The sequence below is a fragment of the Streptomyces sp. NBC_00094 genome (assembly GCF_026343125.1).
Taxonomy (GTDB): Bacteria; Actinomycetota; Actinomycetes; order Streptomycetales; family Streptomycetaceae; genus Streptomyces.
The window spans coordinates 2,403,796-2,634,481 of sequence record NZ_JAPEMB010000001.1; the positions used below are offsets into that span (position 1 = coordinate 2,403,796).

The following is a 230,686-nucleotide window of genomic DNA, read 5'->3' on the forward strand; positions in this document are numbered from 1 at the left end:
AGGGCCACGACGACGTACCGCTCGCGCGGGTAGCGGGCGTGCAGGGCCCGGATCGTGTTGAGGACCGTGTTGCCGGTGGAGAACTCGTCGTCGACGAGGACCAGCGGCCCGCCGCCGGCGAGGAGCTTGGGGTCCTCGGGCAGCAGGAGGTGCGAGGTCGCGTGGGAGTGGGACTCCTCGAAGCCGCCCGCGCGGGCGACGCCGGCCACCGGGCGCCGCGTGGAGTGGAGGTACGGGGCGAGGCCGAGGCCGTCGGCGACGGCGTGGCCCAGGGCGGTGGCGGTCTCCGCGTAGCCGAGGACGACGGAGCGCGCCGCCTCCTCGTCGCCGAGGAGTTCGCGGACGCGCCGGCCGAGGTCGAGGCCGGAGCCGTACACGACGGAGGGCCGCTGCGGCACGTGCTTGCCGAGCACGCTGGAGACGAGCAGGTGCGCCCGTTTGGGGTTACGACGCAGTGCGAGGCCCAACAGGGCCGGTAGCTCCTCGCCGCCGATCAGTTCGACGCCCAGTCGCTCCGCGACCCACGTTCCGGTCCACACCACGTCGTCGACGTCCCTTCGTCAGCCGGCAAGTCCGGCGGTGAGCAGATCCACGAAGCCGACGTCCTCGTTGGCGACGCCGAAGACCTCGGCGCGCAGGAGGATGCGTTCGGCCCACGCGCGATGCGGCTTCACTTCGTTCATCTTGTTCGTATACGCGGAGCGCAGCACTCCGCCGCCGCCCTGTTCGGGCCGCAGGATGTCCTGGGCGTCGCTCCACTCCTCGTGGCTGACGACGGAGAGCGCGTGCACCGGCACCACGTGGGTGGGGTGGATGCAGGTCTTGCCGAGTAGTCCGTTGGCGCGGTCGAGCTCGATCTCGCGCAGCAGCCCGTCGAGGTCGTGCTCGATGAGGGCGGTGCGCAGGTCCTCGGCGCGGCCCTCCAGGAAGGGGCTGCGGCGCAGCTGCGGCTTGAACATGCGTTCGCCCGGTCGGAAGTACTCCCAGACGGGCCCGGTGACGGTGAAGCCGGTGCCGTCGGAGCGGCCGAGGACGTTGACGACGTCGGCGATGACGTTGGCGACGATCTTGACGTCGTAGGCGGTCATGTCGGGCGAGCGGCGCAGGCCGTAGGCGGAGCAGAAGTCGGTGACACCGAGGCGCAGGGCGAGGACGCGGTCGCGGTACTTGTCGGTGATGGAGGCGATTCCGGCGAGGGTCTCGGCCCGGGTCTCCAGGTGGAGGAGCTCGGGGGACTCGAGGACGGGCATGGCGAAGAGTCGCCTGCCGCTCGTCCGCTCGGCCTGGGCGAGCGCTTCGAGGAAGGCGCGGCCGCGGGTCTCGGTGAATTTGGGCAGTACGAATCCGGACAGCAGGCGGACCGTGTCACCCAGCCGGGCGACGAGGTCGGTGATCTGGCGCGGATCGCGGACGCGAATGAAGAGCAGGGGCACGTCGGTGCCGCCGGTGGCGAGGTCGGCGAACTGCCGGACGAGGTTCGCCTCGCCCGCCTCGACGTCGCCGTCGCTGATGGAATCCTCCAGGCAGAGCACCATGGAGACCACTCCGCGCGCGGCCTGTTTGCGCACGTCGTCGGCGAGCCGCGGCCGGGTGGCCGGGCTGTAGAGCGTGGCCCCGAGGGCCACCGCGAGCGTGCGCGCGGGCGAGTCGGCCGTGAAGGTGGCCGGCTCCCGGTGGAACAGCCCGGTCCGCGTTGCGGACGGGATGTGCCCGAAATGACGCATGTAAGTCCCCCGTCTGCCTCTCTGGGCCCTGACGACATGTGGCCGGTAATAGTACGTAGGTGCGGGTGTCCGTAGTTCCCCCCCTGCATGAAATTCAGGTAACTCGTCAGCATCCGTCATCTCGTCCCGGTATCGGTGACGCCCCCGCGTTGTCCGCGGGTCGACCGGGAGGGCAGGATTGCGGTCATGACGCACGCGATGCTGAAGGGCTCCAACGTCCCTCTCGACACCGCGGCCGTACGGGCCGTGCTCCACTGGACCCCGGGCCCCGGGGTCCCCGACGTGGATGCCTCGGCCCTGCTGCTCGGCGCCGACGGGCGCGTGCGGTCCGACGAGGACTTCGTCTTCTACAACCAGCCGCGCCACCCCTCGGGCGCCGTGCGGCGGCTGCCGAAGAAGCGGGTGGCCGAGGGCCTCACGGACACCGTGGAGGCCGATCTGGGCAGCCTGGAGGCCTCGGTCGACCGGGTGGTCGTCGCGGCCTCCTCCGACGGCGGCACCTTCCGCTCCGTCTCCGACCTGCGGATCCTGGTGTACGACGCGACCGCCGGGCCGGACCGCGAGCCGCTGGCCCTGTTCGACGTGACGGCGGAGACCGGCGAGGAGACGGCGGTTATCTGCGGCGAGCTGTACCGCCGCGGGGACGGGTGGAAGTTCCGCGCGGTGGGGCAGGGCTATCCGACGGGCCTCATCGGCCTCGCCACGGACTTCGGCATCTCGGTCGACGAGGACGCCCAGGAAGCCGCCCAGGAGGCCCTGCGGGACGCCCAGGGCGCCCCGGGAGCCGCACAGGAGGCCCAGGGCGCCACGACCGGCGCCACGGCCCCTGTCTTCCCCTCCGCCGGCACCCCGGACCTCGACGCGACCGTGGTCCACGCGACCGTACCGCCGCAGCCCACGGTGCCGCCCGTGCCGGACCGGGCCCCCGCCTACGGGTACCCGCAGGGACCGGGGGGACAGCCGGCGAACGCCCCGGCCCCCGCGTACGGCTACCCGCAGCCCGTGCACCAGCCGGATCCGCACGCGGCACCGGAGTTCCGGATGCCGCCCATGGGCCCCCAGTTCGTCAGGTCCTGAGACCCGGGGCGGCACGGCTACGCCTTGGTCTTGTAGCCGCGCCCCCACTGGAGTCCCCAGCCGTACAGCCGGTCCAGCTCGGCCTGGAAGCCGTAGACGAACCGCACCTCGCGGCGGACCGTCAACTCACCCTTGACGTTCGTGACGGAGAAGACCGCGCAGGAGCGGGCCTGCGGGGCACGTTCGTCGAGTTCGATCTCGATACGGGGGCCGTTGCTCGGATAGAGCGTGATCTTGGCGTGCGTACGGTCGAAGGCCGGCGTCTGGTCGTAGATGTACGCGAAGAACAGCAGCCGCTTGATCTCGTCCTTGTGGTCCAGATTGACGAAGATCGTCTCTCCGGACGGGGCGCCGAACCGGTCGTCACCGCTCAGCTTCACGTACGGCGCCGCGTTCAGGTCCCCGAAGAAGCCGCCGAGCGGCTGCACCACGCCCTTGCTGCCGTCGGCGAGCTCGTACAGGCACCCCAGGTCCAGGTCGACGTTGACGACGCCCTGGGTGTGCGCCTGGACGACCTCGGGCTTGAAGAGCTGCGAGGGGTTGCGCAGCAGCCGGCCGCTCTGACGGGAGCGCCCTTCGAGGTCGGAGGTCCGCATCCGCCAGGAGAGGTTCACCCGGAGGTTGCCGGTGTCGGCGCCCTGTTTGGTGAGCGAGACCGACGGCCGCCTCTTCGTCAGGTCGATCGTGTTCGACGCGGCGCCGCCCATGTCGAACTGCGCCGCCCTCCCCGGAAACAGGTTGTCCCAGAAAGCCATGCCGCCCCCACCCCCACTGCTCGCCTACTCCACACCGCGCACATGCCTGCGGGGCGGCCGGGTGCACCGACCGCCCCGCAGTGAAGCGTTCCTCGTCTACGGGGGCGTCACACCCCGGTGGACACCTCGGTCTTGTCTCCCGAGCCGCCCTCGGCCGCCGCGAGCCGCTTGTTGCGGCGGACGGAGGACCAGAAGGACCAGCCGATGAGGGCGACACCGATGCCGCCGGTGACGACCTCGGGGATCTGGTAGCGGATGGTGACCATGAGCAGCGCGGCCAGGGCGCCGATCGCGTAGTGGGCGCCGTGCTCCAGGTAGACGTAGTCGTCGAGGGTGCCCTGACGGACCAGGTAGACCGTCAGCGAACGGACGTACATGGCACCGACGCCGAGGCCGAGCGCCATCAGGACGATGTCGTTGGTGATGGCGAAGGCGCCGATGACACCGTCGAAGGAGAAGGAGGCGTCGAGGACCTCCAGGTAGAGGAACATGAAGAAGGCGGCCTTGCCGGCCAGCTGGACCACGGAGACCTTCTTGCCGCTGCGCTTGGCCTCTTCCTCGGCCTCGTGCTCGCGCTCCTCCTCCTCCTCGAGCTTGTTCTCGAAGAAGCTGGAGAGACCGCCGACGATGAGGTACGTGATGAGACCGAAGACGCCCGAGAGCAGGACGGTCGACGACGCGTCGATGTGCGTGTCGCCGTGCTGGTGGGCCTGGGTCGCGAAGGTCATGGCGCTGATCGCCAGGACGATGAGGGCGATGCAGACCGACAGCATGTCGACCTTGCCGAGCTTGGCCAGCGGGCGCTCGATCCAGCCGAGCCACTTGATGTCACGGTCCTCGAAAATGAAGTCGAGGAAGATCATCAGCAGGAACATGCCGCCGAAGGACGCAATCGACGGGTGCGCGTCGGTCACGAGCTGCTCGTAGCGCTCGGGTTCGTTGAAGGCGAGATCGACAGCCTCGATGGGGCCGATCTTGGCACTGATCGCGACGATCACGACGGGGAAGACCAGTCGCATACCGAAGACGGCGATGAGCACACCGATGGTGAGGAAGATCTTCTGCCAGAAGGCATTCATCTTCTTCAGGATTCCGGCGTTGACCACCGCGTTGTCGAAGGACAGCGAGATCTCGAGGACGCAGAGGATCGCAACGATCCCGAATGCCTCCCACCCCCCGTAGAGCACTGCTGCGACCAGACCGAGCGCAGTGATCGCGAACGACCAGCCGAAGGTTTTCAGAACCACTGTCTACCCCATCGTGAAATTACATGGCTTTACGAAACGTTGACCCCGAAGTCTAGAGCGATGCCCCGGAGCCCGGACGCGTACCCCTGGCCCACCGCTCTGAACTTCCATTCGCCGTTGTAGCGGTAGAGCTCGCCGAAGATCATCGCGGTCTCGCTGGAGGCGTCCTCGGAGAGGTCGTAGCGAGCGAGCTCCTGGCCGTCCGCCTGGTTCACGACGCGGATGAACGCGTTGCTCACCTGGCCGAAGGTCTGGCCGCGGTTGTCCGCCTCGTGGATCGAGACCGGGAAGACGATCTTGTCGCAGTGGGCCGGGACCTGGGTGAGGTCCACGATGAGGGACTCGTCGTCCCCGTCACCCTCGCCGGTGAGGTTGTCGCCGGTGTGTTCGACGGAGCCCTCGGGGCTGCGGAGCTGGTTGTAGAAGACGAAGTACTCGTCCCCCAGCACGCGGCCGGACTGGCACAGCAGGGCGCTGGCGTCGAGATCGAAAGGGGCCCCGGTGGTGGACCGCGCGTCCCAGCCGAGACCCACGAGGACCTTGACGAGGTTGGGAGCGGCCTTGGAGAGGGAGACATTGCCTCCCTTGGCGAGTGTGACGCCCATGTTCTTGCTTCCTCCCCGGTGGTGATGAGGCACGTCCGGCGCCGCACGTGAGGTGCGGCGCCGGACGGTTCGAACGGGTTCGGCTCAGACGTTGACGCCGAAGTCCTGCGCGATACCGCGCAGACCCGAGGCATACCCCTGGCCGACCGCGCGGAACTTCCACTCCGCGCCGTGGCGGTAGAGCTCGCCGAAGACCATGGCGGTCTCGGTCGAGGCGTCCTCCGAGAGGTCGTAGCGGGCGATCTCGGCGCCGCCGGCCTGGTTCACGACGCGGATGAACGCGTTGCGCACCTGGCCGAAGGACTGCTGGCGGTTCTCGGCGTCGTAGATCGAGACCGGGAAGACGATCTTGGCCACGTCGGCCGGCACGGTGGCCAGGCTGACCTTGACCTGCTCGTCGTCGCCCTCGCCCTCGCCGGTGGTGTTGTCACCGGTGTGCTCGACCGAGCCGTCGGCGCTCTTCAGGTTGTTGAAGAAGACGAAGTCCTGGTCGTTGCGGACCTTGCCCTCTTCGCTCACCAGGATGGCGCTGGCGTCGAGGTCGAAGTCCGTACCGGTGGTGGTGCGGACGTCCCAGCCCAGACCGACGGTCACGGCGGTGAGGCCAGGGGCCTCCTTGGTCAGCGAGACGTTGCCGCCCTTGCTGAGGCTGACTCCCACGAGTCCCTCCATACGTTTTCAGGGGCAGCGCCCCAGTCGTGCGTTGGCATCGGATCAACGAGTGGATCCTAGTGACGGGTTCCCGGTCGAAACAGTCGATTCGGCACGCGAATCGACGGTGTCGGCCGGGAGGCGGCTCAGACGGCGTCGAGCGCCTTGACGTACTCGCCGAGGTCACGGGCGTCGGGCAGGGCGTTCACGACGGTCCAGCGGACCACGCCCTCCTTGTCGATGATGAAGGTGCCGCGCACCGCGCAGCCCTTCTCCTCGTCGAAGACGCCGTAGGCCCGGGAGGCCTCGCCGTGCTTCCAGAAGTCGGAGAGCAGCGGGAAGTCCAGGTCCTCCTGGTCGGCGAAGACGCGCAGGGTGTGGATCGAGTCGTTGGAGACGGCGAGGAGCTGGGTGTCGTCGTTGACGAACTTCGGGAGGTTGTCGCGCAGCTCGCGCAGCTCGCCGGTGCAGACGCCGGTGAAGGCGAAGGGGTAGAAGAGCAGCACCACGGTCTTCTCGCCGCGGAAGTCCGAGAGCTTCACGGTGCGGCCGTGGTTGTCCTTCAGCGCGAAGCCCGGGGCCTCGGTGCCGACCTCGATCGCCATCGCCTGCGCATCCCTTCGCCGGAGCCCGGCCCAGATCTTGGGCCGAATCGGTGAGGCCCAGCCTACGGCCTGCACACGAAAGCCCCCGCCGGCGTACCGGCGGGGGCTTCTCGCAGCGTGGTGATCAGCGCTTGGGGGCCACCAGGCGGGCGCCCGCCCAGTCCTTGGCGACGCTGATGCTCTTGGTCTGGGAGAGACCAGCTGTCTGCGCGGCATCGTTGATATCGCTCGGCTCGATGTAGCCGTCACGGCCGGTCTTCGGCGTCAGCAGCCAGATCACGCCGCCGTCCTCCAGAAGACCGATGGCGTCCACCAGGGCGTCGGTGAGGTCGCCGTCCTCGTCACGGAACCAGAGGACCACGGCGTCGGCGACGTCGTCGTACTCCTCGTCCACGAGTTCGGCTCCGATGATGGACTCGATGCCTTCACGGAGATCCTGGTCGACGTCGTCGTCGTAACCGATCTCCTGGACCACCTGGCCAGGCTCGAACCCCAGCCTCGCTGCCGGGTTGGTCCGCTCCTCCGCGTGGTCCGCGGTCGCGCTCACGGCTTGCCTCCTGCTCATTCGGAAAATGCTGTGGGCCACGCGTATGCGCGCGGCGCTGGCCGTAGTCCACACGTGCCGGGCCTCATCGCGCAAGTACTGGGCCGCGGAGACCGCCGAAACGGTGACGTTTGGGGCCGTCTCGCCCCAACTTCCGGCACGGTTCGATCCCTCTCCGTGATCAGTCACACATGGTTCGCCCTGATTTACGGACTTCTGCGGTTTCAGTCTGCCGAATGCCCGGCCGGAACGCATGCGCGAATTGGGCGTAAGGTTGCGATTTGACCGCACGCCGACATGCGGAGGACACCCCCTGGGGGTTACCCCTCGGTAAATGTGACGTCTGGCGTCGACGGGGTACACGATGGACATCCCGACCACTTCGTGGCCTCGTGGGCACCACCGAACAGCGAAGGAAGAGCGTGGCTCCCGGATCCGATCGCAACCCGATCATCATTGGCGGCCTTCCCAGCCAGGTCCCGGATTTCGACCCGGAAGAGACCCAGGAATGGCTCGACTCCCTCGACGCGGCCGTTGACGAGCGAGGCCGCGAGCGGGCCCGCTACCTCATGCTCCGCCTCATCGAGCGGGCGCGCGAGAAGCGCGTGGCCGTGCCCGAGATGCGCAGCACGGACTACGTCAACACCATCGCCACCAAGGACGAGCCCTTCTTCCCCGGCAACGAGGAGATCGAGCGCAAGGTCCTCAACGCCACCCGGTGGAACGCGGCCGTGATGGTCTCGCGCGCCCAGCGCCCGGGCATCGGCGTCGGCGGTCACATCGCCACCTTCGCGTCCTCGGCCTCGCTCTACGACGTCGGCTTCAACCACTTCTTCCGCGGCAAGGACGAGGGTGACGGCGGCGACCAGATCTTCTTCCAGGGCCACGCCTCCCCCGGCATCTACGCCCGCGCCTACCTCCTGGACCGGCTGAACGACACCCAGCTCGACGGCTTCCGCCAGGAGAAGTCGAAGTACCCGAACGGCCTGTCGTCGTACCCGCACCCCCGGCTGATGCCGGACTTCTGGGAGTTCCCGACCGTGTCGATGGGCCTCGGCCCGCTCGGTGCGATCTACCAGGCCCGGATGAACCGGTACATGGAGGCGCGCGGCATCGCCGACACCTCCAAGTCGCACGTCTGGGCGTTCCTCGGCGACGGCGAGATGGACGAGGTCGAGTCGGTCGGCCAGCTGTCCATCGCCGCCCGCGAGGGCCTGGACAACCTCACCTTCGTCGTCAACTGCAACCTCCAGCGACTCGACGGCCCGGTGCGCGGCAACGGCAAGATCATCCAGGAACTGGAGTCGATCTTCCGGGGCAACGGCTGGAACGTCATCAAGCTGATCTGGGACCGCTCCTGGGACCCGCTGCTCGCGCAGGACCGCGACGGCATCCTGGTCAACAAGTTCAACACCACCCCGGACGGCCAGTTCCAGACGTACGCGACGGAGACCGGCGCCTACATCCGCGACCACTTCTTCGGCGACGACCACCGGCTGCGGGCGATGGTCGAGTCCATGTCGGACAAGCAGGTCCTGCACCTGGGACGCGGCGGCCACGACCACAAGAAGATCTACGCGGCCTACGCGGCGGCGAAGGCCCACGCGGGCCAGCCGACCGTGATCCTCGCCCAGACCGTCAAGGGCTGGACGCTGGGCCCGAACTTCGAGGGCCGCAACGCGACCCACCAGATGAAGAAGCTGACGGTCGACGACCTCAAGCGCTTCCGCGACCGGCTGCACATCCCGGTGACGGACCGGCAGTTGGAGGACGGCCTGCCGCCGTACTACCACCCGGGCCGGAACTCCGAGGAGATCCAGTACATGCACGACCGCCGCAGCGCGCTCGGCGGGTACGTGCCGACCCGTGTCGTGCGGGCGAAGCCGCTGGTCCTCCCCGACGACAAGACCTACGCGGCGGCCAAGAAGGGCTCCGGCCAGCAGTCGATCGCCACCACGATGGCCTTCGTCCGCATCCTGAAGGACCTCATGCGGGACAAGGAGATCGGCAAGCGCTTCGTGCTGATCGCCCCCGACGAGTACCGCACCTTCGGCATGGACGCCTTCTTCCCGAGCGCCAAGATCTACAACCCGCTGGGGCAGCAGTACGAGGCGGTGGACCGCGAGCTCCTCCTCGCCTACAAGGAGTCGCCGACCGGCCAGATGCTGCACGACGGCATCTCCGAGGCCGGCTGCACGGCCTCGCTGATCGCCGCCGGTTCCGCGTACGCCACGCACGGCGAGCCGCTGATCCCGGTGTACGTCTTCTACTCGATGTTCGGTTTCCAGCGGACCGGTGACCAGTTCTGGCAGATGGCCGACCAGCTGGCGCGCGGCTTCGTGCTCGGTGCCACCGCCGGCCGCACGACGCTGACCGGCGAGGGCCTCCAGCACGCGGACGGCCACTCGCACCTGCTCGCCTCGACCAACCCGGCCTGTATCGCCTACGACCCGGCCTACGGTTTCGAGATCGCGCACATCGTCAAGGACGGCCTGCGCCGGATGTACGGCCCGGCCGCCGAGGACGTCTTCTACTACCTGACCGTCTACAACGAGCCGATCCAGCACCCGGCCGAGCCGGAGGACGTGGACGTCGAGGGCATCATCGCCGGCATCCACCGCTTCAAGCCGGCCGCGGCCGGTGCGATCCCGGCGCAGATCATGGCCTCCGGTGTCGCCGTGCCGTGGGCGATCGAGGCACAGCGGATCCTCGCCGAGGAGTGGAACGTGCGGGCCGACGTCTGGTCCGCGACCTCGTGGACCGAGCTGCGCCGCGAGGCCGTGGCCGTCGAGGAGCACAACCTGCTCCACCCGGACGAGGAGCAGCGCGTCCCGTACGTGACGCGCAAGCTCCAGGCCGCCGAGGGTCCGTTCGTGGCGGTCTCGGACTGGATGCGCTCGGTCCCGGACCAGATCTCCCGCTGGGTGCCGGGCCGGTACACCTCGCTGGGCGCGGACGGCTTCGGCTTCGCGGACACGCGGGGCGCGGCCCGTCGCTACTTCCACATCGACGCCCAGTCGATCGTGCTCTCCGTGCTGACCGAGCTCGCCCGCGAGGGCAAGGTCGACCGGTCGGCCCTGAAGCAGGCCGTCGACCGCTACCAGCTGCTCGACGTGGCGGCCGCCGACCCGGGCGCCGCGGGCGGCGACGCCTGACCGGCGGGATACCCCCGGCATCGAGCGGTAGCACGTAGCACCTGGTGAGGGGCGGTGGGACCGATGGTCTCGCCGCCCTTCGGCGTTCTCTACGATGCCCCGCATGAAGGATCGCTGGGAAAGGCGCACCCAGACGCCACTGCTGGTGCTGGCCGTGGCGTTCGGCATCGCCTATGCCGTGCCGATCGTGGCGCCCGACGCCGCCCCCTGGGTGCACCGGCTGTGCACCCATGTCGAGTGGGTGGTGTGGGCGGCCTTCGCCCTCGACTACGTGGTCCGGCTCGCCCTCGCCCCGGCCCGCTGGGCCTTCGTCCGCTCGCACCCCCTGGATCTGCTCGCGGTCCTGCTGCCGATGGTGCAGCCGCTGCGGCTGCTGCGGGTCGTCTCCACGCTCCTCCTCGTGGGCCGGCGGGCCAGGATGGCGCCGCAGATAACGCTCACCACCTATGTGGCGGGCGCGGTGGTCGGGCTGATGATGTTCGGCTCGCTCGCCGTGCTGCATGTCGAGCGGGACGCCCCGAACGGCAACATCAAGACGCTCGGGGACGCCGTCTGGTGGTCCTTCACCACGATGACCACCGTCGGCTACGGCGACCACGCCCCGACCACGGGCCTCGGCCGGGTCCTCGCGGTCGGTCTGATGCTCTCGGGCATCGCCCTGCTCGGTGTCGTCACCGCCAACATCGCGGCCTGGTTCATCGCCCGCTTCGACCGGGACGACGCGGCGGAGCGCCGGCAGACCGAGCTCCTGGAGACGCTCACCCGGGAGGTCCGGGAGCTGCGCACGGAGGTGGCACGGCTCACCGCGCCGGCCGGATCACCCGACGCCCCCGTCCCGGCCGGATCATCCGATGCCCTCGTCCCGGCCGGATCACCCGACGCCCCCGCCGTAGCCGGATCACCTGATGTCCCCGCCGCCGGATCACCCGACGCCCCCGCCGCGGCCGATATCCCCGCCCCCGCCGGGACGACGAATCCCGTCGTCCCTACCGCTCCCAGATCTTGAACGCTCTGACCTCGTAGGGCGTCCGCGGCACCCAGGTCCCGCTCCCCGGGTAGGTCTCGAACTCCCCCGTCTCCCCGCACTCCTCCGACTGGTACGTGGTGACCGGCCGTCCCGTGCGGTTCGCCAGGGACTGGGCCGAGGTGCCGGGCGGCAGGGCGACACAGCTCTCGATGTCGGTCGTGGCCAGTTCGTGGCTCCGGGCCCCGCCCTTGAAGTCGGGCTTGGGCCAGAGGCAGAGCCGGCCCGGGCCGCAGGCGCCCAGCTTCTGTTCGGCGACCGCCGCGGCCGTCACCGGGGCCGGCAGGGCCGCGAGGAGGAGGGCCCCCAGTGCCGTGGCCGCCAGCAGCCGCTTCGTATACGTGAACGTCTCTGTCATCTCTCCAAGCCCCCTGTTTCGTCACTCTCCGTAATCAATACTCTGGACGACGTCACCCCCCGTTGAGAAGAGGGCCAAAGCCTCTTCACCCGAACGGGCGACGGCCCCCACCGGACCAGGTCCGGTGGGGGCCGTCGTGAGTGGCGCGGGGCGTCAGATGTGACCGCCGCCCATGCCTCCCGCCTCCGCGTTCTCACCGCGCTTGGTGAGCGTGGCGACGAGGGCGGCGGCGACCGCGACGCCGCCGGCGACGGTGAAGGCCAGGCCCATGCCGTCCAGGAAGGTGTCGTGGATGACCCCGGAGATCTTGTCGAAGAGGTCGGGGGTCATCCCCGGCGCCTGGGCCAGCTCCGGCGGGGCCATACCGAACTCGGCGGCCTGCTCCAGGGCCGGGTTGACCGGGGCCGGGATGCCGGCCTCCTGCCAGTTGCCCGCGAAGGAGTCCGCCACCTTGGAGGACATGACGGCGCCGAGCACCGCCGTACCGAGCGCGCCACCGACCTGCATGGCGGCCTGCTGCAGACCGCCGGCCACGCCGGAGAGCTCCAGCGGGGCGTTGCCGACGATGACCTCGGTGGCGCCGACCATGACCGGGGCGAGGCCCAGGCCGAGCAGGGCGAACCAGAGGGACATGGCGAAGGTGCCGGTGTCGGCGGTGAGCGTGATCATGCCGAACATCGCGACGGCCGTGCAGACCATGCCGCCGACGAGCGGCACGCGCGGGCCGAACTTGGTGATCAGGGCGCCCGCCAGCGGCGAGGAGACGATCATCATCGCGGTCAGCGGCAGCAGGTGCAGACCGCTGTCGACCGGGCTGAGACCCTTCACGCCCTGGAGGTAGAAGGTCACGAAGAACAGGCCGCCCATGAAGGCGAAGGCCATCAGGACCATCAGGACGACACCGGCCGAGAGCGGCACGGAGCGGAACATGGCGAGCGGGACGAGCGGCTCCTTGACCTTGGTCTCCCAGAAGGCGAAGACCGCGAAGAGCAGCAGCGCACCGATCAGACAGCCCCAGGTCTTGCCGCTGGACCAGCCCCAGGACTCGCCGGCCTTGATGAGGCTCCAGACGAGGGAGGCCATGGCGCCGGAGAGCAGCACGATGCCGACGACGTCGAAGGAGCGCGGCGCGTTCTCGGCGCGGTGGTCCTTGAGGATGACCAGGCCGAGGACGAGCGCGAGGACGCCGACCGGCACGTTGATGAAGAAGACGGACTGCCAGCTGACGTGCTCGACGAGCAGGCCGCCGACGATCGGGCCGCCCGCGGTGGAGGCGCCGATGACCATGCCCCAGATGCCGATGGCCATGTTCAGCTTCTCGGCGGGGAAGGTGGCGCGCAGCAGGCCGAGCGCGGCCGGCATCAGCAGGGCGCCGAAGAGGCCCTGGAGGACGCGGAAGCCGATCACGGCCCCGATCGAGTCGGACAGGCCGATCGCCCCGGAGGCGACGGCGAAGCCCGCGATGCCGATGAGGAAGGTCTGCCGGTGGCCGAAACGGTCACCGAGCTTGCCGGCGGTGATCAGCGCGACGGCGAGCGCGAGCAGGTAGCCGTTGGTGATCCATTGGACCTGGGCGAGCGTGGCGCCGAGGTCGGTCTTGATGGCGGGGTTGGCGATCGCGACGATCGTGCCGTCGAGCGCGACCATCATCACGCCCACGGCGACGGCGAACAGGGTCAGCCAGGGGTGGCCGCGCAGTCCCTTCGCCGGGACCGGAACGGGTTCCCGGACGCCCCCCTGACCCTGCGGGGCCTTTTCCACGGTGGTCTGACTAGTCATGCCGACAGGCTAATGACAGTCGCTGACAATTGACAAAGCGATTCACACGCCGGTAACTGTCACGTAGCTCACAGGTACGCTGAGCTGGACGAAACGCCCGAAAAGAGGATCCGAAGTGACCGTGCCCGCCCCCGGCCTGCGTGAGCGGAAGAAGCAGCGCACGCGCGACACGCTGATCCGGGTGGCCCTCGAGCTCTTCACGACCCAGGGGTACGAGCGGACCACCGTCGACGAGATCGTGGACGCCGTCGAGGTCTCCCAGCGCACCTTCTTCCGCTACTTCGCCTCCAAGGAAGAAGTCGCCTTCGCCGTCCAGCACATGGTGGAGGAGCTCTTCGTGACCGCCCTCGGGCAGCGTCCGCCCGGCGAAGGCCCCTTCGACGCGCTGCGCCACGCCGTCCTCAGTGCCTGGGACCACGCGGGCGAGGCGGTCACCGAGGTCGTCCCGATCGAGCTGTACCTGCGGACCTTCCGGATGATCGAGTCGACGCCCGCGCTGCTCGCCGCCCATCTACGCCGCTCCGCCGAGACGGAGGAGACGATCGCCCGGACGATCGCCGAGCGGGAGGGCCTCGACGTGGACGCGGACCCGCGCCCCCGGATCGCGGTGGCCGCGTTCAGCGGGGTGATGCGGGTGACCGGCCAGATGTGGGGCCGGGGCACGGACCAGAGCCTGGAGGCCATCCGCGCCCTCACCGAGCAGTACCTCGACCACCTCGGCCCGGCGCTCGCCCCGCACTGGCGGGCCCTCGACGACAGCGGCCCGTCCCCCCTACCGACCCCCTGAACCGCACCGCGCCGCGAGCCCCGTCGGCGCGAACCCGGCACGTGCCGACAGCGTTTGCCGCCACGGAATATCCGGTGCGGAAGGGGCCTGACAGGGTCGGACGCGCGTAGATCACGGAATTTCCCGACCTTTCACAGGGGCGACGCACGGGGCACGCGCCGCTTACGATGAGGCGTATGGGTGATGTGCTGGCCGGAAATCATGCCACCTGGGAGTTCGAGAGCGACGCCCTCGTCATCCGCTTCGATCGGGGGAACCGCACGCCGAAGCTTCTCAGCGCACTGCGTGAACGACGTGTACCGCACCAGGCGTTGGCGTCCGTGACGCTCACGCCCGGCGAGCGGGGCACCGTCGTGCTGCACGCCGTGCCGAGGCCCGGCGCCGATCCGCTGATGGAAGCGGCCGCCGGGCAGCTCAAGGAACGGTGCGACCCGTACCGCCTGGTGCTGCCGGCCGAGCGGGAGACGCTCGCCGAGTACTACCGGGACGAGCTGCGCGCGGTCCTCCCCTGGGACGCGGCGGACCCCGCCGACCCGGCGGGCCTCGGGGACGTACGGCCCGCCGACGACTTCCTGGTGGCCGCGCCCGCGGGGCCGCGGTCCTTCAAGGCGTACGACGGGAAGGCCAGCTTCGACGGGACCTCGGAGGTCACGTTCCGCTGGTCCTGGACGGGCGCGTCCTCCGAGAAGTGGCGGGCCGGCGACCAGACCTTCTCGGTACGCGATCTCAGCGGGGTCGAGTGGCGCTCGCCGGAGGGCTTCGACGGGTACCTGCGCATGGTGCGCCGGGACGGCGAGCCCCGGCCCGCCCAGCCCGACCGGGACCCGGCGTCGGTCGTCTTCGGCCTCGGCTACGGCCCGGTGTACGACTCCCTCCCCTTCGCGGCGGCGGTCCTCGCGGCGATCCGCGGCAAGGCCCGCGCGCCGCTCCCCGTCGCCGCCCCGGCAGGCGTCCGGAACGCGGCGCACGGCGACCCCGGAGCGGTCGCGGAAAGGATTCGCCACCTGGGCGAGCTGCACCAGGCGGGGCTGGTGACGGACGAGGAGTTCTCGGCGAAGAAGGCGGAACTCCTGGCGGAGCTCTGAGGGTGGGGCCTGCGGGGCGGGCCTGAAGGTCGGGCCTGAGGACCGAGCCTGAGGGGCCAGGCCTTCAAAGGCGATGTCATACCCCGGTACCGGGTCAGGGTCCCCACCCCGGTATGACGTCACGTCCCGCGCCCGCTGCCTACCCTGGGCGGGTCATGGCTACCGAACAGCGGCACGAGCCGCCCATCCGCCGGCTCGCCCGGATCAGCGCCCGGTCACGCGAGGCGTTCCGTGGCTTCGGGGGAGCGCTCACCACCCCGGCCACCCCCGGCGCGCCCCTGCTCGCCGAGGCCTCCTCGCGGTGGGTGCGGCTGCTGCCGTACGTCGTCGCCGTCGCCTTCGTCTCCGCGCTCCTGCCCAGCACGGTCAACGTCCTCACCCACGACTACGGCGTCAACGCCGCCCTCGCCGGGGCCCTCGCCACCGCCCAGACCGCGCCGCTGCTGCTGGCCGTCTCCCGGCCCCTCCAGGCCTGGTGGGTGATCTTCACCGCCGACGTGCTCGGCGCGCTCCCCCTCCTCGCCTCGGACGGTGCCCACGCGGACCTGTGGCCCTGGACCCCGCCGGTCGTCGTCGGCTACTGCGCGCTGATGGTCGCGCTCGGGCTGCGCGAGTCCCGCCGGGCGCTCTTCGGCGTCTGGCTGGCGACGGGCGTGTCCGGGTTCGTCCTGGAGATCTTCCGGCCCGACGGCGACACCAGCGTCCACACGCTGCTGCTCGTGCTGAGCGGCGTCCTGCTGCTGCTCACCTCGGCCGTACGTTCCCGGGGCGACGCGCAGCGGCGGCTCGTCGAGCAGGAGACCATCAGCGAGGCCGAACGCTCCCGCCGCACCCTCCTGGAGGAGCGGGCGAGGATCGCGCGCGAGCTGCACGACGTCGTCGCCCACCACATGTCCGTGATCACCGTGCAGGCCGACTCGGCCCCGTACCGGATCCCGGACCTCCCGGACGCGGCCCGGGAGGAGTTCACCTCCATCGCGGCGAGCGCGCGCGAGTCGCTGGCCGAGATGCGACGGCTGCTCTCCGTGCTGCGCAGCGACGGCAGCGAGGGCGAGCGGGCCCCGCAGCCGGGTCTCGACCGGGTCCAGCAGCTCGTCGAGGCGACGGTACGGGCCGGGGTGCCGGCCGAGTTGTCGCTCGCCGCCGACCTCGGGGACGTACCGCAGGCGGTGGACCTGTCCGCGTACCGCATCGTGCAGGAGGCCCTCGCCAACATCGTCCGGCACGCGCCGGGGGCGTCGACCCGCGTGTCGGTCCGGGCATCGGACGACGGCTGGCTGACCGTACTGGTCGTCAACGGGCCGGGAGCGGAGGCGGGTTCAGGGGTGGAGCGGGGCGCGGCCGGCACCGGGCACGGCCTCGTCGGGATGCGGGAGCGCGTACGGTTGACGGGCGGCTCGCTGGACACCGGGCCGCTGCCGGACGGCGGCTTCCGGGTGGCCGCACGGCTCCCGCTGACGGCGGACCCGGCGCCCGAACCGGACCCGGAACCGGCGCCCTGACCGGCTCCGGCGACGGCCCCGACCCCCAAGGACCCCGAGTGACCATCCGCGTGATCATCGTCGACGACCAGGCCATGGTGCGGGCCGGATTCGCCGCGCTGCTCTCCGCCCAGACCGACATCGACGTGGTGGGCGAGGCGCCGGACGGCCGGCAGGGCGTGGACGTGGCCCGGTCGACGCACCCGGACGTCGTGCTGATGGACGTCCGGATGCCGGAGCTGGACGGGCTCGCCGCGGCCCGCGAGATCCTCCACCCACCGACCGGCGTCACGCACGTGCCGAAGGTGCTGATGCTGACCACCTTCGACGTCGACGACTACGTGTACGAGGCGCTGCGCGCCGGTGCGTCCGGCTTCCTCCTGAAGGACGCGCCGCCGGCCGATCTCATCGCGGCGGTACGGGTGGTGGCGGCGGGCGAGGCACTGCTCGCCCCCTCCGTGACCCGCCGGCTCATCGCCGACTTCGCCGCCTCCCGGCCCGCCCCGCGCCGCGACACCACGGCGCTGCGCCTCAACGGCCTCACCCCGCGCGAGACGGAGGTCCTGGAGCTGATCGCCCGGGGCCTGTCCAACCAGGAGATCGCGGACCACCTGGTCCTCGCGGAGCAGACGGTGAAGACCCACATCGGGCGGGTCCTCGCCAAGCTGGACCTGCGCGACCGGGCGCAGGCCGTCGTCTTCGCGTACGAGTCGGGCCTGGTGACCCCCGGCACGACCTGAGCCGGCCCGCGGGTGCGGGGGAAAACCCCACCCCCGCCGGGGGGTTGTCTGCTCGTCCACCCCCTACCCGGGTATCAGACCGGGGTTGGCTCCCCGGTGTGACGTCTCGTCACCCGTCGTCTTCCTACCTTCCTCTCGCCGACGAACGAGCGAGAACCGGAGAGGGAGGGCGACCCACATGCGCCGCTTGACGAGGACCCTGACCACCGTGGCCCTGGTGGCCGCCGTGATCGCCGGGACGGCCGGCTGGGCGTCCGGGGACGCCCAGGAGGCCGTCACCGGCGCGCCGGCCGGGACGGAGGCGTGGCGGGCCGCGGGGCTGCCGGACCCCGAGCGGACGAGCCCGGCCGAGGTCGCGCGCTTCTTCGCGGGGCTCGGTCCCGTACGACAGGGGGAGCTGGCCCGCACGCACCCCACCGTCGTCGGGAACCTCGACGGCGTCCCCCCGGCCCTGCGGTACGAGGCCAACGGCCGTGCCGCGCAGGACCGGTTCGCCGGGGCGCGGGTCCTGGCCCTCGACCCGCGCGGCCGGGGGCAGGTCGCCCTCGTGTACGGGGACCTGGCGCGGGCCGAGCACGTGGCCGTGGTCGTGCCCGGCTCCGACACCGACCTCGACCACGTCCAGTCGCTCGCCGACATGGCGCGGTCCCTGCACCGGGCGACCGGCGGCCGTACCGCGGTCGTCGCCTGGGCCGGGTACACGACCCCCGTCGGCGTCGGTCTGGACGCGGCCACCGGCCGGCTCGCCGAGGCCGGGGCGGACCGCCTGACCCGGTTCGTGGACGGTCTGGCGGCCGTCAGGCCCGCCGGGGCGGCCGAGCCGTCCGTGTTCTGCCACAGCTACGGCTCCGTCGTCTGCGGCCTCGCCGCCCACGGCCTGAAGGCGAAGGACCTCGTGGTCTTCGGCTCCCCCGGGATGCGCGCCGGGAACGTCGCCGAACTCGGCACCTCCGCCCGCGTCTGGGCGGCGAAGGACCCCACCGACTGGATCGACCGGATCCCGAACGTCGAGCTCGCGGGGCTCGGGCACGGCGCCGACCCCACCGACCCGGAGTTCGGGGCGCGTCGGGTCCCGGCCGAGGACGCCACCGGCCACGGCGGCTACTTCGCGGCCGGCACCAGCTCCCTCCGTACCTTCGCGACGATCGCCGAGGGAGACGTCCGATGAGCACACTGACGACGACGGTCCGGAAGATCGAAGCCAGGACTCCCGCGCATCGCGACCGGGCGATCGACGGGCTCCGCGCCCTCGCCCTGCTCGCCGTGCCGACCGGGCACTGGCTGCTCGGCGGCTTCACCCTCTCCTCGGACGGCGCGATCCACAACGCGAGCCCGCTGGGCACCTTCGCCGGGCTCGCCCCGGTCAGCTGGGTCCTCCAGATGCTGGGGATCTTCTTCCTCGTCGGCGGCTACGCCTCCGTCCTCTCCTACCGGCGCCGCAAGGGCTCGACCGGTGAGTGGCTGAAGGGCCGGCTGGCCCGGCTCGGCCGCCCCGTGCTCGGGGTCACCGCCGTGTGGGCGGCCCTGCTCCCGCTGCTCCACTTCGGCCTCGGGGTACCCGTGGACAGCCTGCGGACCGCGTCCACACTGGTCGTCCAGCCGCTCTGGTTCGTCGGGGTCTACACGGTGGTCACCGCGCTCACCCCGTACTGCGTCCGGGTCGCCCGCCGCCTCGGGGTGTGGGCCGCGGCGCCGCTGCTCGGCTCGGTCGCCGTCGTCGACTTCCTGCGGTACGGGCCGTACGCCGACGCCGTACCGTCCTGGCTGAGCCTCCTCAACATCCTGCCCGGCTGGCTCTTCGCCTACCAGCTCGGCGTCTCCTGGGGCGAGGGCCGGGTCACCCGGCGCCACGCCTGGACCCTGCTCGTCGGCGGGGCCGCGCTCTTCGCCGCCCTCCTGCTCGCCTTCGGCTACCCGGCGTCGATGGTCGGCGTCCCGGGCGAGGCCCGCACCAACTCGCACCCGCCGTCGCTGCTCGTCCTCGCCCTCGCCGCCGCGCAGAGCGGCGCGGCGATCCTGCTCCGCGACCGGCTCGGCAAGCTCCTGAGGCGGCCCGCGCTGTGGGCCCCGGTCGTGGTGGTCAACCTGTCCGCGATGACGATCCTGTGCTGGCACCAGACGGCGATGCTCGCGGCGGCGATCCCCGGCTCGTACCTCGGGGAGATCCCCGGTCTGGTCGGCGCGCCGGACTCGGTCGGCTGGATCCTGGCCCGGCTGGCGTGGATGCCGGTCTTCGCCGGACTGCTCGTCCTCGTGGGGCGGTTCGCGCGGGGCTTCGAGTCCCCGTGGGCGAAGACCGGGCCGGGCCGCCGCGTACTGGCGGGGCTCCTGGCGGCCGGCTTCGGGGTCTTCGCCCTGGGGCTCGCGTGAGCGCGGTGTCAGACCTCGCGGGCCAGGGAGGTGGCGCTCATGTCCGGGTACCGGTCGCCCGCCACCAGGCCCGCGATCGGCTCCAGTTCGGCCAGTTCCGCCGCGGTGAGGGTGATCCGGGTGGCGGCGGCGTTCTCCTCCAGGCGGGAGCGCTTGCGGGTGCCGGGGATCGGGACGACCGTCAGACCGTGCACGGCGGACCGCTGCTGCACCCAGGCGAGCGCGATCTGCGCGGGGGTCGCGCCGTGCGCGGCGGCGATCTTCCGGACCGGGTCGAGCAGGGCCGCGTTCCGCTCCGCGTTCTCGCCGGTGAACCGGGGCTGGTGCTTGCGGAAGTCGCCGCCCGACAGGTCCTTGCCGGCGTCCGCGAACGCCCCGGTCAGGAAGCCCCGGCCGAGCGGCGAGTACGGGACGAACGTCACGCCGAGCTCGGCGGCGGCGCCGACGGCGCTGCGCTCCACGTCGCGGGAGAAGAGCGACCACTCCGACTGGAGGGCAGCGATCGGGTGCACCGCGTGGGCCTCGCGCAGCTCGGGCCCGGTCACCTCGCTCAGCCCCAGGAAGCGGACCTTGCCCTCCCGGACGAGCTCGGCCATCGCGCCGACGGACTCGGCGAACGGGATCTCCGGGTCGCGGCGGTGCATGTAGTAGAGGTCGATGGTCTCGACGCCGAGGCGGCGCAGGCTCGCCTCCGCGGCCCGCTTGACGTAGGCGGGATCGTTGCGGACGGCGCGGTACGCCGGGTCGTCGGCACGCCGCTCGATGGCGAACTTGGTGGCGAGGGTGACGTCCTCGCGGTGGGCGGCGAGGAAGGGCGCGAGGAACTCCTCGTTGGCGCCGCTCCCGTAGATGTCGGCGGTGTCGATGAGGGTGACGCCGGCCTCCAGGGCCGCGTCGAGGGTGTCGCGGGCGGCGGCCTCGTCGGTGTCGCCGTAGAACTCGCTGATGCCCATGGCCCCGAAGCCCTGGACGCCGATCTCCGGCCCTCGGCCGTCGACGGCCCGGCCGCCGAGCCGTACGGTGTCGATCCTGGTCATGTCGGTGTACCTCCGCAGACGGTCCCGTAATGGCTGATCTTGATGTCGAGCACGGCGAGCGTGTCCTGGAGCTCGGTGATCCGGGTGAGGACGTCCCGCCGGGTGGTCTCCAGGAGTGCCCGGCGTTCCTCCCGGGTGTGATCGCCCTCGCGTACGAGCTCGGCGTACCGGACCATGTCGGCGACCGGCATCCCGGTGAGCCGCAGCTTGCCGACGAAGGCCAGCCAGCCGAGGTCACGCTCGGAGAAACGGCGCTGGCCGGTGTGCGAGCGGTCGACGTGCGGCATCAGGCCGATCCGCTCGTACCAGCGCAGGGTGTGCGCCGAGAGGCCGGTCAGGGCGGCGACCTCGCTGATGGTGTAGTGCGCCCGGGTTCCGCTCGTGCCTGTGGCCGTGCTCGCGATCACGCTCATGCCCCCACGCTAAAACGTTGGAGTGCACTCGAAGCAAGTAGGCTCGGCCCCATGCAGAGCAGCAGCGTGCCGAGCCTGGCGTCGATCGAGAACTGGCCCGTCCCCACCGCGGCCGCCGCCGTCGTCCGTGCGGACGGCACCCTGGCCGGGGCGCACGGCCCCACCGGGCAGCGCTTCCCCCTCGCCTCCGTCACCAAGCCGCTCGCGGCGTACGCCGTCCTCGTCGCGTACGAGGAGGGGGCGATCGACCTCGACGAGCCGGCCGGGCCCGAGGGCGCGACCGTCCGCCACCTGCTGGCCCACACCTCGGGGCTGGCCTTCGACGAGAACCGGGTCATGGCGGCGCCCGGCACCCGCCGGATCTACTCCAACACCGGCTTCGAGGCGCTCGGCGACCACGTCGCCAAGGCGACCGACATCCCCTTCGCCGAGTACCTCCACCAGGCGGTCCTGGAGCCGCTCGGCATGGTGTCGACGACCCTGGAGGGCTCGCCCGCCAAGGACGGCGTGTCGACCGTCGACGACCTGGTGCGGTTCGCCGCCGAGGTGCAGGCGCCGCGGCTGCTCGACGCCCGCACCGTCCTGGACGCCATGACCGTCACGCACCCCGGTCTGACCGGCATCCTGCCCGGATACGGGCACCAGCGGCCGAACGACTGGGGGCTCGGCTTCGAGATCCGCGACGGCAAGTCGCCGCACTGGACGGGCGCCACGTCCTCGCCGCGGACCTTCGGGCACTTCGGGCAGTCCGGAACCTTCCTGTGGGTCGACCCGGACGCGCGCGCCGCGTGCGTGGCCCTCACCGACCGGCCCTTCGGGCCGTGGGCGGTCGAGGCCTGGCCGCCGTTCACGGACGCGGTCCTCGCGGAGCTGCGCGCCTCCTGACGACGGGCTTCAGGGCTCGCAGCGGGCGGTCGGCAGCGCGCCGTCCGGGCCGGTGACGGCGACCTCCGCCCGGCCCGAGCGGTCCTCCGCGTAGGAGGTCGTGCAGACCAGCTGCCGGACGGCCGCGTCCGACAGGCCGGCGACGGGGAACGGGGCCCGCAGCCGCAGCAGTCGGCGTCCCTCCGTACCGCCGGTCTTCTCCTCCTGGACGTGCGGGGAGCCGGCGCCGTGCGGCAGGGCGGTGGTCAGGCCCGTGGCGGCCTCGGCCTCGTTCGGTCCGGCGAGGAGCGCGGTGAGCACCTTGACGCCGGCGACGCGCGTGTCGTGCGGGACGTCCTCGTCGACCTCGTAGCCGGGGCCGAACTCGTCGTACGGAACCCGGGAGCCCGAGCCGACGGACCGGGACGTGTCGTCCGGGGCCCCGAGACCGACCTCACGGGCCACCGGCACGGAGCGGCCGTCCGGACCGACGAAGTACAGCACCATCCGGGACTCGGGGTTGGGCGCGACCAGGACGGTCGCGGCGCCGCCCGCCTCGACGACGTCGGTCCCCTGGATGCCGCAGGCGGCCAGCGGCAGAAGGGCGGCCAGGGCCGCGGCGGCCGCCCGCCGGCGGGTCACAGGGGCATCCTCACGGTGAAGACGGCGCCTCCGTCGGGCCGGTTGGCCGCCTCCACCGTGCCTCCGTGCAGCCGTACGTTCTCCAGGGTGATCGCCAGGCCGAGACCGCTGCCCGTCGACCGCGTCCGGGCCGGGTCCGCCTTGTAGAAGCGGTCGAAGACGTGCGGCAGGACGTCCGGGTGGATGCCCGGGCCCCGGTCGGCGATCTCCGTCACCAGCAGGTCCCCCTCCTCGTACAGCCGGACCGTCACCGGCGCGGCGCCGTGCCGCAGCGCGTTGCCGACGAGGTTGGCGACGACGACGTCGAAGCGGCGCGGGTCGAGCCGCGCCCTGATCCCCTCGGTGAGGTACGGGACGACCTGCGCCGGGTCGGTCCAGTGCCGGTGCTGGAGGGTCTTGCGGACGCAGTCGGCGGCGTCGACCTCGTCCGTGTGGAGCTCGGCGGCGCGCGCGTCGAAGCGGGAGATCTCCATCAGGTCCTCCACGAGCACCGCCAGTTTGACGGTCTCGGCGCTGATCAGCCGGACGGCGCGGGCGGTGTCGCTGTCGAGGCTTCCGGCGTCCTCGTCGAGGACCTCGGTGACGGCGAGCATCCCGGCGAGCGGGGTGCGCAGCTCGTGCGAGACGTCGGAGGCGAAGCGGCGGGCGCGGGCCTCGGCGTGGCGGAGTTCGGCGACGGACCGTTCGAGCGCGGCGGCGGACTCGTTGAAGGTGCGGGCCAGGTCGGAGAGTTCGTCGCTGCCCTTGGCCTGGATCCGGGTGTCGAGGCGGCCGCGTCCCATGCTGTGGGCCGCGAGGCGCAGCTCCCGTACGGGACGGAGGACGCCGCGGGCGGCGATGAGCGCGGGGATCAGGGCGACGGCGAGGGCGGGGAGGGCTCCGTCCCGGGCGGCGGCGACCATCGCCTCGACGTTCGCCTCCTCCTCGTTCAGGTCCATGACGGCGTAGAGGACGAGGCCGGTGGGCTGGGCGGGGTCCTCGGCCGAGAAGGCGTGGAAGAGGGCGGGGACGGCGATCGTCAGGTACGGGGTGCCGTTCTTGACGACGCGCTGGAAGCTGCTGTGCGGGGTGTCCTGGGAGGTGGCGCGGGCCCGTAGCTCGGGGGTGATGACGGTGGAGGTGGGACGGTCGGTGGAGGAGACGCGGACGGAGCCGTACTCGGCGTAGACGCGCCAGGGGCGGGGCTTGCCCTGCCGGGCGATCTGGAGAAGCTGCATCCGCAGGGTCTCGGGGTCGACGGGCAGGGCCGAGGTGAGCCCCTCGACCTGCTCGCGGAAGGCCGAGACGGCGGTGTCCTGGGCCTGTTCGAGGATGGCGCTGCGGGCGGCGCGGTAGGTGAGGGCGGCGGTGGTGCCGCAGCCGACGGCTGCGACGAGGAGGAACGCGAGCACGAGCCGCGTACGCAGCCCGAAGGGCCGCAGCCGCGGCCCACGGGCCCGGCGCCGGCGGCCGGGGGACGGCTCGGCCGCGTGGGCGGTGCTCTTCTCACGGGCGGTGGCGGTTCCCGTACGGGCGGAGGCGGTCTCCGTGCGGCTGGTGGCAGTACCTGTACGGCCCGAGGCAGTCGCCGCACGGCCGATGGCACCCGTACGTCCGGTGACGCCCTCGCGGCCGGAGGCCGTCTCACGGGCGGAGGCGAGTGCAGGCCCGGTGGTCGCCTCGCGGGTGGTGGCGGGTGCAGGCCCGGCGGCCGTCTCACTGCCGGGGGCGGGTGCAGGCCCGGTGGTCGCCTCGCGGCGGCGGGCCGCCGCACGCCGGCCCGTCTGGCCTCGCCCGCGCCTGGGGGCCGGCACACGGACGGGGATCAGCCCGCGTCTGGCGGCCGGTTCACGCCCTTCGTACGGCGGTTCGCGGTCGGCGGACGGGTCCCCGCCCACCCACGTCCTCACAGCGGTCCGAAGCGGTAGCCGAAGCCGCGGAGGGTCTGGATGTAGCGGGGTTCGCCGGGGGTGTCCTCGATCTTGTGGCGCAGCCGGCGGACGCAGGCGTCGACCAGGCGGGCGTCGCCGTGGTAGCTGTGCTCCCAGACGTGTTCGAGGAGTTGCTGCCGGCTGAAGACCTGCTCGGGCGCGGCCGTGAGGTGCAGCAGCAGCTTCAGCTCGGAGGGCGCGAGGGCGATCCGCTCCCCCGCCTTGGCGACGGTGATCCCGGCCCGGTCGATGGCGAGCTCGCCGTGGAACTCGACGGCGGGCCGGCCCGTGCCCGGCTCCTCGATGCGCCGCAGCACGGCCCGTATCCGCGCCTCGATGACCTCGGTACGGGCGGGCTTGACGATGTAGTCGTCGGCGCCGGCCTCCAGGCCGATGACGACGTCGAAGTCGTCGCCGCGGGCGGTGAGCATGATGATCGGCAGCTGGCTGGTCTCCCGGACCTGGCGGCAGACCTGGACGCCGTTCATGCCGGGGAGCATCAGGTCGAGCAGGAGCAGGTCAGGCCGGAACTCCCCGAGGGCGGCGAGCCCGGCCTCCCCGGTGGGCGCGGTGCGCACCTCGTGCCCGCGGCGCCGGAGTCCGAGCTCGACGCCTTCGCGGACGGAGGGGTCGTCTTCGATGAGGAGCACGCGGGGCATCTGTGGAGTATCCCAAGGTGGGTCGGGCCTCCCGGAGAGGGGGGCCGGTGGAGTGGGGGTCAGGCTCTGCGGGCTCGGAGGCGGGTGGCGCCGGCCGCGAGGAGGGCCCGCACCTCGACGAGGCGGAGGGGGCGGGCGAGGAAGGCGAAGACGGCGAAGACGCCGAGGCCTCCGGCGAGTCCGGCGGCGACGGCGCCGGCCGGGCCGGTCAGGTCGGCGATGAACAGGCCGTACCCGGCGGCCGGTACGGCGGCGAGGAGGAGCCGCCCGAGGCCGGAGCCCGTACCGTCGTCGCCGCCACCGCTCCCGTCGGAGGCGCCCCGCAGCCGCCGCCCGAGGACGTACGCCGTGAGGCCCCAGCCGACCCACAGGGCGAGCGAGTAGCCGGCGGCCATGCCCGCGACGGCCCAGTGGGCCGGAAGCCACTGGTACGCGGCCACCGAGAGCCCGGCGTTGAGGCCGGCGATCACCAGGTTGAGCAGGAACGGGGTGCGGGTGTCGCGCAGGGCGTAGAAGGCGCGGGTGCACACGTACTGGCCGGAGAGGGCGACGAGGCCGGGCGCGAAGGCCATCAGGATCCAGGACATCGCGCGGATGTCGTCGCCGTCGGTCGCCCCGTACCCGAAGACCACCGTCATCAGCGGGACGGCGAGCGCGAGGAGCGCGCAGGCCGCGGGGACGACCGCCGCCGCGCTGGTCCGCTGTGCGTAGGCGACGTCCCGGCGGACGCCCGCGAGGTCGCCGTCGGCGGCGGCGCCGCTCATCCGGGGCAGCAGCGCGGTGACGAGGGAGACGGTGACGATGCCGTGCGGGACGGTCCACAGCAGGTAGGCGTTGTTGTACGCGGCGAGGCCCGAGCCGCCTTCGGTGGTGGTGCCCGCGGAGGTGGCGAGCCAGGTGGTCACCCAGTACGCGCCCTGGTTGGTGAGGACGAGCAGCACCAGCCAGCCGGCCGCGCGCAGCGGCGCGGCGAGGCCGCTGCCGCGCCAGTCGAAGCGGGGGCGCCAGCGGAAGCCGGCGGCGCGCAGCGAGGGCAGGAGGGCGAGTGCCTGGAGGGCGATGCCGGCGGTGGTGCCCCAGCCGAGGAGCGCGGTCTCGCCGGAGGTGAGCTCGCCGCCGTCGCTGATGACGAGGAAGAGGGCGAAGACGGCGACGACGACCACGTTGTTGAGGACCGGGGTCCACATCATGGCGCCGAACCGTCCCCGGGCGTTGAGGACTTGGCCGAGGAGGGTGAAGAGGCCGAGGAAGAGGATCTGGGGCAGGCAGGCCTGGGCGAAGGCGACCGTCATCTCCCGCTGCGGGCCGGAGTAGTCGGTGTACGTGTCGACGATCAGCGGCGCGGCGAGCACGGCGGCGGCGGTGAGGACGGTGAGGGCGAGCGCGCAGAGGGTGAGGAGGCGGTCGGTGTAGGCGACGCCGCCGTCCTCGTGTTCCTTGGCGGCCTTGACCAGTTCGGGGACGAAGACGGCGTTGAGGGCGCCGCCGAGCAGCAGCATGTAGACGATGGTGGGGACGGAGTTGCCGACCGCGTAGCCGTCGGCGACGGTGGCCGCGCCGAGCGCGGCGGCGACGACGGAGGCGCGGACGAAGCCGGTGGCGCGGGAGACGAGCGAGCCGGCGGCCATGAGCGCGCCGGAGCGGAGCGCGGACGGCGCGGCCTTCCTCGGTACGGCGTGCTCGGCGAGGGTGGCCGTCATCGGCGGGCCAGATACGCCGAGAAGGCGCGGTACAGCGTCTGGTTGGTCGTGCCCTGCATCGGAATCTCCCACTCCCCCAACGTCTCGACGATCTGTCCGCCCGTGCCGAGCTTCCAGCGCAGGAGCCCGTGGGCGCGGTCGCCCGGATCGAGGGTGGAGGGTACCCCGCGGAGGTCGTAGACGGCGGCGCCGAGGGCGTGGGCGTCGAGCATCATGCGCCACTGGAGGGCGTTGGAGGGGCGGACCTCGCGGCGGTGGTCGGCGGAGGCGCCGGTCTGGTACCAGACGCGGGATCCGACGGTGACCATGGTGTGGGCGGCGAGTATCTCGCCCTCGTGGCGGGCCAGGTAGAGCCGCATGCGGCCGGGCTGTTCGGCGTTGAGGACGGCGTACTGGCGCTCGTAGTACGCGAGGGAGCGGCCGAGCCGGAAGCCGTCGCGCTCCTCGGTGACGCGGAGCAGCCGGTAGAACTCGGGCAGGTCGACGGCGGAGCCGATGGTGACCTCGACACCGGACTTGCCGGCCTTGCGGACGTTGCGCCGCCACTCCTGGTTGAGGCCGGCCCACAGGTCGTCGGTGGAGCGGCCGGCGAGCGGGACCTGGAAGACGTGGCGGGGCTGGGCGTCGGCGCCGTCCTCGGAGTCGCCGCCGCACTTGCGCCAGCCGCGGGCCCTGAGGCGCTCGGTGACGGCGGTGCCGAGCGGGTCGACCTCGTCGGCGAGGACGTCGGCGAGGCGGCGGCCGGGCCCGGTGGCGGCCTTGGCGGTGGCGGCGGTCCAGCGGCGGTACGCGGGGCCGGGTCCGATGCGGACGGCGAAGACGCCGGAGGCGCGCAGATGGCCGAGGAGCGGGGAGAGCCAGCCGTCCAGGTCGGGGTCGGACCAGTCGGCGACGGGCCCCTCGGGGAGGTAGGCGAAGTACTTGCGGGTGCCGGGGAAGGGACGGAGCAGGACGAGGGCGACTCCGGCCAGCGGGCCGTATTCGGGCCCCCAGCCGATGAGTTGGTGGCTCCAGCCGTCCTTCACCTGGGCCCAGGAGGGGAGTTGGAGGAAGCTGGGGCCGTCCGCCCCGGTGGACCGGGAGGCGAGGAACGCCCGGTACGCCTCGGGGGTCACGGGACCGAGCCGGACCGGGCCCACGGGGGCGCGGCGGTCGGTGGGTGCGGCCGTCATGAGCAGCGCAGACACAGCGGGAGCCTCCTGGTTCCGCCCCTCGGTGGTGGGGCGCACAGCAGGCTCACAGCCGAATTCGACGGGTGCGCGCGGTGATTATGACCGGACGATGACGGTTCCGCCGCAGCCCTGGTCACACGGGCTTCCGGCGGCCCGTGAGCGGCTTGAGCGGCCTACAGTCCGGAACATCCCCCCTTCTTCCTTCCCTTCTCCTCTCGCGGAGGTCTTCCGTGCTGCCGATACGCACATCCCGTTCCGCCCGTCCCTTCCTCGCGGCCGTCGCCCTGGGCGTCTCGCTCACCGCGTGTTCCGCCCAGGCGGCGAGCGGCCCCGGCTCTTCGACGACGCAGGCCCCGGCATCGGCGGCGGCCCCGGCGAAGGTGACGGTCGTGGACCCGGCGGCCGGCCGGCCGGTCTCGGTGACGGCCTCGGGCGGCACGCTCGCGACGGTGAAGGTCACCGACGCGGAGGGCGGGGTGCTCACCGGCCGTACGGGGGCGGGCGGGACGAGCTGGACGTCGGACCGGAAGGCGGTGCCGGGCGCCTCGTACACGGTGGAGGTGGTCTCCCGTACCGCCGACGGCAGGGAGGCGACGGCCCGGTCCTCCTTCGAGACGGCGGAGCCGGGCGAGGTCAACAAGCTGACGCTGGCGCCCGGGAAGAACACGACGGTGGGCATCGGGCACCCCCTGTCGATCGTCTTCGACCTGCCGGTGACACGGAAGGCGGACGTGGAGCGGCAGTTGAAGGTCACCACCTCGAACGCCACCGAGGGTTCCTGGGGCTGGGTCAAGGACTACTCGGGCCGGGACCGGGCGGACTGGCGGCCCAGGGAGTACTGGAAGCCGGGCACGAGGGTCACCCTCGAAGCGGACCTGAACGGCACCGACTCGGGCGGCGGCTGGTTCGTACGGGACTACCGCACCGGCTTCACCGTCGGCGCCGCGCAGGTCGTCAAGGTCGACCTGGACCGGCGGAAGCTGACCGTGGAGCGGGACGGGCGCGCGGTCCGCACGATCCCGGTCTCGGGCGGCACGCCGGGCGGCGACAAGCGGTCCTGGCGGGGCACGGCCGTCCTGATGGCGAAGGAGGGCACCATCAACATGAACTCGGAGACGGTGGGCCTCGGCGACGCCTACGACAAGATGGTCGACTACTCGATGCGGCTGACCTGGTCGGGCATGTACGCGCACGCGGCCCCGTGGAACGCGGCGTACTTCGGCAAGGCCAACAAGAGCTCCGGCTGCATCGGCATGAGCGACGAGAACGCCGCGTCCTTCTACGCCTCGGTGAACGTCGGCGACCCCTTCGAGATCACCGGCCGCGACACCAAGGGCACGGTCGCGGAGGGCAACGGCTACGGGGCGTGGAACCTGAGCTGGGAGCAGTGGAGGGCGAAGAGCGCGCTCGGCTGAAGGGTCAGCCCAGGCCCTTGCGCCAGTCCCGCATCGCCCAGATCAGGACCTCCGCATCGGTCGTGGCGACGAGCGTGCCCCTCTCGGCGTCGGTGATCCGGGCCGCGTCGCCGGCGCCGAGCTCCTCGCCGTCGAGACCGCCGAGACCGTCGGGGCCGCCGAGCCCGTCGAACCCGTCGAGCCGCACCGTGCCGCGTACGACATGGACGTACGCGAAGTCGGCGTCCGGCACGGCGATGCGCTCGTCCGCCGCCGGGCGGTGGACGTGCAGCCGCGCGTCCGCCCCCGCCAGGTCGTACGACCAGGAGCCGTCGCCCCCGCGGACCACCTCGTACGAGGGCTCCCCGCCCGGCTCGACCGGCGCGAGCCACATCTGCACGAAGACCAGCGGGACGTCGGCGTCGTTGCGCTCGACGTGCCGGACGCCGCCGGCGGAGCTCAGCCGCTGGAGGTCCCCGGGGCGGACGACGGTGGTGTGACCGGCCGTGTCGTGGTGGGTGAGCTCGCCCTCGACGACCCACGTGACGATCTCGGTGTGGCTGTGCGGGTGCTCGTCGAAGCCGGCGCCCGGCGCGAGCCGCTCCTCGTTGACGGCGAGGAGCGCGCCGAAGCGGAGGTTGTCGGGGTCGTAGTACGACCCGAAGGAGAGCGCGTGCCGGGTCTCGATCCCGGCCGCCGGGTCGCCCCCGGGGTACCGCTGGTCTGCCCGCTGGATGCGTGTCACGGTGCTCACGGTAGTGCGGGCCACGGGGTGTCCCGTCGATCGGGCCACGGGGCGAATCCGCCCCGACCCCGCATGTCGGCGCCCCGATAAGGCAGTCTTGTCCCCGTGCCAGAACCCACGAACAACGCTCATCCGCACGCCGCGACCCTGAAGCGCCTCGAACAGTCCTCCGGGAGACTCGCCGCCGGCGCCATCGCCCGCATGGACGAGACGCTGCCGTGGTACCGGGCGATGCCGCCCGAGAACCGGTCGTGGATCGGCCTGGTCGCCCAGGCCGGCATCGCCGCGTTCACGGAGTGGTTCCGGCACCCCGAGACGCCGCAGGCGATCTCGACGGACGTCTTCGGGACCGCGCCCCGCGAGCTGACCCGGGCGATCACCCTGCGCCAGACCGTGGAGATGGTCCGCACCACGATCGAGGTCATGGAGTCGGCGATCGAGGAGGTCGCCGCCCCCGGCGACGAGTCCTTGCTCCGCGAGGCGCTGCTCGTCTACGCCCGGGAGATCGCCTTCGCCACCGCCCAGGTGTACGCGCAGGCCGCCGAGGCCCGGGGCGCGTGGGACGCGCGCCTGGAGTCGCTCGTGGTGAACGCGGTGCTCTCCGGCGAGGCCGACGAGGGTGCCGTCTCCCGCGCCGCCGCCCTCGGCTGGAACTCGCCCGAGCACGTCTGCGTGATCCTCGGCACCGCCCCCGACGGGGACAGCGAGCTGACCGTGGAGGCGATCCGCCGGGCCGCCCGGCACGCGAAGCTCCAGGTCCTCACCGGCGTCCTCGGCAACCGTCTCGTCGTCATCGCCGGCGGCAACGACAACCCCCTCGCGGTGGCGAAGTCGCTGATCGGTCCTTATGCGCCGGGCCCGGTCGTGGCCGGTCCCGTCGTCCCCGACCTGCTGGCCGCGACCCGCTCCGCGCAGGCCGCCGCGGCCGGCCTCAAGGCCTGCTCGGCCTGGCAGGACGCACCCCGCCCGGTCCTCGCCGACGATCTCCTCCCGGAGCGCGCCATCGCCTCCGACCCTTCGGCGCGCGAGCAGCTGGTGGAGGAGATCTACAGACCGCTGGAGGAGGCCGGCTCGGCGCTCCTGGAGACGCTGAGTGTCTACCTGGAGCAGGCGAGCAGCCTCGAAGGCGCCGCTCGGATGCTCTTCGTGCACCCCAACACCGTGCGCTACCGGCTTCGACGTGTGACCGACGTCACCGGATGGTCACCCTCCGACGTCCGCTCCGCGTTCACGCTCCGGATCGCCCTCATTCTGGGACGCTTGGCCGACGGAGATCCGCAGTCCTAGACTTTTGTCGAAGACCAACAATTCCCCCGACGGTTCTTCGTCCTTGTCCTCACGGGCGCTGGGAGCCGTCCGCAAGAGAGAGTGTGAGGGTGCTCGTACTCGTCGCTCCCGGCCAAGGCGCCCAGACGCCCGGCTTCCTGACCCCCTGGCTCGAACTCCCCGGCGCCGCCGACCGCATCGCGGCCTGGTCCGACGCCATCGGGCTCGACCTCGCCCACTACGGCACGAAGGCGGACGCGGACGAGATCCGTGACACCGCCGTGGCGCAGCCGCTGCTCGTCGCGGCCGGCCTGCTCTCGGCCGCCGCCCTCGGTGACGTCGCGCCCGGCGCCGTCGCCGGTCACAGCGTCGGCGAGTTCACCGCCGCCGCGTTCGCGGGCGTCCTCGACGACACCGCCGCGCTGCGGCTCGTCCGCACCCGTGGTCTCGCGATGGCCGAGGCCGCCGCGATCACCGCGACCGGCATGTCGGCGCTGCTCGGCGGCGACCCCGAGGTGACCGTCCCGCACCTGGAGAAGCTCGGCCTGACCGCGGCCAACGTGAACGGCGCGGGCCAGATCGTGGCCGCCGGCACCCTGGAGCAGCTGGCCGCGCTGGACGCGGACAAGCCGGAGGGCGTCCGCCGGGTCGTCGCGCTCAAGGTCGCCGGTGCCTTCCACACGCACCACATGGCGCCCGCGGTGGCGAAGCTGGAGGAGGCGGCCGCCGAGCTGTCCCCTGCGGACCCGACCGTGACGTACGTCTCCAACAAGGACGGCCAGGCCGTCGCCACCGGCGCCGAGGTCCTCGCGCGTCTCGTCGGCCAGGTCGCGAACCCGGTCCGCTGGGACCTGTGCATGGAGACCTTCCAGGGGCTCGGGGCGACCGCGCTGATCGAGGTGTGCCCGGGCGGCACCCTCACCGGCATCGCCAAGCGCGCCATGCCCGGCGTGTCCACGGTTGCCCTCAAGACTCCCGACGACCTCGACGCGGCCCGTACGCTCATCGCCCAGCACGCGGCCGTCTGAGAAGGAGTGTCGAGAAGCATGTCGAAGATCAAGCCCAGTAAGGGCGCCCCGTACGCGCGGATCCTGGGTGTCGGCGGCTACCGTCCGACCCGGGTCGTGCCGAACGAGGTGATCCTCGAGAAGATCGACTCGTCCGACGAGTGGATCCGATCGCGCTCCGGCATCTCCACCCGTCACTGGGCCTCCCCGGAGGAGACCGTCACCGCCATGTCGGTGGAGGCCTCGGGCAAGGCCATCGCCGACGCCGGGATCACCCCGGAGCAGATCGGCGCCGTGATCGTCTCCACGGTCTCGCACTTCAAGCAGACCCCGGCCGTCGCCACCGAGATCGCCGACAAGGTCGGCGCCGGCAAGCCGGCCGCGTTCGACATCTCCGCCGGCTGCGCGGGCTTCGGCTACGGCCTGACCCTCGCCAAGGGCATGATCGTCGAGGGTTCGGCCGAGTACGTCCTCGTCATCGGCGTGGAGCGGCTCAGCGACCTGACGGACCTGGAGGACCGCGCGACGGCCTTCCTGTTCGGCGACGGCGCCGGTGCCGTGATCGTCGGCCCCTCGGACGAGCCGCACATCGGCCCCACCGTCTGGGGTTCCGAGGGCGACAAGTCCGAGACGATCAAGCAGACCGTGCCGTGGAACGAGTTCCACGGCGGCGACGTCTCGCAGCTGCCTCTGAACGAGGCCGGCGAGATCAAGTTCCCCGCCATCACGCAGGAGGGTCAGGCGGTCTTCCGCTGGGCCGTCTTCGAGATGGCGAAGGTAGCCCAGCAGGCGCTGGACGCCGCCGGTATCACGGCGGACGACCTGGACGTCTTCATCCCGCACCAGGCGAACATGCGGATCATCGACTCGATGGTGAAGACTCTGAAGCTGCCGGCGCACGTCACGGTCGCCCGTGACGTGGAAACCACCGGCAACACCTCGGCCGCCTCGATTCCGCTCGCGATGGAGCGGCTCCTGGCGACCGGGAAGGCGAAGAGCGGCGACACCGCGCTCGTCATCGGCTTCGGGGCGGGTCTCGTCTACGCCGCGACGGTCGTTACCCTCCCCTAGGCACCCGGATCCTCCGGAAGCCCCTTTACCGAAGTAACCGCAAGAAGGAGCGCCACCATGGCTCACACCCAGGAGCAGATCGTCGAGGGTCTCGCCGAGATCGTCAACGAGATCGCCGGTATCCCGACCGAGGACGTCCAGCTGGACAAGTCCTTCACCGATGACCTGGACGTCGACTCCCTGTCCATGGTCGAGGTCGTCGTCGCCGCCGAAGAGCGCTTCGACGTCAAGATCCCGGACGAGGACGTCAAGAACCTCAAGACGGTCGGCGACGCTGCCGACTACATCCTGAAGCACCAGGCCTGATTCGGCCCCTGCTGACTCGGTCCGCCACCCGGCGGTGGCGCCGTATTCCGACCATCACACACATGGAGAACGAATTCCTGTGAGCTCGACCAATCGCACCGTGGTCGTCACCGGTATCGGCGCAACCACACCGCTGGGTGGCGACTCCGCATCGACCTGGGAAGGTCTGATCGCGGGACGCTCCGGCGTCAAGCCCCTGGAGGGCGAGCGCTTCGCCGAACTGCCCGTCCAGATCGCCGCGACGATCGCCGTCGAACCCGGCGAGGTTCTTCCCCGCCCGCTGGCCCGCAAGCTGGACCGCTCGGCGCAGTTCGCGCTGATCGCGGCCCGCGAGGCGTGGGCCGACGCGGGCTACACCGCCCCTGCGGGTGAGGACGAGCGGATCGCGCCCGAGCGGCTCGGTTCCGTCATCGCCTCCGGCATCGGCGGTGTCACCACGCTGCTCGACCAGTACGACGTGCTGAAGGAGAAGGGCGTCCGCCGCGTCTCCCCGCACACCGTGCCCATGCTCATGCCGAACAGCCCCTCCGCGAACGTGGGTCTGGAGGTGAACGCCCGGGCGGGCGTCCACACCCCGGTCTCCGCCTGCGCGTCGGGTGCCGAGGCGATCGGCTACGCCGTCGAGATGATCCGTACCGGCCGGGCCGACGTGGTCGTGGCCGGCGGTACCGAGGCCGCGATCCACCCGCTGCCGATCGCCGCCTTCGCCAACATGATGGCGATGTCCAAGAGCAACGACGAGCCGACGAAGGCCTCGCGTCCGTACGACACGGGCCGTGACGGCTTCGTGCTCGGCGAGGGCGCGGGCGTCGTGGTCCTGGAGTCCGAGGAGCACGCGAAGGCGCGCGGCGCGCGCATCTACTGCGAGGTCATCGGCCAGGGCCTGTCGGCCGACAGCCACCACATCGCGCAGCCCGAGCCGACCGGCCGGGGCATCGCCGCCGCGATGCAGAACCTGCTCGACTCGACGGACCTCAAGCCGTCCGAGGTCGTCCACCTCAACGCGCACGCCACGTCGACGCCGCAGGGCGACGTCGCCGAGATCAAGGCGCTGCGGAAGGTCCTGGGCGACGATCTCGACCACGTCGCGATCTCCGCGACCAAGTCGATGACCGGCCACCTCCTGGGCGGTGCGGGCGGCATCGAGACCGTCGCGACGGTCCTGGCGCTCCACAACCGTCTGGCCCCGCCGACGATCAACATCGACGACCTGGACCCCGAGGTCGACGCGGACATCGTCCGCGGCGAGCCCCGCGAGCTCCCCCAGGGCACGATCGCCGCGATCAACAACTCGTTCGGTTTCGGCGGCCACAACGTGGTCCTGGCGTTCCGCACGGTCTGATCCACGCCTGACGACTGAGGCCCGTCCCCCTTCCTGGAAGGGGGACGGGCCTCAGTCTTATTTACGGACAAGACGTACGAACTGGTGCGCGTGTCGCCCCTCTGACGAGGTGGAGGCCCGTGTGATGCTGACGCCCGTGCCGCCACCCGGCCCACTCCTGGTGGCGGCCCCGTACGGTCGGCGACAGGTGCCGACCGGGAACTCCGCCCCCGAGAGGCGTCACATATGATCCGTCGTCACCAACTGGGTGGGCGAACAGGCCGCATCCTGCTGCCCGTGCTGGGCGCCGTCGCGGTGGCCGCGCTGACACTGGGAACACCGTCGGGGGCGAGCGCCGGCCAGGCGGTCCGACGCGGGGCCGGGACCGAGCGGCCGATCGGCCCGGACCCGATGGTCACCCTGCTCACGCACGGCAACCTGACGATGGCCTCCAACTCGGTGCTGACCTGCGACTCGAGCGACGGCACCGTCTGCTCCGACACCGAGGGCTCCAACAACGGCCGGACCATGTTCGTGAAGTCCGACCCCAACGCCCCGGGGCCCAACGCGTCCTCCGCGCAGCTGGTGATCCCGGCGGGCGCCACCGTCCTGTCCGCGCGGCTCTACTGGCAGTTCAACCCGACCGGTACGAGCACCAACGGCACCTCCGGCGACCTCGCCAAGGGCGACAAGGTGTCCTGGAAGGTCCCCGGGTCCGGCGACTACCAGCAGGTCACCGCGGACACCTACGACTACTTCGACCAGAAGGTCGGCGGTACGCCGCCCGAGCCGCTGATGGCCGCCGGCGCCGTCAAGGACGTCACGGCCGAGGTCAAGGCGGCGGGAGCGGGGACGTACACCGTCGCCGACATCCAGGCCTGCAGCGGACGCTCCTCCGCCCAGAACGACGGCGGCAACAACGTCGGCTGCTGGGGCGGCTGGTCACTGGTCGTCGCCTACGAGGACCCCGCGGAGCCCCTGCGCTACCTCCAGGTCTGGGACGGCTACCAGCTGCTGCGCGACCCCGACAACCTCGCCACCCTCACCCTGGCCGGGATCCGGACGCCGGCCGGCGGCCCGGCGGCGGCCACGATGGGCGTCACCGTCGGGGACGGCGACGCACCGATCGCCGGTGACCAGGCCCTGGTCGGCTCCGAGGAGGGCGACCTCACCGAGCTGCTCATGCCCGGCCCGACCGGTATCGGCACCGACAACGCCTTCACCAGTCGGATCGACGAGGTCGCCGCCGACGGCACCGGCGCCAACATCACCACCCGCGCCCCGGCCCCGGTCAACAACTACGGCTACGACGCCCGCGTCCTCGACGTGACCGGCAAGATCCCCGCCGACAGCAGCCAGGTCCTGCTGCGGATCAACGGCGCGGGCGACGCCCTGGAACCCCAGGCCGTCTGGCTGGCCCTCGAGGCCCGCGAGCCCGACCTGCAGCTCACCAAGGCCAACGAACCGGCCGGCAACACCAGCGACAGCCCTCCCGGCCTGGTCGACCCCGGCGACACCATCACCTACACCTTCACGCTCGCCAACAAGCGGCCCGACGGCGGCACCAGCGACCTGGACACGGCCACCGGCGTCACCCTCACCGACGAGCTGCCCGCCGGCACCTCGTACGTCGACGGCTCGAACCCCGACTGCGCCGCAACGGGGTCCACCGTCACCTGCACCTCCGCCGACCTCGCACCCGGTGCGTCCCGTACCGTCTCGTTCAAGGCGAAGGTCGCGGCCGACACCGCCCCGGGCACGAAGCTGGACGACACCGCGACGGTCGCCTTCGAGGGCAAGCAGACGGGCCGCGAGCAGAAGCGCACCAGCAACACCGTGCGCAACACGGTGTCCTCCAAGCCCGGCTACGTCATCAAGAAGACCGCCGACCGCACCAGCGCCGCCCCCGGCGACAAGGTCACGTACCGGATCGATGTCACCAACAGCGGTAACACCGGGCTGAGTCGGCTGACCGTCACCGACGACCTCAGCGACCTGCTGGACGACGCGACCTACGACGACGACGCCACCGCCACCAGCGGCACCACGGACTACACCGCCCCGAGACTCAGCTGGACCGGTGACCTGGGGGTCGGCGAGAGCGCCCGGCTGACCTACACCGTCACGGTCGAGGAGCCGGCCGCCGGCGACCAGCAGATGACCAACACCGTGGTGGGCGACCTGCCCGGCGGCAACTGCACGGCCGGCGGCAGCGACCCGGACTGCACCACCACGACCGAGGTCGTCGTGCCCCCGACGCCGACGCCCACGCCCACCCCCACGGAGCCCACCCCCACGCCCACGGAGCCCACGCCGACACCCACGCCCACAGAGCCCACGCCCACGCCCGAGCCGAGCACGTCCACCGGCGGCCCGGCTCCGACGGAGAGCGGCGCCCCGGGCCCGGGCCCTGACGTGCTCCCCGACACCGGGTCACTCGCAGGACCGGCCGCCATCGCCGCCACGATCGCCGTCGTCCTCGGTGGCGTCCTGGCCTTCGCGGCCCGACGCCGGAACCGGAGCAACCACTCCTGACCCCCGCGCATGACGCCGACGGCCTCGCCCAGCAGGGCGGGGCCGTCGGCGTGTACGGGGAGCGGAGGCTCAGACGACCTGGTGGAGCCAGCGCACCGGGGCGCCCTCGCCCGCGTACCGGAAGGGCTCCAGTTCGTCGTCCCAGGGCTTCCCGAGGAGCTTCGCGACCTCGGCCTCCAGGTTCGTCTCGCCCTGGAGGGAGCGCGCCAGAGCGGCCCGCAGCCGGTCCTCGGGGATCAGGATGTCGCCGTGCATTCCGGTGACGGCGTGGAAGATGCCCAGGTCGGGGGTGGCGCTGTAGCGCTCGCCCTCGGCGGTGGGGCAGGGTTCCGCGGTCACCTCGAAGCGGAGCATCTGCCAGCCGCGCAGCGCGGAGGCGAGTCTGGAGGCGGTGCCCGTCTGGCCCTTCCAGGAGAACTCGGCTCTCCAGGTGCCGGGGGACGCCGGCTGGCGGATCCAGTCGAGCTGGACTCTCACACCGAGGACACCCGCGACCGCCCATTCGACGTGCGGGCACAGCGCGCGCGGTGCGGAGTGTACGTACAGGACTCCACGTGTCGTCACCGGGACCTCCAGTGTGGGACGAGGTTCGCCTTTCCCAGCGGCCTCAGTAAACAGCATCAGGAGCAAAACATCGCAAACCCTCAAAAAGGGGACAGCATGTGACGTGATGTAATTTACCGGAGCCGGTCGGCAAAGGTGCCTCTGGTTCGACGGGGGAAAAGCTACCGTGCCGCACCGTCATCGGTGTGACGTACGGTCGGTCCGGGGGCCGGTGAACACGAACCTTTCACCCGCCAGGACGCCGAAGGAGGGGCCGAGGATGCGCGGCCGACGCAGATTCCGTACCGCTGTCGTCTCCGCCACGGCGGTACTGCTGTGCGCGGGGGTGCTCTCCGGCTGTACGGCGGGAGGCCCGGACGCGACGGCGGAGCCGAGTGGAAAGGCGGCGGCGAGACCGACGCCGGATCCGCATGCGACCCAGACCCCGACCCTACCCCTGACTCCGACTCCGATCCCGACCCCGACCCTGCCCCTGACTCCGAATCCGACTCCGCCCCCGAATCCGCTGTGGGACGTCTCCCCCGGTTCCGTCGCCGCCGTCGGTGATTCCGTCACCCGCGCCTTCGACGCCTGTGCGGTCCTGGCGGACTGCCCCGAAGTGTCCTGGGCGACGGGGACGGACACCGCCGTCAACAGCCTGGCGCTGCGGCTGCTCGGCCCCGAGAAGGTGGCCACCCGGAGCTGGAACCTGGCGCGGACGGGTGCGCGGATGGCCGAGCTGCCGGAGCAGATGGCCGGGGCCGCGGCCGAGAAGCCGGAGTTGGTGACGGTGATGATGGGCGCCAACGACGCCTGCCGGGCCACGCCCGAGCTCATGACCCCGGTCGCCGACTTCCGTTTCTCCTTCGAGACGGCCCTCGCCCGGCTGCGGGCCGACGCGCCGAAGGCGCAGGTGTACGTGTCGAGCGTGCCGGACCTGAAGCACCTGTGGTCGACGGGGCGGCTCAGCCCCGCGGGCCTGAAGGTGTGGAAGCTGGGGATCTGCGGCTCGATGCTGGCGGACGCGGAGGACCTGGGCCCGGCGGCGGAGCGGCGGCGGGCCACGGTGCGGGAGCGGGTGGTGGCGTACAACAAGGTCCTGGAGGAGGTCTGCGCCGAGGACGAGCGGTGCCGGTACGACGACGGCGCGGTCTTCGGTTTCCGCTTCGCCGGCGGACAGCTGAGCCCCTGGGACTGGTTCCATCCGAGCAGGGACGGGCAGGCGCGGCTCGCGGAGCTGGCGTACCGGAGGATCACGAAGGAGTGAGGAGCCCCGGGACGGTTGTCAGGTTCCGTCCCGGGGCTCCGGTCTCAGGGGTTCAGGAGGTCGGGGATCAGACCTCCAGGGCGGCGCTCAGGCGCGTGTCGGTGAGGGAGTGCGCGGCCACGACCTCGTAGGCGCCGGAGACGAACGTCCAGTCGTTCTTCTCCTCGTCCCAGATCTCGAAGGCGCGGCGGGGCAGCGCGATCTCGGTCTCGACGGTCTCGCCGGGCGCGGCCTCGACGCTCGCGAAGGCGGCCAGCCAGCGCGCCGGACGCTCGACGGTCGCGCTCCCCGCGCCCTCCGGCCCGGTCGCCGCGGGTGCCAGGTAGACCTGGACGACCTCGCGGCCGGTGCGGTCACCGGTGTTGGTGAGCCGGACGGTGACGGTCTCGGGTCCGGCGGTCAGGGAGTCGTACGACCAGCTGGTGTAGCCGAGGCCGTGGCCGAAGGGGTACGCGGGGACGGCGCCGGCCTTGTCCCAGGCGCGGTAGCCGATGAAGACGCCCTCGGAGTAGTCGAGTACGCCGTCGGTGGGGGTGACCTCGGTGACGGGGACGTCGGCGAGGACGGCGGGCCAGGTGGTGGGGAGGCGGCCGCCGGGCTCCTCGGCGCCGGTGAGGACGTCGGCGAGGGCGTCGCCGCCCTCCTGGCCGGGGAACCAGCTGAGCAGGATCGCGGCCACGTCCTCGCGCCACGGCATCTCGACCGGGGAGCCGGCGTTGACGATGACGACGGTGTTCGGGTTGACGGCGGCGACGGCCCGGACGAGCTCGTCCTGACGGCCCGGGAGCGCGAGGTCCTTGCGGTCGAAGCCCTCGGACTCGACGCGCTCGGTGGTGGCGACGACCACGACGGCGGTGTCGGCGGTGCGGGCGGCCTCGACGGCCTCGGTGATCAGTTCGTCGGGGTCACGGCGCGGACCGAGGTGGACGAAGGAGAACATGACGGCCGGCAGCGGGCCCGAGAACTCCTTGTTCAGGGTCTGGCGCAGGGAGACCTCGACGGTCTCGCCGGCGGTGAGGGAGACCTTGGCGCGCTCGACCGGGGAGCCGAAGAAGGCCTCGAAGGGGTCGCTCTCGGCGCCCATGGCCTGGACGCCGTCGAAGACGGTGACGCCGCCGACGGCGAGGGTGAAGGCGCCGAGGCCGCGGGTGCCGAAGGCGTGTTCGCCGGACTCGCGCGGGGTGAAGGTGCCGACGACCTCGACGGAGGCGAGCTCCGCGTAGTCGACGCCGTCGGGCAGGTCGCCGATCCACTGGACCTGGCCGTTGGGCAGGGTGCCCTCGCCGAGGATCCGGTCCTCGGCGTCGCGGCAGCGGGCGACGAGGGTGAAGCCCTGGTCGGCGGGGGCGAGTTCCTCGCTGGGGTCGGCGCCGATGGTGAAGGTGAGCGCGCCTTCGGGCAGCGCGGCGGTGAGGCCGGCGAGCGGGGAGACGATGTGCTCGGGGAAGACCTGGGCGGAGCCGCCGCCGAGGACGCGGGCGTCGCGGGCGGCGGCGCCGGAGAGGGCGACGGTGCCGGTGCGGAGCGGCAGGGCCGCGTTCTCGTTGCGGACGAGGACGAAGCCGCGGCGGGCGATCTCGCGGGCGAGGGCGTCGCCGTCGATGGCGGCCGGGTGCTCGGTGACGACCGCGGGGGCGCCTTCGAGGGCGCCGACGCGGGCGGCGAGCCGCAGGACGTTGCGTACGGCCGCGTCGACGGTGGCCTCCTCGACCTCGCCGGCGCGGACGGCGGTGGCGAGGGCGTCGCCGTAGACGGTGTAGGGGCCGGGCATGGCGACGTCGAGGCCGCCCTCGATGTCGCCGGTGGTGGAGCGGGCGGCCATCCAGTCGGAGACGTTGTAGCCGTCGAAGCCCCACTCGCCGCGCAGGACCTCGTTGACGAGGTAGCGGTGCTCGGTCATCGTCACGCCGTTGACCTGGTTGTAGGCGGTCATGATGCCCCAGGGGTGGGCGTTCTTGACGATGGCCTCGAAGGGGGCGAGGTAGAGCTCGCGGAGGGGGCGGGCGGCGACCTTGTTGTCGACGGTGAAGCGGTCGGTCTCGGCGTCGTTGGCGACGAAGTGCTTGACCGTGGTGCCGACGCCACCGTCCTGGACGCCCTGGACGTAGCCGGTGCCGATCTCGCCGGTGAGGTACGGGTCCTCGCTGTACGCCTCGAAGTGGCGGCCGCCGAGGGGCGTGCGGTGCAGGTTGACCGTGGGTGCGAGGAGGACGTGGACGCCCTTGCGGCGGGCCTCCTGGGCGAGGAGCCGGCCGGCGCGGCGGGCCAGCGCGGGGTCCCAGGCGGCGGCGAGCGCCGTCGGGGACGGCAGGGCGACGGACGGGTCGTCGGCGGTCCAGCGGACGCCGCGGACGCCGATGGGGCCGTCGGACATGACCAGGGAGCTCAGCCCGATCTCCGGCAGCGCGGGCAGCGACCACATGTCCTGACCGGCGAGGAGCCGGGCCTTGGTGTCCAGGTCGAGCTTGGCGAGCGCCGCCTCGACGGCCGCCTCTCGCGCGCTGTCACCGTTGATGTCCGTGCCGACGCCCGTGGTCGTCTCCACCATGGCCGTACCTCCTCATTGACGTACCGATGACCCCATCGTGCACCCACCTACCTGTAGATCGGTAGGTGACGTAACCATTCCGTTATTATCGGGCAGGGGGTACGGTCTCGGGAAGACGACAGGAGAGGGGGCCGTGGCGATGGTGCGGGCCAGGAGCGAGGAGCGGCGCGCGGAGATCCTGCGCGCCGCCCTCGAAGTGATCGCCGAGCGCGGCTACCGGGGCGCCACCCTCGGCTCCGTCGCCGAACGCGTCGGGCTGACCCAGCAGGGGCTGCTGCACTACTTCCCGACGAAGGAGGCACTGCTCATCGCGGTCCTGGAGGAGCGCGACCGCTGGGACACGAGCGGCGGCCGGGACCGCGAGAACTGGCGGCTCGACCTGCTGGAGTCCCTCGTCGAGTACAACGCGATGCGGCCGGGGATCGTGCAGACCTTCTCCGCGCTGCTCGGCGAGAGCGTGACGGACGAGCACCCGGCGCGGGAGTTCTTCACCGAGCGGTACGCACAGGTGCGGACGAGCATGGCGGACGTCCTGCGGCTGGAGTTCGGCGACCGGCTGCCGAGCGGCCTCACCCCCGAACAGGCGGCACCGCTCCTGACGGCGGTCGTGGACGGGCTCCAGTACCAGTGGCTCCTCGACCCGGCGGCGGTGGACATGCCGGGCGCCTTCCACGACTTCCTGCGGCTGTTGCGCGGGGGCGACCCTCAGACCTGAGGCGGAGGTCCGGGTGCGGGGCCGACGGGATTCGAACCCGCGGGGTCCGGCCACCAGGTCCGGCGACCGGCCGCTCTCCCCGGGCGTGGGAACCTCCACGACCCAGCTCCGCAATCGACCGCTCTGCCACGGCCCCGCACCCTGCGGGACCGCGCGATCCCGCAAGCACCGGAGTGTAGGGCCTGAACACCCGTAGTCCGCTAGGGAATTACGGCCGCAAGGTCCTGGTCCCGCAGGGTCGCGTCCTCGGTCAGGGCCGCGTGGACGGCCTCCAGGACGGGCAGTTGCGTCACCGCCGTGGCCAGGGCGACGTCCTTCGCCGCGAGGGCGACCGGGAAGTACACACCGGTGGCGGTGGCCCGGCCGACAGCTCCGGCCAGCGGGCCCTGGGCAAGGGTGCGCAGGGCGAGTTCGCGGGGCAGTCCGAGGGAGCCGGCGAGCGTGAGGGCCTCGCCGATCAGGGCGACGCCGCCGATCACGGCGTTGATGAGGACCAGTTTGAGCGCGGCGCCCGTGCCGGGGCCGCCGCACGCGGTGGTCTCGCCGAGCAGATCGAGGACGGCGGCGACGGGTGCGGTGTCGCCGCCCGCGAGGATGATCAACTCCCCGGCCGCCGCCCGGTCCACGCTGCCCATGACGGGCGCGTCGATCAGGGTGACCCCCTCGGGGAGCCGGGCGGTGAGCGTGCGGACGGTGTCCGGGCCGACGGTCGAGGTGTCGACCCAGCGGGTGCCGGGGCGCAGCGCCGGGATCAGCTCGTCGGCGACGGCGAGGGCGGCGGCCGGGTCGGCCAGCATGGTGACGACGACGTCGGCGTCACGGACGGCGTCGGCGGGTGTCGCGGCGCGGACGGCGCCGTCGGCGACCAGGGCGTCGGCCTTGGCGGCCGTACGGTTCCAGACGGTCAAGGGGTGTCCCGCGTCGAGGAGTCGGCGGGCCATGGGGAGGCCCATCGAGCCGAGGCCGAGGAAGGCGATCTTCTGCTGCGTGTTCTCCATGCGTTCGACGCTAGGGGCGCCGCAGATATGCGACAAGCGAATGTCTCGCATGGTCTCCATGCAGAATGAGCATGTGAATGGTCATGTGCTGTACGAGGTCTTCCTCGCCGTCGCCCGCGAGGGGTCCTTCACCTCCGCCGCCCGCGTCCTCGGCTACACCCAGTCCGCGGTCTCCCGCCAGGTCCAGTCCCTGGAGGACGAGACGGGCGCGGCGCTGTTCGAGCGGCTGCCGCGCGGGGTGCGGCTGACCGAGGCGGGCCGGGTGTTGCTGCCGCACGCCGAGGCGGTGCGGGACCGACTGCTCGCGGCCCGGGCCGAACTGGACGCGCTGCGCACCCTGGACGGCGGGCTGCTCCGGCTCGGTTCGTTCTCCAGCGCCAACGCGGCACTGGTCCCCCGCGCGCAGGCCGCGTTCCGCGCCCGGCATCCGGGCGTGACCGTCACCCGTACCGAGGGCCCGTCGGTGAAGCATCTGGCGCTGCTCGCCGCCGGCGAGCAGGACCTCGCGGTGGTCAGCCCGGCCCTCGCCGCCCCCTCGCCGGAGGGCGTGACGCTCCATCACCTCCTGGACGAGCCGATGCTGGTGGCCCTGGAGCGCGGCCATCCGCACGCGGGGCGGCGGGCGGTGCGGCTCGCCGAGCTCGCCGACGAGGAGTGGATCGTCGGTGCCGAGCGCCTGGAGGACACCCTCTTCCGGCCGGCCGTCGCCGCCGGGTTCCGGCCGCGCACCGGGCTGATGGCCCACGACTGGATCGCCAAGCTCGGGGCGGTCGCCGCGGGCCTGGGCATCACCCTCGTACCGGCGCTCGCGGCGGCGGCCGTACGCCGGGACGTCACGCTCGTCACGATCCACCCGGACGACGTCCCGTACCGCCGGATCTGCGCCGCGACCCCGCCGACCCCGACCGTGGCGGCGACGGCCTTCCTGGAGAAGTTGCGGGAGACCGCGGAGGCCCTGCAGGACACCCCCTAGGGGTGCGGGATGATGGCGGTCATGATCGTCGCAGCCACGCAGTTCGCCCCTGTCGCCGGGGACATCGATGCCAACGTCCGTACGGCCGCCGGGCTCGTCCGGGCCGCCGGGGCCGAGGGGGCCCGGGTCGTCGTCTTCGCCGAGCTCTGTCTGAGCGGGTACGAGCCGTCCCTGATCCGGGACACCCCGTCGCTGGTCCTCCACGAGGACGATCCGCGTCTCGCACCGGTACGGGAGGCCTGCCGGGAGGTCTCGGCGGCGGCCGTGGTCAACGGGCCGGTACGGACGGCGGACGGGCGGACCGGAATCACCTCGCTCGTGATCGGGCCCGACGGCACGCTCCTCGCCCGCTACGACAAGCGGCACCTGTACGGGATCGAGGCGGAGGTCTTCGCGCCGGGCGCCACCGACGGGCGGTTCGCGCTCGACGGGGTCCGGTTCGCGCTGGCCACCTGCTACGACAACCGCTTCCCGGAGCTGGCGGAGCGGGCCGTGGCCGACGACTGCGCGGTGTACCTGGCGAGTTCGGTGCTCTCCGCCGACAACGACTCGTTCGAGGCGGTGTATCCGGTACGGGCCCGGGACTTCGGCCTGTACGTGGTTCTCGGCAACGTCCTCGGGGCCAACGAGGACGGGGTGGGCGTCGGCAGGGCGGGCGTCTGGGGCCCGGACGGGGAGCGGCTCGCGGACGCGGGGACGGCCGGGCCGGGGTTCGTCCTCGTCGAGGTCGGCTGACGGCGCCCCCGGGAACACGTCGGAGCCGGGCGGTCGTGGGACATACGACCGCCCGGCTCCGGGAAGACCGTCACGGGCCCCCCGGCCCGCGACGGTGCCCCGCCCCCGTTACGGGGCGCTCAGGCCCAGCGTGTACGCGCCGGAGCCGCTGTACGCGTGGACCACGTACCGGTAGTAGCCCGCGGTGCCGTAGTAGCTGGTGTCCTCGTCGGCGGTCGCCGTGCCGCCGACCGCCACGTCCGCCCAGGCAGACCCGTTCCACTTCTGCAGGTAGAGGTCGAAGTCGGTGCCGGCCGGGCCGCGCAGGCAGCCCACGTGGGTGCCCGAGGTCGCCGAGTAGTAGTACGAGCCGTCGGGCTGGGCCGCGGCCTGACCGGACGCCAGGGTGCCCTGGTAGCTGTACTCGGTGTTGCCGCAGCCGGTGGGCGGGGTCGTGGTGCCGACCGACAGCTGGTACGTGACGGTGTGGGTGGCGGAGCCCGTACCGGTCACCGTGATCGGATACGTGCCGTTGGCCGTGCCGGCCGCGACCTGCACGGTCATCGTGGAGGAGGAACCGGAGGTCACCGAGGTGGGGCTGAAGGAGACGGTGACACCGCTCGGGGCGCCGCTCGCGGAGAGCTGGACGGTCTGCGCGCTGCCGCCGGTGGTGCTGGTGTTCACCGTCGAGGTGACGGAGGCACCCGGCTGGACCGAGCCCGTGGACGGGTTCAGGGCGAGCGAGAAGTCCGGGTTGGTGGTGCCGCCGCAGTCGGTCTCACCGGACTGGGCCGGGACGCCGATCGCGTTCCACGCCGCCTTCACCGCGTTGCACTCGACGCTGCCGTAGGTGTTCTTGGCGCTGGTCAGCGTCGCCTTGCGGGCGGCGAGGTGGTTCCAGGAGGAGGTCTTCATGAGCAGCGCGCCCATGAAGACCTTGCCGGCCTTCTGGATGCCGATACCGGTCACGGAGGAGGGGCCGCCGGAACATATCGGGCTGTTGGGCTTGCCGCCGCCCGGGTTGGAGCCCTCGGCGAGCAGGTAGAACCAGTGGTTCTGCGGGCCGGCCGCCGCGTGCACCTCGGTGCCCGAGGTCAACTGGGTGTAGCAGTTGGGGTTGTTGTTGATGAGCGACGGGTTGTACATGTTGCGGATCGGCTGGTTGTTGCCGGTGAAGTTGAGCTTCTCGCCGACGGTGTAGTCGGGGGTGTCGTTCGGGTTGTTGGCGAAGTGCTCGGTGAGCGCGCCGAAGATGTCGCCCGTCGACTCGTTGAGGCCGCCGTTCTCGTTGGACGAGCCGGCGCTGCCCGGGGTCCGGTCGAAGATCTCGTGGCCGTACTCGTGCGCCACGACGTCGATGCCGGTGAGCTGGTTGGTGCCGTTCTGGTTGCGGCCGTACGTGGTCTTCGTGCCGTCGTAGTACGCGTTGACCTCGGAAAGGCCGGCGCGGGCCGGGACCATGCCGCCCTGGCCGTTGATGCCGTTGTAGCCGAACCACTGCTTGAGCATGTCGGACTCGCGCTGGGCCGCGTACATGATGTCGACGCAGGCGGTCACGAGGTCGTTGGCGCCGTTGTTGCCCCACGGCGAGGAGCCCGTGTAGGCGCTGCCGTTCTGCCCGCCGCACTTGAAGCCGCCGCGGCTGGTGTCGGTCATGGAGCTCGCGGCCGTGTCGATGGTGACGTTGCCGTTGTGGTAGCCGCGGCCGTCGGCGTGCAGGATCTTGTCGGTGGCCTGGGCGACGGAGCCGGTGCGCGCGTCGACGTAGGTGTCGAGGGCGCTCGGCGCGTTCTGCGCGGTGCGGCCCGTGACCCGGGTGTGCCAGGTCAGGACGGCCTTGCCGCCCTTGAGGAGCACGGTCAGCTCGGGGGCGCTCGCGCTCTCCACGGAGGCGAGCTGCTCGCGGGCCGTGGCGAGGGCGGCCTCGGCGGTCACCTTGGCCTTGGTGGAGACCTTGATGGCGGGCGCCTTGGCGCCGGTGACCTCGCGGACCTTGCCCGCGCTGTCGGAGACGACGACCGCGTCCCCGCCGACGACGGGGAGGCCGCGGTAGGTGCGCTCGTAGGCCGCGTAGTACAGGCCGTTCGCCCAGGGGGTGACGGACGTACGGACGAGTTCCTCGTCGGCGCCGTGCCGCAGCTCGTCGAGGCCGCTGTCCGCGGCCCGGTCGGCGGCGGCGAGCGCGAGGGACTTGCCGTGCCCGGGCGGTACGGGCTGCGCCTGCGGTGCCGCGGCGGACGGGGTGGCGGCGGCGGTGCCGGCGAGGGCGGTCGCGAGGCTCGCCGAGAGCGCCAGGGCGGCCACGGTCGCCGTGACTCTGGTGGCCGTGAGTCGGGTGGGGTGCAACGTCTGCTCCGATCGGGGTGGGGATCAGCGTGGGGGAGACGGATCGTCGCGCCGAGTATGGGCGTGGACATGGCCAGTTCGGGACATCTCATCCGGCATAAGACGCGGGTTATGGTGCGCCCGTGCCGTGCTGCGTACGCTGCTGAAATGCAGCTGGAGTTGAGGCATCTTGAGGCCGTCTGCCGGATAGCGGAAGCGGGCAGTCTGGGGCGTGCGGCCGGGCGGCTCGGGGTCTCGCAGCCGGCTCTCTCGGCACAGCTGCGCCGGATCGAACGGGTCGCCGGCGGCGAGCTGTTCCTCCGCGGCCGGACCGGCGTGGAGCCCACCCCGCTGGGCGAGTTCGTGCTCTCCAAGGCCCGGCTCGTACTCGGTGAGATGGACGCGCTGTCCGCCGGGGCGCGGGCCGTCGCCCCGCACACCCCGCTGCGCCTCGGCTGCATCCTGCTCGTCCTCGTCGACGGACTCCTCGGGCAGTTGGAGGAGGTCATGGCGGGGCAGGACATCGCGGTGACCGTGGAGCACTCGGCGACGACGCTGACCCGGCAGCTCGGCGCGGGGCGGTACGACGCGGTGCTGTACGGGGAGGTCAACGACCACGAGGTGCCGCTGCCGGAGGGGACGACGGCCCGGACCCTGGTGCCCAAGGAGCCGTTCTGCGTCCGCCTTTCGGCGGCGCACCCGCTGGCCGGGAAGGACCGGATCGCGCTGGCCGAGCTGGCGGGCGAGTCCTGGATGACGCTGGTGGAGGACGACGACGGCGGGCCGGAGGCGCTCGTCGCCGCCTGCGCGAAGGCCGGGTTCACGCCCTCGCTGCGGCACCGGGTGGCCGACCGGAAGATGCACTACGACCTGATCGCGGCCGGCCGGGCGATCTCGATGAGCCAGCCGACGGCCCCGCCCGCGGCGGGCACGGTGCTGCGCCCCCTGGAGGGCGACCCGGTGATGGGCCGGATCCGGCTGGCCTGGAACCGGGCGGCGGTCCCGGCCCCGCACGCGGAGCTGCTGTACCGGGCGGCCGTCCGGGCGTATCTGGCGAACGTGGACAACAACGCCTTCTACCGGGCCTGGTGGGACGCGCGGCCCGAGCTGCACCCGGCCCTCGAAGGCTGAGGCGCCTGCCGAGGACCGGGTGCTCAGGGCGCCCGGCCCGTCCTCGCCGGATCAGCCGTAGGACCGGATCAGTCGTAGGAGAGGTCTCCGGCCGTGTAGCGGCAGGTGGTGCCGTCCGGTCCGGTGCCGATCTCCTTCGGCTCCTTACCGGTGTCGTTGCCGGTGAAGCGGGTGCACGGCTTGATCTTCCGCTGGGTGTCGCCGTGGATCCGGATGTTCCGCAGGCTCGCGGTGTCGCCGTAGTTGGCGTTGACGCCGACGATCGACTTGCCGGGCGCGGTGATGTCCACGTCGTTGATCAGGATCGTGCGCGGGTACTGCTTCTTGCAGTTGCCGCAGGAGCGGACCAGTTTGCCGAAGTCGGAGACCTGGAACTTGTTCACGACCAGCTTGCCCGCGCCGTTGAACTGGAAGACCTTGTCGGACGCGCCCTTCGCGCCACCGCCGTGGACCGCGTACACCGCCGCCTTCGAGGTGCCCTTGAAGGTGGCGGCGTCCTCGCCGACGTTCTCCCACCAGACGTTCTGGAGGGTGCAGCTGCCGAGGCAGTGGACCCCGTCGGCGGCGGGGGTGCCGATGATCACGTTCTTGAGAGTCGCGCCGTCCTTGAGGACGAAGAGGGGCTGCTGGCTCTCGCTCTGCCCGTCGGAGCCGAGCTCACCGGTGCCGGAGAAGCGCTTGAGCTTGCCGTCGTAGGTGCCGGAGACCTCGATGGTCGTGGCGACCGGCGTGCTGCCCTTCGCCTGCGGCCAGGCGGCCGCCGTCGCCGCGCCCGCGGGGGCGAGCAGGGTGGTGGTGACGATCGCCGCGCCGGTGATGCCGAGGGCGCTCAGGCCGCCGACGACCGCGCGGCGGCGGGCTGTCTTCCGCTTGTGTGACGTCACGGTGCTCTTTCCTCAGTGGGGGATGTGGTGCACCCCCTGGTCGCCACCGGAGGACGAAAGGTTGCCGCGTTCTTGATCGTTTTCCTCGGAGTCGCCGTCCGGGCCCTCGCCGGCCGTCTCGCCGCGCAGGTCCCGGGCCATCAGGGTGGCTCCGGCGACGGCTCCCGGCATCAGGAAGACGGCGACGAACGGCACCAGGAAGGCGAGGGTCAGCGGTACGCCGAAGCCGAGGGTGGTCATGCGGCGGCCGCGCAGCAGCGCGAGCCGTTCCTTGAGCTCGACGCCCCGGCGCTGGAGGGCGACGGACGCGAGCTCCTGGGTGAGGAAGAAGCCGGAGACGCAGAAGCCGAGGACGGGGACGACGGTCTGGCCGATCACCGGGATGAAACCGCAGGCGAAGAGCAGGATGCCGTAGAACGCGACCCGCAGCAGGACGCGCAGGCTGTCACGGGCCGAGATCCACAGCTCGCGCCAGAGCGGCAGCCCGGACTCGGGCACGTCGCCGCCCTCGCTGCGGTCGACCTCCTCCGAGAGGGACTCGTAGAAGGGCTGGCCGACGAGGAGGGTCACGGCGGTGAAGGTGATGACCGCGAGGAACAGCCCGAAGGCGAAGACGAGGCCCGTGACCGTGCCCCGGAGGATCCCGAGCCAGGGCGAGCTCCAGTCGTCGGCGAACGGCGTCACCCAGCCCGCCAGGTCGTCGGCGCCGTACGCGAGGCCGACGAGCGCTCCCGTGTAGAGAACGAGGGTCACGAGCCCGGGCAACAGCCCGAAACCGAACCACCGCCCGTGCCGGCCGACCCACTTCTGGCCCTGTACCAGGTATCTGAAACCCACCCCGAGATCACGCATGGGGGTCACCCTACTGACGAACGCGGTGAGGGCCGCACCCCGGTCGGTCGGGGTGCGGCCCTCACTCAGTGTGCAGGTCCGGAGCTCAGACGGCGAGCTCGACCGTGATGTTCCCGCGGGTCGCCTTGGAGTACGGGCAGACCTGGTGGGCCTTCTCGATCAGGCTCTTGGCGGTCTCGGCGTCCACGTTCGGAATGGTCGCCGAGATCTTGACGATGATGCCGAAGCCGTCGTCGTTCTTGCCGATACCCACCTCGGCGGTGACCGTCGAGCCGGACACGTCGGCGTTCTCGTTGCGGGCGACGACGCCCAGCGCGCCCTGGAAGCAGGCGCTGTAGCCGGCCGCGAAGAGCTGCTCGGGGTTGGTGCCCGCGCCGGAGCCGCCCATCGCCTTGGGCGGGTTGACGACGACGTCGAGCTGACCGTCGTCGGTGGCGACCCGACCGTCACGGCCGTTCTCGGCGGTGGCGATGGCGGTGTAGACAACGTCGGAGTGCTGGATGGACATGCTGGTGATTCCTTCGTCAGTTCGCCGCGACTCGCGCCCACGATCGCGACGGCTGAGGGAAGACTAGCGGGTCACCGAAACGATCATCTTTCCGGTGTTGTCCCCACGGAGCAGTCCGAGGAAGGCCTCCACGCCGTTCTCGATGCCGTCGACGAAGGTCTCGCGGTGCTTCAGCTCACCGGAGCCGAGCCAGCCGCCGACCTCCTGGACGAACTGGTTCTGCATGCCGTAGTGGTCGCCGACGAGGACGCCCTGGAGACGGAGCCGCTTGCCGATGATCATCGCCATGTTGCGCGGTCCCGCGACCGGCTCCGTGTCGTTGTACTGGGCGATCATGCCGCAGATGGTGGCGCGGCCGTGCACGTTGAGCGAGGAGATCGCGGCTTCGAGGTGGTCCCCTCCGACGTTGTCGAAGTAGACGTCGATGCCGTCCGGGGCGGCCTCCCGGAGCTGGTCCCTGACCGGGCCGTTCTTGTAGTTGAAGGCCGCGTCGAAGCCGAGCTCCTCGACGAGGAACTTCACCTTCTCGTCGGAGCCGGCGGAGCCGATGACCCGGGAGGCGCCCTTGAGGCGCGCCATCTGACCGACCTGGCTGCCGACGGCCCCGGCCGCGCCGGAGACGAAGACCGCGTCGCCCTCCTTGAAGGAGGCGACCTCGAAGAGGCCCGCGTAGGCCGTGAGGCCCGTCATGCCGAGCACGCCGAGGTAGGCGGAGAGGGGGGCGAGCGCCGGGTCGACCTTGGTCGCGTGCTGCGCCGGGACGTCGGCGTACTCGCGCCAGCCGAGGCCGTGCAGGACGTGGTCGCCGACGGCGAAGCCCTCCGCGTTGGACGCGACGACCTCGCCGACCGCGCCGCCGTCCATGGGGCGGTCGAGCGCGAACGGCGGGATGTACGACTTCACGTCGTTCATCCTGCCGCGCATGTACGGGTCGACGGAGAAGTGCAGGTTGCGCACGAGGATGCGGCCCTCGGCGGGCTCGGCGACCGGGGTCTCGCGCAGGGCGAAGTCCGCCGAGGTCGGCCAGCCGTGCGGACGGGCGACGAGGTGCCACTCACGGCTGGACGCGGGAAGTACGGACATGAGCACGGCCTCCAAGAAAAGCTTCACACCACAAAAGGTTCACTTACTGAAACAACCATGCGCCTTGATATTTCATGTTGTCAAGTATCCGGGTAGGATGAGGCCCATGGCCACCTCACGCACGGACCCCCTGACCCTCGAAGTCGTCGAGCTGATCGGCACGGTCGTGGCGCGCTACTACGAGGAGTACGAGCAGGCGGCCGCTCAGCACTCGCTCACCGGCGCGCAGGCCAGGGTCCTCGGGCTGCTCTCGCTCGACCCGCTGCCGATGCGCAGGATCGCCCAGAAGCTGAAGTGCGAGCCCTCCAACATCACGGGGATAGTCGACCGCCTGGAGGCCCGTGGCCTGGTGGAACGCCGCCCCGACCCGGACGACCGCCGGGTCAAGCTGGCCGTCCCCACGGACACGGGCCGGGACACCGCCCGGCGGCTCCGCGAGTCGCTGGACTTCGCCCGCGAACCCCTCGGCGAGCTGACCGAGGTCGAGCGGACCCTCCTGCGGGACCTCCTGAAGCGGATGCTCGGGGAGGACGCGGGGGTCTAGGGGTGTCCCGACCCTGATCCGGCCTGATCGACGACACGACACCGCCGGACAAGGCCCTAGACGCACCACCAGAGGAAGGGGGTGCAGGTCGGGCTGGGGGTCGGCGTGGGGGTCGGGCTCGGTGTTCCCGTCGCCGTCGCGGACGGGGAGCCGCTCGGGGTGGACCCCGTGGCCGTGGACGTCGGTGTCGCCGTGGCGGTGGCGGTCGGCGTGCCGGGCCGGGTGACGTCGGGCGTGGCGGACGGGGACGTCGAGCTCGTGGGCGTCGGCGTCGTCGCCTGCGCGGGGGCGCCGCCGGACCCCTCCCCCGTACCGGAACCGGAGCCCGAGCCCGAGCCGGTGCCCGGGGCCGCACCGGAGCCGGAGCCCGTACCGGCGCCCGCGCCCGTACCCGTACCCGTACTCGTACCCACCTGGTGATCGCGTGGGGGTGCGCTCGTGCTCGGCGCGTCCGTGACCGGGGGCGGGCCCGAGCCGTCCGGCGGCTCGGTGCTGTCGACGGGGGCGGGCGGCAGCGGGGTCTCGACGACCTCCTGCTCCTGGACGGCCGTGGCCGCACCGCTCGCCTCCGGCTCCTCCAGGGCCAGCTTCACCACGCTCAGCGTCCCGGCGGCGAGCACCAGGCCCACCGTCCCCAGCAACGCCGTACGTCCCCGGTGCCCCCGCGCCCGTCTGCTCCCGCGCGCGCCGGGCCGGCCCCGCGCGGCGACACGGGCGGCGCGGCGGCCTCCCGCGGCCGGGCGCGGCGGCTCGACGACGTCCAGCTCGTAGACGTGCTCCGGCTCGGGAGGCGGAACGGGTATGTGGGGGGTCTCGTACCGCAGTTCCTCGACGGGGGTCCCGCACCCGGCACAGGCGAGGGCCCCGTTGAGATGCCGCCGGCACGCGTGGCAGTAGTCCATGGGGCCCGCAGACTATGCGGCGCCGTGCGGCGGCAGGTAGGCGCCGAGGTGAGGATCCTGTGAGGAAGCCGCAGGTCGGCGGCGGTGCGTCGCGATTCTCCCGCTTAGGTGAGGATCGTCTCGGGGCTGGACCGGGGGCCGGCCGGGACCCTCGCGGCCCGCCTCCGCCCCACCCCCGGCACCCCTCCGGCGCGCACCCCGCCCCACCCCCGTCACGCCTCTACCACGCCACCACCGCATCCCCGCCGCGCCCCGCCGCCGCCCGGACGGTGGCCCACCAAGTGGCCCCAGGCGGCGCAGCCCAGCGCGCGCCGGGCTCCGGGCGGTCGCACGATGCGAACAGGACCGCGCAACGCGAAACACCTCGCCCGTGCCAGCACCGCATTCCGGAGGATCCGCCGTGACCGTCAGCCTTGAGCAGCTGCGCCGTTGCCATGTCGCCGTCGACCTGGGTGCCGCACGCACCCGGGTCTTCGTCAAGGGCACCGGACTCGTCGTCGACGAGCCGAGCGTCGCCGCCGTCAACACCCGCACCGGAGCGCTGATCGCCGTCGGCGCGCTGGCCGAGAAGATGACGGGCCGCACCCCCGACTACATCCGGGTCGTCCGCCCCGTCTCCGGCGGCACGGTCGTCGACATCGAGATGGCGCAGCGGATGCTCCGTCACCTCCTGGGCGAGAAGCTGCGCCGGCAGCTCCGCCGCAAGCCGCGGCTGCGCGCGGCGGCCTGCACCCCGCACGACAGCGATCCGCTCGCGCAGCGCGCCGCCGTGGAGACCCTCGTCGGGCTCGGGGCACGCCGGGTCGAGCTGGTCGACACCCTGATCGCCGCGGCCGTGGGCTGCGGGCTCCCGGTCGAGCAGCCGACCGCCACCATGATCATGGTGTGCGGTGCGGCGACCACCCAGGTCGCGGTGCTCTCGCTCGGCGCGATCGTCACGGCCGAGCGGATCCCGATCGGCGGCGACGCCATCGACCACGCCGTCATCCAGCACCTGCGCCACCACCACGAGCTGATGCTGCCGAGCCAGTCGGTGCGCCCGCTCCAGCTCGCCCTCAGCGGCAACGGCCTGACACCGCACGGCCCCGCCTCCACCGAGATCCACGGCCGGGACGTCGCCACGGGCCTGGCCCGCTCGGTGACCGTCGACACCGCCGCCGTACGGGAGGCGATCCACACGCCGCTGACGGCGGTCCTCGACGGCATCAGCAAGGTGCTGCGCGACTGCCCGCCGGACCTGGTGGCCGACCTCGCGGACCGCGGGATCATGATGGTCGGCGGCAGCGCCCTGCTGCCGGGTCTCGACCAGATGCTGCGCGAGGCGACCGGCATGCCGGTGCACATCGCCGAACGGCCCGACGTGTGCGCGGTCCTGGGCCTCGGCGCGATGCTGGAGGGCAAGGTCCAGCCGATGGTCCTCGACCCGCTGTCGATGCGGAACCCGCTCGCCGACATCGGCTGACCCCGACGACGGCCGACCGCGGCATCGGCTCACCCCGACGACGACCCAACGCCCGGAAACAACCGATTCGTATGACAATGAGACCATGACGATCATGGACGAGGACACGGACGAGGACAGCCACCGACTGCCCATGCTGCTCGAAGCGGTCCTCAGTGTCGGCACGGACCTCGAACTCCGCACCACCCTCCAGCGCATCGTGGACTCCGCCACCGAGTTGACCGGCGCCCACTACGGGGCGCTCGGCGTCGTCGACCCCGAGCGCCACCGGCTCACCGAGTTCTTCACCGCCGGCGTGACGGACGAGGAGCGGCGGCGGATCGGCCGCCTCCCCGACGGTCACACCGGCCTGCTCGGCGTCCTCGTCCAGGACCCGCGGCCGCTGCGGATCGCCGATCTGACGGCGGATCCGCGCTCGGCCGGAATCCCCGGGAACCACCCGGAGATGCGCTCCTTCCTCGGCGTCCCGATCCGGGTCCACACGGAGGTCTTCGGCAACCTGTACCTCACCGAGAAGCCCGCGGGCGGCTTCACCGACGAGGACCTCGCCCTGCTCCGGGTCCTCGCCTCGCAGGCCGGGATCGCCATCGGCAACGCCCGTCTGTACGAGACGACCCGGCAGCGGGAGCGCTGGATCGAGGGCGCGGCGGCCGTGACCACCGCGCTCCTCACCGGCGAGTCCGCCGAGGACGCCCTGATGACCGTCGCCGAGCAGGCCCGGATCCTCGCCGACGCCTCGGCCGGCGTGGTCCTCCAGCCCACCCCGGAGGGCGGGATGGAGATCGTCGCCGCCTCCACCAACGACGACCCCGGCGATCTGGTCGGCACGACGATCGCGGCCGGCTCCCCCGTCCTCGTCCAACTCCTCGGCGGTGAGCCCGTCTTCGTGGAGGACTCTGCGACGGATCCCCGGATGACGACCCATGTCCGGTCCCGTTTCGGCCCGTCGATGATGCTGCCGCTGCAGAGCGGCGGGAAGCTCATCGGCACGCTCGCCCTCCCCCGGCGGCGCGGCGGCCCGCCGTACTCGGCGGTGGACCGGCTGCTCGCCTCGCAGTTCGCCTCGCAGGCGGCGCTCGCGCTGGTCCTCGCGGACGCCCGGCACGACCGGGAGCGGCTGGCGGTGTACGAGGACCGGGACCGGATCGCCCGGGACCTGCACGATCTCGTCGTCCAGCGGCTGTTCGCGACGGAGATGATGCTGGAGTCGACCCGGCGACGGGCGGCCGCCGCCGCCTCCGATGACCCCGACGCCGACGCCGACGCCGACGCGGATGCCGGCTCCGCATCCGCATCCGCATCCGCATCCGCATCCGCATCCGAGGAGAGCGCGCTCCTCGGCCGGGCCGTGGACGAGCTGGACTCGACGATCCAGGAGGTCCGGACGACCATCTTCGCGCTCCAGCAGCCCCCGGCGGACGCGCCGACCTCCTTCCGCGGGCGGGTGCTGCGCGAGACCGGCGGGGCGGCGGCCCTGCTCGGCTTCCCGCCGTCCGTGCACTTCTCCGGCGCGGTCGACACGCTCGTGGAGGACGAGGCGGCGGGGAAGCTCCTCGCCGCCCTGCGCGGGGCGCTCGCGGCGGCCCACCGACGGCCCGGGATCACCGCGATCACGGTCGAGGTGACGGCCGGGAGCGACGGCGTACGGCTCCGGGTCGAGGACGACGGGGCCCCGCCGACCACGGTCGTCTGGCCCTAGGGCCTGTCTGACAATTCGCGTCGGATCAGGCCGGGTCGTTCGGTGCGTGCGGTCGGCGTGCGGTCGGGACGTCCTCGTAGCGGGCTACGTGGGCGTTTCGGCCGTGCGTCGAGCGTGCGTGCCGGGCGGGCCGGACCCGGCGGGAATTGTCAGACAGGCCCTGGGCGGTGTCTTGTCGATCAGGCCCCGCTCCCTGATCCGGCCTGATCGGCAAGACACCCCCAGGAGACACCCGGGGCCGTGCCCGTACGGAGCAGTCCGGCGCGCCGCGGCACCCGGCCCGATCTTGACTGGTGGCGTGGACACCGAGACCAAGCCCCCGACCACGGCGGCCTACCGCAACCTGGTGATGGCCACCACCGGCTTCACCCTCACCTTCTGGGCGTGGGACCTGATCGCGCCGATCGCCGGCTGGTACGGCGACCGGCTCGGACTCAGCTCCTTCCAGCAGTCGCTGCTCGTGGCGGTGCCCGTTCTGGTCGGCTCGCTCGGCCGCATCCCTGCGGGCGCCCTGACCGACAGGTACGGCGCGAAGCTGATGTTCCCGGTCGTCTCGGCGCTGACGATCATCCCGGTCCTGCTGCTGATCGTGGCCAAGGACAGCTACGCCCTGATGCTGGTCGTCGGCTTCCTCCTCGGCCTGGGCGGCACGACCTTCGCCATCGGCATCCCGCTGGTCAACTCCTGGTTCCCGCCCGCCAAGCGCGGTCTGGCGCTCGGCGTGTTCGGCATGGGCATGGGCGGGGTGGCGCTCTCCGGCTACTTCACGCCCAGGATCGCGAAGCACGGCGAGAACCTCCCCTTCATCGTGGTGGCGATCGCGCTCGCCGTGTACGCGGTGCTCGCCGCCTTCCTCATCACCGACCGCCCCGACCGCCCCGTGCCCACCGCCTCCCTCGCGACCCGCCTCGGCGCGGCGGGGCGGCTGCGGGTGACCTGGGAGCTGTCGGCGCTGTACGCGATCGGCTTCGGCGGCATCGTCGCCTTCGGCGTCTACCTGCCGACGTACCTGAAGACCTGGTACGAGCTCGACCCGACGGACGCGGGCACCAAGGCCGCCGGCTTCGCCCTCGTCACCGTCGTCTTCCGGCCGATCGGCGGCTGGCTCTCGGACCGGGTCCATCCTGCGGTCGTGACGGCCGCCGCGCTCGGCGTGGTCGCCCTCTTCGCGATCGTCCAGGCCTTCGAGCCGAAGCTGAACCCGGGCGGCACGATCGCCCTGCTCGTCATGGCCGCAGGCCTCGGCACGGCGAGCGGCTCCGTCTTCGCCCTGGTCTCCCAGGTCACCCCGCAGGCCAAGGTGGGCAGCGTGACCGGCATCGTCGGCGCGATGGGCGGGCTCGGCGGCTTCGTGCCGCCGCTGGTGATGGGCGCGATCTACAGTGCCAAGGGCTCGTACTCGATCGGCTTCATGCTCCTCTCCGACCTGGCGCTCGCGGGCTGTGTGTACGCGTACGGGCGGATGCGCGGGATCCGGCCTGACGGGGACGAGCCGAGGCCCGAGCCGACGAAGATCACAGCGCGGACGCCCTGACGGACGGGCAGAATTCCTCCCGGCAACCCTCGACCTCGACATCGACCCGAGGAGTACGACCGGTGAGTGCGCTCTTCCCCGCCCTGGACGCCCGTTCCCTGGCGGTCCCGTCCGACCGGCCCGCGCTGCGCTGCGGCACGGACACCCTGACGTACGCCGAACTGGCCCGGGCCGCCGGTTCCCTGGCGGTACGGATCGGAGGCGCGGACCGGGTCGCCGTCTGGGCCACGCCGAGCGCGCACACGGCGGTCGCGGTGGTGGCCGCCCTGCTCGCGGGCGTGCCCGCCGTACCGCTCAATCCGCGCACGGGCGAGCGGGAGCTGGCGCACATCCTGGGCGACAGTGCGCCGGGCCTGGTGCTCGCGGGTCCGGGCGACGTCCTGCCCGCCGGGCTCGCGGGGCTCCCCCGGATCGACGTGGAGCTCACCCCCGCCGACGGGTCCGCCGCGGCGGAAGCGGTGACGGAACCGGTGGCGGAACCGGACGACGACGAGTCCCCCGCCCTGATCGTCTACACCTCCGGCACCACCGGCCCGCCGAAGGGCGTCGTGCTCTCCCGGCGGGCGATCTCCGCATCCCTCGACGCGCTGGCCGACGCCTGGGCGTGGACGGGCGACGACGTCCTCGTGCACGCGCTGCCGCTGTTCCACGTCCACGGGCTGATCCTCGGGATCCTGGGCCCGCTGCGGCGGGGCGGCGAGGTCCGCCACCTGGGTGCGTTCTCCGTGGAGGGCGTGGCCCGGGAGCTGGGCGCCGGGGGCGGCACGATGCTGTTCGGCGTACCGACCATGTACCACCGGATCGCGGACGCGCTCGCCGGGGACCCCCGCCTCGGGGACGCCCTGGCGGGTGCGCGGCTCCTCGTCTCCGGGTCGGCGGCGCTGCCCGTCCACGACCACGAGCGGATCACGGCGGCGACGGGCCGGACGGTCGTCGAGCGGTACGGGATGACCGAGACGCTCATGAACACCAGCGTCGTGCCGGGCTCCGGCCCGCGCCCCGGGACCGTCGGTACCCCGCTCGCGGGCGTCGGCCTGCGGCTGGTGGACGAGGACGGCTCCGTGCTCGGCGGGTACGACGGGGAGACGGTCGGCGAGGTGCAGGTGCGCGGTCCGAACCTCTTCTCCGGCTATCTGAACCGGCCGGACGCGACGGCGGAGGCCTTCGACGACGGCTGGTTCCGCACCGGCGACATGGCGGTCCGGGAGGCGGACGGCTCGGTGCGTCTGGTGGGCCGCAAGGCGACCGACCTGATCAAGAGCGGCGGCTACAAGATCGGGGCGGGCGAGATCGAGAACGCGCTCCTCGACCACCCCGGCGTCCTGGAGGCGGCCGTCACGGGCGAACCGGACCCGGACCTGGGCGAGCGGATCGTGGCCTGGGTGGTGCCGACGGACGCGGCGAAGCCCCCGGCGGAGGCGGAGCTCACGGAGCACGTGGCGGGGCTGCTCGCCCCGCACAAGCGGCCCCGGGTGGTGCGCTACCTCGACGCGCTCCCCCGCAACGACATGGGCAAGATCCTGAAGAAGGCGCTCCCGGTGCCGTTGAGCACGGGTGACGGGCGCGCGTGACGGACATGCGTGCCGCGCGTACGTGACGGGCGCGCGTGACGGACACGCGTGCCGACGTACGTGACGGACATGCGTGAGGCCGGGCCCCCGGCTCACCAGGGCCCGGCCTCACGCGTCCACGGGGGTGGCTACTTCACGCCGAGCGCGCGGATCAGCTCCTGCGTGACCGTGCCGCCCTGGTCGTCGCTCGCGCCGGCCCGCAGCGAGACGGAGGCCGCCCCGGACGGGATGCGGAGCTCACCGCTCCAGGAGGCGCCGCGCCACGAGGGCTTGAGGGTGACCTTCGTCCAGGTCCTGCCCTCGTCGTAGGAGACCTCCAGGGTGCCGCCGGTGATCGTGCCGGTGCCGGCCGCGCCCTCCACGTACTCCGCGAAGGTACGGACGGGCAGCCTGCCGCCGGCCCGGACGTCTCCGTCGATGTCGGTGTCCAGGTCGAAGCCGAGGTTGAGCATCGGCAGGTAGGTGATCCGGTCGGCCGGGGTCTCGGCCGAGCGGAAGGTCCACTCGGAGTGACCCTTGGTGGCGAGCCGCCAGCGGGCCGGGTCGAGCGCGGTGTCGGTGACGACCTTGTACGTCGCCTCCTCCGCCGGGGCGTCCCAGGCGTAGGCGCCGGAGCTCATCTTCCGGTCGACGCGGGCGCCGTTGACGTACACCTCCGTGAACTGGGTCATCGAGTCGTCGCCCCACACGTTGCCGAAGCCGGTGTGGTCGGTGCCCGAGTCGCCCCAGCCGGGGGTGTTGAAGCGCAGGTCGTTGCCGGACCGCTGCTGGCCCCAGCCGAGGCCGGTGCCGAGCCACGGGTGCCAGACGGGGCCGAACCAGTCGAGGTCGACGCGGCTGCCGCCCCGGTAGGACGGGGTGCCGCCGCGCTCCTCCAGGGAGTCGCCGAGGTCGACGGACTCGTGCCAGCGCTGGCCGGTACCGGTGGAGACGTACTCGGTGCGCTCTGCCGGGAAGCCGATCCACTCCTTGAAGCCGAAGCCGATCGGGAAGGTGTCGGTGATCGAGTAGCGGAACTCCCCGCCCAGCTCCGCGCGCTTGGTCGGCGCGTGGAAGGTGGAGCTGATCGTGGCCAGGTCGTCCTCGTCGGGCCGGAAGACCAGGTCCTTGCCGATGGCGCCGGGGTGGCCCTCGGAGAGGTCGTACGTGTACGGGGTGAAGCGCGTGCCGGTCACGTCGACGCGCTGCCCACGGGCGGCGCCGGCGGCGAGCCGCTTCGCGTCGGCGGTGTTGACGGTGGCGACGGCGAGCGGCCGGTCCTCGTAGTCGGCGGTGCCGAACCACTTCATCAGCCGGCCGGGCTGGTCGTCGGTGACGAACAGGGCCTTGGCGCCCGCGTCCTGGGCGGTCTGGGCGAGCTGCGCCGGGTCGGCGCCGGCGGTGAGCCGGACGAGGACGGCCTTGCCGGTGACGTCCTTGTCGGTGTACTCGGCGGGGGTTCCGGTGCCCGCGTCGACGAGGCCGAGGCGGTGGCGGCCTTCGAGGAGGGCCGCGCCGTTCTGCGCGGTGGCGCCGGAGAGGCGGACGCCGTCGACGCTCGCCTCCACCATGGGCTTGCCGAGGCGCCAGACGGTCCGGTACTCGAAGGTGCCGGTGGCGACGGGGGCGGTGGGCGCGGCGAAGAGCGAGTCGTAGGTCAGCGGGACCTGGACGATGTCCGTGTAGGAGGTGCCGTTCGCCTTCCGGTCGTACTCCATGAGGAGCTGCCGGGACTCGGTGCGCTTCTCGACCTCGGCGCGGATCTCGCGCAGCTGCCGTCCGTCGAGGGTGATCTCGCGGTCGCGGTCGAGGACCACCTCCGGGGAGGCGAGGAAGCCGAGGCCGAGGGAGTCCTCGCCGTGTGCGCCGCGCACGTCGAGGAAGGAGTCGACGGTGTACGTGCCGGGCTTGAGGCGCAGCTGGAGGGTGCCGGATTCACCGACGCTCGCCGGGAAGGCCTGCGCGTCCTCGGCCAGCTTCATGAGGCCGAGGTAGGCGGCGGTGGGGGCGCCGTCGCGGTCCTTGACGTGGACGGTGAGGGTGTAGCGCTCCTCCTCCTTGACCAGGCCGAGCGCGGTGTGCGCGACGGGCGCACCGCCGACGGTGGCGGTGATCCGGCCGGAGGTCTGGCCGACGGGGGCCTGGGTTCCGTCGCCGGTGACGGTGGTGGACGCGGTGCCGTGGGCGGGGACGGTGAGGGTGGTGTCGGCGAGGGTGGCGACACCGGCCGGCATGCCCTCGACGGCGAGGCTCAACTCGACCGGGCTGTCGGAGGAGTTGGAGTAGGTGACGGTCCGCGTGACCGGCTTGCTCTCCTCGTACGGCCAGGAGACGAAGCCGAGGTCGGCGGAGCCGGTGGCGGTGACGTTCGCGGAGATCGCGGCGGCCACGTCGACGCGGCCGGCGCCGAGGGCGTACGCGGAGGCGTCGAGCGTCTTCGACGAGGACATCAGGGCGTTCTTGAGCTGGGCGCCGGTCCAGTCGGGGTGCTTCTCGGCGAGCAGCGCGGCGACGCCGGCGACGTGCGGGGTCGCCATCGACGTACCGCTCATCGAGGTGTAGAGGCCGCTGCCGGTGACCAGCTGGGAGCGGGCGGCGAGGATGGAGACGCCCGGGGCCGACAGGTCGGGCTTGAGTGCCTGGTCGCCGTGGCGGGGGCCCTGGCTCGTGAAGTACGCGGCGCGGTCGGCGGAGTCGACGGCGCCGATCGTCAGCGCGGAGTCGGCGGCGCCGGGCGAGCCGATGGAGCCGGGGGCGCCGGAGTTCCCGGCGGCGATGACGAAGAGGGCGCCCGTCTCGGCGGTGAGCGTGTCGACGGCCTGGGCCATCGGGTCGGTGCCGTCGCTGGGCTCGCGGGAGCCGAGGCTCATCGAGACGATCTTCGCGTCGATGTCCTTGGCGGCCCACTCCATGCCGGCGATGATCTGCGACTCGCTGCCGGAGCCCGCGTCGCTGAGGACCTTGCCGACGGCGAGGGTGGCGCCGGGGGCGACGCCCTTCTCCTTGCCGTCGGAGCCCGCGCCGCTGCCGCCGACGGTGGAGGCGACGTGCGTGCCGTGGCCGTTGCGGTCGGCGACCTCCTGGCCCTCGATGAAGGACTTGCTCTCGGCGACCCGGCCACCGAGGTCGGGGTGGGCGAGGTCGGCGCCGGTGTCGAGGACGGCGACCTTGACGCCCTTGCCGGTGAGCCCGGCCTCCCAGGCCTTCGGGGTGCCGATCTGGGCGTTGGAGTCGGCCATGGCGGCCTCGACGCGGCCGTCGAGCCAGACCTTGGCGGGGGCGGCGGCACGGGCGTTCGGAGTCTGCCGCGCGGTGAAGCCGTGCCAGAAGGCGGCGGGGTCGGTGGCGGTGACGGCCGCGCCGCCGACGCTGGGGAGGGTGCGGACGGTCTCGGTGCCGCGCGGAGCGGGCGCGGCGGCGGTCCGGGCCCCCTTGGCTCCGTACGTGACGATCAGCGGCAGTTCGCCGGTGACGCCCTGCTCGACGAGGCCGGTGACGTCGAAGAGGCGCGGGTCGAGCGCGCCGGAGGCCAGGTAGGGGCGGGCCTCGTCGGGGATCACCGTGACGCGGCCGTCGACGACCTGGCTGCGTATCGCGCCGGTGGCGCCCTCGGCCCGGTCGACGGTGACGGTCTGCTGCCCGCCACCGAGGTCGGTGAGGGTGACGCGGTCTCCGGTGACGAGGGCGACGGTGGCGCTGGTGCCCGTGCCCTTGGCCCCGGTGAAGGTCGCGGGTACGGGGGTGGTGGTGCCCGGGGCGGCGGCGGTCTGCCCGGCCGAGAGCATCACGAGGGAGATGCCGGCGGCGAGCAGCCCGGCCCTCCCTCTGCCGAAGGGGGTGATCCTCGACGTCATCGACGAAACTCCTCGCGGACCCGGGGTAGGGGGTTTTCCGGGTTCGCGAGGAGTCTTGGCCCCTGGGGCGGGAGTTGACTCCGGTTGCTCCTGGCGGTTATGTGCCGTGGCGGTCAACCGCCAGGTCAGGAGGGTGGGTTCGGGGCGAAACCCGTCCGGAGGCTCACGGATTGGGGTCGAGTGCGTCGTACCGGCGGAAACGGCCGCCGTAGAGGGCGAGGAGACCGACGGCGAGGACGCAGGCGATGCCGCCGCCCGTGATCGCGACGGCCGGGGAGGTCAGGTCGGCGACGGAGCCCGCGAGGAAGTCGCCGAGCCGGGGCCCGCCGGCGACGACCACGATGAAGACGCCCTGGAGCCGGCCGCGCATCTCGTCCGGTGCGGCGACCTGCATCATCGTGTTCCGGAAGATCATCGAGACGGTGTCGGAGTAGCCGGCGAGGGCGAGCAGGCACAGCCCGAGCCAGAGGTTCCGGGTCAGCCCGAAGGCGGCGATGGCCGTGCCCCAGCAGGCGACGGCGATCAGGATCGCCTGTCCGTGGTGGCGGATCCGGCCCTGCCAGCCGGAGAGGACCCCGCCGAGGAGCGCCCCGAACGCGGGTGCGGCGACGAGGAGTCCGGTGGTCTTCGCGTCCCCGCCGTACCAGAGGACGGCGACGGCCGGGAACAGGGCGCGGGGGTGGGCGAGGATCATCGCGCAGAAGTCGGAGAAGAACGTCATGCGCAGGTTGGGACGGGTCGCGAGGAAGCGCAGTCCGTCGAGGACCGAGGCACGCTTGCTCCCCGTCCGCTCCGGAAGCATCGACGGCAGCCTCCACATCGCGTAGAGGCTCGCGGAGAAGGCGACGGCGTCGACGAGGTACGCGGTCTGGTACCCGGCGACGCCGACGATCAGGCCGCCGAGGCTCGGCCCGACGAGCATGCCGAAGGTCATGACCATCGAGTTGAGCGCGTTGGCGGCGCGCAGCTGCTCGGGCGGCAGGAGCCGGGGGATCATCGAGGTGCGGGCAGGCGAGTTGAGCGCGGCGCACACGGCCTGGAGGGCGACGATCCCGTAGAGGAACCAGACGCGGTGGAAGCCGGCGAACGCGGCGCCCGCGAGGGCGATCGAGAGGACGGCGGAGCCGAGGGCGCTGGCGAGGCCGAGCTTGCGGCGGTCGACGGTGTCGGCGACGGCGCCGCCGTACAGGCCGAAGACGACGAGCGGGACGAGGGAGAACAGGCCGACGAGCCCGACGGAGAAGGGCGAGCGGGTGATCTCGTACACCTGGAGGGAGACCGCGAGGGAGGTCATGCCCTGGCCGACCCAGGAGACGGTGCTCCCGAACCAGAGGCGGCGGTAGTGCGCGGAGGTCCGCAGCGGGGTGAGGTCGGCGAAGAGCCTGCGGCGGGTCGTCTCGCCCTGGGTGGTGGTCACGTGATGTCGTACCGCAGCTCGGGGCGGGCCCAGTGGATCCGTCCGGTGGGCGGGAGGGTCCCGGTGGGGACGGCGCCGGTGCGCAGGTAGAACTCCTCGGCGGGCGGATGCGCGACGACCCGCACGGAGGCGAGTCCGGCAGCCTCGGCCTGCCCGGTCATGTGCTCCATGAGCAGCCGTCCGATGCCGAGGCCCTGGGCGGCGTCGGCGACGAAGGCGAGGTCGAGCTCGGCCTCGTCGAGGAGGAGCGCGTAGAACCCGAGCACGCGGTCGTTCTCGTCGACGGCGACGAAGACCTGGTGGTGCTCGATGTACGCCCCGCCGACCTGGTACCCCTCGACCATGGCGGCGTAGTCGCCCCGGTAGGCGGCGGATCTCCGGACGAGCCGGGTGAGCCGCTTGGAGTCCTCGGCGTCGGCGCGCCGGATGGTGATGTCGGACATGGAGCGAGTATAGGGGCGATCTTGACGATGACTCCTTACAGTTTGATGAACATGGCGGCGCGGAGCCGGGCGGCTCGCGCGGGTGGCGGTCGGGGTCGAGGTGGGGGCCGGACGGGAGTTCGGGCGGGATCCGAAGATCACAGAGGCCGCTACGATAGGTCATCATGCAATCGCGATGCGTGACGGGCGGCATGCTCCCCGACTTCCTCGACGACGAGGTCGTGGCGGCCTGGACCGCCTCCGGCGCCCCGCTCGTCGACCTCCTGCGCCAGGCCCACACGCCGGGCCGGCTCACCGGATTCCGCCGGGGCGGCCGGGCGGCGGTCCTGGTCACGGACCCCCGGCACGTGCACCAGGTCCTCGGAGTCGGCGGCGAGCGGTACGTCAAGCGGTCCCACCGGGCCAGGCCCCTCCTCGGCGACGGCATGCTGACCGCGACGGGCGAGGCCTGGCGCTCCCAACGCCGCCTCCTCCAGGCGATGTTCACCGGTCGCGGCATCCAGCGCTGGGAGCACCACATCGCCGGGGCGGCCGCCCGTGTCGTCGAGCTCTGGGCCGGGCGGGCCCGTCGGGGCGAGCCGACGGACATCGCCGAGGACGTCCAGTTCTTCACCGTCGACACGATCTGGCGCTCGCTGACCGACCGCCCCCTGGACCGGGAGACCTACGTCGATCTGGCGGCCGTGCAGGACATCGTCGCCGCGCTCCCCGCCGACGTGGGCGGCGCCGCCGCGCTGCCGCCCGAGGTGGGAGCCGCGCTCGCCGCGCTGGACGAGCGGACGCACCGGGCCATCGCCGAGGCGCGGAGCCGGCACACGGCCGCCGGCGAGGGCGCGGGCGCGCACGCGGGCGACGACGGCGAGGGCGCGGGTGACGGCGGCAACGGCAACGGCAACGGCAACGGCAACGGCAACGGCAACGGCGACGGCGACGGCGACGGCGACGGCGACGGCGAACGGGGGCCGAGCGTCCTCGACCGGCTCCTCGACGCGGCCGGGACGGACCCGGCGTACACGGACCGGCTGATCCGCGACGAGCTGGTCACCCTGCTCGTCGCCGGGTACGAGAGCAGCGCCCGCACGCTGACCTGGGCCTTCGTCCTGCTGGACCGACACCCCGAGGTCATGGAGCGGGCGGCCGGCGACGCGCGGGCCGTCGAGGCGGTGCTCTCCGAGACGCTGCGGCTCTACCCCACGGGCTGGCTGCTCCCGCGCCACGCGCCGGCCGACGAGATGCTCGACGGCCTGCTGATCCCCGCCGGTACGGACCTCCTCGTCTGCCCCTACCTCACCCACCGGGACCCGGCGGTGTGGCCCGACCCCGAGACCTTCTCCCCGGACCGCTTCCCGGCCCGGACGCCGCTGCCGCCGGGCGCGTACCTCCCCTTCGGCATCGGTCCGCGCGCCTGTCTGGGCACGCGCTTCGCGATGCGGGAGATGGAGGTGCTGCTCGGCGAGCTCCTCGCCCGGTTCACCGTCGAGACGACCGAGCCGGCGGGCGAGCCCGTGTTCGGCATCAACCTGCGCCCGGCCGGCCCGCTGTACGCGCGCGTCCGCGAGCGGGCGTGAGCGCGCGCCCCTCCGAGCGGATCGACTACGTCGACCCCGGGGACCGGGTGGTCGCCCAGGGCGGGCGCGCGGCCGGCGCCCCGTCCGGCCTGCTGCGCCGGTACGCGGCGACCGTCTGCACCGACCACGCCGGCCGGGTCCTGCTGTACCGCAGGACCGCCTCGGCGCCCGCCTATCCCGACCACTACGACGTCCTGGTGGGCGGGGCGGTGCGGGCCGGCGAGGACTACCGCGCGGCGGCGCTTCGGGAGCTCCGGGAGGAGCTGGGCTGGGCGAGCGCGCACGGTCTCGCCGAGGCGTACCGGATCCGCGTCGACGATCCACACGGCGACTGCTTCCTGACCGTCCACCGCTGGGTGGTGGACCGGGCACCCAGGCCCGATCCGGCGGAGATCTCCTGGTGCGGCTTCGTCACGCCGCTGTCGGTCCTGACCGGCGGATACACCCCGATGGTCCCGGTCGGCACGGAGGCCGTCCGGCGCCTGTTCCCTCTCTGACCCGCACATCTCTCGTACGACCCCGACGAAGGACCCCACCATGTCGACGTCCTGCGCGCTGCCCTTACGCGGCGCCTCCCTCGCCGTCCCGGGCGCGCCGCCCGTCTCGGCGCCGCCCACGGGCCCCCCGCGCCCCGGCCGTCCCGGCCTCGACCGGGCCCGCGCCCGGCTGGCCACCCGGCTGGTGGCGGCGGCCGGTCCGGACGGTCTGCTCCGCGCCCCGTGCGACAGCCGGATCCTGGAGTCCGCCCTGGCCCTGCGGCTGCTCACGGTGACGGGCGTGGACCCGGACGCCCAGGAGCGGCTGACCCGCTTCCTGAAGATCGCGGTGGACGAGGGCTCCCCCGACCCCGTGCAGGAGGCCGCGGCACGGGCGGCGCTCGGCGAGTACGTGGACGGGCGGGCCGCGCTGAACCGACTGCTCGGCGGCTTCGACCACTTCACCGCCGGGCGCAAGCGGCTGATGTTCCGGACGGTGCTCGCGGAGCTCGGCGCCCATCCGTTCCCCGAGCTCTCCTCCCCCGATGGCCCCGATGACCCCGGGGACGTCGGGGACGTCGGGAACATCGGGGACGTCGGGGCGCTCTTCGAGGCGCGCGGTCAACAGCGGTGGCTGATCACGGAGATGGCCGCCCTGAAGACTCTGCACGCCTTCGGTACGGGCGTCCCGCGCCTCGTCACCGAGGACGACTGGCGGGCGCTCGCGCCCTGCTCGCTGCCCGGCCCGCCCCCGTACGGCAATCATCTCGCCCGGATTCTGGCCCTGTTGGCGCTGCGCCTGCGGCCCCGGTACGCGGCGGCCGTCCGCGCGCGGGCGCGGGAGCTGCGTCACTGGCTGCGCGGGGACGGCGGGCTGCCCTTCATCACCGGGATGGACGTCTTCGCGACGGCGACGGGCGGGCTCGCGCTCGCCGGGGCGGGCGCCCCCGCGCACACGCTGCGGGCCCTCGCCGCCGCGCTGGCCGAGCGGCAGAACCCGGACGGGGGCTGGGGGTTCGACCGGGGCGTCGGGCAGAGCGACGTCGACGACACCGCGTACTGCGTGGAGTTCCTGCGGGCCTCGGCCCCGGAGCGGTACGGGACCGCGGTGGCGGCGGGCGCGCGGTACCTCCTCGACCGGCAGGGCGGCGACGGCGGCTTCCCGACGTTCGAGCGGGGCACCGCCTCCGAGGTGGCGATAACGGCGGCCGCCGTGAACGCGCTGGCCCCCGAGCCCGGCCACCGGCCGGCGGTGGAGGCCGCGGTCCGGTTCGTCCTGGCGCGCCAGGAGGGCGCCGGGGCGTTCGAGCGGAGCTGGAGCCTGAACGAGAGCAACGCCCTGTTCCGCACCGTCCTCGCGTACGACTCCTTCCGCGCCGCGGCCCCGCCCGGGCACGCCCTGGAGGCGGGGGTCGCGCGGGCGCGGGCGCGGGCCGTCGCCCGGCTCGTCGAGACGCAGAACGCCGACGGCGGCTGGGGGCACGTGCCGTCCGACCCGAGCGACCCGATCAGCACCGCGTACGCGCTGATCGCCGTCTCCCGGGACCAGGACGGGCCGTCCGTGCCGTGCGCGCCGAGCGCCCGGGGGGCGACGGAGCGCGCGGTGCGCCACCTCCTGGAGCGGCAGCGGCCGGACGGCGGCTTCGTCTCCCGCCCGGACCAGGCGGGGCCGCGGCCCCTCGCGTACCACGTACCGCTCCTGACGGACGTCTGCGTCCTGCTCGGCCTCAACCACGCGCGCGCGGGCGACCCGCGCGCCTCCCCTTCCCTCCAAGGAACGTCACGCCCTCGACGAAGGGGGCGACCGGGCCGCTAGGAGCGTCCGGCAGGAGCCAGGCGCAGGAGTCAGGAGCAGGCGTTCAGGTCGTCCGGGTCGACGGCGTCGAGGCGGGCGGCCAGCGCGTCGAGCCGTTCCCGCAGGTCGCGGATGTCCTCCAGCGGGAGTCCGGTCGCGGCGGCGATGCGGCGCGGGACGCCGAGCGCCTGCTCACGGAGCGCGGTCCCGTCGCCGGTCGGCCGTACGGTGACGGACCGCTCGTCCTCGGGGCTGCGGCGGCGCTCGACGTATCCGGCCGCTTCGAGCCGCTTGAGCAGCGGCGACAGGGTCCCGGAGTCGAGCCGCAGCCGCTCGCCGATCCCCTTCACCGGCAGCTCGCCGTGCTCCCAGAGGACGAGCATCACGAGGTACTGGGGGTAGGTGAGCCCGAGCTCCTTGAGGGCCTCGCGGTAGACGCCGTTGAAGGCGCGGGTCGCCGCGTGCAGCGAGAAGCAGATCTGGTGGTCGAGCCGGAGGAATTCCGCGTCCGGGACGGTGTCGAGCGTCTCCATGGCTCCAGGGTACGCGAGGACCTTCACGCACTATTCAGTTGTGCACAACTGAATAGTGCGCTATCAATAGAGACAGAAGGGCACCACATCCCGAGGACAGGAACGGAAGAACCATGAACGCGCTCTACACCGCCGTCGCCACCGCCAACGGCCGCGAAGGCCGGGCCGTCAGCTCCGACGGCCACATCGACCTCCCGCTCGCCCACCCCCAGGCCCTCGGCGGCAACGGGCAGGGCACCAACCCCGAGCAGCTCTTCGCCGCCGGGTACGCGGCCTGCTTCGCCAGCGCGATGGGGGTCGTGGCGCGCCAGGAGAAGATCGACGTCTCCGACGCCTCGATCACGGCCGAGGTCACCATCGGCAAGGACGAGACCGACGGCGGCTTCGGCCTCGCGGTCGTGATGCGCGCCGAGTTCCCGGACCACCTCCAAGGCGAGCCGGGCCGCGAGCTCCTGGAGAAGACCCACGCGTTCTGCCCGTACTCCAAGGCCACCCGCGGCAACATCCGGGTCGAGCTCGTCGTCGAGTAGTCGAGTAGTCGAGATGGTCGAGTAGTCGACGACGAGCTCGTCACGCGCGTTCGGAGCCGCGGGGCGTCCTGTCGGTCAGGCCGGATCAGGGCGTCGCGAGCCCGGGCCGACCGACAAGGCACCTCCCAGCACCTGCACCACGTTCCAGCAGCTCGACCGGCATCGGAAGAAGGCGAGCTGCAGCAGTCGGCGACTGGTCACGCGGGCACCTTGGCCGTCCGCTCGCGGACCCACTGGACGACCCGCTCGATCGGCGTCCCCGGGGTGAAGAGTGCCGCCACTCCCTGCTCAAGGAGCAGTTCGACGTCCGCGTCCGGGATGATGCCGCCGCCGAACACGGTGATGTCGGCGGCGTCGCGCTCGCGCAGCAGCTCGATGACGCGCGGGAAGAGGGTGAGGTGCGCGCCCGACAGGATGGACATGCCGATGGCGTCGACGTCCTCCTGGATGGCGGCGTGCACGACCTGCTCGGGCGTCTGGTGGAGACCGGTGTAGATGACCTCCATGCCGGCGTCGCGCAGCGCCCGCGCGATCACCTTGGCTCCGCGGTCGTGGCCGTCGAGCCCGGGTTTGGCCACCAGGATGCGGGGCGGGGTGTCCACTGTGCTGCTCCTTCGTTCCGTCGGGGGCGTTCCATGGGGGAGTTCCACGGGGGTGCGTCAGTAGGCGTCGGCGGGGACGTAGGTGCCCCACACCTCACGCAGCGCGTTGCAGACCTCGCCGATGGTGGCGCGGGCCTCCAGCGCCTCCTTCATCGGGTAGAGGAGGTTGTCCTCGCCCTCGGCCGCCTTCTTGACCAGGGCGAGGGCGTCGTCGACCCGGGACTGCTCGCGCCAGGCCCGCAGCTTGCAGAGCCGCTCCGCCTGCTGGGCCTCGATGGCCGGGTCGACGCGCAGGGGCTCGTACGACTCCTCCGCGTCCAGCTTGAAGCGGTTGACGCCGACCACGACGCGCTCGCCGGAGTCGGTCTCCTGAGCGATCCGGTACGCGCTGCGCTCGATCTCGGCCTTCTGGAAGCCGTGCTCGATCGCGGCGACCGCGCCGCCCAGTTCGTCGATCTTCCCCATGAGCTCGACCGTGAGCGCCTCGACCTCGTCGGTCATCTTCTCGACGACGTACGAGCCGGCGAACGGGTCCACGGTGGCCGTCACGTCCGTCTCGTAGGCGAGGACCTGCTGGGTACGGAGCGCCAGGCGGGCGGACTTGTCGGTCGGCAGCGCGAGGGCCTCGTCGAACGAGTTCGTGTGCAGCGACTGCGTACCGCCGAGGACGGCCGCGAGGCCCTGGACCGCGACGCGGACGAGGTTGACCTCGGGCTGCTGGGCGGTGAGCTGCACGCCCGCCGTCTGCGTGTGGAACCGCAGCATCATCGACTTCGGGTTCTTCGCGCCGAACTCGTCCCGCATCACCCGCGCCCAGATCCGGCGGGCCGCGCGGAACTTGGCGACCTCCTCCAGGATCGTCGTGCGGGCGACGAAGAAGAACGACAGGCGAGGCGCGAAGTCGTCCACGTCCATGCCGGCCGCGACGGCCGTACGGACGTACTCGATCCCGTTGGCCAGCGTGAACGCGATCTCCTGCGCGGGCGAGGCCCCCGCCTCCGCCATGTGGTAGCCCGAGATGGAGATGGTGTTCCACTTCGGGATCTCTGCCTGGCAGTACTTGAAGATGTCCGCGATCAGACGGAGCGAGGGCTTCGGCGGGAAGATGTACGTGCCGCGGGCGATGTACTCCTTCAGCACGTCGTTCTGGATCGTGCCCGTCAGCTGGTCGGCCGAGATCCCCCGCTCCTCCGCGACCAGTTGGTAGAGCAGGAGCAGGAGCGCCGCGGGGGCGTTGATGGTCATCGAGGTGGAGACCTCGTCCAGCGGGATGCCGCCGAACAGGACCCGCATGTCGTCGATCGAGTCGATCGCGACACCCACCTTGCCGACCTCGCCGGAGGCGATCTCCGCGTCCGAGTCGTGGCCCATCTGCGTCGGCAGGTCGAAGGCGACCGACAGACCCATCGTGCCGTTCGCGATCAGCTGCTTGTAGCGGGCGTTCGACTCCGTCGCCGTACCGAAACCCGCGTACTGCCGCATCGTCCACGGCCGTCCCGTGTACATCGAGGGGTACACACCGCGGGTGAACGGGAACCTGCCCGGCTCACCCAGCTTCTCCGCCGGGTCCCAGCCGTCGTTGAGGGTCTCCGGTCCGTATACCGGCTCGATGGGCAGTCCCGACTCCGACTCGCGGGCCATGGCCTTCCTCGCCTTCGTCGCATAGATCACTGACACCTGTCCGCGCCACTGATGACGCTAGGGAGCCCCTGCCCGGCCGGACACCCCCTACCGGCCCCCTGAACCTGGTCCGGGAGATGGATGTGTCGTTCACCCGTCCGCAACCATGGGTGCCCACGGGAGTCCGGGCGGACTCGGGTGGTGACTGGGGAGGACCAGGTGGCAGGAGGAACGACAGGGGCGGAGTCCGACTCGGGCGTCGTCATCGTCGGCGCGGGCGTGGCCGGGGTGCAGACCGCGGTGGCGCTGCGCGAGAAGGGGTACACCGGGCGGGTCCGGCTGGTCGGCGCCGAGCGCCACAGGCCGTACGACCGGCCGCCGCTGTCCAAGTCGGTGCTCCAGGGCAAGGAGGGCGACGCGACCTTCGCGGTCGACTACGCGGGGCTCGGCATCGAGCTGCTGCTCGGCGTCGAGGCCAAGGGCCTGCGGCCCGGGGCGCGCGAGCTGGACACCTCCGAGGGCCCGCTCGGCTACGAGGCGCTGGTCCTCGCGACCGGCGCGGAGCCGGTACGGCTGCCGGGCGTCGAGGAGCGGCCCGGGGTGCACCTGCTGCGTACCGTCGACGACGCGGAGCGGCTGCGGCCGGTGCTGGAGGCACGGCAGGACGTCGTGGTCGTCGGGGCCGGCTGGATCGGCGCCGAGTTCGCCACGGCGGCCCGCGAGGCCGGTTGCCGGGTGACCGTGGTGGAGGCGGCGCGCCGGCCGCTGGCGGGGGCGCTGCCCGCCGCCGTGGCCGCGCCGATGGCCCGCTGGTTCGACGAGGCCGGGGCGGAGCTCCGTACCGATGTTCGCGTGACGGGTGTGGAGCCGGGCAGCGTGACGCTCTCCGACGGCTCCCGGCTGGCGGCCGACGCGGTCGTCGTCGGCATCGGCGCCCGGCCCGCCACCGGCTGGCTGACCGGGTCCGGCATCACGCTCGGCGAGCGCGGCGAGGTCCTCGCCGACGACCGGCTGCGCGCCTCCGCGGAGGGTGTGTACGCGGTCGGGGACTGCGCCTCGTTCCCTTCGGCGCTCTTCGGCGAGCGACTGCTCGTCCAGCACTGGGACAACGCGTTCCACGGCCCCCGTACGGTCGCGGCCGGCATCGTCGCCGCCGGGGCGCGGGACGGCTCCGAGCCGCAGGACGCGGCGGACGTCGCGTACGACCCGGTTCCCTACTTCTGGTCCGAGCAGTTCGGGCGCTTCGTGCAGTACGCGGGGCACCACTCCTCGGCCGACACCACGCTGTGGCGCGGCGACCCGGACGGGGAGGCGTGGAGCGTGTGCTGGCTGCGGGAGCGGCGGCTGGTGGCGGTGCTCTCGGTGGGACGGCCGCGAGACCTGGCGCAGGGGCGCCGACTGATCGCCTCAGGGACGCGGTTGATGCCCTCGGCGGTCGCGGACGCGGACGTTCCGTTGAAATCGGCCAAGGAAATTGGCGCAGATCACTAACCACATACCATTCGACCGGTTTTATAATGACGGTAACGGGGGCTGATGCTAAGGAGGCACCGATGGTCAAGCAGGAGCGCGCGGAGCGCACGCTGCGCCGGATCATCTCCGGCGCGGCCGAGCAATTCGAGCGCAACGGCTATTTCGGGACGAGCCTGGACGACATCACCCGCGCCGCGGGAGTGTCCAAGGGGGCGTTCTACTTCCACTTCTCCTCGAAGGAGCAAGTGGCCGCCGCCGTCGTGGAGATCGCCCAGGAGCGGTTCGAGGACGTGATGACGGAGCAACCCTGCGGGCCCTCGGACTCCCCGGTCCAGCACCTGATCGACATCACGCACCGGCTCAACCAGCTGCTGCACCTGGAGCCGGTCATGCGCGCCGCGGTACGACTGCAGCGGGAGTGGCCGCAGGACAGGGCGCCGAAGTTCGACCACTACAAGCTCTGGCACGAGACCGCCGCGCACCACTTCGAGCTGGCGGCGAGCCGGCGTGAGCTGCGGGAGGGCGCACCGAAGAACTCGGCGTGCGCGCTGGCGTCGGCGACGCTGTTCTCACTGGAGGCGTACAGCCGGACGAGTGAGTCGACCGACGAGACCGAGCAGCAGCTGGCCGACCTGTGGGAGGTCCTGCTGCCGGCGATCACGCCGATGGACGTCGTCGACGCGTACCGCACCTCCCCTCCCGAGGAGTGCGTGGAGCCGGAGCTCAGTCACCAGCTCTGAACGCGTCCGGCCGCACCACCCCTGGGGAGGGGAAGTGCGGCAACGGGGGACGATCGGGATCCGGGTACGACTACTGTCCGGCCGCGCCTGCCACGAGCGCGGACCGGCCGGTGCCCTCGGGCAGGAAGCGGCCGAGGCGGCGCACCGGCACCAGACCCGGCAGCATCACCTGCCACATCTGCGTGGTCCGCTCATTGAGGTCCTTTCGGCCGGTCAGCACCTGGGACGAAAGCTGCAGACCGGTCCAGCAGCCGACGATCAGATTCGCGGCGGACTCCACGTCGACATCGGCCCGGATGTCGCCCCGCCCCTGGGCCTGGGCGAAGCAGTTGCGGATGAGGTCGATCCACTTGACGTAGGGGTCCGCGTTCGCGCCCGTCGACGAGCTCTGGTCGACCACGAGGCGGATCGCCGCCCGCACCCGGATGCTCGCCTGGAGCTGTTCGGCCATGCCGTGCAGCAGGTCGATGACCGTCTGGACGCCCGGGAGGTCGAGCGCGGGAACGTCGTCCCAGACGGAGAACTGCTCCTCGATGACCGCCTGGGCCAGCTCCTCCTTCGAGGCGAAGTGGAAGTAGAGAGCACCCTTGGTGACACCGGCCTCACCGACGATGTCGCTCAGACTCGTCCCCGCGAACCCCGCCTTCTCAAACGCTCGTGCGGCCCCTTCGAGGATGGCACTCCGTGTGACTTCCGCTCGTTCCTGCCTGGCCATGCGAACAACCTCCGAATCCTGTGCGTCCGCTCGTGCGCCGCCGCATGGTCCCCCTGCGGTGCACCGCTTACGCCCACGGAACTAGTTTGCCCTCCCCTCTCGCAAAAAACCAACTAACTGGTATTGTTCTGATCGCTGCTCCACCGCGCCTCTAGTTGTCAGTCCGGCACATCTGTCGGCGTATCTGTCATGCACAACTCAACTTTCAGGGGGGCCCTGATGCGCGTTGCGACACTCATCAAGAGCATGGACAACTCGACAGAAAACGTCACACCCGACGAATCCGACCTCTTCCTGCAGACCGTCCCGCGCACCTATGTGCACCGGGCCGGCGTGGCCGAGGTCTTCGTCACCGGAATCCAGCAGATCGGACCCGACCACTTCCGGCTCGGAGCCCAGTGGCCCCGCAGCCACAGCTACTACGGTCCCGTGGCCCGTCGCTGGCACGACCCGATGCTGCTGGCGGAAACGATCCGGCAGGCTCAGCTCCTCATCGCCCACCAGGCCTACGACGTGCCCATGGGCCACCAGTTCCTCTCCCACGACGCCACCCACGCGATCGCACCGGAGGGCGCCCGGCTCCGCGACCGCCCGGCACACGTGCTGCTCGACGTGCGCTGCACCGACATCAAGCGGCGCGGCAAGACCGTCAGCGGCTACGTCACCCGGATCGACTGCCTGCGCGACGGTGAACTCATCGGCTCGGGCTCGATGACCGTGACCTGCCTGCCGCCCAACCTCTACCGCAGGATCCGCGGCAGCGCCTGCGAGAACACCCCTCAGCGCAACCTCCCCGAGCCCGTCGCCCCCGAGGCGGTCGGCCGGCACTGGGGCTTCGACGTGGTGCTCGGCGTGACCGGGGTCAACAGGACGTGGACGCTGCGCGCCGACCCCGACCACCCGGTGCTCTTCGACCACCCGGTCGACCACGTGCCCGGCATGGTCCTGATGGAGGCCGCACGACAGGCCTCGCTCGCCGTCCTGGAGCGGCCCGACGCGCTCGCCGTCGCCATGGACTGCGTCTTCGACCAGTACGTCGAGTTCGACAAGACCTGTGTGGTCACCGCGACCCAGGCCACTCCGGGACCGGGGGGCTCCCACACCGTGGCCGTCGAGTTCGCCCAGGGCGGCGCCATCGCCGCCACCATCAACGTCACCGCGATAGCGAGTTGAGGCCGGCGTGATCCTTGTTCTCGGAGGTACCGGATTCATCGGTGGTGCGGTGGTCAGGGAGCTGTTGAGGCCCTTACCCGGAACCACCCCGGGATCCACCACTCGCTCCACCCCCGGATCCGTTCCCGGATCCCCCCTCGGATCCCTCTCCGGATCCCCCCTCGGACCCGTTCCCGGATCCGACGTGCGTGTGCTGACCCGGCGCCCGCTGCCCGGCTGGATGACCGATGCCGGAGTGCGCGCCATACCGGGCGACCTGTCTGATCCGGCAAGCCTGTACGGCTGCTGCGAAGGCGTCGACACCGTTCTCCACATGGCCAGTTACGTCGGCCGCGACCCCGCTCTGTGTACGGCGGTCAACGACATCGGCACCCGGGCGCTGGCGCAGGCCGCGCAACAGGCGGGCACCGAACGCATCCTGTACGTGTCGACCGCCTCGGTCTACGGCAGCGGTCCCCATCGCGGCGCCACCGAAGGCCAGTTGACGCCCAACCCCGCCTCCGCTGCGAGCGCCTCACGGCTCCGCGCCGAGCAGACCGTCCTGGAGCGCGGCGGGATCGTGCTCCGCCCCCACCTGGTGTACGGACCGGGTGACCAGTGGTTCGTGCCCCTGCTGTGCCGACTGCTGCGCAAGGTGCCCGTATGGGCCGAGGGCGGCAGCGCCCGTACCTCCTTGGTCGGAGTCCGTGATCTGGCGCGTGCGATCGCCGTCTTCGCATCGTCGGACTGGTCCGCCGACCAGGGCAGTGTCTACCACGTCAACCACCCGCGCCCGGTCACCCTGCGCTCCGTGGTGGCCCGGCTCTGCCAGGGGCTCGGCATCCCGCAGCCCGACATGGACCTGCCGCGCTCGGCGCACCTGGAACTGTCCACGCGCGCCCTGCCGCAGCTCTCCGCCCACCAGCACGCCCTGCTCACCGTGGACCACTACTACGAGAGCAGCCGTATCTGGAACCGGCTCTCGCTGGATCCCGGGCCGGGCTTCGGCGCCGGCCTCGCCGCCGGACTGCCGTGGTACCGCAAGCACCTGGCGGAGCTCCGCATCGCCTGACCTGTCGTCACGCACCTCTCCGCCACTCGGGTGGGGCGGCCCCTCTCATCGGGCCGCCCCACCCTTTCACGCGTCCTGCTCGGCCCCCACCTGCAGCGCTTCCGCCCCGCCCACGGTCAGTTCGACCGGGAGGTCCTTGCGGCAGCGCACGCCCAGCTTGCGGTAGACGCGGGTGAGGTGCTGCTCCACCGTGCTCGGCGTGATGAACAGCTTCGTGGCGATCTCCCTGTTCGTGTACCCGCCGACCGCGAGCGCGGCGACCCGCCGCTCGGAGCCGGTGAGCAGCGCGCCATCGGAGTTCCCCGTGCCGGGGCCGGCCGGCTCGTCGCTCTCGTCGCCGAAGGACAGGAGCACCTCGCCGAGCGGCGCGGCTCCGCACATGCCCACCAGGTGGCGGGCGCGGCGCGCGTGGGTCCTGGCCCGGCGGCTGTCCCCGAGCTCGTAGTACGCGTTGCTGAGGTCGGCCAGCACCCTGGTCTGCTCGTAGCGGTCACCGACCTGCTCGAACAGGTCGAGCGCCTCGGTGAGCATCTGCGGGCGTCGGCCCACCGGGCCGCCGGCCGCGAGCACCCGGAGCGCCAGGGCCCTGGGGCGGGCGCCGTTGGTGCCCGGGCGGCCCAGCTGGTCGTAGGCCAGCCGTCCCGCCTGCTCGCGGTTGCCGAGCTCCAGCCAGGCCTCGGCGGCGCTGGTCCGCCAGGGCACGATGCCGGGCACGTCGATGCCCCACTCGCGCATCCGCTCGCCGCAGGCCAGGAAGTCGGCCAGGGCGGCGTGGTGGTGCCCGGTGGCCAGGTGGAACTGGCCTCGGGCGTGCAGGTAGTACAGCCCGTACCGGGTCTGGAACATCGCCTGCGGGACGGCCCGGGTGAGGTACGCCTCCGTCTCGTCGTAGTGGCCCATCCGCGTGGTCGCGAGGACCAGGCTCCCCAGCGGGACGCCGATGGCGACTCCCCAGGCGTTCGGGGTGATGTGGTCGGTGGCCAGCTGGGCGTGGTCGACGGCGCCGGTCAGGTCGCCGAGCCCGACGGCCGCCTGGGCGCGGGCCGAGGAGAGCAGCGCCATCCAGGTCGGGGAGTACGGGGTGTGGCCCTCGCCGAGCAGCCGGTCGCACCAGGCGGCGGCGTCGGGGCGGTCCGCGGCGAGCAGCACGCCGAGCGCGAGCAGCGCGGGCTCCTCGGGCCAGGTGATGTCGTAGCTGGGTCCCCGGTCCCGCAGGACCTGCTCGGCCCGCTCCACGACCTGGTGGGCGCGGCCGTTGACGAGCGCGTCCGCCAGGAGGGCGGTGGGCCGGCGCCACGGATCGGTGCGCCGTGCGGCGACGTCCGCGGTGCGGGCCGCCTCCTGGGGCCGACGGCCGCGCTTGGCCAGGGTCGGGTGGGTCCAGGCGATCCACTGCTCGGTGTCGTGCAGGAGGGCCGCGGCCTCGCCGTGCGGCTCCAGTTCGGTGCCGCGCAGCCGCTCCAGGAGCTCGCCGGCGTCGGCCGTCCTCCCCTGCCACAGGAGCTGCCGGATCAGGTCGATGGTGTTGACCGGGTCCAGGTGACCCGAGCGGGCGGCGTCCGCGAGGGCGGCCAGGTGGTGCTCGGCCGTCGCCGGGTCCGAGAGCCTGCGCACCTGGACCAGCCTGGCCTCGATCGCCGCGTGCTGCGCGCCGGGTTCGGCGCGGGCCACGAGCGCCGCTTCGAGCGCCGCGGTCGCATGGTGGGTGCGGCCGGCGATGAGCTCCTGCTCGGCCGCTTCGAGGAGGACGTCGACGCTCCACTCGCCTGCCGGGGCACCCGCCTCGACGAGGAGACGCGCGGTCTCCGGCGCCGGGGAGCCCTGCTCGTACAGCAGCTCGGCGGCCTTGACGGTGAGGGCCGTGCGTCCACCGGCGGGCAGTTCGTCGAGGACGGCCCGGCGGGCCACCTCGTGCCGGAAGGACAGTCCGGAGACCAGTCCACAGGCGGTGAGCGTCCGCAGAGCGGCTTCGGTCCTGGCCGCGTCGGCGCCGGTCAGGCGAGCGATCCGCTCGGGGGTGGCGGCCTTGTCCAGGACGGCGAGCGCCCGGGCGGCGGCGGCCACCGGGGGGTCCACCCGGCTGAGCTGGCGCAGCACGGCGCGGCCGTAGCCGCCGGGGCGGACGCCGCCGGTGGCGCGGTGGTCCTCGAGAAGGGCGTGCAGGAGCAGCAGGTTGCCGTCGGCGACGGCCTGGAACTCCGGCGCGAGCCGCTCGGCCGTCGGCCGGTCGATGTGCGCGGCGAGGAAGGACACCACGCCCGCCTCGGTCAGCGGGGTGAGCGACATCCGCTGCGCGTGCGGCTGGTCGAGCAGTTCCGTGCGGAACATCGGGCTGCTGTCCGGAAGTTCCGGGTCGTCGGTCAGCACGAGCATGATGCGTGCCGAACCGATCCTGCGGGCCAGGTAGAGGAGGCAGTCCAAGGAGTGCCGGTCGGCGTGACGGATGTCGTCGATGCCGAGGAAGACAGGGTTGTCCTCGGCGAGCCGCAGGACCGCCTGGGCCACCTCGTGGAGGGTGTGCGCCAGCTCCACGCCGATGGTCGGGGGCCGGCCGGCCTCCGACGGGTCCACGGCGGCCTCGGTGACCGCACGGTGCAGCAACCCGTGTATCTCGCGCGACTGTTCGTCGGCGATCGGGGCGCTGCGCAGCAACTGGCCCAGCACACCGAACGGCAGGGCGCGCTCCGCGCGGGCACAGGCAGCGCGCAGGACGAGACCACCGCCGTACGCGGCGTGCTCGGCGACCCGGTGCAGCAGCTCGGTCTTGCCGCTGCCGGAGGCACCGTCCAGCAGGACGACCCTCCCTCTCTTCGCGGCACATTCCGTCATCAATTGTTTCAGATGCATTGCCTGTTCAGCGCGTTCGACCAGTTCCACTGGCCACCCTCCAGTTCTGGAAGTTCTGCAGGTTCCAACGGTTGGCATTCGATTCTCACGTTCATGACTCACGTCTTCCGGGAAGCTAGCAACCCCTCAAGGGCGGGGGGTTTTTCCGCGCCCACTGCACGGGAACCGTACGCCCATCGGCGCCCCGAGCCGTCCCGGAAGGGATCACTCCGGTACTGCGGAGGTCCGTCTCGGCACACCCCGCCCCGATGGACGGGGTCTTCCCAACCCCTTGTGCGCAGCGTTCACCTGCAGCTTCGTCAGGCCGTCCCAACCAGTGGACGGCGGCACCCTCTTTCGGTTGACAAACAGGTCGAACGGTTTGTTTACTGTAGGGGTGATGCTGCGGAAACGCACCCCCGTCCCGTCTTCGGCTGGAGTGAACCGGCGTGCGATTCAATTTGCTCGGACCTCTTGAAGCGTTCTCGAACAGCGAGCCCGTGAATATGGGTGGATTCAATCAGCGGGCCACCGCCGGTTTTCTCCTGCTGCACGCGAACGAAATCATCCCCACCAGCAAGCTCATGCACGCGCTCTGGGGATACGAGGCGCCCACCACCTCGCGGAAGATGATTCAGAACGCGGTCTCGGGTCTGCGCAAGATCCTCGAGCAGCAGCTGGACCCCGCCGCACCGGTCACCCTGACGACCTGCGCCCCCGGCTACCGGCTGACGGTCGACGAAGAGCAGCTGGACCTCTTCCGGTTCCACCGTCTCGTCGGGCAGGGCCGTTCCCGACTGGCCGCCGGACAGCGGGAGTCGGGCCTCGCCGACCTGCGGGCGGCGCTCGCCCTCTGGCGCGGCCCCGCGCTCGCCGACCTCTCCGAGGCCGGCGTCGCCTGGCCCGAGCTCGCGGCGCTGCAGGGCGTGCGGCTCTCCGTCTTCGAGGACTGCGTCCAGGAGTCGCTCGACCAGGGGCGGCATCACGAGATCCTCGGCGAGCTGCAGCAGGCGGCGGCCGCCGAGCCGGCCGGTGAGCGGCTCTGCGGGCTGCTGATGCTGGCGCTGTACCGGTGCGGCCGGCAGCACGACGCGCTCGCGGCGTACCAGCGCACCCGTACCGTCCTGCTCGACTTCTTCGGCCTCGACCCCGGCCGGGAGCTGCGCGAGCTCGAGCACGCCATCCTCAACCACGACGTGACCCTCACGCACGACGCGGGCCCGCGCTGGTCGCGGACGGTTCCGCGGCAGCCGACGACCTCGGCCCAGGCGAAGGTGGAGGCCCAGGCCGAGGCGGAGCCGGTGGGCGCGGGGGCCGGTTCCGGAGGCGGGACCGGGGTGCACCGGTGCAGCAGGCTCCGGACGACGGGCAACCTGGGGCGCCGGCCGCTGCGTTCGCTGCGCTACCGGGGTGTGTAGGGCGCGCGGGCCCCGGGGGGAGCCGCGCATGCATGCGCATACGGAGGTACGGGAAAGAGCCCGTGAGCGTGATGCTCACGGGCCCTTTCCCGTACCTCCGTCGGAAACCGCTCCGGAACACCGCCAGGGACGCCGTCAGGGGCGCTGTCAGGGACGGCGTCAGGCAGCCGCACGGGCGGCCGCACGGGCGCTCTACGCGCGGGCGAGCAGGACCGCGCCGTCCAGTGACGACATGCCGCCCAGGGCGGCGGGGGCGATCCGGACGTCGGGGCCCGCCGGGCGGGCCAGCTCCGCGGCACGGCGGGTCACCGCGTCGACGTAGCCGGGCAGTCCTGCGGCGAATCCGCCGCCCACGGTCACGAGTTGAGGGTGGGTCAGTTCACACAGGCCGACGATCGCGGTCGCCACCGCGTCGGCGCCGTCGGTGACCACCTCCACCGCCCAGGCGGTGGAGTCGAGCCAGGCGGTGCGCAGTTCGTCGAAGTCCACGGGCCGGTCCAGGCGGGCCGAGGCGCGGCGCAGGACCGCGCGGCCCGAGGCCACGGACTGGACGCAGCCGTGTCGGCCGCAGTCGCACCGCTCCCCCGCCCGGTCGACGATCAGATGGCCGACCTCGCAGGAGCCGCGTGCGGTCCCGGGGCTGATGCGGCCGTCCAGGACGATGCCCCCGCCGATGCCGGTGCCGACCCCGATGTGGACGAGGTCGCGGCAGTCCGCCGCGTCCGCCTCGGCGAGCGCCGCGAGGTCGCCGTCGTCGGCGGTCCGCACGGTGGCGCCGGGCAGCAGCTCCGCCAGCGCCTCCCCCAGGTCGAGTCCCTGCCAGAACGGGCGGTTCGGCCAGCCGCGCACCCGGCCCGCCCGGTCGAGGGTCGCGGGCATCGCCACGCCCACCGAGGTCACCGGGTCGTCCGGGTCGACGCCCACGGCGGCGACGGCTTCGGCGAGGACCGCGAGGTCGGTGCCGAGGGCGGCGGGCTCGGGCCAGCGGAGCACGGTCTGCCGTGTCCCTTCCCCGTCCGGGGCGTCCTGACGTTCGAGGCGGAGTGCGACCTTGGTGCCCCCCACGTCAATTCCCAGCTGACTCACGACGTTTTCTCCCAGGGGTGCCTAGGGGGTTCTTGGCCCGACTTGACGCTCTTACATTCTTAATGAAGTTTCGCCGACAGGAGGTGAATCGCATGCAGCCGACAGAGACCGTCTTCCTCGCCGACACAGCGGATTCCGGGCGTATCGAATTCCCGGGAAGGATTCCGCCGGAGCGGAATCCGGCGGAAATGAATCCGGTGGAGCGAAATCCCGGCGTCCTCCCCGAGCCCGTCGACGCGGTGCTGAGGATATTCCTCGGAGGGATTCAGGCCGCGGCCCGCTCCCGGTAGGCGCTGCGCGCGGCCTCCAGGGTGGAGCGGTTGCGCTCCACCCAGGCCGTCAGCGGCGTGAGCGAATCCAGCAGCTCGGCGCCGAGGGGGCTGAGCGCGTACTCGACCTTGGGCGGGACCGTCGGGAAGACGGTCCGCACCACCAGACCGTCCCGTTCCAGGTTGCGCAGCGTCAGGGTGAGCATCCGCCGGCTGATCCCGTCCAGCGACCGCTCCAGTTCGGTGAAGCGGCGCGGCCGGCGCAGGCCGGAGAGGATCCGGATCGTCCACTTGCCGCTCACGCGGTCGAGGAACTCCTCCAGCGGGGCCGCTTCGTCCCGCGCCAGCCGCGTGGCCGCCATGTCTAAGAGAGCCATGGGGACTGCCTCCTAAGGTGTCACTGCATGTGGGGGGTGAGGGTGGTGCGGATCAGGTCGGTCACGGCCTGCTGGTGGTCGGCCAGGTAGAAGTGACCTCCGCTGAAGACCTTCAGCTGGAACGCGCCGTCGGTGTGCCGGGCCCAGGCCCGCACTTCGTCGGCGCTCACGCGCGGGTCGGCCGCGCCGACCAGCGCGGTGACGGGGCAGGTCAGCGGGGTGGTGTCGGTGCACCGGTAGGCGGAGACCGCCCTGAAGTCGCTGCGCAGCACCGGCAGGGTGAGGCGGACCAGCTCCTCGTCGAGGAGGAGTGCGGCGTCGCTGCCGCCGAGCACCTTCATCTCCCTCAGCATCGCCTCGTCGTCGAGCTCGTGGTACCGCTCGTCACGGGTGGCCGAGGGGGCCCTGCGGGCCGAGACGATCAGTGCGGCGAGCGGCGTGCCGGCCGCCTCGTAGCGGCGCGCCACCTCGAACGCGACGGTCGCGCCCATGCTGTGCCCGAACAGGGCGACGGGCCCGTCCCACGGCATCAGGGCCTCCATGATGCGGTCGGCCAGCTCCCCTATGTCCTCCACCGGCGCCTCGTGCCGGCGTTCCTGCCGGCCGGGGTACTGCACGGCGAGCATCTCGACGTCGGGGCCGAGCGCCTTGGACAGCGGGTGGAAGTAGCTGGCGGATCCGCCGGCGTGGGGCAGGGCGACCAGCGTGATGCGGCGCTCCGGCTTGGGGTGGTAGCGCCGGATCCACTGCTGGGAGCAAGTGGCCGTGGCCTTCATGAAGACTCCTGTGCGGTGACGGACCGACGGGCGTGGGGGCCCGGGTGGGGTGGGGGAAGAGCTGGGCTACGGGCTACCGCCTGGCCGGGGACGGGGACGGCACCTGGCCGGCGATGGCCAGGAGCGCGCGGGCGCCGAGCCGGTAGCCGAGGGCGCCGAGGCCGACCACGACTCCGGAGGCGAGCGGGGCGATGACGGACTCGTGGCGCCACTGCTCGCGGGCCCACACGTTGGAGAGGTGGACCTCCACCCACGGCCTGGGGTAGCTGGCCAGGGCGTCGCGGAGGCTCCAGCCGGCGACCATCAGGGCCCCCGGGTTCACGATCGCCCCGACGGTGTCGTAGTTCGCGTGGATGGCGGTGACCAGGTCACCCTCCGAGTCGTGCTGGATGGAGCGGACCTTCCAACCGGGGCCCGCCACTTCCTCGCTCACGGCCCGCTCGATGTCGGCCAGGCTGTCCGTGCCGTACACCTCCGGTTCACGCTGCCCGAGGATTCCGAGATTAGGGCCATTCAGCAGGAGTATCGCGCTCATGATTCACCTCGCACAACGGTTCAGAGTGGGTATCGCCTCCTGAAAGTTGTAGCAGCAGCACACCGGCACCATGTCCACGAAGGGGCCCGTACCCGCACATTGAGGGGGGTGTTAGTGGACCCGGTAGGGGATGGGGTCCACTGCCATCCGCGCGGTAGCGTGATATCCCCCGGAAGAGAAAAGAGCCGTCGGCCAAGCGGCCCGGGCACATTACCGCGCGCCTCCGGCACAATTCCAGGCTCTCCGGCTTGAGATCATCCCCGAAAAGGATTGGTTCACCATGAATGATCGTGAGCAGCAGCTGCTCGCCGACCTTCCGAAGTGGCCTCGTTACGGTGACGAGGAGCGCTCCAATCTGGTGCGCGCCCTGGACCAGGGCCAGTGGTGGCGCATGGGTGGCAGCGAGGTCGACTCGTTCGAGCGGGAGTTCGCCGAGCGGCACGGCGCGCCCTACGCCCTGGCGGTCACGAACGGCACGCACGCCCTCGAACTCGCCCTGCAGGTGCTGGGGGTCGACCAGGGCAGCGAGGTCATCGTTCCCGCCTTCACCTTCATCTCGTCCTCGCAGGCCGCGCAGCGGCTCGGCGCGGTCGCCGTCCCGGTGGACGTCGACCCCGTGACGTACTGCCTGGACCCGGCGGCCACCGCCGCGGCGATCAACGAGCGGACCAAGGCGATCATGCCGGTCCACATGGCCGGCCACTTCGCCGACATGGACGCCCTGGCCAAGCTGTCCGCCGACACCGGCGTCCCGCTGATCCAGGACGCCGCGCACGCGCACGGCGCCGAGTGGAACGGCCTCAAGGCCGGTGAACTCGGCTCGATCGCCGCGTTCTCCTTCCAGAACGGCAAGCTGATGACGGCCGGCGAGGGCGGCGCGGTCACCTTCCCGGACGAGGCCTCGTACCAGGAGGCGTTCCTCCGGCACAGCTGCGGCCGGCCGGCCACGGACAAGCGGTACTTCCACCAGACGTCCGGCTCCAACTTCCGGATGAACGAGTTCTCGGCCGCGGTGCTCCGCGCCCAGCTCGGCAGGCTGGACGAGCAGATCGCCACCCGCGAGCTGCGCGCCCCGCTCCTCGCCTCGCTGCTCGCCGAGATCCCGGGTGTCGTGCCGCAGGGCCGCGACGAGCGGGTCAACGTCCACCCGCACTACATGCAGATGTTCCGCATCCCCGGCATCACCGAGGAGAAGCGCAACGCCCTGGTGGAGGCGCTCGTCGCGCGAGGCGTCCCGGCGTTCATCGCGTTCCGCGCGATCTACCGCTCGGACGGCTTCTGGGAGTACGCGGCGCCGAACGAGACGGTGGAGGAGGTGGCCGAGCGCTGCCCCGTCACCGAGGCCATCAACGCCGACGCGATCTGGATTCACCACCGCACGCTGCTCGGTACCGAAGAGCAGATGCACGCCGTCGCCGGTGCCGTCGCCGACGTGGTCGCACGGTCGTGACCGCCCCGGTGAGCGCGCGTGGACCGGCGCGTGATCCGGTCCGTACGAGCGTGGTCGGCCTGGGATGGGCGGCCAAGTCCATCTGGCTGCCCCGGCTGCGCCAGCACCCGTCGTTCTCGGTGGCCTCCGTGGTGGATCCCAACACGGCGGCGCACGCGGAGATCGCGCAGGACCGCGGTGGCACCCGGCTCCTCACCGACGTGGCGGAGCTGGACAGGTCCACCACCGATCTGGCGATCGTCGCGGTGCCCAACCACCTGCACTCCACGGTCGCCTGCCGGCTGCTGCGGATGGGCATCCCCGTCTTCCTGGAGAAGCCCGTCTGCCTCAACTCGGCGGAGGCGGAACAACTCGCCGCCGCCGAGCAGGCCGGCGGCGCGGTGCTCCTGGCGGGCAGTGCGGCCCGCTACCGCTCCGACGTGCGCACGCTGCGCCAGGTGATCTCCGAGGACCTCGGCGAACTCCGGCACATCGAGCTGTCGTGGGTGCGGGCCCGGGGCGTGCCGGACGCGGGCGGCTGGTTCACCCAGCGCCAGTTCGCGGGCGGCGGGGCGCTGGTCGACCTGGGCTGGCACCTGCTGGACACGGTCGGCCCGATCCTCGGCCCGGTCGGCTTCGACCAGGCCGTGGGTACGGTCTCCGACGACTTCGTCAACGACCGTACGTCGGCGGCCGCCTGGCGCAAGGACGCGCCGAAGCGGGACGCCTCCGACGGCGACGTCGAGGACACCGCGCGCGGCTTCCTGATCACCGAGGACGGCGTGTCCGTGGCGATCAGGGCGAGCTGGGCCTCGCACGAGCCGTACGACGTCACCCGGATCCGGGTCGACGGCAGTGCCGGCAGTGCCACATTGACCTGCACGTTCGGGTTCAGCCCGAACCGTCGCAAGGGCTCTTCGCTGGTCCTCGTACGGGACGGCGTCGAGATCGATGTGCCGCTTCCGGAGGAGGAGATCGGGGCCGAGTACCTGCAGCAGCTCGACGAGCTGCCCGCACTGCTCGCGGACCCTGCGTCACAGGGGCGGACCGTGGACGAGGTCCGCCGCACCATCGCGGTGATCGAGCGCATCTACCGCTCGGCCCGCCGGGCCCGGATCGGCGCCCGCTCCACAAGAGCGGCTCGGACGGTACCCCACTCGACGCTGCTCAACACGGAGGATCACCATGCCTGACGCCCTTGGCGGCCCCCTCATACCCACGGGTTATACCGGCTTTCCCGGGTTCGCCGACACGGATCCCACCACCGAACGCACCTTCCGCGCCGTCGTGTTCGACCTCGACGGGGTGCTCGTCGACAGCTACGAGGTGATGCGCGAGGCCTTCAGCATCGCGTATCGGGAGGTCGTGGGGGCCGGTGACGCTCCGTTCGCGGAGTACAACCGCCACCTCGGCCGCTACTTCCCCGACATCATGCGGATCATGGGCCTGCCCCTGGAGATGGAGGGCCCGTTCGTCCGGGAGAGCTACCGGCTCCAGGGACAGGTCCCGGTCTTCCCCGGGGTCCGCGAGCTCCTCCAGGAGCTGCGGGCGCGCCGCATCCCGCTCGCCGTCGCCACCGGCAAGGCGGGCGACCGGGCCCGGGCGCTCCTGGGCGAACTGGACCTGCTGCCGCTGTTCGACATCGTCATCGGCTCGGACCAGGTGGCCCACCCCAAGCCGGCCCCCGACATGGTGCTGCGCGCCCTGTCGGTGCTCGGCGCTCCGCCGGAGCAGACGGTGATGGTCGGTGACGCGGTCACCGACCTGCAGAGCGCCCGCGGCGCCGGCGTGGCCCCCGTGGCCGCGCTGTGGGCCGGCGTCGACGAGGACGTACTGCTCGCCGCGGGCCCCGAGGCGGTACTGCGCCGTCCCGCGGATCTGCTGGCGCTGTGCCCGGCGGCGGTCCCCGTCGCCTAGGCGCTGACCTCCGTACCCGACGGGTACGACGAAAACGGCCCGGACTCTGTACAGTCCGGGCCGTTTCGCGTGGGTGGGGTCGTACGTGAGGAGGTCAGCCGCCCACGGGCATGGCCGCCAGGGTGGTGCGTACCGCCGACTCCGGTACGTCCCGGACGAGTTCGGCGCCGTCGGGTCCGTCCAGGACGAAGGCCAGGCCTGCGCCCGCCTTCTTGTCGCGGCGCATGTACCGGACCAGTTCGTCGTGGCCGACGCCCTCGGGGAGCGTCACGGGAAGTCCGTACGAGGCGACGACCGTGCGGTGCTCCTCGGCGCGGGCCGCGTCGATCCGGCCGAGTTCGGCGGCGAGCAGCCCGGCGTAGACCGTGCCGATCGCGACGGACTCGCCGTGCCGGAGCCGGAAGTCGGTGGCCAGCTCCAGGGCGTGCCCCAGGGTGTGACCGTAGTTGAGGATGTGCCGCAGCCCCTGGTCGCGTTCGTCCCGGGTCACGACGGACGCCTTCAGGGAGACGCTGGCGGCGATCTGGTCGACGAGGTCGAGGGCGTGCAGGTTCTCGGCGCCGATGAAGTGGCAACGGGCCAGTTCGCCGTAGCCGTTGACGCGTTCGGCGTCCGGCAGGGTGTCGAGGAACTCGGTGTCGCAGAGCACCTCGACCGGCTGCCAGTAGGCGCCCACCAGGTTCTTGCCCTCGGGCAGGTTGACGCCGGTCTTGCCGCCGATGCTCGCGTCGACCTGGGCGAGCAGCGACGTGGGCAGGTGGATCACCGGGGTGCCCCGGTGGTAGAGCGAGGCGGCGAGTCCCACCATGTCGGTGGTGGTGCCGCCGCCGCAGGAGATGATCACGTCGTCCCGGGTGAGACCGAACCGGGCGAACCGGCTGGTCAGTTCGGCGACGGTGGCGAGGTGCTTGTTGGTCTCGCCGTCCTGCGCTTCCAGCCACAGGGTCTCGACGCCGAGCTCCGGCAGCCAGTGCGCGGGGCGGGCCGAGACCACGGCCGCGCGCCGGGCGCCGAGGCGGGCGACGGTCTCGGGGAGCAGAGAGCGCACCCCGGGACCGATGTGCACGGTGTACGAGCGGTCGCCCAGGCCCACCTCGACCTGGTGGCGGGCCGCGAGCTGCTGGGTCATCGCTGGGTCCTCTCGGTGCTCAGGGCCCGTCTCATGCGGTCTGCAGCGCCGCGGCCGGTACCGCGATCGGCTGGAGGTCCGCACCCGAGGAGGTCAGCGCGGCACGCACCGTGCGGGCGGCGAGGGCCTCGGTGACGGCGGGGATGCGCAGCCGGCGGTGGGTGAGGTGGGCGTGGTCGAAGAGCAGGTAGTTGACGGGCGCGCCCTGCTCGGTCCAGGCGCCCACGGAGCGGCGCAGGGTGCGCAGGTACGCGTCCCAGCGCTGCTCGACGGCGGGGCCCATGGCGGGCGGTCCGTCGTCGAGTGCGGAGCCGGCGGCCTGCGTCCGGTCGTACAGCGCGGTGCGCCGGTCGGGCGTGAGGCTCTCCGTCCAGTGCTGCCAGCACTGGAAGAGGAAGCCGCGGCGGCTGCCCTCGGGGATCAGCGCGACGACGTGGCGGAGGTGCCAGACGGCGAGTGCGAGCTGGGCGTCCGGGGCGAGCGCGGGCTCGGCCGCGACGGCCAGGGCGAGTTCGCTAGACGCCAGGGCGACGTCGTCGCTGAATTCGAGGTCGCGGGGATCGAGATGGCCCGATTCGAGACCTGTGCGGTGCGTCGTTTCCGGGGCTGTTCCGTTCACCGGGAATTCCTTCCGTATCGATTCTCCACCTGGCGCAGAACGGATGATGTGCCGCCCGCCCACAGGCCGATTCCAGGGGTTTTTCCTTGCGGGGTCCAGTGCACGAACCACCGTCTCGTCCTGTCCGCCGCACGCTGGTCCCTGACGATCTCCACGAGGCCTCGCGGGGCTTCGGGGCGCGATACTCCGCTTCGTTCGGTACCGTGCTGAGCAGCCGGGCGGGAGTTGATCCAATGGTGCGTCATGTCGAGTTACCTCACTTCTGCCACCAGCGGGGTTGCCCGTTTATTCCATGCTAGGGCCGCCGCCCCGAATCCCACTATCACTTAGGGGGCCAATACTTCTCCACCGGCCCGACTCAGGGAGCCCTTAGGGGGGTTGACTGGGGTTCCAGACGCAAGTCGAGCAGCGAGACTCTTACCTGCGGGATCTGTATCAGGACGTCAGTTCTGCACAGTTCAGCAGAGATCCGTTGAGATCAGTAGAGCCGTTTTTCGTTGTTTCCGACGCGTTATCGAGGGGTGTGTGGACATGCTGCGAACCGAGCTGATCCGACCGTTGCCGGAACTGCTCATGGCGCACGCGAAGCGTTTCGGGAACAAGGTCGCCTACCGCGATTCCCGGCGCTCCGTCAGTTACGCGCAGCTGGCCGAGCGGACCGGTCGGATCGCCGGTCACCTCGCGGCGCTCCGCCTCCAGCCGGGCGATCGCGCGGCCATCCTTCTCGGCAACTGCGTGGAGACCGTCGAGAGCTACCTGTCGATCGTCCGGGCCGCCGCGATCGGCGTCCCGCTCAACCCGCGCTCCACGGACTCCGAGCTGACCCACCTGCTGACCGACAGCGGCGCCCGCGTGGTCATCACCGACGAGGCCCATGTCGAGCAGGTCCGCCGGGTGCTGGGCAACGGCAGTCCGGTACGGATCGTGGTGACCGGCACCGGCCGCCCGCCGGCCGGCGGCGTCTCCTTCGAGACCCTCGCGACCACCGAGCCCGCCGCCGCCGCCAGGGACGACCTGGGCCTGGACGACGTGGCCTGGATGCTCTACACCTCCGGCACCACCGGTAAGCCCAAGGGCGTCCTCTCCACCCAGCGCAACGCCCTGTGGTCGGTGAGCGCCAGCTACATCCCGATCCCCGAACTCTCCGCGGACGACCGGGTGCTGTGGCCGCTGCCGCTCTTCCACAGCCTGTCGCACATCGTCTGCGTGGTCGCCGTCACCACCGTCGGCGCCTCCGCCCGGCTCGTCGACGGCTTCGCCGCCGACGACGTCCTGGCCGCGCTCCGCGAGGAGAACTCCACCTTCCTGGCCGGCGTGCCCACCATGTACCACCAGCTGGTCGCGGCCGCCTCCCGCAAGGGCTTCAGCGCCCCCCGGCTGCGCATGTGCCTGGTCGGCGGCTCGGTCACCACGGCCGACCTGCACACCCGCTTCGAGCAGGCCTACGGCGCTCCGCTGCTCGACGCGTACGGCTCCACCGAGACCTGCGGCTCCATCACCATGAAGTGGCCGACCGGCGACCGCGTCGAGGGCTCCTGCGGCATCCCGGTGCCCGGCGTGAACGTCCGCCTGGTCGACCCGAACACCGGCAACGACGTGCCCACCGGCGACGAGGGCGAGGTCTGGGTCAGCGGCCCCAACGTCATGGTCGGCTACCACAACGACCCGCAGGCGACCGCCGAGGCGCTGGTGGACGGCTGGTACCGCACCGGCGACCTGGCGCGCCGCGACGTCGCCGGCTACTTCCGCATCACCGGCCGCCTGAAGGAACTCATCATCCGCGGCGGCGAGAACATCCACCCCGCCGAGGTCGAGGAGGTCCTGCGGACCGTGCCCGGCGTCGCGGACGTCGCCGTCGTCGGCAAGCCGCACGACGTGCTCGGCGAGGTGCCGGTCGCCTTCGTCGTGCCGGGCCCCGAGGGACTGGACTCCGAACTCCTCTACGCCGCCTGCCGCGAGCAGCTCGCCTACTTCAAGGTGCCGGAGGAGCTGTACGAGACCGAGGTCATCCCCCGTACGCAGTCCGGCAAGATCACCCGCCACAAGCTGCTCAGCCGCCCCATGCGGCTGCGGGCCGCGAACGCCAGCCACTTCGAGTCGCTGCTGCGCCTCGACTGGGTCCCGCTGACCGGCGGACCCTCCCCGGAGGCCGGATGGGCCGCCGACCACTGGCTGCTGACCGGCCCCGACGCGGCTTCCCTCGCCACCGCCCTGGAGGACCGGCTCGCCGAGTCCCCGGCCGTCCCCGGCACCGTCGTGCTCGGCCTCGACGTCCCGCAGGCCGCGTCCGCCGCAGAGTTCGCGGGCGCCGTCGAGCGCACCGTCGTCGAGCTGGCCGCCCGGATCGAGGCATGGCTGGCCGACGGGCGCCTGGCCACGACCCGGCTCGCGATCGCCACCCGCGGCGCCGTCATCGCCGGCCCCCGCGAGACCCTCCACAACATCGCGCACGCCCCCGTCTGGGGCCTGCTGCGCTCCCTGCAGGCCGCCCACCCCGGCCGGCTCGCCCTCCTCGACCTGGACGAGGCTCCCGCGTCGCTGGAAGCGCTGCCCGTCGCCCTGGCCTCCGGCGAGCCGCAGCTCGCGCTGCGCACCGGAGTGCCGCTGGTGCCCCGGCTCGCCCGCGTCGCGGCCGCCGCCGACCCGTCCGAGCGGCCCGGCATCGACCGGGACGGCGCCGTCGTCGTCACCGGCGCCGAGAGCCCGCAGGCCGCGGCCCTCGCCCGCCACCTGGTGGCCGGGCACCACGCCCGGCACGTCCTCCTCATCGCCTCGCACGACGCCGCCGACGAGCGCGTCACCGCGCTGGCCGCCGAGCTGACGCAGCTCGGCGCCAAGGTCCGTACGACCGTCTGCGACCCCGCCGACCGGGCCGCGCTCGCCGCCGCCCTCGAACAGGCCGGGCGTCCGCTGACCGCCGTCGTCCACGCGCACGGCTGGCAGACCGCGCTGGCCCACCGCCCGGACCGGGCGCTCGCCTCGGCGGTCGGCGCGCTGCTGCACCTGCACGAGCTGTCCCGCGCGCACGAGCTCTCCGCGTTCGTGGTCTGCTCCTCCGCCGACACGCTCCTCGGGGCCGCCGGCGAGGGCGACCGCGCCGCGTACCACGCCTTCCTCGACGCCCTGGCGCAGCACCGCGCCGACCGTGGGCTGCCCGCGCTGTCCCTGGGCTGGGGCCCGTGGGAGCCGACCGCCGGGAGCCCCGGCGACGAGCCGGGTGTCGGCACGCTCGGCACCGCCGACGGCCTCGCCATGTTCGACGCGGCCCTGCTGGCCGGGTCCGCGCACTCGCTGCCGATGCGTCTGGACACCGCGACCCTCGCGACCGGCTCGGTGAACGTGCTGCTCACCGGTCTCATCGACACCTCCGCGACGCCCGCGACCGCCGACACCTCGATCGCCGAGGCGCTCCGCGAGCGCCTCGCGCCGCTCCCGGAGTTCGAGCAGATCCGGGTCCTCCTCGACATCGTGCGCACCGAGGCCGCCCGGGTGAGCGACCTCGGCGGCATCGACAAGGTCGGACCGGAGCGCGCCTTCAAGGAGCTCGGCTTCACCTCGCTGGGCGCCGTCGCGCTGCGCAACCGCCTGACCGAGACGACGGGCCTGAAGCTGCCCGCCACCCTCGCCTTCGACCACCCCACCCCGCACGCCGTCGCCCGCCTGCTGCACTCCGAGCTCAACGGCATCCAGGCGGCCGTCGAAGAGGTCCGTCCCGAGGTGGCCGGCTCCGACGAGCCCATCGCCATCGTCGGCATGGCCTGCCGGCTGCCCGGCGGCGTCGCCTCCCCCGAGGACCTGTGGCGGCTCGTCGCCGAGGCCCGTGACGCGGTCTCGGCCTTCCCGGACGACCGCGACTGGAACCTGGAGGAGCTGTACGACCCCGAGGGCGGCCGCCCCGGTTCCTCGTACGTCCGCGAGGGCGGGTTCCTCTACGACCAGGCCGACTTCGACGCCGAGTTCTTCGGTATCTCGCCGCGCGAGGCCATCGCCATGGACCCGCAGCAGCGACTGCTCCTGGAGACCTCCTGGGAGGCGCTGGAGCGGGCCGGCATCGACCCGTCCCGGCTGCGCGGCGAGCCCGTCGGCGTGTTCTCCGGCGTCATGTACCACGACTACGGAACCCACGTCACCGGAGCGCCCGAGGAGCTCGAGGGCTACCGGGGCACCGGATCCGCGGGCAGCGTCGCCTCGGGCCGCGTCTCGTACACCTTCGGTCTCGAAGGCCCGGCGCTCACCGTCGACACGGCCTGCTCGTCCTCGCTGGTCGCCCTGCACCTGGCCGCGCAGTCGCTGCGCAACGGCGAGTGCACGATGGCGCTGGCCGGCGGTGTCGCGCTGATGGCGCAGCCCACCTCGTTCGTCGAGTTCTCCCGCCAGCGGGCCCTCGCGCCCGACGGCCGCTGCAAGCCGTACGCCGAGGCCGCGGACGGCACCGGCTGGGCCGAGGGCGTCGGCGTCCTGCTCCTGGAGCGGCTCTCCGACGCCGAGCGGCTCGGACACCCGGTCCTCGCGGTCGTCCGGGGCTCGGCGGTCAACCAGGACGGCGCCTCCAACGGCCTCACCGCACCGAGCGGCCCCTCGCAGCAGCGCGTCATCCGCCAGGCCCTGGCCAACGCCCACCTGCGGAGCGCGGACGTGGACGTGGTCGAGGGCCACGGCACGGGCACGATGCTCGGCGACCCGATCGAGGCGCAGGCCCTGCTCGCCACGTACGGCAAGGACCGCGACGAGGCGCAGGAGCCGCTGTGGCTCGGCTCGCTGAAGTCGAACATCGGGCACGCCCAGTCGGCGGCCGGTGTCGCGGGCATCATCAAGATGGTCCAGGCGATCCGGAACGGCGTCCTGCCGCAGTCCCTCCACATCGACCGTCCGTCGACGAAGGTCGACTGGTCGGCCGGAGCGGTGGAACTCCTCACCGAGGCCCGTCCGTGGCCCGAGGTGGACCGTCCGCGCCGTGCCGCCGTCTCCTCCTTCGGCGTCAGCGGCACCAACGCCCACGTCATCATCGAGCAGGCGCCGAACGCCGCCGGCTCCGGGGAGGACGCGGGCCGTTCGGCCGCGGCGGTCACCCCGTGGCTGGTCTCCGCCAGGACTCAGGACGCCCTGCGCGCCCAGGCGGACCAGTTCGTCACCGCCGCCGAGGGCGCGGACCGGTCGGACCTGGCGCACGCGCTGGCGTTCACCCGGGCCACGCTCGACCAGCGGGCCGTGGTGGTCTCGGCCGACGGCGACACCCTGATCGCGGGTCTGCGGGCGTTGGCGGCGGGTGAGCCGGCCGCCGAGCTGGTCACGGGTACGGCGGACGTGGACGGCAAGACCGCGTTCGTCTTCCCCGGCCAGGGCGCCCAGTGGGCCGGCATGGGAGCCCAGCTCCTCGACTCCTCCCCCGTCTTCGCCGAAGCCATGGAGGACTGCGCCAAGGCCTTCGCTCCGTACGTCGACTGGAACCTCCTCGACGTCATCCGGCAGACCGAAGACGCCGCCGACTTCCACCGCGTCGACGTCGTCCAGCCCGCCTCCTTCGCCGTCATGGTCTCCCTCGCCCGCCTCTGGCAACACCACGGCCTCACCCCCGACGCCGTCATCGGCCACTCCCAAGGCGAGATAGCCGCAGCCCACATCTCCGGCGCCCTCACCCTCGACGACGCCGCCCGCATCGTCACCCTCCGCAGCCAGGCCATCGCCGCCCACCTCGCCGGACACGGCGGCATGATGTCCATCCCCCTGCCCCTCACCGACGTCCAGACCCACATCACCGCCTACGACGGCCGCATCGAAATAGCCGCCGTCAACGGCCCCACCTCCACCGTCGTCGCCGGCGACGCCGACGCCCTCGACCAACTCCACACCACCTACGAAACCGACGGCATCCGCGCCCGCAAGATCCCCGTCGACTACGCCTCCCACACCAGCCACGTCGAACGCATCGAAGACGAACTGGCCCTGGTGCTCGACGGGTTGACACCGTCGGCCCCGCGGATCCCGATGTTCTCGACGCTGCGTGCCGCCTGGCTCGACGGCGAGACCCTGCTGGACCGTGGCTACTGGTTCAGCAACCTGCGTCACCAGGTCCGGTTCGGCGAGTCGATCGAGAAGCTGGTGGGCGCCGGGTTCCGTGCGTTCGTCGAGATCAGCGCCCACCCGGTGCTGAACATGCCGGTGCAGGAGATCGTGGAGGCGCACGCCGACAGCCCCTGGGTGACCAGTGGTTCGCTGCGCCGCAACGACGGCGACCTCCAGCGCTTCCTCACCTCGGCCGCCGAACTGCACGTCCGTGGCGTCTCCCTCGACTGGCGGACCGTGCTCACCGAGGCCCACCCGGCCCCGGTCGAGCTGCCCACCTATCCGTTCCAGCGCCGCCGTTACTGGCTCGAAGGCACCGGCAGCACCGACGCCGGTGCGCTCGGCCTGGCGACCGAGGAGCACCCGCTGCTCGGTGCGCTGGTCGAACTCCCGGGTTCGGGTGGCGTGTTGGCGACGGGTCTGCTGTCCCTGAAGACGCATCCCTGGCTGGCCGCCGACGCGGCCGGCGGGTCCTCCGCCGTCCCCGGCTCGGTCCTGTTCGAGCTCGCGGTGCGGGCCGGCGACCACGTGTCCGCCGGGATGATCGAGGAACTGGTCCTGGAGTCGCCGCTGGTCCTTCCGGAGCGCGGCGGCGTCCGGGTCCGGGTCCAGGTCGGCGCGGCCGAGAGCGGCGGCCGCCGCCCGGTCAGCATCCACTCCCGTACGGACGACTCCGACGACTGGACGCGGAACGCGATCGGCCATCTCACCGCGCAGGCGCAGGTGTTCGCGGGTGACTTCACGGTCCGCCCGCCGCAGAACGCCGACTCCGTCGACGTCTCCGGGCTCGCCGCCGAGCTCCGGAAGGTCTGGCGCCACGGCGACGAGGTGTACGCCGAGGTGGCCCTGCCGGAGGAGCTCGCCGGTGACGCGGCCTCGTTCGGTCTGCACCCGGCGCTGCTGGACGCGGCGCTCTCGGTCGCGGCCTTCGGCCCGCTGGGCGGCGCGGCACGGGACGGCAAGGTCCTGCTGCCGCACACCTGGCGCAAGGTCTCCCTGTACGCGTCGGGCGCGGCCCGGCTCCAGGTCCGCATCGCCCCGCACGGTGACGGCTCCGTCTCCCTTTCGGCGGCCGATTCGGCGGGGGCTCCGGTCCTCTCGGTGCGCGAGCTGACGTTCCGCGCGGTCGACTCCGCCCAGCTGGCGGGTCACGGCGATTCGCTGCGGGACTCGCTGTTCCGGGTGGAGTGGCAGGAGATCGCCGCTCCGGGTTCCACGACGGGTGAGCAGTGGCCCGTACTGGACCTGAGCGAGAACACCGAGGACGTACGGACCCTCACCGGCCGTGTCCTCGCCATCGTCCAGGCCCACCTGGCCACCGACCCCGACGACACCCGCCTCGTCGTCCTGACCCACGACGCGGTCAGCGACCCGGCACAGGCAGCCGTCTGGGGCCTGATCCGCACCGCGCAGAACGAGCACCCGGACCGCCTGGTCCTCGTCGACACCGACTCCACGCAGGCGACCACGGCGCTCCTCCACGCGGCCCTGGCCACCGGTGAACCCCAGCTCGCCCTGACCGGCGGCAAGATCACCGTCCCGCGCCTCGCCCGCACCACCGTTCCCGGTACGGCCGGCCCGCTCGACAGCGACGGCACCGTCCTGATCACCGGCGGCACCGGCACCCTCGGCGCCCTCACCGCCCGCCACCTCATCACCGAGCACGGCATCACCCACCTCCACCTCATCAGCCGACGCGGACCGGCGAGCCCCGGAGCCGACCAGCTCCACCAGGACCTCACCGCCCTCGGCGCCACCGTCACCATCAGCGCCACGGACGCCACCGACGCCGGCCAGGTCACCGACCTGCTCGCCACGATCGACCCGGCCCACCGGCTCACCGCCGTCATCCACACGGCCGGTGTCCTGGACGACGGCGTCATCACCGCCCAGACCCCCGAGCGCCTCGACACGGCCTACCGCGCCAAGATCGACGCCGCCCAGGTCCTCCACGAGGCCACGAAGGACCTCGGTCTCGCCGCCTTCGTCCTCTTCTCCTCCGCCGCCGGCACCCTCGGCAACCCCGGACAGGCCAACTACGCCGCCGCCAACGCCGCCCTCGACGCCTACGCCCACCGGCTCCGCACCGAAGGCACCCCGGCCACCTCCCTCGCCTGGGGCTACTGGTCCGACGTCAGTGGGATGACGGCCCACCTCGACGAGGCCGCGCTGCAGCGGCACCGCCGGGACGGGATGCTGGGGCTCTCCGCCGAGGCCGGCATGGCCCTGCTCGACGCCGGCTTCCGGTCCCCCGAGGCCGCGTTCGTCGCGGCCCGGCTCGACCTCGCAGGCCTGCGGGCCCGCTCGGTCACGGACCCGGTCCCGCCGCTCCTCCGCTCGCTCGTCCGGCCGCTGCGCCGCGTCGCCGCGCAGGCCGGTCCTGCCGCGGCCGCCGCGGGTGGCGGGAACGCGCTGGCCGAGCGGCTCGCCGGGCTCTCCCCCGCCGAGCGCGAGCGCACCCTCGTCGACCTGGTGCGGGCCGAGGCCGCGACCGTCCTCGGACACGCGACCGCCGACGCCATCGAGGAGAAGCGCGCCTTCAAGGAGCTGGGCTTCGACTCGCTGACCGCCGTCGAACTGCGCAACCGGATCGGCAAGCGGGCCGGGCTGACCCTGCCCACCACGCTGGTCTTCGACTACCCCACCCCGACGGTGCTCGCCCGCAAGCTGCTCGCCGACCTGGTCGGCGACGAGGCCGAGCAGACCGCGACCACGCGGACCCGGACGGTCTCCGAGGACGACGACCCGATCGTGATCGTCTCCATGGGCTGCCGCTTCCCGGGCGGGGCCGACGGCCCCGACGAGCTGTGGCGGATCGTCGCGGACGGCGCCGACATCATCGGCGGGCTCCCGGAGGACCGGGGCTGGGACCTGGAGGCGCTGTACCACGAGGACCCCGAGCACCTCGGCACCTCGTACGCCAAGCACGGGGCGTTCCTGGACACGGCGACGGAGTTCGACGCCGGGTTCTTCGGGATCTCGCCGCGCGAGGCCGTCGCGATGGACCCGCAGCAGCGGCTGCTCCTGGAGACCACCTGGGAGACGTTCGAGCGGGCCGGCATCGACCCGACCGGGCTGGGCGGCGAGCGCGTGGGCGTCTTCGTCGGCGTCAACGACCGGGACTACATCCTGCGGATGCAGCACAACGCGGGTGAGCTGGAGGGCTACCGCCTGACCGGCACGTCCGGCAGCGTCGCCTCCGGCCGCATCTCGTACACCTTCGGTCTCGAGGGCCCGGCCCTCACGATCGACACGGCCTGCTCCTCCTCGCTCGTCGCCCTCCACCTGGCCGCGCAGTCGCTGCGCAACGGCGAGTCGTCGATGGCGCTGGCCGGCGGTGTGGCGGTGATGACGACACCCGACGCGTTCGTGGAGTTCTCCCGTCAGCGCGGTCTGTCGACCGACGGCCGCTGCAAGGCCTTCGCGGACGCCGCCAACGGCACCGGCTGGGCCGAGGGCGTGGCGCTGCTGCTCGTCGAGCGGCTCTCCGACGCCGAGCGGCTCGGACACCCGGTCCTCGCGGTCGTCCGCGGTACGGCGGTCAACCAGGACGGCGCCTCCAACGGCCTCACCGCCCCCAACGGCCCCTCGCAGCAGCGCGTCATCCGTGCCGCGCTGGAGGACGCCGGCCTGACCGGCTCCGAGGTCGACGCCATCGAGGCGCACGGCACCGGCACCAGGCTCGGTGACCCGATCGAGGCCCAGGCCCTGCTCGCCACGTACGGCACGGACCGCGACGAGGCGCAGGAGCCGCTGTGGCTCGGCTCGCTGAAGTCGAACATCGGTCACACGCAGGGCGCCGCCGGCGCCGCCAGCGTGATCAAGATGGTCCAGGCGATCCGCCACGGAATCCTGCCCCAGACCCTCCACGTCGACCAGCCGTCGACGAAGGTCGACTGGTCGGCCGGAGCGGTGGAACTCCTCACCGAGGCCCGCCCGTGGCCCGAGGTGGACCGTCCGCGCCGTGCCGCCGTCTCCTCCTTCGGCGTCAGCGGCACCAACGCCCACGTCATCATCGAGCAGGCCCCCGCCACGGCGCGGGAGACGGCGGAGCCCGAGGCCGGTACGCCGGACGCGGTCGTCCCGTACGTCCTCTCCGCCAAGTCCCCGGAGGCCCTGGCCGGTCAGGCCGCGCGCCTCGCCGAGTGGCTCCGCGACAGCGGGCGCACGACGCAGGCGGAGTACGCGGAGGTCGCGCGCTCCCTCGCCACCACGCGCGCCGTGCTCGACCACCGGGCCGTCGTCGTGGCGGCCGACCGCGAGGAGCTGCTCGCCGGGCTCGACGGACTGGCGTCCGGCGCGCTCCCCGGCTCGGTCGTCCGCGGCGCCCCCGCCACCGGACGCACCGCGTTCCTCTTCACCGGCCAGGGCAGCCAGCGCACCGGGATGGGACGCGAGCTGTACGACGCGTACCCGGTGTACGCGGCGGCCTTCGACGCCGCCTGCGCCGAGCTGGACCGCCACCTGGTCCACGCCGGACACGTCGAACTCCCGCTCAAGGACGTGGTGTTCGCCGAGGCCGGCACCCCGACCGCCGAGCTGCTGCACCGCACGGTCTACACCCAGTCCGCGCTGTTCGCCGTCCAGGTCGCCCTGTTCCGCCTCGTCGAGGCCTGGGGCGTGCGGCCCGACGCGGTGGCCGGACACTCCATCGGCGAACTGGCCGCCGCCCACGTGGCGGGCGTGTACTCGCTCGCCGACGGCGCCGCGCTGGTCGCCGCGCGGGGCCGGCTGATGCAGGCGCTGCCCGAGGGCGGCGCGATGGTCGCCGTCCAGGCCACCGAGGCCGACGTCCTGCCCCTCCTCCCGGCCGACGGCCGGGCGGGCGTGGCCGCGGTCAACGGGCCTTCGGCCCTGGTGATCTCGGGCGACGAGGACGCGGTCCTGGAGGTCGCCGAGGTCTGCAAGGCGCGGGGCTGGAAGACCAAGCGGCTGCGGGTCAGCCACGCGTTCCACTCGGCGCGCATGGAGCCGATGCTGGACGAGTTCCGTTCGGTCGCCGCCGGACTGGCGTACGCGGAGCCCCGGATCCCGGTGGTCTCCACCCTGACCGGCTCGCTCGTCGGCCTCGACCGGCTCGGCACGGCCGACTACTGGACGCAGCACGTGCGGCAGCCGGTGCGGTTCGCCGACGCCGTACGCGACCTCCGGACGGCGGGGACGACCCGCTTCCTGGAGATCGGCCCCGACGCCGTCCTGACGGCGATGGCGCGGGAGACCCTCGACGCCGCCGCCGCGACCGGGGCCGCCGCCGAGGTGATCGTGCCGGGGCTGCGCCGCGAGCGCTCCGAGCCCCGCACGCTGCTGACGGCGCTGGCCGGACTCCACGTGCACGGCACGGCGACCGACTGGTCCGCCGCCTTCGCCGGCGCCGACGCCTCCCGCGTCGACCTGCCGACGTACGCCTTCCAGCGCGAGCGCTACTGGGCCGAGATGTCGACGGGCACGACGGACGTGGCCGGCCTCGGCCTCGCCTCCGCCGAGCACCCGCTCCTCGGGGCCGTCGTCGAACTCCCGGAGGACGGGGGCGTCCTGGCCACCGGCCGGCTCTCCCTGAAGAGCCACTCCTGGCTGGCGGACCACGCCAAGTCGGGCACGGTCCTGGTGCCGGGCACCGCGCTCGTCGAGCTGGCCGTCCGCACGGGCGACCAGATCGACGCGGGCGTCCTGGAGGAGCTGGTGCTCCAGTCGCCGATGGTGCTGCCGGAGCGCGGCAGCGTCGAGGTCCGCGTCCTGGTCGGCGCGGCCGACGGCGAGGGCCGCCGCCCGGTGGGCATCCACTCCCGCACGGACGGCACGGACGAGTGGGTCCGGCACGCCACCGGTTCCGTCACCTCCGCGGGACAGCCCGCCGCGGCCACGCTGTCGGTCTGGCCGCCGGCGGATGCCGAGGCCGTCGACATCGAGGGCTTCTACGAGCGTCAGGCCCTCGCGGGCCACGAGTTCGGCCCGCTGTTCCAGGGGTTGCGCACGGTGTGGCGCCGGGGCGACGAGCTGTTCGCCGAGGTGGCCCTGCCGGACGAGGCCGCGAACGAGGCCGCCGCGTTCGGTCTGCACCCGGCGCTGCTCGACGCGGCCCTGCACACGACCAGCTTCGGCGCGGTCGCGGCGACGGAGGCCGGGCACGTCCTGCTCCCGTTCGCCTGGAACGGGGTGACCCTGCACGCCACGGGCGCCGCCCGCCTGAGGATCCGTATCGCGCCCCAGGGCGGCGACACGGTCTCCGTCGAGGCTGCGGACAGCACGGGCGCACCGGTCGCCACGGTCGGCTCGCTGGCCTTCCGGGCCGTCGACACCACCCAGCTCGGCGGCGATCAGGACCCGCTGCGGGACGCCCTGTTCCGGGTGGAGTGGCAGGAGATCGCCGCTCCGGGCACCACGACCGGCACGGACTGGCCGGTGCTGGACCTGACCGGCAGCACCGAGGACGTACGGACCCTCACCGGCCGTGTCCTCACCGCAGTCCAGGCCCACCTGGCCACCGACCCCGACGACACCCGCCTCGTCGTCCTGACCCGCGACGCCGTCGACAACCCCGACCAGGCCGCCGTCTGGGGCCTGATCCGCACCGCGCAGAACGAGCACCCGGACCGGCTGGTCCTCGTCGACACCGACTCCACGTCGGCACCGCTCCTCCACGCGGCCCTGGCCACGGATGAACCCCAGCTGGCCCTGACCGCGGGGAAGATCACCGTCCCCCGGCTCGCCCGCACCACCGCGGAAGCCACGTCGAGCCCGCTCGACGGCGACGGCACCGTCCTCGTCACCGGCGGCACCGGCACCCTCGGCGCCCTCACCGCCCGCCACCTCATCACCGAGCACGGCATCACCCACCTCCACCTCATCAGCCGCCGCGGACCGGACGCCCCGGGCGCCGACCTGCTCCACAAGGAACTGACCGCCCTCGGCGCCACCGTCACCATCACCGCGACCGACGCCACCGACGCCGGCCAGGTCACCGACCTGCTCGGCACCATCGACCCGGCCCACCCGCTCACCGCCGTCATCCACACGGCCGGTGTGCTCGACGACGGCATCATCACCGCCCAGACCCCCGAGCGCCTCGACACGGCCTACCGCGCCAAGATCGACGCCGCTCACACCCTCCACGAGGCGACGAAGGACCACGACCTGGCCGCCTTCGTCCTCTTCTCCTCCGCCGCCGGCATCCTCGGCAACCCCGGACAGGCCAACTACGCCGCCGCCAACACCTACCTGGACGCCCTCGCGGGCCGGCTCCGCGCCGAAGGCACCCCGGCCGTCTCCCTCGCCTGGGGCCTGTGGGCGGAGGCGAGCGGGATGACCGGCGAGCTGAGCGACGCGGACCTGAAGCGCGGCAAGCGCACCGGGATCACCGCGATGTCGACGGAGACGGCGCTCGCGCTGCTCGACGCGGGCATCGCCGCGAAGGACGACTCCGCACTGGTCACGGCCCGGCTCGACCTGGTGGGGCTGCGCAAGCAGGCCGCCACGGACTCCGAGGGGGTCCCGGCGCTGCTGAGGTCGCTGGTCCGCGCACCGCGCAAGGCGGCCCGGACGGCGGCGGTCGTGGAGGAGTCGCTGACCGAACGCCTGAGCTCCCTGTCGGCCGCCGAACGCTCCAAGTCCGTTCTGGAGCTGGTGCGTTCGGAGGCGGCGACCGTCCTGGGCCACGCCACGGCCAAGGCGATCGGGGCCGAGAACGCCTTCAAGGAGCTGGGCTTCGACTCGCTGGCGGCCGTGGAGCTCCGTAACCGCCTCGCCACCGCGACCGGGGTACGCCTGCCGGCCACGCTGATCTTCGACTACCCGACCCCCGGGGAGCTCGCCGACCAGCTGATCGAGGAGCTCGGTCTCACCGAGGCGGCGACCGCCGCCGCGGAGACCCCGGACACCATCCCCGGCGAACTCGGTCTCGGCATCGACCTGGAGATCGACCTCGACATCGAGACGGCGACCGACGACGAGCTGTTCCGGCTCATGGACGGTGAACTCGACCTGTCCTGATCCCGCCTGGTTCCAGCCGTCCACCCACCGACGCCATCGACGTCTCCGACGCCTTGAAGGGGCAGACCCGGTCATGTCCAACGAGTCCAGCAGCACCACCGACACCACCACAGGCAGCACCACCGACAACCAGAAGCTCCGCGACTACCTGAAGCGGGCCCTGGTCGACCTCAAGCAGGCCAACAAGCGGCTCCGTGACGTGGAGGCCGCCAAGTCCGAGCCGATCGCCATCGTCGGGATGGCGTGCCGCCTCCCGGGCGGGGTGACCACGCCCGACGAGCTGTGGCAGCTGGTCGACGCGGGCGGCGACGCCGTCGCCGGGTTCCCCGAGGACCGGGGCTGGGACCTGGAGCGGCTCTTCGACCCGGACCCCGAGCGCCGGGGCACCTCGTACGTCAGCGAGGGCGGGTTCCTCGACGGCGCCACGGAGTTCGACGCCGGGTTCTTCGGCATCAACCAGCGCGAGGCGCTGTCGATGAACCCCCAGCAGCGGCTCCTCCTGGAGACGTCCTGGGAGACGTTCGAGCGGGCCGGCATCAACCCGACGGGGCTGCGCGGCAGCCGGGTCGGCGTGTACTCGGGCGTCATGTACCACGACTACGCGACGGACATGGAGAACGCGCCGGCCGAGGTCGAGGGCTACCTGAGCACCGGCACGGCCCCCGCCGTCGCCTCCGGCCGGGTCTCCTACACCCTGGGCCTCGAAGGCCCGTCCGTCACGCTGGACACGGCGTGCTCGTCCTCGCTGGTGGCCCTGCACCTCGCGGTGCAGGCGCTGCGCAACGGCGAGATCGACATGGCCCTCGCCGGCGGCGCCGCGATCATGGCCACGCCCGGCACGTTCGTGGAGTTCTCCCGTCAGCGCGGTCTGTCGACCGACGGCCGCTGCAAGGCCTTCGCGGACGGCGCCGACGGCACGGGCTGGGCCGAGGGCGTCGGCGTCATCCTGGTGGAGCGGCTCTCCGACGCCGAGCGTCTCGGGCACACCGTGCTCGCGGTCGTCCGCGGTACGGCGGTCAACCAGGACGGCGCGTCCAACGGCCTCACCGCCCCCAACGGCCCTTCCCAGCAGCGCGTCATCCGTGCCGCGCTGAAGAACGCCGGGCTCACCGGTGACGACGTCGACGCGGTCGAGGCGCACGGCACCGGCACCACGCTCGGTGACCCGATCGAGGCGCAGGCGCTGCTCGCCACGTACGGCAAGGGCCGTGAGGCCGAACACCCGCTGTGGCTCGGCTCGCTGAAGTCGAACATCGGTCACGCCCAGTCGGCTGCCGGTGTCGCCGGCATCATCAAGATGGTCCAGGCGATCCGCCACGGCGTCCTGCCCCAGACCCTCCACGTCGACCAGCCGTCGACGAAGGTCGACTGGTCGGCCGGCAAGGTGGAACTCCTCACCGAGGCCCGCCCCTGGCCCGAGGTCGACCGCCCCCGCCGTGCCGCCGTCTCGGCGTTCGGCGTCAGCGGCACCAACGCCCACGTCATCATCGAGCAGGCGGTGCCGGCCGAGGCCGGCGAGACGGAGGAGACCGAGGCCGAGGCCGGTACGCCCGGTGTCGTGCCGTGGCTGATCTCCGCCAAGACCCCGCACGCCCTGCGCGCCCAGGGCGGCAGGCTCGCCGCCGGCATCGAGGGCCTCGCCCCGGTGGACGTCGCGCACACGCTGCTGACCTCGCGCGCGCTCTTCACGGAGCGTGCCGTGGTGACGGGTCAGGAGCAGGAAGGATTCGCCGCGGGTCTGCGGGCGTTGGCGGCGGGTGAGCCGGCCGCCGAGCTGGTCACGGGTACGGCGGACGTGGACGGCAAGACCGCGTTCGTCTTCCCCGGCCAGGGCGCCCAGTGGGCCGGCATGGGAGCCCAGCTCCTCGACTCCTCCCCCGTCTTCGCCGAAGCCATGGAGGACTGCGCCAAGGCCTTCGCTCCGTACGTCGACTGGAACCTCCTCGACGTCATCCGGCAGACCGAAGACGCCGCCGACTTCCACCGCGTCGACGTCGTCCAGCCCGCCTCCTTCGCCGTCATGGTCTCCCTCGCCCGCCTCTGGCAACACCACGGCCTCACCCCCGACGCCGTCATCGGCCACTCCCAAGGCGAGATAGCCGCAGCCCACATCTCCGGCGCCCTCACCCTCGACGACGCCGCCCGCATCGTCACCCTCCGCAGCCAGGCCATCGCCGCCCACCTCGCCGGACACGGCGGCATGATGTCCATCCCCCTGCCCCTCACCGACGTCCAGACCCACATCACCGCCTACGACGGCCGCATCGAAATAGCCGCCGTCAACGGCCCCACCTCCACCGTCGTCGCCGGCGACGCCGACGCCCTCGACCAACTCCACACCACCTACGAAACCGACGGCATCCGCGCCCGCAAGATCCCCGTCGACTACGCCTCCCACACCAGCCACGTCGAACGCATCGAAGACGAACTCGCACGCGTCCTCGCCGACGTGAAGCCGCTGGCGGCGACGATCCCGCTCTTCTCCACCCTGCAGGCGGACTGGCTCGACACCACGGCCATGGGCGCCGGCTACTGGTACAGCAACCTGCGCCACCAGGTCCGGTTCGGCGAGTCGATCGAGAAGCTCGTCGCCGACGACTTCCGGGTCTTCGTCGAGGTCAGCGCCCACCCCGTGGTCTCCATGGCGGTCCAGGACGTCCTCGACACCCACGCCGACTCGCCCTCGGTCACCACCGGGACCCTGCGCCGCGGCGAGGACACGACGGCGCGCTTCCTCACCTCGCTCGCGACCCTGCACGTCCGCGGCGTGAAGGTCGACTGGCATCCGGTCCTCGCCGACGCCCGGCCGCCGCGCCTGGTCGAGCTGCCCACGTACGCGTTCCAGCGCAGCCGCTACTGGCTGGAGAAGACCGACAAGGCCGGCGACGTCGGCAGTGCCGGCCTCGACGCGGCCGAACACCCGCTGCTCGGCGCCCTGCTCGAACTCCCGGACTCCGGCGGGGTGCTGGCCACCAGCCGGCTCTCCCTGAAGAGCCACCCGTGGCTCGCCGACCATGCCGTCTCCGGCACCGTCCTGCTGCCCGGTACCGCGCTGGTGGAGCTGGCCGTGCGCGCCGGCGACCAGGTCGGTACGGGGATCCTCGACGAGCTGGTCATCGAGGCGCCGCTGACGCTTCCGGCGTCGGGCGCGGTGCGCGTCCAGGTGGCCGTGGGCGGGCTCGACGAGTTCGGCCGCCGTCCGGTGACCATCCACTCGCGCGCCGAGGACGCCGAGTCCTGGGTACGGCACGCCACCGGCTTCACCGCCGCCGCGGCCGCTGCCGGTGCCGCCCGGGCCGACGCGTACGACTTCGGCGTCTGGCCGCCGCAGGGTGCGGAGGGGCTGTCCGTCGACGACTTCTACGACCTGCGCTACGCCGCCGGTTACGAGTACGGGCCGGCGTTCCAGGGGCTGCGGAAGGTGTGGCGCCGGGGCGACGAGCTGTTCGCCGAGGTCGCGCTGCCCGACGAGGCCGCGGGTGACGCGGCCGCGTTCGGTCTGCACCCGGCGCTGCTCGACGCGGCCCTGCACACCGCGGCCTTCGGCACCGGGCCGCAGGGCGCCGAGGGCAGGACGCTGCTGCCGTTCGCCTGGAACGGGGTGACCCTGCACGCCACGGGCGCCGCCCGGCTGCGGATCCGACTCGCGCCCCAGGGCGGCGAGACGGTCACCGTCGAGGCGGCGGACAGCGCGGGCGCACCGGTCGCCACGGTCGGCCGCCTGACGTTCCGCGCCGTGGACGCGAGCCGTCTCGGTGAGGGACAGGACCCGCTGCGGGACTCGCTGTTCCGGGTGGAGTGGCAGGAGATCGCCGCTCCGGGCACCACGACCGGCACGGACTGGCCGGTGCTGGACCTGACCGGCAGCACCGAGGACGTACGCGCCCTCACCGGCCGTGTCCTCACCGCAGTCCAGGCCCACCTGGCCACCGACGCGGACGACACCCGCCTCGTCGTCCTGACCCGCGACGCGGTCGGCGACCCGGCACAGGCGGCGGTCTGGGGCCTGGTCCGTACCGCGCAGAACGAGCACCCGGACCGCCTGGTCCTCGTCGACACCGACTCCGCACAGGCGTCGACGTCGCTCCTCCACGCGGCCCTGGCCACCGGTGAACCCCAGCTCGCCCTGACCGGCGGCAAGATCACCGTCCCGCGCCTGGCCCGCACCACCGTGGAAGACACCACCAGCCCCCTCGACGGCGACGGCACCGTCCTGATCACCGGCGGCACCGGCACCCTCGGCGCCCTCACCGCCCGCCACCTCATCACCGAGCACGGCATCACCCACCTCCACCTCATCAGCCGACGCGGACCGGCGAGCCCCGGAGCCGACCAGCTCCACCAGGACCTCACCGCCCTCGGCGCCACCGTCACCATCACCGCGACCGACGCCACGGACGCCGGCCAGGTCGGCTCCCTCCTCTCCACCATCGACCCGGCCCACCCCCTGACCGCCGTCATCCACACGGCCGGTGTCCTCGACGACGCCACCATCACCGCCCAGACCGCCCGCCACCTGGACACCGTCCTCACCCCGAAGACGGACGCCGCCCAGGTCCTCCACGAGGCCACCAAGGACCTCGGTCTCACCGCCTTCGTCCTCTTCTCCTCCGCCGCCGGCACCCTCGGCAACCCCGGACAGGCCAACTACGCCGCCGCCAACGCCGCCCTCGACGCCTACGCCCACCGGCTCCGCACCGAAGGCACCCCGGCCGTCTCCCTGGCCTGGGGCCTGTGGGGCGACGCGAGCGGCATGACCGGGCACCTGGACAGCGGCGACCAGAGCCGTATGAGCCGCCAGGGCGCCTCGGCGCTCACCGCCGAGGAGGGCATGGCCCTCCTCGACGCGGGCATGCGATCGCCACACCCGGCGCTCGTGACCAGCAAGATGAACTTCCCCGCCCTGCGGTCCGCCGCGGCCGACGGCCGGCTCCAGGTCGTCCTCCAGGGGCTGGTACGTGTCCCGCGCAAGGCCGCGCACAGCGCGGAGGCCGTCGAGGAGTCCCTGGCGGACCAGCTCGCGGCGCTCCCCGAGGCCGACCGGCAGCGACGCCTCCTCGACCTCGTACGGAGCCACGCGTCGACCGTCCTCGGCGACACGCCGGTCCGGGCCGAGCAGCCGTTCAAGGACGTCGGCTTCGACTCGCTGACCGCCGTCGAGCTGCGCAACCGGCTCGCCACGGCGACCGGCATCCGCCTGCCCGCCACGCTGATCTTCGACTACCCGACCCCGGCCGCGCTGACCCGGCACCTCCTGGCCGAGCTGGTCCCCCAGGACGAGGAACCGGCCGAGGACGTACGGGCCGACGGGGTCCCGGCGCAGTCGTCGGCCGAGGCGGAAGCCGCCACCGCCGAGGAGCTCGACCGGATCGCCTCCATGGACGCCGACGACCTCGTGGCCCGCGCCCTGGGCGCCCTCGGCGCCTGAGCGCCGACCGACCGATACCTACGGACTGTGACAGTGGAGGAAACGATGGGAACGACGCCCAGCGACAAGCTCGTCGAGGCGCTGCGCGCCTCACTCATGGAGAACGAGCGGCTGAAGCTCGAGAACCAGCGCATATCGGATGCCGCCCGCGAGCCGATCGCCCTGGTGGGCATGGCGTGCCGGCTGCCCGGCGGGGTGTCCACGCCGGAGGAGTTGTGGCGCCTGGTCGACGAGGGCGCGGACGCCGTGTCCGGCTTCCCCGAGACCCGCGGCTGGGACCTGGAGCGGCTCTTCGACCCGGACCCGGAGCGGTCGGGCACCTCGTACGTGAGTGAGGGCGGCTTCCTGCACGAGGCGGGCGAGTTCGACGCGGGGTTCTTCGGGATCTCGCCGCGCGAGGCGCTCGCGATGGACCCGCAGCAGCGGCTGCTCCTGGAGACCTCCTGGGAGGCCTTCGAGCGGGCCGGCATCGACCCGAGCGCGCTGCACGGCAGCAAGGTCGGCGTGTATTCGGGCGTGATGTACCACGACTACGCGCCGGGTCTCGAGTTCTCGCCGAAGGGCCTCGAGGGCTTCCTCGGCACCGGGAACTCCGGCAGCGTGGCCTCGGGCCGGGTCTCGTACACCCTCGGTCTCGAAGGCCCCGCGATCACCGTGGACACGGCGTGCTCGTCCTCGCTGGTGGCCCTGCACCTCGCGGTGCAGGCGCTGCGCAACGGCGAGATCGACATGGCCCTCGCGGGCGGCGCGGCGGTCATGGGTACCCCGGGCGTCTTCGTCGAGTTCTCGCGTCAGCGCGGTCTGGCCACCGACGGCCGCTGCAAGGCCTTCGCGGAGGCCGCCGACGGCACGGGCTGGGCGGAAGGCGTGGGCGTGCTCCTGGTGGAGCGGCTCTCCGACGCCGAGCGTCTCGGGCACACCGTGCTCGCGGTCGTCCGGGGCTCGGCGGTCAACCAGGACGGCGCCTCGAACGGTCTCACCGCTCCCAACGGCCCGTCGCAGCAGCGTGTCATCCGTGCCGCGCTGAAGAACGCCGGGCTCACGCCGGCCGATGTCGACACGGTGGAGGCGCACGGTACGGGCACCACGCTCGGTGACCCGATCGAGGCGCAGGCGCTGCTCGCCACGTACGGCAAGGGCCGTGAGGCCGACCGTCCGCTGTGGCTGGGCTCGCTGAAGTCGAACATCGGGCACGCCCAGTCGGCGGCCGGTGTCGCGGGCATCATCAAGATGGTCGAGGCGATCCGCCACGGCGTCCTGCCCAAGACCCTGCACGTCGACGAGCCGTCGACGAAGGTCGACTGGTCGGCGGGTGCGGTGGAGCTGCTCACCGAGGCCCGCCCGTGGCCCGAGGCCGATCGTCCGCGCCGCGCCGCCGTCTCCTCCTTCGGCGTCAGCGGCACCAACGCCCACGTCATCATCGAGCAGGCCCCGAACGCCGCGGCGCAGGAGACGGTGGAGCCCGGCTCCGAGGCCGGTACGCCCGGTGTCGTGCCGTGGCTGCTCTCCGCCAAGACCCCCAACGCCCTGCGCGCCCAGGCCGAGCGTCTGCTGACCGGTGCCGAGCAGCTCGACTCCGTCGCGGTCGGCCACGCGCTGGCCTTCGAGCGGGCGCGGCTCGACCGGCGTGCGGTGGTCGTCGGTGCCGACCGCGAGGAGCTCACGAGCGGCCTGAAGGCGCTCGCCGAGGGCGAGTCGTCCACCCATGTCGTGACGGGTACGGCGGACGTGGACGGCAAGACCGCGTTCGTCTTCCCCGGCCAGGGCGCCCAGTGGGCCGGCATGGGAGCCCAGCTCCTCGACTCCTCCCCCGTCTTCGCCGAAGCCATGGAGGACTGCGCCAAGGCCCTGGCCGCCTACGTCGACTGGAACCTCCTCGACGTCATCCGGCAGACCGAAGACGCCGCCGACTTCCACCGCGTCGACGTCGTCCAGCCCGCCTCCTTCGCCGTCATGGTCTCCCTCGCCCGCCTCTGGCAACACCACGGCCTGACCCCCGACGCCGTCATCGGCCACTCCCAAGGCGAGATAGCCGCAGCCCACATCTCCGGCGCCCTCACCCTCGACGACGCCGCCCGCATCGTCACCCTCCGCAGCCAGGCCATCGCCGCCCACCTCGCCGGACACGGCGGCATGATGTCCATCCCCCTGCCCCTCACCGACGTCCAGACCCACATCACCGCCTACGACGGCCGCATCGAAATAGCCGCCGTCAACGGCCCCACCTCCACCGTCGTCGCCGGCGACGCCGACGCCCTCGACCAACTCCACACCACCTACGAGACCGACGGCATCCGCGCCCGCAAGATCCCCGTCGACTACGCCTCCCACACCAGCCACGTCGAACGCATCGAAGACGAACTCGCACGCGTCCTGGACGGGTTGGCTCCCCACCCCCCGACCATCCCCCTGTTCTCCACGCTGCGCGCCGACTGGCTCGACACCACCCCCCTCGATGGCCGCTACTGGTACAGCAACCTGCGTCACCAGGTGCGGTTCGGCGAGTCCGTCGAGAAGCTCGTGGACGCCGGATTCCGTACGTTCGTCGAGATCAGCGCCCACCCGGTGCTCAACATGCCGGTGCGCGAGATCGCCGAGGGACGCGCGGGCGCCCCCACCGTGGTGGGCGGGTCGCTGCGCCGCAACGACGGCGACCTCCAGCGCTTCCTCACCTCGGCCGCCGAACTGCACGTCCGTGGCGTCGCGCTCGACTGGGCGCCGGCGCTCGGCGAGACCCGTCCCCCGCGGGTCGAGCTGCCCACCTACCCGTTCCAGCGCCGCCAGTACTGGCTCGCGCAGGTCCAGCCCACCGGCGCGGGCGCCGCCGGGCTGTCGGCCGCAGACTTCACCGACCCTGAGGAGGAGAACGACATGACGTCGTCCGAGGAATCGTTCGCCGAGCGGCTGGCCGGCCTGACCGGCGAGGAGCGCTCCGAGGCCCTGCTCGACCTGGTGCGGACCGAGACGGCCGCCGTCCTCGGCCACGCGGACGCGGACGAGGTCGACGACGACGAGGCGTTCTTCGACGTGGGCTTCAACTCGCTGACCGCCGTCGAGCTGCGCAACCGGCTCGCCGAGGAGCTCGCCGTCGAGCTGCCCGTGATGCTGCTGTTCGACCACCCGACGCCGTCGATGGTCGCCGAGTTCCTCCTCGGCAAGGTCGCCGAACCCGCCGCGGCCCAGGCCTGACACCCCACCGCTCCCGACGCACGCCCTCCTGAAAGGTACGGACACCAGCATGTTCGACATCGACCACTACCTCGGGAAACTCGGCCACACCGGCCCGCACCCGGCGCCCACCCTGGAGACCCTGCGGGTCCTCCACAAGGCGCACCTGATGACCGTCCCGTTCGACAACTTCCTCAACGCGGAGCGCGGTACGGCGATCTGGGACGGCGTCGACATCGACGTCGACCTGGTCTTCAAGGAGGTCATCGTCGGCGGGCGCGGCGGCGTCTGCTACGAACTCAACGGACTGTTCCGGGCGTTGCTCGGCCGCCTCGGCTTCGAGGTGGTGGTCTTCTCGGCCGGCGTGCGCGGCCCGGACGGCTCCTTCGGCCCCGAGCTCGAGCACCTCTTCAACGGTGTCCGCGTCGACGGCGAGTGGTACCTCGCCGACGTCGGCTACTCCGGCCCGTCGCTGATCGAGCCCGTACGGGTCTCGCCGGAGGCGCAGGAGCAGTACGGCAGCGAGTTCCGTGTCGTGGAGTCCTCGGCCGCCGACCCCGACGGCGAGGGCTTCCACTACCTGGAGCGCAAGCCGCGCGACGGCGAGTGGGCGACCATCCACCGCTTCCGGCTCACGGCCCGGGAGTTCTCCGAGTGGCTGGACGCGGAGAACCCGGTCCTCGACGAGTACGCCCGGATGCTGGCCGCGAACGTCACGTACATCCGTGGGCGGGCCCTGGAGAACGGTCAGCTCACGCTGACCGGCCGGCGGCTGCTGACCGTGGAGGACGGGCGGGAGACGGTGCGGGTCCTGGTCAAGCAGCCCGACCTCGACGCCGTGATCAAGAACATCCTGCTGCAGGACTGACCGGCCCGACCTGGGCGAGAGGAGAGCACGATGTCTGCGTCGGCTACGAGCGACGCGTGGTGGCCCGATGACGAGGCCGATCTGCTGGTCGTCGGATACGGCCCGGTGGGGCAGGTCCTCGCGAACCTGATGGCCCTGCGGGGCCGCCGGGTGATCGTCGTGGAGCGGCACGCCCGGCCGTACACGATGCCGCGCGCGGTCGCCTTCGACGGCGAGGCGGCCCGCATCCTGGCCGCGGCCGGGGTGGCCGACCACCTGGCCTCGGTCGGCGAGCCGTCCGGTGACTACATGTGGCGCAACGGCGCCGGCCAGGACCTGCTGTACATCGGCGCCGCCGAGGAGCACGGCCGCAACGGCTGGCCCGAGTCGACGTCCATGTACCAGCCGGGCCTGGAGTCCGCGCTGATCGCGCGTGGCGAGGAGCTCCCGCAGCTGACCGTGTTGCGCGGGTACGAGGCCGTCGACCTGACCGAGACCGGCGACGGCGTGGAACTGGCCGTCGAGAGCCGGGACGGGGAGCGGCGACTCCTGCGCGGCCGCTGGATCGTGGGCTGCGACGGCGCCAACAGCTTCGTGCGCCGCCGCATCGGTTCGCCGGCCGTCGATCTGGGCTTCCACCACGAGTGGCTGATCTGCGACATGGTCCTGCACGACCGGCGCGAGTTCGTCCCGAACAACCTCCAGATCTGCGACCCGGCCCGGCCGCGCACCCAGGTGTCGGCGGGGCCCGGGCACCGGCGGTGGGAGTTCATGCTCCTGCCCGGTGAGCGCAAGGAGGAGATGGACACCGCCGAGACGGCGTGGCGGCTCCTCGAGCTCTGCGGGATCACCCCCGAGGACGGGGTCATGGAACGGCACGCGGTGTACGCCTTCCAGGCGAGCACCGTCAAGGAGTGGCGCTCCGGACGGCTGCTGATCGCCGGGGACGCCGCGCACCTGATGCCGCCGTTCGCGGGGCAGGGCATGAGCTCGGGGTTCCGGGACGTCGCCAACCTGGTGTGGAAGCTGGACCTGGTGCTGTCCGGGTTCGCCGGGGAGTCGCTGCTCGACACGTACGTCGAGGAACGGCGCGCCCATGTGCAGCACGCGATCGGCATGTCCGTGAACCTCGGCAAGGTCATCTGTCAGACCGACGCCAAGGCGGCCGCCGACCGCGACGAGGTGATGATCGCGACCCGCGAGCGCAACCTGGCCCGTCCCCAGCAGTCGCCGTTCCAGCCGCTCACCAAGGGGCTGTTGAACCGCGACGAGAAGGGCCGGCGACGGCCCGGCTCCGGTGACCAGGTGCCGCAGCCGAGGGTGTCGGCGGACGGCGGCGCGGTGGGTCTGTTCGACGAGGTCGTGGGCCAGGGCTTCGCGTTCGTCTCCCGGGACGATCCGGCGGAGCTCCTGGACGCCGGGCAGCGGGAGTTCCTCGCGCGGCTCGGGGCGCGGCTGGTGTGGTTGCGTGACGCCGACGGGACGGAGACCGCGGGCCGCCGCGATGCCGCCGCCGGTGACGTACGCGGTCGCGTGGACGTTCTGGACGTCGTCGACGTCGAGGGCACGTTCACGGCGTACCTGGACGGGATCGGCGGTGCCGCGGGCATCGGCGGGACCCGGGCGCGGACCGTGCTGGTCCGTCCCGACACCTATGTGTACGGGGCGGCCGCCGACCGGGCCTCCGCCGGGCTGCTCGTGGACGGCCTGCGCGAGCGGCTGACGGCATCGGCTCCGGTGGCGTGAGGACGGTGACGCGGGCGCCCGTCCTCCCCCGTACGGTGCGCCCGTCGTCAGCCGGCCATGGCCGGGGTCTTCCCGGCCCCGGCGGCGGCCAGGACCTCGTCGTAGTCGACGCGGGCCCGGTCGATCGCCTCGACGTGCCGCTCGGCCCAGCCGGTGAGGCCGACCAGCGAGTCGTACAACTCCCGTGCCATCGGCGTCGCCGTGTACTCGACCTTCGGCGGCACGGTCGGGTAGACGGTGCGGGTCAGCAGGCCGTCGCGCTCCAGGTTGCGCAGGGTCAGCGTCAGCATGCGGCGGCTGATGCCCTTGACCTGACGCTCCAGTTCGGTGAAACGGGCCGGGCCCTGGGTGGTGACCAGCAGGATGCCGATACTCCACTTCCCGCTGACCCTGCCGAGGACTTCGAGCACCGAGCAAGCGGCCTGCGCGGCAGGAGTTTCGCACTCCTTCAGAGCGCTGACCTCGGTGGTCACATCGATGTTCCCCTGAGACATAAAAGTGCCTCCTTCCACTCCGGACCATGGTCCCAGACCATGGTCTCTGTAACAAGACGTGCACTTAGGCAGCCGCCCTGAGTCCGCCGCACTTGTCAGCCCACGTGCAGCAACTCCCCCGAGACTTCAGAAAGAAGAGAGCCGTGACTTCAGAGACGAAAACCAGCTCGCGCGGGCTGGCGCTCGCCATCCTCTGCGCGATGCAGTTGATGATCGTCCTGGACGGGACGATCGTGACGGTCGCCCTGCCCACCATCCAGAGCGAACTCGGTTTCTCCCAGGGCGGGCTGTCCTGGGTGGTCAACTCCTACCTCATCGCCTTCGCCGGTCTGCTCCTCCTCTCCGGCCGCCTGGGCGACCTGCTCGGCACCAAGAAGGTCTTCCTCTCCGGCCTGGTGACCTTCACCCTCGCCTCCCTGCTGTGCGGCATCGCCACCAACCAGGAGATGCTGATCGGCGGCCGCTTCCTCCAGGGCGTGGGTGCCGCGCTGGCCTCCGCCGTGGTGCTCGGCATGATCATCGGGCTCTACCAGGAGCCGGGCGAGCAGGTCAAGGCCATGGGCATCTACGGCTTCGTCTCCGCGGGCGGCGCCTCGCTCGGCCTCATCGCCGGCGGTGTCATCACCGAGACCCTGGGCTGGCACTGGGTCTTCCTCATCAACCTGCCGATCGGCGCGGTCGCGCTGGTCTCCGGTCTGAAGCTGCTGAGCGGCCGTCCGGGCCTCGGTCTGAAGGCCGGTGCCGACGCGATCGGCGCGGTCCTGGTCACCGCGGGTCTCTCGCTGGGCGTCTTCACCATCTCGCAGGTCTCGGACGACACGTTCACCGCCGGTGAGCTCTCCCTGTACGGCGCGCTCTCGGTCCTGTTCCTCGTCGGCTTCCTCATCCGCCAGGCCAAGGCCGCGCGTCCGCTGCTCGCCCTGCGCATCTTCCGCAACCGCGAGATCTCCGGCGCCAACCTCACGGTGGTGCTGCTCTTCGCGGCCGGCTTCGGCTTCCAGTTCCTCAACGCCCTCTACCTCCAGCGGATCCTCGGCTTCGACTCGATGCAGACCGGCCTCGCGTTCCTGCCGGCGCCGATCGTCATCGGCACCATGTCGCTCTTCTTCACCTCGAAGCTGACCGCCAAGTTCGGCACCCGCCGTGTGCTCCTCTCCGGCCTGTTCTTCCTCGCCATCGGTCTGCTGCTGCTCAGCCGGGCGCCCGTCGACGGCAACTACGCCACGGACGTCCTGCCGACGCTGATCATCCAGGGCTTCGGCATGGGTCTCACCGTCCCGGCGGTCATCATGCGGGCCATGTCGGGCGCCGCTCCCTCCGACGCCGGTCTCGCCTCCGGTCTGAACACCACCGCCCAGCAGGCGGGCGCCGCGGTCGGCCTGGCGGTCCTCGCCACCGTGGCCACCACCTACAGCAACAACCTGATCGCCGAGGGCACCCAGCAGGTGCAGGCGCTGCGGGACGGCTACAGCCTCGGCTTCCAGCTCTCCGCCGGCTTCGTCCTCGCCGCCTGGCTCGTGACCTTCTTCGTCCTGCGGGACAAGCCGGCCGCCGACCAGGCCGTGAAGTCCGACGCGGCGGCCGCCCCCGCCGAGCCCGTCGTCATCCACTGACGTCGACGCGACCGGATGCTCTACGGACCGGAGCGTGGCCGGTGTTCCTCACCGGCCGCGCTCCGGTCCGTTCGGCGCTGGTTCAACCGGCTCGGCAGGCTTGGCCGATTCGACCGGCTCGACTGGTTCGGCCGACTCCCGGCTGATTCGGCGAACGGCTTTCGGTCAACAGATCACTGAGATCGACTTTCCTTCACTTGCAGATACAGACAACACAGATCAAGGGGTTTCACCGTGGCGGACAGGATCCGAGTAGGAGTGGTCGGGGCGCACGCCGAACGCGGCTGGGGACGCGCCATCCATCTGCCCGCCCTCGCGGCCTCGCAGGACGACTACGAGATCACCGCGGTCGCCGGTACGAGCCAGGCCTCGGCCGACGCGGCGGCCGGCGTGTGGGGAGCCCGGCACGCCTTCGGCGACGCCCGGGCGCTGATGGAGCACCCCGAGGTCGACCTGGTCACCGTCGCCGTCCAACTCCCGCAGCGGGACGGCCTGGTGGACGCGGCGATCGCGGCCGGCAAGCACGTGTACAGCGAGTGGCCGCTGGCGCTGGACGCGGAGACCGCCGAGCGGTTCCGGACGAGCGCGGAGGCGGCCGGCGTCCGGCACGCGGTGGGGCTGCAGTCCCGGCACCACCCGATGGTGCGGTACCTGCGCGACCTGCTCGCGGAGGGCGTGGTCGGCGAGGTGCTGTCCACCTCGCTCACCTACTCGATCTCGTCGCCGGAGGTCTGGTCGCAGCGGTACGCGGCGCTGTTCGACCACACCAAGGGCGTCAACCACGTGGCGGTCGTCGGCGGCCACTCCCTCGACATGTACGGGTCGATCGTGGGCGGATTCGCCGAGCTGTCCGCGAGCCTGACGACCCGGATCCGCACGATCACCCTGCAGGAGACGGGCGAGCCTCTCGCGGTGACCTCGCCGGACCAGATCGTGGTGGCGGGTCTGCTGGAGTCGGGCGCCGCGTCGACCGTCCACTTCATGACGGGCGGTCCGCGGGGCGACGGCTTCCGCATCGAGGTACACGGGCGGGCCGGCCGGTTCGTGCTGCGCTCCACCGACGACTCGCTGGTGGGCCCGGAGTTCGTGCTCACGCTCGCGGAGGCGAACGGCGGTCCCGTCGAGACGCTCGCGCTGCCGTCGCGCTACCTTCCGGCGCTGAACGGGGCGCCGTCGCCGGTGGCCAACGTGCACCGGGTGTACGCGGACCTGGCCCGGGCGATCCGTACCGGCGAGTCCTTCGACCCCGACTTCGGCACGGCGGTCCGTACGCACCGTCTGCTGGACGCGATCAAGCGGTCCGCCGCGACGGGTGAGCGGCAGCGGCTGGGCTGAACTCCCCGGCCGTAGTGGTGGTTCCGGATACGACGGAGGCCGCCTCCAGACTCTGGAGGCGGCCTCCGTCCGTACGTCCGTGCGTCCGTCCGTACCGCGAGGGCGGGGGATCAGGACGACTTCGCCAGCGCGGCCTTGCGTCGGGCCTCGCGGGCCTTGTAGCGGGCGGTGGCGCCCCGCTCGATCAGCCACCACTCGGCGATGAGGAGAGGAATGATCCAGCCCGGCCAGGACGCGAGTCCGGCACGGGCCTGACCCCAGGCGATCAGGGTCGGGATGTCCGTGGTGATCGGCGGCGGCAGGACCGTGTGGTCGTAGACGACGCCGAGGATACGGCTGACGATGATGGACAGCGTCAGCGCGAAGCTGCGGACCATCCAGCGCTTGTGCTCGTCGAGGCGGCGCTGCAGGGCCATCCGGAAGCCCATGATCGCGGTGCCGGCCCACAGGGTCGACGAGGTGATGGTCGCCAGCTGCATCGAGAGACCGGACGGGCTGACCAGCGCGACGGCGATGCTGCAGACCGCGGCGGGCAGGACGCCGGCCATGACGTACAGGCGTCCGCTGACCCGGTGGACCAGCGGGTGGCGGTCACGAAGCACCGGCCACACCTGCAGGCAGCAGGTGATCAGGGCGATCGTGCCGAAGACGACGTGGGCCGCGAGCACCGGGTAGTGCCAGGCGTGGCCGGGGTGCGGCGGGATCTTGGAGTCCGCCGGGTCGAAGGTGAGGTAGGGCGGCACCGCGTAGAAGATGAATATCGCGGCCACGGTCGCGAGCGGGCCGACCCAGGGGCGCCGCCACCAGGGTACGGACGGGCGGGTGTCGGCAGGCCGCCGCCCGGTGCCGGAGGCTCTTTCCGGCTCGCCGGAAGCTCTCTCCGGCTCGGTCGTCGTGATCGTCACGACCGTTCTCCTGTCTTCATGGTCAGGGCGTGGGGAGCGGGGACCCGGGCCGTTCCGCATCCGAGCCGTGCCCGCCGGCGAGTGCGGCGGGAGCGACAGCGGTACGGAACGGCCCGGGGCGAGACGCGTGGGGCGCGACTCAGTCGAGCGCGACGAGGGACTCGCCGGTGGCCTCGACGGTGATGTTGATGGCCCGGTAGGGGCAGTAGTCGGCGGCGTCGAGCACGTCCTCGTCCGGCTCGATGCGGGACTCGACCGGGACGGCCTTGCCGCCCTCGAGCCGGAACCGGTCGGGCAGGTTGCCGTTGCAGAGACCGGCACCCATGCAGGCGTGCGGGTCGACCTCGATGTGCCAGGTCACCGGGTCACCACCGGACGGGCAGGCCGGCGACGCCGCGGACGACGTTGTCGGTCTTCCACGGGACGTCCTCGGCGGGCACGGCGAGTTCGAGCTCGGGCAGCCGGCGCAGCAGGGTGCCGAGGGCGACCTGGAGCTCCAGGCGGGCCAGCGGGGCGCCCAGGCAGTGGTGGATGCCGTGGCCGAACGCGATGTGCGGGTTGTGCTCGCGGGTGAGGTCGAGCTCCTCGGGGTTCGCGAAGACCCGCGGGTCACGGTTGCCGACCGCCGGGAAGATCATGACGGCCTCGCCGGCCTTCACCTGCTGGCCGCCGAGTTCGAGGTCCTCGGTGGCGATGCGGGTGTTCTCCGAGTAGGGGCTGAGCGGGGTGACGCGCAGCAGCTCCTCGATGGCCGTGTTGAGCAGCTCCGGGCTGTCGACCAGGCGCTGCCACTCCTCGCGGCGGGTGAGCAGGATGTACAGGTGGTTGGCGAGCTGGTTCGCCGTGGTGTGGTGGCCGGTCGCGAGGAGGGCGATCGACATGGTGATCAGCTCCTCCTCGCTCAGCTTGTCCTGCTCGTCGCGGGCGGCGACGAGCGCGGACAGCAGGTCGTCACCGGGCTCGGCGCGACGCTTGGCTATGAGGTCGGCCATGTACTCGGGGAGCTTCTCGAAGCGCGCCTCGTTCATCTCCTCGACGGTGTGCTCGTCGCCGAGGGTCAGCCAGGTGTCGATCCAGGCGCGGAACTTGTAGTGGTCCTCGAGCGGGACGTCGAGCATCTCGCAGATGACGGTGATCGGCAGCATCCAGGCGTACTGGGAGGCCAGGTCACCGGTGTTCCCCCCGGCCAGCATCTTGTCGAGCAGCTCGTCGGCGATCTCCTGGGCGCGCGGGCGGATCTGCTCCACCCGGCGGACGGTGAACGCCTTGGCGACGAGCTTGCGCAGCCGGCCGTGCTCCGGGTCGTCCATGCTGATGATGTTCAGCTCTTCGAACGTCTTGCGGACCCGGGGGACGTCCTTGCCGACGGTCGCCTCACGGCTGAACCGGGGGTCGGCGAGGACCGTCTTGACGTCGGCGTGGCGTGTGGCGAGCCACGCCTCGCCGCCGTAGATCATGTCGACGCGGGTGAGCGCCGCTTCCTCGCGCACCTCCGCGTACTTCGGGTGCAGGTCGGTGGCGACCGGCTCCCCGAAGGGGTAGGAGGGGACCAGGCCGTGCATGGGGCAGCCCGGAGGGGGCGTGGCGGCCGCCTGGATCTCCCCGCCGGTCTCGTTGTCGGTGACCGTCATCGCAAGTGCCTCTCTAGGGTGGTGTGGTGAGGTGGTGTCAGTTGCCGATGGCGCGCGGGTGGTTGAAGAACCGGTTCGGGTCGTAGGTGTTCTTGACCTGGACCAGGCGGGAGTAGTTGGAGCCGTAGTAGCCCTCCTGCCAGTTCGGCAGGTAGGTGTCGGGGAAGTTGATGTACGAGTGGCCCGTGGAGAGCGGGTCGACGGTGTTGAAGCCGTTGGTGGCCCACGCGACGGCGGCGGCGGAGTCCGCAGCGGCCGGCGCGGCGTTGTAGAGCGCGACACCGAAGCCGACGTGGAAGAGCGCGTCGCGGTGGATGAACGCGGTGTCGCCCACGGCGCGGTCGCCCACGGCGCCGCCGAGGCCCATGAAGCTGAGGTAGCGGGTCTGACCGGCGGTCGGCATGGCCTGGAAGGCGGCCAGGGCGGCCTTGGTGCCGGTGGTGCCGAGCGGCTTGCTGATCATGCGGGCACGCATCCGCTGCCACTGGGTGCGCGGCGGGTGCTGGGCACCGTCGGCGAGGCCGTACACGTGCTGCATGCCGTCGGCGAACGCCAGGTCGAGGACCTTGCTGGTGGCCGGGGTGGCGCCGACACGGCTGTTGAGGTCGGCGAGACCGGCGTCGGCCTGGGCCTTGGTGCCGTAGTACGCACCCTGCTGGAGGATGATCGGCGGCTGGCCCGAGCCGGCGTCCGGCTGGATCACGATGACCTGGGCGTTGCTGTTGCGCGGGGTGGTGACGTACCACTTCTGCCAGGCGTCGAGGAAGGCCTCGGCGTTGTCCCAGCTCCAGATCTGCTCGTAGAAGACCATGCGGGGTGCCGAGACGGGACGGACCTCGAAGTCGACGACGACACCGAAGTTGCCGCCGCCGGAGCCGCGGATCGCCCAGAACAGGTCCGAGTTGCAGCTCTGGGAGGCGCGCACCACGCGGCCGTCGGCGAGGACGAGCTTCGCGGAGACGAGGCTGTCCGAGCCGATGCCGAACGCGCGGCTCTGGTAGCCGATGCCACCGCCGGAGAGGAAGCCGCCGACGCACACGTCGGGGCAGGTGCCGGTGACGAACTGCTGGTTGTACGGCTTGAGGGCGGTGACGGCCTCGATGCTCTGGACACCCGGGCCCAGGTGCACGGTCGGCTGGCCGCCGCCGGTGATGTGCTTGATGCGGCTCACGTCGAGGAGGACGCCGTTGCCGGTCGACCAGCCCGCGAAGTTGTGGCCGCCACTGCGGGTGCGCAGCGAGAGGCCGCTCTCCTGGGCGAAGCGGATCACGTTGCTGACGTCGGTGGCGTTCTCGGCGTAGACGACACCGGCGGGGTTGATGGCGTCGAACTCGCCGATGGCCAGCTGCTTGGACGCCTCGTAAGCGGTGTCGCCGGGGAGCACGATGTCACCCTGGATGCGGGTGCTGAGCGTGGCCCAGTCCGCCGTCGTGGCGACACCCGCGCTCCCGCCACCGGCTGCGTAGGCGGAGTTGCCGGTCCCGGCGACGGCGGCCGTCGCGGCGAGGGCACCGCCGGCACGGAGCAGGTTCCTGCGGTCGAGCATGAGTCCTCCGAAGAAAGTACGTACTGTCACATGCGATAGGGCAGTAATGCAGGTAAACCGTATTCAGCTCCCCCGGGGCGAGTATTCCCCTACCCGTCCCCTCAATTGCGGGGAGTCGAAGTACAGGGGGGCGCTACGGGTGTGCACGGGGGCGCGCCCTTACCTAATGTCGTCGTGCCGCCACACACCATCACACCGTCCCGAAATGGAGACACGACGTGTCCGCAACCATGCCAACTGTGGATTCCGAGCCGGCCATACGAAGAAAGCGCAGTTCGCTTCCGTCGCTGACGGGCGTCCGATTCTTCGCCGCACTCCTGGTGTTCTTCATCCACGCCCTGCAGCCGATCGGCCCCGTCGACCACACGGGACCGGTCAACCCCTTCGGGGACAAGGACATCGCGGACGGCCTGTACAAGTTCTTCGGGCCGGCCGGCTTCCTCGGCGTCTCCTTCTTCTTCCTGCTCAGCGGCTTCGTCATCACCTGGTCGGTCAAGCCGGGCGAGAAGCTCACGTCGTACTGGCGGCGCCGGATCGTCAAGATCTTCCCGAACCACCTGGTGACGTGGGTCCTGGCGCTGACGCTGTTCGCCTACGCCTACACGTCGAAGACCACGGGATTCCTCAGCCTCATCCTGGTGAACTCCTGGGTCAACAAGCTCGATGTGCAGATGAGTGTGAACGCCCCGTCCTGGTCGCTCTGCGTGGAATTGCTGTTCTACCTGTGCTTCCCGCTGCTTCTTCTTCTGGTGCGGAAGATTCCGGTGAACAGGCTTTACCTGTGGGCCGGTGCGATGGTGGTGGCCATGGTCGGCGTGGGCCTGGTGACGGTGAACTACATCACCAATTCCCCGAGCAACCCGATGATTCCGCTCTCGCCCTCGCAGATGTGGTTCAACTACACCTTCCCGCCCACCCGTATGTTCGAGTTCGTCCTCGGCATGCTGGTGGCCCGGATCGTGCTCGCCGGCAAGTGGCCGAAGATCGGCGCCGTCCCCGTGATCGCCCTGGCGGCCATCGGATACGTCGCGGCCATCTACGTCCCCGCCCCGTACAACTTCGTCGCCACCACGGCGATCCCGTTCAGCGTCGTGATCGCCTCCCTGGCGACGGCCGACGAGCGTGGCGCCAAGACCCGCCTCAACGGCAAGGTCATGGTGTGGCTGGGCAACGTCTCCTTCGGCTTCTACCTGGCCCAGGGCATCGTGATCTTCTGGGGCCGTCAGGCGCTGCTCGGCAACGACCAGTTCAGCACCCCGGTGGCGATCCTCGTCATGATCGGGATGTTCCTGGCCACGCTGCTCGCGGGCTGGCTGCTCTACACCTTCGTCGAGATGCCGGCGATGCGCCTCTGGAGCCGGTCCAAGAAGGACCGGGCGGCCGCGGCGATCCGGATCGACGAGGCCGACGACCTGGGCACCCTGCCCGAGCAGCGCACGGGTGACCGTGCCGACGCGAAGCCGGTCGTCCGCCCCTGAGGTTCCCCGAACGCCTCCTGGCCCGGTAATCCCCCGTCCGGGACCGGGAGGCCCCCCGTCCGGTGGGCACGGCTGAGGCCGTGCCCACCGGGCTTTCCTCGTTGTCGACGGGGGGACCCGCCGGGCGCCGGGCATCTCAGCCCCGCATCAGCTCGGCGACCAGGAAGGCGAGTTCGACCGACTGCTCCGGGTTGAGACGCGGGTCGCAGTTGGTCTCGTAACGCGCCACCAGGGACGCGTCGTCGAGCTGGCGGGCGCCGCCGAGGCACTCGGTCACGTCGTCACCGGTGAGCTCGATGTGCAGCCCGCCGGGGTGGGTGCCGAGGTCACGGTGGACCTGGAAGAAGCCCTTGACCTCGTCGAGGATGTCGTCGAAGTGGCGGGACTTGTAACCGCTGGGCGTCTCACGGGTGTTGCCGTGCATCGGGTCGCACTGCCAGATGACCTTGTGGCCGGTGGCGGTGACCTTCTCGACGATCGCCGGCAGCACCTCGCGGACGCGCCCGCTGCCCATGCGGCTGATCAGCGTGAGCCGGCCCGGGACTCCGTCCGGGTCCAGCTTCTCGACGTACTCGACGACCTGCTCGGGCGTGGTGCCCGGGCCGATCTTCACGCCGATGGGGTTGGCGAGCAGCGAGGCGAGGGCCACGTGGGCGCCGTCGAGCTGCCGGGTGCGCTCGCCGATCCACAGGAAGTGGCCGGAGAGCCCGTACAGCTTCTCCTGCCCGTCCGTACCGGTGCCGGTCCTGAGCAGGCCGCGCTCGTAGTCGAGCAGCAGCGCCTCGTGGCTGGCGTAGATCTCGGTGGTGTGCAGGGAGCTGTGGTCCGCCTTGCAGGCGGACATGAAGCGCAGGCCGCTGTCGATCTCGGAGGCGAGCGCACGGTAGCGCTCGCCGGCCGGCGAGTCGCGGACGAAGTCGAGGTTCCAGCCCTGGACGCGGTTGAGGTCGGCCATGCCGGAGTCGACGACGGCACGCACGTGGTTGAGGCTGGCGCTGGAGTGGGCGTACGCCTGGACCATGCGCTGCGGGTCGGCGACCCGGGCGGCCGGCGACGGCGTGACCGCGTTGATGATGTCGCCCCGGTAGACGGGCAGACCGAGTTCGTCGGTCTCCTTGGAGCGGGGCTTGGCGTACTGCCCGGCGATCCGGCCGACCTTGACCACGGGCAGGCTCGCGCCGTAGGTCAGCACGACGGCCATCTGCAGCAGGGTGCGCAGGTTGGCGCCGACGTGGGCCTCGGTGTTGCCGTCGAAGGTCTCGGCGCAGTCGCCGCCGTGCAGCAGGAAGGCCTGGCCGTTGGCGACCTCGGCCAGGCGCCGGTGCAGCCGGTCGACCTCACCGGGCAGGACGAGCGAGGGCAGACGCTCCAGGCCGGCGCGGGCCGCGGCGACGCTGTCGGGGTCCGGGTAGGTGGGCTGCTGGGCCGCCGGCCGGGCGAGGGCTTCGGCGACCCGTGCCTCCAGCTGCGGCGGCAGCTGCCGGGCCGGAGCGCCGGGACGGGCGGCGGTCTCTATGAGTGCTGGCATGGAAGGGAGACTAGGGAGAGGTCGCCGAGCGGCGGCCATCCCCCGGTAATCGTCCCCCCACTGTCCCCCCTACGCGCGGTCGAGCCGGAAGAACTCCCTGTACAAGGCCAGTTGTTCGGCCAGCATCGGCGCCCCGTAATGCACGGGAAGACCGCGCTCCTCGGCGGCCTTCAGGAGCGCGGTGCGGCGCGGCTTCATGACGATGTCGGCGACCACGGTGCCCGCGCGGAGCCCGGCCGGGTCGAAGGGCAGCGGGTCGTCGGGGCGCAGCCCCATCGGGGTGGCGTTGACCGCGATGTCGGCGGCGACCGGTGCCGTGGTTCCGGTGACGCGCCCCGGCCACCGGGCGCCGAGCCGGTCCACCAGGGTCCGGACGCGCTCCGTGTCCCGGTCCCAGACGGTGAGTTCGGCTCCGGCGGCGAGCAGGGCCACGGCGATGGAGCAGCCCGCGCCGCCCGCGCCCGCGAGGCAGACGTGCCGGCCCGCGGGGTCGTGCCCGGCGGCGCGCAGACCGCGGACGAAGCCCTCGCCGTCGAAGTTGGCGGCCTCCCAGCGGCCGCCGTCGATCCGGCGGAGCGCGTTGGTGGAGCCGCTCAGTTCGGCGGCCGGGGCGATCTCGTCGGCGAAGGAGAGGAGGGCCGCCTTGTGCGGGACGGTGACGAGCAGCCCGTCCAGGTTCTCGATGCGCTGCAGCCCCCGGACGACGTCGGCGAGTCGTTCGGGGGTCGCGTGCACCGGTACGAGGACGGCGTCGGTGCCGAGCCGGGCGAACAGCGGGTTGAGCATGGTGGGCGCCTGGACCTGCGCCACCGGGTCACCGAGGACGGCGAACAGCCGGGTGGTACCGGTGATCTCGGGCCGGTTGGCGTCGGTGGTGTTCACGAGGCCTGCGTCTCCTTGATGTCGTCCGCGGTGTCGTCCGCCGCCGTCGCCTCGGCGTACGGCCCGGTCCACACCAGTCGTACGAGCACGGCGAGTACGGCCACTCCGCCGAGGGCGGCGAGCCCCGCGTACGAGATGAGCGAGACCACGAGGCCCGCGCCGAGCGCGCCGATCGAGGAGGCCGCCTGGATGATGAGGTCGCAGGCGCCCTGGGCGGGGACCCGCTCGGCGACCGGCAGCGAGGCGCTGAGGGCCGCGGATCCGGCGATGAAGCCGGCCGCCCAGCCGACGCCGAGCAGCAGGAGTCCGGCGCCCATGCCGAAGGCCGAGCCGGCGGGCGAGGCGAACAGCACCCCGGCGGCGACGAACTGCAGGGCCAGGCCGCTGACGAACAGCCGGTAGGCCCCGTACTTGTCGACGAGGATGCCGACCAGCGGGCTGGGCAGGTACATCCCGGCGACGTGGAAGCTGATGGCCACGCCGATGAGGCCGACCGTCACCCCGCCGTGGTGCATGTGCAGGGACGCCATGTTCATCAGGGTGATCATCACGGCGTGCACGGTGGTGGAGACGACCATGGCGCGACGGGCCGGACGGTGCCGCATCAGAATGCGCATACCGACCCGTACCCCGGCCCCGGCCTTGCCCTTCCCCTTGGTCTTGGCCGGTGGGGCCGGTACCGCTTCGCCCCTCGCGGCGGCCAGCTCCCGGGCCAGGACCAGCGGGTCCGGCCGGAGCAGTCCGTACACCAGGAACGCGGTGCCGGTGAGACCGGCCGCGATCACCAGGAAGGGGCTGGTGAACTCGGGGAAGGTGCCGGGCACGAGACGGTCGGTGATGCCGACGAGCGAGGGCCCGAGGACACCGCCGGCGGTGGACGCCCAGGTGACCATGCCGACCGCGCGGCCGTGCCGGTCGTCGGCGGCCAGGTCGGTGGCGGCGAAACGGATCTGGAACCCGGCGGCGATGGCCCCGCCGGTGCCGAACGCGCCGATCACGACCAGGACGAAGGAGTGCAGCAGCGAGCCCGCCACCACGGTGGCCGCGCCGAGCGCGCCCACCAGCTGCCCGACGGCGAGGCCGTACCGTCTGCCGTGCCGGGCGGACAGTGCCGAGAGCGGCACCGCGCAGGCGACCGATCCGCAGAAGATCGCCGCCTGGGTGATCCCGGCCCGGGTCTCCGAGCCGGTGATGCGCTCGGCGAGGAGCGCCACCACAGGTCCACTCATGGCGATCACCATGGAGTAGAGGATCTGGGTGGCGAGCAGCACCCGCAGGACCCGGCGCTGCACGCGGAGGGGCGTGTCGGGCGGGGCGGCGCCGGGCACCGGCTCGGAGACGTCGGGCACGGAGATCGTCATCGTCAGCTCCGGGGGGCCGCAATCGGGAAGCTGGGCTTGCCGTCCCTGCGCACGGCCGGGACGCCGGCACCGAAGACGTACACGGCCGTCTCCGAAATACCGTCGATGCCGAGGGCTTCCTCCAGCTCGGAGTCGCGGAAGGCATCGGTCTGGAACGGGCCGAGTCCGACGGCGGTCGCGCAGAGCGCGAACGTCTGGGCGAGGTGGCCGGCATTGAGCAGAATGGTCCGCAGAATGCGCGAGTTCCGGTACTTGTACATCGCGCGGTAGATGTCGATGGTCAGCAGGATGACGAATCCCGACGAGGTGACCATGTTCTGCTCGAATCCCACGCGGTCGAGGTCGACGTCATTGTCGAGCAACTCGAGGCTGTGGTCCTCGGGACAGTACCGGTAGAGACCGGAGGGCACCGACTCGACATTGCGCACGGCCACATAGGCCTCGCTCTCGTGCCGCGATCCGCCGCACGGGCTGGTGCGCATCATCAACTGCCCGAAGTTCGGGACGTCGATGAAGTACATGGGACCGAACGCGTAATGCAGAACGGTCGAGAATTCCCGCAGGCCGACCGGCTCGTCGGAGAACTCACGGGTCGTACGACGCGACACGAGAACGTCCGAGAACGAGCGGTCCAGCGGCACGAAGCTGCGGGGCAGACGGAACTTGGGGCCGCCGGCACGGCGTCCGAACACGGACGGGGGCGGGCCCTCCTCAAGGAGCTCCGAGACCAGCTCGTCGCGGCCGGTGTCGGCGCCGTTCTCCTCGGTGACGTAGGAGACGTCCTTGGTGGCGAAGTGGAAGTAGCGGGCCGCCTCGCCCCAGTGGCGCCAGGCGTCGGTCAGCTTGTCCTCACGCTCGACCTCGTCACGGCCGTGCAGCAGGCCCAGCTCGGCGAGGTCCTTGATGGCCACGCGCACCGAGTCGGCGTCGTAGCCGTCGAGCTTCCCGAGGACGGCCTCGGGGTCGGTCCAGTCGTCGAAGTGACCGAGGATGTCGAGCGCGGTGCCGTCGACCTCCACACCGGTACGTCCCTCGTCGCCCGGCTCCGCGAGGTAGTCCTCGACGGTGAGGGCACCCTCGTGCCAGCGGGCCGTCAGGGTGCGGGAGCGGCGCAGCTCCATAGGAATTCTCCCGTTTCTATGCAGTGTCGGTGGAGAGGTGTGAGGCTGTGCGGATACCGAACCCGTGGGCCCGGAGGGATAACCCCCCGGGCCCACGAACGGATCAAGAGGCCTTGCACGCGAGCATCTTGTTGCGGCTGACCGAAACGCGCTTGACCTTGATAGCGGCCTTCTTCATGGTGTTCACCTCCCTTCCGTATCCGAACCGAAGGGTTCAGCGAATCAAGAGGCCTTGCACGCGAGCATCTTGTTCCGGCTGACCGAAACGCGCTTGACCTTGATAGCGGCCTTCTTCATGGTGTCCACCTCCTTTTCGGTGCCGCCCCTTTCCTGCCGGGCGACTGAGTAAGACATTAGGGAGCGCGACGGGAGCCCGTCATCCCCTACACCCCCCTGCGCATCGCCTCACCGCTCCCCTAGACACCACAAGCCCCGCCATACGGAATTACGCATTCACTCCCCCTGCCTGCGGAAATACGACCGGAATGATCAATTCCCCACCACGCCCACGCCCTCGGAATGTTGAACGGCTTATTAATTCCCCACGCCGAACCCCGGGCAGACCGCGGGCGGACTGCGGGCGGACTGCGGGCGGAGGGAGCGCAAAGGGCCGCGCCCCGACGGACTTCCCGTCGGGGCGCGGCCTTCACTCGCTCGGATCAGTGGGCCGACGCCGAGGCGGAGGCCCGGGGGCCACCACCCATGGTGACCCGCAGCCGGTCAGGCGTCAGGCGCCCGTCTGCTTGCCTCAGGGTCACGTCGATCCAGCCCTGGTGGCCGTCGGGCAGCGTGACGTAGTAGACGTCCCGCCCCGTCCGCTCCGGACTCAGTCGCCTGACGAGTCGCCAGGCAACCTCCTGTTCCTGGTACTTCACGGACGTCACCGACGCTCCCCGCTCCGCGGTGAACACCACGTACGACTCCGCGAAGCCCATGCCGGGACCGAAGAGCGCCGCGAGGTTCGAGCCCTTCTCCTCCGGCGTTACTCGCCCCGCGCCACACGCGATCTCCTGCGCCGCGCCCGAGGAGGTCTGCCCGAAGCAGACCTTGCCGTTCGTCGTCTCCCACAGGTAGGAGACGGCCTTCCCGGCCTGCCGGGCAAGGCTGAGCCCCTTGTCCGTGGGGGCCGCGCCGGCCTGTCGAGCCTGGTCCGCGACCGCCGCCTCCAGCGTGACCGGGTCGGGCTGCTGCCCGCCCGGAGTCGCACGGGCCGACGGGGAGACGGAGCCACCCGGCGTGCCGGCCGGTGCGTGCCCGGCCTGCTGCTGTCCACATCCGACTGCCAGCAGCAGTGCCGGAGTGGCCGTCAGCAGCAGACGCGTGGCACGTCCCCGGCGCCACGTCATCGGCCGCACGTTCCCACTTGGGTGCACATGACCACGTCCAGCCTCACCAGGTTGGGCGGAGCTTCCTTGAACTTGTTGCCCTGCCAGGTGTGGATGTCGAACGTGCCCCAGCTCTTGGTCGACGTCTTGCCGTCCGCGTCCGCGTAGATGGTCTCGAACCGGGTGACGTAACCGGAAGGCACGTAACCGAACATCTCTCCCTTCTTGAGCGTCATCGTGCTGGCCTCGGCGGCCGTCGACGTGTTGGTCTTGGTGTCGGAGTTGGTCCAGGTGTAGTCGCCGTTGAGCCCGAACGTCGTCTCGACCGAGCCTTCGGCAACCAGCGGGATACTCGCCTTTCCACCCGCCTTCACCGATGCCGACCAGCCGAACTTGTCCGCGAACTGCTCCATCGCCGCGTACATGGCGGCATAGGTGTAGGTGAACGCCAGCGTCTGGTCCTCGGTGACCTCGCGGACGTTGGCTCCGGTCGAGAAGTCGGTCCACGGCCCCTGGTACGTCACGACAGTGGAGATGGCCCTGGTGCCGGCGGGACCGTTGGGCACCGCGACGCCCTTGGGCAGCCTGGGCGGCAGCTGTTCGCAGCCGTCGCAGAAGTTCCTCCTGGGCGAGCCGGACCCGCCGCCACCGCCGCCGCCGCCACCGCCGCCGCCACCGCCGCCGCCGTTGGTGGATGGCGGGGTGTAGCCGACGGAGTCCTGGATTTCCTTGGAACAGTTGGCCAGGTCGTACAGGCACGAGCCGGGCGGGGAGCCGATCTCGGTGCCGGCCGGGTCGGTCAAGGTCAGCGGGTTGTTGTTGCTGTACGTGTAGGCGTTGTGCTGCCGCGGGTCCTCGGTCACGAACAGCGGGTCGACCGAGATGAAGCGCCCGGTCGACGGGTCGTACTCACGGGCGCCGAGGTGCACCAGGCCGGTGGCGGCGTCGTTCGTGCCGCCGACGAAGCCCTTGTCTCCCGACCAACCGGTGGGCAGGGTGCCACGCGCGCCGCCGAAGATCGTGGTCTTTCGGCGAGTGACGGTCTGCGCCGCGTCGGCCGTGATCTGGGTGGTGCCGGTGCCGTGGTGGTCGCCCAGGACGAATACCAGCTTTCCGCCTGTCCGCACGGCGATCGTCTGCGTGCCGGACATGTAGTACCGGGTCCCGCTCAGCACCCCGCTCGCGCTCCGGCGCAGCTCATTGCCTCCCGGGAGGTACAGGGTCGTGCCCGTGGCGTCCTCGGCGAGAAGCCGCTGGCCCTCGGTGTCGTAGAGGTAGGCGACCTTCTCGGCCGCGCCCTCGGTGACCGACGCCAGGTGCCCCTCGTCGTCCCAGCTCAGCGTCTGCTGGGCGGCCGCCCCGATCTTGCGGGTCCGGGTGTTGCCGGCCGCGTCGTAGGAGAAGGTCTCGTCGTGCGCGTCGGCGCCGGTCTGGGTGACCTTGGGCAGATCGTGCTTGCCGGTGGTCGGTGCGGCGTACGTACGGGTGGTGGCCGTCGGATCCGAGGCGGTCGTGTGCCGGGTCTCGGTCTTCCGGTTGCCCATCACGTCGTACGTGTACGACGTCCAGTAGGCGTCCTGCCCGCCGACGACCGACGTCGAGGGCGCGGTGGCGCACTGCTGGCCCGTGTTGCTCCATGCCTCGGTGATCCGGCCCAGCAGGTCGAGGTCGACGCACTGGGTGTCGGTGGTGCGGCCGGCGTCCTGGCCGTAGGCGGTGGCGACGGAGACGACGTTGCCCGACGGGTCGTAGCCGTAGGCGGTGTCCTCGACGCGTTGCGGGGCCGCCTCCCGGTCGGTGTAGGTGCGGCTGAGAGCGCCGGAGTGCTCGTCGTACTCGTTCGACACCCATACGTGCTGGGCGAACTCGCCCAGCTCCATGCGGGTGTTGCGGCCGTAGTGGTCGTAGGTCATGGCGGAGACGATCGGGTCGACGCCCGCGCTGACGGTGTTCAGCAGGCTGGCGCCCGCCGTGTAGGTGTTGACGACCTTCTCGGCCGGCAGATCACCGATGGCGGGGTGCTGGGTCCACATCGCGTCGCCGGTGTTGAGGTTGTACGAGGTGGTCCACTTGTAGACGCCGGCCGGCGCGCCCTCGCCGTCCGGGACCGTCACCTGGGTGACGACCGGCTTGTAGAGGCTGTTGTACGTGGTGATCGCGGACTCGTACGCCTTGCCGCCGACCCAGCGGGTCGACTTCGACAACTGCCCCTTGGCCACGGTGTCGTACTCCCACGACGTGAGCCTGGTGGTGCCCTTGATCAGGGCGGTCTTGCGTCCCAGCTCGTCGTAGTCGGTGTGCAGGGTGATCCCGCGTCCGACGTGGGCGACGTCCGTGGCGCGGTCGCCCTGGTCGTACGTCGTCTTCGTGGTGCCCTTGTCCGGGTCGTCGACCTGGATCTGGCGGCCGCGGACGTCGTAGGTGTACGTCCAGGTCGCGTCCGAGGGGTCCGTGATGGATGCCATCCGGCCCCGCTTGTCGAAGCTGTACCGGGTGGACTGGTGGGCGGTGCGGGCCACGTCCGTGTACTGCCGCGACTCGACCGTGCGTCCCCGTGCGTCCACGACCGTCGTCGACGCCGTGCCGCCCTGCGGCGGGACGACCGTGGTGGTGTCACCCGTGTACAGGGTGACGGTCCGCCGGGTCTCGTCGCCGAACCGCTTGGAGATCTGCGCCGTGACGCGTCCGGCCCCGTCGTACTCGGTGTCGGTGGACGCCGGGTACTTCAGCTCCTGGCCGGTGGCCAGGACCGGCTCGGCCGCTCCGGTCGCGAAGTAGATGCCGGAGGTGCGCCATGCCTGGCCGCGGGTGTCGTAGAAGGTTTCCGTGAGGAGCCGGCCGGCCCGGTCGGGCGAGTCCGTCTGTGTCTGCCGGGCCCGCAGCAGACCGTCGTAGAACGTGTACTCCGTCTGGTAGGTCGCGTCGTGGGCCAGGGTCTTGGCGGTGACGACAGCCGGAGCGCTGTTCGAGAGCTGATACTCGAAGACGCTGTTGGGGGAGTTGGGGTAGGTCGTGGCGGACCGGGTCGGCAGCCACACCTTGGTGACCCGGCCCAGTGCGTCGTAGGCGGTGGTCGTCACCTTGCCGTTGGCGTCGGTCACCTGGGTGGGCTGGCCGCGCAGCTGGTCCATCCGGGTGGTGGCCGTGTGGTTGCGCGGGTTGGTGACCACGACGGTGGTGGGCATCTCGCCCACGGCCGGCGTGTACGCCGTCTTGGTGATCTTGCCGTAGGCGTCCGCGACGGTCAGACCGCGGCCGTAGACGTCGAAGTCGGCGGCCGGGGTGCTGGTCGTGACGTCGTAGCCGTTACCCGCGCCGTTGATCCGCTCGGACCGGGTGACATCGCCCTTCGTCGGCGCCGCTCCGAGCGCACCGCCGTCGTAGTACGTCCGGACGTCGTCGATCACGTCGCCCGGCCGGGCGGCGGTGGCATCGCAGGTGACGGCGACCGTCTCGACCCGACTGACCCTGTCGAGGATCCTCCCGGCGCCCGTACGGGCGTAGCCGGTCGTCGTGCAGCTCTCGTCGCCGGTCTTGGCGGTGTCACCTGTCGTGGACTCGGTGGCGACCATGCCGTAGCCGTCGAAGGTGCGGTCGACCTCGGTGGTGCGCGTGCCGCCGTTGACGGTCGTGCGGGTCGACTCCTTCTTCACACCGGTCTGGTAGGAGACCAGATCCGGGAGGCCGGAACGGGTACGCGTGGCGATCGCCGTGGAGCGCCACGGGGTGTGCGAGGTCGCCGTCACCAGCTTGCTCGTGTCGTCGCCGTCGTACGTGATCTTCTCGCGCTGCATGCCCGCGAACGCGTCGTGGTCGGTGACCGCCACACCCGCCGAGTCCTTGACGTCCTGTCCGTCCCGGCCCCGGAAGTACCGGTTCTCCGTCAGGGTCTTCGGATCGAAGGCGGCGCCGGTGCGGGTCTGGACCCGCTCGTAACCGCGGGCGACGGAGTAGGTACGGTCCTCGGCCTTGGTGAGCTCGTCCGTGCTCTTCACCCAGGCGGCTCCGCCCAGGTAGGAGTAGGACGTGACCTTGTCCGGGGACTCGACGAGGTTGTCGCCCTCGACCACCTGGGTGACCACATAGGTGTGGAACCAGTCGAGCTTGGCTTCGTACCCCTCGTACGCCCACTTCACCGGGTAGCAGCGGGTGGTGTTGGTGGCGTCGGCCGCCGGCAGGGTCGTCGCGGTGCACTCCGGCTCGGAGTAGGTGACGCCGATGGTTCCGCCGGTCTCGGTGGTGATCTGGTACATCCGCAGGCGGATGAAGGGCGCGAGGCCGTCGCCGGTCTTGTCGACGCGGTTGGCCCTCTGCTCACCGGCGAACGTCACGGGCGGGAGCGGGATGCTGCCGCCCGCCTTTCCGGTGCGCTGGATGGACGTGAGCCACATGGGCGTCGAGACGCCGTCGCCGGAGGCGGGGAAGTCCTGGGCCAGGGTCCAGGTGTCGACGTCCTTGTACACCCCGCCGGTCAGCGCCTTGGTGGTGATGGAGGCGAGTCGCTTGCGGGACCAGAACGTCGGGGAGAACTGGTCCTTGCATTCGGTCGAGCCGTCCTTGCAGTACTGGTCGAACGGGACGTCCGGCCAGTTCTTGGCGTTGGTCTCGTCAAAGGTGCCGCAGTTCGTCAGGCAGCGCTCGTCCACCGCGAAGTGGACCTGCGCCATCGGCTTGCCGGAGTAGACGGCGTTGGAGCGAAGGCCGTAGTCGATCCGCTCCAGATAGCCGCCCCGGATGTACGGGGTGACCGTGGCCTTGCCGGTGGTGTCCGAGACGTTGCGCCCGTAGTTGTTCGTCTCGGTCTTCCAGTAGTACGCCATGGCGTTGTCGTGCGGGTCGACGACGTAGTCGAGCTGCCAGCGCCACGCCTGCTGGCACCAGCCGCTCGCGAAGCTCGCGTTGTAGCAGGGCTCACCCGACTGGTTGCCGAACACCGGCACGGTCCATGTCGAGTTGGTCGAGGGGTCACCGGCCCCGGCGCCCGGGAGGCGGTTCAGCCCGAAGAAGTACTGCGTGCCGTCGGCCGTGGTGACCTTCCAGTGCTCACCCTTGCCATCGACACCGTCCGTACCGCCGTCGCCGTTGGTGGCACCGGTCAGCTTCTCGACCGTCGTCCCGTTGTCGGCGGCCTCATGCCAGCCCTTGCCGGCCTGGTAGACGAGTTCGGTGGACTTGCCGCCCAGCGACAGGGTCGCGTTGTCGTTGAACCAGCACATGTCACCGACGCGCGTGGTGTTGGTGCTGCCGGTCTTGTCATCGTTGCAGGACTTGTACCTGCGCTCGATGAAGCCGGGTTCGTACGACCAGCCGTCACCGATCCAGGACGGCTGGTTGTTGGAGGCCGCCGTACGGCCGTCCACCGACTGCGAGTTGTAGTCCAGGGAGATCTTCGGCTGGACCCCGCCCGGTATGGCGGGCACGTTGATCGGATGGGACCAGGCGAAGCTGCCCATCGACTCGCCGGCGCTCCAGGAACCGGCCGGCTGCAGGGAGGTCGCCTTGTAGTCCCCGCTCGCCCCGGCCTCCTCGGCGGCCGCGGCCAGGACGGTCGTGGCGCCGACGCCGACCGGCGCGCTCAGCATGCCGGTCCGGGTGTCGTTGGTGGTCGCCAGCGGCTTCTGGATTCGGCACGCGGCCTTGTCAGGCGTGGTCAGCGCGCAGTCCGGCAGCTGCACCAGCCGCAGTCGCGCCGCCCAGTCACCCCCGTACGCGCCTCGGAAGGAGGAGTAGTTCACCTGGACGCGGGTCTGCACGGTCTCCGATGCGCCGTCGGTGCGGCCCACGGAGAGCAGCAGCCCGTCGACTCCGGCCCTGCGTGCGGCGTTCCGTGCGGAGACCGCGACCTTGACCTTGGTCGTGGCTGTGGTCTCGGCCTTGGACGGGGACGCGACCTTGCCGTCCGTCGCTCCGGAGGTGGCGGCCGACTGTCCCCCATCGGTCAGAGCGACGGCAACGGGCAGGCTTCCGGCCCGTACCGGCGTCGGCGCGGTTCCTCGACGTGCGGCATGCGCGCCGCTCGCAGGGGCCAGGTGCACGTCGGCCGTTCCTGCGTCGGGCCAGATGACCTTGGGGCCGCCCTTCCACGCGTGGGCAGCCGCGGCATCGGGTCTCTTGACTCCTCCGATGGGGGCTTTCTTTACTGGGACCGGTTTCGGCTGATGCAACCCAGGAAGCGGAATTCTTCCATCCGCATTGGCCGTCGCGGCCCCCGACATGGGCAAAAGGCCCACAGTGATGGCGGCTGCCAGTACAGCCGCCGAGCCGCGTATTCGTGGAACTCTCACACTCACCTCACGCGCAAAGCGGAAAATGTCGCCGAACGCTATCAGCGCACCCGGCAAAGCGGCCGTTCACTTGAGCAAGATCTGAGATCCGCGCGGAAAACCGGGAAATCCCGCCCGATCGATTGACGATCGGGCGATTTGCCCACCCTGATTGACGGCGCTGACACTGCCACTCTCCACGTCTGCAGAGACGTCAAAGCCGACGCGCCCACCCGTCGACTCCCCGCGAGCCGAGACCGGTTCGCGGGGCCCACCGGACCCGGCGGCGTGCTCGAGCACGCCTTCCTCGCCGGTCAGCCCCTCGGCGACCGGGTCCGGTGTTGCGAAAGCAATAGCGGAGGAATCCATTCCGGTAGAAGGGAAGCCTGAACACGGAGATAACGCTTGCGAATGCAATGAAATCCCCACTTGAGCCGACCCAATCAACAGGGAAGGCGCCTGCAGACCGCGCCGACGAGAGCCACTCACGACCCGTCCGAAGCCGCAGGATTTGAGGCTGACTTGAGGCTTCTCCACGAATCGGCATTCGGTAAACGATTAATGACGGAATTACTTTCCGACTCGCTCGACGATCGACTAGTCTGCGCTGGCGCGAGAGGCGCAGCCGGGGGGCACGCCTCTGGGCTGCCTTCTTACGCGTCGCGCCATCCCACCATCACTCCGGCTTGCCGGCGCCGCCGCCTGTCCTCCTCGGGGAACGGACGGAGTTCGGCGGGCGGCACTGCCCGGGCACCACCGCTCTCAGAGAAGAGATCCCTTTGTCGAGTACGCGTAGCAGGAGTCGCTGGAGACGCACCCTCCACCGGGCCACGGCGGTCGCACTTGTGGGCTCGATCGCCATGGTGATACCGCCCACGGTCGCCGCCGAGCGGGCGCAGGCGGCTGTGGCGGCGAGCGAGGACGACGGCAGCGTCAGCCCCGAGGACAAGGCCTTGCAGGAGGCGAAGGCCACCGGGAAGCCGGTCGAGTTGACCTCCGCGCGGACCGAGCTCTCCGACACCTGGGTGAACCCGGACGGCACGTTCTCCGAGAAGAAGTACGGTGCGCCGGTGCGCGTACTGCGGAGCGGCGTGTGGGTCGCCACGGACCCGACGCTCGAGTTCGCCACCGACGGATCGGTGAAGCCCAGAGCCACCACCGTGGTCGTCTCCTTCTCCGGTGGCGGCACCGGACCGCTCCTCACCGGCGTGAAGGACGGCCGCACCCTGTCGCTGTCCTGGCCGTCCGCACTGCCGAAGCCGACCCTCAACGGCAACGTGGCGACCTACGCCGAAGTGCTGCCCGGCGTCGACCTCCAGCTCAAGGCCGAGGTCGAGGGCTTCTCCCAGCTCGTGGTGGTCAAGACCCCCGAGGCTGCCGACAACCCGGCGCTCGCCCAGCTGAAGTACACCATGTCCACGGTCGGCGTCACGGTCGCCACCGACCCCGCGACCGGCACGGTGACCGCGACGAATCCCGCCGGGCAGACGGTTTTCACCAGCCCGTCCCCCATCATGTGGGACTCCACCACCACCGGCAGCGGGACGGAGACCCAGCAGAGCCTCAACCAGGCGTCGGCCCAGTCCCTGACGGCCACCGAGCCCGAGGCGCCGGAGCCTGACGACTCGTTCGAGCAGCCGGCCGGGTCCAAGGAAGCCGTCATGGCGACCTCCGTGATCGGCAGCACCCTCCAGATCACCCCGGACCAGCAGCTCCTGCAGGCGGCGGACACCACCTACCCCGTCTACATCGACCCCTCGTGGGCCTGGGGCGGCCGCAACAACTGGACCCGGGTGTCGAAGAAGTACCCGACCAAGAACTACCTCAACTCCAACGAGGTGGCCCGCGTCGGCTACGAGAACGAGACCAACGGACTGTCACGGTCCTTCTTCCAGATGGACACGGCGAACGTCCGCGGGACCAAGGTGATCAGCTCCACCTTCCGCATCAAGAACGTCTGGTCCTGGTCCTGCCAGGACCGGCCGGTGCAGCTGTGGCACACCGGGGCCATCGGCAAGCAGACCACCTGGAACAACCAGCCGGCGAAGATCGACTGGCTCTACAACGTCAACGACTCCAAGGGCTGGTCCGATGGCTGCCCCGCGGGCAACCTCGAGTTCGACCTGACCTGGAAGATGCAGCGAGTCGCCGCGGCCGGCGACACCAGCGTCACCCTCGGCATGTACGCCGCGAACGAGAGCGACACCTTCGGCTGGAAGAAGTTCGACCCGAAGACCGCGACTCTGGAGACGGTCTACACCAACCCGCCCGCCACGCCGACCGGTCTGGGGACCAACCCCAAGACGGACTGCGCCACCGGCGGCCTCATCGGCAACACGACCGTCAGCCTCCACGCGTTCGTGACCGACCCCAACGCGGGTAACCTGTCCGCCCAGTTCCAGGTCTTCCGCAGCGACGGCACCCTGGTCGCCGACGAGTGGATCCCGGGACTCAAGGACCGCGTCTCCACCCTGGTGGTCCCCGACGCGAAGCTCCCGAGCGGCAGCTACACCTGGAAGGTGCGCGCGTACGACCAGAGCGAGTACTCGGCGTGGAGCCAGACGTGCAAGTTCACCGTCGACCGCACCCGGCCGAACGAGAAGCCGGCGATCAGCTCGGTCACCTTCCCGAACGGTGAGAACGGCTGGCCCTCCGGCACCGGCAAGGCCCGCACCCCCGGCTCGTTCACCATCTCCGCCAACGGCGTGAGCGACGTGGTCTGGTACGGCTACTACACCGACTGGAACCCGGACGTGAAGAGCGTCACCGTTCCCGCCGGCGGCTCGGCCACGGTCCAGCTCACCCCGCCCGGCGTCGGCCCGCACTTCGTCTACGCGTTCAGCCAGGACCCGGCGGGCAACCGCTCCGACACCACCGCCTACCTGTTCTACGCCGGCCGCTCGGTCGCGCGGGACCAGCCCGGTGACCTCAACGGCGACACGCTTCGTGACATCTGGAGCAAGGACAGCTTCGGCACCCTGCTGACCTATGCCGGTCAGGGGAACGCGAAGTTCTCCACCACCACCAACGGCGGGGTCAGCGGCCTGGGTTCGGCACTGACGACCAGCTCGCTCGACTGGGGGCAGGACGGCTACAACGACCTGGTCACCCTGCAGCGCGACACGAACGACAACATCGACAAGCTCTGGGTCTACTCCAACAACGGTCTCGGCCGCGTACGGGCGAACAGCATGCAGCAGATCAATGTGAGCTGCCCCGTCCGCGACGAGGAGATGGGCTGCACCGAGGAGGGCGACGACCACTGGCAGGGCGCCTCCCAGATCGTCAACCCCGGTGACCTGAACGGGGACGGGCGGGCCGACCTGCTGGTGAAGCAGGGCAAGCGCCTGTGGGCGTACTTCGGCGAGCGCAACCTCCTCCTCGACATGCACGGCGCTCCGGTGCTGGTGGGCGGCGAGGACTGGGACAAGTACAGCGTCATCACCCCGGGCGACCTGAACGGCGACGGCGTCCCCGACCTCTGGCTCCGTGACAACGCCAACGGCGACATCCTGCGCACCTACGGCAAGCCGAGCGCGGACAAGAAGGCCGCCGTCGACCTGGCCACCTGGGGCTCCGCGCCCCGCACCAAGGTGGGCACCGGCGTGACCCTTGCCTTGTACCCGGAGGTCGGTTCGGTCGGAGACGTCTCCGGCGACGGTGTGACCGACCTGTGGGCCAGGAAGGCCGACAACACCGTGTTCGGCTGGTACGGCGAGATCGTGAACGGCGCCGTCGGCTCCTTCTCCGGCGGATTCGACGTCGACACGGTGGCCGGCGCCCGGATCGCGTCGGGCACCACGTTGGCCTCCGGCGAGCAGTTCACCACCAACGGCGCGAAGCTGGTCATGCAGACCGATGGCAACCTGGTGCTGTTCACCAAGGGCAACAAGCCGGTCTGGGCCACCAACACGGCCGGCAACCAGGGCGCCTTCGCCCGCATGCAGGCCGACGGAGCCCTCGTCGTCTACACGGCCAACGGATCCACCACGCTGTGGAGCAGCAAGACCGGCAACAAGCCCAACTCCTACGCCGTCGTGCTCGCCCGCGGAGTCCTGGTCATCTACGACGCCGTCGGCAGGAGCCACTGGACCAGCGGCGGGCAGAGCCGGCCCGACTACAACGACGACGGCTACACCGACGTCCTCGCCCGCGACGCCAACGGCGACATGTGGGTCTACCCGGGCACCGGCGGAACAGGCACCAGCACCCTCGGCAGCCGCTACTTCGTCGGCAACGGCTGGTGGCGCGACTGGTGGACGAACGCCTACAACACCGACCTCAACAACGACGGATACACGGACATCGTCGGGCGCAACCGCAACGGCGAGCTCCACCTGTACCCGGGTACCGACGGAAAGGGCACCTACCCCTTCGGCTCCCCCTCCCTCCTCGGCGTCGGCTGGAACACGTACGACACCCTTGGCTTCGGGGACATCAACGGAGACGGACGCACCGACGCCATCGGCCGCGACAGCGGCGGCGACCTGTGGGTCTACCCGGGTACCGGAGGTACGGGCACCAGCACACTCAGCAGCCGGATCTTCATCGGCAACGGCTGGTGGCCGGCGTCCTGGACCACCATCCGGTTCGCCGACATGAACGGCGACTACAAGGTCGACATCATGGGCCGCACCGATCAGGGTGACCTGTACGTCTATCCCAACACCAGCACCAACAACGGGGCCATCAGCTTCGGCGCCCGCTACTTCAACGGCAACGGCTGGTGGAACGGGCACTGGAACCCCTTCGCCACCGACCTCGACAGCAACGGCTCGGCGGAGTCCGTCGGTGTGACCAACAACGGAGAGCTGTACGACTTCCTCCCCAGCGGCCGCACCCTGGTCGGCGTCGGCTGGCAGTCCTTCGACGTCATCCTCTGACGTCGAGGCCGTAGGCCGAAAATGAGGGTGGGATCCCGTACGGGGTCCCACCCTCGCGCGCATGGACCCGGCGCGGCAGACCAGGGGCGCGCACCTCGCCTCATTGATGCGAGGTGAGTGCCGCACGCGAAGACGCCCCCTGGGGAGCGTCTTCGCTGGTCAGATCGTTTTTCTTCGGTGGGGCGGGTGGGACTCGAACCCATTTCAGTGACGCGTCTCACCTGCGACGATGCAAAAGAGCCGGACATATCTATCCGTTTCCATCCGGCTGCATCCTCCTCGATCCTGCTCGATCGAGAACCGTTAGGCGTTCGCCACACCGCTTCCCCCGCGTCCCGGCGCCCCTACCGCACCCGCAGAGCTTGGGAAGACTCTACCCATCAGCATCCCCGAATCACTGCACAGGTTGCCGCGGGCTCCCCACGCCCTGGCCCACGTTCGCCTTCTGCGGGCAGTTACGTTGCGTAGTGCCGTGCCTGTGAATTCGGGCGTCCACCCGTTGGCGGTGAGGACGTCCTCATACCCGCCGCCGGCTGCGGCTCAACCGGACCGAAGGACGAACGGTCACGGACCCCACACCAGGCCCGCATGGGCTGGCGGCTACCGGTGTCGGAGGCACACCTGCACACGGGCGCGGTCCTGGATGCCCCGTCCGGCATCGCCTCCGGTATCGAGACCGAGGACCCGGAAGCCGTCTACCTCGGGCGCCGTACACCTGTGGGGCCATCCGGCCGTACGGGGTGGGGCCCGCTGTTTGTGGCTGGCCCCACCCCGTTTGTGGTTAGCCGATGGCGAGGTTGGTTGTCCAGCCGGGTTCGCTGGCGATGAAGCGGGTTCCGTGGGTGGTTCGGCCGCCGGGGTAGAAGTAGAGCTTTCCGTCGTATGCGGTTGCCCAGATGTCGGGGATGGCGTCGCCGTTGGCGTCAGGGGTGCCCATGAGCATGGGCATGGAGGCCCGGTTCCAGCCGCCGGTTCCGTAGACCTCGTCCTGGCCGGTCTTGGAGTTTGCGGCGGCTGCCAGTGAGTTGAGGTCGACGCCGCCGGTCGAGGCGGGCTTGCCGTGGCGCAGGGCCAGGCCGCGTCCTTCTTCCTCGCCGCGGAAGAGGAGGTCGGGGACGCCGTCTCCGCTGATGTCGGTGACACTGACGAGGTCGCGGCTGGCCCAGGGGGTGCTGGTGAGCATGCGGGCTTCGGAGAAGGCGCCGCCGGTGTAGCCGATGAAGGCCCACAGCTGGTCACCGACGGTGGCGAACATGTCGGGCAGTCCGTCTCCGGTGATGTCCCCGGTGGCGAGGAGCTGGGTGTAGGTGAGGGCGGAGGGAGCGGGCGCGTTGGAAGGCAGGAGGATTTCCCGGCGCTTGGTGATGTTGACGGCTCCGTAGCCGTCGCCGGGGTAGACCCAGAGCTTTCCGCCGACGCCGGCGATGAGGTCCTGCAGGCCGTCGCCGCCGTAGAAGTCACCATGGTGGGTGATCAGAGCGCCCTTGAAGTGCCCGGTGACGGGGGCGATGAAGGGCTGCAGCGTGTCACCGCCGTTGGGGTCCTTGTCGGGGTTCTCCCGGTAGGCACCGGACATGGAGTAGTCGATGTCACCGGTGCCCTTGGCCAGGTCCTTGTCCGCATGGGAAGGAAAGACGCGCAAGTTGCCGGATGCCGTGATGGACATCAGGTCGGGGAGCTTGTCGCCAGTGAAGTCACCGGGGACGTCGGCCTGTTCTCGCGGGGTGACGTAGAAGAAGTACTTCGTGGGTTCGGAGACGTGGCCTGCCCCGTCGACGGCCCTGACGAACAAGACGTTGGGTCCTGCCGTGGGGGGCTTGGCGTTGGAGAGAGTCGCGGGGACGGCGATCGCGGTACCGGCAGCGCGGCTCAGGAAGTAGGGGTAGCTGTTGGAGTTGAAGCCGTATTCGTAGCGCACGACGTCGGTGTCCTGGGCCCGGAAGGAGAAGGTGCCCGGGGTGCCGAACCTGACCTTCGACCAGGCGGCGTCTTCGGCCTCGTTGGCGAAGTTCTCGTTGCTGTCGGCGTTGGGGAAGTCGGTGGAGCTGACCCTGGGCGACCTGGGTGCGGCGCTGTCGTAGATGAAGCGGCAGGGGACCTTGCCCGGGGCGTACGCCGAGGTGGCGCCGGCGTCGTCAACGGCGCGGACCCACCACGAGTAGGTGGTGTTGTTGATCAGGCCACTGGTGGAGAAGGCGGATGTGGTGCGCAGTGCGACGCTGGTGTCGGCGCCGACGGAGACGGTGCCGGTGGCCTTGAGCATGTCGCCGGTGGACCACTTACCGGTCGGCCACATGTCGAAGTCGAGCCGGTCGAGGTTGCCGTCCTTGTCGGTGGACCTGGCCGTGAAGTTGATGCTGTCGGAGCCGACCCGCACGTACGGGGCGGTCGTGGTGCACTTGAAGTCAGGGCCGAGGTCGAGGCTGGTGGGGGTGGTCGGCGCCCGGTTGTAGGTCACCTCGAGGACGGGGGCGTTGTCGCCGTTCGCCTGGAACTTCTTCCAGGCGAACTGGGTCGTCTCGTCCCTGGCGCGCAGGCCGAAGGTGATGGTGCTCTTGCCCAGGGTGGCGGTCTTCTGGGCAGCCGCCGTCACATCGAATGCCTCGTAGGCGTCGCGGCAGTAGGTCTTGTAGCCGTGCGCGAAGCTCCGCGGCGCCGCAGCCAGGTTGACGTCGGTGAGTTTGGGAGCGTTCTTCCAGTTCGTGCGCCCGTTGACCGGACCGGTGAGGTGGACGCTCATGCCCCGGTCACTGCACGACCAGGAGTAGGTCTCCAGCAGGCGCAGGGTGGCCTTCTGGATCTTGGCGCCCTGGAGGTTCTTGTCGAACGCGATGTTGAAGTACGAGCGGGAGGTGCCCCAGGTGTCGGATTCGAAGCCGACGCGGGCCTCGTGCGTGCCGCCCTTGTTGAAGTCCTTGCCGTTGAAGAACGTGGCGTTGGGGTGGCGGCTGTAGGCGGTGGTCCAGTCCTGAGTGTGCTTCTTGACCGTGGGGTCGATGAAGACGGGGTAGACGGTTGCCGGATCGTTGAGAAAGTCCTGACTCGGGGTCAGGAGCCATTTTCCGTCGGACAGGTCGGCCTCGACCAGGTCGCCGCGGGATTCGGGGGACGGGCCGTTGAGCAGCGGCAGGCTGAGGGTGGCCGCCGAACCGGTCTGGGACGGGCCCGGCGTGGGCTCGGCCGGGGCGGTGGGAAGCGGCGACTCGGTCAGCGTGGGGGCGGCCTCGTCTGTCGCCGTGGGCAGCACCTCGCCTTCAGGGTCGACCTGGTCGTCGGCCAGGTCTTCCGTGCTTGCGCTGGGGCTCGGGGTCGTCGAGGTTTCCGTGCTGACCGACGGTTCCGGCGTCTCGGACGCGGTCGGCTGGGACGAGGCACCCATTTCGCCGTCAGTGACGGCGGGGGCTCCACTGTTGTCCCACATCAGCGGGGTCGGTGACAGCGCGACCTCATCCCCGTCGGGATTCTCCGCCGCGACGATCCCTGACGCCGCGTTGAGGCGGAAGGTCAGAGTGGGCGAGGAGAGTCCGTAGGACAACTGAGTGACCCGTGGGTCGGCAGCCGCTTGGCGGTTCTTCAGCACGAGCAACTGCGCGAAACCGTCGTCATCGGCCGTCAGAACGAGATCGGCTCCCGGGAAGATCTCCGGATACAGAGCCCGTGAGCCGTCGATGATCGGCGTGGGTACGGGGCCGGGCCACGTCAGCTCGATCTGATGGAATTCAGACTCACCCACGGTCAGGGTGACCAGAGGGCTCGCCGTGCCCTCCTCCGTAGTGGCCGCGGGCAGCAGCGAAGCGTGGCGGACATTCTTGCGTGAAGCGCGTTCTGAGGCACTGGCCTTACTTCCCGCGGAGAACACGATGCGGGTATTCGTTGCCGCGGGTTCCCAGCCGGCATCCGTCCGGTGCAGGGTGGTGTCGATCGCCTTCCACTCCTGGCCGACTTTCGCCCACATCGGGGAGGCGTAGAGCTTCTTCGTCATGAGCCCGTCGGGGCGGGCCCATGTGGACGAGCGCTCCGTCCGCTCGGCGGTGGCCTCGACCGGCTTGCCTGTCTTGCGGGCCAGCGCGAACGCGGCGCCCTGTGTGACCGTCTTCGGCTGCTGCTTCCGGGCCGCGCCACCCTTGTCGGCGACGAGCGGCGGGGAGGCGTCCTCGGAGGAGGATTCGAACCCGGCGTAGGTGATCGCGCCCGCGGCGAGCGCGGCGGCGAGTATCGCGGCACTCACCCGCCGCCCGGGCAGCCGGTGCCATGTCTGTCTCATGAGGTGAGGACCCTTTCCCGAGCATCCGGGCTCTCACGGCACCGGCTGAAACCACTGAGCCGGCCATGACGTCTGGGTGAGTGAGTCCGGAGCGGAGCACCTTTCCGCGGGCATGGCTGGGCGAGCCGATGATGACCCATCAATGTCCCGGCGTCACCCCACGCTCACACAAGGCAGCGAGCATCACCGGCCGACTGCGGACACCGCCCACTTGGTAGTGCGACACGTAAGCGGCAGAGCCGGCAGCCTCCCCAAAGAAGCAAACAGCAACAAACAGTGATGGATGGTCATTACTAACCGGCATTTCATGGGTAGATGCAGCAATCATGTTGTTTGTCGAGCTTGACGCGCCGACCGCATGTCTGTGCCGGAAGAAACCGCTTAACCCTGCCTGGACGGGTCTGAATAGTTACGCTCCGTGACGTTAATCACGTGGCGTCATTGCGCTCTGGTGTTCCTTCACAGTTCACCCGCAGAATCTTTCCAATCTGAAGTGCAATCACCTGCGGTCCGCTCCGGTCCCGCTCCAAGTGGTCCGGGGGGACCCCACCTTGTTCGGTCGAATATCGCCTGCGCGCCGTCGCGCGCGGCGAACCGTCATACCCGCCCTGGGCGCCGCCCTGCTGGTAGGCCTTCTGCCTTCCCAGTCGCTGGCCCTGCCGCCCGACCCGGCGACAGCCGAGACCGGCCGAGAATCCCTCGAAGAGGTCGAGCCACTCGCGCTCGAAGAGGTCGAGACGGACACTCCCGCCGACGGCGTGGTGTTCGAGAAGAACCTCGACACGCTGAAGGTCGATGTCCCTGCCGACCTTCAGCAGGCCCCCGCCGGAACCACGACAATCCCGCCGGCGAACACAGGCACCGTGTCCTTCGGATCCGGCCTCAGCGCGGCTCTGATGACCGAGACGACAGCCGAGGCCACGAGCCCCCCGGTGCAGGTTCCCAATGTCCCGGTCAAGCTCGGCCAGGCCGTTGACCAGCCCATGCCCACCGGAACCTGGGCGACCACGGTCGTGAACCGCACCGCGGAGATCAGCGCTGTGGACCGCGCGCTGGCCGTCGGCACCATCGTGACGGTCGAGGCACCCGTCAATGCCTCCGTACCCATTTCGGTCCAGCTCGACTACAGCAAGTTCGAGATCCTCCACGGCGCAGACTGGGCCTCGCGTCTGCGTCTTGTCCAGTTCCCCGAGTGCTACCTCACGACTCCGCTCGAAGAGGCCTGCCAGGCGTACGAGGAACTGGAGTCGACCAACGACCCCGGCACCAACTCAGTCACCGCGACCGTCGATACGGCCGCGGACGGCACCATGACGCCCGCCCTGTTCACCGGCGAAGTCCCCCAGTCCGGCAACGGCGTGATGCAGGCGTCCTACACCACAGCCACCGCTGCTGCGGCAGGCGGCGACAAGGCCGTCATCGGCGCCGTGGACTCCGGAACCGGCCCCGGCGGCTCCTTCAAGGCCACCCCCCTGGCCTCCAGCGGCTCGTGGTCCGCAGGCGGCTCCTCCGGCGCGTTCACCTGGAACTACCCCCTCACTCTTCCGCCCGCACCGGCGGGCCCCACGCCGAACGTGACGCTGTCCTACAACTCGCAGACCGTCGACGGAAAGACGGCGGTCTCCTCCCCCCAGGCCTCTTGGATCGGAGAAGGCTGGGACTACAACCCCGGCCACATCGAGCGCCGCTACCGAAGCTGCAAGGACGACACCCACGCCCTCACGGCCGGCACGCCCAACAACACGGCCAAGGCCGACAAGACCGGCGACCTGTGCTGGGTGTCGTACAACGCGGTCATGTCGCTTGGGGGCAGTACCACTCAACTCGTACGCGACGCCCCCGCGAACAGCAACGCCGAGACGGACGTCGAGACCTACCGCCCTCAGCGTGACGACGGCACCCGCGTCGAGCGTCACACCGGCGGCACCAACGACGACAACAACGGCGAGTACTGGGTCGTCACCACCAAGGACGGCACCAAGTACCACTTCGGCCTCAACAAGGTCGGCGGCGGCCACGCCCACACTAACTCCGTCTCCACCGTCCCCGTCTTCGGCAACCACCCTGGCGAGCCGTGCCACGAAACCGCCTTCGCCGACTCCCGATGCGGCACGGATCCAGACACCAATAAGCCCAGGCAGCAGGCCTGGCGCTGGGGCCTCGACAAGGTCGAGGACGTCCACGGCAACGTGATGATCGTCAACTGGGCGCAGGAGACGAATCACTACGCAGTCCGCGCGAAGCGCAACACGCCCGAACAGTACGACCGCTTCGCCTATCCCACGAGCATCGAGTACGGGATGCGTTCGGGCGACCTGACCAAGCCGTCCGCGAAGATCGAGTTCGGTGCTGCAGAGCGCTGCCTGAAGTCCACGACCGCCTGCGACCCCGCCAACTTCGCCAAGACCAACGACCCGGGCGCCTACCGCGCCTGGTGGGACACTCCCGGCTCGCTGAACTGCAAGTCAACTTCGAAGCTCTGCCCCTCCTTCCCTTCGTTCTGGACCCAGAAGCGTCTGGACACGGTGACCACGAAGGCGGCCCGCCCCGGCTACAGCGAGGGCAAGGTCGACACCTACACACTCCACCAGTCCTTCCCCGAAGACTGGTACGACACCTCACCGGGCCTCTGGCTCAACTCCATCACCCGCACCGGCTTCAGCCCTGGTGACACCACCGGGACCCTCCAGTCCAAGGACGGCGTCAGCTTCGGCCACTACACCGTCGGATCCGGCCCCATCGTCCCCTTGCGCGGCCGACTCAAGGACAAGCAGCTCCCCAGCCTCGTCCCCGCCAACGCCGGCGACAAGACACCCGGCTTCACCCGCCCGCGCATCGGCACCATCGCCACCGAGGCCGGCGCCGACATCGAGGTCGAGTACGACGGAGGCTGCGCAGTCCAGCCAGCCACCGACAAGGGCAAAGCCAACCCCTACTGCTATCCCGTGCACTGGTCCCCCGATGGCGAAGAGAAGACCCCTCCCAAGGCCTGGTTCAACAAGTACGTCGTCGACTCGGTCACCGAGACCGACAAGGTAGCCAGCCTCTTCGCCGACCCCATCATCACGGACTACCACTACTACGGCCCCGCCTGGGCCAAGAGCGACGACGAGTTCCTCCGCCCCAACCTGCGCACCTACAGCGACTGGCGAGGCAACCGCCGAGTAACGGTCACCAAGGGCAACAGGACGAGCTCCGGGACGCAGACCCAGTCGCGGTCCATATCCTTCTACTTCCAGGGCATCGGCGGAGCGGTCAAGGACTCCATCGACGGCACGACGCTCGCCGCTGATGACGCCCCGCAATACGCCGGCATGACCGCCGAGACCCTCACCTTCCTGAACTACGATCAATCCCGTACCTACCTCGACAACGACGCCGCGACAAAGCCTGCGTTCGAGACACGGACGCGAAGCTTCCCCGACGTACCCGTGGAAACCGCTTCTCGACCCCGTGAGGCCGAAGGCGGCACCGCCCTCACCGCGCTGGTCGCCCACCGCACCGAGATCAAGAAGTCGGAATCCATCCAGTCCGTCAGCGACACCTGGCGGGCCGTACGGACCACGACCCTGGAACGCGACGGCACCTACGGTCTCCCCACCAAGGTCGAGACCGCCGTCGTCGATCCGAAGGTCACCGGCGGTGAGACGCTGTCTGAACAGACCTGCGCCACCACCGAGTACGTCCACAACGCCGCGAGCACGGTATGGCTGATCGGGCTGCCTAAGTCCACCCGCTCCACCGCGACAGCATGCGCGGACCAGGCGACAGCCGATCCCGCCACCGAACTCAAGGGCTCGGTCGAGTTCACCTACGACAACGGTGGAACCCTCACCAAGGGCATGCCCACCTCCGTATCCGAGATCGACGGAACCGGCACCTCGCACTCGGTCACCACCACCACGACCTACGACCCCCTCGGCCGCATCCGAACCGTGACCAAGCCAGGATCGGGCACGGCCGGGGCAACCGAGACCACCGAGACGCAGTACACCCCCGGTGACCTGGGTGGTCCGGTCACCTCTGTGAAGACGATCAACGCCGCGAAGCACGCGACCACCACAACCTACGATCCAGGCCGCGCTCTGCCGCTCACGGTCACCGACCCCAACGGCCGTGTTACCCGGACCGAGTACGACGCGCTCGGCCGCCTGATCAAGGGCTGGTCCGCCTCCCGTTCCTCCGGAAGCCAGACCCCGAACGTCGAGATCGCCTACCAAACGGCAAGCGCCACTCCCAGCCAGAACACCCGCCCCGCGGCAGTCACCGTCAAGACCCTCAAGGACGACGGCTCCTACGCTCGTCAGGTCACGCTCTACGACGGCCTGATGCGCCAGGTCCAGACCCAGTCCGAGGCCCACGGCCCGGGCCGTGTCGTCACCGACACCAAATACAACGACCACGGGCTGGTCAAGGTGCAGACCGGCGGCTACCTCGCCAAGGGCGAACCGATCACCGAACTGTTCCAGGTCACGACACCCACCCTGGTCCAGAACTCGGTCAGGACCAACTACGACGGCCTGGGACGCCCCGTCCGGCAGACGCCGTACCACGGGAAGAACGCTCAGGCCGCGACGACCACCGAATACCTTCCCGACGCCAGCGTCAAGGTGAACCCGGCGGGCTCTACTACCCCCACGACCAGCACCGTCACCGATGCCCTCGGCCGCGTCACCCAGATCGAGTACTTCACCGGGCTCACGCCCAGCACCGCTACGAACGTACGCAAGACCACCTACGGGTACGACAAGCGCGGCAACCGCAACAGGGTCTCCGACCCTGCCGGCAACGCTTGGACCTACACCTACGACACACGGGGCCGACTGACCTCCTCCACCGACCCCGACACCGGCACCACCACCACGCAGTACGACGCCGCAGACCGTCCCAAGGCCGTCACCGACGCACTGGGGCAGTCGACCTACACGGCGTACGACGTACTGGGCCGTGTCACCGCGGTACGTGAGGGCTCGGCGACCGCCACGCCGGTGAAGGAGTTCACGTACGACAAGGCCGGCGCGCTCGGCCTGCTGGAGGAGTCCAAGCGGCACACCACCGACGGTGACTACATCAACCGAGTCACCAGTGTCGACACCGAATACCGGCCCACCAGCCGCCAAACGGTCATCCCCGTCAACGCGAAGACCACGGGCCTGTCCGGCACGTACACGTACTCCTACACCTACACCCCCACCGGAAAGCCCCTGTCGGTCACGCTCCCCGCGAAGGGCGGCCTGGCCAGCGAGAAGGTCATCACCCGCTACAACGAGGACGGCCTGCCCGAGTCCACCTCCGGACTCAGCTGGTACACCACCGACGCCACCTACTCTCCCTACGGCGAAGTACTACGCACCGTCTCCAGCGCCCAGCCGTACCGGGTCTGGACGACCAACTTCATCGACGAGCACACCGGCCGGCTCCAGCGCACCGTCACCGACCGGGAAACCGCCGGACCGCACCGGATCTCGGACGCACGCTACGCCTACGACACCTCGGGCATGATCACCGCAAGCGCCCGATCGATCGCCGAAGCATCCGGTACCACCTGGGACAACCAGTGCTTCACCTACGACGCCATGGGCGAACTGGTCAACGCCTGGACCTCCTCCATCGCACCGCCAGCCCTCACCCAAACGGAAACGGGCGGCAAGGGCTGCAAGTCCGCCTCGGGCGCAACCTGGGGCCACCGCCCCGACGGCGCCCCCTCCAGCGGCCCCGTCGCCGACGCCCTCCACCAGGCCCCCAAGGACGCCAACGGTCAGCCCACCGCGGCACCCGCTGGCCTCTCCGACACGGCCCCCTACACCGGCACCGTCGCCACCGGCACGACCGCCTACCACCAGTCCTTCACCTTCGACTGGCTCGGCAACCGCGCCACCATGACCGACAACACCCCGGCTGGCAACACCAGCTACACCTACAAATACAGCGCCACCCAGCCGCACACACTGCTCTCCGCCGAGAGCAACACCGCTGACAAGAGCAGCACCTACACCTACAACCCGACCGGCACGACCAACACCCGCGACCTCCCCGGCACCACCCCGACCCAGACCCTGCAGTGGACGAACGAGCAGAAGCTCGAGTCGAACACCGCCGGCACCGTCAAGACCACCTACGTCTACGACGCCGACGGCAACCGCATCCTGGAGAACTCGCCCACAGGCAGCACCCTCTACCTCGGCGAAACCGAACTCACCACTGACTCGGTCGGCCTGATCACCCGCGCCTCCCGCTCCTACGGCCAGGCCGGCGCACCCACCGTCGTACGCACCACCACAAACGGCGCCACCACCGGCCACAAACTCACCGTCCTGATCACCGACCACCTCGGCACCGCCAACACCTCAGTCGAAGTCGCCCTTGGCCAGCCCGTCACCCGCCGCGCCTTCAAGCCCTACGGCGAGTCCCGCGGCACCAAGCCCGCCGACTGGCCCAACAAGCGCAGCTACCTCGGCGTCGGCATCGACGACAAGGCAACCCTGCTCACCCACATCGGCGCCCGCGAATACGACCAGAACATTGGCCGCTTCATCTCCGCCGACCCCATCATCGACTTTGTCGACCCGCTCCAGATGAACGGGTACGCCTATGCCAACAACAGTCCTATATCACACAGCGACCCCACCGGACTCTTCCTGGATGACTTCCTAGACAGTGCTAAGAATGCCGTCAAGGGTGCAATTCACGGAACAATCGACTGGGCCTCGGAAACAGCCGAGGGATGGAACATACTGACGGGCGACACTCAAGAGGCCGCCAAGATCAGAAACGATCGCGAGAACCCAGGCCCCGGCAACCCGCTCACCATCACAAAGAATCTTTTCGGTGAACCCGCCCCTTCCTCCCGGGCCTATCATGCATCGTATTGGCTCACGCAGTTCATGATGCCGATCCTGCCCAGCGCCGGGACTGCCGTCAGCGCAGCAGGAAAGGGAGCAGCAAAGATCCCTTCTGTCATCAAATCCGTCACCGGAAAGATCAGCTCAGCCTTCAGCAGGGGCGCCAAATCGACCTTCACTAACGCGAAACAATGCTTCCTCGCCGGCACTAAGGTCCTGATGGCCAACGGTGCAGAAAAGAACATCGAGGACATCAGGGTCGGCGACAAGGTCCTGGCTGCGGATCCCGGGACAGGAAAGTCCGGCACTCATGTGGTCACCGCACTGATCTCCACGAAGGGGATCAAAAAGCTTCACGAACTCAGCATCAAAACCGCCGATGGAGTGAAGAAGCTTACCGCCACCGCTGAGCACCCCTTCTGGGTCCCCACAGTGAAGCAATGGATTAACGCCGAAGCCCTCAAAGCCGGAACGGTACTGGCGACGGCAGATGGAAGCCTGGCTCAAGTAGTCGGAAATCGCGCATACACAGAGAATGTACGTACATACAACTTCACTGTGGCCGATCTGCACACGTACTACGTACTCGCAGGCTCAACTCCCGTACTGGTGCACAACGCGTGCGGGGATCCCATGACTTCGGGAATCCCCACCAGGGCGCCCGCCGCTGTCGGTAACGGCACGCCGGTTAGCGCGGACTATAGAAGCAACTTCTTCGCCGCAAACCCCGGCGTCGTGGAATCTGACGGATACTGGGTTCACCACGCAGTGGAACGACAAGCACTCAAGAGATATCCAGGACTATTCAGCGTCGACGAACTGAATTCCGCCGAGAACCTGCGAGGAATCCCCAGCAGCGTCAACAGCGACCTCCACTTGAGTCGAATAAGAATCCTGTGGAACGGTTTCTACAAAACGCACCCCAAGGGCACAACCAGCAGGCAAGATGTACTAGATTACGCAACCTTCATCGATGACTTCTTCGGTGGAGAGTTCGAACCAAGAATTCGCTGATCATCACCGACACTTGAATCACTGGGTTTACAGCGCCCGATCCTTTCGTCGCATTCGCGAGAGGATCGGGTGCTGTATAATTTCAGACATCCAGAAAGATCAAGTGGAAGAGAAACCCATGTGGAGAGAGCTGACCACCGGAATCTACGATGGTGTCGGCTTCAGGGAGCCAGTCACTTCGGCAGAATTCGATCGAGCCGAACAACTACTTGAAGAGTCCATTCCAGTGGAACTCAAAGAGCTCCTGAGCGAAACCGATGGAATTACTGGTCACACTGGCACGAATGTTGTTTGGCCACTCGAAAGAATCATTAAGGACAATCAGAAGTTTCGCCGCGACCGCTCCTTCGCCGATCTCTACATGCCTTTCGATCCACTCCTCTTCTTCGGCGACAATGGCGGCGGCGACCATTTCGCTTTCGTAATGCAGCCAGTAAAGCCGGACATCTTCGTGTGGCAGCACGAGAGTGATAGTCGCAAGTGGGTCGCAAGCGACCTCCAGGACTATCTGGAGCGCTGCCTTGTCCAGGGCGGCGACGACTGGTACGAAAACTATTGATCGAGTACATGAATCAACGTTGAGTCGCCCACAAGTCCTCGACTATCAGCTGCCGTGAAGGCGACGGAGTGAAACAATCTGAACCCTTTCGCGCATGGTCTCGATCTGTCGGGCCGTGGAGCGGCGCTGAGGGCGTCGGGGGTTCCGTACGGCGATCCCGGTGAATTGTGGGGAAGTCAGCGGACGACGGACATGGCCCACGGTGGACGCTCACGTTTAGGCCAGGCCTGGTCGCCGGTGGAGTGGGAGTCGTTCTTCGTCGGTCTCGGCGGGATCCCCTTCGAGTCGACACTCAGGCTGCCGCGGCTCGGTGCAGACGCATACCCCGGGCGCCCCTGCCCCAACGTCGCTGCCGAGCGGGACGTCGAGGCCCTCGGCTGGGTGCGGCTCATGGTCGACCGATTCTCGGAGGAATTCTTTGCCCCGGATCACTCGTCCGACGTCCAGCGGCATCGACCGCTTTCCTGCACCGCCGGCTGAAGAGAGCAGGGCAGACGTGTCTATTCGGATGCCTGACCGACGACGTCGAGACGACGACACAGCGGACCGCCCTGGAAGCAGAGCTGGGACTGTTCCAGGACGGGACGTTCGCGGAGCTCGACACCACGCTGCGTGGCTACTCGTGGATCACCTCGGAAGCTCTGCAGCGCTACGCGCCTCAGGAGCGTTCGCGACGGTCACGGAGTTGGCCGACGGCGGCTTGGTGCTGCGGGCGACCGATGACTTCCGCGACTACACGCCCGACCGGATCGCCATGGTCCACGGAAAGCTGCAAAAGGTGCTCTTCTCCGGCGAGCCGGTGGGCAGACTCTCCGAAATGACCCCCCGACTGGTCTTCGAAAGCCCTGAAGCCCGGTAGGGGCATATCAGGACCGACAGGGCGTCCTTGCTGGCCGCATCGATGGACGGTTCTCTCTTTCCTGCCGTCCGTGCCTCCTCAACCTCGTCGGCGCCGGGCCAGGCCGGTCAGGGGACGACCAGGGAGGCGGGCGGACCACCGGCACGATATCCGATCGTGGCACAGCACGGGCATCTGGCGAACCTCCAGGCAGTACTGACCGGTTCCGGGCTTCATGAGCCCCTTCGATCTTCGGGGACCACACCTTGTACGCCACCTGTGCCGCCGCCGGAGCCATCACCCTGGTCGTGCTCACCGAAGCGGGCCAGGCGCTCTTCGCCACCGTCGCGGCCCCGCTCGTCAGCGCCGCCTTCTGCCTCGCCACCCGGCACCGCCGCTGGCAGATGCCCCAGGGACGCGAGTGGGGCCTGACCCCGCGTCCGCCCGCCGGCACCCCGGCACGCGACCCCCAGGCCGGAAGAAGGACAGAGCCTGGCCGCGCCGAGGCAGGAACGGGGCACTGCGCACTCCCAGTACATCCGTCGATCCCGGTACAGAACGGCGATCGGTCCAGCACGAGTTCGACCTCACCGCCTTCGCCAGCGGAGTTAACGACCGGCTACGCCGGTGCTCGCATCCAAGGATCTCTGGGGGTGGCGACCAGAGCGCAGATATTCGGCGCACTGTGTGGTGTGTCACACGTAGGAGCCGTGGGATCGCCATGGGATCATCGTCGTGACCTCCAGAACCGGCTCCACCTAAAACCCCAGGTCAAAAAGCCAGGGGCCCGGCGAGACGGGCCGGGGATGCCCGTTTCGCCTCACCGATGAGAGGCGATCGCTGCACGCGAGAACACCCCTCCAGGGGCGTTTCCGCAGGTCAGAACGTTTTTCTTCGGTGGGGCGGGTGGGACTCGAACCCATTTCGGTGACGCGTCTCACCTGCGACGATGCAAAAGGGCCGGACATTTCTATCCGTTTCCATCCGGCTGTATCCCCCTCGATCCTGCTCGATCGAGGGACCGTGCAGCGTTCGCTGCACCGCTTCCTCTGCGCCCCGGCACTTCTAGCGCACCCGCGGAGCTTGGGAAGACTGTACCCAGCAGCACCCCCGGATCACTGCCCAGGTTGCACGAGCTCCCCCACGCTCTGGCCTACGCTCGCCCCCGTGAGCAGTTACGTTGCGTAGTGCCACGGCCGTGGGCTCGGGCGTCCACCCGTTGGCGATGAGGGCGCCCTTGCCCCCGCTGTCTGCTGCGGAGCGACCGGGTCGAAGGCCGTACATTCACGGACCCCTCCGCGCGCCTGCCCGAGCTGCTCGGCAGATCCTCGCCGGCCCCGGCGAGGCCACCCTGGCCGCCGCTCTCATCGACAGCACAGGCCCGCCCCAGGCGGCCAGAGGACCCGTCCCTCCACCGGTCCCCGCAGGGTTGGCCGTGGGGACACCCTTCCCGGGTGCCCGGTCGGCCGTCCCCCGCATGCCGATCCGCCGCGACGGTGGTTGAGTCGAGGGGATCCGTATCGGTCGGACGGCCTGGGAGGGGTGAAGAGGCGTGCCCATGACGCTGCCTCGGGTGCGGCTGTTCGGCGGGTACGCCGAGCTGACCCGGCGGAATCTGCCGCGCGAGGTCGGCGCCGGTGTCACGCTTACCGCGCTCGCCGTGCCGCTGAACATCGGATACGCCCAGATCGCGGGCCTGCCGCCGGCCGCCGGGCTGTACGCGCTGATCCTGCCGGCGGTGCTGTTCGCCCTGTTGTCGACGTCACGTCAGCTGGTCGCGGCCCCCGACGCCGCCGCGGCCGCCCTGGTGGCGTCGTCGCTCGGCGGGCTCGCGGCGGCCGGGAGCGGCGGCTATCTGGCGCTGGCGGCGGCGCAGGCGCTGATCGGGGCGTTGTTCTTCGTCGTGTTCTGGTTCTTCAAGCTCGGGTTCGTCGCCGACTTCCTCTCCGAGGCCGTGCTCATCGGCTTCGTGGGCGGTCTCGCGCTGGAGATCATGCTCAGCCAGGCGAAGAAGATGACCGGGGTGAAGACCGACGCCGAGGAGTTCTTCAAGGAGCTGTGGCAGTTCGTCACCCGCCTCGACCAGACCCACGGCTGGACCCTGCTCCTCGCCGCCGGGACGGTCGCCGTCGTCCTGCTCGGTCGCCGTCTCGCCCCCGCGATCCCGTGGGCGCTCGTCGCCATCGTCGCCGCCACCCTCGCCGTCGTCCTCGGGGACCTGGACACCCACGGGGTCGCGGTCCTCGGCAAGGTCGAGGGCGGGCTGCCCGCCTTCCGGTGGCCCGCCGTCCCCGACAACAACTGGGTCTCCCTCATGCCCAGCGCCCTCGCGCTGACCCTCGTCGCGCTCGCCGAGGGCCTGCTCCTCGCCCGTCAGATGGCCCAGCGCGGCGGCTACCCCGTCGACGCCAACCAGGAGCTGCTGGCCTTCGGCGCCGCGAACGTCGCCGCGGGCGTCTCGGGCAGCTTCACGATCGGCTCGTCCGCATCCCGTACGGCCGCCATGGACCAGGGCGGCTCCCGCACCCAGCTCCCCGCGCTCGTGACCGCGGTGCTCACCGGACTGCTGCTGCTCTTCGGTACGGGGCTGCTGGAGAAGATCCCGGACGCCGCGCTCGGTGCCGTCGTCGCCGTCGCCGTGGCGCCGATCATCGGCGTCGGGCAGCTCCGCACGCTCTGGACCGTGCGCCGCGCGGAGTTCCTGATCGCCACCGTGTGCATGGTGGCCGTGCTCCTCCTCGGCCCGATCCAGGGCGTGATCATCGCCTTCCTCATGACGGCCGTCGACTTCATGCGCCGCGCGGCCAGCCCGCACACCAAGAAGGTCCCCGGGCCCGCCGAGACCGATGTAACCCTGCACTTCTCCGCGCCGCTCTTCTTCGCCAACGCGGAGACCTTCCGCGAACGCGTCGAGCAGATCGTGACCGGGAGCGAGCCGCCGCCGCGCCGGATCGTCATCGCCTGCGAAGCGGTCACCGACATCGACTACACCGGTTCCAAGGAACTGCGCGGCACCGTGGAGTGGTGCCGCGACCGGGACGTGCGCGTCGCGCTGACCGACGTCAACGGCGATCTGCGGGCACTGTTGGGGACGTACGGGCTGCTGTCCGTCGTCGAGATCGTCCCGCCGTCGCCGGAATCGGAGCCGGACCTCCTGCTGTAGGGCGTCGGTCCGGGCCCGGGCCCGGACCCTGGCCGACGCCGCGCTCGTAGCGCCTCCTACGAGGCGTGGCCGGTCGCCTCCCACACCCGCGGGTAGCGCTCGGAGACGCTCTCCTCGACCCACGCCAGGCGGGATTCCAGGATCGGACGCCGGTCGACCGGGCAGGCCTCCAGGACGCGGCGGATCAGCCGGTGGACACGGAGCAGGGCCATCGGCGAGCCCTGGGCGGCGACCACTACGTCGTCGAGGGCGCCGCGTGCGTACTGCTCCCACCCCGGTACGGGGACGACGACCCGCACCACGCCCCCGGTGCCGCTGACCTGGCCCACGTCGAGGTCCTGGGTCGCGAGGCGCAGCAGGGCGTCCTCCAGGTGGTCGAGGGCCTGCACCGCGGTCGCCGGGTCGTTGACGGCGGCCGACAGGGCCCGCAGGGCGATGTCCGCCAGCAGGCGGAAGGCGAGCTCCGGGTCCTGGTCGAAGGTCCGCTCGACGCCGGGGAGCAGGGTGGACAGCGCGATGTCGTCGGGCAGGTCGCCGCCGTGGACGTGGGCGACCGGGCGGTTACGGACCAGCTGGCCGCCCGGGCGCTGGAGGAGCACCACCACGCTGCCGTGCGCGGCCGCCGCCTCGACCAGGCTCGGTACGTCGATCTGCTGGAGCACGGCGCCCGCGTGCGGCCAGAGCACGGCTCTCCCCGTACCGGAGGGGAGGTCGTCCGGGTGGGCCGGCCCGTCGTAGGGCTTGGCATAGAGCACGTCGAACACGTGGTGGGCGTGGGCGGAGATCGCTTCGAGCACGGGGCCGAGCTGGATGGAGCTGAACGCCCTCGCCTGCAGGGCCCTCATGAACGCCAACGAGCACAGCGTCAGGAGGACGGCGAAAACGGGCACGGCCACGGAGACCTGCTCGCGGTTGCCGATGGTCAGGCCCGCGGTGGCACAGAAGACGAAGACGCCCACGGCGAAGGCGAACGTGCGCCAGACGATGGGGTCGTCGCGAAAGAGGCCCAGGCGGGGCGTGAACGTAGTGGCCGCCCACTGGACCACCAGGAAGAGCAGCGAGTAGATGATCGTGATCAGGCTGATCACGCCGAAGCCGATGGTGAACAGCAGGGTGACCACCGGGCCGGATTCGGTCAGCGGGTGCAGCTCGACGGTCGGCATGAGGACACCGGCGACGAGGCCCGCGACCAGGCAGACCAGTTGGGCCGCGCCGAGGCGCAGTGCCCGACGGGGGCGGCGGAAGAGGACACCGGGCGAGCCCGGCTCCGGTTTCCAGTGGGCGTTCGGATGCCGGCCGGGGGCAGTGGGGTCGGCCACGGTGTTCCTCTCCGGAGGGCAGCTCCAGGGCAGGGCCAGGGCAAGTACGTACGGGGCGCGTACGTGCGGGGCGTCTGCGTGCAGGGCGAGTACGTGCAGGACAAGTACAGGACGGAAGCTAGCTCGGGTCGCGCACGACGCAGCGGAAGCCGAGGTGGCAGGTGGCCGTGTCCTCGGCCTGGGGCATCCGGGCGGCGGGGCGGTAGCGGCGGCAGTAGTTCGGCGAGCACAGGAACGAGCCGCCCTTCATCACCCGCCGTGGTGTGGAGAATTCCGCGAGGGCCGGGTCCACGCTGCCCTTCCGGTCGCCGCCGGCCCCGCCCGCCCGCGTACCGCTGCCCGCGCAGCAGCCCGCGCCCTCCACCGGGTGGCGGGCCGCGTAGTAGTCGTGGGTCCACTCCCAGACGTTGCCGATCATGTCGTACAGACCGTGGCCGTTGGCGGGGTAGCTGCCGACCGGGGCGGTGGTGAGCCGGCCGTCCGGGGAGTGGTTGGTGACGGGGAAGTCGCCGTGCCAGGTGTTGGCCATGAGTCTGCCGCCCGGGACGAGTTCGTCGCCCCAGGCGTACTCGGTGCCCTCCGAACCGCCCCGGGCCGCGTACTCCCACTCGGCCTCGGTCGGCAGCTCCTTGCCGGCCCAGGCGGCGTACGCCAGGGCGTCCGCGTAGCCGACGTGGACGGCGGGGTGGTCGCCGAGGCCGTCGATCGAGCTGTCAGGACCGTAGGGGTGGCGCCAGTCGGCGCCGGGGACGAAGGACCACCACTGGTAGGCGTCGGAGAGGTCCACGGGGTGGCCGGGGCTGCGGAAGACCGAGGAGCCGGCGACGAGGAGCTCGGCGGGCGCGCCCGGGTAGTCCTCGGCGCGGGGCGCGATCTCGGCGAGCGTCACGTGGCCGGTCGCCTCGACGAACGCGGCGAACGCGTCGTTCGTGACGGGGTGCGGGTCGATCCAGAAGGCGCCGACGCGCGCGCGGTGGGCGGGCTGCTCGTCGGGGTAGGCGTGGTCGGAGCCCATGGTGAAGTCCCCGCCGGGCAGATGGATCATCCCCGTACGCACATCGGTTGAGGCCTGGTCGAGCATGCGTTCCCCCTGTTCCCTTCGTTTCGCGCGTCCATCACACCAGCGGAGCAGTGGGTTCCCCACTCCGCCACGCGTTGATTCTCCCGGATCGGACAAAAAGTGCATGGTTGTATGGAGCGGGATAGAAAGGGAGGATCTGCTGTCTCGTCCCGACGGGAAGGTCTGTTCCTGATGAGTGAACCTGCGGACGCCACGCCGAAGATCGACTACGTCCCGATCGCGTCGCCCGGCCAGGGTCTTCCCGGCGAGGTGCTGCCCTTCCCCGAGCCGCAGTACGAGCCGATCACCGAGCCGGACTACCGCCGGGTGAATCCGCCGCCCCGTCAGGACATCCGCCCGCCGAAGGGCGCCCCGAACATCGTGATCGTGCTGATGGACCAGCTCGCGTACGCGGATCCGTCCACGTTCGGCGGGCAGATCCGGACGCCCACCCTGGACCGGCTGGCCGAGAACGGCCTGACCTACACCAACTTCCACGTCAACGCCCTGTGTTCGCCCAGCCGCATGGCGCTGCTGACCGGCCGCAATCAGCACCAGTGCAGCACCTCCACCGTCGTGGACACCAGCACGGGCTATCCGAGCGACAGCGGGGTGCGGCCCGAGTCCTGCGCCACCATCGGCCGGGTGCTCGGCAGTTGGGGCTATGTGACCTCGTACTTCGGCAAGTGCCACGAGGTGCCGCCGTACGAGATCAGCATGAGCGGCCCCTTCGACCGCTGGCCGGCGCGCAGCGGCTGGGACAAGTTCTACGGCTACCTCGCCGGCGAGCAGTCCTCGCTGAACCCGAACCTGATCGACGGCACCACGCACATCGGTACGCCGAACGACCCCGAGTACCACTTCAACATCGACGTCACCGACCAGGCCATCGCCTGGATGCGGGGCACCCGCTCCCTCACCCCGGACCGCCCCTTTCTCATGTACTACTCGCAGAGCGCCGGCCACCCGCCGCACACGCCGCCCAAGGAGTGGCTGGAGAAGGACCCGTACAAGGGGAAGTTCGACCAGGGCTGGGACGTGATGCGGGAGGAGATCCTGGCCCGGCAGAAGGCGATGGGCATCGTCGCGCCGGACACCCAGCTCGCGGAGAACCCGCCGTACGTCGGCACGTGGGACACCCTGACGGACGACGAGAAGAAGGTGTTCTCCCGCCAGATGGAGGTCTACGCGGCCCTGGTGGAGAGCGCGGACCGCGAGGTCGGACGACTCGTCGACGCGATCGACGAGATCGGCGAGCTCGACAACACCCTCTTCATCTACATCGCCGGCGACAACGGCGGCTCCTCCATCGGCGAGGAGAACGGCGTGTTCGTGGAGTGGAGCGGCCTCAACGAGGCGCCCGAGGACGTCGACTACCTGCTGAAGCGCCTGGAGGACTACGGCGGGCCGAAGTCCTACCCGAACTACTCGGTCGGCTGGGCCCTGGCCGGGTCCACGCCCGCGACCTGGTGCATCCAGATGGCCCACGCCGGCGGGAACATGGCCGGCATGGTCGTGCACTGGCCCAAGGGCATCAAGCCCAAGGGCGAGAAGCGCCGCCAGTACACCAGCCTCATCGACGTCGTACCGACCGTCCTGGAAGCCGTCGGCATCCCCGAGCCGAAGGTCGTCGCCGGCGTCCCGCAGACCCCCGTCGCGGGCGTGGCGATGAACTACTCCTTCGACGACGGCCAGGCGAAGGAACGTCACACCACCCAGTACAACGAGGTCAGCGGCAACCGCAGCATCTACCACGACGGCTGGCTCGCCGCCGTCGTCCACCGCGCGCCCTGGGAGCACAAGCCGCGCGTGGAACGCTTCGAGGACGACACGTGGGAGCTGTTCCACATGGCCGAGGACTTCGGCCTGGCGAACGACGTGGCCGACCAGTACCCGGAGAAGCTGGAGGAGATGAAGCGGCTGTTCCACGAGGAGGCGCTGAAGTACGGCGTCTACCCTCTCGACGACCGCTCCTTCGAGCGCCTCAACCCCGTCGCCGCGGGTCGCCCCGACCTGATGTGGGGACGTACCGAACTCACGCTGTACCCGGGCATGACGGGGATGACGGAGAACACCTTCATCAACACCAAGGCTGTCTCCTACACGATCACCGCCCAGCTCGACGTCCCCGAGGGCGGCGCGGAGGGCGTGGTCCTCTCCCAGGCCGGCCAGACCGGCGGCTGGAGCCTGTACGTCAAGGACGGCAAACCGAAGTACGTCTACAACTGGCTCGCACGCGAGGAGTACGCGGTCGAGGGCGCGAAGCCCCTGCCCGAGGGCCCGGTGGAGCTGCGCTTCGACTTCGACTACGACGGCGGCGGCCTGCACAAGGGCGCCACCGGCCGGCTGTACGTCAACGGCGACCAGGTCGGCGAAGGCCGCATCGACCGCACCATGGGCGCCATCTACTCCCTCGCGGGCGAGACCGCCGACGTCGGCATGGACGCCTGGTCACCGGTCACGGACGACTACGACCCGTGGGACAACGCCTTCACCGGCACCATCCACAAGATCACGGTCAAGCTCCACGACCCGGCCGAGAAGGCGGGCACGGGGACCTCACCCGCCTGACCCGGCGCCGCGACCGACGGGCGACCGGCCACCCTCCGGGGAGGCCGGTCGCCCTCCGCGCACGTAACGTCCTCATCCGATCGGAGCCCTGCCGTGGACGACTACCCGCTGCTCGACGTCTTCCTGACCATGATGTGGTTCTTCCTCTGGGTCATGTGGATCTTCCTGCTCATCAAGATCTGGATCGACATCTTCCGCGACCACTCGCTGAGCGGCTGGAGCAAGGCGCTCTGGATCGTGCTGGTGCTCGTACTGCCCTTCATCGGCGTCCTCGTCTACCTGATCGTCCGTGGCCGCAGCATGGGCGAGCGCGAGGTCCAGCAGGCGAAGGACCAGCAGGAGGCGTTCCGCCAGTACGTCCAGGAGACGGCAGGTTCGGGAGGCGCCACCAGCCACGCGGACGAACTCTCCAAGCTCGCGGCTCTGAAGGAGCGAGGGGACATCAGCCAGGAGGAGTTCGAGAAGGCGAAGGCCAAGATCCTGGCCTAGCCGAATCTGGCGCGAGGACGGGCGGGCCGCCACTCTCGAGAGTGGCGGCCCGCCCTTCTTTCCCCTCGCCGAGTCCGGTCAGCCGGCCAGGATCCTGGCCTTCTGCGCCTCGAACTCGGCGTCTGTCAGAACGCCCTGCTTCTTCAACGCCGCGAGGCGTTCCAGTTGGTCGAGCGTGTCGTCGGCGGCGGCCGGAGCCGGCGCGGGCGCAGGCGTCTGCGCGACGGCCTGCGGTTGCTGTACGGGCTGTGGCGGCTGCGCGTACAGCTGCTGGTCGGCAGCGGCGGCCGGCTCGGCCTGCGCGGCGAACTTCTGCTCCTGGTGGTGGCGTACGCGCCCGGAGACCGCGGAGGCGGTACCGGCGACGACCGCCGTGCGGGCGATGGCGCCGACCAGGCCCGGCCCTCCACGGTTGAGCGGACCTCCGAAAAGCGGCCTGGTGAAGGACCCTTCAGTTCGCTCGCATGTCGGACCGGGGACCCACGGCGAGCAGCGCCCGCTCGGCCGCCGCGGCGGTGATGCGCTCGTGCACCACGACCTCACCACCCGCGGCGCGGACCGCGTCGGTGACGGGCTTGGCCCACAGGTCCTCCCAGACGAGCAGGGCCGCCGAGCTGCCCGGCGGGACGCTCTCGCCCAGGGTGCGGATGTCGTCCTGGTTGAACAGACCGCTGACCTCGCCATCGACCGGCGCGAAGGAGGCCAGCTCGCCGGGATCGAGATCCTGCAACTCGATGTGCTCGATCGCCCCGCCCTCCGTCCTGCGGATGAACGTCAGATCCAGGATGCGGACCGTCCGGGAGGCGACCACCTCGGCGAGTGCGGGAGCGATCGCACCGGAGAAGCGGCTGCCGGGGAAGGCGAGGACGAGATATTCCACGGGCCCCATGGTCACTGGCCGAATCCTCCCCGTCGCCGGCTCGGCGTCGCTTCCCGGTACGCCGCCACGCCGGCGCGCACGGTGGGGTAGAAGTGCCGCTCGCCCGTCTCTGCGGTGAACCCGGTGTCCTCGAATACTCGGCGCAGGGAGGCTTTGCACCGCGCGAAGGCGAGTACGACGCCCTGCGCGTCCAGGTCGTCCCGTAGTTCGCGCAGGGCGTCGACCGCCGTCGAGTCGATGTACGTGACTGCCTCGGCATTGACCAGAACCCAGCGGACCGGTGTCTCCTGCCCCGCCACCAGCGTCTTCAGGCGTTCGGTGAAGAAGGGGACGTTGGGGAAGTAGAGCGCCGCGTCGAAGCGGTAGACGACGAGGCCGGGCAGGGTCTGCGCGCCCTCGTTCTCCTCGATGTCGCGGTAGCCGTCGATGTCGTCCAGGTGCCCGAGGAGGGCGTCGTGAGGCCGCACGGTCCGGTAGACGAACACGCCGATGGAGAGGGCGACCGCCACCAGGAGTCCATTCAGCACGCCCAGGGCAAGCACCCCGATCAGCGCGCACACCGCCAGGCCCGCTTCAGCGTCGCGGATCCGGCGGAGCCGCAGGATCCCGCCGACGTCGATGAGCTTCAGCGCGGCCGCCACGACCACGACGCCGAGGGCCGCCTTGGGCAGCGGCGCGATGAGCGGAGTCGCGACCGCCGCGATCACACCCACGATCACCGCGGCGACCAGTCCCACGACCTGCGAGCGGCCGCCGGCCGAATCCGACAGGGCGGTCCGCGAGCCGCTCGAACCGATGGGCATGGTGCCGCTCAGCCCGGAGGTGAGGTTCGCCGCGCCGAGGGCCGCAAGCTCCTGGTTGGCGCTCACCTCGTAGCCGTTCTTGGTCGCGAACGTACGCGCGATGGCGTTGCCATCGGCGAAGGCGACGAGCGCCATGCCTGCGGCCGGCAGGACGAGGTCGGGAAGGTCCGCCAGCCGTACGCCGGGCAGGCCCAGCTTCGGCAGTCCGCCGTCGAGGTCACCGACGACGGCGATCCCGCGCCCCTCGAAGTCGAAGGCGACGGAGGCGAGGATCGCGACCACCACCACGACGAGACTGCCCGGGACCTTGGGGGTGAACCGCTGCATGAGCAGGGCCGAGGCGAGGAGCCCGACGCTGAGGAGCAGCGTCGGGAAGTGGACACTGCCGAGGCTCTGGATCACCTTCCACACGGTGGGAAGGAACTCGGTCGACTTGACGGACAGGCCCAGGAGTTTGCCGAGCTGGGTGGAGATGATGATCAGCGAGACGCCGTTGAGGTAGCCGAGGAGCACCGGCTTCGACAGGAAGTCCGCCATGAACCCGAGGCGCAGCGCGGACGCGGCCAGGAGCACGGCCCCCATGACCATCGCGAGTCCGGCGACGAGGACGAGGTAGCGGTCGCCGGATCCGGCGGCGAGTGGCGCCACGGCGGTGGCGGTCAGCGCGGAGAGCGTGCCCTCGGGACCGACGACCAGCTGCCGCGAGGAGCCGAAGAGCGCGTACGCCACGAGAGGCAGCATCGTGGACCACAGCCCGTACACCGGGGGCACACCGGCCAGCTCCGCCATGCCCATGGCCGCGGGCACGGCGACCGCCGCGACCGTGGCGCCCACCGTCGCGTCCTTCTTCCACGACGTCGGCGCCTGCGCCCGGAGCTGCGCCGCTCCGGGCAGGTAGGACCTCCAAGACGTGGGAACCAGTCGACGGACCCGGGACATGGCGTCAGGCATCACGAGCCTCCTCAGCCGCCGCCCGCGCGCGTGCGGCGGGAAGGCTCAGTCCACCGTACGAACGACCGGGCCACTCCGCCCTCCGAGCAGTCGGACGGTCCCCGATCGGCCCCGCCGCCACCCCCTCCGCCAGGACAGCGGCCGGCTCGGCCCCCAGGATGAGGGAAGGACAAGGGCCGGCCGGCGCTGCAAGGGGAGGACCATGCGACGACTCATACCCCGTCCACGCTCCGAGGAGGAGGCCGCGCACTTCCGGGTCTGGGCCCTGGTCCTCTCCGGCCTGACGGTCCTCATCGCCGCCTATTTCACCCTCCCACTGAGCGTCTTCCGCCCCTCGCGCCCCGTCTTCAGCTGGGTCACCTTCGTCGTCATACTGACGATCCTGGCGATCCTGCTGCTCAAGCAGATCCGCTCCGTACTCGTCGACGACCAGTCCGGCCGTCCCGCCCTGGGCATCCCGCTCCTGGTCGGCCTGTCCCTGGTCATCTTCGCCACCGCGTACCTGACGCTTTCGCGGCAGCATGGCGAGTTCGACGGCCTGGCGACCCGCACGGACGCCCTGTACTTCACCGTCATCACCATGTCGACCGTCGGGTACGGAGACGTCGCCCCCACCGGCCAGACGGCACGGCTCGTCGTGACCTTGCAGATCGTCTACAACTTCGTCTTCATCGCCGCGGCCGCGACCGCTTTCACCCAACGCCTCCGCAGCCGGGTCACCGCCCGCATGCGGGCGCGCGGCACCACGCCGGTGCACCCGCCCGACGATCCTGAATCGACGTGATTCACCGTCACCCGCTCGCCTACGGCAGGACCGCTCTTCCCGAGCCGCCGCGCAACGCGGCTCCGGTGCCGCAAGCCGCGCCGATGTGCGGCGCCCCTCGGGGCGAGGCACCCTGGAGGGACCTGACCGGACGCAGGCGCCCGGCCTGCGAGGCTGATCTACCCGCCGTCGGGGAACACATGGAGGCGAGCTGCCCATGGCACCGGACGACGCGCTGCTCGTGACCGACGCAGCGGGTGTCGTGGTCGCGTGGAGCCAGGAGGCCAGGTCCCTGTTCGCCCGTGACAGGTCCGAAGCCCTCGGCCGTCCCGTCATCGAGCTGCTGGCCCGAGCCGGGATCGCAGCCGGCGTCGATGCGGATCGCCTTCCCGGCAACCCGGCGCCCGTCCCAGGGCTCGCGATACGGCCCGTGGCCTTGCCCGATGGCAGCTCGGGCTGGAGCGTCCACCTTCTCCGATCGCAGGAGAACGCGGACGCGCGAGAACAGGCACTGCTGAAGGCCCTGTTCACTCAATCACCCATCGGCATGCAGGTACTGGATCCCCAGCTGCGCGTCCTGCGGGTGAACACCGCCGCGTCGGGGATGAGCGCGTTCGACCACACACACCTGCTCGGTCGCCGCCTCGGCGACGTGTTCCGGTTGTCCGACCCCGACGAGGCCGCGGCGCTGGTGCGCGGCGTGCTCGCCACCGGCGAACCCGCGGTCGACAGACTCGTGCGCGTCCGCCCGCCCAACGACCCGAATCAGGAGCACGCGTACTCCGTCTCCGTGTTCCGGCTCCAGGACACCGACGGCCAGGTGCTCGGCCTCTCCACGGCGGCGGTGGACGTCACCGTCCGCGAGCGTGCCCTCGCCCGCGCCCGGGTCATCAGCGCCGTACGGGAGCACGTGGGGAAGACGCTGGAGCTGGATGTCACCTGCGGCGAACTCGTCGACGTCCTCGTGCCCGCCTTCGCCGACGCCGCGGAGGTCGACCTGTTGGACCCCGTCGTCCACGGTGAGGAACCCCCGTCGGCGCCCGTCGGACCCGACGTACCCCTGCGCCGTATGTCCTTCGCCTCGACGGACCGTCGAGGGGACTCGCTTGGCGCCGTGGCGGGCCCGTTCCGCTTTCCGGCAGCGTGGCTGCGGTCACTGACCGACCTACGACCTCATCTGGCCACCAGCCGCCCAGGCGACGGCCCCGCGCACTCCGCCATCGTCACCCCGCTGACCCTCCGGGGCGGCGTGTACGGAACGCTGAGCCTCTTCCGGTCCCCCGACCGCGATCCGTTCGTGGACGAGGACCTCGACCTCGCCCTGGACATCGCCGCGCGCACCGCGCTGCACATCGACAACGCACGCCGCTACACGCGCGAGCACACCATCGCCCTGACCCTGCAACGCCGTCTTCTGCCCCAGCGTCCGGAGCCGCAAGTCGCTGTGGAGAGCGCTCATTTCTCCCAGTCGGCCGAGGCCGGGGGCGGATGGTTCGACGTCTTCCCGCTCTCCGGCGCGCGCGTCGCCCTCACCGTCGGCCGCGTCTCCGGTACCGGCATCCACTCCGCCATGGCGATGGGCCAACTGCGCACCGCCATCCATACCCTGGCCGCGCTCGACCTGGAACCCGACGAACTCCTCGCCCGCCTCGACGACACGGTGAACCGACTCGCCGCCGAACGCGCCGGCCTCCCACCCGGCGACCCCCTGCGGAGCCAGACGCTGACCGCCGACTGCCTCTATGGCGTCTACGACCCGCTGGCCATGAACTGCGTCATCGCCCTCGCCGGTGGTCCGCGACCGGTACTCGCGTATCCCGACGGAACCACCGGGACAGTCGACGTTCCCTCCGCGCCCCCACTGGGCGGTGGCGAAGGAGCACCGTTCGCGAGCACGCGCCTCGAACTGCCCGAAGGGAGCGTCCTCGCGCTGTACACCGGCGCGTTCCTTCCCGCCGACGAGACGGAGAGGAAGGCTGGGCAGGACCGTCTGCGGCAGATCCTCGTGGACAGTGGACGCCCGCTGGACGACCTGCGCGACGAGGCCGTGAGCACGGTTCCGGCCCCTTCCCCCGGCGACGATGCGGTACTGCTTCTCGTGCGGACCCGCTCACTCGACCCCGGCCTCGTCTCCACCTGGGACCTGCCGGCAGACCCCGCGGCCATCGCCACGGCCCGAGCCCGGACGCGGCGCACGCTGGCCGAATGGAATCTCGACGAACTCTCGCTCACCACCGAGCTCATCGTCAGCGAACTGGCCACCAACGCCGTGCGTCACGGCGCACCGCCCATCAGGCTCCGCCTGATCAAGGGCGCCCGTACGCTCACCTTCGAGGTCAACGACTCCAGCCCCGTCTCACCGCACCTTCGCCACGCGCAGACCAGTGACGAGGGCGGCCGCGGCCTGTTCATCTGCGCCGAAGCCGCACAGAGCTGGGGCGTCCGCTTCAGCGACGCCGGCAAGACCATCTGGACGGAACAGGAACTCCCCCACCCGGCATAGCGCCGTGGCGAAGCCCATGCCGAAAGGCCCGCCGGGCGCCCCTCCCCCACGGCGGGGCGGGCCCGGCGGGCCGGTTCGGTGTAGTCCTGGTTCGGTGTGGCTCCGGTTCGGTTACGGGGCGATGCGGAAGCTCCGGATCATCGTCTGGACGAGCTTGTTGCCGTCCTCGTCCTCCGCGGTGATCCGGTACGACGCGAAGCCCGCCGTGTCCGGCATGCGCAGGAGCGCCGTGCCCCGGGCTCCTGTCCGGAGCACAGGAGCGTTCTGCCAGGTGACGCCGTCGTCGTGGCTGACGGCCAGCTCCAGATCGCGCAGGTCCACGGCGTCGGTGTCCTGCCGGGCCACGTCGAGAGTCACGGGCAGCGACTTCCCGGCGCGTGCGTCGATGCCGTCCTGGAGGAAGGCTGTGTCAAGTCGTGCGAGCAGCAGGGGCAGCAGGGGCTTCTGTCCCTCGGCCGGCTTGCCGGAGCGGAAGGTCCAGGTGGTCTCGGACTTCGTGCCCAACGGGGTCCAGCCGGCCTGTCGGACGGCGGTGGACGTCACCGTGTAGGTGGCGGTCTCGTCGGGCACGGTCACCTTCGCACCGACCGGGGTGGCGTTGCTGCCGAGCAGTTCGCCGTCCCGCCACATGGTGGTGGTACCGGTCGCGTCCGTGGGGACGTTCATCCGCGCATGATGCCCGTACTCACCGACATTGAAGGGCGCGTGGATGAGATTGATCTGGTCACCGTCGCGGAACGAGTCGGAGCGCTGGCCCATGTTGATCTGCCCGTAGTACCGGTCGGGATTGACCGGGCTCCGGTTCCACGTCGTGTTCGTACGGCCCGGCTTCAGAGTGCCGAAGCCGTCGATCATGCCCTGCTTGCCGCCGCCGTTGACGATCGCCGTGCGCATCCAGTTGATGTTCTCGCCGGGCGTGTAGTACTCCACCCGGTCCGCGAGCGGCAGCGGCTCCACGAACTGGTGGACGTTGCCGAGGCCGCCTCCGCCGGTGACTATAGGCTGGTCGCGACGGAAGACCCGTTCCATGGTGCCGTGCCCGTGGTATTTGGTGTGCACCTGGGCGAGGTCGCGGTCGTGCACGACGTAGGAGAGGTCGTCCGGAACCTGGCCGTCGCCGAGGAACACCAGGTTGTAGAACCAGCCGTCGGCGGTGAGCATCGGCACGTTCCCGGCCGCGTCCTTGGGCACCAGGGTGGGCCGGTAGGCGAAGCGCAAGACGTGGTCGTCGACCTTTTCCGTCGGGGTGGCGAAGAACTCGTGCCGGGCGCCGTAGACCGACACGTACGCCTGCTGGATGGAGCTGCGCCCGCCCTCCGCGGGCGTGACGGCCGCCATGATGTACAGCTCGGCGAAGACCCGTCCGGCGTCGTCCTTGTCGACCCGGACCGTGATGGGCTTGGCGGTACGGGCGTCCAGCGTCGTCGACGCGTCGCCACTCACCTCGACGTTCGTCCGCGTGACCAGCGCCACCTGCGGCGCGGCCTTCGGGTCGGCGGCGTCGCGGGTCTCCAGGTACGTGAGGATGTCGTACCGGCCCTTGGGCAGCCGGGCTGTCCCCCGGCCGCTGGTGAGGACCGGCAGGTCGTACTGGCGGCCGTCGGCGGTGTTGATGAGGTAACCGCGCGTGGAGGTGGGGGCGTTGCCGTCCCGGCCCGTCGCGTGGATCGTGAGGTTGTACGCCTCGATGTCGAAGAGGGCACCGAGCGCCGTGGTCAGGCGGATGCCCGGGGCGGTCGCGTCGAGGTGCCCGGAGTACGTGCCTGCGGTGCCCTTGGTCGGGTCGACGGTGACGGTGGTTCCGGCCGTGCCGTGGGCCGGCACGGTCAGCGTCGTGTCTGCCACGGTGAACAGGCCGGCGGGGGTGTTGACCGACGGCTTGATGTCGAGCCTGACGGCGGTGTCGGTGTCGTTGCGGTAGCTGACGGGCCGGACGACCGGATTCGCGGGATAGGGGAAGCGGAACCGGGGGGCGATGCCCGCGCTGGTCACGGCCAGGTCCTGGGCGGTCGCCCGGGCGACGTCCAGGCGGCCGGCGCCCTGGCCGTACACGGAGACACCGTCCAGCGGCTGGGCGCTGCTCATCAGTGCCGCCTTGAGCTGCGGGGCCTTCCAGTCCGGGTGGCGCTGAGCGAGCAGCGCGACACCTCCGGCGACCGCCGGCGCGGCCATCGAGGTTCCGCTCGCATTGGTGTACGCGGTGCCGACCGGGGTGCCCATCGTCGTGCCGGAGGCTCGGGGCGCGATGATGCCCTGCCCGGGTGCGGCGATGTCGGGCTTGAGAGCGGAGTCCCCGACTCGGGGGCCGCGGCTGGAGAAGGGGCTGAGGGTGTCGGTCTTGGTCACGCTGCCGACGGTCAGCGCGGCGTCCGCCGAGCCGGGGCTGCCCACGGTGAGATCGCCACCGGAGTTGCCCGCCGAGATGACGAAGAGGGAACCGGACTCATCTGTCAGGGAGTTGACGGCGAGGGCGAGCGGGTCCGTGCCGTCCGTGGGGTCACCGCCCAGGCTCATGTTGATCGCCGCAGGGTGCTTCCCGGCCGCCCACTGCATTCCGGCGAGGATGTCGCTCTCGGTGCAGCGCCCCGAGTCGCCGCACACCTTGCCTACGAGGAGCGTGGCACCGGGTGCGACACCCTTGTACGTACCCCCGGACTGCGCCCCGGACCCGGCCACGATGCCTGCCACATGGGTGCCGTGGCCGTGACCGTCCTTCACGCCGATCACGCTGTTCGTGAAGTCCACGGCCTCCGTGACCCGTCCGGCCAGGTCGGGGTGGGTGGCGTCGTAACCGGTGTCGAGGACGGCGACGGTACGGCCGGTGCCGTCGTAGCCGTTCTGCCAGGCGGTGGGGGCGCCGATCTGGTTGTTGCGCTGCTCGTTCAGGACCTGTCGCGTGCCGTCGAGCCAGACGCGGCCGATGCCGCCGCCGATGCCGCGCGCCTTCGCCCCGGTCTTGAGCTCCTTCCACAGATCGTCGCGGTCGGAGCGTTCCACCGTGGCGGCGGCGCCGTCGATGCTGGGCAGGGCGCGGGTGACGTCGATGTGGTCGGCGGCGGTCGCGGACCTGGACGAGCCCGCGTAGCCGAGGAGGAGCGGAAGGGGCTCGTTCGTGGCGTCGTCGAACCCACGCTGGAGGAGCGCGGTCACGTCAAAGAGCCGCTCATCGAGGACGTCCGCCGCGATGAGTTCCTGCGCGTCCGACGGAATGACGGATATGTACCTCTCCGACCCCTTCTCCTCGATCGCCTGGTAGAAGCCGATCGATTCGCGACCTTCTGCCGGGGTCACTTGAACCGTGGGGAGGCCGTCCGGCCCGGCGCCCAGATCGACCCGGTCTCCGGTGATCAGGGTTACGGAGCGGATCTGGGTGGAACCGGCGGAGTCGACCGAGGGGGTGCCGATCGCGGGTACCGCGGTGGCGGGTTGGACCGCGAGTGCCACGGTGAAGGCTGCCGCGGAGACGAGGGCGAGAGTGTGCCGCCCTCTGGTGCGCAGCGGAGACGGGCCGGACAAAGGGCTGCCCTCCGGGGGTGTGGGGAACAGATGCCCGGGGATCGTCACACATCAGGGCGGCGCGGAAAGTCGCAGGTGACTGGCGCTTTTGCGCCGCGTCTCATAAGCGCCACCCTGCTGAAGGTGAGATTCCGCTTGTGGGACACAATCCCGTTCATGGAACACACGTGGGAGGGTTCGCTCCGGGCACTGGGCCTCACCGAGGCCGAGGAGCGCGTCTACCGGACGGCCGTCACGGCAGGCACGTCAGAGCCCGGTGGCCTCGCCGACGACACCGGAATCCCCCCGGACCAAGTCGTCGCCGTACTCGGCGTGCTCCGCGCCAAAGGGCTGATGACGACGCGTCCCGGCGGCACGGGTGACCTCGTTCCCGCCGCGCCGGATGTCGCTCTGTCCTCGACCCTGCTGACCTGGGAGCACGAGCTGCAGAAGGCGCGGATCGCGCTCGCGGAGCTGACGTCCGCCCACCGGGCGCGGGAACGCTGGACGGCAGGGGACGCCGGGGCCGTGGAGACCGTCACCGGGGCGGAGGCGGTGGCTCACTGGTTCCGGCATCTGCAACGCAGCGCGACCGAGGAGTTCCTGGCCTGTACCCGTGGGCCGTACATGGCGGTCCATGGGGCTTCCAACGGCGCCGAGGTAGCGGCGTTCGCCGAGCGCGGCGTCGTCAGCCGCGGACTCATCGACCGCTCCGTACTCGCCGACTCCTCGATCCACGACGAGCTGCTCGCGGCACTCGACCGGGGCCAGGACGTGCGCTTCGTCGACGAGCTGCCGGTGAAGATGGTCATCGCCGACCGCTCCCTCGCGATGGTTCCGCTGGCCACTCCCGGCAGTACGGAACCCGGGGCGGTCGTCATACGGTCGAGCGGACTCCTCGACGCTCTCCTGGCACTCTTCGAGCAGCTGTGGGACCGCGGGGTGCAGCTTCGCGACGCTCTGGACCCGGACGGCGGGGGGACCGACTTCACCCCGGCCCCGCTCGACCGCCGCATCCTCGCACTCCTGCTCGCCGGACACACCGACGAGGCCACAGGCAAGCAGCTCGGCCTGGCACGCCGCACGGTACAGCGTCGGGTGAGCACCCTAATGGAGGCCGCCAACGTGCACACGCGCCTCCAGCTCGGGTGGCACGCACGTGACCGAGGGTGGCTGTAGGGCGGGACGCATGCCGGTGCGGCCCCGGCAGGACGCGTACCGGAGTCGCGACGCCGTCGTGCTGGCGGGGTTCGGGAGGGCGGAAGTCCGCCACCCCTCAGAGCTGGTCCCGCCCCGGGGAGCCGCCCCAAGATCGCCCCCATGACACGTGAACGACCCTCCCGACCCGGTGCGCCCCGACCGGCCCACACCGGCCGACGCACCCTGCTGGCGGCCACCATCGTCGCGCTCGCCGGCGGACTCGTCATTCCCCTCGGCTCCGCGACCGCCCAGCCCGCCGGCGCGCAGGCATCCGCGCCCAGCGCCGCCGCTGCCGGCCGGCACGACATCACCCTCGTCACCGGCGACGTGGTGCACTACCTGGACGGCCCCGGCAACCAGGACGTCGTCACCGTCGGCGACCCGGGCGACGCCGAACCGAACGTCCGCATCCAGGAGTTCGGCGACCACCTGTACGTGGTGCCCGAGAAGGCCGAGGCACTGCTTGCCGCCGGCCGGCTCGACCGCCGCCTGTTCGACATCAGGGCGCTCGTGGAGATGGGGTACGACGACGCGCGCAGCGGCGGCCTGCCGCTGATCGCCACGTACGCCGACACAACCGCCCGCTCGCTGCCCGCCGCGCCCGACGGCAGCGCCGTGACCCGGCGTCTGGAGAGCATCCACGGCGCCGCGCTCAAGGCCGACAAGCGCAGCCTCGACACCTTCTGGGCCGATGTCGCGGCCTCGCCGAAGGCCCGGTCGCTCGGCGGCGGCATAGCGAAGCTGTGGCTGGACGGCCGCGTCGAGGCCGCCCTGAAGGACTCCGTGCCGCAGGTCGGCGCACCCCAGGCATGGGCCGTGGGCTACGACGGCAAGGGCATCAAGGTCGCCGTCCTCGACACGGGCATCGACCCGAGCCACCCTGACGTCAAGGACCACATCGTCGGGTCGAAGAGCTTCGTTCCCGGCCAGGAAGTACTGGACAAGCACGGCCACGGCACCCACTGCGCCTCCACGATCGCCGGTTCCGGCGCCGCCTCGGACGGCGCGAACAAGGGCGTCGCACCGGGCGCCGACCTGCTGATCGGCAAGGTCCTCAGCGACTCGGGCTCCGGCGCCGACTCGGGGATCATCGAGGCCATGGAGTGGGCCAAGGCCGAGGGCGCCGACGTCGTCAGCATGAGCCTCGGCTCGTCTGTCCCCGATGACGGCGACAACCCGATGGCCCAGGCCGTCGACGCGCTCTCCGCCGGCGGCGGCCCACTGTTCGTCATCGCGGCCGGCAACGCGTACGCGGAGGGATCGATCGGGGCGCCCGGCTCGGCCGAAAAGGCGCTGACCGTCGCCGCGGTCGACAAGTCCGACCGGCGCGCGTCCTTCTCCAGCATGGGCCCGCTGGTGCGCTCGTACGCGCTCAAGCCGGACATCTCCGCACCCGGTGTCAACATCAACGCGGCCGCCTCGCAGGCCGTCCCGAACACCACCGGCATGTACCGCTCGATGTCGGGCACCTCGATGGCCACCCCGCACGTCGCCGGCGCCGCCGCGATCCTCAAGCAGCGCCACCCCGACTGGACAGGGCAGCAGCTCAAGGACGCGCTGATGACCACGTCCAAGCAGCTCACCGCCTACACGCCGTACCAGATGGGCACCGGCCGCCTGGACGTCAAGGCCGCCCTCGACAGCACCGTCGAGGCCACCGGCTCGGTCGCGGCCGCCACCTACGACTGGCCACACGCGGCCACCGACACCGCCGCTCAGCGCACCATCACGTACCGCAATCACGGCACCGCGGACGTCACGCTCAATCTGACGCTCGACACCACCAGCGCCGCCTACAGCCTGTCGCGGACATCGGTCACCGTCCCGGCAGGCGGCACCGCGCAGACCGTGCTCACCCTGGACCCGACCCAGGTCCCAGCCGCCACCACCTTCTCCGGCCAGGTCATCGCCACCAACGCCGCCAATGACGCGGTCGCCGCGCACACCGGCTTCGCGCTGCACAAGGAGCGCGAGCTGCACAACCTGACGGTCAAGCTCCTCGACCGTCAGGGCAAGCCGGCCACCGGCCGCGTGGTGCTCGCCAAGCTCGGCGATCAGGACCCGTCGATTCTCCAGCTGAACGGCGAGCAGACCCTGCGGCTGCCCCCCGGCAACTACGGGGCCTGGGCCGTCATGGACACCACCGGCGACCGCGCGGACTCACTCGCCATGATGTTCCTGGTCGACCCCGAGACGATGCTGGACAAGGACACCACGATCACGCTGGATGCGAGCAAGGCCCGTAAGATCAGCGTCCGAACGCCCGAGGAGTCCGAGACCCGGCAGTGGCGCTACGACATGGCCCGGACCGCTCCCAGCGGTGCCGTGTTCCGTGAGGCGTACCCGATCCCGGTCAAGTACGACCAGCTGTGGGCGACTCCGACCGAGCAGGTCACCGAGGGCGGCTTCAGCTTCCTGACCCGCTGGCGACAGGGCCAGGAACGGTACGACGTGACCGCCGACGACCGCGACGTGCCGGTCACCGTGCAGAACGGCACACCCGGCACCAACGGGCGACTCCAGCTGCGTGCGGTCTACGCGGGCAACGGTGCCGCCTCCGACTACGCCGGACTGGACGTGCGCGGCAAGGCCGTCATCGTCGACCGCAGCGACGCCGTCAAGCCCACCGACCGGGTGGCGAACGCGGTCGCCGCCGGAGCCAAGGCACTGTTCGTCGTCAACGACGGCGCCGGCAACCTGCTCGAGTCCTACAGCGCCAGCGGCACGACTGCGGCCATCCCGGTCCTGTCCGTGCGCCGCGAGGACGGCCGACGGCTCGTCGACGACGCCCGCGACGGCGGCCTGCGGCTCACCGTCGACCAGCACCAGTTCGCGGAGTACCTGTACGACCTGGTCTCCCGGCACGACGGCGCCATCCCGGATCGCTCGCTGGCCTACGCCCCCGACGAGGACGACCTGGCCCGCGTGGACAGCGCCTACTACGGCCACCGCGCGGCGCTCGGCGGCGGCTACCGCTACGACCTCCCCGGGTACGGAGCGGGCGTCGGTTTCCGGGAGTGGGAGTCCTACCCGGCCACCCGCACCGAGTGGGTGACCCCGCAGACCGGCAAGGCGCTCTGGTACGAGGACCACTCGGTGTTCCAGCCGGGCACGTCCAGCACCGGCCTGGAGATGCGCGGCACCCGGTCCGCCTACCTCCCGGGCAAGCGCTTCCGCGCCGACTGGTTCGCGCCGGTGCAGAGGCCGCGCCTGGGCACCGAGTTCTGGGGTCCGTTCCGCGACACCGGCGGCAACATGCAGTTCAACATGCCCGCCTGGGCCGACTCCGGCACGGGCCACGCCGGCGCCATGCCCGGGGACACCGAGTCGCTCGCGCTCTACCGGGACGGCGTCCTGGTCAGGCAGGGACAGTTCCAGTCGCTCGTCACCTTCGACCAGCCCGCGGAGACGCTTCCGTACACCCTGGTCCAGGACGCCTCCCGTGACTCGGCCGCCTGGAAGACCTCGGTCCGCACCCACACCGAGTGGGACTTCAGGTCCGGCAAGGACGACCTGACCGGGCCGAACAAGGGCAAGCTGCGGCTGCTCCAGCTCGACTACGGCGTCGACACCGACCTCACGGGCGACACCAAGGCAGGGACGCGGACGGAGGTCACCCTGTCCGCCGCCACCCAGGCATGGCTGGCCGACCAGGCCAAGGCCACCGAGGCAACCCTGTCCGTGTCCTACGACGACGGCGGGACCTGGACCCCGGTCACGTTGAGCCGAACGGCCGACGGCGCGTGGAAGGCGTCCTTCGTGACGCCGGACACCCCCGGCGGATTCGTCTCCCTCAAGGCCACCGCCAAGGCCGAGGGCGGACTCGGCATCACCCAGGAAGTCATCCGGGCCTTCGGCCTGCGCTGATCCCCCACCTGCCCGACGGTGGTCGGCCCGCACGCCGCGGTCGCCCACCGCCGGGCGCTCTCACCGGCTGATCCAGCCCGACTCGGCGACGTGCCAGCCCAGTTGCATCCGGGTGTCGACGCCGGTCAGCTCCATCAGCCGCCGCATCCGCCGCTGCACCGTACGAAGCCCCAGCTCCAGCTGCTTGGCCACCATCGAGTCGGTCTGCCCCAGCAAGAGCAGGGAAAGGATCCGCACGTCGGTCTCGTCCGGCCCCTCCACCTGCTCGTCCACCGTCGCTCCTCCCGCGGTCAGCACGACGGGCCTCGCCTCGGCCCACACCGCCTCGAACAGGCCCACCAGGACGTCCACCATCCCCGCCGCGTGAACCACCACGGCCGAGGGTTCGGCCGAGGCCCGGACGAGGGGCACCAGGCCCACCGTCCCGTCGGACACGAGCAGCTCGGTGGGCACACGATCGACCACTCGCACCTGCTGCCCCCGGTCGAGGGCCGCCGCCAGCGGCCCCATGATCCCAGGACGGTCCAGGACCCGACGCTCGATCACCACCCGGTACCCCACCCCGCGTCCGGTAGCCAGCTCCTCGGCCCCGCGCATTGCGACCGTGTCGCCCGGCACCAGGGCAAGCACCTCCCGTGTGGCCGACGCCCGCACCTGCTCAAAGCGGTTGCGCACGGCCTCGGCGCCGGCCACCACGTCCACCACGTCGTACCCGGCCGGCCGGACCGCCGTACGCCGGTAGTCCTCGGCCAAGGACAGGGCAGCGGCCTCCGCCTGTGCCAGTTCGTGGCGGCGCTGAGCGAGCAGCCCGGTCAGCGCCAACGCCGGAGGCGCCGGCACATGGTGCCCCGACGCGTCGCCCGACGGCGTGACCAACCCCCGGCCGGTCAGGCTCTTCAACACAGCAGCCACCTCCGCCTCGGTGACCCCGAGGTCGCGGGCCAACGTGGGGGCGCCGGCGGAGCCGGACTCCACGAGGCCGCGGTAGACGGCCTCTTCCCGCTCCCCCAGTCCCACGATCTCCAGCATGGCTTGCTCCTTTCATCGGGTACCGCAAGGGCCCGGGACCTCCATGGAGACCCCGGGTCCGCGACGGACCGGGTGACGCCCACCGAAGTCCGGATCCGGATGGGGATAGCCCCGTCCCCACGACGTCCGCCGTGTCGTCGGCGATCGCGATGCGGTGCTTCCCTTCGGGCAGCCGGATCTCCGCGCCCCGCCGCGCAGCGGGGACTGTTCGAGGCACCGTCCCCGGATCACGGCCGTCAGATCGTCACACGCACTCGCCAGACGGGGTTTCGCCGACAGCTGTCGCATGTGCGCCCGGGCACAAAGACGCCACCGCCCGAGAAGGCAGGGAGGCTGGGTGTGGCGGCCTGCCCAAGAGCCCTAGCAGGAGGCCGCGATCAGCGGCCTGCGCGCCGTTGGCCACTGATCGTTCAGCTAGTGCCGCCGCCCATCGGCGTCGAGTTCAGGACGACGAGGGCGGCGATGTGGTGTTCCCGAGCGGCGTCCGCGGTCATGGCAGGCGCATGCCCCTCTACCTCCAGGCACTCGTGGACGGCGAGGGGTTCGAGGAGCAGGTGGAGGTGGCGCACTCGGCCCCAACTACCGACCGAGCAAGCGGCCCCGGAACCCCACCGACGAGCCTCCGACCAACTGACCGATGAAGCAAGAGGGGCATCAAGGATGCAGAATTCAACACAGTGTGCGGCGTGTCACACGCAAGGGCTGTGGGATCGCTGTGGGATCATCGTCGTGGCTCCACACCCAGGTTCCACCTAAAACCCCAGGTCAAGAAGGTCAAGGCCCGTTGCGGCGGACCAGAAGCGCACGTTTCGCCGCACCGATGCGAGGCGTTCGCCGCACGCGAAAACACCCCTCCAGGGGCGTTTTCGCAGGTCAGAACGTTTTTCTTGGTGGGGCGGGTGGGACTCGAACCCACGGCCGACGGATTATGAGTCCGCTGCTCTAACCGGCTGAGCTACCGCCCCGAACGCTGAGGCGCGTACATGTGTGCGCGCCGTCTGCCGCAGCATAGCCGCTCATACGATCTCCTGCTTCGGATGATCGGCTCTGCTGACCATGAAGACCCCGTCGCGCCGCGCTTGGTTCCCGGAGACGCGAAAAAGGACCCCGAAGGGTCCTCTTCCGTCCTGCTCCCCCGACTGGACTCGAACCAGTAACCTGCCGATTAACAGTCGGCTGCTCTGCCAATTGAGCTACAGGGGATCGCGCGCTCCCCCGACTGGACTCGAACCAGTAACCTGCCGATTAACAGTCGGCTGCTCTGCCAATTGAGCTACAGGGGATTGCTGCGTTTGCACCGAACGTACCCACTCCGGGTGTCCCGGGCGGGCGGTTGCTCGCTGCGACACATACATTAGCGCAAGCAGGGGGGTGCTCCGCCAATCGGTATCGCCGTGGGCACCAGCGATGCATCAGGGAAGCTCCAGGGAAGGGTGGTGGCCGTGCGGTACAAGCTGACGTTCGTCGTGGGACTTGCCCTCGGTTACGTGATCGGCACGCGGGCCGGACGCGAGCGGTACGAGGAGATGAAGAAGTCCGCCAGGGACTTCGCGCAGAACCCGGCCGTGCGCAACGCCGCCGAGTCGGCGGCCCAGACCGGGCGCCAGGTCGCGGGCAAGGCGGTGCACGCCGTGAGTGACACGGTGGGCGACAGGCTGCCGTCGTCCGTGACCGACCGGTTCCACGCGCTGTGCGGGCACGGGCGCTCCAACGGCAAGGTCGAGGACGACGACTGGGGCACCAGCAACACCTGAGCCCCCGCCGGGCCCCCACGTGCGGCAGAATCATGTGCCATGGGGATAGTCGCCGGACTCGACAGCTCTGCTGGATTCACGCGCATCGTCGTCTGTGACACGGACACGGGCGCCGTACTGCGCCAGGGGTACGCCGCACACCAGGGCGAACCCAAGGCCACCGAGGTCGATCCGCAGGCATGGCTGCTCTCCCTCGGGGAGGCCGCGACCGGCGGGCTCCTGGAGGGCGTGCAGGCCATCGGCGTCTCGGCCCAACAGAACGGGCTCGTGCCGCTCGACGCGCAGGGCGGTCTCGTACGGCCCGCGCTCGTCGGCAACGACAAGCGGGCCCAGGTCGCCGCGGCCGACCTCGTCGAGTCGCTCGGCGGGCGCCAGGCGTGGGCCGAGGCCGTCGGCTGCGTGCCGGGCTCCGGGCAGCCGGTCGCCAAACTGCGCTGGCTGGCCCGTACGGAGCCGGAGAACGCCCAGCGGATCGCGATGGTCCTCCAGCCGCACGACTGGCTGGTCTGGCAGCTCCTCGGCCGGCCCGCCCGCCGCACCACCGACCGCGGCGCCGCCTCCGGCACCGGCTACTGGTCGGCCCGGACCGGCGCGTACCGCCCCGACCTCCTGGAACTCGCCCTCGGGCACCAGGCCGTGCTGCCCGAGGTCCTCGGTCCCGCCGAGGCCGCCGGCACCACCCCCGAGGGGCTGCTCATCTCCGCCGGAACGGGCGAGACGATGGCCGCCGCGCTCGGTCTCGGTCTCGGCCCCGGCGACGCGGTCGTCTCGCTCGGCGCCTCCGGCTCCGTGATGGCCGTGCACCACGAGGCCCTCGCCGACCCCAGCGGCATGATCACCTCCTTCGCCGACGCCACCGGCATGCACCTGCCCGTCGTCCACACCTCCAACGCGGTACGGGTGCTGCGCGGCACCGCCGAGATGCTGGGCGTCGAGTCGCTGGAGGAGCTCTCCGCGCTCGCCCTGAAGTCGACGCCGGGCGCCTCCGGGCTCGTCCTGCTGCCCTACCTGGAGGGCGAGCGGACCCCGAACCTCCCGCACACCGCGGGCACCCTCAGCGGGCTGCGGCGCGAGTCGATGAAGCCCGAACACCTCGCGCGGGCCGCGTTCGAGGGGATGCTCTGCGCGCTCGCCGACGCCATGGACGTCCTGCGCGGGCGCGGTGTCGAGGTGCGGCGGGTCTTCCTGCTCGGCGCCTCGGCCGGCCTGACGGCCGTACAGGCCCTCGCGCCCGCGCTCCTCGGCGCGCAGGTCGTCGTCCCCCAGCCGGCCGACTACGCGGCGCTCGGAGCCGCCCGGCAGGCCGCCTGGGCCCTCGGGGTCGCCCGGGGCACGCTGTCGCCGTCCGCTCCCCCGGCCTGGCAGGGCGCCGCCGCCCAGGTCCTGGAACCCGGCGAGGAACTGCCGGTGGGACAGGCCGTGCGGCAGCAGTACGCGGCGACACGGGAGCAGATCCACCCGGGCGCGTTCGGCGCGTAGCCCCCGCCAGGGGGTGTCTTGCCGATCAGGCCGAGCCCCGCCTGATCGGCAAGACACCCCGCCTAAACCCGCGCTTCGTAAAGTCTTCGCCAGGGCTCGCCCCGCACCCCGAAAACCGAGTCGTCTCCCACAGGGGTGCGGGCGATAGTAGGACCCGTGCTCATAAGACTTCTCCGAACCCACCTGCGGCCCTACCGAAAACCCATCGCGCTGCTCGTCCTGCTGCAGTTCCTGCAGACCTGCGCGAGCCTCTACCTGCCGACGCTGAACGCGGACATCATCGACAACGGTGTCGTGAACGGCGACACCGGCTACATCCTGCGCTTCGGCGCCCTGATGGTCGGCGTCTCCGTCGTGCAGGTCGTCTGCAACATCGGCGCCGTCTACTACGGCGCACGGACGGCGTCCGCGCTGGGCCGGGACATCCGCGGGGCGATCTTCGACCGGGTGCAGTCCTTCTCCGCGCGGGAGCTCGGCCACTTCGGCGCGCCCTCGCTGATCACCCGTACGACCAATGACGTGCAGCAGGTCCAGATGCTGGTCCTGATGGCGTTCACCCTGATGGTCTCCGCACCGATCATGTGTGTCGGCGGCATCGTGATGGCGCTCGGCCAGGACGTGCCGCTGTCGGCCGTGCTGCTCGCGGTCGTGCCGGTCCTCGGCGTCTCCGTCACCCTGATCGTCCGGCGGATGCGGCCGCTCTTCCGGACCATGCAGGAGCGCCTCGACACGGTGAACCGGGTGCTGCGCGAGCAGATCACCGGCAACCGCGTCATCCGCGCCTTCGTGAAGGACGGGTACGAGGAGGAGCGGTTCCGCCGGGCCAACGCCGACCTGACCGACGTGTCGATGTCGACCGGCCGGCTGATGGCGCTGATGTTCCCGGTCGTCATGACCGTCGTGAACGTCTCCAGCGTCGCCGTCGTCTGGTTCGGCGCGCACCGCATCGACAGCGGCGGGATGGAGATCGGCGCGCTGACCGCCTTCCTCGCCTATCTGATGCAGATCGTGATGGCCGTCATGATGGCCACCTTCATGTTCATGATGGTGCCGCGCGCCGAGGTGTGCGCCGAGCGCATCGAGGAGGTCCTCGCGACCGAGTCCAGCGTCGTCCCGCCGGCCGAGCCGGTGACGACCCTCGACCGGCGCGGGCACCTGGAGGTCAGGAGCGCGGACTTCCGGTACCCGGGCGCGGAGGAGTCGGTCCTCAAGGACGTCGGGCTCGTCGCCCGGCCCGGGGAGACGACCGCGATCATCGGGTCCACCGGCAGCGGCAAGTCGACGCTCCTCGGGCTCGTCCCCCGCCTCTTCGACGCCACCGGGGGCGAGGTCCTCGTCGACGGCGTCGACGTGCGGAAGCTCGACCCCGCGCTGATGGCGAGGACCGTGAGTCTCGTCCCGCAGAAGCCGTACCTGTTCTCCGGGACGGTGGCGACGAACCTGCGGTACGGGAAGCCCGACGCGACCGACGAGGAGCTCTGGCACGCCCTGGAGGTCGCCCAGGCCGCCGACTTCGTCCGAGCCCTCGAGAACGGGCTGAACGCCCCGATCGCGCAGGGCGGCACGAACGTCTCCGGCGGTCAGCGGCAGCGGCTCGCCATCGCGCGGACGCTGGTGCGGAAGCCGGAGATCTACCTCTTCGACGACTCCTTCTCCGCCCTGGACTACGAGACCGACGCGCTGCTGCGCGAGGCGCTCCGGCGGGAGACGGCCGACTCGACCGTGGTGATCGTCGCCCAGCGGGTGGCGACCATCCGGGACGCCGACCGGATCATCGTCCTCGACGAGGGCCGGGTCGTCGGCACGGGCCGGCACCAGGAGCTGATGGTGGAGAACGAGACGTACCGGGAGATCGTGCTCTCCCAGCTGACCGAGGCGGAGGCAGCCTGATGGCCGGTCCTGGCGGACGCATGATGGCCGGTGGCGGCCCCGACCAGCGGTCGATGGACTTCAAGGGCTCGGGCAGACGGCTGCTGAAGCAGCTCGCGCCCGAGCGCGCCACGCTCTGGGTGATGCTGATCGCGGGCGTGCTGTCGGTGGCGGCCTCCGTGGTCGGGCCGAAGATCCTCGGCAAGGCGACCGACCTGGTCTTCGCGGGCGTCATCGGGCGGGAGTTCGAGGGCGGTACGAAGGCGGAGGTCATCGAGGGACTCCGCGCGACGGGCGACTCCGGCAAGGCGGACATGCTCTCGGGGGTCGACTTCACCCCGGGGCAGGGCATCGACTTCGGCGCGGTCGGCGAGGTCCTGCTCTGGGTCCTCGCGATCTACGTGGCGGCGGGCCTGCTGATGCTGGTCTCCACCCGTATGTCGATCAAGGTGATCAACCGGACGGTCTTCCGGATGCGGGAGGACGTCCAGACGAAGCTGGCGCGGCTGCCGCTGTCGTACTTCGACAAGGCGAAGCGCGGCGAGGTCCTGTCCCGGGCGACCAACGACATCGACAACATCTCGCAGACCCTCCAGCAGTCGATGGGCCAGCTGGTCAACTCGCTGCTCACGATCGTCGGCGTCCTCGCGATGATGTTCTGGATCTCGCCGCTGCTCGCCCTGGTGGCGCTGGTGACGGTGCCGGTCTCGGTCTTCGTCGCGGCGAAGATCGGCAAGCGCTCGCAGCCGCACTTCGTGCAGCAGTGGAAGTCCACGGGCACGCTGAACGCGCACGTGGAGGAGATGTACACCGGGCACACCCTGGTGAAGGTCTTCGGCCGGCAGGAGGAGTCCGCGCGGGACTTCGCCGAGCAGAACGAGGCCCTCTACGAGGCCGGGTTCAAGGCGCAGTTCAACAGCGGCGTGATGCAGCCGGTGATGTTCTTCGTCTCGAACATCAACTACGTCCTGGTGGCCGTGGTCGGCGGTCTGCGGGTGGCGAGCGGCACGCTCTCCATCGGTGACGTGCAGGCCTTCATCCAGTACTCGCGCCAGTTCTCGATGCCGCTGACGCAGGTCGCGTCGATGGCGAACCTGGTGCAGTCGGGCGTGGCCTCGGCGGAGCGGGTCTTCGAGCTCCTCGACGCCGAGGAGCAGGAGCCGGACGCGCCGACGAGCGAGCACCCGGCGGACCTCAAGGGCAAGGTCGCCCTGGAGGGCGTCTCCTTCCGGTACGAGAAGGACAAGCCGCTCATCGAGGACCTGTCGCTCACCGTGGAGCCGGGCCAGACGGTCGCGATCGTCGGCCCGACGGGAGCGGGCAAGACGACCCTCGTGAACCTCCTCATGCGGTTCTACGAGGTCACGGGCGGCCGGATCACCCTGGACGGCGTCGACGTCGCGAAGATGTCCCGCGAGGACCTGCGCAAGGGCGTCGGCATGGTCCTCCAGGACACGTGGCTGTTCGGCGGGACCATCGCCGACAACATCGCGTACGGCGCCACGCGCGAGGTCACCCGGGCGGAGGTCGAGGAGGCGGCACGGGCCGCGCACGCCGACCGGTTCATCCGCACCCTGCCCGACGGCTACGACACGGTCATCGACGACGACGGGGCCGGGGTCAGCGCGGGCGAGAAGCAGCTGATCACCATCGCGCGGGCGTTCCTGTCCGACCCGGTGATCCTCGTCCTCGACGAGGCCACCAGCTCGGTCGACACCCGCACCGAGGTGCTCATCCAGAAGGCGATGGCCCGACTGGCCGACGGGCGCACCTCGTTCGTCATCGCGCACCGGCTCTCCACGATCCGGGACGCGGACGTGATCCTGGTGATGGAGAGCGGCTCGATCGTCGAACAGGGCACCCATGAGGAGCTGTTGGCGTCCGGCGGGGCCTATGCCCGATTGTACGCGGCGCAGTTCGCCCAGGCGGTCGTCGAAGTGGACTGACCTGCGGTCACCTTGCGTTCCGGGAAGTGATCGACTCCTGATGGCCCGTGTCGCATGATGTGCGGCATGGGTCATTTGGTGAAGAACAAGGGGTACTGGGTGCCGTCGGTCGCCCTCCGGGTGCGGATACCGGGCGCGGAGGCCGCAGCGCTACTCCTCGACGGGTCCGGGCGGGTCCGCGGCGACGCGGATCTGGTCTTCGATGGGCAGCCCTCGCACCCGTCGGGGGCGGTGCGGCTCGGCCCGTCGGATATCGGCCTCGACCTCGACCTGAACGAGGTCGAGCCCGCGATCGAGCGGATCGTGGTCGCGGGGTGGAGCCGGCACGGCGGCTTCGGAGAGCCCCCGGTGCTCGACGCGGTCGCACCGGACGGTTCGACCGTGCTCTCGTACGCGCCGTCGGAAGCGCCGGACATGCCCGCCGTCGCGGTCGGTGTCTTCTACCGGGAGGCCGGCGGCTGGAAGTTCGACGGTGTCGGGGAGGGGTACGGCGCCGGACTGGCGGGCCTCGTCACGGCGTACGGGGTCGAGGTCACCGAGGACGAGCGGGTGCCGGTCCTGGGGCCGGTGCGGCTGACCGGCGTGGTGAAGGTGCCGGGACAGGTACCGGCACCCGGCGGGTACGTGCCGGGGCTCTTCCCGCCGTTGGAACGGCCCTACCACCTGGTCGAGGGCTGGGAGTTCGGCGAGGTCTTCGAGCCCTTCACCGCCGAGGGCCACGGCCACCAGGTGATCACCGTCGACCCGTCGCCGTCGGGTCCCGTCCTCGTCGAGCTGGCGCACGAGGGAGAGGGGTACGTCTCCCTCTTTCCGCTCAACAAGAGGAACAAGGACGAGGACTTCCTCTTCGCCTCCGCGCTGCCCGACCACCGGGGCAGCAAGATCCTGCAGGCCCCGAGCGACCGTCCCCTGCGCTTCCGGATCACCGCCACGGGCCGGTGGGTGCTGCGGGTGAAGCCGGTCGCGGCGGCCCGCCGCATCGAGAACGTCCTGCACGGCTACGGCGCCGAGGCGCTCCTGTACACCGGCGGGGTGGCCGACCTGCGGGTCGACTTCTTCGGCACGACCGAGATCGAGGGCGGCTACGCCAGCCTCTCCACGTACGAGGTGAAGGGCCGCACGAGCGTGCCGAGCGACGACCGGCTGCTGTTCACCAGCAACGGAAGGATGCGGCGGTCGGTTCCGCTCTCGGCGGGCCCGCTGGTGCTGCGCTACTTCGCGGCGGGCCCGTGGACGCTGACCGTCGGGGAGGTCGACCCGGACAGGTCCTAGTCCAGATAGCCCCGCAGCTGGTCGGAGTAGGCGTGGTCCCGCAGTTTGCCGAGGGTCTTGGACTCGATCTGGCGGATGCGTTCGCGCGTCACGCCGAAGATGCGTCCTATCTCCTCCAGGGTGCGGGGCCTGCCGTCGTCGAGGCCGTAGCGGAGCTGGACGACCTTCCGTTCCCGCTCGCCGAGGGTGGAGAGCACGTCCTCCAGGTGGCGGCGGAGCAGTAGGAAGGCGGCGGACTCGACGGGTGAGGCGGCGTCGCCGTCCTCGATGAGGTCGCCGAGGGCGACGTCGTCCTCCTCGCCGACGGGGGCGTGCAGGGAGACCGGTTCCTGGGCGAGGCGGAGGACCTCGCCGACCCGCTCGGGGGCCAGGTCCAGCTGGGCGGCGACCTCCTCGGCGGTGGGTTCGTAGCCGCGCTCCTGGAGCATCCGGCGCTGGACGCGGATGACCCGGTTGATGAGCTCGACGACGTGCACGGGGACGCGGATGGTCCGGGCCTGGTCGGCGAGGGCCCGGGACATCGCCTGGCGGATCCACCAGGTCGCGTACGTGGAGAACTTGTAGCCGCGCGCGTAGTCGAACTTCTCGACGGCCCGGATGAGGCCGAGGTTCCCCTCCTGGACGAGGTCGAGCATGGTGAGGCCGCGGCCGATGTACCGCTTGGCGACGGAGACGACGAGGCGGAGGTTGGCCTCGATGAGCCTGCGTTTGGCGATCCGGCCGAGGACGACGAGCCGGTCCAGGTCGCCCGCCAACCGGCTGTCCAGGTCGGGGGTGTTGGTGAGCTTCTCCTCGGCGAAGAGCCCGGCCTCGACCCGGCGGGCGAGGTCGACCTCCTCCTCGGCGCTCAGCAGCGGGATGCGTCCGATCTCGCGCAGGTACTGCCGGAAGAGGTCGGAGGAGGGCCCGCCGCCACCGGGATCGGCGCGCCGCCGCTGGACCGGGACCTCGGGCTCCTCGTCGAGGTCGGGCTCGGTGGCGGGCTGTGACGGTTCCTGGGACACGGACTCGGTCTGGGTCTGCACGGGGGGCGACCTCCAGGGCGGGTGATCGCTGCCGGTTCGGGGGGCGCTACGGCAACGGGACGGCACCGTCACCCAGTGTGGGGTACGACACATCGCCGCCACGAGGGGCGTGCGGTGACTTTTTGGATCCGCCGGGTGACCCAGCGTGGATGACGGGCGCGTCAGAGCGCCGCAGCGCCGTTGTTCCGCAGGGACTGCCCGTACTGGGTGAGCACCCACAGTTCGTTCTGCACGGCGGCGTGCTGCTCCGGGTCGCCGTGGGCGCCGAGCCGGGCCAGGGTGCCCTGGACGTCGCGGATGCGGCGGTCGACGGCCCGCAGCCGGACGGTGACGAGCTGGTCGCCCGCGTACGCCTCGTCGACGGACTTGGCGAAGATCGCCTCGACGGCGAGTTCCGTGACGAGGGCGCGGACGCTGTCGTTGGGCGCGGCCTCGCGGACGGCGGAGAGGTAGTCGGAGGGGGCTCCGGTGGCGCCGCCCGCGTCCTGGACGCACTGGCGGACGGCCGCGTAGGGCGGGGCGGTGAACTCGTCGATGCCGTACGCGTCGAAGGCCGGGGAGACCAGTTCGGGGCGCTGGAGGGCGAGCTTGAGGAGTTCGCGCTCGGTGCGGTGGGCGGGGCTGCGCAGGTTGAGCGCGGGGCCGGCGGGCCCGGCCGACGGGGCCGGGGTGTCGTAGGTGCGCTGCCGGGACCGCTGCTGCTCCGGGGCCTTGCCGCCGCCTCCGCCGCGCTGCCAGCGGGCGAGCTGGGCGACCCGGTGGACGACGAACTGGGTGTCGAGGATGCCGACCAGGCCGGCGAGCTGGACGGCGACCCTGTGCTGCACGGCGAGGTTCTTGATCTTCGCGACGACCGGGGCGGCCTCGTCGAGGCCGGCGGCCTGGCCCGCCGGGGTCTCCAGGTCGTACCGGTTCACGATCTGGCGCAGGGCGAACTCGAAGAGCGGGGTGCGCGGCTCGGTGAGTTCGGCGACGGCCTGGTCGCCCTTGGCGAGCCGCAGCTCGCAGGGGTCCATGCCGTCGGGGGCGATCGCGATGTAGGTCTCGGCGGCGAACTTCTGGTCGTCCTCGAAGGCGCGCAGGGCGGCCTTCTGGCCGGCGGCGTCGCCGTCGAAGGTGAAGATGACGCGGGCCGAGCCGTTGTCCATGAGGAGGCGGCGGAGGATCTTGATGTGGTCGCCGCCGAAGGCGGTGCCGCAGGTCGCGATGGCGGTGGTGACGCCGGCGAGGTGGCAGGCCATGACGTCGGTGTAGCCCTCGACGACGACGGCCCGGCTGACCTTGGCGATGTCCTTCTTGGCCAGGTCGATGCCGTACAGCACCTGGGACTTCTTGTAGATCGGCGTCTCGGGCGTGTTGAGGTACTTGGGGCCGTTGTCGTCGTCGCGGAGCTTGCGCGCGCCGAAGCCGACGACCTCGCCGCCGACGTCCCTGATCGGCCACATGAGGCGGCCGCGGAAGCGGTCGATGGGGCCGCGGCGGCCGTCCTGGGAGAGGCCGGAGAGGATCAGTTCCTTGTCGGAGAAGCCCTTGCCGCGCAGGAAGCGGGTGAGGTGGTCCCAGCCGGCCGGGGAGTAGCCGACGCCGAAGTGCGCGGCGGCGGCCTGGTCGAAGCCGCGCTCGGCGAGGAACTTTCGGCCGATCTCGGCTTCGGGCGAGTCGAGTTGATCGATGTAGAACTGGGTGGCGACCTTGTGCGCCTCGACCAGGCGGATGCGCTCCCCGCGCTGGTGGCCGGGGTTGTAGCCGCCTTCCTCGTACCGCAGGGTGATGCCCGCCTTGGCGGCGAGGCGCTCGACCGTCTCCGAGAAGGAGAGGTGGTCGATCTTCATCACGAAGGCGAAGGTGTCGCCGCCTTCCTGGCAGCCGAAGCAGTGGAAGAGTCCCTTGCTGGGGCTGACCTGGAAGGAAGGCGACTTCTCGTCGTGGAAGGGGCAGAGCCCCTTGAGGTTTCCGCCGCCCGCGTTGCGTAGCTGGAGGTACTCGGACACGACGGCGTCGATCGGGACCGCGTCCCGGACCGCCTTCACGTCGTCATCGTTGATCCTGCCTGCCACGCATGAAGTGTACGGGGGTCCGGGGGTCGCCTTCCGGGAAGTGCCGGGGCCGGGGACGGACGGGTTACGGGACCAGGCTCTCCAGGGGGACGGAGGGGTCGGCGAGGGCGTCCGGGTCCACGGCCGTACGGGAGCGGATGAGCCGCTGGATCGGCTCTGTGACGTCCCACACGTTCACGTTCATGCCCGCGAGGACCCGGCCCTCCTTGAGCCAGAAGGCGATGAACTCGCGCTTGCCGGTGTCGCCGCGGACCACGACCTGGTCGTACGTGCCCGGGGGCGCCCAGCCGGAGTACTCCATGCCCAGGTCGTACTGGTCGGAGAAGAAGTAGGGCACCCGGTCGTAGGAGACGGTCTGCCCGAGCATGGCGCGGGCGGCGGCCGGGCCGCCGTTGAGGGCGTTGGCCCAGTGCTCGACCCGGAGCCGGGTGTGGAGCAGCGGGTGGTGGGCGGCGGCCACGTCGCCGGCGGCGTGGATGTCGGGGTCGGAGGTGCGCAGGGACGCGTCGACGGCGATGCCGCCGCCGTCGGCCCGGTCGACGAGGGCGAGCCCGGAGTTCTCGGCGAGGGCGGTACGGGGGGCGGCGCCGATCGCGGCGAGCACGGCGTGCGCCGGGTGCTCCTCGCCGTCGTCGGTGCGGACGGCGAGGACCATGCCGTCCTGGCCGACGATCTCGGTGAGCCGGGCGCCGAAGTGGAAGCGGACGCCGTGGTCGGCGTGGAGGTCGGCGAAGAGCTGGCCGAGCTCGGGGCCGAGGACGCGGTGGAGCGGGGTGGGGTCGGACTCGACGACGGTGACCTCGGCGCCGTAGCCGCGGGCCGCGGCGGCGACCTCCAGGCCGATCCAGCCGCCGCCGGCGATCACCAGGTGGCCGTTGTCCCGGCCGAGGGTCGCGAGGACCTGGCGGAGCCGGTCGGCGTGGGCGAGCCGGCGCAGGTGGTGGACGCCGGCGAGTTCGGTGCCGGGGATGTCGAGGCGTCGCGGCTCGGCGCCGGTGGCGAGGAGCAGCTTGTCGTAGCGGATGACGGTGCCGTCGCCGAGGCGCACGGTGCGGGCCTCGCGGTCGACGGCGGTGACGGACTGGCCGAGGTGGAGCTCGATGTCGTTCCGCGCGTACCAGGCGGCCTCGTGGACGAAGACGCTGTCGCGTTCCTTGGCGCCGGTGAGGTAGCCCTTGGAGAGGGGTGGGCGCTCGTAGGGGTGGTCGCGTTCGTCGCCGATGAGGATCACCCGGCCGTTGAACCCCTCGGAGCGCAGTGTCTCCGCCGCCTTGGCCCCTGCCAGCCCCCCGCCGACGATGACAAAGGTCTGATCTGCGTCGACCACGTCGTTTCCTCCTCGTTGCGACCGGTTCCAACCTACGCCCCCGGGCGTTCGTCCGGCCGTTCCGCCTCGGGGCGTGCATGCGAGCGTCCCGCATGGAGGGAGGGGAGGGAAGAGGACCTGACTCCCCCGGCCGCGACCCCGGCCTGATCGGCAAGACGCCCCATAGGGCCTGTCTGACAATTGGCGTCGGATAGGCCCTAGGCGTGGTGCGGGCGGAGGTAGCGGTGGAGGGCGCGGGCGGAGGCGTCGGTGAGGGAGGCGATCTGGTCGACGATGACGCGCTTGCGGGAGCGGTCGTTCCGGGCGGCGTCGAACGCGGCCCGGAACTGCGGTTCGAGGCCGTCGGGGGCGCGGACGACGAGGGCCTCGGCGAGTTCGGCGACGACGACGCGCTGGTCGGCGCGGAGCACCTCCTGTTCGGCGCGCTGCATCACGTACCGGTCGGCGACGGCCTTGAGGACGGCGCATTCGTTGCGCGCCTCGCGGGGGACGACGAGCTCGGCGCCGTACCGGGTGAGGCGGCCCGATCCCCATGCCTGGCGGGTGGCGCCCTCGGCGGCGAGGCAGAAGCGGCCGATGAGCTGGCTGGTGGCGTCCTTGAGGCGGGCCTGGGCGACGGCCGAGCCGTCGTAGCCGTGGGGCCACCACTCCTGGTCGACGAGCCGGTCGAGGGCTTCGGCGAGCTCCTGGGGGTCGGTGTCCTCGGGGACGTAGCGCCCGATGGCGACGGACCAGATGTCGGCGCGCTCGGGCTCGGAGAGCAGCATGTTGGGGTCGATGTGCCCGGCGTGCAGGCCGTCCTCGAAGTCGTGGACGGAGTAGGCGACGTCGTCGGACCAGTCCATGACCTGGGCCTCGAAGCACTTGCGGTGGGCGGGGGCGCCTTCCCGGATCCACGCGAAGACGGGCAGGTCGTCCTCGTACACGCCGAACTTGGGCGAGCCGGGGTCGTCGGGGTGGCCGCCGCGCGGCCAGGGGTACTTGGTGGCGGCATCGAGGGCGGCGCGGGTGAGGTTCAGTCCGACGCTGACGAGTTCGCCCTCCGGGTCCTTCACGAAGCGCTTGGGCTCGATACGGGTGAGGAGGCGGAGCGACTGGGCGTTGCCCTCGAAGCCGCCGCAGTCCTTGGCGACGTCGTTGAGCGCCTGCTCGCCGTTGTGCCCGAAGGGCGGGTGGCCCATGTCGTGGGAGAGGCAGGCGGCCTCGACGAGGTCGGGGTCGCAGCCGAGGGCGGCGCCGAGCTCGCGGCCGACCTGGGCGCACTCCAGGGAGTGGGTGAGCCGGGTGCGGGGGCTGGCGTCCCAGGCGTGGCTGCGGGTGCCGGGGGTGACGACCTGGGTCTTGCCGGCGAGCCTGCGCAGCGAGGCGGAGTGCAGCACGCGGGCGCGGTCGCGCTGGAAGGCGGTGCGGCCGGGGCGCTTGTCGGGTTCGGCGGCCCAGCGCTCGGTCGCGGCGGAGTCGTAGCCGGGGGTCCCCGTGATGTCTGCGGTGTCCTCGATGCCTTCCATGCGTCGAAGGTAACCGGAGGGACCGACAGAAGAGCTCAGATGACGGCGAGTTCCCGCGCGCGGGTGGTGCCGACGCCGCTCAGGGCGCGGTCGTAGCGGTGCAGGACGAGTCGGGCGAGGGCCGGGTGGGCGCCGAGCGGGGCGGCGGCGATCCAGGGGGCGTGGGCGGCGGCGCGGGTCGCGAAGAGGCCGGGGGCGGTGAAGCAGGAGGCGACGGCGACCCGGTGGCGGCCCCGGGCGGCGAGGGCCCGGACGGCCTCGGGGACGGTGGGCGCGGCGGCGGAGGCGTACGCGGGGACGACGGGCACTCCGCCGAGGCGTTCGCCGAGGAGGGCGGCGATCCGGCGGATCTCGGCGCCGGACCGGGGGTCGCGGGAGCCGGCGGAGGCGAGGACGACGCCGGTGGCGCGGGAGGCCCGGTCCTCGGGGGTCCAGCCGGCCTCCGCGAGCCGGTCGGCGAGGGCCTCGACGAGGAGCGGGTGTGCGCCGAGCGGTTCGGCGACGCGGGCCCGGAGGCCGGGCGCGGCGGCGACGGCGACGGGCAGGTCGTGGGTGACGTGGTGGCCGGGCGCGAAGAGCAGGGGTACGAGGACGGCGTCCCGGCCCTCGGCGGCTATGCCGGCCAGGGTGTCGTCGAGGAGCGGCGCGTTCAGCTCGATGTGGGCGAGGCGCGCGTCGAGCCCGGGGCGCAGCTCGCGGACCCGGTCGAGGAGCAGGCTCAGGGTGGCCCGGGCACGGGGGTCGCGGCTGCCGTGGCCGACGGCGACGAGGGTGGGGGCGCCGGGCGCCTGCGGGGCGAGGGCGGGTGCGTTCATGGGCGGGCGCGTCCTCAGGAGGGGGAGGTGGCTGAGCCGCGCCCCGAGCTGCTCGGCGATGCCGCCGAGCCACTCGGGTGCGCTGTCGAACGTGCTGTCCGGCTCCGTCATGCACCGATCCTGAGGGCGCTACGTTGCCTGCCCGTTGCGTGGGGGTCACGACTGTTTGCCGTGACCTCACGGGCGGCCCCCGGTGGGTGTCAGGCGCCCAGCCAGACCCGCAGCGGGCCGATCTCCTCGAAGCCGGCGGCGAGTGCGGGGGGCAGGTCGCCGCCGGACTCGTAGCCGACGACGGGGCGGTCGGCCGGGGCGGCGGCGAGGGCGCCCGCCCAGGTGACGGACGGGTCGGTGTCCCCCGTGGCGAAGAGGTTGGAGACGCCGGTGACCCGGGCGCTCGCGCTGAGCACCGCGCCGCCGAGGATCCGGCCGTCGGCGGCGTATCCCGCGACGATCGTCGTTGCCGGGTCGGCGAGGAGTCCGGGGCGGAAGAGCGCGGCGTCGTCGGCGTCGTCGCCGCTCCACGCGAGGGCCCAGGCGGCGAGTTCCTCCGGGGTGCGGACCGGGCGCCAGTCGCCGGGGGCGGCGGGAGCCGGGAGGCCCGCGGGCCGGTGGATCCAGCTCGCCTCGAAGAGGAGCCGGAAGCCCTCGGCGGCCAGGTCGAGGCGGGCGAAGCTGTCCTTGACGGAGGCTCCGGAGGTGGTGCGGTCGATGCCCGCGAGGACGTCCGCCGCAGTCGCGTCCTCGGTCAGCGTCACGGCGTCCGGGTAGTAGAGCGGGGTGCGGCGCTCGTTGGTCCAGGCGCGGGACCCGAAGGTGCCGGGGTGTCCGTGGGCGTGGCACATGGCCTGGCACCACTCGGCGTTGTTGCGGACGGCATCGATGATCATGGGCGGATCGTAGGGGGGTTCCTCGATTCCCGCCTCTGCATTCTTTTCGAGTTCCGTTCTGCGGAATATATTTTCCGCTATGAGAATGTCCCCGCCCTCTCTCCCCCGGCGCGCCGCCGCCGAGTTCATCGGCACCGCCGCCCTCGTCGCCGTGATCGTCGGCTCCGGCATCCGCGCCGACTCCCTCAGCCAGGACATCGGCGTCCGGCTGCTCGCCAACGCCGCCGCCTCCGCCCTCGGCCTCGGCCTGCTCATCGCCCTCATCGGCCCGCTCTCCGGCGCCCACTTCAACCCCGTCGTGACCCTCTCGGAGTGGTGGTCCCGCCGCCCCGAGCGCCGGGGGTCCCTCCGGACGGAGTCCGGGGGAGGGCGCGAGGCCCTCGCCTACATCGGCGCCCAGCTCGCCGGAGCCGTCACCGGCGCCCTGCTCGCCGAGGCGATGTTCGGGCGGGCGCCCGGCGCCTGGGCCACCGAGCCCCGCTCGGCGCTCCACCTCCTGCTCGGCGAGGCCGTCGCCACCGCCGGGCTCGTCCTCGTCGTGCAGGGCCTGCGCCGCATCGGCCGCCCCGGGCTCGCCCCGGTCGCGGTCGCCGGATACATCGGCGCGGCGATCTGGTTCACCTCCTCCGGCTCCTTCGCCAACCCGGCCGCCACCCTCGGCCGCGCCTTCTCCGACTCCTTCACCGGGATCGCCCCCGGCTCCGTGCCCTCCTACGCCGCCGCCCAACTCCTCGGCATGGTCATCGGCCTCGGGCTCGCCGGTGTGCTGTACGGAACACTTCGGGGGTCCGGCGAACCGAAGCCCGCCGATCCGCGTCGGACCGGGTGACAGCACGACACCGATCCATCCACTCCACGGAGGTTCCCGTATGCCGGCACGGCCGATCCGGTGGCTCCCCCGCACCACGCGGGCCCGCCGCCGCACCGTCCAGGCCGTCATGCTCGGCGCGGTCCTCGCGCTCGCCCCGGCCACCTGGATGCACACGGTCGCCGAACCCCGGCTCCGTACCACCGCCGACGTGCCCGCCCGGGACGTCGCCGTCGTGTTCGGCGCCGGGCTGTGGAAGGGGCGCCCCACCCCGTACCTCGCGCACCGGCTCGACACGGCCGCCGAGCTGTACCGCACGGGCAAGGTCCGGGTCCTGCTCGTCACCGGCGACAACAGCAGGACCGCCTACGACGAGCCCAGCGCCATGCGCACCTACCTCACCGAGCGCGGGGTGCCCGACGGCCGGATCGTCAGCGACTACGCCGGCTTCGACACCTGGGACTCCTGCGTCCGGGCCAGGAAGGTCTTCGGCGTCGACCGGGCCGTCCTCGTCACCCAGGACTTCCACATCAAGCGGGCCGTCGCCCTGTGCGGCCGGGCGGGCGTCGACGCGTACGGGGTCGGGGTCGCCGAACCCCACGACCGCACCTGGTACTACGGCACCACCCGCGAGCTCGTCGCGGCCGCCAAGGCCGCCCTCGACGCGGGCCTGCGCCCCGACCCGCACTTCCTCGGACCGAAGGAGAACGGCGTCACGGAGGCCCTCGCCTCACCTCTCGACGGGCGCTGAACTGAGGCCATGGCACCGCGCCCGTAATACGGGGCGCCGCCCCGCGTAACACGGCTGACCCACGCTGGCGGCATGTCCGACGCCACCGCCGTCCCGACCCACTGCCCCTACTGCGCACTGCAGTGCGGCATGTCGCTCCGCCCCACCGGCACCCCGGAGCTGCCGGCCGAGGTGGTCGAGCGGACCGATTTCCCCGTCAACCGGGGCGCGCTGTGCGGCAAGGGCCGCACCGCCCCCTCCGTACTCTCCTCCCGGGTCCGGCTCACCGAACCCCTGGTCCGATGCCCTGACACAGGGGATCTGCGGCCCGCGACCTGGGAGGAGGCGCTCGCCGCCGTCGCCGACGGACTGCACAGGACCCGCGCCGACCACGGTGCCGACGCCGTGGGGGTCTTCGGCGGCGGCGGGCTCACCAACGAGAAGGCGTACACGCTGGGCAAGTTCGCCCGGCTCGTCCTCGCCACCTCGCAGATCGACTACAACGGCCGCTTCTGCATGTCGTCCGCGGCCGCCGCGCACCAGCGGGCCTTCGGCCTCGACCGGGGACTCCCCTTCCCCCTGGAGGACATCCCGAAGACCGGCTGCGTGATCCTCGTCGGCTCCAACCTCGCCGAGACCATGCCGCCCGCCCTGCGCTACCTCACCGAACTGCGGGAGAACGGCGGGAAGCTGATCGTCGTCGACCCGCGCCGCACCCGCACCGCCGAGCAGGCCGACCTCCACCTCGCGCCGCGCCCCGGCACCGACCTCGCGCTCGCCCTCGGGATGCTCCACCTCGTGGTGGCCGAAGGACGCGTGGACGAGGAGTTCGTGGCGACGCGCACCGACGGCTGGGCGGCCGCCCGGGCCGGCGCCATGTCCCACTGGCCCGAGCAGGTCGAGCGGATCACCGGCGTCTCCGTGCCGCAACTGCGGGAGGCCGTCGGGATGTTCTGCGACGCCGACACCGGCATGGTGCTGACCGCGCGCGGCCCCGAGCAGCAGTCCAAGGGCACCGACACCGTCGGCGCCTGGATCAACCTCTGCCTCGCCACCGGCCGGGCCGGCCGGCCGCTGAGCGGCTACGGCTGCCTCACCGGCCAGGGCAACGGCCAGGGCGGCCGCGAGCACGGCCAGAAGGCCGACCAGCTGCCCGGCTACCGCAAGCTCGACGACCCCGCGGCCCGCGCCCACGTCGCCGGGGTCTGGGGCGTGGACCCGGAGTCGCTGCCGGGGCCCGGGCGGAGCGCGTACGAGCTCCTCGACGCGCTCGGCGGCGAGGTGAAGGCCCTGCTCCTCATGGGCTCCAACCCGGTGGTCTCCGCGCCGCACGCCGCGCACATCGAGGGGCGGCTGCGCTCGCTCGACTTCCTCGCCGTCGCCGACGTCGTCCTCTCCGAGACCGCCGCGCTCGCCGACGTCGTCCTGCCCGTCACCCAATGGGCCGAGGAGACCGGGACGATGACGAACCTGGAGGGCCGGGTGCTGCTGCGGCGGCGGGCCCTCACCCCGCCCACGGGGGTACGCAGCGATCTGGAGGTGCTGCACGCGCTCGCCGCGCTCCTCGGCTGGGAGAAGGGCTTCCCCGCCGACCCCGAGGAGGTCTTCGACGAGCTGCGGCGCGCCTCGGCCGGCGGGCCCGCCGACTACGCGGGCATCAGCTACCGGCGGATCGAGGAGGAGCAGGGCGTCTTCTGGCCGTGCCCCGAACCCGGGCACGCCGGCACACCCCGGCTCTTCCTGGACCGGTTCGCGACCCCCGACGGACGGGCCCGGTTCGTGCCGGTGGTGCACCGGGCCGCGGCGGAGGAGACGGACGCCGAGTACCCGGTCGTGCTGACCACGGGCCGGGTCGTGTCCCAGTACCAGTCGGGCGCGCAGACCCGGCGGGTCGCCGAGCTGAACGCGGCCGCGCCCGGCCCGTTCGTGGAGCTGCACCCGCGGCTCGCCGAGCGGCTCGGGGTGGCCGAGGGCGAGCGGCTCGCGGTGGTCTCACGGCGCGGGCGGGCCGTCGCGCCGGCCCGGATCACGACGGCGATCCGGCCGGACACCGTCTTCATGCCGTTCCACTGGGCGGGCGAGGGCCGCGCGAACACGCTCGTGAACCCGGCGCTCGACCCGGTCTCCCGGATGCCCGAGTTCAAGGTGTGCGCGGTGCGCCTGGAGCGGGACGCACCCTAGGGCCTGTCCGACAATTCGCGTCGGATCAGGCCGGTCGCCCGAACCAGTCGCCGGTGGGGATGAGGGGGCCGAGTTCCGTGTCCGGGGCCGCGACGTACGTCCAGGCCCGGACCGTTTCGCCGTCGCGGAGCCGGACCGCCTCGACGGCGGTCCGCTCGTAGCCGGCGTCGCCCTCCATCCGGTCGAGCGCGCCGAGCAGTTCGCCGTACGCGTCGGGCGCCGCCGTGACGAGGGTGCCCGCGACCGTGCCCTCGCCCGGGACCGCGTACGGGTAGCCGGGGCCGTCGTGCAGGAGGGCGCCCGGGAGCCGGGCCTCGTCCTCGGCGGTCGTCCGGCCGAGGAGGAGCCGGTCGTGGTTGTACGCGCCCGGGCGCAGCGTCCCGTAGACGAAGAAGGGGAGGGACGTCGTCACGGGTGCGCCACCTCCCTGCCGAGCCAGGCCAGGTAGACGGACGAGGCCCGGACGATGGGAGTGGCGACGATCTCCGGGGTGTCGTAGTCGTGGGCGGCGAGGAGGTGGTCCTCCAGGGCCTCGTAGCGGGCCTCGGTGGTCTTGAACACGACCTGCCACTCCTCGGCGGTCTCGATCGCCCGCTGCCAGTGGTAGACGGAGGTGACGGGCCCGGAGACCTGGGCGCAGGCGGCGAGCCGGGCCTCGACGGCGCCGCGCGCGAGCGCCTCGGCCTTCTCGTGGCTGTCGGTGGTCGTGAGGACGGTGAGGGCGAGAGTGGTCACGCCCTCACCGTACTGAGCGTTCATCGTTCACGCCGCCGCGAACTGGGCTTGCCCGGCGGATCAGGGCCGGATAGGCCGCGGGGTCTGGTGCGGTGCATCGCAAGGCGCCGGAGCGCCCTCATAGCGGTGGGGGCACCTCCCGTGCCCGAAGGGCTACGGGGGACTATGGGGGCGTTTCGGCAACGCGGCGAGGTGCCGTGCCAGGCGCCGCGGACCCGGCCATGATCCGCCGGGCAAGCCCTAGGCCGCGTACAGCCGGGCGTACGCGCCGCCCGCCGCGAGGAGCTCCTCGTGGGTGCCCTGCTCGGCGATCGAGCCGCTCTCCATCACCAGGATCGTGTCGGCGTCCCGGATCGTGGAGAGCCGGTGGGCGACGACGAAGCTGGTGCGGCCCGCGCGGAGGGACGCCATGGCCTGCTGGACGAGGAGTTCGGTGCGGGTGTCGACGGAGCTGGTGGCCTCGTCGAGGACGAGGATCACCGGCTCGGACAGGAACGCTCGGGCGAGCGTGACCAGCTGCTTCTCGCCGGCGCTGAGACCTCCCCCGTCCTCGTCGAGGACGGTGTCGTAGCCGTCGGGCAGGGTGCGGACGAAGCGGTCGGCGTGCGCGGCGCGCGCGGCCTCGACGATCCGCTCGCGGGAGACCTCGCCGGGCAGCCCGTAGGCGATGTTGTCGGCGATGGTGCCGCCGAAGAGCCAGGTGTCCTGGAGGACCATGCCGATCCCGGCCCGCAGCTCCTCGCGGGACATCGTCGCGATGTCCACGCCGTCCAGGGTGATGCGGCCGTCCGTGACCTCGTGGAACCGCATGAGGAGGTTGACGAGGGTCGTCTTGCCGGCGCCGGTCGGGCCGACGATCGCGACCGTGCGGCCCGGCTCCACGATGAGCGACAGGTCCTCGACGAGTGGCGTGTCGGGCTCGTAGCGGAAGGCGACCTTCTCGAACGAGACGCGGCCTCTGACCTGTGCGGGGCGCTGCGGCTCCGCCGGGTCCGGGGACTCCTCCTCGGCGTCGAGCAGGTCGAAGACCCGCTCGGCGGAGGCCACCCCGGACTGGAGCAGGTTGGCCATCGCGGCGACCTGGTTGATCGGGCCGTTGAAGTCGTACGAGTACTGGTTGGCTTCCTCTCCCTCGCGAACGAGGGGAGTCCTACAGCTTGCGCCGTGGGGTTTTCTGCTTCGTCGTCGGCTGCCCGCCCGGAGTTCTCCGTTGGGGTCTTACGCCGGCTCCACAGACCGATACCGCCAGCCCGGCGGCCTTGAGGTTCTTCGCCGCGTTCACGTCCCGGTCATGGGTCGTGCCGCAGCCCTCGCACGTCCAGGTGCGGACGTGCAGCGGCATGCTCCTGGCGAGCTTGCCGCAGTGGGAGCACAGCTTGGAGGAGGGGAAGAAGCGGTCGACCGCGACCACTTCCCGCCCGTACCAAGATGCCTTGTACTCCAGCATGCTCCGGAACTCCGACCACGCCGCATCCGAGATGGCGCGGGCGAGTTGCCGGTTCTTGACCAGGTTGCGTACGGCCAGGTCCTCGATCACGAGCGTTTGGTTCTCACGCACGAGTCGAGTGGTCAGCTTGTGCAGGCCATCGCGCCTGCGGTCGGCGATGCGGGCGTGGATCCTTGCAACTTTCCGCCGGGCCTTGACCCGGTTGGCCCCGTCACCCGGAGCCTTCCGGGACAGTGCCCGCTGGGCCCGGGCCAGAGCGGCGCGGTCACGTCGCTCGTGCTTGGGGTTGGCGATCTTCTCGCCCGTGGACAGGGTGAGGAGGTGGTTCAGGCCGACGTCGATCCCGACCACCGCATCAGTGACGGGGAGTGACTTCACGGACGGGTCCTCGCACAGCATCGAGACGAACCAACGCCCCGCCGCATCCTGCGAGACGGTCACCGTCGACGGCTTCGCACCTTCCGGCAGGGGCCGGGACCACACGATGTCCAGCGGCTCCGCCATCTTCGCCAGGATCAATCTGCCGTCCCGGAACCGGAAACCGGACGTGGTGTACTCCGCGCTCCGGCGGGACTTCTTCCGCGACTTGAAGCGCGGATACTTAGCCCGCTTGCCGAAGAAGCCCGTGAACGCCGACTGCAAGTGCCGCAGCGTCTGCTGGAGCGGCACGGACGACACGTCGTTGAGGAACGCCAGCTCCTCGGTCTTCTTCCACACCGTCAGCATGGCCGAGGTGGCGTTGTAGTTGACCCGCTCCTGACGCGCCCACGCTTCCGTGCGAGCCGCCAGCGCCAGGTTGTAGACCTTACGCACACACCCGAACGTCCGCGACAGCTCGGCCGTCTGCGCATCGGTCGGATGGAAGCGGTACTTGAACGCCCGCTTCACAGGGCTCAAAGTCACACTCACAAACTAGTGATGCTACGACTGAAGAACAAACCTGCCGGTCAGCGCATCGCGATCCGACTGGGCGACCTCCAGGGCGTGCCAGAGCTCCTCGTCGGTCGCGTCGGGCTTCCCGTACCGCAGGTTCGTCGCCACCGTCCCGGAGAACAGGTACGGCTTCTGCGAGACGAGGCCGACGGTCCTGGCCGTCAGGGCGGCGTCGAGGTCGCGGACGTCGACGCCGTCGACGAGGACCTCGCCCCCGGTGGCGTCGAAGAGCCGGGGGACGAGCCCGAGGAGCGTCGACTTGCCGCTGCCCGTCGAGCCGATGATCGCGGTGGTCTCCCCGGGCCGGGCGACGAGGTCGACACCGGTGAGGACCGGCTCCTCCGCGCCCGGGTACCGGAAGCCCACGCCCGTGAGGTCGAGCCGGCCGGGGCCGGGAAGGGCGCGGACCGGGTGCGTCGGCGGGACGACGGAGAGGGGGGTGTCGAGGACCTCGCGGATGCGCTCGGCGCCGACCTCGGCGCGCGGCATGTGCATGAGGAGGAAGAGGACCATCATCACCGACATGGAGGTCTGGAGCAGGTAGCCGAGGAAGGCGACGAGCCCGCCGGGCTGCAGGGCGCCGCCGTCGATGCGGTGGGCGCCGACGTACACGAGGGCGACGGTCGTCAGCTGCCAGACGATGAGCACCGTCGGGAACATGAGGGCCTGGAGCCGGCCGGCCCGGAGGCCGACGGTGAGGAGTTCGTCGTTGGCGGCGGCGAAGCGTTCCCGCTCGTGCCGGTCGCGGACGAAGGCGCGGACCACGCGGACGCCGGTGATCTGCTCGCGCAGCACCCGGTTCACCCGGTCGACGCGCTCCTGCATCCCGCGGAAGAGGGGCCGCATCCGCAGGACGACGGTGCCGACGGCGCCGGTCATGACGGGCACGAAGAGGAGCAGGACGAGGGCGAGCGGCACGTCCTGGCGGAGGGCCATGACGAGTCCGCCGGCGCAGAGCAGGGCGCGGCGACCAGCATCGTCAGGACGAGGACCGCGAACGTCTGGACCTGCTGGACGTCGTTGGTGGTCCGGGTGATGAGGGAGGCGGTGCCGAAGCGGCCCCGTTCCCGGGCGGAGAAGTCCTGGACGCGGCGGAAGACCTCGGAGCGCAGGTCGCGGGCGACGCCCATGGCGATCCTCGCCCCGGTGTACGTCGCCGCGGCGGCGGCCGCGGCCTGGAGGAGGGTGACGCCGAGCATCGCGGCGCCCCCGTCGAGGACCCGGTCGGTGTCCCCGCGCAGGACGCCCTCGTCGATGACGCCGGCGTTGAGCGTGGGCAGGGCGAGCGAGGCGAGGGTCTGGACGAGCTGGAGCAGGACGAGGAGGACGAGGAGGACCCGGTAGGGCCGGAGGCGGGGGACGAGGAGTCTCAGCAGCACGGTGACGTTCCCTCACGCGGCGTACGGGACGGCGGACTTGCCCTGCTTGAGCGTGCGCGCCCACCAGGCGAGCTGGTCGAGGAGGGCCTTGGCCGCCTCCTCCGCTCCGGCGGGGTCCTTGTGCCGCCCTTCCTCGTCGAAGTGCCGCCAGGCGGAGTGGAAGGAGACGGTGTCGCGGACGGTGACCGCGTGCAACTCGGCGAAGATCTGCCGCAGTTGCTCGACGGCCCGCAGGCCGCCGGAGAGGCCGCCGTAGGAGACGAAGCCGACGGGTTTGGCCTGCCATTCGCCGAAGTGACGGTCGATGAGGTTCTTGAGGGAGGCGGGGAAGGAGTGGTTGAACTCGGGGGTGAGGACGACGAAGGCGTCGGCGTCCTCCAGCACCGGGGTGACCTTGGCGAGTTGGGCGCGGACGGCCGGGGAGGGGTGGTGGGAGAGGGCGGTGGGGAGGTCGATCTCGGCGAGGTCGACGACCTTCACGGAGAAGTCCTCGCGTCCGGCGACCCGGGAGAGGAACCAGTCGGCGATGACGGGGGCGAAGCGGCCTTCGCGGTCACTGGCGACGATGAGGGCGAGGGTGAGCGGGGCGGCCGGGGCGGAGACGGAGGCGGTCGGGGCGGAGACCGCCGGGGCGGTGACGGATGCGGCCGGGGCGGCGGTGAGCGGGGCGACCGAGGCGGAGACGGAGGCGGCCGGGGCGGTGGCGGATGCGGCCGGGGCGGCGGTGACCGGGGCGGAGACGGCCGGGGCGGTGGCGGATGCGGAGGAGGCGAGCGAGTCGGTGGTGGAGGCAGCCGGGGCGGGCTTCGTGGTGTCCATGCGGATGATCGTGATACCTCAAGTTTGATTGAGGTCAAGCGCCGACCCCGGAGACCCGCCGAGGCCTCTCCGACCCCCTCCCCCGGCCCCTTCCCTCAAGGGCCTTCTCCGGGACGTACGGTGAGGCCATGACGACGCCCCCCGCACCCCCCGCCCCGCCCGCCCACGTCGAGATCGACGGCGTCCCGGCGGCCGACCCGGAGCTCCTCGCCACCCTCATGGGCGGCTTCGGCCACTTCACGGCGATGCAGGTACGGGACGGGCGCGTGAAGGGGCTCGGCCTCCACCTCGAACGGCTCGACCGGTCCACCCGCGAGCTCTTCGACACGGAGCTGCCCGGCGACCGGGTCCGCGCCCTGCTCGCCGGGGCCGTGGCGGCCTCGGGGCGCCGGGACTGCTCGGCCCGGGTGTACGTGTACGAAGGCCTCCGCGTCGCCACGGTCGTCCGCGAGCCCGCCCCGGACGCGCCCGGCGCCCCGCAGCGACTGATGAGCGTCGACTACCTGCGCCCGGCGGCGCACATCAAGCACCTGGGCGGCTTCGGCCAGAGCTACCACTTCACGGCGGCCCGCCGCGCCGGCTACGACGAGGCCCTGCTGACCTCCGCACGCGGTGACATCGCCGAGGGCGCCATCACCAACATCGCCTTCTGGGACGGCACTTCGGTGGTCTGGCCGTCGGCGCCCGCCCTGGCGGGGATCACGATGACCCTCCTCGAACCGCTGCTCGGCTCGGCGCGGCGGCCGGTGTCGCTCACGGACCTGGGCGGGTACCGCGCGGCCTTCGTGACGAACTCCCGGGGGATCGCGCCGGTCTCGGGCATCGACACGGTCGACTTCGCGGTCGACGAGGAGCTGATGAAGCGGGTCCACGCGGCGTACGACTCGGTGGAGTGGGACGCACTCTGAGGCACCCGCCGCCACGGCGTGTCACCCGTTCGGCACGGACCGTCAGCTGACGCCGGATAACCAGCCCTGACCTGCGTAAACGCTGGAAATCCAGCCGACACACCGCACCGGACGGCGCAATCCTGATGCCCCATCAGCAGGCGCGGGGCGCGCGACGGCTCTTATCTCGGTCACAGAAGGTCCGTTCCGGGAAGTCCCTCCCGGGAGGACCCCCGGCATGACCGGCATGACCGCTCGCGCGCCCCGGAGGACCCCCATGCGCACCACTGCCCGCCTGTTCACCGGTACCGCGCTGACGGTCGCCGCGCTCGGGGCGCTCGCCGCCCCCGCGGCGTACGCCAACAACGACAACGACTTCCAGTCACTGGAGGTCTACCCGTCCTCCGCCTCCCCCGGCACCGAGGTCACCGTCAACACCCTCGCCTGTGGCAAGCACGGCCACGGCGTCGGCGACGCGAACTCGCTCGGTGCCGGGGAGTTCCAGCTGAACCCGAGCACGCACAAGGAGGTCGTGGTCGGACGGTTCAGGGTGCCGGAGCACGTCAAGGCCGGCACGTACGGCATCAGCGTCGCCTGCGACAACGGGAAGACGGCCCGGGGAGACCTGACCGTCAAGCACCGGGGTCCGAGCGGCCATGTCCAGACCGGCGTCGGGGGCAGTGTCGGCCCCGACGCCGCCCAGGTCACGGCAGGTGCGGCGGTGCTGGCCGCGGCTGCCGTAGGCGGGGTCTGGCTCCTGCGCCGCCGGGCGAGCGGCGCGCGGGGGCACTGAGACCACCGCCCGTCCTGCCCCCGCCGCGCGCCCGTACACGGCCCGGCGGGGGCAGGACCACAGCACCACCCGCACCGGAACCGCGCGAGGGAACCCAGGGGAATCCAGGTGAGCAACAGGAGCAAGGGCTGGGGCATAGCCGTGGCCGCCTGCGTCGGCCTCTGGCTCGTCCAGAGCGGCTCGCAGGACGTCACCCCGCCCATACCGTCCGCCGCCCAGGCCTTCGCGGCCGGGCCGAGCGTGCACACCGATGCCGCCGCCGACCCGCTGCCGCCCTCGGCGCCCCTACGGCTGCGCATCCCCGAGACCGACGTGGACACCCCCGTGATGCGGCTCGGTCTCGCGGCGAACGGCTCGCTCGACGTGCCGCCGGCCGGGAACCGGAACCTGGCCGGCTGGTACGGGGACGGCACCCCGCCCGGGGCGCGGGGCACGGCGATCGTCGCGGGTCACGTCGACAACGCCGACGGGCCCGCGGTCTTCTACACGCTGGGCGCCCTGAAGAAGGGCCACCGGATCGAGGTGGACCGGCAGGACGGCCGTACCGCCGTCTTCACGGTCGACGCGGTCGAGGTGTACGCGAACGAGGACTTCCCGGACCGGAAGGTGTACGGGGAGGCGGACCGCGCCGAGATCCGGGTGATCACCTGCGGCGGCGGCTTCTCGAAGAAGAACGGCTACCAGGGCAACGTGGTCGCCTACGGCCACCTCATCGGCGTGACGTAGCCACGGGAGCGGCTCACGCCCCTGACGGGACCGGCTCACGCCCGCTGACGGGACCGGCTCACGCCCACTGGTCGAAGGCGAGCTTCGCGACCAGCGAGAAGACCACGACGAGCAGGACCCCGCGGACGAACTCGGCGCCCTTGCTCAGCGCCATCCGGGCCCCGATCAGGCCGCCCGCGAGGTTGAAGCCCGCCATGACGGCCGCCAGCTGCCAGTACACGCTGCCCTGGTAGGCGAACATGGCGAGCGCGCCCGCGTTGGTGCAGACGTTGACGATCTTCGCGGTGGCGGAGGCGGTCACCAGGTCCAGGTGGAGCACGGCCGTCAGCGCGAGGACGAGGAAGCTGCCGGTGCCCGGTCCGAACAGTCCGTCGTAGAGGCCCATGCCACCGCCGACGACCACGATCGCGGTGACGATCCGGGCCCGGGTCAGCGGCGCCCGGTCCGCCCCCTCGGTCTTCGCGCCGAAGGAGGGACGCAGCATCACGAAGGCCGCCACGGCGAGCAGCACCACCATGATCACCGGGCGGAGGACGTCGCTGCTGATGCCGGCGGCGAAGAAGGCGCCGACCATGGAGCCCGCGACGGCCGCGAGCCCGATCCGTACCGCCGTCCAGACCGGGACGGGCGTCTTGCGGACGTAGGTGACGGCGGCCCCGGTGGTGCCCACGATCGCGACGGCCTTGTTGGTGCCGAGGATGTGCGCGGCCGTGACGTTCGGCAGCCCCAGCAGCAGGGCGGGCAGCAGGAGCAGCCCTCCGCCGCCCACCACGGCGTCGATCCAGCCTGCCACGAGGGCGGCGAGGCAGAGCAGGACCAAGGTCGTCAGCGTGATCTCGGGCATGGCGGTGAGCCTAGGGAGACGATCGTTGCCCCGTCCATCGATCCCGTAATCGTTGAGCAAGGTCTGAGCTTGGCGCCCGGTTCGCCCTGTGCCTGCCCCTCCGTGCCCGGCGCCGGCCCGTATGCACCCGACGCCCGCCCGTATACGGGAACCCCGGCCCGGCCCGTACCCCCCGGTCCCCGGGACCGGCGCTCCGGCGTCGATCACGGCGGGTCGATCCGTCCCGCGCCTCACAGCGGGCGGGGCCCGGGGCGGAGATCAGCGTTCCGTACGGGAAACAGTCGGGATGCCGCCGGGTAACACCGGCCGCGCACTCTTCCCGGTATGAGTACACGGATCGTGGTGGTCGGGGGCGGAACGGCGGGCGCCCGGCTCGCCCAGCGCCTGCCCGTCACCCTCCTCGGCGAGGAGCCGCACGCACCGTACAACAGGGTGCTGCTCGCCGACGTCCTCGCCGGGCGGTACGCCCCCGAGGTCATCGCCCTGCCCGAGCCCCGGGAGCCGGTACGGCTCGGGGTGCGGGCGGTGCGGATCGACCGGGCGGCGCGGACGGTGGAGTGCGCGGACGGCTCCCTCGTCGGCTACGACCGGCTGGTCCTGGCCACCGGCTCCAACCCGGTGCTGCCCCCGCTGCGCGGAGTGCGCGGAGCGGCGCTGCCGGAGGGCGTCCACCCCTTCCGTACGCTCGACGACTGCCTGACGCTGCGGGCCCTGGTGCGGCCGGGAGTACGGGCCGTGGTCATCGGCGGCGGACTCCTCGGGGTCTCCGCGGCGCGGGCCCTCGCGGGTCTCGGCGCGGAGGTCGTCCTGACCCAGCAGGGCGAGCGGCTGATGGAGCGCCAGCTCGACGTCCAGGCCTCGGCCCTGCTGCGCGAGCACGTGGAGGCCCTCGGCGTCGAGGTGCACACCGAGTGCCGGGTGAGCGGGCTGCGGCAGCGGGACGGGGTGGTCACGGCGGTCGAACTCGCCGACGGCTTCGTCCTCGACGCCCAGGTCGTGGTCCTGGCCTGCGGGGTACGCCCCCGGACGGCACTGGCCAGGGAGGCGGGACTCGACGTCCGCACCGGCATCGTGATCGACGACGAACTCCGGACCTCCGACCCGTACATCCACGCGATCGGCGACTGCGCGGAACACGCGGGCCGGGTCTACGGTCTGGCCGGCCCGGCCCTGGAACAGGCGGACGCCCTGGCCGACCTGCTCACCACCTCCCTCGGTGCCCGCTACACCGGCACCCGCGCCCTCACCCGCCTCACCCTCGGCGGCCCTCAACCACTCGATCTCGCCGCCTTCGGCGAAGCGACCGGCCAACCGGGCGACGACGTCGTCCAGTTGACCGATGCCACCCGTGGCGCCTACCGCAAGGTCGTCGTCCGCGGAGACCGGCTCGTCGGGGGCGTCCTCCTCGGCGACCTGGCCGCGGTCGGCACGCTCGCCCAGGCCTGGGAGGGCGACGAAGCCCTCCCCGAGGCCCCTCTGCTGCACCTGCTCACCCACGACGGAGGCTCCTGACATGAGCGCTGACATGACGACCGCCCACACCCCCACGATCGTCCTGGTCGGCCATGGAATGGTCGGCCAGCGCTTCCTGGAGGCGCTCGCCGACCGTGGCGTCACCGAGCGAGCCCGCATCGTGGTCCTCTGCGAGGAGCCCCGCCCGGCCTACGACCGCGTACAGCTGACCTCGTACTTCTCGGGCAAGACCCCCGACGACCTGTCGATGGTCGAGGCGGGCTTCATGGAGAAGCACTCCATCGAGCTGCACCTCGGCGACCCGGCGGAGTCGGTGGACCGGGAGGCCCGTACCGTCACCGCCCGCTCCGGGCAGGTCTTCGCGTACGACGCCCTCGTCCTCGCCACCGGCTCGTACCCCTTCGTCCCGCCGGTCCCCGGCAAGGACGCCCGCGGCTGCTTCGTCTACCGCACGATCGAGGACCTGCTCGCGATCGAGGAGTACGCGAAGACGGCGACGACCGGCGCGGTCGTCGGCGGCGGGCTGCTCGGCCTGGAGGCTGCGGGCGCGCTCAAGGGGCTCGGACTCGAGACGCACGTCGTGGAGTTCGCGCCGCGCCTGATGCCGGTGCAGGTCGACGAGGGCGGCGGCGCGGCGCTGCTGCGCACGATCGAGCGGATGGGCCTGAGCGTCCACGCGGGGACCGGCACGCAGGAGGTCGTGACCGCGGACGGCGCCGTGACGGGGATGAAGCTCTCGGACGGCTCCGAACTGGCCACGGACATGGTCGTGTTCTCGGCGGGCGTACGGCCCCGGGACCAGCTGGCCCGCGACTGCGGCCTGACCGTCGGCGAACGCGGCGGCATCGCGGTCGACGAGCAGTGCCGCACGTCCGACCCGGCGGTCTTCGCGATCGGCGAGTGCGCGCTCGCCACGGACGGCCGGGTGTACGGCCTGGTGGCGCCCGGCTACGAGATGGCGCAGACGGTGGCCGCGACGCTGGCCGACGAGGCCGGGGACGGCTTCACGGGCGCCGACATGTCGACCAAGCTGAAGCTGCTCGGGGTGGACGTGGCCTCCTTCGGCGACGCGCACGGCGCGACCGAGGGCTGCCTCGACGTCGTCTACTCCGACTCCCGCTCGGGCGTCTACAAGAAGCTCGTGATCGACGGCGAGGGCCGGCTGCTCGGCGGTGTCCTGGTCGGCGACGCCGAGCAGTACGCGCTGCTGCGGTCCTTCACCGGCTCCGTACCGCCGGTCTCCGCCGAGCAGTTGGTGCTCCCGGCGGGCGCGGGCGCGCCGGTGGCGCTCGGCCCCGCGGCGCTGCCGGACGACGCGGTGATCTGCTCCTGCCACAACGTCACGAAGCACGCGATCGGCGAGTGCTCCTCGCTGGCCGAGGTGAAGAAGTGCACCAAGGCCGGTACGGGCTGCGGCAGTTGCGTGAAGCTGATCGAGAAGCTGCTGCCGGCCGCCGCCGACAAGGGACTCTGCCGCTGCTTCGCGTACACCCGTAGCGAGCTGTACGAGATCGCCCGCACGCTCCGGGTGACCTCCTTCGCCGCGCTGCTCGACTCGCACGGGCGGGACGGGGCGAAGGGCGGGGAGGGCTGCGAGGTCTGCAAGCCGACGGTCGGCTCGATCCTGGCCTCCCTCGCCCCGACGCTCGGCATCGGCGGTTACATCCTCGACGGCGAGCAGGCCTCCCTCCAGGACACCAACGACCACTTCCTCGCCAACCTGCAGCGCAACGGCTCGTACTCGGTCGTGCCGCGCATCCCCGGCGGCGAGATCACCCCGGACAAGCTGATCGTGATCGGCGAGGTGGCCCGGGACTTCGGCCTCTACACGAAGATCACGGGCGGTCAGCGGATCGACCTCTTCGGCGCCCGGGTGGACCAGCTCCCCTCGATCTGGACGCGTCTGGTCGACGCGGGCTTCGAGTCGGGACACGCCTACGGCAAGTCGCTGCGGACGGTGAAGTCCTGTGTCGGGCAGACCTGGTGCCGCTACGGCGTCCAGGACTCGGTGAAGATGGCGATCGACCTGGAGCTGCGCTACCGGGGCCTGCGCGCCCCGCACAAGCTCAAGTCGGCGGTCTCGGGCTGTGCCCGCGAGTGCGCGGAGGCCCAGTCGAAGGACTTCGGGATCATCGCGACGGCGAACGGCTGGAACCTGTACGTCGGCGGGAACGGCGGCGCGACCCCGCGCCACGCGGACCTACTGGCCCAGGACCTCTCGGACGCCGAACTCGTACGCCTGATCGACCGGTTCCTGATGTTCTACATCCGGACGGCGGACCGCCTGGAGCGGACGTCGACCTGGCTGGAGCGGCTCGAGGGCGGGCTCGCCCACCTCAAGGACGTCGTGGTGCACGACTCGCTCGGGCTCTGCGACGAGCTGGAGGCCCTGATGGCGGCCCACGTCGCGGACTACCAGGACGAGTGGGCGCAGACCCTGGACGACCCGGACCGTCTGCGGCGCTTCGTCTCCTTCGTGAACGCGCCGGAGGCGCCGGACCCGACGGTCCGGTTCACGCCGGAGCGCGACCAGATCAAGCCGGATCTCACGTTCCTCACCCTGGAAGGGGTCACCTCCCGATGACGACACTCACCTCGGCACGCACCTCGACGATGCTCGAACTCTCCCCTTCCCCCGACTCCTGGATCGCGGTCTGCGAGGAGTCCCGGCTGACCCCGGGCCGGGGCGTGGCGGCCCTGCTGCCGGACGGCCGGCAGGCGGCGGTCTTCCGGGACCGGTCGGGCCGGACGTACGCGATCGACAACCGCGACCCGTTCACGGGGGCGCAGGTGCTCTCCCGGGGACTGATCGGCACGGCGGACGGGCGGCCGTTCGTGGCCTCGCCGCTCCTGAAGCAGCGCTTCGACCTGGAGACGGGCCGCTGTCTGGACGACGACGAGGTCACGGTGGCGGTCTACCCGGTCCGAACCATTTAACTTGACCGGTCGTTCCAGATAGACGTACGGTCTCTCTGTGGCCAGGACCAAGGAATTCGATCCCGACGCCGCGCTCCAGGCCGCTCTCGACCTGTTCTGGGCGCGCGGCTACGAGGCGACGACGATGTCGGACCTCGTGGAGCACCTCGGGATCGGCCGGGCCAGCATCTACGCGACCTTCGGCAACAAGCACGACCTGTACATGAAGGCGATGGACCGCTACCTGGAGACCAGGGACCCGGCGATCGTCGGGGAACTGTCCGCGCCGGGCCCGGCCCTGCCGGCCGTGCGGGCGCTCGTCCGCCGCTTCGCCGCCGAGGCGGCGACGGAGGGCCGGCGCCTGAACGGCTGCTTCGTCACCAACTCGGCGGCGGAGCTCGCGCCGCACGACCCGGTCGTCGCACGCCGGGTCGAGCTCAGCTGGGAGCAGATCGAGACGCTCCTGTACGGGGCGCTCACCCGGGCCCGCGCCGGGGGCGAACTCCCGGCGGACCGGGACCCGCGCGCACTGGCCCGGATGCTGCTGGTCCTGCTGCAGGGCGTCAGGGTGGTGGGCAAGGCCTCGACGGACCCGGGCAGGGTCCTGGACGCGGCGGAGCAGGCACTGACGCTGCTGGACTGAGGAACGGGCGCCCACGGGGGGCGCCCTTTCTTCGGCGCTCATATTGGAATGTACGGTCAAGTACAGAATCGGTCAGGGGGGCGAGTCATGGCAATGACACGGACGAGGGAACGGAACAGAGCGGCAGGCCATGACCGGCCCCGCCCCCGCGGCGGCTTCGCCCTTCTCGGCGGCGTGCAGATGACGCTCATCTTCACGCTCGCGGCCCTCGCCGTCCCCCTCCCCCGCATCGGCGCCGAGTTCCGGCTCGACCGCGCCGACCTGATCCTGCTGAGCGCCGCCTACGGGCTGACCTTCGCCGGACTGCTCCTCCTCGGCGGCCGGCTCGCCGACCGCCTCGGTGGGCGCCGGGCCCTCACCGCCGGACTCCTGGTCTTCGGCGCCGCCTCCGCCCTCGCGCCGCTCGCCCCCGGGTACGAGGCGCTGCTCGCGGCCCGCTTCGGGCAGGGCGTGGGCGCGGCGCTCGTCGCCCCGGCCGCGATGGCGGTGCTCCGGACGCTGTTCCCCGAACCGGCCGCGTACGGCAGGGCGATGGCCACCTGGGGCGGGCTCTCCGTCCTCGGCGCGACCGCGGGGAACCTGCTCTCCGGGGTGATCGCGGCCGTCGCCTCCTGGCGCGGCACCTTCGCCGTACCGGTCGCGGTCGCCCTCGCCGCGCTGCTCCTCGCACCCCGGCTGCTGCCCGCGACCCCGCCCGGTACGAGCCGGGCCCTGGACCTGCCCGGCGCGCTGCTCGCGACCGCCGGCATCACGCTCGCCAGCTACGGGCTCGTCCTCACCGACGCCCACCCCTGGGGCTCCGCCCCGGTCCTCGCCCCGCTGCTCACCGGAGTGGCCCTCCTCGTCGCCTTCGCGGCCGTGGAACGCCGGACCGCCGACCCGCTCCTGCCGCCGGACTTCCTGCGCGACGGCCGCCGCGTCCTGGGCCTCGCGGCGATCGGGCTCACGGCGGCCGGCACGGCCACGGTCTTCGTCCTGCTCTCCCTCGCCCTCCAGGAGCAGCGCGGCTGGTCCGCGCCGCTCACCTCCGCCGCCTTCGTACCCTTCGCGATCGCCCTGCTCGGCGCGGGCCGGCTCGCGGGCCCGCTGATCGGGCGGTACGGCCCCGGGCGGGTGACCGGCGCCGGGCTCGGCACCGCCGCCGCCGGCCTCGCGCTGCTGGCCGCGACCGGCTTCGACGCCTCCGTCCCGTACGCGTACGGGCTGCTGCCCGGGCTCCTGCTGCTTCCGGTCGGCGGCGCGCTGTCCTTCGCGGGCGCCGCCGTCCTCGCCACCGCCGACGTCCCCGCGCACCGCGCGGGGCTCGCGGGCGGCGTCCTCAACACGGCGATGGAGCTCGGACCGACCGTGCTCTTCGCCGCGCTGCTCACCCTCGGCGGCGACGCGGTGTCGCTGGCGGCCGCGGCCGTCGCGTTCACCGCCCTCGCGGCCACCACGATCCGCACCCCGTAGACGCATTCACCCAGACGCACTTCACGTAGCTGCATTCCACGTAGCCGCATTCCACGTAGCCGCATTCACAGGGGAGTCCACACACATGTCCGCACAGTCCACGACGTCCGCACGCTTCACCGGCCGCACCGTCCTCGTCACCGGCGCCGGTTCCGGTCTCGGCCGGGCCATCGCGCTCGCCTTCGCCGCCGAGGGCGCGAAGGTCGTCGTCGCCGGCCGTACCGCCGAGCCCCTCGACGGGACGGTCGCCCTGATCGAGGCCGCCGGGGGTACCGCGGCCGCCGTCACCGCCGACGTGTCCGGGGCCGAGTCCACCCGGGAACTGGTCCGGCGGACGGTCGAGCTGTTCGGCGGTCTCGACGTCGCCGTGAACAACGCCGGCGTCTTCCGCGGCGGGCACAGCGCGGCCGACTTCCCCCTGGAGGACTGGCGGACGCTGCTCGACATCAACGTGACGGGGGTCCTGCACGCCCTCCAGGCCGAGGTGGCGCACATGCGCGCGCACGGCGGCGGGGCGATCGTGAACATCTCGTCCAACCTGGGCGCGCACGTCCGGATCCCCGGGGTCTTCGGCTACCAGGTCTCGAAGGCGGCCGTCTCCGCCCTCACCCGGGCCGCGGCCCTGGACCACATCGCCGACGGCGTCCGTATCAACGCGGTCAGCCCCGGCGCCTCGGAGTCCTCGATGTCGCTGCTGCCCGGCGAGACCGAGGCCGACCGGGAGCTCCGGATGAAGGAGCAGTCGCCGCTGGGCCGGATCTCGTCCGCCGCCGAGGTGGCGGCGGCGGTCCTCTACCTCGCCTCCGACGCGGCGGGCTCCGCCGTCGGCACCGACCTGGTGATCGACGGCGGGGTCTCCGCCTGACGTACGCCGGGAGCCCGTGGGGGCTCAGCCCTGGGCGGCCGCCGGGTCCATCCAGAAGAGCTCCCAGTGGTGGCCGTCCAGGTCGGTGAAGGAGCGGCCGTACATGAAGCCCATGTCCATCGGCTCCTTCGCCGGGCCGGCGCCCGCGGCGAGGGCCGCGTCGGCCAGCTCGTCGACCTTCTCGCGGCTCTCGGCGCTCAGCGTGACGAGCACCTCGGTGGCCTTGGTCGCGTCGGAGATCTCCTTGCCGGGGGCGGTGAAGGTCTTGAACTTCTCCTCGGTGAGCAGCATCGCGAAGATGGTGTCGCTGATGACGAGACAGCCTGCGGTGTCGTCGCTGAACTGCGGGTTGAAGGAGTAGCCGAGCTTCTCGAAGAAGGCCTTGCTGGCGTCGAGGTCCTTCACGGGCAGGTTCACGAAGATCATCTGCGGGGCCATGGCGTTCTCTCTTCCGTCGGGCGGCCGGGGTGCTCGGTGCGTTCCGGCGCTTTCGAGAGGTAAGACGGGCGTCGCGCCCGGAACTCATCGCTCTCCCGAGGATCCTCCGAAGGTTTCTCCGGTCAGGCCACCGAGCGCAGCTCCAGCGCGGCCAGCGGGATGAACCCCCCGCCACCGCCCCCGGTCGCGGCTCCCGGCCCCGCGAGCCTCCGCAGCAGGGCGAGCGCGATCCGCTCGCCCTGCGCCTTGGCCCGCTCCGCCAGCGGCCCCTGGTGGAGCCCGTCGACGGTGGCGTGCCAGAGCTGCACCCAGCGCCCGAAGTGCGCGGCGGTGAGCGGCCGCGCGGAGTGCAGGGCCGCGTGCGGCGCGAAGGCGTCCCGCCGGTACTCGGCGGTACGGAGCAGGGCGCGCTCCCAGAAGTCGGTGATCCTCGGCAGATGGGCCTCCAGGTCCATGCCGGCGATCTCCGTGAAGAAGGGCCCGATGAGCGGGTCCGCGAAGGCGGCCGTGTAGAAGCGGCGCAGGATCACGTCGAGGTCGTCGCGGTCGCGGATGTCCCGGGTGGCACACATGCCCCCCAGTGTCCCCCGCCCCGGGCCCGCTCCCCCAGTGCCGAAGGTCCCCACGGGCGCCGGGCGGGACCTCGGACCTCCGCCGCGGTCCGGCCGGGGACGCCACGGGCCCCTTCGTCGACACCGACCCGGTGATCGGGGGACGTGGTGATCAACATGGCCTGAACACGTCGGTCGCCGCCGGCGGCGCGGCGCCTCGCCCGACGCCCGCCTCTTCCCCTTCACCGCTTGTTGATGCACCGTCAACTCCGTACTCGTAAGTTCCGGAAGCGCGCGACCCCGCGGCCGACCGGCCTGGCGGGGCGGTTCATCACCCTCTTCAGGAGTGAGACGTGGAGCGACGCAGTTTCCTGCGTGGAGCGGTCATCGGCACCTCGGCCGCCGCCTTCGGCGGCAGCCTCTGGCACGGCGCGGCCTTCGCCGCGCCCGCCCAGCCCGGCGCGGGCCCGTACGGGGCCCTCGGCGCGGCGGACGCCAACGGCATCCAGCTGCCGGCCGGGTTCACCAGCCGGGTGATCGCCAGGTCCGGCCAGACCGTGACCGGCACCTCGTACACCTGGCACAACGCCCCCGACGGCGGCGCCTGCTTCGCCGACGGCACCGGCTGGATCTACGTCTCGAACTCGGAGATCAACCCCAGCGGCGGCGCGAGCGCGGTCAAGTTCAACTCGGCCGGCACGATCACCGGCGCGTACCGGATCCTCTCCGGCACCCGCCAGAACTGTGCGGGCGGCTCCACCCCGTGGAACACCTGGCTCTCCTGCGAGGAGGTGTCCCTCGGCTACGTCTACGAGTCGAACCCGTGGGGCGGCACCGCCTACCGCCGTGACGCGATGGGCAAGTTCAAGCACGAGGCCGCCGCCGCCGACCCGGTCCGCAAGGCGATCTACCTGACCGAGGACGAGTCGGACGGCTGCTTCTACCGCTTCGTCCCGACCACCTGGGGCAACCTCTCCTCCGGCACGCTCCAGGTCTTCAAGGCCGGCACCGCCACCTCCGGCACCTTCACCTGGCAGAACGTGCCGGACCCGGACGGCGCGCCGACCACCACCCGCAACCAGGTCTCCGGCGCCAAGCGCTTCAACGGCGGCGAGGGCTGCTACTACGCGGACGACACCGTCTGGTTCACCACCAAGGGCGACAACCGCGTCTGGCAGGTCAACCTCGCCGCCGGCACCTACGAGCTGGCCTACGACGACTCGCTCGTCTCCGGCGGCGGCGCCCCGCTGACGGGTGTCGACAACGTCACCGGCACGACCTCCGGCGACCTGTTCGTCTCCGAGGACGGCGGCAACATGGAGATCTGCGTCATCACCCCGGACGACATCGTCGCCCCGTTCCTCCGCATCACCGGCCAGTCCTCCTCCGAGATCACCGGGCCGGCCTTCTCCCCCGACGGCACGCGGCTGTACTTCTCCAGCCAGCGCGGCACGACGGGCAGCTCCTCGGGCGGCATCACCTACGAGGTGACCGGCCCGTTCCGCGCGTAACAGCGCAGATCCACCTTCTTCCGTTGGGCGCCGCCGAGCAGGGCGGCGCCCAACGGCGTCAGCGTGTGCAGGACCGCGTTGCCGTGCCGGAGGGTCGCGATGAGCCCGGCCTCCCGCAGCACGCCCGCGTGCTGGCTCGCGGAGGCCAGCGAGACCCCGGCCCGGCGGGCGAGCTCGCTCGTCGTGCCGCCGTCGCCGATGGCGTGCAGCACCGCCGAGCGGGTCTGGCCGACCAGCTTGGCGAGCGAGGAGCCGCCGGGCGCGCTGACGGTCGGCGCCTCGCCGTGGGTGACGGGGTAGACGAGGACCGGCGGCAGCGCGGGATCGCGCAGCACCACCGGCGTCCCCCGGCAGAAGTACGAGGGCTGGAGCAGCAGCCCCCGCCCGTCGAGGTGGACGTCCCGGTCGACCGGGTAGTCGGCCTCCAGGACGGGCGCGCGCCAGCGCAGCATCGGCGGCAGCGAGGCGAGCAGCTCCTCGGCGCCTCCGTCGAGGAGGGCCCTGCCGCGGCGGGCCCTGTCGGCCTCGACGCGGGCCCGGATGTGCGGCCAGTACGGCTCGATCGTGGCCCGGTGGTAGCCGCGCAGGGCCCCCACGAGCCGGTCGAAGGGCTCCGCGCCGCCGTCGGCGAGGGCACGGAGCGAGTGGGGCACGGTCCGTCCACCGGAGCGGTCGGCGGCGAGGAGTGAGAGCTCGCTCCGGAGCCGGCCGGGCTCGGTCGCGCGGATCGCCTGAAGGCCCTCTTCCAGGCCCTGGACGCCTTCGGCGGGCGTCAGGAAGTCGGGAAAGTACCCGCGACTCGGCACGAGGGCGGCGAGAAGGCGGGTCTCACCGCCGAGCCGCATCCGGGCGTCGGAGCGCCATTCCCGGAAGACGACGGATCCGCGCCGGTCCCTTAAACGGTGAAAGCTGAGAATCGTTTCCCACAGAACATCCGGTCGGGCGGCGGTCCGCACCCCCGCCAAGTCGTTTCCGGTGAAATGAATCCGCAGCATGACGTCCCCACCTGTGCACTCGCAACCACCCCCGACATCGAGTATGCACAGCATCACAGCACGTTACCAGGGTGTTTCAGCCACAGTTGAAAAGCATCGCGGCAATCGGGGCTGAAACGAAAAGCTGTGCGGGTCGGACAGGAAACCTTCAGGACCGAGGTGACGTGGCGAAGACCGTGGGGGGCTTTGCGCGTCCGGCGGCGGTCGGCGAGGTTGCGGCTCACCTGCCCGACATCGGTAAAGGGCGCGACCTCCGGGTGGGGATCCGGAGGTCGCGCCCGAACCGTTTTCCCGCACCGGGGAAAACAGAAAAGTTCAACGGCCAATAATTCAACCGGCCGTAATTGAACACAAACTCACATCTGATCGACGATCAAGCGAAACGAGCGGCCGCGTTCGGGTGAAATGCGACGGGGCGGACACCTCCGCACAAAGGTGTCCGCCCCGTCTCTCTTTGGTGCCCGGAGCCGCCGCCCGTCGGTGAGGGTCGAAAGTGACCGACGGCGGCCCCGGTGGTTCCGCGGTTTCCGCTGCTGAACGGGGGTTCAGCAGCGCTCGGTACTGCTGCTGAACCGGGGTTCAGGAGGGCCCGACCGCCGCTCCTGACCCCCGGTTCAGCAGGACTCAGCGGCTGTCGCTGCCCTTGGACTCGGCCGCGGCACGGCCGGCCTCCAGGCGCGCCACCGGGATCCGGAAGGGCGAGCAGGAGACGTAGTCGAGGCCGACCTCGTGGAAGAAGTGCACCGACTCCGGGTCGCCGCCGTGCTCGCCGCAGACACCGAGCTTGATGTCGGGGCGGGTGGCGCGGCCGGCCTGGACGGCGCTGCGCACGAGCGCGCCGACACCGTCCTTGTCGATGGTCTCGAAGGGGCTGACGCCGAAGATGCCCTTCTCCAGGTACGCGGTGAAGAACGAGGCCTCCACGTCGTCGCGGGAGAAGCCCCAGACCGTCTGCGTCAGGTCGTTCGTGCCGAAGGAGAAGAACTCCGCGGCCTCGGCGATCTGACCGGCGGTCACGGCGGCGCGCGGCAGCTCGATCATGGTGCCGAGCGCGAGCTTCAGCTCCACGCCCGTCTGCGCCCTGACCTCCGCGATGACCTGCTCGGCCTCCTCGCGGACGATCTCCAGCTCCTGGACGGTGCCGACGAGCGGGATCATGATCTCGACGCGCGGGTCGCCCTTGGCGTCGATGCGCTGGGCCGCGGCCTCGGCGATCGCCCGGACCTGCATGGTGAACAGGCCGGGGATGACCAGACCGAGGCGGACACCGCGCAGACCCAGCATCGGGTTCTGCTCGTGCAGCCGGTGCACGGCCTGGAGGAGGCGCAGGTCGTTCTCGTGCGGCTCCTTGCGGGACTCGGCGAGGGCGACGCGCACCGACAGCTCGGTGATGTCCGGCAGGAACTCGTGCAGCGGCGGGTCGAGCAGCCGGACCGTGACGGGCAGCCCGTCCATGGCCTCGAAGAGCTCGATGAAGTCCTGCTTCTGCAGCGGCAGCAGGGCCTCCAGGGCCTGCTCGCGCTCGACGTCCGTGTCGGCCAGGATCAGCCGCTCGACGAACTGACGGCGCTCGCCGAGGAACATGTGCTCGGTGCGGCAGAGGCCGATGCCCTGGGCGCCGAAGCGACGGGCGCGCAGCGCGTCCTCGGCGTTGTCGGCGTTGGCGCGGACGCGCAGCCGGCGGACGCGGTCCGCGTAGGCCATGACGCGGTGGACGGCGGCGACGAGCTCGTCGGCGTCGTCGGCGCCGGCGTGCATCCGGCCCTCGAAGTACTCGACGACCGGGGACGGTACGACGGGTACCTCACCGAGGTACACCTTGCCGGTGGAGCCGTCGATGGAGACGACGTCACCCTCCTCGACGACCTGGCCGTCGGAGGTGGTCATCCGGCGGCGCTTGGTGTCGACCTCGAGCTCCTCGGCACCGCAGACACAGGTCTTGCCCATGCCGCGGGCGACGACGGCGGCGTGCGAGGTCTTGCCACCGCGGGAGGTGAGGATGCCCTCGGCGGCGATCATGCCGTCCAGGTCGTCCGGGTTGGTCTCGCGGCGGATCAGGATGACCTTCTCGCCGGAGCGGGACCACTTGACCGCGGTGTACGAGTCGAAGACGGCCTTGCCGACGGCGGCACCCGGGGAGGCGGCGATGCCGCGCCCGATCTGCTCGACCTTCGCGTTCTCGTCGAACTTCGGGAACATGAGCTGCGCGAGCTGGGCGCCGGTGACGCGCTGGAGCGCCTCGGCCTCGTCGATCAGGCCCTGGTCCACGAGCTGCGTGGCGATGCGGAAGGCGGCACCGGCGGTGCGCTTGCCGACGCGGGTCTGGAGCATCCAGAGCTGGCCGCGCTCGATGGTGAACTCGATGTCGCAGAGATCCTTGTAGTGGGTCTCCAGCGTGCTCATGATGTGCATGAGCTGGTCGTACGACGTCTTGTCGATCGACTCGAGGTCGGCCAGCGGCACGGTGTTGCGGATACCGGCGACGACGTCCTCGCCCTGCGCGTTCTGCAGGTAGTCGCCGTAGACGCCGGCGTGGCCGGAGGCGGGGTCGCGGGTGAACGCGACGCCGGTGCCGGAGTCCGGGCCGAGGTTGCCGAAGACCATCGAGCAGACGTTGACGGCGGTGCCGAGGTCGCCCGGGATGCGCTCCTGGCGGCGGTACAGCTTCGCGCGGTCGGTGTTCCAGGAGTTGAAGACGGCCTCGATCGCGAGGTCCATCTGCTCACGCGGGTCCTGGGGGAAGTCGCGACCGGTCTCGGTCTTCACGATCTTCTTGAAGTGCTTGACGACCTTCTTGAGGTCGGCGGCGTCCAGGTCGGTGTCGCTGGCGACCTTCTTCGCGGCCTTGGCCTCGTCGAGGGCCTCCTCGAAGAGCTCGCCCTCGACGCCGAGGACGGTCTTGCCGAACATCTGGATGAGACGGCGGTACGAGTCCCACGCGAAGCGCTCGTTGTCGGCCTGGCGGGCGAGTCCGGCGACGGACTCGTCGGAGAGGCCGATGTTGAGGACCGTGTCCATCATGCCCGGCATGGAGAACTTGGCTCCGGAGCGGACGGAGACGAGCAGCGGGTCGTCGGCCTGGCCGAGCTTCTTGCCCATCTGCTGCTCAAGGGCGTCGAGGTGAGCACTCACCTCGTCGCGGAGCTCGACGGGCTCGGAGCCGCTCTCGAGGTAGACCTTGCAGGCCTCGGTGGTGATCGTGAAGCCGGGAGGGACCGGAAGACCGAGGTTGGTCATCTCGGCCAGGTTCGCGCCCTTGCCACCGAGCAGGTCCTTCAGGTCCCTGTTGCCCTCGGTGAAGTCGTACACGAACTTCTGATCATTATTTTCCGACACGGGTCCCGACTCCTCGATGACTCGGTTGGCTGCCCTGACGGCGAGGAACATACCCAGATCGAAGGCTTCTGTGGAGGTACGCCTAGCGGTCACATGGTCTTAACCACCCGTCCGCCAGCACATCGAAAGTAACTGACAGGTAGCTTCCGCTTTCAGGCCCCGAAGCTCAGATGACCCAAAAGAGAGCTTCGGCGCTCACGTGAGCGGCCATCCGACCACTTGCGTTCAAGTCTTGAACGCAAAAAGGGTGGCACCCAGTGCCACCCTTTCAGGCTGTGCAGCCGCCCGTAACCTGCTCATGTGAGCGCTACCCCCCTCAGGGGTGGCGAGGATCACTCCTCAGGAAAGGCTGATTCTGCTCCGCATCTCACCCGCCGGACGTGTCCAGCTCGGCGTCCTCACTCACCCCGGCACAGTCGTACGGGTCCTTCAACCAGCCGTCCGGCAGGACAACTCGGTTGTTTCCGGACGTACGGCCCCGAGGGCCGTCCGCGCCCACCGGCCACGGCTGATCCAGGTCGAGCTCGCTCAACTGAGCGCGGAGCTCGTCCAGGGACGAGGTGATGGCGAGCTTCTTGCGCATCTCGGAACCGACCGAGAAGCCCTTCAGGTACCAGGCCACATGCTTGCGGAAGTCGATGACACCGCGTGCCTCGTCGCCGATCCACTCGCCGAGCAGCCGTGCGTGCCGCACCATCGCGTCCGCGACCTCGCGCAGCCCCGGCTGGGCGTACGTACCCGTGCCCTCGAAGCCCGCCACCAGGTCGCCGAAGAGCCACGGACGGCCCAGGCAGCCGCGCCCGACGACCACGCCGTCGCAGCCCGTCTCGCGCATCATCCGCAGGGCGTCGTCGGCCGACCAGATGTCGCCGTTGCCGAGGACCGGGATCTCGGGCACGTGCTCCTTGAGGCGCGCGATCGCGTCCCAGTCCGCCGTACCGCCGTAGTGCTGGGCCGCCGTCCGCCCGTGCAGGGCGATCGCCGTGACGCCCTCCTCGACCGCGATCCGGCCCGCGTCCAGGTACGTGATGTGGTCGTCGTCGATGCCCTTGCGCATCTTCATCGTGACCGGCAGGTCGCCCGCGTTGCCCACGGCCTCGTTGAGGATCGCGCGCAGCAGCGGCCGCTTGTAGGGCAGGGCCGAGCCGCCGCCCTTCCGGGTCACCTTGGGGACCGGGCAGCCGAAGTTCAGGTCGATGTGGTCGGCGAGGTCCTCGTCGACGATCATCCGCACGGCCTTGCCGACCGTCACGGGGTCCACCCCGTACAGCTGGATCGAGCGCGGCCTCTCGGTCTCGTCGAACCGGATGAGCTGCATCGTCTTCTCGTTGCGCTCGACCAGGGCGCGCGTCGTGATCATCTCGCTCACGAACAGCCCCTTGCCGCCGCTGTACTCGCGGCAGAGGGTACGGAAGGGGGCGTTGGTGATGCCGGCCATCGGGGCGAGCACCACCGGCGGCTGCACGATGTGCGGCCCGATGGCGAGGGGGGTGAACGCGGTCATTGAGCCATTGTCGCGCACTCCGGCGGTCATTAGTTAGCCGTACTATCCGCACATGCCGGAGCTCACACGCTCGCGGCCCCGTCGATCACGAGGGCGAGGAGCCGCTCGACGCCCGCCCGGGACTTCTCGTCCACGGGGACGTACGTCACGAGGCACGGCCCTGACGTCGGTCCGAGCCAGAGGTTGGTGTGCTCGAACCTGAGCACGCCGACGTGGGCGTTGTGGATGACCTTGGTCCGCCCGCCCGGGGCGACCACGTCGTGCCGGGCCCAGATCACCCGGAACTCGGGCGAGGCCTTCTCCAGCCGCTGGACGAGCGCCTTCCAGGCGGGCTCCGCCAGGTGCTCGGCCATGGCGGCGCGGAGCTTCCCCGCGAGGATGGGGAGGAGGTCCGGCAGATCGGTGGCGGCGGCCCGGAAGTCGTCGTTGGTGAAGGCCAGCCAGAGGGAGTTGCGGTCCTCTCGGGGCAGCGCGTCCAGGTCGCAGAAGAGCCGCCCGAAGGTCCGGTTGTGGGCGAGGAAGTCGAACCGGCTGTTCTGGACGGCGGCGGGCAGCGGTTCCAGCTGGTCGAGCATCTGCCGCAGCGCGGGGGTGACGGCCGGCGAGGGCGCCCCGGGGCGCGGGTCGGGCCGCCCGGCGAGGGCGAAGAGGTGGCTCCGCTCGGTCGGGTCGAGGAGCAGGGCGTCGGCGAGGGCGTCGAGGACCTGCGGGGAGACCTGGATGTCCCGGGCCTGTTCGACCCAGGTGTACCAGGTGACGCCGACGGCGGAGAGGTGCGCGACCTCCTCGCGGCGCAGACCGGGGGTGCGGCGGCGCCTGCCTCGCGGGAGGCCGACCTGTTCGGGGGTGATGCGCTCGCGCCGGCTGCGCAGGAAGGCGGCGAGCTCGTGCCGCCGGGTCGTGGGCGCCGGCACCGCAGCCGTCCCGGTCGTCGTCATGGTCGTCACGCTCCCAGGGTGCCGGGCCGGTCAGCCCGTTGCCAGGTACTCCTTGTACCCGGATAAGGAGACTCTGGTACCAGGCTGGGCACGGGCGGATCGTCGACCGCGTGACTTCGACTCCGACCTCACCCCTCCCCGGTCCGGTGCGCCGGCCACCGCCCACGGCCCCAGGACGCTCGGCTCCGCGGGCCTGTTCACCGTCCTCCTCGGCGCCGCGCTGCCGCTGATCGACTTCTTCATCGTCAACGTCGCCCTGCCGTCCATCGACCGGGACCTGGCGGCCGGGCCGTCGCTCCTCGAACTGGTCGTGGCCGGGTACGGCCTGTCGTACGCCGTCCTCCTCGTCCTCGGCGGGCGTCTCGGCGACCTCTTCGGACGCCGCCGCCTCTTCCTCGCCGGGATGGCCGCCTTCGGTCTGACCTCGCTGGCCTGCGGGCTCGCGCCGGACGCCTGGACCCTCGTCGTGGCCCGGGTGGCCCAGGGCGCGGCGGCGGCGCTGATGCTGCCGCAGGTGCTCGCGACCATCCACGCCTCGACGACGGGAGCGCGCAGGGCGAAGGCGCTGAGCCTGTACGGGGCGACCGCCGGCCTGTCGATGGTGACCGGCCAGATCCTGGGCGGCGTCCTCGTCGCCGCCGACCTCGCGGGCTCCGGCTGGCGGGCGGTGTTCCTGGTGAACGTGCCGGTGGCGGTCGCGGGCCTGGTCCTCGCCCTCCGTACCGTGCCGGAGACCCGGTCGGACCGGCCGGCCCCGGTGGACGTGCCGGGCACCCTGCTGCTCGCGGTGGCGCTGCTCACCCTGCTCGCCCCGCTGACGGAGGGCCGGGCGGCCGGCTGGCCGCTGTGGACCTGGGTCTCGCTCGCGGTGTTCCCGTTCGCGGCGGGCGCCTTCTGGTGGGTGGAGCGGCGGGCCGACCGCCGGGGCGACATCCCGCTGGTCCCGCCGAGCCTGTTCGACCTGGTCCCGCTGCGGCGCGGGCTGGCCCTCGTCCTGCCGCTGTCGGGTGGCTTCGGCGCCTTCATGTTCGTGATCGCGGTGGCGCTCCAGCAGGGCCTGGGGCTGGGCGCGGTGGCCTCGGGCCTCGCGCTCGTCCCGATGGCGGTGGCCTTCTTCGGGGCCTCCCTCGCGGGTCCCCGGCTCGTACGCCGGTGGGGTACCCGGGTGGTTCCGGTGGGCGCCCTGGTCCAGGCCCTCGGTCTCGGGCTGCTCGCCCTGACGGCCTGGCGCTCCTGGCCGGACCTGTCGGTGGGGAGTCTGCTCCCCGGCATGGCGCTCGCGGGCCTCGGGCAGGGCCTCCAGCTCCCGGTGCTCTTCCGGGTGGTGCTCTCCGAGGTGCCGCCGGAGCGCGCGGGCGTGGGCGGCGGGGTCATGGTGACGACCCAGCAGACGGCGCTGACCCTGGGCGTCGCCACGCTCGGCACGCTCTTCCTGAGCCTCTCCGCCTCGGGCTCGACGGCTACGGCCCTGACGGTGACGCTCCTGATCCAGCTGGCGATGGCGCTCGTCACGGCGGTGCTCGCGCTGCGGCTGCCGAGGACGGTGGGCTGACCGGGGGGGCGCAGGACGAAGGGCCCGGGGCGGCGAACGCCCCGGGCCCTTCGGTCGTGCGGTGCGTGCTACTCCTGGCCGGCCGCACCGGTGTCGGTGGCCTCGGCGCTCTCGGTGCTCTCGGATCCCTGCGCGCGCTCGCGCATCTTCCGGAGGAGTTCCTGCTTCTGCTCGTCGGCGGTGCGGCGGGCGGCGGCGCCGCCCTGGACGGCGCCGTGCTGGTCGGTGCGGGACAGCTTCTTTCGCTGTCCGCCGACGCCGAGGAGGTTGTTGTGCTTGGCCATGGGGTTCTCCCGTCAATGAGGTGGGCGGTGGGCGTGCTCGATCAGCCGGGGCTGGGCGCTCACTCTTGAAGTGCTCTCCCCCGTAAGCGGGGGAGATTCCTACCTACCTTGCGGTGGCGGGCTTGACGCCACGAGTGCGCCTTGCGACTGCCCTTCCGGCAGCCGGGATGAGCGCGTGGCCCATCCGGTACAGGTGCAAGACGTTCCTCGATGCGTTGTGGTCGGCGTTGCCTTCCCATCCACAGTCCGGGTTCTTGCACAGGAACGTGGCCTGGTCCTCCCGGCTGCCGGGGGTGATGAACCCGCAGGCGGAGCAGCGCAGGGAGGTGTTCGGGGCGGGAACCTTGACCAGGGTGCCGCCGTGGCGGGCGGTCTTGTACGTCAGCAGTGTCACCGTGCGTCCCCATGCCTCTTGGCTGATGGAACGGTTCAGGCCGGACTTCTGCGCGACGTTCTTCCCGGGTTCCTCAAGGGTGCCCTTGGCGGACTTGACCATGTTCGTGATGTGGAGCTGTTCCACCACGACCGTGCTGTACTGCTTAGCGATGGCGGTGGTGGTCCGGTGCTGCCAGTCAACGGCGCGGCGCGTGGCTCTTGCGCGGAGCTGCTTGATCTGGTCGTAGGTGGCGTGCAGTCGCTTCGAGCCGCGCTCTCTCGGCTTGCGGAAACTCTTGCGGTGCGCGGCCCTCCGCTCCAGACGAATGAGCTTGGCCTTCTCGTCCGGGTTCAGCCACTTGTCCCGGTCGGCGCTGCCGTCCGGGAGCCGGGGCGGGCGTCCGTGGTCCTGGTGGTTGCCGTCAGACAGGGCCAGGGGCAGGTTCACCCCGGCGTCGATACCGACCTCGCCGCCGGTGTGCGGTTCGGGCTTGAGCTCAAGGGTCTGGACACGGAAGGCGATGTGCCAGCCGAGTGCGTCTTTGACGAGCCGGGCCCCGGTGATCCGGTTGTCCTTGTGTGCCGCCTTGCCGACGGGCAGGTCCTTCGTCCAGCGGAATCGGACGCGCCCGACCTTGGGGACGTTGACCATGCCCCACCGGCGGTGCACCCGCTTGATCTGGAGGTCACGGCCCTGCGGGATGTCCACGGACATCACCGACCGGATACGGGCCTTGAACGTCGGCTCGTCCGCCCGGCCGTCCCAGCAGTTCTTCCACGCCTGCATGTACGTCTTGAGGACAGCCTGCGCGGCCTGCGCGGGAAGGGCCGCATACCAGTCGATCTCCTTGCGGGCCTGCCGCAACGTCTGGTCCAGGCGGGACAGCGAACGCTGACACTTCGGCGTCATCCGCCACAGGTCGTGGAGCTGATTCCACATCGCCCGCGCCACGTGCGCCTGATCATCCATGAGCCGGACCTGCGCAGGCGTCAGCGCCAGTCGGGCGCGATGCCCGAACTGCCGCTTCTCCCACACCAGTTCACTGCTCACGCGAGCACTATATCATTTGGTTTATGTCACCTCGATGGAACCCGAACCCCGATGTACGCACCGGCCGTCACGTCGAGCACCATCTCCACGTCCATTTGGTTTTTGTCACCAAGTACCGGCGGAGGGCGTTCACCGACGCCATGCTGACCCGCACCGAGGAGATCATGCGGGAGGTGTGCTCGGACTTCGAGGCCGAGCTGAAGCAGTTCAACGGCGAAGAGGACCACGTGCACCTGCTCGTGCACTACCCGCCCAAGGTGCAGCTCTCCAAACTGGTCAACTCGCTCAAGGGCGTCAGCTCCCGCTACCTCCGACAGGAGTACGACACCCACGTCCGCCGACACCTGTGGGGCGGGCACTTCTGGTCCGGCTCCTACTTCGCCGGATCGTGCGGCGGGGCACCGCTGACCGCCGTCCGCCAGTACATCGAGAACCAGCAACGCCCGGTCTGAGAGTGCAGGCCCGGAGGTGCGGCGAACTCCGGCACTTCGCGCCTCCGGGCCAAGGATGCGCTTTACCTCCACCCTGAAGGGCGGAGCACTACGGGCCTGACCGAGCGAAGACCTCACGCACGTACGGGAAAGCCCCCGGTTCCGAGTTCCGGAACCGGGGGCTTCGCCGTACGCGATCAGAGAGTTCAGCAGCCGAGCAGACGGCTGCCGAGGTAGCCCTGGATCTGGTCGAGCGAGACGCGCTCCTGCTTCATGGTGTCGCGCTCGCGCACGGTCACCGCGTTGTCGTCGAGGGTGTCGAAGTCGACGGTCACGCAGAACGGGGTGCCGATCTCGTCCTGGCGACGGTAGCGGCGGCCGATGGCGCCGGCGTCGTCGAACTCGATGTTCCAGTTCTGACGCAGGTCCGCCGCGAGGCCCTTGGCCTTCGGCGAGAGCTGCGGGTTGCGCGACAGCGGCAGGACGGCGACCTTGACCGGGGCCAGGCGCGGGTCGAGGCGCAGCACGACGCGCTTCTCCATGACGCCCTTGGCGTTGGGGGCCTCGTCCTCGTTGTACGCGTCGAGCAGGAAGGCCAGCATCGCGCGGCCGACACCGGCGGCGGGCTCGATGACGAACGGCGTGTAACGCTCGCCGGACTCCTGGTCCAGGTACGTCAGGTTGGCGCCGGAGGCCTTCGAGTGCGCGTTCAGGTCGTAGTCGGTGCGGTTGGCGACGCCTTCCAGCTCGCCCCACTCGTTGCCGCCGAAGGAGAAGCGGTACTCGATGTCGGCGGTGCGCTTCGAGTAGTGGGAGAGCTTCTCCTGCGGGTGCTCGAACCAGCGCATGTTCTCCTCACGGAGACCCAGGCCGGTGTACCAGTTCCAGCGCTGCTGCATCCAGTACTCCTGCCACTGCTCGTCCTCGCCCGGCTTGACGAAGAACTCCATCTCCATCTGCTCGAACTCGCGCGTGCGGAAGATGAAGTTGCCCGGAGTGATCTCGTTCCGGAAGGACTTGCCCATCTGCGCGATGCCGAACGGCGGCTTCTTGCGCGAGGTCTGCTGCACCTGACCGAAGTTGGTGAAGATGCCCTGCGCGGTCTCGGGGCGCAGGTACGCGACGGAGCCGGTGTCCTGCGTCGGGCCGAGGTGCGTGGAGAGCAGGCCGGAGAACTGCTTGGGCTCGGTGAAGGTGCCCTTGTTGCCGCAGTTGGGGCAGTTGAGGTCGGCGAAGCCGTTCTCGGGGAGACGGCCGTGCTTCGCCTCGTACGCCTCCTCCAGGTGGTCCGCGCGGAAGCGCTTGTGGCAGGAGGTGCACTCGGTCAGCGGGTCGGTGAAGGTGGCGACGTGGCCGGAGGCCTCCCAGACCTCGGTGGCCAGGATGACCGACGAGTCGATACCGACGACGTCCTCGCGCGAGGTGACCATGTAACGCCACCACTGGCGCTTGAGGTTCTCCTTGAGCTCGACACCCAGCGGTCCGTAGTCCCAGGCGGCACGCTGGCCGCCGTAGATCTCACTGCACGGGTAGACGAAGCCACGGCGCTTGCTCAGGCTGACGATGGTGTCGATCTTCTCGGCGGCCACGGTGCTCTCTTCATTACGACGACGAAGTGCGAATGCCACAGGTTACCGGCGCCCGTACCCCCCGCATCAAATCGGTTAGGGACCGCCCCCGCGAGCGGTACGCGCGCCGAGGCGCGAGCGGGCACGTGGGCCGGGCCACACATACGACAATTGACAATCGTTTCCAGTTTTGTTGAAAATGAGTGTCATGAACGTACGACGCCTGATACCCACCACCGCCCTCGCCGGAGCCGTCACGCTCGGTCTCGTCTCCCTCTCCGCCTGCGGCACCTCGGACGCCGCCGACAAGGGGAGCAGCGGCAAGCTGGACGTCGTCGCGTCGTTCTATCCCATGCAGTACCTGGCCGAGCAGATAGGCGGCGGCCACGTCGCCGTCAACACGCTCACCAAGCCCGGCGTCGAACCCCACGACCTGGAGCTCAAGCCGAAGCAGATCGGCGAGCTCGGCGAGGCCGACGTCATCCTCTACCTCAAGGGCATCCAGCCCGCCGTCGACGACGCCATCGCCCAGGCCGGCGTCGAGAACACCGTCGACGCCGCCACCCTCACGACGCTCGAAGCCCACGGCGACGAGGTCGGTCACGCGCACGAGGGCGAGGAGCACGCGGCGGAGGAAGCCGGCCACGAGGGCCACGAGTCCGAGGCCGGCACCGACCCGCACATCTGGCTCGACCCCGTGAAGTACGCCGAGGTCGCGAAGGGCGTCGGCACCGCCC

161 protein-coding genes, 3 tRNA genes and 2 pseudogenes (2 of these 166 running past the window's edge) are annotated in these 230,686 nt (G+C 71.3%); 80 read left to right on the plus strand and 86 right to left on the minus strand.

What is annotated here, in order from left to right; genetic code table 11:
- On the minus strand, positions 1-542 hold the start of the coding sequence (locus OG580_RS10485) for a phosphoribosyltransferase (protein WP_267043381.1). Its footprint begins 1,966 nt before the window's first position; 542 of the gene's 2,508 nt are visible here — the first part of the coding sequence; it begins with the start codon at positions 540-542; its stop codon lies beyond the left edge, outside the window.
- Between the two features lie 18 nt (positions 543-560).
- Positions 561-1,724 (minus strand): HpcH/HpaI aldolase/citrate lyase family protein, encoded by a 1,164-nt coding sequence (locus OG580_RS10490; RefSeq protein WP_267043382.1) that lies wholly within the window; start codon positions 1,722-1,724, stop codon positions 561-563.
- Positions 1,725-1,910: 186 nt separating this feature from the next.
- Between OG580_RS10490 and OG580_RS10495 the strand changes: the two genes are divergently transcribed.
- Positions 1,911-2,801, plus strand: coding sequence for a TerD family protein (locus tag OG580_RS10495; RefSeq protein ID WP_267043383.1), 891 nt, complete (start codon positions 1,911-1,913; stop codon positions 2,799-2,801).
- 17 nt (positions 2,802-2,818) lie between these two features.
- Here the strand turns inward: OG580_RS10495 and OG580_RS10500 are convergent, their stop codons facing one another.
- The 6 genes from OG580_RS10500 to OG580_RS10525 form a co-directional block, all read right to left on the minus strand.
- A complete protein-coding gene (locus tag OG580_RS10500; protein WP_267043384.1) occupies positions 2,819-3,556 on the minus strand; it encodes a Tellurium resistance in 738 nt (245 codons plus the stop codon).
- Positions 3,557-3,663: 107 nt separating this feature from the next.
- Entirely contained in the window at positions 3,664-4,803 is a 1,140-nt protein-coding gene (locus tag OG580_RS10505; RefSeq protein ID WP_267043385.1) for a DUF475 domain-containing protein, read from the minus strand.
- A gap of 29 nt (positions 4,804-4,832) precedes the next feature.
- On the minus strand, positions 4,833-5,408 hold the full coding sequence (locus OG580_RS10510) for a TerD family protein (RefSeq protein WP_267043386.1): 576 nt from the start codon (positions 5,406-5,408) through the stop codon (positions 4,833-4,835).
- 84 nt (positions 5,409-5,492) lie between these two features.
- Entirely contained in the window at positions 5,493-6,068 is a 576-nt protein-coding gene (locus OG580_RS10515) for a TerD family protein (RefSeq protein ID WP_267043387.1), read from the minus strand.
- A gap of 137 nt (positions 6,069-6,205) precedes the next feature.
- Positions 6,206-6,664 (minus strand): peroxiredoxin, encoded by a 459-nt coding sequence (locus OG580_RS10520; protein ID WP_267043388.1) that lies wholly within the window; start codon positions 6,662-6,664, stop codon positions 6,206-6,208.
- A 124-nt stretch (positions 6,665-6,788) separates the two neighbouring features.
- Entirely contained in the window at positions 6,789-7,211 is a 423-nt protein-coding gene (locus OG580_RS10525) for a DUF3052 domain-containing protein (RefSeq protein WP_267043389.1), read from the minus strand.
- Between the two features lie 419 nt (positions 7,212-7,630).
- On the opposite strand from OG580_RS10525, the gene aceE reads away from it, so the two are divergent.
- Together aceE and OG580_RS10535 are read left to right on the plus strand one after the other, a co-directional pair.
- Positions 7,631-10,363 carry a pyruvate dehydrogenase (acetyl-transferring), homodimeric type gene (aceE, locus tag OG580_RS10530; RefSeq protein ID WP_267043390.1) on the plus strand — a complete coding sequence of 911 codons (2,733 nt, stop codon included), beginning with the start codon at positions 7,631-7,633 and terminating at the stop codon, positions 10,361-10,363.
- A gap of 94 nt (positions 10,364-10,457) precedes the next feature.
- Entirely contained in the window at positions 10,458-11,369 is a 912-nt protein-coding gene (locus OG580_RS10535; RefSeq protein WP_267043391.1) for a potassium channel family protein, read from the plus strand.
- On the opposite strand, the gene OG580_RS10540 is transcribed toward OG580_RS10535, so the two are convergent.
- Both OG580_RS10540 and OG580_RS10545 read right to left on the minus strand, forming a co-directional pair.
- On the minus strand, positions 11,350-11,745 hold the full coding sequence (locus tag OG580_RS10540) for a peptidase inhibitor family I36 protein (protein ID WP_267043392.1): 396 nt from the start codon (positions 11,743-11,745) through the stop codon (positions 11,350-11,352). The genes OG580_RS10535 and OG580_RS10540 overlap by 20 nt on opposite strands.
- A gap of 153 nt (positions 11,746-11,898) precedes the next feature.
- Positions 11,899-13,524, minus strand: coding sequence for an MFS transporter (locus tag OG580_RS10545; RefSeq protein ID WP_267043393.1), 1,626 nt, complete (start codon positions 13,522-13,524; stop codon positions 11,899-11,901).
- 121 nt (positions 13,525-13,645) lie between these two features.
- Here OG580_RS10545 and OG580_RS10550 point away from each other — a divergent pair, with 121 nt between their 5' ends.
- From OG580_RS10550 to OG580_RS10575, 6 genes are all read left to right on the plus strand, one after another.
- Positions 13,646-14,311, plus strand: coding sequence for a TetR family transcriptional regulator (locus OG580_RS10550; RefSeq protein WP_267047959.1), 666 nt, complete (start codon positions 13,646-13,648; stop codon positions 14,309-14,311).
- A 176-nt stretch (positions 14,312-14,487) separates the two neighbouring features.
- Complete coding sequence (locus tag OG580_RS10555) at positions 14,488-15,396, plus strand: DUF4429 domain-containing protein (protein ID WP_267043394.1); 909 nt, start codon at positions 14,488-14,490, stop codon at positions 15,394-15,396.
- Positions 15,397-15,509: 113 nt separating this feature from the next.
- Positions 15,510-16,898 carry a sensor histidine kinase gene (locus OG580_RS10560; protein ID WP_267043395.1) on the plus strand — a complete coding sequence of 463 codons (1,389 nt, stop codon included), beginning with the start codon at positions 15,510-15,512 and terminating at the stop codon, positions 16,896-16,898.
- A 38-nt stretch (positions 16,899-16,936) separates the two neighbouring features.
- Positions 16,937-17,617: a response regulator transcription factor gene (locus OG580_RS10565; protein ID WP_267043396.1), complete on the plus strand. Its 681-nt coding sequence runs from the start codon at positions 16,937-16,939 to the stop codon at positions 17,615-17,617.
- Positions 17,618-17,795: 178 nt separating this feature from the next.
- Positions 17,796-18,785 (plus strand): alpha/beta hydrolase, encoded by a 990-nt coding sequence (locus tag OG580_RS10570; protein WP_267043397.1) that lies wholly within the window; start codon positions 17,796-17,798, stop codon positions 18,783-18,785.
- Positions 18,782-19,987 carry an acyltransferase gene (locus OG580_RS10575; protein WP_267043398.1) on the plus strand — a complete coding sequence of 402 codons (1,206 nt, stop codon included), beginning with the start codon at positions 18,782-18,784 and terminating at the stop codon, positions 19,985-19,987. Before OG580_RS10570 ends, OG580_RS10575 begins: the two co-directional genes overlap by 4 nt.
- Positions 19,988-19,995: 8 nt before the next feature.
- Here OG580_RS10575 and OG580_RS10580 read toward each other — a convergent pair whose 3' ends face one another.
- Both OG580_RS10580 and OG580_RS10585 read right to left on the minus strand, forming a co-directional pair.
- The gene (locus OG580_RS10580) at positions 19,996-21,024 is read right to left on the minus strand and encodes an aldo/keto reductase (RefSeq protein WP_267043399.1); all 1,029 of its coding nucleotides are present in this window, start codon (positions 21,022-21,024) and stop codon (positions 19,996-19,998) included.
- A complete protein-coding gene (locus OG580_RS10585; RefSeq protein WP_267043400.1) occupies positions 21,021-21,437 on the minus strand; it encodes a MerR family transcriptional regulator in 417 nt (138 codons plus the stop codon). Before OG580_RS10585 ends, OG580_RS10580 begins: the two co-directional genes overlap by 4 nt.
- 66 nt (positions 21,438-21,503) lie before the next feature.
- Between OG580_RS10585 and OG580_RS10590 the strand changes: the two genes are divergently transcribed.
- Positions 21,504-22,322, plus strand: coding sequence for a serine hydrolase (locus tag OG580_RS10590; protein WP_267047960.1), 819 nt, complete (start codon positions 21,504-21,506; stop codon positions 22,320-22,322).
- A 9-nt stretch (positions 22,323-22,331) separates the two neighbouring features.
- Here the strand turns inward: OG580_RS10590 and OG580_RS10595 are convergent, their stop codons facing one another.
- The 5 genes from OG580_RS10595 to OG580_RS10615 all read right to left on the minus strand — a co-directional run bounded on the left by OG580_RS10595 (position 22,332) and on the right by OG580_RS10615 (position 28,399).
- On the minus strand, positions 22,332-22,943 hold the full coding sequence (locus OG580_RS10595; RefSeq protein WP_267043401.1) for a hypothetical protein: 612 nt from the start codon (positions 22,941-22,943) through the stop codon (positions 22,332-22,334).
- Positions 22,940-24,364 (minus strand): cell wall metabolism sensor histidine kinase WalK, encoded by a 1,425-nt coding sequence (locus OG580_RS10600; RefSeq protein ID WP_267047961.1) that lies wholly within the window; start codon positions 24,362-24,364, stop codon positions 22,940-22,942. The genes OG580_RS10595 and OG580_RS10600 overlap by 4 nt, the downstream gene beginning before the upstream one ends.
- A 464-nt stretch (positions 24,365-24,828) precedes the next feature.
- Positions 24,829-25,512 carry a response regulator transcription factor gene (locus tag OG580_RS10605; protein WP_267043402.1) on the minus strand — a complete coding sequence of 228 codons (684 nt, stop codon included), beginning with the start codon at positions 25,510-25,512 and terminating at the stop codon, positions 24,829-24,831.
- Between the two features lie 59 nt (positions 25,513-25,571).
- Positions 25,572-27,212, minus strand: a complete 1,641-nt coding sequence (gene murJ, locus OG580_RS10610) for a murein biosynthesis integral membrane protein MurJ (protein ID WP_267043403.1) — start codon at positions 27,210-27,212, stop codon at positions 25,572-25,574.
- The gene (locus OG580_RS10615) at positions 27,209-28,399 is read right to left on the minus strand and encodes a peptidoglycan bridge formation glycyltransferase FemA/FemB family protein (protein ID WP_323182559.1); all 1,191 of its coding nucleotides are present in this window, start codon (positions 28,397-28,399) and stop codon (positions 27,209-27,211) included. Before OG580_RS10615 ends, murJ begins: the two co-directional genes overlap by 4 nt.
- A 215-nt stretch (positions 28,400-28,614) precedes the next feature.
- Between OG580_RS10615 and OG580_RS10620 the strand changes: the two genes are divergently transcribed.
- On the plus strand, positions 28,615-29,799 hold the full coding sequence (locus OG580_RS10620) for an Ig-like domain-containing protein (RefSeq protein ID WP_267043404.1): 1,185 nt from the start codon (positions 28,615-28,617) through the stop codon (positions 29,797-29,799).
- A gap of 4 nt (positions 29,800-29,803) precedes the next feature.
- On the opposite strand, the gene OG580_RS10625 is transcribed toward OG580_RS10620, so the two are convergent.
- A complete protein-coding gene (locus OG580_RS10625) occupies positions 29,804-30,523 on the minus strand; it encodes a pirin family protein (protein ID WP_267043405.1) in 720 nt (239 codons plus the stop codon).
- Positions 30,524-30,628: 105 nt separating this feature from the next.
- Here OG580_RS10625 and fasR point away from each other — a divergent pair, with 105 nt between their 5' ends.
- The 6 genes from fasR (at position 30,629) to OG580_RS10655 (ending at position 38,029) form a co-directional block, all read left to right on the plus strand.
- Positions 30,629-31,810, plus strand: a complete 1,182-nt coding sequence (gene fasR, locus OG580_RS10630; RefSeq protein WP_267043406.1) for a fatty acid biosynthesis transcriptional regulator FasR — start codon at positions 30,629-30,631, stop codon at positions 31,808-31,810.
- Between the two features lie 89 nt (positions 31,811-31,899).
- A complete protein-coding gene (locus OG580_RS10635; RefSeq protein WP_267043407.1) occupies positions 31,900-32,817 on the plus strand; it encodes an ACP S-malonyltransferase in 918 nt (305 codons plus the stop codon).
- 18 nt (positions 32,818-32,835) lie between these two features.
- Entirely contained in the window at positions 32,836-33,867 is a 1,032-nt protein-coding gene (locus OG580_RS10640) for a ketoacyl-ACP synthase III (protein ID WP_267043408.1), read from the plus strand.
- Positions 33,868-33,924: 57 nt separating this feature from the next.
- The gene (locus tag OG580_RS10645; protein ID WP_017239144.1) at positions 33,925-34,173 is read left to right on the plus strand and encodes an acyl carrier protein; all 249 of its coding nucleotides are present in this window, start codon (positions 33,925-33,927) and stop codon (positions 34,171-34,173) included.
- A gap of 79 nt (positions 34,174-34,252) precedes the next feature.
- Entirely contained in the window at positions 34,253-35,515 is a 1,263-nt protein-coding gene (gene fabF, locus OG580_RS10650) for a beta-ketoacyl-ACP synthase II (protein ID WP_267043409.1), read from the plus strand.
- 276 nt (positions 35,516-35,791) lie between these two features.
- The gene (locus tag OG580_RS10655; RefSeq protein WP_267043410.1) at positions 35,792-38,029 is read left to right on the plus strand and encodes a hypothetical protein; all 2,238 of its coding nucleotides are present in this window, start codon (positions 35,792-35,794) and stop codon (positions 38,027-38,029) included.
- 69 nt (positions 38,030-38,098) lie between these two features.
- On the opposite strand, the gene OG580_RS10660 is transcribed toward OG580_RS10655, so the two are convergent.
- On the minus strand, positions 38,099-38,593 hold the full coding sequence (locus OG580_RS10660) for a DUF3145 domain-containing protein (RefSeq protein ID WP_267043411.1): 495 nt from the start codon (positions 38,591-38,593) through the stop codon (positions 38,099-38,101).
- A 259-nt stretch (positions 38,594-38,852) separates the two neighbouring features.
- Between OG580_RS10660 and OG580_RS10665 the strand changes: the two genes are divergently transcribed.
- A complete protein-coding gene (locus OG580_RS10665) occupies positions 38,853-39,839 on the plus strand; it encodes an SGNH/GDSL hydrolase family protein (protein WP_267043412.1) in 987 nt (328 codons plus the stop codon).
- A 67-nt stretch (positions 39,840-39,906) separates the two neighbouring features.
- Here the strand turns inward: OG580_RS10665 and OG580_RS10670 are convergent, their stop codons facing one another.
- Positions 39,907-42,387 carry a glycoside hydrolase family 3 protein gene (locus tag OG580_RS10670; protein WP_267043413.1) on the minus strand — a complete coding sequence of 827 codons (2,481 nt, stop codon included), beginning with the start codon at positions 42,385-42,387 and terminating at the stop codon, positions 39,907-39,909.
- A gap of 139 nt (positions 42,388-42,526) precedes the next feature.
- On the opposite strand from OG580_RS10670, the gene OG580_RS10675 reads away from it, so the two are divergent.
- Positions 42,527-43,102 carry a TetR/AcrR family transcriptional regulator gene (locus OG580_RS10675; RefSeq protein ID WP_267047963.1) on the plus strand — a complete coding sequence of 192 codons (576 nt, stop codon included), beginning with the start codon at positions 42,527-42,529 and terminating at the stop codon, positions 43,100-43,102.
- Between the two features lie 200 nt (positions 43,103-43,302).
- On the opposite strand, the gene OG580_RS10680 is transcribed toward OG580_RS10675, so the two are convergent.
- Positions 43,303-44,100, minus strand: a complete 798-nt coding sequence (locus tag OG580_RS10680; protein ID WP_267043414.1) for an NAD(P)-dependent oxidoreductase — start codon at positions 44,098-44,100, stop codon at positions 43,303-43,305.
- 58 nt (positions 44,101-44,158) lie between these two features.
- Between OG580_RS10680 and OG580_RS10685 the strand changes: the two genes are divergently transcribed.
- Positions 44,159-45,073 (plus strand): LysR family transcriptional regulator, encoded by a 915-nt coding sequence (locus OG580_RS10685; RefSeq protein WP_267043415.1) that lies wholly within the window; start codon positions 44,159-44,161, stop codon positions 45,071-45,073.
- A gap of 21 nt (positions 45,074-45,094) precedes the next feature.
- The gene (locus tag OG580_RS10690; RefSeq protein WP_267043416.1) at positions 45,095-45,808 is read left to right on the plus strand and encodes a carbon-nitrogen hydrolase family protein; all 714 of its coding nucleotides are present in this window, start codon (positions 45,095-45,097) and stop codon (positions 45,806-45,808) included.
- 108 nt (positions 45,809-45,916) lie between these two features.
- Here the strand turns inward: OG580_RS10690 and OG580_RS10695 are convergent, their stop codons facing one another.
- Positions 45,917-48,133 carry a M4 family metallopeptidase gene (locus OG580_RS10695; protein WP_267043417.1) on the minus strand — a complete coding sequence of 739 codons (2,217 nt, stop codon included), beginning with the start codon at positions 48,131-48,133 and terminating at the stop codon, positions 45,917-45,919.
- 147 nt (positions 48,134-48,280) lie between these two features.
- Here OG580_RS10695 and OG580_RS10700 point away from each other — a divergent pair, with 147 nt between their 5' ends.
- Positions 48,281-49,243: a LysR family transcriptional regulator gene (locus tag OG580_RS10700; protein WP_267043418.1), complete on the plus strand. Its 963-nt coding sequence runs from the start codon at positions 48,281-48,283 to the stop codon at positions 49,241-49,243.
- Between the two features lie 68 nt (positions 49,244-49,311).
- On the opposite strand, the gene OG580_RS10705 is transcribed toward OG580_RS10700, so the two are convergent.
- The 4 genes from OG580_RS10705 to OG580_RS10720 all read right to left on the minus strand — a co-directional run bounded on the left by OG580_RS10705 (position 49,312) and on the right by OG580_RS10720 (position 52,570).
- Positions 49,312-50,127 (minus strand): pectate lyase, encoded by an 816-nt coding sequence (locus OG580_RS10705; RefSeq protein ID WP_267043419.1) that lies wholly within the window; start codon positions 50,125-50,127, stop codon positions 49,312-49,314.
- A 12-nt stretch (positions 50,128-50,139) separates the two neighbouring features.
- A complete protein-coding gene (locus OG580_RS10710; protein ID WP_267043420.1) occupies positions 50,140-50,979 on the minus strand; it encodes an EI24 domain-containing protein in 840 nt (279 codons plus the stop codon).
- 85 nt (positions 50,980-51,064) lie between these two features.
- On the minus strand, positions 51,065-51,487 hold the full coding sequence (locus tag OG580_RS10715) for an organic hydroperoxide resistance protein (RefSeq protein ID WP_055643730.1): 423 nt from the start codon (positions 51,485-51,487) through the stop codon (positions 51,065-51,067).
- Positions 51,488-51,550: 63 nt separating this feature from the next.
- Positions 51,551-52,570, minus strand: a complete 1,020-nt coding sequence (locus OG580_RS10720; protein WP_267047964.1) for an NADP-dependent oxidoreductase — start codon at positions 52,568-52,570, stop codon at positions 51,551-51,553.
- A gap of 106 nt (positions 52,571-52,676) precedes the next feature.
- Here OG580_RS10720 and OG580_RS10725 point away from each other — a divergent pair, with 106 nt between their 5' ends.
- Positions 52,677-53,114, plus strand: a complete 438-nt coding sequence (locus tag OG580_RS10725; RefSeq protein WP_267043421.1) for a MarR family winged helix-turn-helix transcriptional regulator — start codon at positions 52,677-52,679, stop codon at positions 53,112-53,114.
- 56 nt (positions 53,115-53,170) lie between these two features.
- Here the strand turns inward: OG580_RS10725 and OG580_RS10730 are convergent, their stop codons facing one another.
- Positions 53,171-54,016 (minus strand): hypothetical protein, encoded by an 846-nt coding sequence (locus OG580_RS10730; RefSeq protein ID WP_267043422.1) that lies wholly within the window; start codon positions 54,014-54,016, stop codon positions 53,171-53,173.
- Positions 54,017-54,416: 400 nt separating this feature from the next.
- Between OG580_RS10730 and OG580_RS10735 the strand changes: the two genes are divergently transcribed.
- The 4 genes from OG580_RS10735 to OG580_RS10750 all read left to right on the plus strand — a co-directional run bounded on the left by OG580_RS10735 (position 54,417) and on the right by OG580_RS10750 (position 60,282).
- Positions 54,417-55,478: a rod shape-determining protein gene (locus OG580_RS10735; protein ID WP_267043423.1), complete on the plus strand. Its 1,062-nt coding sequence runs from the start codon at positions 54,417-54,419 to the stop codon at positions 55,476-55,478.
- 85 nt (positions 55,479-55,563) lie between these two features.
- Entirely contained in the window at positions 55,564-57,177 is a 1,614-nt protein-coding gene (locus OG580_RS10740) for a GAF domain-containing protein (RefSeq protein ID WP_267043424.1), read from the plus strand.
- Between the two features lie 349 nt (positions 57,178-57,526).
- Positions 57,527-58,711, plus strand: a complete 1,185-nt coding sequence (locus tag OG580_RS10745) for a NarK/NasA family nitrate transporter (RefSeq protein WP_267047965.1) — start codon at positions 57,527-57,529, stop codon at positions 58,709-58,711.
- A 62-nt stretch (positions 58,712-58,773) separates the two neighbouring features.
- Positions 58,774-60,282: an acyl-CoA synthetase gene (locus OG580_RS10750; RefSeq protein ID WP_267043425.1), complete on the plus strand. Its 1,509-nt coding sequence runs from the start codon at positions 58,774-58,776 to the stop codon at positions 60,280-60,282.
- Positions 60,283-60,410: 128 nt separating this feature from the next.
- Here OG580_RS10750 and OG580_RS10755 read toward each other — a convergent pair whose 3' ends face one another.
- From OG580_RS10755 to OG580_RS10765, 3 genes are all read right to left on the minus strand, one after another.
- The gene (locus OG580_RS10755) at positions 60,411-64,115 is read right to left on the minus strand and encodes a S8 family serine peptidase (protein WP_267043426.1); all 3,705 of its coding nucleotides are present in this window, start codon (positions 64,113-64,115) and stop codon (positions 60,411-60,413) included.
- Positions 64,116-64,278: 163 nt separating this feature from the next.
- Positions 64,279-65,532, minus strand: coding sequence for an MFS transporter (locus OG580_RS10760; RefSeq protein WP_267043427.1), 1,254 nt, complete (start codon positions 65,530-65,532; stop codon positions 64,279-64,281).
- Positions 65,529-65,975 (minus strand): GNAT family N-acetyltransferase, encoded by a 447-nt coding sequence (locus tag OG580_RS10765; RefSeq protein ID WP_267043428.1) that lies wholly within the window; start codon positions 65,973-65,975, stop codon positions 65,529-65,531. The genes OG580_RS10760 and OG580_RS10765 overlap by 4 nt, the downstream gene beginning before the upstream one ends.
- 164 nt (positions 65,976-66,139) lie before the next feature.
- Between OG580_RS10765 and OG580_RS10770 the strand changes: the two genes are divergently transcribed.
- Genes OG580_RS10770 through OG580_RS10780 form a run of 3 tightly spaced genes read left to right on the plus strand, consistent with a single transcriptional unit; the run spans position 66,140 to position 69,835 of the window.
- The gene (locus tag OG580_RS10770) at positions 66,140-67,543 is read left to right on the plus strand and encodes a cytochrome P450 (protein ID WP_267043429.1); all 1,404 of its coding nucleotides are present in this window, start codon (positions 66,140-66,142) and stop codon (positions 67,541-67,543) included.
- The gene (locus OG580_RS10775; protein ID WP_267043430.1) at positions 67,540-68,040 is read left to right on the plus strand and encodes an NUDIX domain-containing protein; all 501 of its coding nucleotides are present in this window, start codon (positions 67,540-67,542) and stop codon (positions 68,038-68,040) included. The genes OG580_RS10770 and OG580_RS10775 overlap by 4 nt, the downstream gene beginning before the upstream one ends.
- Positions 68,041-68,080: 40 nt before the next feature.
- Positions 68,081-69,835 carry a prenyltransferase/squalene oxidase repeat-containing protein gene (locus OG580_RS10780; RefSeq protein ID WP_267043431.1) on the plus strand — a complete coding sequence of 585 codons (1,755 nt, stop codon included), beginning with the start codon at positions 68,081-68,083 and terminating at the stop codon, positions 69,833-69,835.
- A 29-nt stretch (positions 69,836-69,864) separates the two neighbouring features.
- On the opposite strand, the gene OG580_RS10785 is transcribed toward OG580_RS10780, so the two are convergent.
- Positions 69,865-70,347, minus strand: coding sequence for a MarR family winged helix-turn-helix transcriptional regulator (locus tag OG580_RS10785; protein ID WP_267043432.1), 483 nt, complete (start codon positions 70,345-70,347; stop codon positions 69,865-69,867).
- Positions 70,348-70,460: 113 nt separating this feature from the next.
- Here OG580_RS10785 and OG580_RS10790 point away from each other — a divergent pair, with 113 nt between their 5' ends.
- Positions 70,461-70,877: an organic hydroperoxide resistance protein gene (locus OG580_RS10790; RefSeq protein WP_267043433.1), complete on the plus strand. Its 417-nt coding sequence runs from the start codon at positions 70,461-70,463 to the stop codon at positions 70,875-70,877.
- A gap of 197 nt (positions 70,878-71,074) precedes the next feature.
- Here the strand turns inward: OG580_RS10790 and OG580_RS10795 are convergent, their stop codons facing one another.
- Together OG580_RS10795 and OG580_RS10800 are read right to left on the minus strand one after the other, a co-directional pair.
- On the minus strand, positions 71,075-71,479 hold the full coding sequence (locus OG580_RS10795; RefSeq protein WP_267043434.1) for a cobalamin B12-binding domain-containing protein: 405 nt from the start codon (positions 71,477-71,479) through the stop codon (positions 71,075-71,077).
- Positions 71,480-71,536: 57 nt separating this feature from the next.
- Positions 71,537-73,120: a methylmalonyl-CoA mutase gene (locus OG580_RS10800; RefSeq protein ID WP_267043435.1), complete on the minus strand. Its 1,584-nt coding sequence runs from the start codon at positions 73,118-73,120 to the stop codon at positions 71,537-71,539.
- Positions 73,121-73,318: 198 nt separating this feature from the next.
- Between OG580_RS10800 and OG580_RS10805 the strand changes: the two genes are divergently transcribed.
- Positions 73,319-74,590, plus strand: a complete 1,272-nt coding sequence (locus tag OG580_RS10805) for an NAD(P)/FAD-dependent oxidoreductase (RefSeq protein ID WP_267043436.1) — start codon at positions 73,319-73,321, stop codon at positions 74,588-74,590.
- Positions 74,591-74,652: 62 nt separating this feature from the next.
- Complete coding sequence (locus OG580_RS10810; RefSeq protein ID WP_267043437.1) at positions 74,653-75,312, plus strand: ScbR family autoregulator-binding transcription factor; 660 nt, start codon at positions 74,653-74,655, stop codon at positions 75,310-75,312.
- Between the two features lie 70 nt (positions 75,313-75,382).
- On the opposite strand, the gene OG580_RS10815 is transcribed toward OG580_RS10810, so the two are convergent.
- A complete protein-coding gene (locus OG580_RS10815; RefSeq protein WP_267043438.1) occupies positions 75,383-76,027 on the minus strand; it encodes a ScbR family autoregulator-binding transcription factor in 645 nt (214 codons plus the stop codon).
- A 219-nt stretch (positions 76,028-76,246) separates the two neighbouring features.
- Here OG580_RS10815 and OG580_RS10820 point away from each other — a divergent pair, with 219 nt between their 5' ends.
- Entirely contained in the window at positions 76,247-77,200 is a 954-nt protein-coding gene (locus tag OG580_RS10820) for a ScbA/BarX family gamma-butyrolactone biosynthesis protein (protein WP_267043439.1), read from the plus strand.
- A gap of 7 nt (positions 77,201-77,207) precedes the next feature.
- Entirely contained in the window at positions 77,208-78,251 is a 1,044-nt protein-coding gene (locus OG580_RS10825; protein ID WP_267043440.1) for an NAD(P)-dependent oxidoreductase, read from the plus strand.
- 66 nt (positions 78,252-78,317) lie between these two features.
- Here OG580_RS10825 and OG580_RS10830 read toward each other — a convergent pair whose 3' ends face one another.
- Positions 78,318-81,176, minus strand: a complete 2,859-nt coding sequence (locus OG580_RS10830) for a LuxR family transcriptional regulator (RefSeq protein ID WP_267043441.1) — start codon at positions 81,174-81,176, stop codon at positions 78,318-78,320.
- A 407-nt stretch (positions 81,177-81,583) separates the two neighbouring features.
- On the opposite strand from OG580_RS10830, the gene OG580_RS10835 reads away from it, so the two are divergent.
- Entirely contained in the window at positions 81,584-82,495 is a 912-nt protein-coding gene (locus OG580_RS10835; RefSeq protein ID WP_267043442.1) for an AfsR/SARP family transcriptional regulator, read from the plus strand.
- Between the two features lie 192 nt (positions 82,496-82,687).
- On the opposite strand, the gene OG580_RS10840 is transcribed toward OG580_RS10835, so the two are convergent.
- Positions 82,688-83,581 (minus strand): ROK family protein, encoded by an 894-nt coding sequence (locus OG580_RS10840; RefSeq protein WP_267043443.1) that lies wholly within the window; start codon positions 83,579-83,581, stop codon positions 82,688-82,690.
- A 92-nt stretch (positions 83,582-83,673) separates the two neighbouring features.
- Here OG580_RS10840 and OG580_RS10845 point away from each other — a divergent pair, with 92 nt between their 5' ends.
- Entirely contained in the window at positions 83,674-83,871 is a 198-nt protein-coding gene (locus tag OG580_RS10845; protein WP_267043444.1) for a hypothetical protein, read from the plus strand.
- On the opposite strand, the gene OG580_RS10850 is transcribed toward OG580_RS10845, so the two are convergent.
- From OG580_RS10850 to OG580_RS10860, 3 genes are all read right to left on the minus strand, one after another.
- Entirely contained in the window at positions 83,847-84,227 is a 381-nt protein-coding gene (locus OG580_RS10850) for a helix-turn-helix domain-containing protein (protein WP_267043445.1), read from the minus strand. The genes OG580_RS10845 and OG580_RS10850 overlap by 25 nt on opposite strands.
- A 20-nt stretch (positions 84,228-84,247) precedes the next feature.
- Positions 84,248-85,003, minus strand: coding sequence for a thioesterase II family protein (locus OG580_RS10855; RefSeq protein ID WP_267043446.1), 756 nt, complete (start codon positions 85,001-85,003; stop codon positions 84,248-84,250).
- 73 nt (positions 85,004-85,076) lie between these two features.
- The gene (locus OG580_RS10860; protein WP_267043447.1) at positions 85,077-85,538 is read right to left on the minus strand and encodes a type II 3-dehydroquinate dehydratase; all 462 of its coding nucleotides are present in this window, start codon (positions 85,536-85,538) and stop codon (positions 85,077-85,079) included.
- A gap of 280 nt (positions 85,539-85,818) precedes the next feature.
- Between OG580_RS10860 and OG580_RS10865 the strand changes: the two genes are divergently transcribed.
- The 3 genes from OG580_RS10865 to OG580_RS10875 are packed head-to-tail and all read left to right on the plus strand — an operon-like array spanning position 85,819 to position 88,884.
- Positions 85,819-86,988, plus strand: a complete 1,170-nt coding sequence (locus tag OG580_RS10865) for a DegT/DnrJ/EryC1/StrS family aminotransferase (protein ID WP_267043448.1) — start codon at positions 85,819-85,821, stop codon at positions 86,986-86,988.
- An 8-nt stretch (positions 86,989-86,996) separates the two neighbouring features.
- Positions 86,997-88,160 (plus strand): Gfo/Idh/MocA family protein, encoded by a 1,164-nt coding sequence (locus OG580_RS10870; RefSeq protein ID WP_267043449.1) that lies wholly within the window; start codon positions 86,997-86,999, stop codon positions 88,158-88,160.
- Positions 88,153-88,884, plus strand: coding sequence for an HAD-IA family hydrolase (locus OG580_RS10875; RefSeq protein ID WP_267043450.1), 732 nt, complete (start codon positions 88,153-88,155; stop codon positions 88,882-88,884). Before OG580_RS10870 ends, OG580_RS10875 begins: the two co-directional genes overlap by 8 nt.
- A gap of 94 nt (positions 88,885-88,978) precedes the next feature.
- On the opposite strand, the gene OG580_RS10880 is transcribed toward OG580_RS10875, so the two are convergent.
- Both OG580_RS10880 and OG580_RS10885 read right to left on the minus strand, forming a co-directional pair.
- Positions 88,979-90,013, minus strand: coding sequence for a 3-dehydroquinate synthase (locus OG580_RS10880; RefSeq protein WP_267043451.1), 1,035 nt, complete (start codon positions 90,011-90,013; stop codon positions 88,979-88,981).
- A 31-nt stretch (positions 90,014-90,044) separates the two neighbouring features.
- Positions 90,045-90,632, minus strand: a complete 588-nt coding sequence (locus OG580_RS10885) for a hypothetical protein (RefSeq protein WP_267043452.1) — start codon at positions 90,630-90,632, stop codon at positions 90,045-90,047.
- Positions 90,633-91,163: 531 nt separating this feature from the next.
- Between OG580_RS10885 and OG580_RS10890 the strand changes: the two genes are divergently transcribed.
- The 5 genes from OG580_RS10890 to OG580_RS10910 all read left to right on the plus strand — a co-directional run bounded on the left by OG580_RS10890 (position 91,164) and on the right by OG580_RS10910 (position 115,870).
- Positions 91,164-104,681, plus strand: a complete 13,518-nt coding sequence (locus tag OG580_RS10890; protein ID WP_267043453.1) for a type I polyketide synthase — start codon at positions 91,164-91,166, stop codon at positions 104,679-104,681.
- A 73-nt stretch (positions 104,682-104,754) separates the two neighbouring features.
- The gene (locus OG580_RS10895; protein ID WP_267043454.1) at positions 104,755-110,109 is read left to right on the plus strand and encodes a type I polyketide synthase; all 5,355 of its coding nucleotides are present in this window, start codon (positions 104,755-104,757) and stop codon (positions 110,107-110,109) included.
- 45 nt (positions 110,110-110,154) lie between these two features.
- Positions 110,155-113,298, plus strand: a complete 3,144-nt coding sequence (locus OG580_RS10900; protein ID WP_267043455.1) for a beta-ketoacyl synthase N-terminal-like domain-containing protein — start codon at positions 110,155-110,157, stop codon at positions 113,296-113,298.
- A 49-nt stretch (positions 113,299-113,347) separates the two neighbouring features.
- Positions 113,348-114,145 carry an arylamine N-acetyltransferase gene (locus tag OG580_RS10905; protein ID WP_267043456.1) on the plus strand — a complete coding sequence of 266 codons (798 nt, stop codon included), beginning with the start codon at positions 113,348-113,350 and terminating at the stop codon, positions 114,143-114,145.
- A gap of 30 nt (positions 114,146-114,175) precedes the next feature.
- Positions 114,176-115,870 carry a bifunctional 3-(3-hydroxy-phenyl)propionate/3-hydroxycinnamic acid hydroxylase gene (locus tag OG580_RS10910; RefSeq protein WP_267043457.1) on the plus strand — a complete coding sequence of 565 codons (1,695 nt, stop codon included), beginning with the start codon at positions 114,176-114,178 and terminating at the stop codon, positions 115,868-115,870.
- Between the two features lie 47 nt (positions 115,871-115,917).
- Here OG580_RS10910 and OG580_RS10915 read toward each other — a convergent pair whose 3' ends face one another.
- Positions 115,918-116,364: a helix-turn-helix domain-containing protein gene (locus OG580_RS10915; protein ID WP_267043458.1), complete on the minus strand. Its 447-nt coding sequence runs from the start codon at positions 116,362-116,364 to the stop codon at positions 115,918-115,920.
- A 143-nt stretch (positions 116,365-116,507) separates the two neighbouring features.
- Between OG580_RS10915 and OG580_RS10920 the strand changes: the two genes are divergently transcribed.
- Both OG580_RS10920 and OG580_RS10925 read left to right on the plus strand, forming a co-directional pair.
- On the plus strand, positions 116,508-117,977 hold the full coding sequence (locus OG580_RS10920; protein WP_267043459.1) for an MFS transporter: 1,470 nt from the start codon (positions 116,508-116,510) through the stop codon (positions 117,975-117,977).
- A 234-nt stretch (positions 117,978-118,211) separates the two neighbouring features.
- Positions 118,212-119,312, plus strand: coding sequence for a Gfo/Idh/MocA family protein (locus tag OG580_RS10925; RefSeq protein WP_267043460.1), 1,101 nt, complete (start codon positions 118,212-118,214; stop codon positions 119,310-119,312).
- Positions 119,313-119,422: 110 nt separating this feature from the next.
- On the opposite strand, the gene OG580_RS10930 is transcribed toward OG580_RS10925, so the two are convergent.
- From OG580_RS10930 to OG580_RS10945, 4 genes are all read right to left on the minus strand, one after another.
- Positions 119,423-120,217: a DUF2306 domain-containing protein gene (locus OG580_RS10930; RefSeq protein ID WP_267043461.1), complete on the minus strand. Its 795-nt coding sequence runs from the start codon at positions 120,215-120,217 to the stop codon at positions 119,423-119,425.
- 139 nt (positions 120,218-120,356) lie between these two features.
- Positions 120,357-120,578: a ferredoxin gene (locus OG580_RS10935; protein WP_267043462.1), complete on the minus strand. Its 222-nt coding sequence runs from the start codon at positions 120,576-120,578 to the stop codon at positions 120,357-120,359.
- Positions 120,579-120,582: 4 nt separating this feature from the next.
- Positions 120,583-121,848: a cytochrome P450 gene (locus OG580_RS10940; protein ID WP_267043463.1), complete on the minus strand. Its 1,266-nt coding sequence runs from the start codon at positions 121,846-121,848 to the stop codon at positions 120,583-120,585.
- A 37-nt stretch (positions 121,849-121,885) separates the two neighbouring features.
- Complete coding sequence (locus tag OG580_RS10945) at positions 121,886-123,394, minus strand: FAD-binding oxidoreductase (RefSeq protein WP_267043464.1); 1,509 nt, start codon at positions 123,392-123,394, stop codon at positions 121,886-121,888.
- Between the two features lie 239 nt (positions 123,395-123,633).
- Between OG580_RS10945 and OG580_RS10950 the strand changes: the two genes are divergently transcribed.
- Positions 123,634-124,872 carry an acyltransferase gene (locus OG580_RS10950; protein WP_267043465.1) on the plus strand — a complete coding sequence of 413 codons (1,239 nt, stop codon included), beginning with the start codon at positions 123,634-123,636 and terminating at the stop codon, positions 124,870-124,872.
- Between the two features lie 136 nt (positions 124,873-125,008).
- Here OG580_RS10950 and OG580_RS10955 read toward each other — a convergent pair whose 3' ends face one another.
- From OG580_RS10955 to OG580_RS10980, 6 genes are all read right to left on the minus strand, one after another.
- Positions 125,009-126,400, minus strand: coding sequence for a class II 3-deoxy-7-phosphoheptulonate synthase (locus OG580_RS10955; protein WP_267043466.1), 1,392 nt, complete (start codon positions 126,398-126,400; stop codon positions 125,009-125,011).
- Positions 126,401-126,469: 69 nt separating this feature from the next.
- On the minus strand, positions 126,470-127,282 hold the full coding sequence (locus OG580_RS10960; protein ID WP_267043467.1) for a shikimate dehydrogenase: 813 nt from the start codon (positions 127,280-127,282) through the stop codon (positions 126,470-126,472).
- Positions 127,279-128,643, minus strand: coding sequence for an MFS transporter (locus tag OG580_RS10965; RefSeq protein WP_267043468.1), 1,365 nt, complete (start codon positions 128,641-128,643; stop codon positions 127,279-127,281). The genes OG580_RS10960 and OG580_RS10965 overlap by 4 nt, the downstream gene beginning before the upstream one ends.
- 2 nt (positions 128,644-128,645) lie before the next feature.
- The gene (locus OG580_RS10970) at positions 128,646-129,764 is read right to left on the minus strand and encodes a SagB/ThcOx family dehydrogenase (protein ID WP_267043469.1); all 1,119 of its coding nucleotides are present in this window, start codon (positions 129,762-129,764) and stop codon (positions 128,646-128,648) included.
- Positions 129,765-130,423: 659 nt separating this feature from the next.
- Positions 130,424-131,110, minus strand: coding sequence for a hypothetical protein (locus tag OG580_RS10975; RefSeq protein ID WP_267043470.1), 687 nt, complete (start codon positions 131,108-131,110; stop codon positions 130,424-130,426).
- Positions 131,107-137,124, minus strand: coding sequence for an RHS repeat-associated core domain-containing protein (locus OG580_RS10980; RefSeq protein WP_267043472.1), 6,018 nt, complete (start codon positions 137,122-137,124; stop codon positions 131,107-131,109). The genes OG580_RS10975 and OG580_RS10980 overlap by 4 nt, the downstream gene beginning before the upstream one ends.
- 1,088 nt (positions 137,125-138,212) lie before the next feature.
- Between OG580_RS10980 and OG580_RS10985 the strand changes: the two genes are divergently transcribed.
- Entirely contained in the window at positions 138,213-142,235 is a 4,023-nt protein-coding gene (locus tag OG580_RS10985) for an FG-GAP-like repeat-containing protein (protein ID WP_267043473.1), read from the plus strand.
- Between the two features lie 781 nt (positions 142,236-143,016).
- Here OG580_RS10985 and OG580_RS10990 read toward each other — a convergent pair.
- Entirely contained in the window at positions 143,017-146,499 is a 3,483-nt protein-coding gene (locus tag OG580_RS10990; RefSeq protein WP_267043474.1) for a DNRLRE domain-containing protein, read from the minus strand.
- 551 nt (positions 146,500-147,050) lie between these two features.
- Here OG580_RS10990 and OG580_RS10995 point away from each other — a divergent pair.
- From OG580_RS10995 to OG580_RS11010, 4 genes are all read left to right on the plus strand, one after another.
- Entirely contained in the window at positions 147,051-154,355 is a 7,305-nt protein-coding gene (locus OG580_RS10995; RefSeq protein WP_267043475.1) for a polymorphic toxin-type HINT domain-containing protein, read from the plus strand.
- Between the two features lie 103 nt (positions 154,356-154,458).
- Positions 154,459-154,914, plus strand: coding sequence for an SMI1/KNR4 family protein (locus OG580_RS11000; protein ID WP_267043476.1), 456 nt, complete (start codon positions 154,459-154,461; stop codon positions 154,912-154,914).
- Positions 154,915-155,599: 685 nt separating this feature from the next.
- Complete coding sequence (locus tag OG580_RS11005) at positions 155,600-155,773, plus strand: hypothetical protein (RefSeq protein ID WP_267043477.1); 174 nt, start codon at positions 155,600-155,602, stop codon at positions 155,771-155,773.
- Between the two features lie 1,537 nt (positions 155,774-157,310).
- The gene (locus OG580_RS11010; RefSeq protein ID WP_267043478.1) at positions 157,311-158,915 is read left to right on the plus strand and encodes a SulP family inorganic anion transporter; all 1,605 of its coding nucleotides are present in this window, start codon (positions 157,311-157,313) and stop codon (positions 158,913-158,915) included.
- Between the two features lie 56 nt (positions 158,916-158,971).
- On the opposite strand, the gene OG580_RS11015 is transcribed toward OG580_RS11010, so the two are convergent.
- Both OG580_RS11015 and OG580_RS11020 read right to left on the minus strand, forming a co-directional pair.
- A complete protein-coding gene (locus OG580_RS11015; protein WP_267043479.1) occupies positions 158,972-160,234 on the minus strand; it encodes a DUF2254 family protein in 1,263 nt (420 codons plus the stop codon).
- 118 nt (positions 160,235-160,352) lie between these two features.
- Positions 160,353-161,315 (minus strand): formylglycine-generating enzyme family protein, encoded by a 963-nt coding sequence (locus OG580_RS11020; RefSeq protein ID WP_267043480.1) that lies wholly within the window; start codon positions 161,313-161,315, stop codon positions 160,353-160,355.
- A gap of 171 nt (positions 161,316-161,486) precedes the next feature.
- On the opposite strand from OG580_RS11020, the gene OG580_RS11025 reads away from it, so the two are divergent.
- Both OG580_RS11025 and OG580_RS11030 read left to right on the plus strand, forming a co-directional pair.
- Entirely contained in the window at positions 161,487-163,865 is a 2,379-nt protein-coding gene (locus OG580_RS11025; protein WP_267043481.1) for an arylsulfatase, read from the plus strand.
- Positions 163,866-163,958: 93 nt separating this feature from the next.
- Positions 163,959-164,354, plus strand: coding sequence for an SHOCT domain-containing protein (locus OG580_RS11030; protein WP_267043482.1), 396 nt, complete (start codon positions 163,959-163,961; stop codon positions 164,352-164,354).
- A gap of 78 nt (positions 164,355-164,432) precedes the next feature.
- Here OG580_RS11030 and OG580_RS11035 read toward each other — a convergent pair whose 3' ends face one another.
- The 3 genes from OG580_RS11035 to OG580_RS11045 are packed head-to-tail and all read right to left on the minus strand — an operon-like array spanning position 164,433 to position 166,988.
- Positions 164,433-164,900, minus strand: a complete 468-nt coding sequence (locus OG580_RS11035; RefSeq protein WP_323182560.1) for an SHOCT domain-containing protein — start codon at positions 164,898-164,900, stop codon at positions 164,433-164,435.
- The gene (locus OG580_RS11040) at positions 164,806-165,243 is read right to left on the minus strand and encodes a DUF6325 family protein (RefSeq protein ID WP_267043483.1); all 438 of its coding nucleotides are present in this window, start codon (positions 165,241-165,243) and stop codon (positions 164,806-164,808) included. Before OG580_RS11040 ends, OG580_RS11035 begins: the two co-directional genes overlap by 95 nt.
- Before the next feature lie 2 nt (positions 165,244-165,245).
- Positions 165,246-166,988: a SulP family inorganic anion transporter gene (locus OG580_RS11045; RefSeq protein WP_267043484.1), complete on the minus strand. Its 1,743-nt coding sequence runs from the start codon at positions 166,986-166,988 to the stop codon at positions 165,246-165,248.
- 202 nt (positions 166,989-167,190) lie between these two features.
- On the opposite strand from OG580_RS11045, the gene OG580_RS11050 reads away from it, so the two are divergent.
- Together OG580_RS11050 and OG580_RS11055 are read left to right on the plus strand one after the other, a co-directional pair.
- Positions 167,191-167,772: a potassium channel family protein gene (locus tag OG580_RS11050; RefSeq protein WP_267043485.1), complete on the plus strand. Its 582-nt coding sequence runs from the start codon at positions 167,191-167,193 to the stop codon at positions 167,770-167,772.
- A 196-nt stretch (positions 167,773-167,968) separates the two neighbouring features.
- A complete protein-coding gene (locus tag OG580_RS11055) occupies positions 167,969-170,254 on the plus strand; it encodes a SpoIIE family protein phosphatase (RefSeq protein WP_267043486.1) in 2,286 nt (761 codons plus the stop codon).
- A 111-nt stretch (positions 170,255-170,365) separates the two neighbouring features.
- Here OG580_RS11055 and OG580_RS11060 read toward each other — a convergent pair whose 3' ends face one another.
- The gene (locus tag OG580_RS11060) at positions 170,366-173,698 is read right to left on the minus strand and encodes a S8 family serine peptidase (RefSeq protein WP_267043487.1); all 3,333 of its coding nucleotides are present in this window, start codon (positions 173,696-173,698) and stop codon (positions 170,366-170,368) included.
- 228 nt (positions 173,699-173,926) lie between these two features.
- Between OG580_RS11060 and OG580_RS11065 the strand changes: the two genes are divergently transcribed.
- A complete protein-coding gene (locus tag OG580_RS11065) occupies positions 173,927-174,928 on the plus strand; it encodes a helix-turn-helix domain-containing protein (RefSeq protein ID WP_267043488.1) in 1,002 nt (333 codons plus the stop codon).
- Between the two features lie 141 nt (positions 174,929-175,069).
- A complete protein-coding gene (locus tag OG580_RS11070; protein WP_267043489.1) occupies positions 175,070-178,816 on the plus strand; it encodes a S8 family serine peptidase in 3,747 nt (1,248 codons plus the stop codon).
- 60 nt (positions 178,817-178,876) lie between these two features.
- On the opposite strand, the gene OG580_RS11075 is transcribed toward OG580_RS11070, so the two are convergent.
- From OG580_RS11075 to OG580_RS11095, 5 genes are all read right to left on the minus strand, one after another.
- Complete coding sequence (locus tag OG580_RS11075) at positions 178,877-179,845, minus strand: helix-turn-helix domain-containing protein (protein ID WP_267043490.1); 969 nt, start codon at positions 179,843-179,845, stop codon at positions 178,877-178,879.
- A 410-nt stretch (positions 179,846-180,255) separates the two neighbouring features.
- Positions 180,256-180,414 (minus strand): hypothetical protein, encoded by a 159-nt coding sequence (locus OG580_RS11080; protein WP_267043491.1) that lies wholly within the window; start codon positions 180,412-180,414, stop codon positions 180,256-180,258.
- A 319-nt stretch (positions 180,415-180,733) separates the two neighbouring features.
- A tRNA-Ile gene (locus OG580_RS11085) sits at positions 180,734-180,810 on the minus strand.
- Between the two features lie 165 nt (positions 180,811-180,975).
- Positions 180,976-181,048: transfer RNA gene (locus OG580_RS11090), tRNA-Asn, on the minus strand.
- A 7-nt stretch (positions 181,049-181,055) separates the two neighbouring features.
- Positions 181,056-181,128 (minus strand) — tRNA-Asn (locus OG580_RS11095).
- A gap of 159 nt (positions 181,129-181,287) precedes the next feature.
- Between OG580_RS11095 and OG580_RS11100 the strand changes: the two genes are divergently transcribed.
- From OG580_RS11100 to OG580_RS11120, 5 genes are all read left to right on the plus strand, one after another.
- A complete protein-coding gene (locus OG580_RS11100) occupies positions 181,288-181,599 on the plus strand; it encodes a YtxH domain-containing protein (RefSeq protein ID WP_267047967.1) in 312 nt (103 codons plus the stop codon).
- Between the two features lie 39 nt (positions 181,600-181,638).
- Complete coding sequence (locus OG580_RS11105) at positions 181,639-183,078, plus strand: FGGY family carbohydrate kinase (RefSeq protein WP_267043492.1); 1,440 nt, start codon at positions 181,639-181,641, stop codon at positions 183,076-183,078.
- A 156-nt stretch (positions 183,079-183,234) separates the two neighbouring features.
- Complete coding sequence (locus OG580_RS11110; RefSeq protein WP_267043493.1) at positions 183,235-184,968, plus strand: ABC transporter ATP-binding protein; 1,734 nt, start codon at positions 183,235-183,237, stop codon at positions 184,966-184,968.
- A complete protein-coding gene (locus OG580_RS11115) occupies positions 184,968-186,893 on the plus strand; it encodes an ABC transporter ATP-binding protein (RefSeq protein ID WP_267043494.1) in 1,926 nt (641 codons plus the stop codon). Before OG580_RS11110 ends, OG580_RS11115 begins: the two co-directional genes overlap by 1 nt.
- A 66-nt stretch (positions 186,894-186,959) precedes the next feature.
- Positions 186,960-188,165, plus strand: coding sequence for a TerD family protein (locus OG580_RS11120; protein ID WP_267043495.1), 1,206 nt, complete (start codon positions 186,960-186,962; stop codon positions 188,163-188,165).
- Here the strand turns inward: OG580_RS11120 and OG580_RS11125 are convergent.
- The 6 genes from OG580_RS11125 to OG580_RS11150 form a co-directional block, all read right to left on the minus strand.
- Complete coding sequence (locus OG580_RS11125) at positions 188,162-189,283, minus strand: RNA polymerase sigma factor (protein ID WP_267043496.1); 1,122 nt, start codon at positions 189,281-189,283, stop codon at positions 188,162-188,164. The genes OG580_RS11120 and OG580_RS11125 overlap by 4 nt on opposite strands.
- A 68-nt stretch (positions 189,284-189,351) precedes the next feature.
- Entirely contained in the window at positions 189,352-191,247 is a 1,896-nt protein-coding gene (gene dnaG / locus OG580_RS11130; protein ID WP_267043497.1) for a DNA primase, read from the minus strand.
- A gap of 64 nt (positions 191,248-191,311) precedes the next feature.
- Positions 191,312-192,574, minus strand: coding sequence for an NAD(P)/FAD-dependent oxidoreductase (locus OG580_RS11135; RefSeq protein WP_267043498.1), 1,263 nt, complete (start codon positions 192,572-192,574; stop codon positions 191,312-191,314).
- Between the two features lie 197 nt (positions 192,575-192,771).
- Complete coding sequence (locus OG580_RS11140) at positions 192,772-194,082, minus strand: deoxyguanosinetriphosphate triphosphohydrolase (protein ID WP_267043499.1); 1,311 nt, start codon at positions 194,080-194,082, stop codon at positions 192,772-192,774.
- A gap of 35 nt (positions 194,083-194,117) precedes the next feature.
- On the minus strand, positions 194,118-194,897 hold the full coding sequence (locus OG580_RS11145; RefSeq protein WP_267047968.1) for a sirohydrochlorin chelatase: 780 nt from the start codon (positions 194,895-194,897) through the stop codon (positions 194,118-194,120).
- Between the two features lie 200 nt (positions 194,898-195,097).
- Positions 195,098-195,784, minus strand: a complete 687-nt coding sequence (locus tag OG580_RS11150; RefSeq protein WP_267043500.1) for a hypothetical protein — start codon at positions 195,782-195,784, stop codon at positions 195,098-195,100.
- 79 nt (positions 195,785-195,863) lie between these two features.
- Between OG580_RS11150 and OG580_RS11155 the strand changes: the two genes are divergently transcribed.
- The 3 genes from OG580_RS11155 (at position 195,864) to OG580_RS11165 (ending at position 199,503) form a co-directional block, all read left to right on the plus strand.
- Positions 195,864-196,613: an aquaporin gene (locus OG580_RS11155; protein ID WP_267043501.1), complete on the plus strand. Its 750-nt coding sequence runs from the start codon at positions 195,864-195,866 to the stop codon at positions 196,611-196,613.
- A gap of 40 nt (positions 196,614-196,653) precedes the next feature.
- A complete protein-coding gene (locus OG580_RS11160) occupies positions 196,654-197,343 on the plus strand; it encodes a vancomycin high temperature exclusion protein (RefSeq protein ID WP_267043502.1) in 690 nt (229 codons plus the stop codon).
- Positions 197,344-197,415: 72 nt separating this feature from the next.
- On the plus strand, positions 197,416-199,503 hold the full coding sequence (locus OG580_RS11165; protein ID WP_267043503.1) for a molybdopterin oxidoreductase family protein: 2,088 nt from the start codon (positions 197,416-197,418) through the stop codon (positions 199,501-199,503).
- Between the two features lie 25 nt (positions 199,504-199,528).
- On the opposite strand, the gene OG580_RS11170 is transcribed toward OG580_RS11165, so the two are convergent.
- From OG580_RS11170 to OG580_RS11195, 6 genes and pseudogenes are all read right to left on the minus strand, one after another.
- Positions 199,529-199,915: a gamma-glutamylcyclotransferase family protein gene (locus OG580_RS11170; protein ID WP_267043504.1), complete on the minus strand. Its 387-nt coding sequence runs from the start codon at positions 199,913-199,915 to the stop codon at positions 199,529-199,531.
- On the minus strand, positions 199,912-200,262 hold the full coding sequence (gene cutA / locus OG580_RS11175) for a divalent-cation tolerance protein CutA (RefSeq protein ID WP_267043505.1): 351 nt from the start codon (positions 200,260-200,262) through the stop codon (positions 199,912-199,914). The genes OG580_RS11170 and cutA overlap by 4 nt, the downstream gene beginning before the upstream one ends.
- A 216-nt stretch (positions 200,263-200,478) precedes the next feature.
- Positions 200,479-201,354 (minus strand): annotated as a pseudogene (locus OG580_RS11180) (ABC transporter ATP-binding protein); the annotation flags it as partial.
- 34 nt (positions 201,355-201,388) lie between these two features.
- On the minus strand, positions 201,389-202,588 hold the full coding sequence (locus tag OG580_RS11185; RefSeq protein WP_267043506.1) for an RNA-guided endonuclease TnpB family protein: 1,200 nt from the start codon (positions 202,586-202,588) through the stop codon (positions 201,389-201,391).
- Between the two features lie 60 nt (positions 202,589-202,648).
- Positions 202,649-203,997, minus strand: a pseudogene (locus tag OG580_RS11190) (ABC transporter ATP-binding protein); the annotation flags it as partial.
- A gap of 12 nt (positions 203,998-204,009) precedes the next feature.
- The gene (locus OG580_RS11195; RefSeq protein WP_267047969.1) at positions 204,010-204,564 is read right to left on the minus strand and encodes an NADPH-dependent FMN reductase; all 555 of its coding nucleotides are present in this window, start codon (positions 204,562-204,564) and stop codon (positions 204,010-204,012) included.
- 380 nt (positions 204,565-204,944) lie between these two features.
- On the opposite strand from OG580_RS11195, the gene OG580_RS11200 reads away from it, so the two are divergent.
- From OG580_RS11200 to OG580_RS11210, 3 genes are all read left to right on the plus strand, one after another.
- Positions 204,945-205,724 carry an aminotransferase class IV gene (locus OG580_RS11200; protein ID WP_267043507.1) on the plus strand — a complete coding sequence of 260 codons (780 nt, stop codon included), beginning with the start codon at positions 204,945-204,947 and terminating at the stop codon, positions 205,722-205,724.
- A 256-nt stretch (positions 205,725-205,980) separates the two neighbouring features.
- On the plus strand, positions 205,981-206,496 hold the full coding sequence (locus tag OG580_RS11205) for a hypothetical protein (RefSeq protein WP_267043508.1): 516 nt from the start codon (positions 205,981-205,983) through the stop codon (positions 206,494-206,496).
- Positions 206,497-206,604: 108 nt separating this feature from the next.
- Entirely contained in the window at positions 206,605-207,222 is a 618-nt protein-coding gene (locus OG580_RS11210; RefSeq protein WP_267043509.1) for a class F sortase, read from the plus strand.
- A gap of 58 nt (positions 207,223-207,280) precedes the next feature.
- Here OG580_RS11210 and OG580_RS11215 read toward each other — a convergent pair whose 3' ends face one another.
- Positions 207,281-208,066, minus strand: coding sequence for a TSUP family transporter (locus OG580_RS11215; protein ID WP_267043510.1), 786 nt, complete (start codon positions 208,064-208,066; stop codon positions 207,281-207,283).
- Positions 208,067-208,390: 324 nt separating this feature from the next.
- On the opposite strand from OG580_RS11215, the gene OG580_RS11220 reads away from it, so the two are divergent.
- The 6 genes from OG580_RS11220 to OG580_RS11245 all read left to right on the plus strand — a co-directional run bounded on the left by OG580_RS11220 (position 208,391) and on the right by OG580_RS11245 (position 215,415).
- Positions 208,391-209,578 (plus strand): NAD(P)/FAD-dependent oxidoreductase, encoded by a 1,188-nt coding sequence (locus OG580_RS11220; RefSeq protein ID WP_267043511.1) that lies wholly within the window; start codon positions 208,391-208,393, stop codon positions 209,576-209,578.
- Between the two features lies 1 nt (position 209,579).
- Positions 209,580-212,123 carry a nitrite reductase large subunit NirB gene (gene nirB, locus OG580_RS11225; RefSeq protein ID WP_267043512.1) on the plus strand — a complete coding sequence of 848 codons (2,544 nt, stop codon included), beginning with the start codon at positions 209,580-209,582 and terminating at the stop codon, positions 212,121-212,123.
- Positions 212,120-212,476: a nitrite reductase small subunit NirD gene (gene nirD / locus OG580_RS11230; protein ID WP_267043513.1), complete on the plus strand. Its 357-nt coding sequence runs from the start codon at positions 212,120-212,122 to the stop codon at positions 212,474-212,476. The genes nirB and nirD overlap by 4 nt, the downstream gene beginning before the upstream one ends.
- A 37-nt stretch (positions 212,477-212,513) precedes the next feature.
- On the plus strand, positions 212,514-213,098 hold the full coding sequence (locus OG580_RS11235; RefSeq protein WP_267043514.1) for a TetR/AcrR family transcriptional regulator: 585 nt from the start codon (positions 212,514-212,516) through the stop codon (positions 213,096-213,098).
- 180 nt (positions 213,099-213,278) lie between these two features.
- Positions 213,279-214,550: an MFS transporter gene (locus tag OG580_RS11240; protein ID WP_323182681.1), complete on the plus strand. Its 1,272-nt coding sequence runs from the start codon at positions 213,279-213,281 to the stop codon at positions 214,548-214,550.
- Between the two features lie 85 nt (positions 214,551-214,635).
- Positions 214,636-215,415: an SDR family NAD(P)-dependent oxidoreductase gene (locus tag OG580_RS11245; RefSeq protein WP_267043516.1), complete on the plus strand. Its 780-nt coding sequence runs from the start codon at positions 214,636-214,638 to the stop codon at positions 215,413-215,415.
- A 24-nt stretch (positions 215,416-215,439) separates the two neighbouring features.
- Here the strand turns inward: OG580_RS11245 and OG580_RS11250 are convergent, their stop codons facing one another.
- On the minus strand, positions 215,440-215,853 hold the full coding sequence (locus OG580_RS11250) for a VOC family protein (protein ID WP_267043517.1): 414 nt from the start codon (positions 215,851-215,853) through the stop codon (positions 215,440-215,442).
- A 122-nt stretch (positions 215,854-215,975) separates the two neighbouring features.
- Positions 215,976-216,425 carry a group III truncated hemoglobin gene (locus tag OG580_RS11255; protein WP_267043518.1) on the minus strand — a complete coding sequence of 150 codons (450 nt, stop codon included), beginning with the start codon at positions 216,423-216,425 and terminating at the stop codon, positions 215,976-215,978.
- 332 nt (positions 216,426-216,757) lie between these two features.
- Between OG580_RS11255 and OG580_RS11260 the strand changes: the two genes are divergently transcribed.
- Positions 216,758-217,915, plus strand: coding sequence for an alkaline phosphatase PhoX (locus tag OG580_RS11260; protein ID WP_267043519.1), 1,158 nt, complete (start codon positions 216,758-216,760; stop codon positions 217,913-217,915).
- Here the strand turns inward: OG580_RS11260 and OG580_RS11265 are convergent.
- From OG580_RS11265 to OG580_RS11280, 4 genes are all read right to left on the minus strand, one after another.
- Positions 217,885-218,910 (minus strand): helix-turn-helix domain-containing protein, encoded by a 1,026-nt coding sequence (locus OG580_RS11265; RefSeq protein ID WP_267043520.1) that lies wholly within the window; start codon positions 218,908-218,910, stop codon positions 217,885-217,887. The genes OG580_RS11260 and OG580_RS11265 overlap by 31 nt on opposite strands.
- Before the next feature lie 624 nt (positions 218,911-219,534).
- Positions 219,535-222,246, minus strand: a complete 2,712-nt coding sequence (ppdK, locus tag OG580_RS11270; protein ID WP_267047970.1) for a pyruvate, phosphate dikinase — start codon at positions 222,244-222,246, stop codon at positions 219,535-219,537.
- A gap of 367 nt (positions 222,247-222,613) precedes the next feature.
- Positions 222,614-223,750, minus strand: coding sequence for a tRNA dihydrouridine synthase DusB (gene dusB / locus OG580_RS11275; protein ID WP_267043521.1), 1,137 nt, complete (start codon positions 223,748-223,750; stop codon positions 222,614-222,616).
- A gap of 62 nt (positions 223,751-223,812) precedes the next feature.
- Positions 223,813-224,688, minus strand: coding sequence for a helix-turn-helix domain-containing protein (locus OG580_RS11280; RefSeq protein WP_267047971.1), 876 nt, complete (start codon positions 224,686-224,688; stop codon positions 223,813-223,815).
- 193 nt (positions 224,689-224,881) lie between these two features.
- Between OG580_RS11280 and OG580_RS11285 the strand changes: the two genes are divergently transcribed.
- Positions 224,882-226,240: an MFS transporter gene (locus OG580_RS11285; protein WP_267047972.1), complete on the plus strand. Its 1,359-nt coding sequence runs from the start codon at positions 224,882-224,884 to the stop codon at positions 226,238-226,240.
- A gap of 68 nt (positions 226,241-226,308) precedes the next feature.
- On the opposite strand, the gene OG580_RS11290 is transcribed toward OG580_RS11285, so the two are convergent.
- Positions 226,309-226,524: a DUF6243 family protein gene (locus OG580_RS11290; RefSeq protein ID WP_267043522.1), complete on the minus strand. Its 216-nt coding sequence runs from the start codon at positions 226,522-226,524 to the stop codon at positions 226,309-226,311.
- A gap of 103 nt (positions 226,525-226,627) precedes the next feature.
- Positions 226,628-227,950, minus strand: a complete 1,323-nt coding sequence (locus tag OG580_RS11295; protein ID WP_267043523.1) for a transposase — start codon at positions 227,948-227,950, stop codon at positions 226,628-226,630.
- 23 nt (positions 227,951-227,973) lie between these two features.
- Between OG580_RS11295 and tnpA the strand changes: the two genes are divergently transcribed.
- Positions 227,974-228,402, plus strand: a complete 429-nt coding sequence (gene tnpA / locus OG580_RS11300) for an IS200/IS605 family transposase (protein WP_267043524.1) — start codon at positions 227,974-227,976, stop codon at positions 228,400-228,402.
- Positions 228,403-228,587: 185 nt separating this feature from the next.
- Here tnpA and OG580_RS11305 read toward each other — a convergent pair whose 3' ends face one another.
- Positions 228,588-229,970 (minus strand): glycine--tRNA ligase, encoded by a 1,383-nt coding sequence (locus tag OG580_RS11305; RefSeq protein WP_267043525.1) that lies wholly within the window; start codon positions 229,968-229,970, stop codon positions 228,588-228,590.
- A 187-nt stretch (positions 229,971-230,157) separates the two neighbouring features.
- Here OG580_RS11305 and OG580_RS11310 point away from each other — a divergent pair, with 187 nt between their 5' ends.
- Positions 230,158-230,686: the 5' portion of a metal ABC transporter substrate-binding protein gene (locus OG580_RS11310; protein ID WP_267043526.1), read on the plus strand. 452 nt of this gene lie beyond the right edge of the window; 529 of the gene's 981 nt are visible here — the first part of the coding sequence; it begins with the start codon at positions 230,158-230,160; its stop codon lies beyond the right edge, outside the window.

Bases quoted from the DNA above. Each gene is read 5' to 3' on its own strand.
- OG580_RS10990 (WP_267043474.1), bottom strand. From the start codon at position 146,499: ATGAGACAGACATGGCACCGGCTGCCCGGGCGGCGGGTGAGTGCCGCG.
- OG580_RS11055 (WP_267043486.1), top strand. From the start codon at position 167,969: ATGGCACCGGACGACGCGCTGCTCGTGACCGACGCAGCGGGTGTCGTG.
- OG580_RS10740 (WP_267043424.1), top strand. From the start codon at position 55,564: ATGACGATCATGGACGAGGACACGGACGAGGACAGCCACCGACTGCCC.
- OG580_RS10605 (WP_267043402.1), bottom strand. From the start codon at position 25,512: ATGCCCCGCGTGCTCCTCATCGAAGACGACCCCTCCGTCCGCGAAGGC.
- OG580_RS10785 (WP_267043432.1), bottom strand. From the start codon at position 70,347: ATGGAGACGCTCGACACCGTCCCGGACGCGGAATTCCTCCGGCTCGAC.
- OG580_RS10890 (WP_267043453.1), top strand. From the start codon at position 91,164: ATGCTGCGAACCGAGCTGATCCGACCGTTGCCGGAACTGCTCATGGCG.
- OG580_RS10865 (WP_267043448.1), top strand. From the start codon at position 85,819: ATGAATGATCGTGAGCAGCAGCTGCTCGCCGACCTTCCGAAGTGGCCT.
- OG580_RS10915 (WP_267043458.1), bottom strand. From the start codon at position 116,364: ATGTCTCAGGGGAACATCGATGTGACCACCGAGGTCAGCGCTCTGAAG.
- OG580_RS11265 (WP_267043520.1), bottom strand. From the start codon at position 218,910: ATGCTGCGGATTCATTTCACCGGAAACGACTTGGCGGGGGTGCGGACC.
- OG580_RS11145 (WP_267047968.1), bottom strand. From the start codon at position 194,897: ATGAACGCACCCGCCCTCGCCCCGCAGGCGCCCGGCGCCCCCACCCTC.
- nirB (WP_267043512.1), top strand. From the start codon at position 209,580: ATGAGCGCTGACATGACGACCGCCCACACCCCCACGATCGTCCTGGTC.
- nirD (WP_267043513.1), top strand. From the start codon at position 212,120: ATGACGACACTCACCTCGGCACGCACCTCGACGATGCTCGAACTCTCC.
- OG580_RS10845 (WP_267043444.1), top strand. From the start codon at position 83,674: ATGCAGCCGACAGAGACCGTCTTCCTCGCCGACACAGCGGATTCCGGG.
- OG580_RS11120 (WP_267043495.1), top strand. From the start codon at position 186,960: ATGGGTCATTTGGTGAAGAACAAGGGGTACTGGGTGCCGTCGGTCGCC.
- OG580_RS11045 (WP_267043484.1), bottom strand. From the start codon at position 166,988: ATGCCTGACGCCATGTCCCGGGTCCGTCGACTGGTTCCCACGTCTTGG.
- OG580_RS10700 (WP_267043418.1), top strand. From the start codon at position 48,281: ATGCAGCTGGAGTTGAGGCATCTTGAGGCCGTCTGCCGGATAGCGGAA.
- OG580_RS11010 (WP_267043478.1), top strand. From the start codon at position 157,311: ATGACGCTGCCTCGGGTGCGGCTGTTCGGCGGGTACGCCGAGCTGACC.
- OG580_RS11125 (WP_267043496.1), bottom strand. From the start codon at position 189,283: ATGTGTCGTACCCCACACTGGGTGACGGTGCCGTCCCGTTGCCGTAGC.
- OG580_RS10645 (WP_017239144.1), top strand. From the start codon at position 33,925: ATGGCTCACACCCAGGAGCAGATCGTCGAGGGTCTCGCCGAGATCGTC.
- OG580_RS10770 (WP_267043429.1), top strand. From the start codon at position 66,140: ATGCAATCGCGATGCGTGACGGGCGGCATGCTCCCCGACTTCCTCGAC.
- OG580_RS11240 (WP_323182681.1), top strand. From the start codon at position 213,279: ATGACGCTCATCTTCACGCTCGCGGCCCTCGCCGTCCCCCTCCCCCGC.
- OG580_RS10710 (WP_267043420.1), bottom strand. From the start codon at position 50,979: ATGCGTGATCTCGGGGTGGGTTTCAGATACCTGGTACAGGGCCAGAAG.
- OG580_RS10665 (WP_267043412.1), top strand. From the start codon at position 38,853: ATGCGCGGCCGACGCAGATTCCGTACCGCTGTCGTCTCCGCCACGGCG.
- OG580_RS11065 (WP_267043488.1), top strand. From the start codon at position 173,927: ATGGAACACACGTGGGAGGGTTCGCTCCGGGCACTGGGCCTCACCGAG.
- OG580_RS10535 (WP_267043391.1), top strand. From the start codon at position 10,458: ATGCCCCGCATGAAGGATCGCTGGGAAAGGCGCACCCAGACGCCACTG.
- OG580_RS11165 (WP_267043503.1), top strand. From the start codon at position 197,416: ATGTCCGACGCCACCGCCGTCCCGACCCACTGCCCCTACTGCGCACTG.
- OG580_RS10860 (WP_267043447.1), bottom strand. From the start codon at position 85,538: ATGAGCGCGATACTCCTGCTGAATGGCCCTAATCTCGGAATCCTCGGG.
- OG580_RS11280 (WP_267047971.1), bottom strand. From the start codon at position 224,688: ATGACGACGACCGGGACGGCTGCGGTGCCGGCGCCCACGACCCGGCGG.
- OG580_RS11050 (WP_267043485.1), top strand. From the start codon at position 167,191: ATGCGACGACTCATACCCCGTCCACGCTCCGAGGAGGAGGCCGCGCAC.
- OG580_RS10940 (WP_267043463.1), bottom strand. From the start codon at position 121,848: ATGACGGTCACCGACAACGAGACCGGCGGGGAGATCCAGGCGGCCGCC.
- OG580_RS10500 (WP_267043384.1), bottom strand. From the start codon at position 3,556: ATGGCTTTCTGGGACAACCTGTTTCCGGGGAGGGCGGCGCAGTTCGAC.
- OG580_RS10540 (WP_267043392.1), bottom strand. From the start codon at position 11,745: ATGACAGAGACGTTCACGTATACGAAGCGGCTGCTGGCGGCCACGGCA.
- OG580_RS10985 (WP_267043473.1), top strand. From the start codon at position 138,213: ATGGTGATACCGCCCACGGTCGCCGCCGAGCGGGCGCAGGCGGCTGTG.
- OG580_RS10680 (WP_267043414.1), bottom strand. From the start codon at position 44,100: ATGGAGAACACGCAGCAGAAGATCGCCTTCCTCGGCCTCGGCTCGATG.
- OG580_RS10690 (WP_267043416.1), top strand. From the start codon at position 45,095: ATGATCGTCGCAGCCACGCAGTTCGCCCCTGTCGCCGGGGACATCGAT.
- OG580_RS10520 (WP_267043388.1), bottom strand. From the start codon at position 6,664: ATGGCGATCGAGGTCGGCACCGAGGCCCCGGGCTTCGCGCTGAAGGAC.
- OG580_RS10670 (WP_267043413.1), bottom strand. From the start codon at position 42,387: ATGGTGGAGACGACCACGGGCGTCGGCACGGACATCAACGGTGACAGC.
- OG580_RS10855 (WP_267043446.1), bottom strand. From the start codon at position 85,003: ATGAAGGCCACGGCCACTTGCTCCCAGCAGTGGATCCGGCGCTACCAC.
- OG580_RS10495 (WP_267043383.1), top strand. From the start codon at position 1,911: ATGACGCACGCGATGCTGAAGGGCTCCAACGTCCCTCTCGACACCGCG.
- OG580_RS11250 (WP_267043517.1), bottom strand. From the start codon at position 215,853: ATGGCCCCGCAGATGATCTTCGTGAACCTGCCCGTGAAGGACCTCGAC.
- OG580_RS10545 (WP_267043393.1), bottom strand. From the start codon at position 13,524: ATGACTAGTCAGACCACCGTGGAAAAGGCCCCGCAGGGTCAGGGGGGC.
- OG580_RS10510 (WP_267043386.1), bottom strand. From the start codon at position 5,408: ATGGGCGTCACACTCGCCAAGGGAGGCAATGTCTCCCTCTCCAAGGCC.
- OG580_RS11215 (WP_267043510.1), bottom strand. From the start codon at position 208,066: ATGCCCGAGATCACGCTGACGACCTTGGTCCTGCTCTGCCTCGCCGCC.
- OG580_RS10560 (WP_267043395.1), top strand. From the start codon at position 15,510: ATGACGTCACGTCCCGCGCCCGCTGCCTACCCTGGGCGGGTCATGGCT.
- dusB (WP_267043521.1), bottom strand. From the start codon at position 223,750: ATGACCGCGTTCACCCCCCTCGCCATCGGGCCGCACATCGTGCAGCCG.
- OG580_RS10905 (WP_267043456.1), top strand. From the start codon at position 113,348: ATGTTCGACATCGACCACTACCTCGGGAAACTCGGCCACACCGGCCCG.
- OG580_RS10745 (WP_267047965.1), top strand. From the start codon at position 57,527: ATGGCCACCACCGGCTTCACCCTCACCTTCTGGGCGTGGGACCTGATC.
- OG580_RS11025 (WP_267043481.1), top strand. From the start codon at position 161,487: ATGAGTGAACCTGCGGACGCCACGCCGAAGATCGACTACGTCCCGATC.
- murJ (WP_267043403.1), bottom strand. From the start codon at position 27,212: ATGACGGCCACCCTCGCCGAGCACGCCGTACCGAGGAAGGCCGCGCCG.
- OG580_RS10955 (WP_267043466.1), bottom strand. From the start codon at position 126,400: ATGCCAGCACTCATAGAGACCGCCGCCCGTCCCGGCGCTCCGGCCCGG.
- OG580_RS10895 (WP_267043454.1), top strand. From the start codon at position 104,755: ATGTCCAACGAGTCCAGCAGCACCACCGACACCACCACAGGCAGCACC.
- OG580_RS10575 (WP_267043398.1), top strand. From the start codon at position 18,782: ATGAGCACACTGACGACGACGGTCCGGAAGATCGAAGCCAGGACTCCC.
- OG580_RS11205 (WP_267043508.1), top strand. From the start codon at position 205,981: ATGCGCACCACTGCCCGCCTGTTCACCGGTACCGCGCTGACGGTCGCC.
- OG580_RS10685 (WP_267043415.1), top strand. From the start codon at position 44,159: ATGCAGAATGAGCATGTGAATGGTCATGTGCTGTACGAGGTCTTCCTC.
- OG580_RS11245 (WP_267043516.1), top strand. From the start codon at position 214,636: ATGTCCGCACAGTCCACGACGTCCGCACGCTTCACCGGCCGCACCGTC.
- OG580_RS11040 (WP_267043483.1), bottom strand. From the start codon at position 165,243: ATGGGGCCCGTGGAATATCTCGTCCTCGCCTTCCCCGGCAGCCGCTTC.
- OG580_RS10835 (WP_267043442.1), top strand. From the start codon at position 81,584: ATGGGTGGATTCAATCAGCGGGCCACCGCCGGTTTTCTCCTGCTGCAC.
- OG580_RS10715 (WP_055643730.1), bottom strand. From the start codon at position 51,487: ATGTCCATCCAGCACTCCGACGTTGTCTACACCGCCATCGCCACCGCC.
- OG580_RS11140 (WP_267043499.1), bottom strand. From the start codon at position 194,082: ATGGAAGGCATCGAGGACACCGCAGACATCACGGGGACCCCCGGCTAC.
- OG580_RS10490 (WP_267043382.1), bottom strand. From the start codon at position 1,724: ATGCGTCATTTCGGGCACATCCCGTCCGCAACGCGGACCGGGCTGTTC.
- OG580_RS11070 (WP_267043489.1), top strand. From the start codon at position 175,070: ATGACACGTGAACGACCCTCCCGACCCGGTGCGCCCCGACCGGCCCAC.
- OG580_RS11290 (WP_267043522.1), bottom strand. From the start codon at position 226,524: ATGGCCAAGCACAACAACCTCCTCGGCGTCGGCGGACAGCGAAAGAAG.
- OG580_RS11075 (WP_267043490.1), bottom strand. From the start codon at position 179,845: ATGCTGGAGATCGTGGGACTGGGGGAGCGGGAAGAGGCCGTCTACCGC.
- OG580_RS10765 (WP_267043428.1), bottom strand. From the start codon at position 65,975: ATGTCCGACATCACCATCCGGCGCGCCGACGCCGAGGACTCCAAGCGG.
- OG580_RS10830 (WP_267043441.1), bottom strand. From the start codon at position 81,176: ATGCCAACCGTTGGAACCTGCAGAACTTCCAGAACTGGAGGGTGGCCA.
- OG580_RS11115 (WP_267043494.1), top strand. From the start codon at position 184,968: ATGGCCGGTCCTGGCGGACGCATGATGGCCGGTGGCGGCCCCGACCAG.
- OG580_RS10555 (WP_267043394.1), top strand. From the start codon at position 14,488: ATGGGTGATGTGCTGGCCGGAAATCATGCCACCTGGGAGTTCGAGAGC.
- OG580_RS10570 (WP_267043397.1), top strand. From the start codon at position 17,796: ATGCGCCGCTTGACGAGGACCCTGACCACCGTGGCCCTGGTGGCCGCC.
- OG580_RS10875 (WP_267043450.1), top strand. From the start codon at position 88,153: ATGCCTGACGCCCTTGGCGGCCCCCTCATACCCACGGGTTATACCGGC.
- OG580_RS10755 (WP_267043426.1), bottom strand. From the start codon at position 64,115: ATGACGTCGAGGATCACCCCCTTCGGCAGAGGGAGGGCCGGGCTGCTC.
- OG580_RS10810 (WP_267043437.1), top strand. From the start codon at position 74,653: ATGGTCAAGCAGGAGCGCGCGGAGCGCACGCTGCGCCGGATCATCTCC.
- OG580_RS10820 (WP_267043439.1), top strand. From the start codon at position 76,247: ATGCGCGTTGCGACACTCATCAAGAGCATGGACAACTCGACAGAAAAC.
- OG580_RS10720 (WP_267047964.1), bottom strand. From the start codon at position 52,570: ATGTCCGTACTTCCCGCGTCCAGCCGTGAGTGGCACCTCGTCGCCCGT.
- OG580_RS11020 (WP_267043480.1), bottom strand. From the start codon at position 161,315: ATGCTCGACCAGGCCTCAACCGATGTGCGTACGGGGATGATCCATCTG.
- OG580_RS11255 (WP_267043518.1), bottom strand. From the start codon at position 216,425: ATGTGTGCCACCCGGGACATCCGCGACCGCGACGACCTCGACGTGATC.
- OG580_RS10965 (WP_267043468.1), bottom strand. From the start codon at position 128,643: ATGACGATCTCCGTGCCCGACGTCTCCGAGCCGGTGCCCGGCGCCGCC.
- OG580_RS10975 (WP_267043470.1), bottom strand. From the start codon at position 131,110: ATGACGTGGCGCCGGGGACGTGCCACGCGTCTGCTGCTGACGGCCACT.
- OG580_RS10585 (WP_267043400.1), bottom strand. From the start codon at position 21,437: ATGAGCGTGATCGCGAGCACGGCCACAGGCACGAGCGGAACCCGGGCG.
- OG580_RS10580 (WP_267043399.1), bottom strand. From the start codon at position 21,024: ATGACCAGGATCGACACCGTACGGCTCGGCGGCCGGGCCGTCGACGGC.
- OG580_RS10800 (WP_267043435.1), bottom strand. From the start codon at position 73,120: ATGGCCCGCGAGTCGGAGTCGGGACTGCCCATCGAGCCGGTATACGGA.
- OG580_RS10730 (WP_267043422.1), bottom strand. From the start codon at position 54,016: ATGGACTACTGCCACGCGTGCCGGCGGCATCTCAACGGGGCCCTCGCC.
- OG580_RS10725 (WP_267043421.1), top strand. From the start codon at position 52,677: ATGGCCACCTCACGCACGGACCCCCTGACCCTCGAAGTCGTCGAGCTG.
- OG580_RS11150 (WP_267043500.1), bottom strand. From the start codon at position 195,784: ATGATCATCGATGCCGTCCGCAACAACGCCGAGTGGTGCCAGGCCATG.
- OG580_RS10815 (WP_267043438.1), bottom strand. From the start codon at position 76,027: ATGGCCAGGCAGGAACGAGCGGAAGTCACACGGAGTGCCATCCTCGAA.
- OG580_RS11155 (WP_267043501.1), top strand. From the start codon at position 195,864: ATGAGAATGTCCCCGCCCTCTCTCCCCCGGCGCGCCGCCGCCGAGTTC.
- OG580_RS10780 (WP_267043431.1), top strand. From the start codon at position 68,081: ATGTCGACGTCCTGCGCGCTGCCCTTACGCGGCGCCTCCCTCGCCGTC.
- OG580_RS10640 (WP_267043408.1), top strand. From the start codon at position 32,836: ATGTCGAAGATCAAGCCCAGTAAGGGCGCCCCGTACGCGCGGATCCTG.
- OG580_RS10900 (WP_267043455.1), top strand. From the start codon at position 110,155: ATGGGAACGACGCCCAGCGACAAGCTCGTCGAGGCGCTGCGCGCCTCA.
- OG580_RS10945 (WP_267043464.1), bottom strand. From the start codon at position 123,394: ATGCTCGACCGCAGGAACCTGCTCCGTGCCGGCGGTGCCCTCGCCGCG.
- OG580_RS10790 (WP_267043433.1), top strand. From the start codon at position 70,461: ATGAACGCGCTCTACACCGCCGTCGCCACCGCCAACGGCCGCGAAGGC.
- OG580_RS10675 (WP_267047963.1), top strand. From the start codon at position 42,527: ATGGTGCGGGCCAGGAGCGAGGAGCGGCGCGCGGAGATCCTGCGCGCC.
- tnpA (WP_267043524.1), top strand. From the start codon at position 227,974: ATGTCACCTCGATGGAACCCGAACCCCGATGTACGCACCGGCCGTCAC.
- OG580_RS10880 (WP_267043451.1), bottom strand. From the start codon at position 90,013: ATGACCCAGCAGCTCGCGGCCCGCCACCAGGTCGAGGTGGGCCTGGGC.
- OG580_RS11220 (WP_267043511.1), top strand. From the start codon at position 208,391: ATGAGTACACGGATCGTGGTGGTCGGGGGCGGAACGGCGGGCGCCCGG.
- OG580_RS10970 (WP_267043469.1), bottom strand. From the start codon at position 129,764: ATGGAGCTGCGCCGCTCCCGCACCCTGACGGCCCGCTGGCACGAGGGT.
- cutA (WP_267043505.1), bottom strand. From the start codon at position 200,262: ATGAACGCTCAGTACGGTGAGGGCGTGACCACTCTCGCCCTCACCGTC.
- OG580_RS11105 (WP_267043492.1), top strand. From the start codon at position 181,639: ATGGGGATAGTCGCCGGACTCGACAGCTCTGCTGGATTCACGCGCATC.
- OG580_RS10850 (WP_267043445.1), bottom strand. From the start codon at position 84,227: ATGGCTCTCTTAGACATGGCGGCCACGCGGCTGGCGCGGGACGAAGCG.
- OG580_RS10910 (WP_267043457.1), top strand. From the start codon at position 114,176: ATGTCTGCGTCGGCTACGAGCGACGCGTGGTGGCCCGATGACGAGGCC.
- OG580_RS11200 (WP_267043507.1), top strand. From the start codon at position 204,945: ATGACGACGCCCCCCGCACCCCCCGCCCCGCCCGCCCACGTCGAGATC.
- OG580_RS11160 (WP_267043502.1), top strand. From the start codon at position 196,654: ATGCCGGCACGGCCGATCCGGTGGCTCCCCCGCACCACGCGGGCCCGC.